The following is a 230,686-nucleotide window of genomic DNA, read 5'->3' as shown; positions in this document are numbered from 1 at the left end:
GTGTGGCTAAAGGGGCAATGTTAACTCACCGCAATATGCAATCAAATTTAGAACAGGCAAAAGCGGCTTATGCGCCCTTGCTGCAGCCTGGCCATGAATTAGTGGTCACCGCGTTGCCGCTTTACCACATTTTTGCGTTAACGATGAACTGCCTGCTATTTATTGAATTAGGTGGGCGTAGCTTACTGATCACCAACCCGCGAGATATTCCAGGATTGGTGAAAGAGCTGAGCCATTATCCCTTCACCGCCATGACGGGAGTGAATACGTTATTCAATGCGTTGTTAAACAACGAAGAATTTCACAAGTTAGATTTCTCCACACTACGGTTGTCGGTAGGTGGTGGCATGCCCGTACAGCAAGCTGTGGCTGAACGGTGGGAAAAACTCACTGGGAAGCATTTGCTCGAAGGTTATGGCTTGACCGAGTGTTCGCCATTAGTGACGGGTAACCCTTATGATTTGAAACATTACAGCGGCAGTATTGGTCTGCCAGTCCCCTCAACGGATGTTCGATTGGTCGATGATGAGGGCCAAGATGTGGCATTTGGTGAGCCGGGTGAACTATGGGTGCGTGGCCCACAAGTTATGTTAGGCTATTGGCAACGGCCTGCCGCGACAGATGAAGTCCTAAAAGACGGATGGCTAGCGACAGGTGATATCGCGACACTTGATGAACAGGGTTTCTTACGTATTGTCGATCGTAAGAAAGACATGATTTTGGTTTCAGGTTTTAACGTCTACCCCAATGAGATTGAAGATGTCGTCGCGTTGCATTCAAAAGTGCTGGAGTCTGCGGTCATTGGCGTGCCTAATGAGGTTTCCGGTGAGGCAGTGAAGCTATTTGTCGTGAAAAAAGATGCGTCACTGACACAGGAAGAACTGCTAACCCATTGCCGTCGCTACCTTACTGGGTATAAAGTACCAAAAATAGTAGAATTCCGTGATGAGTTGCCGAAATCGAATGTCGGCAAGATTTTACGAAGGGAATTGCGTGACGAATTGGTTATGAATAAGTCTGGCGATCAAGACGCAGCTTAACGTAACAGCATCACCCAATCATTATCAACAACGCCGGTCATCACCGGCGTTGTTGTGTTTGCCATATATAGCCGCCCTTGCAAAAAGGGCGGCTATAACGACCATGAGAATGACGTTTTGAATTATCAGTTGATCACGACCAATAGTGCGTTGCAGCAAGTCTGCGAACAAGCCCGGAAACATGCCCATATCGCGCTGGATACAGAGTTTGTCAGAACACGCACTTACTACCCTCAGTTGGGCCTGATTCAACTGTATGACGGTGAACAACTTTCACTGATTGACCCTTTACCAATCACAGAGTGGAAGCCCTTTCGTGAGCTGTTGCAAGATTTGAATGTAGTGAAATACTTGCATGCTGGCAGTGAAGATCTTGAGGTGTTCCTCAATGCTTTCGACGGGATGCCAACCCCGATGATTGACACTCAGGTATTAGCCGCTTTTACTGGGCGCTCGCTATCTTGCGGTTTTGCCATGCTGGTCAACGAATTTGAAGGCGTTGAATTAGATAAAAGTGAGTCTCGTACTGATTGGATCGCTCGTCCATTAAGCGAAAAACAGTGTGATTACGCGGCCGCCGACGTATTTTACTTGTTACCGTTAGCCGCCAAATTGGTGGAAGCAACAGAAGCAGCGGGGCGTATGGATGCCGCAAAAGATGAATGCTTGCTGTTGTGCCGCCGCCGCAGTGAGACTCTGGACCCTGAATTAGCCTACCGTGAGATAACCAATGCTTGGCAGCTACGAGGCCACCAATTAGCATGTTTGCAGAAGCTAGCAGCTTGGCGCTTGCGTCAGGCCCGTGAGCGTGATCTGGCGGTTAATTTTGTCGTGCGAGAGGAAAATCTCTGGCAGGTGGCTCGTTACCAGCCAACCTCGCTGGGTGAGTTGGATTCGCTGGGGTTAAGCGGGCAGGAGATTCGCTATCATGGGCGTACTCTGCTTGCACTGGTCGCCGAGGGCAACGCAGTACCTGATGACCAACTTCCACCACCGGTGGCTAACTTGATCGATCAGCCTGGCTATAAGAAGGTCTTTAAGGATATTAAAGCATTAATATCGGCTGTCAGTGAGCGCTCAGGGCTGAGCAGTGAATTACTGGCATCACGTCGTCAAATTAACCAATTATTGAGCTGGCATTGGAAGCTGAAATTATCTGATTCTCAGCCTGAGTTATTAAGTGGCTGGCGGGGTGATCTGTTATCGGCAGAATTGATTGAGATCTTACAGCAGTATTAATTGATATTCAGGGTGGGGGAGTTATCTCTACTCTGATTAACTCAATTCTTAATTTATCGACATTTGGTGAATAACTAAAATATAGGCTAGGAATTCTCTTCTTTTGTCGAAACGATATATAAAAGCAATAATAAAGCTGGATGAATATCCAGTAATGAAACTTCTCACTAGCAATAAATAAACAGCAGAAAACAAACACCCCTGTAAATAAATACAGGGGTGAGTTATTGCGAAGACATCATTTAGGTGTTTCTTCCGTTTCCGGTAATGTCACATTAAGTTCAAGCACCGAAATATCATCCCCTTTCTGCTCAAATTGCACATGCAGCATTTCAGGTTCGATTTGGATATATTTACAAATAACCGCCAAAATATCGCGTTTTAAGTCAGGTAGATAGTGGGGAGCACTATCCCCACGACGACGTTCAGCGACGATAATTTGCAGCCGTTCCTTGGCTATATTGGCTGTCGGTTTTTTGCGGGACAGAAAAAAGTCTAACAAAGCCATGGTTTATCCCCCAAAAAGGCGTTTCAGGAAGCCCTTCTTCTCTTCTTCAATGAAGCGGAAGGGGCGTTCTTCTCCTAGCAAACGGTCAACGGTATCGTCATAAGCTTTACCAGCATCTGACTCTTTGTCCAGAATCACAGGCTCGCCTTGGTTCGAGGCACGCAGTACAGACTGATCTTCTGGAATAACGCCAACCAATGGGATCCTCAGGATATCAAGGACATCTTCCATGCTAAGCATATCGCCGCGATTAACGCGCCCTGGATTATAGCGGGTCAACAGCAGGTGTTCTTTAATCGGGTCTTGACCATTTTCAGCACGGCGAGACTTAGAAGACAGTATCCCAAGGATACGGTCTGAGTCACGGACTGAAGAAACTTCTGGGTTCGTCGTGATAACGGCTTCGTCAGCAAAGTACAGTGCCATCAAAGCGCCGCTCTCGATACCTGCTGGAGAGTCACAGACAACGAACTCAAAATTCATTTCGCCAAGATCATTCAGAATTTTCTCAACACCCTCTTTAGTCAGGGCATCTTTATCGCGGGTCTGAGAAGCAGGCAGAATATACAAATTATCTGTACGCTTATCTTTTATCAGTGCTTGGTTCAAAGTGGCATCACCTTGAATGACATTAACAAAATCATAAACGACCCGACGTTCACATCCCATAATCAAATCTAGGTTCCGTAGGCCGATATCAAAATCGATAACCACGGTTTTTTTACCTTTTTGGGCCAAGCCGGTTGCGATAGCCGCGCTTGATGTGGTCTTGCCAACGCCCCCTTTACCCGATGTAACAACAATAATGCGTGCCATGAAATGGATTCCTTGTCAAAAGGGCTTAATTTAAAGGTTGTATAGTTAGTGCATTATCTAGCAGATGTAGACGTGCAGCCTGACCAAAATAGTCGCGCGGGATCTGATCACTCAACCAGTACTGCCCTGCGATAGAGACTAGTTCAGCGCCTAGGTGTGTGCAAAAAATCTGGCATTGGGCATCACCGGATGCACCTGCTAGCGCACGGCCTCGCATCATTCCATAAATATGAATATTGCCGTCGGCAATTAATTCAGCACCAGCACTGACACTGCTGATAACAATCAAATCGCAATTACGCGCATAAATCTGTTGGCCGGAACGGACTGGTGTATTGATGATTCGTGTCTTGGTCGGCGCGTTTTCCGGAGGGCTGATAACAGGTTCCGGTGCGACTTTTTGGCCTTTCCCTTCACTCAGTAACGGTAGGCCTGCTCGCGCAATCGCTCGCTTTTGACGTTCATCCTGACAACCACTGATGCCAACAATACGCAGACCTGCTGAGGTGACAGCCTGTTGGAGATCTTTCCAGTTAGCACCGTTAGGTAACGTTGCAACGTTAATCACAACAGGGGCGTTTTTCAGGAATGCGGGTGCTTGATCCACTTTTTCCTGTAATGCCTGACGGATTACCTCCGGTCGCGAATCATATAAATGAATGACCGAAAGGGTAAAACTACTGCCTTTTAACTCAATTGGCGTTTGTGACATCTATCCTGACTCAGTTTCAGCTGCGTTTAATCCCCAGAATATCATTCGGGGGTACATTATTCTGATGTTCCTAAGCATGTTATAGGTAATATAAAGATAAATCTATCCGTATCAATATATTGAAATCTATAGACCACAATGACACCAATCTGATAAGAAATTACAGCATAACTTCTACTTAATCGCTAGCCCCGAACGGCCTATATTTGGTTGATATCACTGTCATGTTTGGATTGTATATTTTTTCAACAATTCATTTTTCTCAATACTAAACTGGCGGTATTCGTAAAATTCATCATTTTATCAAACGGCATGATTTATTATCGTGACCGGTTGTCTTTTATAAGTACGATCGCCACACCTGATTATTATCGGTTCTATGAAAACTTTGGCAGTATTATTTCGGAGAAATCTTACCGAGTCATCGACAAATCCCGAGCTGATGAGAGTGTAGTTTGGTTGAGCGTGTTATAATTTTGGCATCCGTACCATCCTATTATCAAAAACATCCAATAGAGTGCAGAACATGCTTTGTGCTATCTACAGAAGTCCGAAACGGGATCAAACCTACCTTTATATCGAAAAGAAAGACGATTTCTCAAGGGTGCCCGCAGAGCTACTTGCTAGTTTTGGCAAACCCCAATTTGCGATGCAACTTGCGCTAAACAACCGTAATAAACTCGCGACAGCCGATATTGATAAAGTTAAAAGCGCATTGATTGAGCAGGGATTCTATCTGCAAGTCCCACCGCCACCTGAGAGCTTGCTGAAAATGCATTTGGGTGAAAACAACGTGCAATCCTAGCTTAGGTTTCTATCGTTCCCATCTATCCGTTATTTGCTGCAGGTTGAGGGATTTGGCTAAAATACTTGTCGGCATCACAGGCTAAATTGCGGATAGACTTGATTATTGAGTTGGCGTGATAGTATCTGTATGCCATAGTCGTTTGATTGTGGTGTCGCGTCTATCAGGATGTAAATTCAGGAGAGGCAGTATGTATCAACATAGAGACTGGCAAGGGGCTTTGCTGGATTTTCCAGTGAGTAAAGTGGTTTGTGTAGGCAGTAACTACGCAGAGCATATTAAAGAAATGGGGAGCACAGCCTCAGTCGAACCGGTTCTGTTTATTAAACCTGAAACGGCCTTATGTGATATTCGTCAACCCGTGTCCATTCCTAAAGACTTCGGGGCTGTCCATCATGAAGTTGAGTTGGCCGTTTTGATCGGAACACCGCTAAAGCAAGCCAGCGAAGATAGAGTCGCACGTGCGATTGCGGGTTACGGTGTTGCGTTAGATCTTACGCTACGTGAACTGCAGGCGGGCTTGAAGAAGGTGGGGCAACCGTGGGAGAAATCCAAGGCATTTGATGGTTCATGCCCGATCTCCGGTTTTATCCCTGTGGCTGAATTTGGTGATGCACAACAGGCGGATTTATCCCTAACTATCAACGATGAAATTCGTCAGCAGGGTAATACCCGCGATATGATTACTCCAATCATTCCGCTGATCAGTTACATCAGTCGCTTCTTTACGTTACGTGCTGGTGATATCGTCCTGACAGGAACGCCGCAGGGTGTAGGCCCAATGAAATCGGGTGATATGCTTAAAATAATGCTTAATGGTAAGACATTGAACACCCGCATCATCTAATAACACCGCTGCCGCTTATGCCAATGGTCTAGGCGGCAAGGCTTGCATCTGACAGCTAAAGCGTCTATAACGACCCGCTCATTTATTCACACCGGATACCGATATGTCACAACGTCCATTTTGGCAACAAAAAACACTCGCTGAGATGTCAGACAGTGAATGGGAATCGCTGTGCGACGGTTGCGGCCAATGCTGTTTGAACAAACTGATCGATGAAGACACCGATGAAATCTACTTCACTAATGTCGCCTGCGATCAGCTCAATATCAAAACTTGCCAGTGTCGACACTATGATCGCCGTTTCGAATTGGAAGAAGACTGCATCAAGTTAACCCGCGAAAATCTCGTCACCTTTGAATGGTTACCCCCTACATGCGCATATCGTCTTATTGGCGAGGGGCATGACTTACCTCATTGGCATCCGTTATTAACCGGATCGAAATCGGCTATGCACGGTGAACGGATCTCTGTACGTCATATTGCTGTTCGCGAGAGTGAAGTGGTTGACTGGCAGGACCACATTTTGAATAAACCTCAGTGGGCTAGATAACCCGTACCTCTTCATCGGGTTGCTATGGCATACTAACGCCAAAATTTAACCAAGAAACTTAATATAATGAAATATTCAACGTTAGCCGCTGTTATCATCGGCATCTCCGCTACTTTAGGTAGCGTTTCGCATCAGGCCCTGGCGGGTGGAGCTTCATTAATCAATCTTGATTGTCAGTTGAAAGACGGCAACCAAATTACTGCGGTATTGGATGGCCCAAATCAGCAGTTGACCATTGATCAGTCCGTATTTCAGTTTGTTAAAGTGAATCCAGAAGGCCAAGGGGAATCACTTATCTTCCAGAAAGCGAACAGCCAAGAGCAAGTTATTGCTTCCCTTAATATATCAGGGCTACCCATTCGTCTGGCTATTGTTGATGGCGAGCAGGCTAATCAATACACTTGTACCCATACGAAAGCGTAATTTACGACTGTTAGATAAATATCAGGCTACCTCAGGGTGGCCTTTTTGTTTTTGAATACAACGTGATGCTGGATAAATACGCGATAAAGCAGAAATAAAAAAGGCGCCAAAAAGGCGCCTACAATCGATAAAGATATGTACAGCGATTATCGGCTAAACAGATCGCGTCTTTTCGGCTTAACGAATTGGCTAATCAGTACGAGTACGCCAATCAATAAATAGGCGGCAAAGATCCCGACCAACCATTGAGGCATTTCTAAGGACAGAAATTCCCATTGTTTTACTGAACAGTCACCACTGGCGACAAAGACAGCAGGCACCCATTTATCCAATGGTAACCAAGATGGGAAGCTCACAAAGAAGTCACAGGTCGTGAATGGCGAAGGATGCAGTTGTAGCATCGTATGCACCCAAGCGAGCTGAACCCCACGCCATGCGCTGTAAATCCAAACAAAAATAGCCAAATAGCGTAGGGGAGATTTAGGGGCAATAGCACCTAACAACGAAGCACCTAGAATACCGAATAATGCGGCGCGTTCGTAAATACACATTACGCAAGGCTGTAGCAACATCACGTGTTGAAAATAGAGCGCAACTAATTCTAATGCAAGTGCAGTCAGGGCCATTAACAGCCAAGCACCGCGCCCTTTAGAGCAGCGGTTAAGGAATTGCAACATATCTTTATTTTCCATGCAGTAAGCAATTGTACCGGCAGTGTAAACCAATTCCTCTTTGCTGCCAGCTACCTAAGGGTAAAATTAGCCAAAAATCAGCTATTTCTCGCGCGTGGCAACCTATCACGAGCACGAATTGGACTTTGGGTAACATATTGGATTGTTTTGCCAGCGCATCCCTCCTTATAGCGAGAAAGGTATAGAGCTGGCAGGTAGTATAATGCACGTAATTAGTTTGTGATGCTAACCCTAGACAAGATCTGAGGCAAACTTATCCAACCATTTTGTGTCATCCATTCTGTGACGGGAACTAATAGGTATTCCACACCCAATAGACCCACCCCAGTCATCACCAGAGTATAAGGCAGAGCCATGTAAACCATTCGTCCATACGAAAGGCGGATGAGTGGCGCGAGTGCGGAAGTCAGCAAGAACAAAAATGCCGCTTGACCATTCGGTGTGGCAACTGATGGCAGGTTAGTCCCCGTATTAATTGCTACTGCCAATAATTCAAACTGCTGAAGAGAGATAACCCCATGTTCAAATGCTTTTCGAGCTTCATTAATATAAACAGTCCCGACAAAAACATTATCTGAGACAGAGGACAATAAGCCGTTAAACAGATAAAACAATGATAACTGAGCTGATGGTGAGGCTTGCAAGACAAATTGAATAATGGGGGTGAATAGGTTTTGCTCAATGATGACTGCAACTACGGCAAAAAATACCGTCAGTAAAGCGGTAAATGGTAATGCTTCCTGAAATGCCTTTCCCAGTGCATGCTCATTCGTGATGCCACACAGTGAGGTGGCAAGGATAATCACTGATAGCCCGACTAAGCCGACTTCCGCAATATGAAATGCCAATGCCAGTACCAGCCACACACCAATTAAAGCTTGGGTCAGAAGTTTTACTTTTTCTTGTCGGCTACGTTTGGCGCTGTTCTGCTTATCATAATCAGTGAGTACCTGACGAACACGTTCAGGGAGTTCGGCCCCGTAACCAAATAGCTTGAACCGCTCGACCAATACGCACACCAGCAAACCACAACACAGTACAGGTAATGTCACGGGTAACATGCGTAAGAAGAACTCGGCAAAATGCCAACCGGCACTTTTAGCAATGATGAGGTTTTGGGGTTCGCCGACCATGGTCATTACACCGCCTAGTGCCGTGCCCACACCTGCATGCATCATGAGGCTACGTAGAAATGCGCGGAATTGCTCCAGCGTTTTGCGGTTTTCCTGATTGTCTATCCAACTATCATCAGTAATGTCCTGATCTGCATGATTCGAGGCGACATGGTGATAAATAGTATAAAACCCGACAGATACGCTAATAACAACGGCGATAACGGTTAAGGCATCTAAGAAAGCTGAGAGAAAAGCGGAGGCGACGCAAAAAGCAAACGAGAGAACGATTTTTGAGCGGATATTGAGTAAAAGTTTAGTGAAGACAAACAGTAATAGCTGCTTCATAAAATAGATACCCGCCACCATAAAGACTAAGAGCAGCAGAACCTCTAGGTTATTGGCAATTTCGTCAGCCACTTGATGGGGACTAGTCATGCCAATTGCGATGGCCTGAATGGCTAATAAGCCACCCGGTTGTAATGGGTAACATTTGAGCGCCATTGCGAGTGTAAAGATAAATTCTACTACCAGCATCCACCCTGCAATAAAGGGGTTAACAAAGAAAAATACCAGCGGATTAACAATGAGAAATCCGACGATAGCCAATTTGTACCAATCTGGAGAACTGCCAAGAAAATTCTTGAGTGCAGCTTGTCTTATTGTCATATCCATTGTGAGTTAGGGTCTCCATAAATAATTTTTTATGATGCTATTCATATGCAAAGTTACTTTTTACTTTACGTTCTTCATCTAAAAGCGATATGTATTGCCTGCCTATCTTTACATCTACACAATTTTTGCAACTTTATGGCAGCTTTTGCCATTTGTTCGATTCAGGCGCTATATCGTATTAAAGTCGTCTGGTATGATGAGCGCATTAAATCGCAAATATTTATTGCTACGGAACGTCAAAAAAATGGTTATAAAGGCGCAAAGTCCTGCCGGTTTCGCGGAAGAGTATATTATCGAAAGTATTTGGAATAATCGCTTCCCTCCAGGCACTATTTTGCCCGCGGAGCGTGAACTTTCTGAGCTCATTGGTGTGACTCGCACAACATTGCGTGAAGTGCTGCAACGACTAGCCCGCGATGGCTGGCTCACTATTCAGCACGGTAAACCGACGAAAGTAAACAATTTTTGGGAAACTTCAGGCCTCAGTATATTGGAAACGCTCGCACGGCTTGACCACGACAGTGTTCCCCAATTGATTGATAACTTACTGGCTGTTCGAACTAACATCGCGACTATTTTTGTCCGGACAGCAATTCGTAATCATCCAGAAAAATCTCAGGAAATTCTCGCGCAAGCGCTGACCGTTGATGACAGCTCAGAGGCGTTCACTGCGTTGGACTACGGTATCTTTCGTGGGTTAGCTTTTGCTTCAGGTAATCCGATTTATGGTTTGATACTGAATGGGTTGAAAGGGCTTTATACCCGTGTCGGGCGTTACTACTTCTCTAATCCTGAGGCGCGGAAATTGGCGTTAACGTTCTATGGCAAGTTATCGACACTCTGTGATGAAAAAGCCTATGACCAAGTGCTGGATTGTCTGCGTACTTATGGTAAAGAGAGTGGGGCGATTTGGCACAGTATGCAGGGGACTATGCCCAGTGATTTGGCTGATGCTCGCCGCTAGATGAGACGTGCAGCACAATGATATAAAAAGATAAAGGGACAATCATTGTCCCTTTATTATTGATGCGACATTTATACTTCGCCATGCTTGATACGACGAGCTTGCTCGTACCGAGAACCCCAGTATTTACTATCGAGATTCGAGATAGTTACCCCTAGGCTACTGGATGCATGAACAAATTTTCCTTCCCCAATATACACGCCGACATGGCTTGTCCGCCTTGAGGTTTTGAAAAAGACCAAATCGCCCGTCTGCAGAGAGTCTTTCTTTATTTTCGCACCTTGTTTCGCCTGCTCTCGGGCATTTCTTGGCAAGCGATGAGCAAATTCGTCTTCAAAAATGCGCTGCATATAAGCAGAGCAATCGATACCTTTACGTGAATTACCGCCGAGCTTATAGCTGACACCTTCCCATTTATCATAATGAGTCAGGATTTTTTTGAGTTTTTCAGTGTCATTATGCGTGGAAAAAGCATGGCTGGACGTTGGCGTCATCGTGGATGACTGAAGAAATTTTCGTTGAGTATCCGTCGAAGCTGAAGCTGAAAATGTAATTAATGCGGTTAACACCACCATTGAATGAATAAAAATCTTAAGCATATCTACGTCTAAAACAGCAAGTGAATGGCTATCCTTGGTTTATGTGTTCCTAAGTATCCTTCTGGGAGGCGGCATTTTACACACAATTGCTCAAAAATGAACCAATAAATGACTTTTAATTGAACGCTTGTGGAGTGTGCTTTTCCTAATACACTGATCTCTATATGATCCACTCAGAAATAACTGTATGAAACCTGTAAGCGATGTGAAATTGAATTGAAAAGTGCAGGTTATCTGATTGGGGCTTCTGATTTTCACTGATATAAATCCATCAACGTTCAAAGGCTATTTTTGGATTTATATGAAAAAGTATTTATTACTACTGTGTCTTCTACCATTGATGCCTCTTGGTGTGCAGGCTGGCATGTCACTTGATATTAATATACCTGGGGTTAGTTTGCATTTAGGGGATCAAGATAGCCGAGGTTATTTCTGGGATGGGTATGATTGGCGACCACCGCAGTGGTGGCATGAGCACCGTGGTGGTCACATTGGTGATCGCAATGAGCGCGGTTATTACTGGGATGGTGGACGTTGGCAGCCACCTTCAGCTCAGGAGGGGCATAATCCGTTTCGCGGGCAACAGCGTGGGGAGCCGGGTCGAAATGAGCGCGGCGGTCACAATACTCAATCGCCACCTAACAATCATAATGGTGGCGATAATGGGCGCGACCAACCAAATAGCCCAGGCGGGCAGGGACAGCAAGGTGGTTCGAATACCCCAGGCGGCGCAAATCATAGCCAGGGTGGGGCAAATAACAGTGGCCAAAGAAATCAAAATGGCCCTAATAATGGCAACCACGGTGATCAACAGGTTTATCCACCGCAAAATAAGGGACAACGTTGATAGTGAATCAGTGTTGGTAGCAAAAAATCAATAAAAAGCGTTAGTGTTGTCACTAAAATAGGTTGGCAGCATTAGCGCTTTCTCATCTTAAAACACCTTAATCTTGATGCAAAACTTCCCCTCATCATGTTAACCCCCTACTATCTATACCTAATCATGAATATCAGACCTTTTCAGATCAATCCTGAGGTCATCCCGAGGATATAATGCAGACCAGTCAGCTATTTACCAGACTCCAACATCGGCAACGTCAGCGAGATCACCGCTACCTTTTTGGTTTAGTGGCCTTGCTGTTATTGGCGTTGATCATCAGCTTGTGCGCCGGTGATGTTTGGATTATGCCGACTCAATGGCTCAGTGAGAGCGGGAAATTATTTGTCTGGCAGTTGCGTATGCCACGAGCATTAGCAGTGATGATGGTTGGCGCGAGTCTCGCGGTTTCTGGTGCAGTGATGCAGGCATTATTTGAAAATCCGTTAGCGGAGCCTGGCTTACTTGGGGTTGCTAATGGCGCAGGTGTTGCGTTGGTCATGGCTGTTTTGCTCGGTCACGGGTTGCTGCCTATTTGGTTTTTAAGTGCTTGTGCGATTGCGGGTGCTTTATTGATGACGATATTGCTGCTTGGTTTTGCTCGCCGGCGCTTATTAACCAATGCCCGTTTGTTGCTGGTGGGGGTGGCTTTGGGGATCGTTTGCAGTGCCATCATGACATGGGCTGTCTATTTCAGTACCAGTTTGGATTTACGCCAGCTGATGTATTGGATGATGGGGGGCTTTAGTGGCATTGATTGGCGGCAACAGGGTTTGGTGCTTGCGTTGTTCCCTATTGTGGTCTGGCTTTGTTGCCAGGGGCGAGTGCTTAATTTTATGTCCTTAGGTGAGCAGCAAGCTAATCAATTGGGTATTCCGTTGCATTTGTGGCGTAATTTGTTGGTGTTGGCTATTGGCTTGTTGGTGGGAATCAGTGTCGCCTTAGCGGGCGTGATCAGTTTTATTGGATTGGTGATCCCCCATATTCTACGATTGAGCGGTTTAACTGATCAACGCCGGCTATTATTGGGCTGTGCGTTGGCGGGAGGAGGAATACTGCTGTTCGCTGATGTTATCGCGCGCATTGCCTTATTCTCGGCGGAATTGCCCATTGGCGTAGTGACCGCTACGCTCGGTTCGCCGTTGTTTATCTGGTTGCTGACACGGGTGAAAAGTGTAAAGTGAACGGCTGTCACTGCGTCACTTTAGGGCGAATTCGCCTGTATATCATTGCTGAATAAGAGGTCATCTTGATGAGTCATCCAATCTATTCCATCTCAGTGAAAACCATTGATCATCAATCTGTTCAACTAGAAAAATATAAAGGTTCGGTTCTGTTAGTGGTCAATGTGGCTTCTCAGTGTGGCCTGACTAAGCAGTATGAAGGGTTGGAGAATCTGTATAAAACCTATCATCAACAAGGTTTTGAAGTATTAGGTTTCCCAAGCAATGAGTTTGCAGGCCAAGAACCTGGGAGTGATGAAGAGATAAACGCTTTTTGTCGCGGCACATTTGGTGTTGAATTCCCAATGTTCAGCAAAATTGAAGTGAATGGCCCGCAACGGCATCCGTTGTATCAGCAATTAATCGCCGCCAAATCTGTTGCTATCAAACCCGAAGGTAGTGAGTTTTATCAGCGTTTAGCGAGCAAGGGGCGCGAGCCAAAACAGCCGGGTGATATTTTGTGGAATTTTGAAAAGTTTCTGATTAGCCGTGATGGTGTGGTACTCGAGCGCTTCGCCCCTGATATGACGCCAGAAGATCCCATTATTCTTGATGCGATTAACCGCGCACTGGGTTACCACTAATTTACGGATGAAAATGTCATTTTGATGTTATTGCAACTCAGCCAACTCAATGTAGAACACCGCCTTGCTCCTTTTTCTACTCAGGTCACTGCTGGGTTGCAAATTCATCTTATCGGCCCAAATGGGGCAGGGAAAAGCACATTACTGGCAGCGTTAGCGGGTTTGTTACCCGCGCACGGCGATCTTCTTATCGCAGGCAAACCGTTATCTTGCTATTCCGGACATGAATTAGCTCGGTTAAGGGCCTACTTGAGTCAACAGCAATCGGCACTGACGATGATGCCGGTTTTTCAATACCTTTCGCTGTATCAACCTGCTGGTGCCGAGCCAGAGGCTGTCGCAACAACCATTGGCTATCTTTGTAACCAACTACGATTAACTGACAAATTACCTCGTATGGTGTCGCAACTTTCTGGTGGTGAGTGGCAGCGAGTTCGTTTAGCGGCTATATTTTTGCAAGTCTGGCCAGATATCAATCCAGACAGTCAGTTATTGCTGCTCGATGAACCCTATACTGGGTTAGATGTAGCGCAGAAAGTCGCATTGGATAAATTGCTAAGTGAATTTTGTTCAACAGGTCGCAGCGTAATCATTAGCGCACATGATTTGAACCACACTTTACAACAGGCCGATCAGGTATGGCTAATGGCTCAAGGGAAGGTGCTTGCACATGGAGATACACAGCATGTTATGCAAGCAGAGACATTATCAAGCGTATTTGAGGTGGACTTTCAAATACACAGCTTTAATCAACAGAATTGGATTATGACAAATAAGGTTTGATTGTTACTTTTGTTAATTTATCAATAGTAGGCATTAAAAATTATATATTGATAATTTCGCGTATGAATCTAATAGTTTCCTTTTCAACACTTCCGCCACGCTACAATCAATTAAATCCCTTGTTAGATAATATAATTACTTTAGTTATCACTATGATTTTACATATTAATTTGTCTTTTTTGGAATTGAGTCTATGGCAAAAAATATATCGACTAAATAAACCGTTCTTAAGGTTTATCTAAGGTTGATACACTAAACTTTCCCCAAGTCAGCCGCGAATCTATCTGAGCAACGTTTAGTTTTCGTTAACTTATTCGGGCCTATAGTTGCCGATAGCTTAAAGTGTCTTAGGGATTTATTAATGCAGAATTTTTTGCCTTTCTCTCGTCCCGCAATCGGTACGGATGAAATTGACGCTGTCGTCAGCGTCCTCGGTTCTGGGTGGATCACCACAGGCCCACAGAATCAGCAGCTAGAAACCGATTTTTGTACCACGTTTGGATGCAAGCATGCGGTGGCGGTGTGTTCTGCCACTGCGGGTATGCACATCACCCTGATGGCATTAGGGATAGGCCCTGGTGATGAAGTCATTACGCCTTCTCAGACGTGGGTTTCGACGCTGAATATGATTGTGCTGCTTGGCGCTGAACCGGTCATGATTGATGTTGATCGCGACACATTAATGGTCAATGCGGCTGAAGTTGAAGCCGCCATTACATCAAAAACTAAAGCCATTATTCCGGTACATTACGCGGGTGCCCCTTGTGATCTTGATCCTTTACGCGCCATAGCCCTGCAACGTGGGATTCCACTCATTGAGGATGCCGCCCACGCTGCGGGTACAAGATATAAGGATCAATGGGTTGGCGAGAAGGGCACGGCTATTTTCTCTTTCCATGCCATCAAAAACATGACGTGTGCAGAAGGGGGCTTAATTGCGACCGACGATGATGAACTCGCTGCAAAAGTTCGTCGGCTGAAATTTCATGGCTTAGGCGTTGATGCTTTTGACCGTCAAGTTCAAGGCCGTAGCCCACAAGCTGAGGTCTTTGAACCGGGTTATAAGTATAACTTATCCGATATCCATGCGGCTATTGCCGTTGTCCAGCTCCAGCGCTTACCTGAAATCAACGCCCGTCGTCAGGCATTAGTCGCTCGTTATCATGCCGCACTCGCGGGTTCACCTCTGCAACCACTGGCTGTTCCTGATTATTCCCACCAACATGCTTGGCATCTTTTCATGGTCCGCGTGGATGAGGAACGTTGTGGTATTAGCCGGGATTCACTGATGGCTCAGTTGAAAGAATGCGGGATTGGGACAGGCCTCCATTTCCGCGCGGCACATACCCAAAAGTATTATCGCGAACGTTATCCACATTTACACCTACCGAATACCGAATGGAACTCGGCCAGATTATGCACATTGCCCCTTTTCCCCGACATGCAGGACAGCGATGTTGATCGGGTGGTTGATGCACTCACAACGATTATGGGGCCATACCGTGTCGCAAAATGAAGCAATCAAGAAAGTCTCAATTGTTATCCCTGTTTATAACGAACAAGAGAGCTTACCAGCGTTAATAGCAAGAACGTCGGCTGCCTGTCAGCAGCTGACGCAACCTTATGAAATTATTTTGGTTGATGATGGTAGCAATGATAGCTCAGGCGATATCCTGACAGCCGCGGCTAATGAGCCTGATAGCTGCATTATTGCTGTTTTACTGAATCGTAATTATGGCCAGCACTCGGCGATTATGGCTGGATTTAATCAAGTCAGTGGCGATTTAGTGATAACACTGGATGCTGATTTGCAAAACCCACCAGAAGAGATCCCCCGGCTAGTGACGGTGGCGGAAGAAGGCTATGACGTGGTTGGCACGGTTCGATCGAACCGTCAGGACTCGCTGTTCCGTAAAACAGCCTCCCGCATGATCAATATGATGATTCAACGTGCGACTGGGAAGTCGATGGGTGACTATGGCTGCATGCTACGTGCATATCGCCGTCATATTGTTGAAGCAATGTTACACTGTCACGAACGTAGTACCTTCATTCCTATCTTGGCAAATACTTTTGCTCGCCGTACCACAGAGATCACTGTTCATCATGCTGAACGTGAGTTTGGCGATTCAAAATACAGTCTGATGAAACTGATAAATCTGATGTATGACCTGATCACCTGCTTGACGACAACGCCTTTGCGCTTGCTCAGTCTGGTGGGCAGCGTCATCGCTCTTTCGGGGTTCACACTCGCCGTCTTGTTAGTGGTTTTACGCTTGGTCTTTGGCCCTGAGTGGGCTGGCGGCGGTGTCTTCACGCTATTTGCTGTGCTGTTCATGTTCATTGGTGCCCAATTCGTGGGAATGGGGTTACTCGGGGAATATATCGGCCGTATTTATAACGATGTACGTGCACGCCCACGTTATTTTATTCAGAAAGTGGTCGGCGGTGAGCAGACCGAAAATAATCAGGAAGTAGAAAAATGAAAGCGATTGTATTTGCCTATCATGATATTGGCTGTGTTGGACTGAAAGCGCTCGTTGATGCGGGTTATGATATTCAGGCGGTATTTACCCATACTGATGATCCTAATGAGAATCGCTTTTTCTCGTCAGTCGCGCGAGTCGCCGCTGATTTGGATTTGCCGGTATTTGCCCCTGAGGATGTTAATCACCCGCTGTGGATTGAACGTATCCAAGAATTGCAGCCTGATATTATTTTCTCTTTCTATTATCGCAATATGCTTTGTGACGATATTTTATCGTCAGCGCCACGGGGTGCATTTAATTTGCATGGTTCACTTTTACCGAAATACCGAGGTCGTGCGCCGATAAACTGGGCATTAGTCAACGGAGAAACCGAAACCGGTGTGACGTTGCATCAAATGGTAAATAAAGCGGATGCAGGCCCAATTGTAGGTCAACATAAGGTCTCTATTAGCGATGCAGATACTGCATTAACGTTACATGAGAAAATGCGTGAAGCATCCCAAGAGCTGTTACGTGATTTGCTGCCAAAAATGAAAGGCACATCACTGCACTTTACTCCTCAGAATGAAGCTGAAGCCAGCTATTATGGGCGTCGCACTGCCGCTGATGGTGAAATCCATTGGCATAAATCGGCTTTTGCTATCAATAATTTAGTGCGAGCTGTGACGGAACCTTATCCTGGCGCTTTCAGTTATCTGGGGCAACGTAAATTGATTATTTGGCGTGCGCGACCGCTGGATATTGCACACGAAAAGCTCCCCGGCACGGTACTCTCCACGTCGCCACTTGTCGTGGCTTGTGGTGAAGGTGCATTGGAGATTGTGACCGGTCAGGGTGAAAGTGGTTTGTATGTTCAGGGTAACCGCCTCGCATTAGAGATGGGGATTGTGGCTGATGTGCGTTTAGCGAATAAGCCCAGTAAAACATTAAAAAGACGTACACGGGTGTTGATTCTGGGCGTGAACGGCTTTATTGGGAACCACTTAACTGAACGCTTATTACGCGATGACCGATACGAAGTTTATGGATTAGATATTGGTTCGGATGCCATTAGCCGCTTCCTCAATAACCCTTATTTCCATTTCGTGGAAGGGGATATCAGTATTCATTCTGAGTGGATCGAGTACCACATTAAAAAATGTGACGTTATCTTGCCATTAGTGGCAATCGCCACGCCTATCGAATATACCCGTAACCCATTGCGCGTATTTGAATTAGATTTTGAAGAAAACCTGAAAATTGTGCGTGATTGCGTTAAGTACAATAAGCGTATTGTCTTCCCATCCACGTCTGAAGTTTATGGCATGTGTGATGATAAAGAATTCGATGAGGACACTTCGCGACTGATTGTTGGCCCTATCAATAAACAGCGTTGGATTTATTCTGTATCCAAACAATTATTAGATCGTGTCATTTGGGCCTACGGCGCGAAAGAAAACTTAAAATTCACCTTGTTCCGTCCTTTCAACTGGATGGGGCCACGGTTGGATAATCTGGATGCAGCACGTATTGGCAGTTCTCGCGCCATTACGCAGCTTATTTTGAATCTTGTCGAAGGCTCACCGATTAAGTTGGTCGATGGTGGGGCGCAAAAACGCTGCTTTACCGATATTCATGATGGTATCGAAGCGTTGTTCCGGATTATTGAAAACCGTGATGGGTGCTGTGATGGCCAGATAATTAATATCGGCAATCCAACGAATGAAGCAAGTATTCGTGAGCTAGCTGAAATGCTACTGAACAGTTTCGAACAACATGAATTACGTGGTCACTTCCCACCATTTGCTGGTTTTAAAGATATTGAAAGCAGCGCTTATTATGGGAAAGGTTATCAAGATGTGGAATATCGTACGCCGAGTATTCGTAATGCTCGCCGCATCTTACACTGGCAACCTGAGGTAGCTTTACAACAGACCGTCGCTGAAACCCTCGATTTCTTCTTGCGTGGCGCGGTACTTGAACAGAGTGAAACTCAAAAGGACGATTATCACGTATGAAGCAAGTTGGCCTGAGAATTGATGTTGATACCTACCGTGGCACCAAGGAAGGCGTACCGTCATTACTGACTGTTTTGGAAAAATACGGGGTTAGCGCCAGTTTCTTCTTCAGTGTTGGGCCGGATAATATGGGGCGCCATTTATGGCGCCTTTTCCGACCGCGCTTTCTGTGGAAAATGCTGCGCTCAAATGCCGCCTCGCTATATGGTTGGGATATTTTGCTAGCGGGCACGGCTTGGCCAGGTAAAAAAATCGCAAAAGATCTGGGGCCGATCATGAAAGCTACGCTGGAGTCAGGTCATGAGGTCGGTTTACATGCATGGGACCACCAAGGCTGGCAAGCGCGTGTTGCATCGTGGACGATGCAGCAACTGACTGATCAAGTACAATTGGGCGTAGATGCGTTACAACGCAGCATTCAACAGCCGGTAACTTGTTCTGCCTCTGCGGGGTGGCGGGCTGATGGTCGTGTTCTCGCGGTCAAGCAGCCATTTTCATTTCGCTATAACAGTGATTGCCGTGGTACGCATCCTTTTCGACCACAATTACCTGATGGCAGCTTAGGCAGCGTACAAATCCCTGTCACATTACCGACTTACGACGAAGTTGTCGGCAGCGAGGTGCGTGCTGAAGATTTTAATGATTTTATTATTGCGGCTATTTTGCGTGACCAAGGCGTTCCGGTTTATACCATCCATGCAGAAGTTGAAGGCATGTCTCAGGCCGACATGTTTGAGCAGTTATTGCTTCGGGCAAAAAAACAAAATATCCAGTTTTGCCCTCTCAACGAACTTTTACCTGAGAATTTGGATTCATTACCCGTGGGCAAGATCGTACGTGCAGCCTTTCCTGGCCGAGAAGGTTGGTTAGGATGTCAGACTGAAATAAAGGGTGCAGGATGAGTGTATTAAAAAGAAGTGGGGTTGTACTGCTATCGCTATTTTTTGTGCTGGTTTATCTATTACCCGTCAATAGCCGCTTATTTTGGCAACCTGATGAAACACGCTATGCAGAAATAAGCCGTGAAATGTTGCAACGTGGCGATTGGATTGTGCCGCATTTGCTGGGTATTCGTTATTTTGAAAAACCGATCGCGGGATATTGGTTCAATAATATTAGTCAGTGGATATTCGGCGACACCAATTTTGCCGTTCGTTTTGGCTCAATTTTCAGTACAGCCATCAGTGCGATATTGGTTTATTGGTTGGCCAATTTGTTATGGCGAAATCGCTCGACATCCGTATTAGCAACCTTAATTTATCTCTCCATGTTGTTGGTGTTTAGTATTGGCACCTATGCAGTTCTTGACCCAATGATTTCATTGTGGCTGACTGCGTCGATGGTCTGTTTTTATCTCACGTTAAGAGCAAAAACCTCAGCACAGAAAGTAGGGGCTTATTTGTTGCTTGGCCTTGCCTGCGCGATGGGGTTCATGACCAAAGGCTTTCTGGCGTTGGCCATTCCTGTCATTTCTGTATTGCCGATTGTCATACAGCAAAAACGAATAAAAGAACTGCTTATTTTTGGCCCACTGGCGATACTAAGTGCGGTGCTATTAAGTCTGCCTTGGGGCTTGGCGATTGCCCAACGTGAACCTGATTTTTGGCATTACTTCTTCTGGGTTGAACATATTCAACGATTTGCCGAGCAAGATGCGCAACATAAAGCGCCAATCTGGTATTACCTACCGATTTTATGTCTTGGTGTTTTGCCGTGGTTGGGATTATTGCCTGGTGCGCTTCTCAAAGGGTGGCGTGAACGCGTTACGCGACCAGAATTGTTCTTTTTACTCAGTTGGGTACTGATGCCGTTGCTATTTTTTAGTGTGGCAAAAGGCAAATTACCGACGTACATCCTACCCTGCATGGCACCGCTCTCATTGCTGATGGCGGCTTACGCGACAGATTGTGCAAATAGTCTGCGCATGCGTGCATTAAAAATAAACGGCATGATAAACCTCGTCTTTGGGGTGGTCTGTGCATTAGCTGTATTAGTGATTGGCTTAGGGCTAGTCAGTCACTTGGTGGCTTATGGGCCGCAAGAAAACCTCAAAGTGGTCCTTGGTGTGCTTTCCTTTGCTGGATGGGGGCTGGTGGGGTTCATTACGTTGCGCCATAACGCCCGCCATTGGCGCTGGGCAGCGGCATGTCCATTAGTGTTCATTCTGTTGGTTGCTTACCTTATCCCGCAGCAGGTGATTGATAGCAAACAGCCACAAAGTTTTATTCAGAATAATATCGATGAGCTAAAAAGTAGTCGATATGTTCTCACTGATAGTGTGGGTGTCGCAGCAGGATTAGCATGGGAACTGAAACGTAGCGATATCCTGATGTTCAATGAGAAGGGCGAGTTAACGTATGGTTTGAACTATGCAGACAGCCAAGATCAATTCGTCAGTGGTGAAGATTTCAGCCAATGGCTGGCACATGCAAGGCAACAAGGTGATGTATCGCTAGTGGTACAAATGTCTCGCGAGGGGGAAATTCCTGCTAATTTACCTGCGGCAGATAAGGTTAAGTTGATGAATCGGTTGGCTCTTTTGTGGTACAAAAAATCACAATGACAAGCTACCTGCTTTTAGTCATGGTCAGCTTATTGACCTGTGCGGGCCAGTTGTGTCAAAAACAAGCAGCGCAATGTTGGGAACAGTCTCATGAAGCGAGGCTGGCCCTGACATTGCGTTGGCTTGCCTTGGCTGTGTTATTACTCGGTTTGGGGATGTTGCTGTGGCTACGTCTATTGCAACATCTACCGCTGAGTGTCGCCTATCCGTTACTCAGTTTTAACTTCGTGTTGGTCACACTGGCTGCTCAGTTATTCTATGGCGAAAAGGCAACTGTTCGCCATTGGTTGGGGATCGCCGCTATCATGTTAGGCATTCTGTTAATAAGTTGGCATTGATGAAAGGTTATCTGTGGGGAATTGGCAGTGTGGTATTGGTGACGCTGGCCCAATTAATGTTGAAGTGGGGGATGATGCACACGCCTTTGATGTCTTTAGCTGATATCAATGCGGAATTTTTAGCGCGCCATCTTACACAATTATTCGCAGTGACCTTGGGGCTGATAGGGTATGCTTTCTCCATGCTATGCTGGTTTTTTGCCTTAAAATACTTGCCTCTCAATCGTGCTTACCCGCTACTCAGTCTCAGCTACGCACTGGTTTATTTGGCCGCGGTGTTACTACCTTGGTTCAATGAGCCAGCAACGCTACTGAAAACGATCGGGGCAGGTTTCATTCTATTGGGCATCTGGTTGGTCAATTCAAAACAGCTTAAAGTTGATTAAAGCCATTATCTCATTCATATAACTTGTTTTTTCCGCACTCGATAGCTAAATTAGCCCTAATGATGCCTGTTGCTAGCCAGATGTCCCGCCGTAAATCTCGTTGTCCGGTGAATTGGCTGAGCCCTTACCCTTGGTGAAATATCGATGCGGATGCGTTTCTGGATCTTTCTGGTCAGCATGATTCTAGCCGGTTGTAGCAGCCATGCTCCGACACCAAGTGGTCATTTGTCTGATTCTATTGTGGTGGTTGCCAAACTGAACGAGCAATTGCGTCAATGGGAAGGTACGCCTTATCGTAATGGTGGATTGGATCAGCGCGGCGTTGATTGCTCTGGATTTGTTTACCGTACGTTCCGCGATCGTTTTGATATGCAATTACCCCGCACGACAGTGGCACAAACCACACTTGGGACGAAAGTCTCTCGTGATGAGTTGATGCCCGGCGATTTAGTCTTCTTCAAAACTGGTAGCGGTCAGAATGGGCTACATGTCGGTATATACGATACTAATGATGAATTCATTCACGCTTCAACCAGTAAAGGCGTTATCCGCTCATCGCTAGAAAATGTGTACTGGAAACGTGTCTACTGGCAAGCGCGCCGTATCTAAGTAGGATATTGAATCGATAGGTTCAACCTGAAGATATCGGCACGGGTTATGTTATCTTAGTGGCTGCCTATTTTGGTTCGGAGCCGCGTTTATGTCATCCCTTCGCTTACTCATTTCTGACTCTTATGACCCTTGGTTTAATCTGGCGGTAGAAGAGTGTATTTTCCGCCAAATGTCCCCTGATCAGCGGGTACTTTTTTTGTGGAGAAACGCGAATACTGTGGTCATTGGCCGCGCCCAGAATCCGTGGAAAGAGTGTAATACTCGGCGTATGGAGCAAGATGGCGTGAAGTTGGCACGCCGTAGCAGCGGTGGCGGGGCCGTTTTTCATGACTTGGGCAATACCTGTTTTACCTTTATGGCGGGTAAACCGGAATACGATAAAACCATATCCACTCAAATTATTCTCAATGCACTGTCCTCATTGGGCATTCAAGCTACGGCTTCCGGCCGTAATGACCTCGTGGTGATCAAAGAGGATGGCGAGCGTAAAGTGTCGGGTTCAGCTTATAAAGAAACCAAAGATCGAGGCTTCCATCATGGCACGCTATTGCTGAGTGCTGATCTGAACCGTTTGGCAGATTACCTCAACCCCGATCCTAAAAAATTGCAGGCGAAAGGGATTACCTCGGTACGCTCACGAGTCACCAATTTAGTGGAACTGTTACCGGGGATCGACCACCAGCAAATTTGTGCTGCCATTGAACAGTCATTCTTCGATTATTACGATGAGACAGTTGCCGCAGAAATCATCTCGCCACAGGCTTTGCCTGACCTACCGGGTTTCGTGGAGCAATTTGCCAAACAGAGCAGTTGGGCATGGAATTTCGGTCAGGCACCCGCTTTTAGCCATTTGGTCGATACCCGCTTTGCTTGGGGCGGAATTGAGCTACATTTTGATGTATTACAGGGTGCAATCGATCGCTGCCAAATCTTTACTGACAGTTTGAATCCAGCGCCATTGGAGGCATTGGCAGATCGCTTGCAAGGAGTGGCATATCAGCCGGATGCCATCCACGCTGTGTGTGAGCAATTAAGTGATGATTTCCCTGAGTCGCAAGCTGAGTTGCAGCAAGTTCAGCACTGGCTGGTGGAGGTATTACGGTAATGGTCTCAGATAATATTGCTGGCGCTAATAACACGCTCGAGTTCGATAATGCACCACAATTTAAGAACAGCTACGCACATCAATTGCAGGGTTTCTATACGCCATTAGCACCCACGCCATTAAAAGGCGCGCGGTTGCTCTATCATAGTGAGCCATTGGCGCGAGAACTGGGGTTAGATGCCAGTTGGTTTAGTGGCCCCAAAGCGGCTATCTGGTCGGGCGATGCGGTTTTACCCGGTATGGAGCCGTTGGCGCAAGTCTACAGTGGTCACCAATTTGGTATGTGGGCGGGCCAGTTGGGTGATGGACGCGGTATTTTGCTGGGGGAGCAGCAACTCAGTGATGGCCGCAGCATGGATTGGCATTTGAAAGGTGCGGGTCTAACCCCCTATTCGCGAATGGGAGATGGCCGTGCCGTGTTGCGTTCTGTGGTCAGAGAGTTTTTGGCCTCAGAAGCCTTGCACCATTTGGGGATACCAACCACCCGAGCATTGACCATCGTCACCAGTAATCATCCTGTTTATCGTGAGCAACCAGAGCGCGGTGCGATGCTATTGCGGGTGGCTGAAAGCCATGTGCGTTTCGGCCATTTCGAGCATTTTTATTATCGGCAACAACCTGAGCAGGTTAAGCAACTTGCAGACTACGTTATTGCTCGCCATTGGCCGCAGTGGGTAGGGCAATCAGAGGTTTACTTATTGTGGTTTACCGACGTCGTCAAACGCACTGCGCGTTTAATGGCCCACTGGCAAACCGTCGGTTTTGCCCATGGTGTGATGAATACCGATAATATGTCGATTCTGGGTATCACTATGGATTATGGCCCATTCGGTTTTCTTGATGATTATGTCCCAGGCTATATCTGCAATCACTCCGATCACCAAGGTCGATATGCATTCGATAATCAACCTGCTGTTGCGCTATGGAACCTGCATCGGTTAGGGCAAGCGCTGTCTGGCTTGATGTCAGTGCAGCAATTAGAGTTGGCACTAGAGGCATATGAACCGGAGCTTATGGCCGCTTATGGTCAACAGATGCGTGCTAAGTTGGGCTTTACTGAAAAAAACGAGCAAGATAATGATTTGTTGACGGAATTATTGAGCTTAATGATCATAGAAGGTCGCGATTATACTCGTACATTCCGTTTGTTGAGCGAGGTTGAAGTCAATTCGGCGCAATCGCCATTGCGGGATGATTTTGTTGATAGAGCTAGCTTTGACAGCTGGTACAACCGCTATCGTTCACGCTTGAAACAAGAATCGGTAGAGGATGCTCAGCGTCAGCTGCTCATGAAAGCAGTGAATCCAAAGTATATTTTGCGTAACTATTTGGCTCAGCACGCGATTGAGCACGCGGAAATAGAGGATATACAGCCATTGCAGCGTTTGCATCAGGCATTGCAGCAACCCTTCGCTGATCAGCCTGAGTTTGATGACCTTGCGGCTTTACCGCCCGATTGGGGAAAGCATCTGGAAATCTCTTGCTCAAGCTAATGTTCGCTAACGCTACACACTTCAGATGACTAAATGCAGTGATATGACTTAATACAGTGATAGAACAGAAGCTTATTGAGGGACCCATTGGGCCTTTTGTTCTGCTCTATCACTGCGCGAGTTAAAATCGGCTACTAACAGCATCGGCCAGTAAGCTCAACAGTTGCTCGGTATCGGCCCAATTCAGGCATGGGTCAGTGATAGATTGCCCATAGGTCAGCGGTTGTCCGGCAACGATTTTCTGCGTTCCTTCGATCAAGAAGCTTTCGGCCATCACTCCGACGATAGCGGTTGAGCCGTTGCGGATCTGCTGACCGACATCGGCAGCAACTTCCAGTTGGCGACGGTGCATTTTCTGGCAATTGCCGTGGCTGAAATCCACCACCAAATGCTCCGGTAAATCAAACTCACGTAAGCTGTCACAAGCGGCTGCGATATCTGATGCGCCATAGTTAGGGGTTTTACCGCCACGCATAATGATGTGCCCGTAAGGATTCCCGCTAGTTTGGTAAATCGTCATCTGGCCATTTTTATCAGGTGATAAAAACATATGGCTGGCCTGAGAGGCACGGATAGCATCAATGGCAATACGAGTATTACCGTCAGTCCCATTTTTGAAACCGACAGGACAAGAGAGTGCAGAGGCCATTTCTCGGTGAATTTGGCTTTCAGTGGTCCGCGCGCCAATTGCGCCCCAACTGATTAGGTCGGCGATGTATTGACCGGTCACCATATCTAAGAATTCGGTTGCGGTCGGTAGCCCTAGTTCATTGACTGCCAGCAACAATCGACGTGCCATCTCCATACCAAGATTGACCTGACAAGAACCATCAAGAGCAGGGTCGGAAATCAACCCTTTCCAGCCCACGACGGTGCGTGGTTTTTCGAAGTAAGTGCGCATGACGATTTCGAGGCTGTCTTGATAACGCTCACGTAATACATTCAAGCGTGTAGCATAATCAATGGCAGCATCAAGGTCATGAATAGAACAAGGGCCAACAACAACTAACAGGCGTGGGTCTTCACCGGTGAGTATTTTCTCAATCCGTTTACGTGACGCTGTCACGTTATCTGCAATGGCCTCAGAGATCGGCAACTTTTCCGCCAGTTGTAATGGCGTAACTAAGCTGTCGATGCGCGCGGTCCGCAGTTCATCTGTTTTGTGCATGGAAAGTCTCTAAATCTGTTCTTCTCTGCGGCAGGAATACCGAGAAGTGATGGCGATCACAATAAACCAAAATGCGATGAATTCAACCGCCTTCCCGCTATTAATACGAATTTTTATAAAATAAATTACAAATAATAAATTTGGCGAATAATCAATCAGAACATCCGGCGGCTTAGCCCCAATATATCCAGAATTTTGGTGGAGATCTCTTCCACAGAGTAGTTGGTAGAATTCAGATAGCGAATCTGATTTTTACGAAATAATGCTTCGACTTCACCTACTTCCATTCGGCATTGGCGCAGTGATGCGTAACGGCTATTTTCTCGTCGTTCTTCGCGAATAGCCGCCAGACGCTCAGGGTTAATTGTCAGGCCAAATAGTTTGTGCTGAAAGGGTTTCAGTGCGGCAGGAAGCTGCAAATTATCCATATCATCGGCGATAAAGGGATAGTTGGCAGCACGAATTCCAAATTGCATGGCTAAATAGAGGCTGGTGGGGGTTTTACCACAACGGGAAACGCCTAATAAAATCACCTGTGCTTGGTCCAGATTACGCAGAGAAATGCCATCATCGTGGGCTAGAGCATAGTCGATAGCGGCTATGCGAGCATCGTATTTGCTGAGATTGCTTTCGGTTAAACCATGAGTGCGATTAAGCACGGGTTGTGGCGAGACGCCAAGTTCACTCTGGAGCGGTGCGACCAAAGCCTGCACGATGTCTTGACAGAACCCTTCACTGTGCTGGATGAGTTCCCGCACCTCAGGGCTGATTATCGAATAAAACACCAGTGGTCTGACGCCGGTTTGTTGGTAAATATCATTAATTTTTTGGCAAACCTCTTGTGCTCTGGCAGCACTTTCAACAAATGGCAACGTAAAGGTGGTGGCTTTAACCGGAAATTGTGACAAAACGGCATGCCCCAGAACTTCTGCGGTAATAGCTGTCCCATCCGAAATATAAAACACACTTCTCTCCACGCGGACTCCTCGATATTTTGCTGTTGGGATAAATGACCTTCCTTAAAAGACCATCATTGTGCAAGTTTAGCGCAATCAGTGTGCCTTATTCGGCAACACGGTAAAGTGTTTGCTGCCAGAATCACCCAAAAATAACTTTTCTTGTTGGCTTGATCGATTCACCTGTCCATGGGGTATGGATGATTATGCTAGTCTAAAACATATCCTTCGTCCTTGAAGCTGCAGGGGTGTTAGCGGCACGCACTCACCCGAATCACTTACTGATGTAAGCTCATCGGGATTCGTTTGTTTGCTGCCTACCTGCAACTCCAATGACTTTGGAGATGCCCTTTGGATTTGAAGCTGCAGGGATGTTTGCAGCCGATCTGCGCATCAATGACTTTGGGTGTTGCTGATTTATCAGCTGCGGTAATCACGATTTGTCCCCTACAGACGGTATCGTCACTATAAACAATGTAAAAAGGATTGTTTCGATGTCCAACAACGGCCTAAACCTGTGTAATGTGCTTTGGTACAACCAGCTTGGCATGCAAGATGTTGATCGGGTTGGCGGCAAGAATGCCTCCCTGGGTGAAATGATAACCAACCTTTCTGAACTGGGTGTTTCGGTACCCAATGGCTTCGCCACAACCGCTCAGGCGTTTAATGACTTTCTGGAGCAAAGTGGTGTTAACCAACGTATCTATCAACTGTTAGATCAGACCGACGTTGATGATATTGCGGCATTGGCCAAAGCCGGCGCGCAGATTCGTCAATGGGTCATTGAGACGCCATTCCATCCTGAATTCGAACAATCCATCCATCAAGCCTATCAGCAGTTAGCCGACGGTGAGCCAGAAGCATCTTTTGCTGTGCGCTCATCGGCAACCGCCGAAGATATGCCGGATGCTTCTTTTGCGGGTCAGCAAGAAACCTTCCTCAATGTGCAGGGAATTGATGCGGTGATGATTGCCATCAAGCATGTTTTCGCTTCACTGTTTAACGACCGCGCGATCTCTTACCGTGTGCATCAGGGTTACGATCACCGTGGCGTGGCGTTATCTGCGGGTGTACAACGCATGGTACGTTCAGATCTCGCTTCTTCCGGTGTGATGTTTACCATTGATACTGAGTCAGGTTTTGATCAGGTGGTATTTATCACCGCGGCACATGGTTTAGGCGAAATGGTGGTGCAGGGGGCAGTAAACCCAGATGAGTTTTACGTCCACAAGCCGACACTGCGCAACAATAAGCCGGCGATAGTGCGCCGAAATATGGGTTCGAAAAAGATCCGCATGGTCTATGCCGATAGCCAGGAGCATGGTAAGCAGGTTCAGATAGAAGATGTACCAGAGGCACAACGCAATCGTTTCGCTCTTAGCGATGATGAAGTTGAAGCGCTGGCGCGGCAGGCATTGTTGATTGAAGAGCATTATGGCCGTCCGATGGACATCGAGTGGGCCAAAGATGGTCATAATGGCAAGCTGTATATCGTGCAGGCGCGTCCCGAAACGGTGCGTTCCAACGAGCAAGTGATGGAACGTTATCAATTGAATAACCAAAGCAATGTGTTGGTCGAAGGGCGTGCGATTGGCCATCGTATTGGTGCGGGGCCAGTTAAGGTCATTCATGATATCAGCGAGATGGATCGCATTCAGGCTGGTGATGTGCTGGTGACGGACATGACAGACCCTGATTGGGAACCGATCATGAAAAAAGCCGCGGCCATTGTCACTAACCGTGGCGGTCGCACCTGTCATGCGGCGATTATTGCCCGTGAGCTAGGCATCCCTGCTGTCGTGGGTTGTGGCAACGCCACGGACCTGTTGAAAGAGGGGCAGAATGTCACGGTTTCCTGCGCTGAAGGGGATACGGGCTACGTGTATCACGAGCTACTCGACTTCTCAATTCAAAGCTCGCAGGTTACTGAGCTGCCAGATTTACCCCTCAAAATAATGATGAACGTTGGTAATCCAGACCGCGCGTTTGACTTTGCCCGCTTGCCGAATGAGGGCGTAGGTTTGGCGCGTTTGGAATTTATTATCAACCGTATGATTGGTGTGCACCCGAAAGCGCTGCTTGAGTTCGACAAGCAAGAACCGGCGATTCAGGCTGAAATCAAAGCGTTAATGAATGGCTATGACGATCCGGTTGAGTTTTATGTGGGTCGCTTGACCGAAGGAATTTCAACTTTAGGGGCGGCATTCTGGCCTAAACGTGTGATTGTGCGTTTGTCAGATTTCAAGTCTAACGAGTACGCAAATCTCGTGGGCGGTGAAGCCTATGAACCCCATGAAGAGAATCCGATGTTGGGCTTCCGTGGCGCAGGGCGTTATGTCGCAGACAGTTTCCGCGATTGTTTTGCGTTGGAGTGCGAAGCCGTTAAACGGGTGCGCAATGTGATGGGGTTGACCAACGTCGAAGTGATGGTGCCATTTGTTCGTACCGTGGCGCAGGCAGAGGCTGTTGTGGCTGAATTAGCGCGCCAAGGGCTGAAACGTGGCGAAAATGGTTTGAAGCTCATTATGATGTGCGAAATTCCATCTAATGCGCTGTTGGCCGACCAGTTCTTAGCGCATTTTGATGGTTTTTCAATTGGCTCAAACGATATGACTCAGCTGACGTTGGGGCTAGATCGCGATTCAGGCGTGGTATCTGAGTTGTTTGATGAACGTAATGAGGCAGTCAAGGCTCTGTTATCAATGGCGATTCAGGCGGCAAAACGACAGGGTAAATATGTCGGTATCTGCGGCCAAGGCCCGTCGGACCATGAAGATTTTGCGTTATGGTTGATGGAGCAAGGGATTGACAGTTTATCGCTTAACCCTGATACCGTCGTGCAAACTTGGCTAAGTTTAGCGCAACAAGCGAAGCACTGATTAATCACTGTGCTATCAGTTATCTAACACTATTAATCCGCAGTTCAAGCTGCGGATTTTTTATCTGTATCTAATACAAGTCAATTGAAAATAGCGATAGTTGAATAGTTAACTTGGCAGGATTAACGATAATGAGAATGAAAATATCATAATAAAAAAAAAGCCCGTCTTAGGTGACAGGCAAAGACTACACACAGCAATTCGTATATTCGATTACAGATATTTAAATAAAGCATCGTGCCATGATTTATTTAAACGCCTTGGGGAAAGCGATATCTCATAATAATAATATGAGAATTCCATGAGTTAGTCATTAAGAATCATCTGAATAAGATAGATAAAACAAATACTTCATACTGAAGTGATTTCGGAGGGTTATTAATAATTAACTTATTTAATACTAATGCAATGGATGGCTAAGAATAAGAAATCGGGAATTAACGAGGATATTATTTAATATAATAGCGAATGGTGCTGGATATTAGAGGGGGAGTAGCATAATTCCCCCCCTTTAAAAACTAAAGCTCGTCCAAATGCTTAGCAACTTCTTTAATGCTTTCTTCTGGTTCAGGGGCTTCACTAACCCAAGCCGCCGTTAGGCGGTAAGAAATCGCTAATACAACAGGGCCGATAAATAACCCGATCATACCAAATGAGAGTAAGCCGCCAATCACACCAGAGAGGATAAGGATCATCGGCATATCGGCTTCCATACGGATAAGATATGGCCGCAAGAAATTGTCCATGGTCCCGACGATACAACTCCATACCAACAATACCGTGCCCCAAGTCGTATCACCGGTCCAATACAACCAAATAATCGCGGGGACCAGTATCAACAGGGGGCCAAGCTGAGCGACACAACAGATAAACATGAGCACAGTTAAGAGGGTGGCATATTGAATACCCGCAATGGCTAGGCCAATCCCGCCCAATATTGCTTGTACTAGCGCTGTAACCACCACACCTAATGCGACGGCTCGAATGGCTTTCGCGGCCAAGACCACAACCGCATCCCCGCGTTTGTCTGCTGCGCGAACGGCGAAATGGCGAATAGCCAAACCAACTTGCTCACCATGGATATAAAGTAAAATGCTAAACAGCACCATTAATGCCAGATGAATTAAAAAATAACCAACATGAGCAGCTTGGGCCACCAACCAAGTCGCGGCTGCACCGATATAAGGTTGAGCTTTGGCGATTAATACATTGCCGCCGCCAGCAATGAGTGTATGCCAAGTGCTGTACAGTTTATCTCCCACCATCGGGACCGACTGCAACCAAGTGACATCCGGCATGCGTAAATTAGAAGGGCTAGATGCCCATTGGATAAGTGGACCGCTATTTTCCACTAAGCTACTGACCAACAGTGCGAGGGGAATAACAAAGAGCAGAATCAGCAGTAGACTCATGATGACCACTGCGAGCCATCGTTTACCCCAGAGGAGTTTTTGCAGCCGAGCCAACAGGGGCCAAGTGGCAATCACCACCATACCAGCCCAGGAAAAGCCCATAATAAAAGGCTGTACCACCCAAAAACTGGCGATGATCATTATCATAATGAAAATCACCCCAAACATCAGTCTAGGTAAATCGAAACGACGTTGCTGCGGGTAGTTCATCAGTGGGTTCTCACTTCGAAAGTCATGGCAAGGTGGCCATGGCACGATTTATTTCTGTATCGAAAAGATTATTTCAGCCCTAATCATGGTGTATTTCTTCAACTTTTAACAGACACCACTTAATTTTACTTATGATTTTAGGAAAAAAATGGCATCTATAAAGTCATGAATATCCGGAGGTCGAGATCACCCTGAAAAAATCTATTTTCTATCAGGTATGGCTATTATTGATGCAATATAAAATTTTGAAACTCAATGGGTTATTGTCGTATTTATGCTTGGCCTCTCGCCATCACTTTCCCATCATGCTGAATTGGCATAAATTATTCGACAAAGGTGATCACGAACAGATAATCTTTGAGCGGAACAACAAACACACATACCTATAGATAGGGTCACACTAATGATCCCACATATTTCTCAAGCGCCGGGTGTCGTTCAGTTGGTGCTGGATTTTTTGGATGCTTTGAAGCAAAACGGATTTACCGGCGATACTGCCACGAATTATGCCGATCGCCTGACGATGGCGACGGATAACAGCATTTATCAACTGCTGCCCGATGCCGTTGTTTTCCCACGTTCGACGGCAGATGTGGCCTTGATTGGCCGCTTAGCTGGGCAAGAAAGTTTCAAGTCGTTGGTCTTTACACCGCGCGGTGGTGGCACTGGCACTAATGGTCAGGCGTTGAACACCGGCATCGTGGTGGATATGTCGCGCCATATGAATCGTATTATCGAGATTAATGTGGAGCAAGGCTGGGTGCGGGTTGAAGCTGGCGTGATTAAAGATCAGCTCAATCAATATCTACGGCCATTTGGCTATTTCTTCTCGCCAGAATTGTCGACCAGTAATCGCGCCACCTTGGGGGGTATGATTAATACCGATGCCTCTGGGCAGGGGTCTTTGGTGTACGGCAAAACTTCCGATCACGTGCTGGGCTTGCGGGCTATTTTACTCGGTGGGGAGATGCTGGACACCCGCGCCATGCCGACGGCACTAGCGGAAACGATTGCTCAGGAGGATTCTGTCGCGGGGAGAATCTACCAGACTGTGCTCAATCGATGTCGTGATCAGCGTGAACTGATTCTGGAGAAATTCCCCAAACTAAATCGTTTTCTAACCGGTTATGATTTGCGCCATGTGTTCAGTGATGATCTGCAGACCTTTGACTTAACGCGCATTCTAACGGGTGCTGAAGGGACATTGGCCTTTATTACTGAAGCCACATTGGACATTACGCCCCTGCCTAAAGTGCGTCGTTTGGTCAATGTGAAATATGACTCTTTTGATTCTGCACTACGCAATGCGCCTTTTATGGTCGAAGCCAAAGCGTTGTCAGTGGAAACGGTGGATTCTAAAGTCCTCAATCTGGCGAAAGAAGACATTGTTTGGCATTCGGTCAATGAGTTAATTACTGATGTGCCGAACCAAGAGATGCTGGGGCTGAATATTGTTGAGTTCGCAGGTGATGATAAAGCCCTTATCGACGGACAAATGGAATCACTTTGTCAGCGTTTGGATGATTTGATCTCTGCTAAAGAAGGCGGGGTGATTGGTTATCAGATTTGCAGTGAGCTGGCAGGAATTGAGCGTATTTATGCGATGCGCAAAAAAGCGGTGGGTCTGTTAGGGAACAGCAAAGGGCAGGCTAAGCCAATTCCATTTGCGGAAGATACCTGCGTACCGCCACAACACTTAGCTGATTATATCGTTGAGTTCCGCCAATTACTGGATAGCCATAACCTGACATATGGCATGTTTGGACACGTGGATGCAGGCGTATTGCATGTGCGTCCGGCGTTAGATATGTGCGATCCGCAGCAAGAAATGCTGATGAAGCAGATATCCGATGAGGTGGTGCAACTGACGGCGCGTTATGGTGGCTTGCTGTGGGGGGAACACGGTAAAGGCTTCCGCGCAGAATATAGCCCTGATTTCTTCGGCGAAGAGCTGTATAGCGAATTAAGGCGTATTAAGTCTGCCTTTGACCCCGATAATCGCTTGAACCCTGGGAAAATTTGCTCACCGTTAGCCAGTGATGCGCCGATGATGAAAGTGGATACCGCCGATAAACGTGGCACGTTGGATCGCCGTATTCCGCTGGATGTCAGAACGTCATTCCGTGGTGCGATGGAATGTAATGGCAATGGGCTGTGTTTTAACTTTGACGCCCGTAGCCCGATGTGCCCGTCAATGAAGATTACCGGTGATCGCATTCACTCCCCCAAAGGCCGTGCTGCACTGGTACGGGAGTGGTTGCGATTGCTTTCCGAACAAGGGGTTGATCCAGTGGCGTTGGAGCAAGGCCTTGCCACTAAAAGGCCTAGCTTGCGTGATCTAATCGATAAAACGCGTAATACGTGGCATGCCAGTAAAGGGGATTATGATTTCTCCCATGAAGTCAAAGAGGCGATGTCGGGCTGTCTGGCCTGTAAAGCCTGTTCGACACAGTGCCCGATAAAAATTGATGTACCGGGGTTCCGCTCGCGTTTTCTTCAGTTGTATCACACTCGTTATCATCGACCGCTGCGTGATTATGTGGTGGCTGGCGTGGAGAGCTACGCACCTTTAATGGCGAAGACGCCGAAAGTCTTTAATTTCTTTTTGAAACAACCGTGGGTGGGTGCGTTAAGCCGCAAGAGTATCGGGATGGTGGATTTACCGATGCTGTCTAGCCCTTCACTGAAGCAATCATTATCGGGTCACTATGCCAGCACCATGACGTTGGAACAGTTGGAAAAACTGCCTGAGTCTGAACGGCGTCAGCACGTGTTGATCGTACAAGATCCTTTCACCAGTTATTATGATGCGCAAGTGGTTGCCGACTTTGTTCGGCTGGTAGAAAAGCTAGGCTTTAATCCTGTGCTGTTACCTTTTTCACCCAATGGCAAGGCACAGCATATTAAAGGCTTCCTACAACGCTTTGCCAAAACTGCGCGCAAGACGGCTGATTTTCTGAATCGCGTCGCGTTATTGGGCATGCCAATGGTCGGTGTTGATCCCGCGCTGGTGCTCTGTTATCGCGATGAATACAAAGAAATTTTGGGCGATACCCGTGGTGATTTTAATGTGCAATTGGTGCATGAGTGGTTACAGGTGGCATTGGCGGAGCAACCTGAACAGCAGATGAGTGGTGAGTCTTGGTACTTGTTTGGTCATTGTACTGAAAGCACTGCGTTGCCAGCGAGTAGCCAACATTGGGCATCGATATTTTCCCGCTATGGTGCCAAGTTAGAAAATGTCAGTGTTGGGTGTTGTGGCATGGCGGGCACTTATGGTCATGAAGCGAAGAACATCGATAATTCGCTGGGTATCTACGCATTGTCGTGGCAGCAAGCACTGCAAAAGCTGCCGGGTAAACGTTGCTTAGCTACTGGGTATTCGTGCCGCAGTCAGGTCAAACGTATTGAGGGTAATGGATTGCGGCATCCGTTACAGGCTTTACTCGAATTAGTTTAACGCGCTGTAATAAAGCCGCAAATCCCGCTGAGCTGACGCTGGTCAGTGATGCGGGTGAGAGAAAGCAGCTAACACCGCTGCAACTTCAACAGGAAGGGATACCCCAAACTAATTGGAGTTGCAGGTAGGCAGCAAATGAACGAATCCCGCTGAGCTGACGCTGGTCAGTGATGCGGGTGAGAGAAAGCAGCTAACACCGCTGCAACTTCAACAGGAAGGGATACCCCAAACTAATTGGAGTTGCAGGTAGGCAGCAAATGAACGAATCCCGCTGAGCTGACGTTGGTCAGTGATGCGGGTGAGAGAAAGCAGCTAACACCGCTGCAACTTCAATTAGGAAGGGGAGGATGAATGCTTTGGAAACGAACGGCCACACTCGAACAACTCAACCAACAAAGCCAAGGCTGCATGCTAGGGCACCTGGGTATTGAGTTTACTCGGTTCTCCGATGACGAACTAGAAGCGACGATGCCAGTTGATCACCGGACGACTCAGCCTTTTGGTCTATTACATGGCGGGGCATCTGTGGTGCTGGCAGAATCGCTCGGTTCGATGGCGGGCTACTTGTGCACCATTGAGGGCCAGCAGATTGTTGGGTTAGAAATTAACGCTAACCACTTGAAAGCGGTGCGTTCTGGCAAAGTGCGTGGTTGTTGCCGCGCGATTCATGTGGGCCGTAGCCATCAGGTGTGGCAAATAGAGATTTACGATGAGCAGGACCACCTGTGTTGTACCTCTCGCTTAACGACCGCAGTACTGACGCGCTAACCTTAGTCTCCATCATTCCTCTATTTCTACCGCGACCTTGCTCAGGGCCATAATGGCCTTGAGCCACTCAAAATATCCCGTGCTTATCGCTTGAATGCTTTGAGGTTCATTGTGCTTTCAATGCTTAGCGATTCGGCACTGTTAATACTTTGATCGGTGATCGTTTGAGGGTATATCAATTCGATAAATACATCGAATCACTCTGATAGGTTTCCCCCACAGGTGTTTTCAGCTAAAATTAATTTAGAAATAGGTATTTTCTATGAATGTTTAAAAACGCAAAGGCTGACTGCGATTAGCCTTTGATATAGCAAGGGATATGAGCATCGCTGCGAAATTTATTGATTAATTTCAGCGTGATAAAAGTGCACTTGTTCCGCTAGACCTCTTCGGCCATCGCAGCATGCTTCTTTCGTTGCCGCCTCTTTCAAGGTTAAAACGGCACTTTTCTTAATATCCCTGCAAAACAAACGGTTGAAGTGATAATTATTATCACTACCATTGTGAACATTCTGTGTTGGTTCACTCATAATCAGCTAGCAAATCTTTAACCTGAAATGGACTGCATCCAACATCATTGGGTGATTGAGAAACATGAGGTAGGGCATATGCAACAGGAATCAGTCGGCACATTTTCACTCGATGATAATGTCTGGCAAGGCGTCACCATCACGGACAGTGCTGCGGCACAAATTACGCGGCTCATGCAGCAAGATCCGCAAGTTAAAGGGTTGCAACTCGGGGTCAAGCAGTCAGGTTGTGCAGGGTTTGCCTACGTGATGGATATGGCGAAAGAACCCGCCAATGACTGTCTTGTTTTTGAGCACGGTAGTGCCAGACTTTATGTGCCACTGAAAGCGATGCCATTTATTGATGGTACCGAGGTGGATTATGTCCGCGAAGGGCTAAACCAGATCTTCAAATTTAATAATCCTAAAGCTCAGCATTCCTGTGGGTGTGGCGAGAGTTTTGGCGTTTGAGCGATGTAAACGAAATGACACGAAGCAATGTTGAAGTTCCTGATGATGTGCAGGCTTGGGTCAGCGATGGTCGCTACAAAGAAGGCTTTTTTACCCAGTTAGCGACCGATGAACTGGCCAAAGGTATCAATGAAGATGTGATACGTGCTATCTCTGCTAAACGCAATGAACCTGAGTGGATGTTGGAATTTCGTCTCGGTGCCTATCGTAGCTGGCTAGAGATGGAAGAGCCGCATTGGCTAAAAGCACATTATAAGAGCTTGGATTACCAAGATTATAGCTATTACTCCGCGCCATCTTGTGGCAGTTGCGATGATAGCTGTGATTCACAACCGGGTGCAGTGCAGCAGTCATCGGGGGCTGCCGCGCATAACGAACCTCAAAGCAGCGAGAATGAATACCTTACGGCAGAAGTCGAGTCTGCTTTTGCTCAGCTTGGGGTACCGGTGCGTGAAGGGGCTGAGGTGGCGGTCGATGCCATTTTTGACTCAGTGTCAGTCGCAACGACCTATCGCGGCAAACTAGCCGAACAAGGGATTATTTTCTGCTCATTCGGTGAAGCTATCCAAGAATATCCGGATTTAGTGCGCAAGTATTTGGGGTCTGTGGTGCCAGCAAAAGATAATTTCTTTGCGGCACTTAATGCCGCTGTCGCTTCTGATGGCACTTTTGTTTACGTGCCCAAAGGGGTGCGTTGCCCAATGGAATTGTCCACTTACTTTAGAATCAACGCGGCTAAAACCGGCCAGTTTGAGCGCACCATTTTAATCGCCGACGAAGACAGTTATGTCAGCTACATCGAAGGCTGTTCAGCGCCAGTACGTGATACTTACCAGTTGCATGCCGCCGTGGTAGAAGTCATTTTGCATAAAAATGCTGAAGTGAAATACTCCACCGTTCAGAACTGGTTTGCAGGTACGGAAAGCACGGGCGGTATTCTGAACTTCGTCACTAAGCGCGCACTCTGTGAAGGCGCGGGTTCGAAGATGTCATGGACTCAATCCGAGACTGGCTCAGCGATTACGTGGAAATACCCGAGCGTGATTTTGCAGGGGGATAACTCCATCGGCGAGTTCTTCTCCGTGGCGCTCACCAACGGCAATCAGCAAGCCGATACGGGCACCAAAATGATTCACATTGGCAAAAACACCAAATCAACCATTATTGCCAAAGGGATTTCAGCGGGTCATAGCCAAAATACCTATCGTGGTTTAGTGAAAATTTTGCCCGGCGCGGATAACGCCCGCAATTTCACGCAATGTGATTCGATGCTCATTGGTCCTGACTCCGGCGCACATACGTTTCCGTACGTCGAAGTGCGCAATAATTCGGCACAATTGGAACACGAAGCGACTACCTCAAAAATTGGCGATGACCAACTGTTTTATTGCTTGCAGCGGGGGATCAGCGAAGATGACGCTATCTCCATGATCGTTAATGGCTTCTGTAAGGATGTATTCTCCGAATTACCTTTGGAGTTTGCCGTCGAAGCGCAGAAGTTATTGGCGATAAGTCTGGAACACAGTGTTGGGTAAGCATGAGTTGAACACGTACTTGCAGCGTTTTGCGCACCAAGGAAACCTATGTTAAGCATTAAGAATTTGAAAGTCAGTGTTGAAGGTAACGAGATTCTGAAAGGTTTGAATCTGGAGATCAAACCCGGTGAGGTGCATGCCATTATGGGGCCGAATGGCTCGGGGAAAAGCACCTTGTCGGCAGCTTTGGCTGGGCGTGAAGAGTACGAAGTTACCGAAGGGAGTGTCACCTTCAACGGCAAAGATCTGTTGGAGTTGGCACCGGAAGACCGTGCGGGCGAAGGCGTATTTTTGGCCTTTCAATATCCGGTAGAGATTCCTGGGGTCAGTAATCATTTCTTCCTGCAAACTGCCGTTAATGCAGTGCGAAAATATCGCCAACAGGAGCCTTTAGATCGTTTTGATTTCTCTGACTTTATCGAAGAGAAAATTGAGTTACTCAAAATGCCGGCAGATCTTCTGACGCGTTCGGTTAATGTGGGTTTCTCGGGTGGTGAGAAAAAACGTAATGATATCTTGCAGATGGCTGCGCTAGAACCCTCTTTATGTATTCTGGATGAAACAGATTCTGGTCTGGATATCGATGCACTGAAAATTGTCGCCAACGGTGTGAATTCACTGCGTAATGAAGATCGCGCATTTATTATTGTGACGCACTATCAGCGCATCCTTGACTACGTAAAACCTGATTTCGTGCATGTGTTGTACCAAGGCCGAATCATTAAATCGGGTGATTTCACGCTAGTAAAACAGTTGGAGGAGCAAGGCTATGGCTGGCTTACCGACCAACAGTAATGCATTAGACCCGCAATCTTCGCCGAAACAACGATCTGGTTCTGGGCAACCATTTATTCCAGAACAGCCATTTATTCCAGAACAACAACGCATTCTGGAACAGCAACGTATTGATGCTCTGAAGCAGTTTGGTGTGCTGTTTAAGCAGCGCCAAAGTGGTCAGGGAGCAGAGGCATCGGCACATTGGCAACAAGTGCTAGCATTAGGCTTTCCGAGCGTTAAACATGAAGATTGGAAATATACGCCGCTAGCAACACTTTTATCTCATCGCTTTAGTTTCGCGGATGCGCCAAACGTGACTGCTGCCCAGCGAGATGCGTTGTCATTGGTGCAAGATGCACATCGGCTAGTTTTCATTGATGGCCGATATACCCCTGCACTCAGTGATGGTGATTGTGGCCCTTATCAGCTCACTCACGTCACAGAGGACGCGCAATTCCCTGACGCTATTAGGTCAGAAGTCTTTCTGCATCTGACTGAGAGCCTAGCGCAAGAAAGTCTGCACATTCGTTTGCCCGCAGGAAAACAGAGCGATAAGCCACTGTATCTGCTGCATATCAGTTCAGGTAAAGATGGCGATGAAGTGAATACCAGTCATTATCGCCATCATTTGTCCATTGAAACTAATGCTCAGGCAGATGTCATTGAGCATTTTGTCAGCCTCAATGAACAGCCACATTTTACCGGTGCTCGGCTCACGATTAGCGTGGGTGATAATGCGCAGTTGAGTCATTACAAACTGGCGTTTGAGACGCCTCAAAGCTACCACTTTGCGCATAATGATTTAGTGCTCAGCCGTGACGCGCGAGTACGCAGCGACAGTTTCTTACTTGGCGCAGGTTTGACGCGCCATAACACCAGTGCTCAATTGAATGGTGAAGGCGCAACGCTATCTATCAATAGCCTGCTATTGCCGATAGGGCGTGAAATCTGTGATACCCGGACTTATCTAGAGCACAACAAAGGGTATTGCGAAAGTCGCCAATTGCACAAAACCATTGTACGCGAACGGGGCAAAGCTATTTTTAATGGCATGATAAAAGTCGCCCAGCATGCGCTGAAAACAGATGGTCAGATGACCAACAATAATCTGCTACTGAGTCGGTTGGCAGAGGTGGATACCAAGCCCCAGTTGGAAATTTATGCCGATGACGTGAAATGCAGTCACGGTGCAACGGTCGGGCGTATCGATGCCGAGCAACTGTTTTATCTGCAATCGCGTGGCATCCATCAAGACGATGCACAACAGATGATTATTTTTGCGTTCGCAGCAGAGTTAACAGAAGCCATTCACAACGAAACTATTCGTAAAGTGGTGCTGGCACGTATTGCCGAACGGTTAGCAGGGGAGTCGCGATGAGTTTCCCTATCGAGCGTGTTAGAGCGGACTTCCCCTTACTCAGCCGCCAGGTTAACGGGCAACCGTTAGCCTATCTGGATAGCGCTGCTAGTGCGCAGAAACCTCAAGTGGTTATCGATAGGGAACTTAACTTCTACCGTGATGGCTATGCGGCTGTTCATCGTGGTATTCATACGCTGAGTGCTGATGCGACGCAGCAGATGGAAGCGATACGTAGCCAAGTGGCTGATTTTATTCATGCGGCATCAGTTGAAGAAATTGTCTTTGTTAAAGGCACCACTGAGGCTATCAATCTCGTCGCAAACAGCTATGGCCGCCATTTCTTAAAGGCTGGCGACAGTATTATCATTACTGAAATGGAGCATCACGCCAATATCGTTCCATGGCAGATGGTGGCGCAAGATCTCGGTGTTGAAATTCGTGTTTGGCCTTTGACCGCCACAGGTGAATTGGTACCAGATGCGCTGGACAATTTGATTGATGACACGACGCGATTGCTGGCGATCACTCAGGTCTCCAATGTGCTAGGGACAGTTAACCCCATCCAAGATATTGTCGCTCAAGCCAAGGCCGCTGGATTAGTGGTGCTGGTGGATGGCGCGCAGGCCGTCATGCATCAAAGGGTCGATGTTCAGGCATTGGGGTGCGACTTTTATGCCTTCTCTGGGCATAAACTGTACGGTCCATCCGGCATTGGCGTCTTGTATGGCAGGCATGAATTGCTCCAGCAGATGCCGCCATGGGAAGGGGGCGGTTCGATGATCAAAACCGTGAGCTTAACGCAAGGCACTACCTTTGCTGATGCTCCTTGGCGGTTTGAAGCCGGTTCCCCTAATACGGCAGGGATTATGGGGCTTGGTGCGGCAATCGACTATGTGAATGAGCTGGGTTTGGCGCACATTCAGCAGTATGAACATTCGCTGATGCAGTACGCATTAGCGCAATTGAGCCAAATTTCGAGCCTGACACTCTATGGCCCAACCGAGCGAGCAGGTGTGATCGCGTTTAATTTGGGGCCGCACCATGCTTATGATGTTGGCAGTTTTCTTGACCAATATGGCATTGCCATTCGTACCGGTCACCATTGTGCGATGCCGTTAATGGCGTTTTATCATGTACCGAGTATGTGCCGTGCATCATTGGCGTTGTATAACACCCAAGCAGAAATTGACCGGTTAGTGGTAGGGCTACAGCGTATCGAAAAATTGCTGGGCTAAGATTCAACCGTTAGCGGCAGCGTCGCCTCTAACGGGTTATACCCCCATCTCGTTGGCGTTGTAGGTCGGTTGTAAATCAGCTTGTCGCGTCAATGCAAAAGGGTATCTTTTACCTATTTAGGAAGCATGTTATGGCTGGTCTACCCGATAAAGAGAAGTTAATTCGTAACTTTTCCCGTTGTTTGAATTGGGAAGAGAAGTACCTGTATGTGATTGAGCTCGGTGCACAATTATCCCCGCTAACTGAGCAACAGCGTCAACCAGAGAACCTGATATCAGGCTGCCAAAGCCAAGTGTGGATAGCGATGACCACCACTGCCGATGGCCAAGTGATTTTTGCTGGTGACAGTGATGCGGCTATTGTTAAAGGTCTCGTCGCCGTTGTATTTATCCTCTATCAAGGTTTAACCCCGCAACAGATAGTCAGCTTGGATGTCCGTCCTTTCTTTGCCGACTTAGCCCTCAGCCAGCATTTGACACCTTCGCGCTCACAAGGTTTGGAAGCCATGATTCGTGCTATCCGTGCGAAAGCTGAAGCTTTGTCAATGCGATGAGTTACGTCAACATTTTGTGCTTTTTTCATCGTTAGCTGAACATTTCTGTGTCATGTGTCACAGTCTTAAAATGGTGATATTTCAGCAGGTTAAATCGTCAGCGAGACCAGATAAAGCACAATAAATTACATTGTAACACCTTGATTTGTAGAGATATAAATTGCCTTTATAATAAGGACTGTTACTATATGGTGGCCTTATTATTGGCTGCTAAAATTAACGTAGAAATACCCGTCATCTTTCAAACTGCAGGTGTGTTGGCAGAATCTGTGTAACCGAGTCACTTACAGACGTAAGTGAGGCGGAATGCCGCTTTTCCTGCAACTTGAGGCTAATTGGGTATCGCCGTGTAAACCGAATTTGAAGAAGTGATGTAGGAACTAAGCATGAAACGTGCATTAACTTTGATTGGTATGTTATTCGCAACTTGTCTGGCGGGAAGTATCACCGCGGCCAATGCGACTGAATATCCTCTACCACCAGCCAATAGCCGTCTGATTGGCGAAAATACGACCTATGTTGTTCCAAACGATGGCCGCCCGCTTGAGGCTATTGCTGCCGACTACAAGATCGGCTTGCTGGGGATGCTGGAAGCTAACCCAGGTGCTGATCCGTATCTGCCAATGCCGGGTTCAGTATTAACGATTCCAACTCAGATGTTGCTGCCTGATACCCCACGTGAAGGTATCGTGATCAACTTGGCTGAACTGCGCCTTTATTATTACCCGAAAGGCCAGAACAAAGTCATCGTGTACCCAATAGGTATCGGCCAGTTAGGGCGTAATACCCCAACGATGACAACTTCTGTCAGCCAAAAGATCCCGAATCCAACTTGGACGCCAACAGCGAACATCCGTAAGCATTATTTGGCTCAAGGCGTCACCTTACCAGGTGTTGTTCCTGCGGGCCCTGAAAACCCTATGGGTCTGTTTGCCATGCGTCTGTCCGCCGGCGCGGGTGAGTATCTGATTCATGGGACTAACGCCAACTTCGGTATTGGTATGCGTGTTAGCTCCGGTTGTATTCGTTTACGCCCAGATGATATTGAAGCGCTGTTCAAGTCTGTTCCTAAAGGCACCCGCGTACAGATCATCAATGAACCAGTTAAATACTCAGTTGAGCCAGATGGTAAACGTTATGTGGAAGTTCATCAGCCATTGTCTCGCGTAGACAGTGATGACCCGCAAACAATGCCAATTGCCATCAGCAGCAGCCTGCAGAAGTTTATCGATGATAGCCAGACTGATGCACAAGTCGTTCAAAGTGCGATGGTACGTCGTGCTGGTATGCCTGTGATTGTGACGGTTGGCGAAACAGCCCCAGAGCAAGCACCAGCAGATGTTGCACCTCAGAGTCAACCGCAGGTCGAAGAGCTACAACCGTCTGAACAGCCTATTCCTAAGCTGGTTCAGCCAGGCCCGGTTTACTCCGCAGCCAACTAAGTTTCAGCCTTACCTTTACCATGGCTGCATGCCAGTCATGGTAAAGTCTGTTTTTTCTCAGTTCCCGCCTGAATTATTCAAATCAATCATGTAAGACAAACACGACGAGTGCCCAATATGGCGCATGGCAGCCTTGCTACGGCGTTTAGCCGCTAAATGTAGGGTTGTGTCGGATAAGAGTCTTACAGACGAGAGGGGCGCTTTTACGGGGCAAAAAAAATGGCGCACAAAGTGCGCCATTTTTCATTCAGGAAGTAATATTACTTCTTGTAAGCGTGAGCTTGGTTGTCCAGACGTTGGTTAGCACGTGCTGCATCGTCTTTAGCTGCTTGAACGTCAGAACGGATTGCGTTCACGTCGTTGCTCAGTTGGTCAACTTTAGCGTTCAGAGTTTGAACGTCAGAAGACAGTTGATCGATTTTAGCATTGCTTGAACAACCAGCCAGCATAGTAGAAGCCAGAATTACCGCGCCCAGTACAAGTTTAGTACGATTCATTATTAACACCCTCTAGATTAAGTTAATCTCCATGTAGCGTTACAAGTATTACACAAAGTTTTTTCGAAAGAGAATAAATTTTTAGTATTAGAGGGGTTTATTTTGATCGTTCGCTCAAAGAAGCATCTTGTTTTAAAAAAAAGTTAAAAAAACGAGGCAAAACAGCCGGATTATATGGGACAAGTCTTATTTGAAAAAATGACGATGGAGGGGTTAGGATAAATTGGATTTTTCCGAAAGCTTATTTGGCACCCTTAGAAAAAGAAAACACCGCTATTGGAAGCGGTGTTTTTTAATTAACGTTCAATCGCGCCAGTCAGGATTATAACACGTGGACTGATGAAGTATTGGTGGTGCCGCTTGGTACTAACGCACCAGAGACCATGATCACAACATCACCTTTCTGCGCCAAGCCGCTGGCCAGTGCTGCTTCTTTACCGATACGATAGAAATCATCCGTTGAAGCAATTTCGCTAACCAATTGAGTGATAACACCTTTGGTCAGAATTAACTGGCGAGCGGTGGTCTCATTCGTGGTCAACGCCAGAATAGTGGCTGTTGGGAAGTATTTGCGAACGGATTTTGCAGATTTACCACCGCCAGTGGCGACAACAATCACTTTAGCTTCTAGTTTTTCGGCGGTTTCAACAGCACCACGGCAAACCGCTTCAGTGATACGCATTTTGCGGTTGTCGTTCAGGGATTCAATGCGGCTAGGCATGATACGGTCTGTACGCTCACAGATGGTTGCCATGATGGTGACAGACTCTAACGGGTATTTACCCTTAGCACTTTCACCAGACAGCATCACGGCATCTGTACCGTCCAAAATGGCGTTAGCAACGTCGCCAGCTTCTGCACGGGTAGGGCGTGGGTTTTTGATCATGGAATCGAGCATTTGAGTTGCAGTGATAACAACTTTGCGCGCGCGATTACATTTTTCAATCATCATCTTCTGCGCGAAGATAACTTCTTCTACTGGGATCTCAACACCCAAGTCACCACGGGCAACCATGATACCGTCGGATGCTTCCAGGATTTCGTCGAAGTTATTCAGACCTTCCTGATTTTCGATTTTAGAGATGATTTGGATGTGCTCGCCACCATGTGCTTTCAGGTGTTCGCGAATTTCCAGCACGTCTGAGCGCTTACGGATAAAGGAAGCAGCAACGAAGTCCACGCCTTGCTCGCAACCAAAGATCAGGTCAGCCTTATCTTTTTCAGCCAATGCTGGCAATTGAATAGATACGCCTGGCAGGTTAACGCCTTTATTTTCGCCCAAATCACCGTTGTTCAGCACTTTACAGACGACGGTGTTTTCGGTGACTTCCGTCACTTCCATGCCGATCAAACCATCATCAACCAGCACAGTGTTGCCGATTTTCAGGTCAGCGGCGAAACCAGGGTAGGTCACTGCAACGATGCTGTTGTTACCAATAACGCTTTGGTCAGTCGTGAAAGTGAAAGTCTGGCCAGCAACCAGAGCAGCATCTTTGCCGCCTTCCAGTTTCATTGTCCGGATTTCAGGACCTTTGGTGTCCAGCAGGATGCCTGCTTTCAGACCCGTTTTCGCCATAACCGCACGGATATTCTTGATACGTTGACCATGTTCTTCATAGTCACCGTGGGAGAAGTTTAAACGCATAACATTCATGCCTGCATTCAGCAGGTTCGTCAGCATTTCTTCGGATTCGGTTTTTGGACCGATGGTACAAACAATTTTAGTCTTTTTCATGACGGATTTTTTCTACAAGTTGTGATGGATAAAAAGCGAATGTTCCGTTAAGTATCGCAACGGAGTGGAATCTGATGTGTGTCTGGTGTAAAGAAACATGCCTAAGAAGCAAAACATTACTAAGAATAGATGACAGCTGTGGAAGTTGAGCGGAAAACTTTAGCACGAGGCTAAACGCATGATCGGTAGACGATGGCGTAAAGAGGAGTTGTATTTTTTTAGCGTATCCACAGATCAAGATGCTGAAACCATTCAACTGAAACGACGGTTCGTATTATAAGCGGTAAGTCACGGGAAATGAAATAGAAAACAGGAACTCATTGCCGTTTTTTATAAAAACGGAGGTTTTGTGGCGCAAACTAGGAGAATAAAACGGTATTTGTTGCGCAACGAATTTTACTTTTAACATTTTCTAACAAATTATTCGATCATAAACCTAGCATTGATAACCCTACAAATCGTCAGAGCGTGGATAAACTCGTCGGTGAATCATCTTGTAATGGATAGGCTCTATAAACTGAATAGTCCTGAAAATGGACAGCCTTAGCGTTGGATAGTATTGCAAACGAAGAAGAATGAATTAAGCCAAAAGGGGATGAGAAGAGAGTGGTGCGTCCGAATGGACTCGAACCATCGACCCCCACCATGTCAAGGTGGTGCTCTAACCAACTGAGCTACGGACGCACATTACTCTAATTTGAAGCAGTAAACGATGATAAGACAAAGGCTACAGGTGATAAGATTGGTGCGTCCGAATGGACTCGAACCATCGACCCCCACCATGTCAAGGTGGTGCTCTAACCAACTGAGCTACGGACGCAATACCTTAATCTTATTACCAACAACAATCTTATTACCGAAATCATCGCTGACAGCGGGGACGAATATTAACGAGCTGCCCGTCTGCTGGCAAGGAGAAAAACACAATATTTATCGCAAACTCACGTAATTGCTGCGCTTTTACCCATTGCGCTGTTTTTTTCTCCATCTTTTATTGTTTTCTTTCGTGATTGTTTTATCTCGGCGTTAATCGCCAGCGTTATTCACCGCGATTAACGCCTAATTTTGTGAAGATTAGTGTGCCGCTTTTTGTAGAATAAATGCAGGTGGCTGCTTTTGTAACCAACGAATGCGTACTGCCATTAATATCGCCGCTGCGGTTAGGCCGATAACAAAGCCTATCCAGAAACCACTTGGCCCCATAGCCGGGCCGAAATAGTCAGTTAGCCCCAAGAGATAACCACTTGGCAGGCCTAGCAACCAATAGGCGGTAAACGTGATAAAGAAGATTGAACGTGTATCTTTATAGCCACGTAGTACGCCGCTACCGATGACTTGGATGGCATCCGATAGCTGATAAAGCGCGGCCAGCAACATTAAGTGGGAAGCCATCATCACCACTTCAGGGTTTTTGTTATACAGCAGGGCAATGTGTTCGCGGAAGATAACGGTAAAGATGGCTGTCACACACGCCAGCATCAAACCGACTGCAATACTGGTATAAGCCGCGACTCTTGCCTGTTCAACCGATCCTTGACCAAGACGGAAACCGACACGAATCGTGGCAGCTACACTCAGCGACATGGGTAACATGAACATTAATGAGCTGAAGTTGAGCGCGATCTGATGTCCTGCAACAGCGACGATGCCAAGTGGTGAAACGAGTAATGCCACCACAGCAAAGAGTGTTACTTCGAAAAACAGTGCCAGAGCAACAGGCAACCCAAGCCCTCCCAAGCGCTTCATGACCTGCCAGTCGGGCGCTGCAAAGCCTTTTTCCAGCTTAATATCCTGCTGAGAACGGGTGCGGGAGACATACCAACGCATCATCAAGAACATGACCCAGTAGACAGTGCCTGTCGCGACCCCACAACCGACGCCACCTAATGCTGGCGCGCCAAACTTACCGTAAATAAAGATATAGTTAATGGGAATATTAACGAGCAAACCGATAAAACCTATCACCATCCCCGGTTTCGTTTTGGATAATCCTTCACACTGGTTACGGAGCACCTGGAAGAACAGATAACCCGGCGCGCCCCACATAATGGCATGCAGGAAACCCACGGCTTTATCAGCCAATACAGGGTCAATATTATGCATTTGCTTAATAACGTGGTCGCTATTATAGAGAACCAACATAATGAGCAATGAAACACATAATGCCAGCCAAAACCCTTGTCTCACTTGATGAGCGATCTGGTTTCGACGCCCAGAACCGTTCAGTTGAGCAACCGTCGGGGTCAGCGCTAACAGTAAACCATGGCCAAATAAGATTGCCGGCAGCCAAATAGACGTCCCCACCGCGACAGCGGCCATATCTGTGGCACTGACAGAACCGGCCATGATGGTATCAACCACGCCCATTGCGGTTTGAGACAACTGCGCGATGACGACGGGAATAGCGAGAGCCAATAAGCTACGCGCCTCGACGATATACTTCTGCACGTATGCACCTTTTTATTGATTGAGGCTATTTATCGCAATGAAGCGTTAAATAAAATAGCGGGAAATGATTTATGACTTACAAGTTATTACTCACAAGTTATAACTTACACGCTTGGGGTTGTAGGAAGGTAGCAGGCAAATCCCGATGGGCTGACACTGGTCAGTAAATCGGGTGAGAGAGAGTCGCTAGCAACCCTACAACGTCAAGAATTAAGGGTATAAAAGATTGTACCTTCTCGTTGAGCTTAAGCAATCCTTGTCATTAAATATCAGCAAAATACCCTGTATGTGGTTTTTTATACTAAGTGGTTTGGTTTTCCGTATTTTCTGAGGCAAAATCAGCGCAGAGAGCATCTCTTTTTACCGAAAACTGACTAAGAGGCATGGCGTATGTTTACCGGTATAGTTCAAGGCACCGCGCCAGTGGTAGCCATCGATGAAAAATCTAATTTCCGCACACATGTAGTAGAAATGCCAACTGAGATGTTGCCTGGTTTGGCTTTAGGCGCTTCGGTTTCCCACAATGGTTGCTGCTTAACCGTCACCGCTGTAGAGGGGAATCAGGTTAGCTTTGATTTAATGAAGGAAACGCTGCGTATCACCAATCTGGGTGATATTAAGGTGGGTGATCAGGTCAATCTGGAGCGGGCCGCTAAATTTAGTGATGAAATTGGCGGTCATCTTATGTCCGGCCATATTATTTGCACTGCTGAAATTGCCAAAATCTACACATCAGAAAATAATCGTCAGATCTGGTTTCGCATGCCTAGCGATGATTTGATGAAGTATGTGTTGCATAAAGGTTTTATCGGTATCGATGGCATCAGCCTGACGATTGGTGAAGTCGTGAATAATCGTTTTTGTGTGCATTTGATACCGGAAACCTTGGCGCGTACAACTTTAGGTAAAAAACGGTTAGGGAATCGAGTCAATATTGAAATAGACCCGCAAACTCAAGCTGTGGTCGATACAGTTGAACGGGTATTGGCACAGCGTGATATTGCACGAGCGGCTGAATCGGCAGAAAAAGCAGTTCGCGAATAGCCCAAGAATAAAGCCAGCATCCATGAAAAGTTAGTGTTGAAACAGGGGGGATTCCCCCTGTTTCATTTGAAATATCGTTTTAGCGGGGAACTCGGATACCACCATCTACGCCATTGGGGCTAAACAGGATTTGCCATAATTGAATATCTCTGGCTCGGAATGCCCCCGCACAAGCATTCAGATAATAGCTAAACATACGTTCAAATCGAGCTGAGTAATTCTCTGCCAAAATTGGCCACGCCGCTTGAAAACGCGTATACCAAGCCATTAAGGTTCGGTCATAATCTGCACCGAAGTTATGCCAATCCTCCATAATGAAATAAGGTTCGCTGGCTTGAGCAATATGTTTTACTGACGGTAAGCAACCATTAGGGAAGATATATTTATTAATCCAAGGGTCAATGCTCAGGTCAGTACGGTTAGCGCCAATGGTGTGCAGTAAAAATAAACCATCAGGTTTCAAGTTGCGGTTAACCACATCAAAGTAGGTGTGATAATTCTTTGGCCCAACATGTTCGAACATCCCAACGGACACAATACGATCAAACTGCTGATTCAAGTCACGATAGTCTTGCAGCAAAATGGTGACATCCAACCCTTCGCACCGTTTTTGCGCCAGCTTTTGTTGTTCGGCTGAAATAGTGACGCCTGAGACGGACACGCCGTAGTGACGGGCAGCATAAGCGGCGAGCCCACCCCAACCACAACCAATATCGAGCAACTTCATACCCGGCGCTAATTGCAGCTTCTCGCAGATCATCCGCAACTTGTTTTCTTGTGCCTGTTCAAGGGTCGTGGCGTCTTTCCAATAGCCACAGGAATATTGCATATTGGGATCAAGCATAAGGCTAAAGAGGTCATTACCTAAGTCATAATGCTCTTTGCCCACTATCCATGCACGTCTCTTGGATTGCAGATTGATCACGCGAGCGGCAGCAACACGTAAAGTATCTTTGAGATGGTGTGGGAGTTGATGTTCTAGGCCAGCACGGAGTACACGTTGGAAAAAAATATCCAAGCGATCACATTCCCACCAGCCATCCATATAACTCTCACCTAATGCCAAAGATCCTTCTTGTAATACCCGCTTAAAAAAATCTGGGTTATTGACTCTAATGTCGAAAGGGCGTGAGCCATTGATTTCAATATCAGCCTGGCTCAACATCTCTTGCACAATGCGAAACCACGGATTTTCTTGAATGCTCTGGTCTTCTAAACAGGATGAACTCATAGCTTCTCCATCACTTTCTTCTGACTTATGGCCCGCGATAATGGTCTATATGCGCGAGGACATACCAATTCGGCTGATGAACCTTGGTGTCTGATATCCGTTACGGATATACCCTTGTACTTGATGCCGCAGCGGTGTCGTGGTACGGACTAAAATCACTGCAACGCCAATACATTGGGCAAAGAGGAAGATTACGAAGAAACCCTAATTATGTTTTGTTTTAGGGTGACTCATCCTTAAGGTTAAATGTGACGCAATCCACGCGCACAGAAAGAACTTCAGGTAATGCTATTTTTTAATGATATTGTAATCGGTTTAATCGTGTATAGGCTTGCCGAGTCGCTTTCTCAATACTAAATCTCGCTCGGCATTTATGCCGCTTAGTGACTATTTTTATTGGTAATTAATACCTTTTTATCTTTTCGTAATGCATAGCAATGAATGCTATATCCCAATAGTGCTAATACCACCGTCGACAGCATGACAGTGACAGTGGCTAACAACGCGCGACTGACAAACGCTGAAACTAGCATGCTGGCAATAAAGCATAAACCTAGCTGAAGCGTGTTTTGCAGTGCGGCTGCTTTCCCCGTATTCGCAGGAAAAGGCATTAACGCATTTGCTACGATAATAGGGTAGCAGGCACCATTGACAAGCGCCATTATGCAGAAGGGAATAAGTAAACTAACCAGTGAGGGTGTGGTTAAAGTGGCGATGAAATAAAGCGCGATCATGCTGGCACTATATCCCGCCAATAGCCAAGGTAATAACGTATTTCCTTTAATACGGGTGAGTGCGCTACGACAACTGAATCCTCCCAAGAGGAAGGCTAAAGTTTGCGGTACATAGCTCAAACCAATGGTATTCGGGCCGTAACCCATGTCACCCAGAATAAAAGGTGAACCGGTTAACCAAGCAAAAAAACCGGCACTACAGGCGGCGAACATCATGACGTTGCCGCTAAATACCGGTGATTTCAGCAACTGCCAGAAACTGATCGTCGTGATAGATTGTTGATTCTTTTCGTTGACGGATTTATTGCGTTCTTTAAGGCGTACGGTTGGGATCAAGAGCAGCAATGTGACGACCAGCAGTACCACAAAAATAGAGCGCCAACTGAAGTGATTTAACAACCATGCACCGAGGAGAGGGGCCAGTGCCGGAGATAACGCCACCAAAGGCATAATGGTCGCGAACACACGGTTGGCTTTGCCATCGCGATAGCGATCTACCACTAAAGCCTGCCAACTTACGGCCGCAGAACAGACGCCCACTGCCTGAATGAAACGTAGGATCAATAATTGTGAGGCGGTTTCAACCCATAAAATCCCTAAGCACCCGATGGCAAATAGCCCTAAACCCGCTAACAGCACCGGCTTACGGCCTAATTTATCCGAGACCGGTCCCCAAATAAGCTGAGCTATTGCGAAACCCGCCAAGAAAATACTCAAACTGGCACTAATGGCCCCTGCTGAAGTTTGCAGTTCTTGTTGCATTGCGCCGAAGGCTGGCAAATACATATCGGTGGCCAGATAACCTAGCATGCTTAAACCGGCCAGATAGAACATGAAGCTAGACGTTGTTTTCATTCTTGATATCTCGATGGGGACATTTTTTTGCAGGTGCGACAGAAAATGGCTGTTATGACGATTGTTGTAAATGCATTGTTATAGGCAATTTATTGCGGAGGGCATTCTATCCGGCAAGATAATCTGTTGTGAAACGGTAATATTTGCACCATGCTATCAATATATTTGATATCTAAATGGTTGAGCAGCAGAGGTGGAGTTAATGTGGTCTGAATACTCACTGGATGTAGTGGATGCTGTCGCGCGTACTGGAAGTTTCAGTGCCGCTGCACAAGAATTGCACCGTGTACCGTCGGCGATAAGTTATACCGTGCGTCAACTTGAAGAGTGGCTCGCGGTGCCACTGTTTGAACGGCGGCATCGTGACGTCGAATTAACGGCTGCAGGCGCAATTTTTATCAAGGAAGCGCGTGATGTTATCAAAAAAATGAATGGCACACGTCGACAGTGCCAGCAAGTCGCGAATGGTTGGCGGGGGGAATTGACCATCGTGATAGATAAAATCGTTAAGCCAGCTCGCAGCCGCCGCTTAATCTTAGATTTCTATCGGCATTTTCCCGATATTGAATTGCGGGTACGCTATGAAGTGTTCAATGGCGTATGGGATGTGTTAGTCGACGGGCAAGCAGAAATGGCCATTGGCGCGACTCGCGCTGTGCCTGTTGGCGGGCGGTTTGTATTTCGCGATATGGGATTTTTGAGCTGGCAGTGTGTTGTGAGTGTTGAACATCCGTTGGCCCAGTTAACAGGGCCTTTGACCGATGACCAGTTACGGCCATTTCCCTCATTATGTTTGGAGGATACCGCGCAGAATCTACCCAAGCGAGACACTTGGACACTTGATAATCAGCAGCGGCTGGTGGTACCGGACTGGGTGACAGGGATTGATTGCCTGTGTGCAGGCTTATGCGTAGGCATGGTACCGACTCATATGGTTTCACCACTGATTGCACAAGGGAAGTTAGCTGCTTTGACGTTGACAGAACCCTTACCAGATAGCCCTTGCTGCATGACTTGGGAGCAAAATAACCATTCACCCGCGTTGGCTTGGTTACTTGAATATTTGGGTGACAGTGTCACATTGAATGATGAGTGGCTGAAAGACGAAAATGAGTGATTGCGCTGTGATTGACCGCACGATAGTGCCGCCGGTAGCGAAGTTTGCTACTGGCAGCAGGGCGTTACCAAATAGATGTTTTTTGCGCCGGAAGATGAGTCATTACCGGCAGAGTTTGATTAACGGCGGTAGTCGCGGAACGGACCATCAGCAACAGAACGTCGCTCAACCAGTTTCGGGTGAACTTCAATGGTCTGTGGGTCTTCGCGCTTGCTGACGATACGATCGAGCAACATGGCAAATGCCGTTTCACCTAATCGTTCTTTGGGTTGATGAATGGTGGTCAGTGCTGGTGAGAAATAGCGCGCATTACGCACGTTGTCATACCCTATCACCGAAATATCTTGTGGCACTCGCAGGCCCAATTCATCGGCTGCACAAATCGCGCCCATCGCCATAATATCTCCGCCACAAAATACGGCCGTTGGACGATGTTTTTGTGTCAGAATTTGATGCATGGCCTTATAGCCTGATTCTGGCTCGAAATCGCCTTGAACTACCCACTCATCACGCAGCTCAATATTCGCTTCTTCCAATGCCTTAAGGAAGCCTTGATGGCGACCTCCGCCGGTGTTACGAGATAACTGCCCCGGAATGGCACCAATATCGCGATGGCCGCGTTCAATAAGATAGCGACCGGCCAAATAACCGCCTTCAAAAGCATTATCAATAATAGAGTCAGTAAAATCACCCCGCGCTGTACCCCAATCCATCACCACCATCGGGATATTGCGATAGTCTTCCAGCATCCCAAGAAGTTGCTCTGGATATTCTGAACACATCACTAATAACCCATCGACACGCTTTTGCGCCAACATCGCCAGATACGCTTTTTGCTTATCCAGATTATTATGAGAGTTACATAGAATCAGCGTGTAGCCTTTGCTATAACAACTGTTTTCAACCGCTTCTATTACTTCGGCAAAATAGGGGGCTTCGCTGGAGGTTGCTAACAAGCCGATGGATTTTGTGTGATTAACTTTCAAACTGCGGGCCACAGCACTGGGCGAATAATGCAGTTCTTTAATGGCCGCCCACACGGCAGCCTTAGTATTTTCGGCGACGAAACGAGTTTTGTTAATCACGTGCGAAACGGTGGTGGTGGACACACCCGCGTGTTTGGCCACATCTTTAATCGTTGCCATATAAAAAATAACTCCTAAGCTCACCTGTTACAGCAGGTCAGTATTTTGTTAATCGTTTGCCTACATACTCGAAACCATTCAGACAGAAGCATATTATTAGGCTGGAAAATGGAATCAGCGGGCTGTCTGAGAGTATTTGTTGGACGTTATTGGCCAGTATGCAGTTATGAACTGCGAATTTTGGCTGATCTGGAGGAAAAGTGAAAGGGGTAATCAAAGTTATAAAGTGAGTAATGAGCAGAAGATTTTTTTTCTGAATTGTGGGAAGATAATTTAACACACTAACTATGTGCCTTTTCCCTACTACAAATTGACCGGCTGAGGAGTTTTTATGGATACCAATCTGAAAATGTCGCTGATTACGACTGTTGGTGCATTGGCAATGATTATTGCCTTTAGCTTCGTGGCGGTAATGAATTAAGTCAACCGCTTGCCGGTATAGCGTGACAAGTAGGGCGGTTTACCCGCCCTTATTATGGTTATCGATTTTAGTGATACTGATGTATCAACACATCCTCTCGCGTTTATTCGCCTTATCAGGCTAAATTCGTCTCAACGAAAGACCAATTCACCAGCGCCCAGAAGTTTTCCAGGTATTTAGGCCGCGCATTGCGGTAGTCGATATAATAAGCGTGTTCCCATACATCTACAGTCAGTAACGGTTTATCGTTGGTGGTCAGCGGGGTAGCCGCATTCGATGTACTGACAATGGCCAGTGAACCGTCTGCTTTTTTGACCAACCAAGTCCAACCAGCACCAAAATTTTTAACCGCAGCATCGGTAAATTGCGTTTTAAAATCAGCAAAAGACCCAAATGACTGATTTATGGCGTCAGCTACTTTACCCTGAGGTTCACCACCACCATTCGGCGACAGACAATGCCAATAGAAGGTATGGTTCCAAACCTGAGCAGCATTGTTAAAAATACCGCCACTAGATGTTTTCACGATCTCTTCCAGCGTTTTGCCAGCAAACTCTGTATCTTTAATTAGATTATTAAGGTTGACCACATAAGTGTTGTGGTGCTTGCCATAATGGTATTCCAGTGTTTCAGCTGAAATGTGTGGTTCCAGCGCATTTTGCGCATAAGGTAATGCCGGTAATTCAAATGACATTGCTTGCTCCTTTCGGGGTTGCTCAGGGTGTTTGCTCCTCAAATCTCATCAAAAACCATCGGTTATGATGTGGCGAAGAGCGGATAAACCAAAATTGTTGTATTTTTGTTGTGGGTATTAATTTTAGCAACTTTCAACGGGAATGACAGTTATAACCATAATATAATAGTGGTTATTGAGTGGGGGAGAGTCACAATGGTTATCATTATTGAGAAAGCGATTGATGGTCACTCACCCAGCAAATAATCTGCTGGGTATCGGGAGATTGAAGATTTAGCGAATCGTTTTAGGTGTGACCACGCGACGCGCGCCCACATAATGATCTTGCCAGTAGTCGTTATCCATCATGCTAATACGAATTTCTTCACCAGTACGAGGTGACTGAATAAACTTGCCGTTACCTAAATAAACACCGACATGGTCGGCAACACCGCGATTGGCGATATTAAAGAACACCAGGTCACCGCTCTCTAATTCTGCACGTTTCACTGGTGCGGCATCACGTAAATGAAACATTTCGTTAGCAGTGCGTGGCATTTTTATTCTGATGACATCTTTGTACGCGTAATAAATAAGCCCACTACAATCGAAACCTGTATTCGGAGAGGTGCCCCCCCAACGATAAGGTTTACCGACTTGTTTCATCAGCTTACTCATTGCAGTTTGTTTTGCGTGTTGATAGCGCTTTTTATGGGCGGGGCTGAGTTTAATTTTATTATTCGCGATTAATTCTGTGCTGGCTTTACCTTGAGTTTTAATTCGCTGCCGACCATAAGCGATTTTTTCTGTTTTTTTAGCGCCAGCTCTATTTTTGTCGGTTGCTGTATTAGTATTTATCTTTTTAGTCGTACGGGTATTTGTCGCCGTCTTTTTACTGACTTCTTGTGCTTTCTTTTTGATGTTCTTGCCCGTACTGGTGGTAATCTTCTTTTTATGAGCGTTGGCCGCGGTTTTACGGGCGGTCACTTTAGTTGGGCTCGTTTTATCGCTGGTTATTTTCGCTTTTTTGGTACTTTTATCAGTTTTGCGTTTCTTACGATCATCAGGGCTGGCTTGGCTGACTTGACCTTTCTTTTGCTCAGCCGACACGTGTGCCTGCGGTGACGCATGCGCCAAATTTAAAAATAGTTGGGTAAACAGCAGCACAAACAGCGTAAATATTAAACGCATAATATCGCTACCAACCTTAGCCCTGATATGAATAAGAAGAGTCACAGTATTGCCGAAACTCAGAATATAAAAAAGCGAAGACAGACAGGATTTTAGTCGATATTGTGAGAAAACGTTAATGGCTTCACAATTGTTGATCTTTTATGCAGGCAATGGACTTAAATCAATCATTCGTCAACGGGTTACCCCCTCTGTTCTTGAAGTCACAAGAGGCGGTCGACGATAAGTAGCCATTATTTGGTCACAAAGATAATAGTGAAGATATAGAGTCAAAAATGTTATTCTAAAGATACATATTTGTAGCCGATCTACCGTCATGCTTAGTGCAGTAAAATCCCTGCAAAAAATGGCGTTTTATTCCAGCAGTGACAGTCGCTACAATAGACCGGACGCAATAATAATATTGAGTAAAAGTTTGTAGCCACAATATGGCTTGAGGAAGCAAAAAAATGACGACGATTGATAAAATTCAGCGCCAGATAGCAGAGAACCCAATTCTGCTGTACATGAAGGGCTCACCGAAGCTGCCAAACTGTGGTTTTTCTGCTCAGGCTGTGCAGGCACTGTCCGCTTGTGGCGAACGTTTTGCTTACGTTGATATTCTGCAAAATCCTGATATCCGTGCAGAGTTGCCGAAATATGCTAATTGGCCGACATTCCCACAACTTTGGGTAGATGGTGAATTGGTTGGCGGTTGTGACATTCTGATGGAAATGTATCAGCGTGGCGAACTGCAACAGTTACTCAAAGAGACGGCAGATAAATACCGCTCACAAGAAGATAAACCTGCGGCAGAATAATGCCCTTGAGCGCTCAATGGCACCACAAAGTGCCAGCAGTTGGAGAGGTGGCTTATTAGCCACCTCTTTTTATATTGAGCGCGTGAGTTTATTCATGAGGGTAAAGCTATTCGGATTCACCTGCCGGGACTGGCCAACCCCCCAGTTTTTTCCAACGATTCACTAACTCGCAGAATAGCTTTGCCGTTTGCATCGTATCGTACAACGCAGAGTGGGCTTGACTACTGTCAAACGGAATCCCTGCAGTTAAACAGGCTTTTGCCAACACGGTTTGACCGAGCACCAGACCGCTCAAAGCGGCAGTGTCAAAGGTCGCAAATGGGTGGAATGGGTTACGCTTCAAGCTGGCACGCTCGGCAGCAGCCATCACGAAACTGTGATCAAAGTTAGCGTTGTGCGCCACAATAATCGCTCGGTTACAACCTTGCTCTTTCAACCCCTTACGTACCGCTTTAAAAATGGCGTGCAAAGCGTCGTATTCACTTACTGCGCCTCGTAATGGGTTAGTCGGGTCAATCCCATTAAATGCCAAAGCTTCGGGCTGTAGGTTGGCACCTTCGAATGGCTCAACATGAAAATGTAGCGTTTCATCCGGCAGCAGCCATCCGTCTTTATTCATCTGCAAGGTCACGGCGGCAATTTCTAATAATGCATCAGTCTGAGCATTAAAACCGGCGGTTTCAACATCAATTACGACGGGGTAATACCCCCGAAAACGGCCACTCAGGGCGTTAAGATCACTTTTATCTGCCATCAGTTTCTTATCTTCATCGAATTCAGCACGCATTATGCCAAATTTTGGCGCAGGATGCAGGAGGGTATCACGATAAGAAAAAGGCACCTTATCGGTGCCTTTCAGTTAATCAGTTTCCAAGGCCGTGTCCGGCGCTTTTATTCTCGATTAACTCAATTTTGTAGCCATCAGGATCTTCAACAAAGGCAATGATGGTATTACCGCCTTTGACTGGGCCTGCTTCACGGGTCACTTTTCCGCCTGCCAGACGAATTTGGTCACAGGTTACCGCGACATCGTCTACACCCAGTGCCAAATGGCCGAATGCCGTTCCCATTTCGTAGCTGTCTACGCCCCAGTTATAAGTCAACTCAATCACCGAGCCTTCGCTTTCATCGCTGTAACCGACGAAAGCCAGCGAATATTTATACTCGGTATTTTCGCTGGTACGCAGTAAACGCATCCCTAATACCTTGGTGTAGAAGTCGATGGAACGTTGCAGGTCACCGACACGGATCATGGTATGGAGTAAGCGCTTCATAATACCTCTTTATAATCAGTAGATTAAAAGTTAAAAGTCATTATAAATCAAAAGACAGTCGCCATCATAACGCAATATCATGCCGCTCACTAGCTTGGCAGCCCTGATATTTAAGGCAATTTTTATGGTCTAGATGAGGGCGTAATTTCGGTTTGTAGGCGATAGTGGCATTGGATTAGATGATGTGCTGCGGTGATGATTTAAACCCGAAAATAAATCCCCCCCAACAGTATTATTTATGTTGGGGAGGCGATAGTTAAATGGAGAAGACTGCGTTATAGCGTTGGGTAGTCAGTATAACCCTTCGCGCCGCCGCCGTAGAAAGTCTCGCCATCTGGCTCATTCAATGGGGCGTGTTGCTGGAGACGAGCAACTAAGTCTGGATTAGAGATATAGCTGCGACCAAATGCCACGGCATCAATAAACCCTTTTTCGATCAGGTCTTCGGCTTTCTCTGCGGTATAGGCACCAGCCCCCACAATGACGCCTTTGAAACGGGCGCGAACAGCATCACGGAATGCCTCTGAGTAAGGTTTACCGCCCGCCCAATCTGGTTCGGAAATGTGTAGGTAGGCGATTTTACGTTTGTTTAATTCATCAATCAGATAAAGCGCCGCTTCTTCCTGATCTTCACCATTATCTAAGCCATTGAATGGCCCCAAAGGTGAAATACGGATGCCAATATGTTCTGAGCCCCATTCTGCAACGGTTGCATCAACCACTTCCAGTGTTAAGCGAGTACGATTTTCAATACTGCCACCGTATTGGTCGGTACGCTGATTTGACGCTGGAGACATGAACTGATGCAGCAAATAGCCATGGGCTGCGTGTAGCTCAATATAATCAAAACCGGCTTCACGAGCGTTAGCGGTCGCCTGACGGAAATCATTAATAATGCCAGGGATCTCTTCTGTTTCCAGCGCTCGTGGAGTAGAGCAGGGAACACGTACCCACGCACCGGATTCATCACGTACGGTGGTGCGGGTATCAGCGGCAATGGCTGAAGGAGCGATGGGTGCTTGCTGATTTGGTTGCAAACTGCTGTGTGAAATACGGCCTACATGCCAGAGCTGAACGGCGATGTGTCCACCTTCTTCATGCACCGCCTGAGTGATTTTTTTCCACGCATTGAGTTGCTCCTGAGTGTGTAACCCTGGTGCGCCGGCATAGCCCTTGGCTTGGAAAGAAATCTGGGTGGCTTCAGTGATGATTAAACCAGCACTGGCCCGTTGGCGATAATATTCCGCCATTAACGGCGTTGGGATATCACCCGGCTCAATGCTGCGCAAGCGAGTGAGCGGAGCCATAAATACTCGGTTTGGCAAAGTCAGTGCGCCAACTTTCAACGGGGAGAACAGTTTAGCAGTTTTCATGGTGCATCCTATATTAATAGACCAGTCGACTAGTTGCTGGGTAAAACCTGAAGCCTCAAAAAAATGGACTATCAGATTCAAGGGATTATTGGGTTGGTTGTAACATCAATTCGATACTTTCTAGCGCACAGGTCAGCGGTGTCACAGAGCGTTTTACTTTTGCCCGCAATGCGGCGCCCTGCCACAAGGTATAGAGTGTTTCTGCAGTGGCGGCGGCTGAAAGCGTGATGCGCAGCGAGCCTTCTTTAATACCGGCTTCGATAGCATCTTGCAAACGGCCAATCACTCGTGCAGTTCCGGCATCCAGCGCATGGCGCATGGGTTCGGATAAATCACTGACTTCCGCTGAAAGTTTAACCGATAGACAAGCGTTGTGGCATTCACTGCCACAATAGTTAGCAATAGATTGAGCAAAATATTGCAGTAGTTGGTGACGTTTATCACCTTGTGAACCCGTCAGCAGATTGACCATGGCCGCGTCATAACGGTCAAAGTATCGCTGTAACATCGCCTCGCCAAAGGCTTCTTTTGAGCGAAAGTAATGATAAAACGAGCCTTTTGGAATACCGGCGGTCGTGAGTAATTGACTCAGACCCATACCATTAAAACCAAGATGCAGACTAAGGCTCTCACCTGTAGCTAACAGGTGTTCTCGAGTATCGACATGTGGGTGCTGTATTTTGTTCATGTAGCAGAGAGTAATAGACCGATTGGTCTAGGTCAAGTGGTTAATGCCAATATCAAAAGATTGTGATGTCGGCATTGACCTTTTGAGAGGGTGTCCTAGCCCTGAATACGGCATTTATCCAGTAAATCCAAGCCAGATTGATATTCAGAAGTTTGCACGTTCATCATGCCCAGTAGGGTATGAAATAAGTTATCCTGCGAAACGTCATCATGCTCTGCATGCTTGGCTAAGCATTGGTTATCAATGCCATAACTTTTTGTGTATTCGGGCGATAGCCACATTAGAAATGGAATATGCGTTTGTTGAGTGGGAGCGAACATGTATGGTGTGCCATGCAGATAAATGCCATTTTCACCTAAAGATTCCCCGTGATCTGAGAGATAAACCATCGCAGTATTAAATCTATCGCTCTGCTGTTGTAGCAGCTTAATCGTGTTATCCAACATAGCATCGGTGTAGAGAATCGAATTATCGTAAGTATTCACCAGCTCATGAGAGGTACAATCTTGAATTTGATTACTATCACAGGTTGGGGCGAATTGTCGTATCTCAGGATTTGACCGGCGATAGTAGGCGGGGCCGTGGCTGCCCATTTGGTGTAATACTATGACACCATCACCTTTTAACCCATTGATATAATTATCTAGCTTATAGAGCAAAGCGTTGTCTAAGCAGACGCCATTTTGGCAATCTGCGGTTAATTCTAACTGTGTCACATCTTGATGAGGGATACGGTCGCAGGCCCCTTTACAGCCACCATCATTTTCTCGCCATAAAACACTCAATCCGGCGTGGGCAAGAATATCCATCAAACCCTCCTGATGGCTGGCCAGCGTAGCATCATAATTCTTACGTGGCATATTTGAGAACATGCAGGGGACAGAAACGGCAGTTTCAGTTCCACAAGATGAGGCATTCTTAAAATAGGTCACATTTTGTTTTTGTAGGCGAGGATTTGTTTCGCGTTGATAGCCGCCTAAAGAGAAGTTCTCGGCACGTGCGGTTTCTCCAACCACTAAAATAACCAGCGTTTTCTTCTGTTGGCGATTGATCAACGGCCCTAGATGGGCATCTTCACCAATCTTCACTAAAGACATATTACTGGCAAAATACTTATGCTTCGCAAATTGAAAACTGCCGCTGACAAAATTGGAGGGTGTGAGCATTTTAACGATGCTTTTATTATTACGAATGAGCGAGGCATAATCTTTATAAAAGAGAGTCGCGATGAGCATAATGACCACTGCTGACACCAGAATATTAGCCGCACGGAGCCCTAGCATATACCACCAAGGACGGGTTGCCTGAATACGGACGAAGCAAATAATGATGGCAGGGATAATCCCCAATACGAGCAGCCAAATAGCCATACGTGGCGTAAAGAGTGCGGCAGCTTCTTGGGCGTTAGTCTCGAAGGCATTTTGCATCATATTACCGTCAATAACGGCACCATAACTGAATATAAAATAGTTGCTCGCCGCACCTCCTAAGAGAAATAAAATAATGATGGGCTTACGCAATATTGGCACAGCAAGCAAGCTGAAGATGATATTGAGGGCGCAGAAAATAAACAGTGGAATGGTTGCAGCAAAAAAATAGCTATCGCTATTATCAAAACGAATCAGCGACCAAGCTTTACTGATAAACAAGGCATTGTGGCTGACAGTAAAAAACAGCGAGCAAAGCAAAATAAAACTTAAGCTGTTACAGTGTAACTTTTCTCGAGCGTTCATCGTGAAAATTAAATCCTAGAATTCACTAATTGCACGAATGATATCGAGTGAAACTTAAGATAACCTTAGTGGTATTAGGGGCTGTTTGCGTTTAACCAGAGTGGCTTGCCAGCGAGGACGAATCAGGCTTCAATTAAGGTAAACCTCTCAGTTAATACGAGGTATGAGTTGTGATGGTGACAACGCCAATTAGGTATGCTAACCGCGGGAGGCAGTATGGCTCAGCAACTTGAGTTTTTCGACATTCCCAGCCCATGTCGAGGTATCTGCCAAACAGATGATCGTGGCTTCTGTCGTGGATGTATGCGCAGTCGCGATGAGCGATTTAATTGGATCAAAATGAGCGACCCGCAAAAGCGGGATGTCTTACGCCTATGCCGCCAGCGCCTATTGCGATTGCAGCGCGCGAACAAACAACCGGATGAACCACTGCAAGATCAACCCTCGCTATTTTGAATTATCGTGTTCTACGTATCGATTGACTAAAATTAGCCTTTTGGGCTATTTGTCCTCTCAGCCCCCAATTGACCCTAAATTCGTTGCTCAGGGAGGATTTCACCTTTCTGCTGGTTGTGTATGCTTAGGGCATATTAATAAATGAGGTAGCTAATAATGGACACACGTACCCAACTTGCCCCGCTTGGGCCCGAATTTTCTCGCATGATTTGCGGTTATTGGCGTTTGATGGAGTGGGAAATGACGCCCAAACAGTTGTTGGCGTTCATTGAGCAACACGTTGAATTGGGCATTACCACAACGGATCATGCGGATATCTACGGTGGTTACCAATGTGAGCAAACTTTCGGGCAAGCATTGCGCTTGAAGCCATCATTACGTCATCAACTTGAATTAGTCAGTAAGTGCGGGATTGCCACCACGGCGAAACCAGAGCATGCGCTGGGGCATTACATTACAGATCGTACCCATATCATTAAAAGCGCTGAACAGTCATTAACGCATTTGCATACTGACTATCTTGATTTGCTGCTGATTCATCGTCCCGACCCTTTAATGGATGCAGATGAAGTGGCTGAAGCATTCACTCAATTGCACAAAAGTGGGCAGGTAAAACATTTCGGCGTATCGAACTTTACGCCGGCACAATTCAGTTTGCTGCAATCGCGTTTGCCTTTCACGCTAGTGACAAATCAGGTCGAAATTTCACCGCTTCACCAACCGGCGATTGTGGATGGCACCCTTGATGCGTGCCAGCAGTTACGTATTAAACCCATGGCATGGTCATGTTTGGGGGGCGGGCGTTTGTTCAGCGACCCGGAATTCCAAGCGCTGCGTGATGAATTGCAGGTCGTTGCCGAGGAGATTGGCGCTGAAAGCATTGACGAAGTGGTTTATGCCTGGATTCTACGCTTACCTTCAGCACCCATACCGATCATTGGTTCTGGCAAGATAGAACGTGTTAAGGCTGCTTGGTCATCACTTTCTCTCACGATGACTCGTCAACAATGGTTCCGCATTCGTCGTGCCGCCCTTGGCTATGATGTGCCTTAAGTGCTTTATGCGCCAGCGAGTATCATGCTGGCGCCGTTTGACTTCCTGCTTCCGGTATCGCTAATTGAAGCTGAGTGAGTGAACAATATAACCTCCAGATTAATCCTGCCAGTTCACGTCCAGATGCATCAGGGTATTGCCCCAAAATCGTACTCATTCTCTGTAATTCTTGTAGCGTCGCCTGTAGTGATGTGGGCTGCACACCTTTCTCCGTCATACAGCCTTTTAGGCAGTGAATACAGACATCCCGTACCGCAGACAAGGGGGCAGAGGTGGTTTGCCAATCACGTAGCTGCCAGACCACGTGGCTGCAATTAAGCAGTACCATCCCCCAGCGGAGTAGCCATACTCGCGCAGTTTGATCTTTACTGAGGTTCAGTTGATTGATGCGGTGATAGATGAGTGATTCAAACTGGTGTTGGTTTTGCCTTGGGTAGCTGCTGAGCTGATCGATAAAATCGCGCCGCAACATACGGATGATACGGCGACTTTTACGTTTATCTGAACTAGGCCGAAGTACCTGAAATGCGACACCGGCCAACATAACACCCACTAGCTTGCCAATGTTGTCGTTCAGAAACGCTTGATAATCATAACTCGGAGGATTGGTGACACTCAAAAACGATCCCATAAAGACAATTAATTGCCCCCACAGTGACGCATAAGCAGGGTGTTGGAGTTTCATCATTTGCATAGTGATCAAAATGGGCATGAGCAGCACGGCGAATTGCCAGAAATCATCAATTTGCACCATCACGCCAAATTTTAAAATAAAGCAGCCAATGGAGAGTAAAACGATGGCTTTTAAGAGCGTAGCAATGCTGTCTGTTGGCGATGGCGTGGCTGAGTAGAGTACGCAACTCACGGCGGCTAATGCCAACGCGGAGCTACCTGAACTCCACTGCGTGTTTATCCAAAATGCGCAGCCAATGACAATACAAACAAAAGTACGTAGCCCATTATAGGCGGCTTCATAGGTATCAGTATGACGCGCTAATGATGCGACTGAAGGCGGTGACTGCATTGTGTCTTCTTGGGTTTTATCCAGTCGCGCCAACCATTTATTCACCTGCAAATATAACCAACAAAAATGTCTTAACCGCAACCAGAAGGCTTGATGGCGATAATCAGCATCTTGCAGTGGGGCGATTTGTTGCAATATTTTAGCGACCTGATATTTATCGCAATCAGGTTGTTGCAATGCCGCCAGTAGTTCTGACAGCACAGCGGCCAGCTTTGCGGGTGGTGTGGGCCAGTTAACTAGCATGCGGCGTAAGCTGGTTATCACACTGGTAATCCGTAACTGACGATGCAAGATAAAATTTAAGACATTATTTTGCCGCCTTAAACGGTAATGACTCCAGAATGCCTGAATTCTCAACAGATTCATGGTGAGGATCTGCCCAATCAATCCCTCATGCGAGCTGCGAAGCGCTGGGGTTTGTTCGGTTTGCCACAATAGCGCCGCATGTTCCAGTAACCGAGACTGCATCCGGCGTAAAGAGGTGAGGAGTGCTTCACCGTCTGACGTGCTGGGCAACAGCATCATCATCAAGCCACCGCAAAGAATACCGGTTATCACTTCGCAGACACGGGCTTGGGCAATATCAAAAATCTGTTGGGTGTCAGTGGTGTTCACGGTTGAAAATGCGATGATTGCTGTGGTGTAGCCCGCCAGAGCAAATGCGTAAGAAACATTATTTTGATAATGATTAGAAATGAAAGTACATAAGCCAATCCACGCCGCGATGACAAAAGTGAATAGCCAAGGATCATTGAGACAATGGCCTGCAATCATCAATGATGCCGCTGCGCCCAATAAACTTCCAATAACTCGACCGATACTTTTGCTGATGACTCCGCCGACAGTAGGGAAACTCACCACGGCAGCGGACGTCATCGCCCAGTAGGGTTCATCTAAATTTAGTGCAAAAGCAATCCACAATGATAAACACATGGCCAAAGAGTTACGCAGGGCATAACGCCACTGCCCAGCATTGGCCTTGCCCCATGGGGTTTGGTGCCATAAGGGAAAAGAAAAACGCATGTTAACGGACCACTGAAATGGTACAGGTGGTGCCCGCAATTAGCGTGACATCAGGCGGGACATCCAGCAGTTTAATTCGCACAGGAACCCGTTGTGCCAAACGAACCCAAGGTACATTAGGCTTCACATCAACTAACAGATCATCACCGGTATCAACGCTTTGATCATATATCGCGCGACCAATGCTCTGTACGACGCCACGTAATGGAATGTTGCCATTGTACAAAACTATTTTGGCGTCATTACCTTCTCTAATGTGTCTGAGTTTGGTTTCCTCGAAATAGCCCATGACATAGAATGAATCGGTATCAATAAGCGCGACTAATGGAGTGCCAGCAGTAGCATAGTCACCGACGCGTGTTTTCAAGTTGGTGATATAGCCATTGGCAGGGGCATAAATACGCGTTTTACTGAGATTCCATTTAGCTTGTTCAAGGTTTGCCAATGCGCCTTGATAGGTCGCTTTCATGCTATCGGCTGTTAGATTAGCAATGTCGAGATCTTCACCCGAAATAATATTTTTAGGTAGATTACGGCGACGTTCAGCTTCGTGATTTGCTTTGGCTAAGTCAGTCTGTGCGCGGGCGACAGCCGCTTGTGCATTATCTAGCGCCAATTGATAGGGTTGCGCGTCAATGACAAATAAAAGGCTACCAGAGCTCACCAATTGGTTATCATGGACTAATATCTTTACCAGCCTGCCGGAAACTTCCGGGGTGATGCTGACCAATTCTGCTCGGACTTTACCATCGCGAGTCCAAGGCGATTGCATGTAATAATTCCACATCCACCAACCCGCACACAGTGCAATGGAGAAGATGATGACTGAAGAGAAATACTTAAGAGATTTATGATTCATGTCAATTTACCAACTGGCTAAGACCCATAAAGAAAGACTGACTGCAATGACAAAAATTGAGAGATCCATTAATATCGGATGCCAGATATCACCAGAGTAGATCCAATTCCGTAGCATATGATGGATCAATAGCCACAACACTAAACCTAGCATGACGGCCTTAAACATTGGCGGAAAATAGATAGAGGCACCTAATATCAAGTCGGTAAGTGGTGCACCAACGGGTAAATTAGCTACGTACATAAGGTTAATCCTTAAGGGGTAGTTTTAGTTAAAATATAATTTTTTCTAAAGTATTTCCCGTATTTATTGCTTTTGCCCTAGTATCAACGGTATATATACATTTGTGTTTTTAATGTTAATTACCCAAAATAGACAGGACTCTGGGAGTTATGCTAGCACGCTAAATAAAAGGAGGGGCAATTGGAATCGACATTAGGATCTGATTTAGCACGATTAGTTCGCGTTTGGCGCGCGCTTATCGACCATCGGTTAAAACCGTTGGAACTGACTCAAACACATTGGGTTACCTTGCATAATATTAATCGTTTACCACCTGAGCAGTCACAGATTCAATTGGCAAAGGCGATTGGTATCGAACAACCATCATTGGTTAGAACCTTAGATCAACTGGAGGAGAAAGGTTTAATCACACGGCATATTTGTGCAAATGATCGTCGGGCAAAGAGGATAAAACTGACGGAACAGTCTTCACCGATAATAGAGCAGGTTGATGGTGTGATATGTTCCACTCGCAAAGAAATTCTCGGTGGTATTACTACAGATGAAATTGAAATGTTATCGGGTTTGATAGATAAGCTTGAGAGAAATATTATTCAATTACAAACAAAGTAAATTAGAACGTTTTAGACTCAATTCACAGCAGAAAGAAAAAGTATCGCAGTAATAACAAGTCAGGGTTCGCAATGAACCCTGACATTTTTAAATATTACGTTAACGGCAAACAGATAATTAACAGTAATCAAATCGTTAACGTGGGCTAACCGTTACAGTACTGCCGCTCGTTGCGAGCATGACACGCTGGCCAACGCTAAAACGGGTTGGGCCTTGTTTTTGAACAACTAGAATAGTGGTGCCATCGTCTTTACGGACTTCAAGCTGCACACCATCAGTGCGGTTCATCGCACCTTGAACACCTTGACCTGCCATACCGCCAGCAACTGCACCGGCTGCTGTTGCCAAGCTACGGCCTGTTCCGCCGCCAACGGTATTCCCGAGGAAGCCACCCAGTACTGCACCACCAATAGCACCCATCACGTTATTGTCATCACCACCTTGAATGGTGACAGGACGAACAGAGAGCAATGTGCCGTAAGTCACGGTTTGTACTTGTTTTGCTTGTGATGCAGTGAAAACATCACCAGACAGTGTGTTGTTATTGGCACAACCGGTTAAAGTTACCGCAACAATAGCAACGGCAATTAATGGCTTGATCATAAAAACTCCTATTAAAAATACATTACCGCATTACGGTTCAGTCTGCCGAGGACATCCAAACTCAGTCCATTGACGGTACAGTCTTTACGTAAAGTATGGCTTACTCAAATGTTTATTTCACTACTTACTTCGTAACACCCCTATTACAGAGTGTCGACCATAAGCTGAAAAATTAGGCTAGCGTTGATTGGTTCGCAGCTTAGCGTCTTAAACTTCAACCAATATTAAACGGTGGTTTAGTTTTCTTAAAGTAAGAAAATTCACTGCCATAAATAAAAGTGTTAGCAGTAGTGACTTTTATGTGACCTTTCTTGCAAATAGAACGCATTCTTTAAGATAGTCCCCTATGGCGGTATACACTTAAAAAAGTATATCTTTTCATGGTGTTAATTTTATTATTCTGATCTGGCTTATGAAGAGCCTTATCGCTATTTTGTTCCTCAACGGGAAATAAGGTCATTGCTATGAAATCAGGCCGTTTTATTGGGGTGATGTCTGGGACCAGTCTTGATGGGATTGATGTCGTGTTGGCCGCTATTGATGAGCGTATGGTCGCACAGCAGGCCAGTTACTCTCATCCGATGCCGCAACAGTTGAAAAAAGATATCCTCGGTATGTGTCAGGGCCAATCAACCACTTTATCTGCGGTGGGGAAGCTCGATGCTCAATTGGGAATTTTATTTGCCGAGGCCGTGTTGGGCATATTGAACCAAGAAGGGCTCACCGCACAGGATATTACGGCGATTGGCTCTCATGGACAAACTGTGTGGCATGAACCCCTAGGCGATCCTGCTTTTACGACGCAACTAGGTGATAACAACCGCATCGCGGCGATGACCCAAATAGCCACTGTGGGGGATTTCCGCCGTCGGGATATGGCGTTTGGTGGGCAAGGTGCACCACTGGTTCCTGCATTTCATCATGCACTTTTAGCCCATGCCACCGAACGTCGCATGGTGTTAAACATCGGCGGGATTGCGAATTTATCCATGCTATTACCTGATTTACCCGTGCGTGGTTTTGATACAGGGCCGGGTAATATGCTGATGGACAGTTGGATTTGGCGGAACCGGACCCAACCTTACGATAAAGATGCGGCTTGGGCATTATCGGGGGAGGTTCACCAACCATTACTCGAATCGATGTACAGCGACGCCTATTTCGCCAAGCCGGCACCCAAAAGTACAGGGCGTGAATACTTCAACGCAGGGTGGTTGGACAAGCAATTGGCTAAAATACCGGGAATCAAACCTGAAGATGTACAAGCCACATTGGCTGAATTGACGGCCGTCTCTATTGCTGAACAGGTGCAATTGGCCGGGGGCTGTGAACGGCTGCTTGTGTGTGGCGGCGGGGCGAGAAATCCACTGGTGATGTCACGTATGTCCGCTTTACTACCTGGGACTGAAGTCTGTGTGACGGATGATTTTGGTGTCAGTGGTGACGATATGGAAGCACTGGCTTTTGCTTGGTTAGCCTTCCGGACATTATCCGGTAAATCCGGTAATTTACCCTCCGTGACGGGAGCCAGTTGTGAGACCATTTTAGGAGCAGTCTATCCTGTATCGTCACGATGAGGGTGCTAAGCTTCCATTGAACAGGGCAGCTTAGCCCATCAAAGAGGGCGACATCATGAAATATATATCCGCTATTGCATCTGCCACCACTGTACTGGTGCTGGCGGGATGCAGTTTGGTGCAACCGAAAAACCAAACGTTGCATTATCAATGCGGGACGACTCAACTGACCGTGATGCAGGATAATCAACACGAAAAAGTCAGTCTGATTCTAGATGGTGAACAATTGACATTACCGCAGGTGCGCGCGGCCTCTGGTGTCAAATACAGTGATGGTCGCTATACCTTCTGGTCGAAAGGAAATACGGCGTTTGTCGAGCGTGATGACAAAGTCATCATCAATGACTGCGTGTTGATCAAGCCATTGTCTTAATAAAGCGATTGTCTTAATAAAATGATTACTTTGATCAAGTAATCAGGTCGTTACTCGTTCAGGGTGATTGTGATTCTGGTGCGGCAAGGGCAGAATAATCCTCACTGCTTTCCTGCGCGATACAGAGTGTATATGACTGACAATTTTGATGTTGCAGATTTACGTCGTGAATATATTCGCGGCGGGCTGCGCCGTAGTGACTTAACTGAACAGCCATTGGATCTTTTTGAACGTTGGCTCAAACAGGCGTGCGACGCTCGATTACCGGATCCAACCGCAATGTGTGTGGCAACCGTAGATAGCCATGGACAACCTTTTCAGCGCATTGTTTTGCTCAAGCATTATGATGAACAGGGTATGGTGTTCTATACCAATTTAGGTAGCCGTAAAGCACAACACTTGGCTGAAAACCCGCATATTAGCTTACTCTTCCCTTGGCACATGCTAGACAGGCAAGTCATTTTCCTCGGCAAAGCTGAACGGCTGTCGACGCTGGAAGTGCTCAAATATTTTCATTCCCGCCCCAAAGATAGCCAGATAGGCGCTTGGGTGTCTCAGCAATCCTCCCGAATTTCAGCCCGTGGCGTGTTGGAGAGTAAGTTCCTCGAACTGAAGCAAAAATTCCAGCAAGGTGACGTGCCATTACCCAGTTTCTGGGGTGGGTTCCGCGTAAAATTTGATTCTGTCGAGTTTTGGCAGGGCGGCGAACATCGCCTGCATGACCGTTTTATTTATCAACGGGAAACCGATGGATGGAAAATTGACCGTTTAGCCCCTTGAGAACGATGAAATAATTGTGGTTAAACCTAGCGCTCGTGCGGCGAGCGCTTTATCCTATACCCTCCTTGAGCACCCCTATGGGCAAGTTTTTTTGTAAAAGACAATGGAGTCATTGATGACCAGCAGCAACCTGATTAAACAATTGCAAGAGCGGGGCCTCGTTGCCCAGGTGACGGATGAAGACGCGTTAGCAGAGAGACTGGCGCAAGGGCCAATTTCACTGTATTGCGGTTTCGACCCTACCGCAGACAGCTTGCATTTGGGCCATCTGGTTCCGTTGTTATGCCTGAAGCGTTTTCAGTTGGAGGGGCATCGCCCAGTTGCATTGGTTGGCGGTGCGACGGGGATGATTGGCGACCCGAGCTTTAAGGCTAGCGAGCGTAAACTGAATACAGAAGACACGGTCAACGAATGGGTTGAGAAAATCCGCCGCCAGGTTTCCCCATTCTTGGATTTTGATTGTGGCGAAAATAGCGCTATTGCTGCCAATAACTACGATTGGTTTGGCGGCATGAATGTTCTGACCTTCTTGCGTGACATCGGTAAACACTTCTCTGTGAATCAGATGATCAACAAAGAAGCGGTCAAACAGCGTTTGAATCGTGATGATAGCGGCATCTCCTTTACTGAGTTTTCCTATAACTTGTTGCAAGCCTATGATTTTGCTTGCTTGAACAAGGCCCATGGCGTGGCGCTGCAAATCGGTGGCTCTGACCAATGGGGTAACATCACCTCAGGCATCGACTTAACTCGTCGCTTGCACCAACAACAAGTTTACGGTTTGACGGTGCCTTTGATCACCAAAGCGGATGGCACTAAGTTCGGTAAAACCGAAGGTGGTGCAGTGTGGCTTGATCCGAAGAAAACCAGCCCTTACAAATTCTACCAATTCTGGATTAATACCGCTGACGCAGATGTTTATCGCTTCCTGAAATTCTTTACTTTCATTAGTATGGAAGAGATAAACGCACTGGAAGAAGAAGACAAAAACAGCGGCAAAGCCCCACGTGCGCAATACGTGCTGGCGGAAAATGTGACGGGTATGGTACATGGTGCTGAGGGGCTGGCGGCCGCAAAACGTATTACTGCCAGCTTGTTCTCCGGCGACTTAAATGACATGACTGAAGCGGATTTCGCCCAATTAGCGCAAGATGGTATGCCAACAATTGAACTCGCCCGTGATGCCGATTTACAGCAGGCTTTGGTCAATGCTGAATTAGTACCTTCTCGTGGTCAGGCGCGCACGATGATTAGCTCTAACGCTGTCGCCCTTAATGGCGAAAAACAGGCAGATCCAGAATATGTCTTTACTGACGCTGACCGCTTGTTTGGGCGTTATACACTATTGCGCCGCGGCAAAAAGCATTATTGCTTGATTAGCTGGTTATAAGAACGAATTAAATAAGGGGCAAAAATGTCCCTTATTTTTTGCTTGTTGCTTATTGTTTGCTTATAAATTAGTCGCTCACTTTTAGGCCGTACCAATGAAAAATATACTGTCGATTCAGTCACACGTCGTTTTTGGCCATGCTGGAAATAGTGCAGCTGAATTTCCGATGCGCCGGATGGGCGTTAATGTCTGGCCACTGAATACTGTTCAGTTTTCGAATCATACGCAATATGGTCACTGGACCGGTTGTGTGATGCCCGCTAGCCACTTGACTGAGATTGTTCAAGGCATTGCCGATATCGATCGGCTAAAAGATTGTGATGCAGTTTTGAGTGGTTATATTGGTTCACCGGAACAGGGCGGCCATATTCTGGCTGCAGTTGCTCGGGTAAAACAAGCTAATCCCGCCGCATGGTATTTTTGTGATCCGGTGATGGGCCATCCTGAGAAAGGCTGTATCGTGGCCCCAGGTGTTGCCGAGTTTTTCTGCAAAGAAGCTCTGCCAGCCAGTGATATCATTGCCCCAAATCTGTTGGAACTAGAACAACTTAGTGGCATACGGGTTGAGAATGTCGAGCAAGCTGTCAAGGTTGCACGCGACCTGTGTGCCAAAGGACCAAAAGTGGTCTTGGTGAAACATTTAAGTCGTGCAGGTTATCACGCTGATTGTTTTGAGATGTTATTGGTGACGGCTGAAGATGCGTGGCATATCAGTCGCCCGCTGGTGGATTTCGGCGCACGCCAACCCGTCGGTGTGGGCGATTTAACCAGCGGCCTGTTATTGGTGAATCTGCTGAAAGGTGAGCCGTTGGATAAAGCATTAGAGCACGTTACCGCTGCGGTATATGAAGTGATGTTGAAAACCCAAGCCATGGGCGAATATGAGCTTCAGGTCGTCGCGGCGCAGGATGAAATTGTTAATCCAACCTGCCAATTTACTGCGATCAAGCTATAACTTTTCACTGCGACCAAGCGATAACTTTTATTTTAAAGTGCCCCTGAATAGCGGGGCACTTTAAATAACCAATCAACCCAACAATCTTTACTTCTTGATATCTTCTGCTGCCAAGGCCGCTTTGACCGCTGGACGTTCTGCAACTCGCGCCATATATGTATCCAAATGGCTACGCTGCGTTATTTTAATATTCAGTGCATTAGCCCAGCGGGTAACTGTAAATAAATACGCATCGGCCACACTGAATTTCTTGCCCAAAAGGAAATCATGATCGGCTAACACTGAATCAACATAACTGAATTGCTTATCCAATCGTTCGCGGGCAATCACTTTATATTCTTCCGGCGTTTTGGGGTTAAACAACGGGCTAAAGCCTTTATGCAATTCAGTCGCCACGAAGTTTAACCACTCAATTGCATGATAACGCGAGAGCGTACCCGCAGGGGCAATCAGATGGCGGTCAGGCACTTTATCTGCCAGATATTGCACAATCGCAACGCCTTCGGTGAGTAAACTACCGTCGTCTAGCAATAGTGCGGGGACTTGTCCTTTTGGATTGATGCTTAAATAGTCTTGGCCCGTCTCAGTGATTTTAGCCGCCAGATCGACGCTTTCAATACTGAAGTCTAACCCCGCCTCACGTAAGACAATATGTGGAGACAAAGAGCAGGCCCCGGGTTTATAGAACAATTTCATCACACACTCCTTAATAACGCACTGAAAGAAACAAGCTTCCTTATCCTAAGGCAGACAAATAAAAAATACAGCTAGCAGTATCAGAAAATTGTAAGGGAAATGAATAAGAGTCTAGGAAGCTAACGATTGTGTAAAAAACGAATTGCTGCATAAATCATTACGCAAAGTGTGAATCATATCCCTACAGCGGTGAATATTCGCCGCTGTAGGTTATTTCTACCGTTTATTTTCTGGCCGCGATCATTAATTACCGTGGTGGGCGAGTGCTAATCGAGGATGACCAGCTAAAAGTGGTTGTACTGGGTGCGGTTTTTTTGGTTTTTCTTTCTACGCGCGTTAACTTGGCGATTTTTTCTCGGGCTTGCATGATTTTTTCGATGGCTTCGTCTTTAACTTTATTTTGCTCTGAATTGGTTAATGCCCTTCCTAAGTTTATTCTGGCTCTGTCGAGTTGCGTTTTGACATCACGTTGTTCACTTTCAGTCATTTCTTTTAATGTCAGCTTTTTCATTTTTTCGCCCTGTTTGCATCATTCCTACTCAGTGTACAACCTTATTCTGCATGGGGATGTAAGAGATTGCGATCTGGACGACATTAATCACGATTAAAGCCTGTTAACCCCCAAAAATCACATTAATCGCGATAAGTGAGACATCATCGTTGCATTAAAACACCGCTCTCGACGAAAAGCGCAGAAAGCGGTTGCAGTAGACAGAACAAAAGTTATCGAAAATGAAAATTACAGTAATCGCGAACCATAGCCCCAGAGTAAAACTGTTAGACCCAGCAACAACTCTAAGACCAGTACACCAATGGCAAAGGTAGAACCTGAGAAAATAAATCCTTCTCGCCGGTCAATATTCAAAAAGGTAGGGATCCCGATATACATCAGATAGCCAGCATAGCAGAGGGCAATGATCCCGACGAGCAGACATAGCCAGATGGCAGGGTAGAGTGCAACCATTCCGGCTAAAAATAGAGGCGTAGCGGTATACCCCGCGAATAGAGTACAACTTTGCCAACTTGGGCGGCTTTCATAGCGGCGGGCCATCCAGTAAATCACGCGACCCATCAGCGCAACAGCAGCCAGAATTAAAGCATAGAAAATAACGGCGGAATAAAGAGCAGTGAAGATCGTCAATTTTATGACCTGGCCATCACCAAAGTACCAACCCACTTGTGTGGTGCCGATAAACGCGCAAATCACCGGAATGGCGGCCATTAAGAGGAGGTGATGTGCATATAAGTGTTGGACACTTTCACCCTCACGTTTGATTTGCTGTAGTTCCTGACTAGGATGAGTCAGAAGTCCCCAAACATGGTTGATCATACATCACCTCCTTGCCCGTTATTGGCCGCCAATAACAGACGGATTTCATCCCCATTTATTATCAGGATGCGGTGAATACTGGGCGGCCTCAACATAGTATAGTTTATTTTTTGAACACAAATAATGTGACGGCGGTACCAACGATTAGGCTCGCGTTATCCATCACATTTAGAAATGTTTATTATAAATGAGCAAGTTAATCATTAAATCAGGAGCAAGCCATGAGTACTCAGGGAAATAATAATCGGATAGATTACATAGAGTTTGCTGTTAGTGACATTGAGCGTTCGAAAGATTTCTACGGCAAGGTTTTCAATTGGCAGTTTACCGATTACGGGCCGAGGTATTGCGAGTTCACTGATGGCCGGTTGGCGGGAGGGCTTACCACATTGAGTGAAGTTCAGTCCAATGGCGGGCCGCTGGTCATTCTGTATGCGGGTGATCTTGAACAAACGCAAAAACGTTTGGAAGAGGCTGGGGCCGCTATCGTGCTACCTATTTTTCCTTTTCCCGGCGGCCGTCGTTTTCATTTTACCGATCCAGATGGCTATCAGTTAGCGGTATGGTCAGATAACGAGCCAACTGATATTTAGCTTATAAAACAGTTAAATATACAGGGATGGTTTTATGTTTTGTGAATTGACCATAGATTCTCACTATGGTCAATTTAGTTCTGAAGTCTTATTTCTTTTCAATCAACGGGCTGTATTCTGCTGGCACCCAAGTGTAACCCACTTTATCTGCCCGAACATGGCCCAGACCTGGGAACGGAAGGTGAGCACCTGCCACCCAAAGCTTGTCTTTCGCCGCCTCAGCAAAAATGGCTTTGCGTGTAGCAATGGCTTGCTTGCTATCGCTATCAAATTCTAAAGAGACATCTGGGTGCGCAAATTGGATGGAATGGCTGTGTACGATATCGCCCCAAACCAGCAAGTTGTCACCTTTTGACGTGAAAAGATAAGAGGTGTGACCCGGCGTATGGCCTGGTGTTGGCACCACTTTCACGCCCGGTAATAAGGTTTCGCCGACCGTGTAAATTTTTAGCTTATTGTTTGCCACATAAGGAGCAACAGCTTCCATTGATTTTTCAAACATCGGGCGCTGTTCCGCCGCAGCTTTGCTGGCGATATCTTTACTCAACCAAAAATCAGCATCGCCTTTAGAGACATACACGGTCGCGTTAGGAAATGCTGCTTTGCCTTGATCGTTAATACCGCAAGCATGATCTGGATGCAGATGGGTCAACAGAACCGTATCTATCTGCTCAGGCTGGTAGCCTGCCGCGCGAATATTATCGACCACCGCCCCCAGTGTTGGTCCAAAGCATTGTGCTGTGCCGGCATCAACTAAGACTAAGTTAGTTCCGGTATTGATTAGGAAGGCATTGACCGCAGTTTGTACCCCATTGGTGCTATCGATAAACATACTAGACAACAATGTCTGGATATCTTTTTCATTGATATCTTTTAGTAGATTGGTACCAAGTTTGACATAACCGTCGTAGATAGCAGTGACTTCAAAATCACCTAACGCCATTCGGTAGTAACCGGGAACCTGCGTCTGCTGTTGCGCAGGTGCAGCCGCCATACTGACCGTCGAGAAGCTCAGGGGCAGAGCGCAGGCACTCGCCACCGTCAGCGCCAGCAATGCTTTACGGAGTTGTAACTTTTTCAGTGGAAACGCCTTCATAAATCCCCTCCAGAAGTGAATAACGGGCCTTATCATGTTTTTGTTAATGACATTCAAACTATATCGATGAAAATAATAAGCATCGTTATCCAATGTACGTTCTAAATGTTTGATTGTCTTTAAAGGATTCAGGAGAGGGGAAATTTCAGAATTAGCTTGTATAGGGGGGAAATAAAAAACGCCCCGTTAGGAGCGTCTTTTATGACTAGCGAGTACATTATGCTGTTGTGACAGAGCCTGTTTTTTTAGTTTCTGTCGGCGCTAATGTCATGCGATACAATTTAGGTGCAGTCAGCATCATCAAGATTGCGATGATAGCTGTAACGATACCAATCTGCATAAACACATGGCTATAGATTGCCAGTGATGCATGGGCATCAGTGATATCACTTGGTACCGCGGTCAATGCCGCAACTTTACCCGCAATCAGTGCAGCAGCAGCAGTAGTCAGGAACCAAGAACCCATGATGAAGCCCATCAAACGTTGAGGGACTAATTGTGCAACCATGGCCAAGCCTAAGCCGGAAATCATCAGTTCACCGATGCTTTGAAGCGCGTAGCTCAGGATTAACCAATTGACGGATACAATGCCGTGCTCATTCGCCATTGTTGCGCCCCATGGTAAAACCAAGAATGCAGCAGAGCAAAGTATCATGCCAAAAGCAAATTTATGCGGCATGGGCAGACGGTCACCCATCTTGTTATAAATTGCAGCCAAAATAGGACTGGCAACCATGATCCAGAATGGATTCAATGCTTGGTACTGTTCTGGTTCAAACGCAATACCGAAGATTGAATGCTCAACATTATGGATAGCAAAGAAATTCAGCGATGTTGGCATCTGGCTGTACAGCACGAAGAACACAACGGCTTCGAGCATCAGCAGAAACGCCACGATCATTCTGCGACGAGCCGTGCCGTGGAGTGAGAATGTTTCTTTAGCAAAGATAAAGATGATACCCAGTGAAACCAACGCCAAGGCCCAGCGCGCCACAACTTGGTTGTGCAGCAACCAGCTCGACAGTGTGATCAACGCGACAACACCGACTAATACCATCAGTAATTTTTTGATCTGCAATGGCGCGAAGTCAGGCTTAGAGCCTTGGTTTTTCACCCACTTACGGCAGAACCAGAAATTCACCAGCGTGATGAGCATCCCGACAACACTGAGTGAGAACGCGACGCTCCAACCATATTTGGCTGCCAACCAAGGTGTTGCCAGCATAGAGAAGAACGAACCGATATTGACGGACATATAGTACATGGTAAATGCACCGTCCAAACGCGGGTCGTCTTTGTTATAACAGGTTGAAAGCAGGGATGAAGGGTTGGCTTTAAACAAGCCATTACCGACCGCAATGGTCGCCATGCCCAGATAAACCCAGAAAATATCATGCCCAGAATAGGCAATCATGGCATAGCCCACAGCGAGGATCAGCGCACCGAGCACGATGACGCGTTTCGCGCCGAGAACTTTATCACCTAACCATCCACCAATGGCCACGAAACCATAGACCAGCGCACTGAAGGAAGAGAATAAGGTGATTGAATCGGCTTCGCTCATCCCGAGCATTTTGACCAGATAAACGGCCATGATCCCTTGCAGGCCGTAATAACCAAAGCGTTCCCAAAGCTCGATAGAGAAGATCAGGTAAAATGCCTTCGGTTGTTTGAAAGCATTCATACTGATGTTTTCGGGTTGTTCGCTACTTGGTGGTTGTTGACTGTTGTTTGCTGTTGACACTGGGACCTCTGTATTTTACGCCCTACCATAAATGGCAGGATTGGCAAAAGTGAATGCTTGAACTGGCATCCCTTTGCGTTGTTATAAGATGTTTAGCGGCGGTTAATGTTCACTATCTTTGTCAATGAGACAAGTGTTTTGTAATAATCTGTTACATATAACTTATCCAGTTCAAATTCGCCATGTTACAAATGTTATGCAGTATTAACGTTTATGTTTTGGCAATTTGGCAAATTTTTATTTTGATTAAAAGCTGAACTGATTTTATTTAGTGATATATTCTGCTATATGAAAACTGTATGGTGTATATGATTGGTTATTGGTGAATAAATAAATCAATGTTGTGCTTATGGTGAATATTCTGAAATTATCAAAATAATGGTTAAATGTTAATCAGTTAAGCATCTTGGTCATGAGATAAACTGAAGTCGTGCTCAGTGAGTTGTGTCAGTTTTTTGCGTGAAAAATAATGAGATAGCCAATTTCAGGCCGATTGATACTCCCAGACGGGAGTTTGCGGGATTCCGATACCTAACTGCGTATCGATATCCCGAGATAGTATGTGAAGAAGTTAGTAGCACGTTAGTAGTTGCATTGGTAAACGATTTAAACCACTTCTCCCAATGCTTGCCTTAAACGATTAGTCCATCCGGCCGCGGCAGTACTGATAATGATTCCTAGTAACTGCTGATCACTGAACCCAATGAGTATTAGTGGGGTGATAAATTGATGACTAAAGCGTTCCGGCGCGCGGGTCAATTCTGCGGCGAGATGAATCAGCGGCTGAGTGAAGGGGTCACCAGACTTTATCGCCAATGCGCACGCAATGTCAGTGTCGATAGCGTTCGTGACTGCGGAATAATCTGTTGTTGAAGAGGTGCTTAGTTGCTGTTTGTAGTGTGCCTGACAATAATTGCTACCATTAATGCGCGCTGAAACCAGTGACACCAACGCCGACCAATCTGCTGCTGTTTGTTGCAACGTTTTCTGTTGCGCTATCAAGGTGTAGCTCGACAAGCTTGCAGGGTGGCGCGCCAGTAAGTCATGTAAGGTGATCAACTTTTCATCTGATTTCTGCTCAGTGGCGATACCATCATTTACCGCCAATGTAGGCAGCCAACCTTGCCAATGCAACCCTTTTGTCGATAACAAACTAGCGCTAGCGTCTTCCATTCGTGGGAACCCTGGAAGTATGACGGTCGGATAACCGGCTAACGCTGAAATTCCTGCAATCACTCTGGCTTGATAGCCCACAAAACCAATAATCTGCGTTAAAACAATGATATCAGCCTCGGTCAAGCCCACATCTGATAATTGCTGTAACGCATGCTTATCAATCAACGTTGGCTGACTGGCGAGCTGGCGAGCATATTGAGTCATTTGGGTAAGCCGCATATTACTTTCCCGTGAAGCATCAGGACTGGAAAGTGGTGTGAGTCGTGCCGCATAGTGGCTACAGAGTCGTTGCACACCGGTTACCTGTGCGACGGTCAACGCACTACTTAAGCGGTCATACAATGAAAATTGGTTATCGCTGCTGAGTTCGACTGTTGGCGGGAAAAGTGTCTGATACAGTGTTTCTGAGGCAGATAAAACCGTGCTGTGCTGCCGTAAGTTATCTAAGAGCGTGGTGCGAATAGCATCATTTAGCCCCAATAAAAAGTTTCCTTGCTCACTCTTGTGTGAGTAAATGGTGGTCTTTTCTGTGACACCGTCACCTTCATCATTGACCTGCGCCGCGGTAATCTCCAGGCTGCCGCTACGTTGAGTCTCGTGATACCAATGGGCATTATTCTGTTGTCGAAATTGCACCATAATGACCTCCGTTAGGGACAGCAACGCGTGAGCGCTAATGATAAATGTGGGTTAAGGATGGCAAGTTGAAATTTTGGTAACGAATGAAGGATGACAATGGGGCTATCGGACCGGAAGCATGGAAAAGAGGTAGGTTTTAACATCGGCAAGATATCCTGTTGTTTTAGGGAATGAACACAGTGGATATCATTGCTGATTGAGTTAGCGAGATAAAATAATGTTAAGCCATAATCCATAACTAAACGTAATAACATATTATTATATATAACAAAAATGTTATTACGTTAGACAAGATTTAGCTAATGAGGTGAATGGGCGACGTTAAAGTTGCCATCCACCTCCGCTTTCACTGCAAGTTTTACGGGGGATGAAAATAGCCAACAAAGCTAATGCGTTAGAAATGGCCACTGTCTTGACGCCAAGCATCTGCGGTTAATGCTTCCCCAAAATGGCTAGAGATAAGGCGCTTTGTTAAATCATGCAGTGGGGACGCCAACACTTCAGCAGTACTCCCACGTTCGACCACTTCGCCTTCATGCATCACAATCACTTGGTCACTGATATGCTTCATCATGCCTAAGTGTTGGGTCACATAGACATAGGCGATGCCGTGTTTTTCTTGCAATTCCAGCATCAGGTTGATGATCTGCGAGCGCATAGACATATCCAGCGCAGCGAGTGCTTCATCGGCAACAATCACTTTAGGTTGCAGGATAAGCGCCCGCGCCAGTGCGATGCGCTGCTTCTGGCCTGATGCAAGCATATGAGGGTAATAGTTAGCGTGATCGGGTAGCAGCCCCACTTGTCGTAGCGTTTGATAAATGCGCTGCTCGCGAGCTGCGGCGTCTAAATCGGTATTCAGCTTCAAGGGCGCATCAAGCAATTGACCGACACGCTGACGCGGGTTCAGCGAAGTGCTGGGATCTTGAAAAATCATGCGAATACGTTGGCTACGATAGCCATAATCACCATAGACCAAGCGATGATCGTCAATCAACAGCTCACCTTCTGTGGGTTCAATCATGCCTGACAACATTTTTGCCAGGGTTGATTTCCCTGATCCGTTTTCACCAATCACCGCCAATGTTTGGCCTTCACGTAAAGTGAAGCTCACCGACTTGACCGCTTCGACATGTTGACGACGAAACAGCCCTGTACGATAGCGGAAAGTTTTACTGAGATTACGGACTTCGAGCAGCGTCTCGGCCATTATTGCTCCTCCAAATTTAAGGGGAAGTGACAGGCAAAGGCGTGGTTTTTGACCAGTCGTAAACGGGGTGTTTCAATACAAGTTTTCTGCGCATAGGGGCAACGAGGCCCAAGCCGACAGCCGATCGGTAAATGCTCAAGTGACGGAATCGCGCCTGGCAATGTATTCAAGCGGCTTTTATGGGGTAAAGAGCGGCCGAAATCCGGCATTGCACGAATAAGCGCTTGAGTATACGGGTGATGCGGTGCAGCCAGCAGATCCTCACAAACAGCACTTTCTACTGTTTGGCCGCAATAGAGCACGTTCACCCGATCAGCCCATTTACTCATCATTTGCAAATCATGACTGATCAGCAAAATTGTGGTGTTGTTATTTTGATTCAGCCGAGCCAACAGGCGGAAAATCTGCGCTTGCGTGGTGGGTTCCATCGCATTCGTCGGCTCATCAGCAATCAGTAGTCTTGGCTGGTTAGCCAGTGCGATAGCGATCATCACCTTTTGGCATTCACCTTCCGTCAACTCATAGGGATAGCTGCGCATAATATCCTTATGGTCTTTGATGCCAACACGGTGCAGTAATTCTATTGCTCGCCGTTTACGCCAATGAAAACGTTGCCACCAGCGGCCTTTGTAGGTCCAACCCGGAATGGCTTGGAACAACTGCTGACCGATACTTTCGGATGGATCCAGACAAGATTGCGGCTCTTGGAAAATCATCGAAATATTGTGGCCAATCACTTTACGGCGCTGGCGGGGTGTCAGTTGCAACAGATCAATATCATCAAAGCGGAAACGGTCAGCCGTAATGCGCCAGTTATCTTTGCTGACGCCACAAATAGCTTTGGCAATCAGACTCTTACCTGAGCCAGACTCCCCAACCAAGCCACGAACTTCACCTTCCGTCAGGGTGATACTGATGCGGTCAACGGCTTTAACCATCCCTTCGGCGGTCATAAACTCGATGGTGAGGTTACGAATATCGAGTAGCGGCATTATTCCACCCCTGCATTAATGGCGCGACGCATACCATCACCCAATAGATTCACCAGCAACACACTCACTAAAATCGCCGCTCCCGGTAGCATCACAGTCCAAGGCGCAACATAAACGAGATCCAGTGAGTCTCCCAGCATCGCCCCCCATTCTGGTGAGGGTAACTGTGCGCCCAAATCTAGAAAACCTAATGCAGCAATATCTAAAATCGCCATCGATAAAGCACGGGTAAACTCAGTGACTAACACCGCCGCAATATTGGGAAAAATGGCATAAGCCAAAATATGTGGGGTGGAGGCTCCATCTAGGCGAGCAGCAACCACATATTCTTTATCTAATTCATCATGTACTGCGCTATAAATGGTGCGAACCATTCGCGGCAATAAAGCCAGCCAAACTGCAAACATCGCATGTTCTAAACTGGGGCCAACAAAGGCGACAACGATGATGGCCAACAGCAGCGATGGGATAGAAAGCAATGTATCCAGCACGTGATTGAGAATAGCCGAACGAAAACCGTGGGTGATACCCGCGAAAACACCCAGTATCACGCCGCACAGGGCTGCTGCGAGTGTTACCAACAATGCCGAGCCATAAGTGGATGCGGCTCCAGCTAATAAGCGGCTTAAGATATCGCGGCCAAGATCATCTGTGCCGAGGAAGAATGAAACGTTACCGTAGCGTGACCACGAAGGTGGGAGCAGTTGGTAACCGAGAAACTGTTGGTCGAGGGCGTAGGGGGCCAGTGTACTCCCCAGCAAACACAGCACTAACAAGCCGAGGACGCCATAAAAACCGACCATGGCTAAGGTATCAGTGTAGAAAAGCCGCCAAGTGTACAGCAGTGGGCTAGGCATCTTCTTTTCGCGATAAACATTATCGAAGGGCATACCATTCCTTATGCTTTAACGGCGTCATCATTGCGCCCACAATATCTGACAAAACGTTAATAACAATCACCAATGAACCGACGACCATCACACCCGCAGAGATAGCGGCGTAATCTTGTTGCCGTATGGCATTTATTAACCAACGGCCTAGCCCCGGCCAGTTAAAGACCACTTCGGTTATCATCGCCAATGTCAGCATGGTGGAAAACTGCAGGCCTAACTTCGGAATAATGGGGGGCAATGCGTTATGTAGAACGTGGCGGCGGATAATCGTGAACCGCGATAAACCCCGTGTTGCGGCCGCTTTAATGTAGTTCTGACCGATGACATCATCAGTGCTGGTACGCATAAGGCGAATAACTTCTGTCGTTGGGGCGACAGCCAGTGCAGTGATAGGCAAAATCATATGTTGAATTGCACTGAGCATCATCTCTTCTCGGTACGGTGAAGGGGATAGCCAAGCATCCACTAAAGCCAGTCCGGTGACGGGTTTGACTTGATATAACAAGTCGTACCGTCCAGAAACGGGTAGCCAACCTAAATGCAACGAGAAGAACAACATAAGCAGCAAGGCCAACCAAAAAACGGGGACAGAAAAGCCGACCAATGCAATGGAACTGATAGCAATATCGGGCCATTTACCGCGCATCACACCCGCAATAATCCCCAAGGGAATGCCGATAAACAGTGCCAGTGAAAAGGCCAGAACACATAATTCCATCGTGGCGGGGAAAGCTTCACGCAGTTGCTCGCTAATCGGTTGGCCGTTAATGCTGGACACACCGAAATCCCACTGCAGTAAACTGCTGAAATAGAAACGATAAGCATCGAGTAACGCCACGCCGTTTAGCGGCGCATGTGGGGTGAAATAGCTCAAGCTAAAACTGACCAGCGATAACATAAATAGTGTTATCACTAGCAGCAATAAGCGCCGCAAGGTAAAGATAATCATGGCTTTTTGCCCTCATCGCTTTCGCGGAATACACCAGCAAAAGATGAATTGCCAAACGGGCTTAATACCAAACCTTTAATATCATAGCGATATGCCTGAAGCCGTAACGATGATGCTAATGGCAGCAGCGGTAATTGCTGCTCAAGAATACGCTGAGCCTGCTGATAATATTCAATACGCGCCGATAGTTGCTGAGAACGTAGTGCTTTTTGCAGCAGTTCATCAAATTCAGGGTCACACCAATGAGCATAGTTTGTTTGCGAACGAATTGCTGCACAGCTTAAAAGTGGGCGGAAAAAACTGTCTGGATCGTTACTGTCCGTTGACCAACCCGACAGGGTTAAATCGTGATTCATCTCCATCAGGCGGGCTTCTTGGAAACGGCCTTCGACCGGGACGATATTGACCGTAATACCGACTTGAGCTAAATCTGCCTGAATCAACTCCGCCGTTTTTAGTGGGCTAGGGTTGTAAGATTGCGATGCTGTTGGCACCCATAAATTAAGCTGTAATTTAGTGAGCCCCAATTCTTTAAGGATGGCCTTAGCTTTTTCAGGATTATATTCGGTGACCTGAGCCTGATTGTCGTAAGCCCATGATGCACGCGGTAAGATAGAGGCGGCCGTTTCAGCAGTACCGTAATAAATTGACTGCATCAATCGTTGGTTGTTAATCGATAGCGCAATGGCTTGGCGCACGCGTTGGTCATTCAGAGGCGGTTTACGGGTATTAAACGCCAGATAGGCGACATTCATCCCAGGGCGCAGCGTTAGGCGCAGGCGAGGGTCATCACGTAAAATAGATAACTGACTAGCTGCTGGATAAGCCAACACATCACATTCGCCCGTCAGTAATTTGGATAAGCGTCCCGTCCCACCCGCACCCAAATCGATAACGACTTGAGGCATGCGCGGTAAACCTTTCCAATAGTCGCTATTGCGGAACAAACGGATATATTGCCCAGACCGATATTCATTTAATAAGAAAGGACCGGTTCCTACAGGCTCGCGATCGATCTGCTCTTGGCGGCCTTTCTTTGTTAAGTCATCGGCGTATTCAGCAGACAGTACGGGGGCATAGTGGGTAGCTAAATGCCAGAGAAACGATGCATCAGGTGCTTTCAGCTTAAATTCGACCGTGTGATCATCCAACTTTTTGACACTTTGCACGGCATCGGCAAATTGTAAACTGTCAAAATAAGGGTACTCGCCGCCATTGACGCCATGGTAAGGATGTTCTGGATCAAAGACTCGCTGGAAACTGAACACTACGTCATCGGCGTTCATCATCCGAGTGGGGGTAAACCAGTCGGTTGTCTGGAAGGGGACGTCTTTACGTAAATGAAAACGGTAGGTAGCGCCGTTATCTAACACTTGCCAGCTCTCGGCTAATTCAGGGATGAGTCGATAAGTATAAGGATCAACATCCAGCAGGCGGTCATACAACTGTGCTGCCAACGTATCAATGGTTAATCCACTACTGGCCATCTGCGGATTAAAGGTATTCAGTATCCCGCTAACGCAATAAACAAATCCACGCTGGCGAATATCGGGCAGCGGTTGGTCAGGTAAGGGGGCTGGGGCAGTTTGCGCCAACACAGGGGTCGCAAGGCACGCCAGCGACAGCATCCAAATGAGTAAAACACGCATAAACGCTTCGCAGTCAGTAAGCAATACACTCAGTGTACCGTAATCTGACAGCGCCCCCAATCCATTGAGCAAAACTACTTCGCTGTCTGCTGGTTGTTGCATCAGTTGATGATAATTCCATCACTATTCATATGGTAATGAGAAAAATTCTCAATAAACTATTTACAAGTGCTATTGATAACTATTATCATTGCTCTGCTCTTCGGGATAAAGCCAACAGTTTCAGGCTTTTGATAGGAAAGCACGACATTGCTCACATTGCTTCCAGTATTATTTAGCCAGCTCGGGTGCTGGCTTTTTTTTACCCTTCGTCCTTGAAGCCGCAGCAGCGTTAGCGGCACTCGTTCACCCGAATCACTTACTTGGGTAAGCTCATCGAAATCATTCGCCCGTTAAGATGGCATGTTTTTTTAGCATGCCACGTAGCTGATGGTACGTTAACCCTAGCAAACTTGCCGCTTTACGCTGATTAAAACGCGCCTGTTCCAATGCATGTTTGATCATCTGTTGTTCGCTATCATGCAGCCAATGTTTCAGGTCAATAGGCAGTGCTGGAAGTACGGATGAGTCATCTGTCGTGGTGGCTAAAGCCTGCGGTTCGATCACCGAGTGCTCATTGCTTGAGCGAGCGGCGAAAGGATTAATAATGATGTTATCCAGTGGCTGAATGTTGTCTCCATGGCGATACACAGAACGCTCAACCACATTTTTCAACTCACGCACATTGCCCGGCCAGAGGTACGCCAATAATTGCGCTTTTGCTGACGGCGTAAAACCGGGGAAAAGGGGGAGACCTAATTCGCGGCACATCTGGATGGCAAAATGTTCAGCCAATAACATGATGTCCTGCTGACGTTCGCGTAATGGTGGTAATTGCACCACATCGAAGGCGAGGCGATCCAGCAGGTCGGCGCGGAATTTACCAGCAGCGGCTAATGCAGGCAGATTGTCGTTGGTCGCACAAACTAGCCGGACATCGACTTGCAGCGGTTGGCTGCCGCCAACACGTTCCAGATGACCATATTCAATGACGCGTAATAATTTTTCTTGCACCAGCATCGGAGCCGTTGCCAGCTCATCCAGAAATAGCGTGCCGCCGTCAGCGCGTTCGAAGCGACCTAAATGTCGTTTTTGCGCGCCGGTAAAGGCACCCGCTTCATGGCCAAAGAGCTCGGAGTCGAGCAGATTTTCATTGAGAGCGGCGCAGTTCAGTGAGATGAAAGGCCCTTGCCAGCGCTCGGATAAATAATGCAGCCGGTGGGCAATCAGTTCTTTACCGGTACCGCGTTCGCCAATCACCAATACAGGTTTATTCAGTTTCGCCAGCCCAGAAACTTGTTCCAGCACTTCGACAAATGAGTTTGCTTCGCCCAATAGATTATCTAATTGCTCAGTCATGATGAAATTCGCCAATTATTGGTTAATATAATCACTCTACATTTTTATGCTGAATAGGCAAAAATATTTTTTTGTTATTTTTCATGTGATTATGATTTTTAAAAAGTTGGCACGACTCTTGATATTGTCTACGTGAATGAATATTTCTCTGCGGGTAGCATTAAGCATGATTAAGCGTCTACGAGTAACACAGCCGAACGCTATTACGTCAGAGAGTTAACACGTCAAAGAGGATATTAATTATGGGTATTTTTTCACGCTTTGCCGATATCGTGAACGCTAACATCAATACATTACTGGACAAAGCGGAAGACCCGCAAAAATTAGTCCGGCTGATGATTCAAGAAATGGAAGATACGTTGGTTGAGATTCGCTCAACCTCTGCCCGTGCTTTGGCTGAGAAAAAACAGCTGTTGCGTCGCATTGATCATAGCGAAACCCAGCAACAAGAGTGGCAGGAAAAAGCCGAACTGGCCTTGCGTAAAGATAAGGAAGACTTAGCTCGAGCGGCACTGATTGAAAAGCAAAAAGTGGCGGCACTCACCGACACATTAAAGCATGAAGCGGCCACTGTGGATGAAACACTAAGCCGAATGAAGCATGAAATCACAGAGCTGGAAAGTAAATTAACTGAAACCCGAGCCCGCCAGCAAGCACTGACCTTACGTCATCAGGCAGCTGCATCATCTCGCGATGTTCGCCGCCAGTTAGACAGCGGCAAACTGGATGAAGCAATGGCGCGTTTTGAACAGTTTGAGCGCCGTATTGATCATATGGAAGCGGAAGCTGAAACCGTTGGCGTCGGTAAACAAAAGTCATTGGATCAGCAATTTGCTGAACTCAAAGTTGACGATGAAATCAATAACCAATTGGCTGCACTGAAAGCGAAAATGAATTCAGCACAGTGACATGTTGCTTAGCAACCATCATGTTGCCTAGTAGCAAAAACAGGCAGGCCATCGCCAAAAGGTGGCCTGCCATAATGAAAATGCAGATATCCGCAAAAAAATGATTAAGGGGAACGAATGAGTATCCTGTTTCTTGCCATACCGCTGACAATTTTTGTGCTTTTTGTGGCCCCTATCTGGTTATGGTTACATTACAGTAATCGCCAGCAAAGCGGTGCTCAACTGAGCCATCAGGATATGCAACGCCTGTCTCAGTTGACAGATGATGCGCGTCGGATGCGCGAACGGATCCAGTCATTGGAAGAGATCCTTGATGCTCAGCATCCGAACTGGAGGCAGTCATAATGAGTAATAACTTTAAAAGTAATGTATTAAGCAGCAAGAAACTGTATCGGGTGCCAGAAGAAGGCATGATCAAAGGGGTGTGTGCGGGTTTGGCACACTATTTTGATATTCCAGTGAGATTGATTCGAGTGATGGTCGTGTTATCACTGTTTTTCGGTTTATTCGTCTTCACCATTGTAGCTTATATCGTACTGACGTTTATGCTAGAACCTGCACCCGCAGCCAGTTTCAGTGAACATCGTGAAGCGACACCTCGGCAACTTTTAGATCAACTCGAGTATGAGTTAGGTGCAGGGGAGCAACGTTTACGTCAAGTCGAACGCTATGTCACTTCAGATACATTTGTGGTGGAACGCCGTTTTCGTCAATTGTAATGCTGAAAGTAAGATGCTGACAAAATCAATATGACAACCCCTGCCGGAGGGCAATCGATGAACAATAATCCCGCCCGTACTCGAGCAGGTGTAGTATTAACCACATTGATGAAGATTATTTTTACTGTTGCATTGACCTATGGCCCAGCCGGTGCCGCGGGTTTTATTGTTAAGAATGTCAGCCGTAAGCCTCTGCGCTGGTTGCTGCTAATCATGCTGGAACCCATGCTAAAACGCGCAATGGCGGCAACGGCGGGTAAATTTGCTAAGGAGAAGCATGAAACGACTGCAAAATGAGATCACATCATTGGTTAACCGTGGGATGGACCGCCATCTCCGGTTGGCAGTAACAGGTCTGAGTCGTAGTGGTAAAACAGCATTCATCACTTCTTTAGTGAATCAATTACTTCATATTCACAGCGGCGCACGTTTGCCGCTGTTTTCTGCTGCGCGTGAGGAGCGGTTACTGGGTGTCAAACGTGTGCCACAGCGCGATCTCGGTATTCAGCGATTTACTTATGACGAAGGATTGGCGGCGCTGTATGGCACTCCACCTAATTGGCCGACGCCGACACGGGGTGTCAGCGAAATTCGTTTAGCGCTCCGTTTTCGATCCGGCGATTCTTTGCTGCGCCATTTTAAAGAAACATCGACATTATATTTAGAGATTGTCGATTATCCGGGCGAATGGTTGTTAGATCTCCCCATGTTGGAGCAAGACTATCTAAGCTGGTCGCGCCAGATGGCTGGCCTGTTACAAGGGGATCGCGAAACTTGGGCTCAACCTTGGCTAACGCTATGCCAGCAGTGTGACCCTCTCGCCCCAGCAGATGAGAATCAGTTGGCAGCCATTGCTCAGGCCTATACCGATTATCTGGTTCGCTGCAAAAATGAAGGGCTACATTTCATTCAGCCAGGCCGTTTTGTGTTACCTGGCGATATGGCGGGCGCACCTGCGTTGCAGTTTTTCCCTTGGCCAGATGTGAATGGCTTAGGTGAGTCTCGGCTAGCACAGGCAGACAAACACTCTAATTTAGGCATGCTGCGTACCCGTTTTAATTATTATTGCAACGCGATCGTCAAAGGCTTTTATAAAGAACATTTTGTGCGTTTTGACCGGCAAATCGTGTTGGTTGATTGCCTGCAACCCTTGAATAGTGGGCCGCAAGCATTTAACGACATGCGTTTGGCGCTGACACAACTGATGCAAAGTTTCCATTACGGGAAGCGCACTTTATTCCGGCGACTTTTCTCGCCATGTATCGATAAATTAATGTTTGCAGCGACCAAAGCAGACCATGTCACTGCTGATCAACATGCAAATCTGGTTTCGCTGTTACAACAACTCGTGCAGGAAGCTTGGCAGAACGCTGCATTTGAAGGTATCAGTATGGATTGTGTCGGCTTGGCTTCGGTACAGGCAACGGAAAGTGGGATAGTCGATCATCAAGGACAAAAAATACCCGCGCTACGGGGGCACCGCTTGCTTGATGGTGCGCCGCTGACCGTCTTTCCTGGTGATGTACCGGCCCGCTTGCCGGGGCCAGCATTCTGGCAACAGCAGGGCTTTCATTTTGATGAATTTCGCCCACAAGCGGTAAATGTCGATAGCCCATTGCCCCATATCCGGCTGGATGCAGTGATGGAGTTTTTATTGGGAGATAAATTGCGATGAGCGAACCATTGAAACCTCGCATCGATTTTGAACAGCCTTTGCAACCCTTGGATGAACCTGTACTGAAAGCGGCGCAAGCTTTTGATCATCAAGCTGCGGAGAATTTTTATCCCGCAGCCCCCGAATTGGACGCGGAAGCCGAAGATGGCCGAGTGGAAGGGCTGGTCAATGCCGCGTTGAAACCGAGGCGCAGTCTGTGGCGCAAAATGGTGACCGCAGGTCTGGCACTCTTTGGCGTCAGTGTGATTGCGCAGTCGGTGCAATGGGTCAATCAGGCCTGGCAACAACAGGATTGGATAGCATTGGGTGCGACGACCGCAGGTGGGCTGATTGTACTGGCGGGCGTGGGATCAGTGCTGACGGAATGGAGGCGTTTATACCGTCTCCGGCAGCGGGCGGAAGAGCGGGATATTGCGCGTGAATTGTTAGTCAGTCACGGGATTGGTCAGGGGCGTGCTTTTTGTGAAAAACTGGCTCGCCAAGCAGGGTTGGATCAAGGACATCCGGCACTCCAGCGCTGGCAAGCCTCGCTTCATGAAACTCATAACGATCGGGAAGTGGTCGAGCTTTACGCTAAATTGGTGCAGCCTGCGCTAGATAATCAGGCGAGAGCCGAAATTAGTCGATATGCAGCTGAATCGGCTTTAATGATCGCCGTCAGCCCGTTGGCATTGGTCGATATGGCGTTTATTGCATGGCGTAATATTCGACTGATTAACCGTATTGCTACCCTTTATGGCATCGAATTAGGGTATTTCAGCCGTATCCGTTTGTTCCGTTTAGTCTTGCTCAATATCGCCTTTGCAGGCGCTTCGGAATTAGTGCGAGAAGTCGGGATGGACTGGTTATCGCAAGATCTGGCTGCACGTTTATCTGCTCGTGCAGCACAAGGGATTGGGGCAGGGTTACTCACCGCACGACTGGGAATCAAAGCGATGGAGCTGTGCCGACCGTTGCCTTGGCTGGAGGGAGATAAGCCCAAGTTAGGGGATTTCCGCCGCCAATTGGTTAGCCAATTGAAAAATACGTTGCCAAAGAAAGACAAGTCGAACCAATAGTGGCTAACGCTGAGTCACCACAATGGTTATTTCAGCCGCGGATCAAAAGAGAACGGAAGCGGTTTGACACTGTTCAAGTAAGCCTGAAAGTCTTTGTGGCGTGGATTGACCAACATATTATTTTCTGAAGGCACCAGAGTGGAGGGCACCAGTAATCCAACGGAGGATTCTGATTCTAACCACTCGGTGCCAACATCCATTGTCGTGGCGGGAGCTGGATCGTTGCGCCAGTCGATGGGCCAATCGGTTGGATGCAACAGCATAATATTGTTGTCATCAATTTCAATTTGAAATAGCTCAAACTCACTGAGGGTTGAACTGTCTTGAATATGCGCCAACGTTTCTAACATCGCTAACGATACGCTGCTGGCTAAATAAATCGCGGAGTGGCCCTTATGGTTCCAGCGGCCACCATAGATTTCAGCGCCATAACCCGTCCATGCTGAGGCCAAATAACGGCGCATCACAATACGGTAAAGCTTCATAAATGTCGGTCCATCGAGTTGTCTGTCATCGTATCCTTACCTTTTTATTCCGCTAACCACAGGATTAAGAGAATACGCCGTGCTCCAGCCGCCCAATTAAGTCACAGACTTCTAAGGCGCCGGTTTCTGTCTCTAATAATGAATCAGGACTGCGGTGGCCCAAACCTTTAATCGGTGTTGACATCCAAGTGATAGCCTTGCCTTTATCGCCACCAAAAAGATCAACGGCAGCATCCATGACGCGTACAAAACGCGCAATTCGCTCACTCTCTTCCGGCGTGAAACGGCCATCATGAGTGCGCCGACGGGTCAGGCTACGGCTGGGGATCCCTGTTGCGCGTAGAATCTCAGATTTAGGTATCGCAGCCCAAAGGTGAATGCTATCGATAACGTCAACCGAAAACCCTAACTTTATGCTGTCGACCAAGATGGTGCCGCGGCTGGCGGGTAGACCTATTTCACGCCAGAGCGCGCCTGTTTTGGCTGTTGGGGTGGGGTGATATGCTCTCATGTAACCTCCTCGGTCATATGGCTACCCATACTATAGCCAGTTGGCCGAAATAAAGCAAAGTGTCACTGGACCTTGACGCAGAAGTTGACGTGACTGAGCATTATTTTATTCCGAATAATTCATTGAAAAAATAATATGCAACTAAATAATAAGGCGCGATTAGTCGATAATTTCCTATTTATTCCAGTTGAAGGGTAAAAAAGACAGCAAAAAGCCGATGCCTGTCAACTTTTGCTGACAGACTGCTTCATCAGTGAGAAGGGACAGGGTATTATCTTAGGTAGAATTCCGCACCTGCCATATATAAGGTCGATACTGATGCGCTTGGAAGTTTTTTGCGAAGACCGAATCGGTCTCACAAGAGAATTACTTGATCTCTTGGTTTTACGCAGCATTGATTTACGGGGGATTGAAATTGATCCAATTGGTCGCATTTACCTGAATTTCTCACAATTAGATTTCAGTGTATTCAGTGCACTAATGATGGACATACGCCGTATCAACGGTGTAACAGATGTCCGGACAGTCTCTTTTATGCCATCAGAACGCGAGCATCGCTCTCTACGTGCGTTGCTTGAATCCATGCCAGAACCCGTCTTTTCTATCGATTTAAAAGGTAATCTTGAGTTAGCCAACCCCGCAGCACGTGATCTATTTTCCCTTAATGAGGATAAGATCCGCCATAAAACAGCGGGCGGTCTACTGGGCGGCTACAATTTTGCTCGCTGGTTCGAAGAGGGAGGAACGGCCCCTCATACCGAGCGTGTGTTGATCAACAATCAGGATTATCTGATGGAGATCACCCCTATCGAGCTAGAAGACGAAAATCAACAAAATCAGACTGTTGGTGCTGTGGTGATGCTGAAATCCACCGCTCGTATGGGGCAACAACTTCAATTCTTGTCGGTTAACGATGACAGTGAATTCAAGCAAATTGTCGCCACAAGCACGAAAATGCGGCAAGTACTTGAACAAGCGCGCAAGCTAGCCATGCTGGATGCACCATTGTTATTAGTCGGTGATACAGGAACAGGCAAAGACCTTTTAGCGCGAGCCTGCCACTTGCGTAGCCCGCGCGGGAAAATGCCCTTTCTCGGTCTTAACTGTGCTTCATTGCCAGACGATGTCGTGGAAAGCGAGCTGTTTGGCTATGCGGCAGGAGCTTACCCTAATGCTGTAGAAGGCAAAAAAGGCTTCTTTGAACAGGCTAACGGTGGCTCGGTATTGCTCGATGAAATCGGCGAAATGTCACCACGCATGCAAATTAAACTGCTCCGTTTCCTCAACGATGGCACTTTCCGTCGAGTGGGTGAAGAACATGAAGTTCATGTCGATGTGCGGGTCATCTGCGCGACGCAGAAAAATCTAGTGGAGTTGGTTCAGCGTGGGGAATTCCGCGAGGATTTATATTATCGCCTCAATGTATTGACTATCACTTTGCCGCCGTTACGTGAGCGTCAGGCTGATATCATGCCGCTTACTGCACTGTTTGTGGCACGCTTCTCTGATGAACAAGGTGTGCCTCGGCCAAAACTGGCCCCTGAGCTCAGTAATTTTCTGACTCACTATGGTTGGCCGGGTAATGTACGACAACTTAAAAATGCCATTTATCGTGCTTTGACCCAGTTGGAAGGTTCCGAGCTAAGACCACAGGATATTATCTTACCCGAGTTTGAGGTTGAAGCTGCGCTGGGGGACGAGGTACTTGATGGTTCGCTTGATGACATTAGCAAGCGATTCGAACGCTCTGTTCTGACAAGACTTTATCGCAATTATCCGAGCACACGTAAACTGGCTAAGCGGCTGGGTGTTTCTCATACCGCGATCGCAAATAAGCTACGTGAATATGGCTTAAGCAGTAAGCGGCCTGCAAATGATGAAGGTGAAGAAGAGTAAGCAGCAAATCAGCTTGAGAATAATGGGTTAATATTCACTGAGCTACTGGAGTTGAAATTAGACGTAAAAAAACGGCTGAACCCAGAAGGAACAGCCGCTTAACTTTGCATTTTAGCTGGCTAATAACCCAAAATTATTGGCTTATTTCAGCGCTGCCAAAGCGGCGTCATAGTTAGGCTCAGTGGTGATTTCGTTAACCAACTCACTGTGAATAACGTTATCCTGACCATCCAGAACCACGACAGCACGAGCGGTCAAACCTGCCAATGGGCTATCAGTAATATCGACGCCATAAGCTTGTTTGAAGTCAGCGCCACGCAACGTAGACAAAGTGACCACATTGCTTAGACCTTCAGCGCCGCAAAAACGTGATTGGGCAAACGGTAGGTCTGAAGAGATGCAAAGAACAACAGTATTCTCAAGCTCGCCAGCCAGTTGATTGAACTTACGGACAGATGCTGCACAAACACCGGTATCAATGCTTGGGAAGATATTCAGGACTTTACGTTTGCCAACGAAGCTACTCAAAGCAACATCAGATAAATCTTTCGCTACCAAAGTAAAGTCTTTCGCTTTATCGCCCACTTGTGGCAATTGACCGGCGACGGTCACAGGGTTGCCTTGAAAATGTACGGTCTGTGTCATTATTTTCTCCATTTTTACAGATGTGTAACACGAAGTTCAGTTTAAGGTAACAATGGCAGCTTGGGTATCAGAAATTTGCCAAATACCGAAGATTTTGTTTAGGTTAGAAACTCACGTCGAGCGCCAATGCTTGATTCCTGCCAAGGAGCCATAATTGAGAATAATGCGTTTTTACCCTGAGGCTTGGCCTCTACATTCAGCATTTGTGATTTCACGAGGCAGTCGCACAGAAGCAAAAGTGGTGGTGGTCGAGATTGAAGAAAACGGCATTCTAGCTGTTGGTGAATGTACGCCATATCCGCATTATGGTGAAAGTGAATCTTCTGTGATGGCCCAACTCGGCTTAGTGGTGAGTGCCATAGAATCTGGTGTTTCTCGGGATGAATTACAACTGATATTACCCGCAGGTGCGGCGAGAAACGCGGTAGACAGTGCATTGTGGCAGTTAGAATGCTTACAGCATCAGCAAAGTATATGGGGCAGAAGCCAGATAGCTGCCGTCACTAATATTGCTATGGCCCAAACCGTCAGCATTGGGACACCTGAAGCGATGGCCTACAGTGCCAAAGCGTTGGCGCAGCAAGGTGCCAGTTTGCTGAAGATAAAGCTTGATGACCATCTGATTGCTGAGCGTTTAGTGGCCATCCGCAGTGCCGCGCCGGAAGTCACGCTCATTGTTGATGCCAATGAATCTTGGCAAACGGAAGGATTGGCGGCTCGATGCCAGCTATTGGCTGATTTAGGCGTAGCGATGCTCGAACAACCCTTACCAGCGGGTCAGGATGAGGGGTTACAAAATTTCATCCATCCATTGCCGATTTGCGCGGATGAAAGCTGCCACACCAGGGACGATCTAGAGAGCCTGGTGGACCGCTATGATATGGTCAACATTAAATTGGACAAAGCGGGTGGGTTAACCGAAGCATTATTATTGGCCGAGCAGGCTAAATCGATGGGATTCGCTATTATGCTCGGTTGTATGCTGTGTACCTCCCGCGCGATTCAAGCCGCATTGCCTTTAGTGCCGGGGGCCCGCTTTGTCGATTTGGATGGCCCGACATGGTTAGCGCAAGATGTTGAGGGCGGATTGCACTTTTCAACTGGGTCCATTGATTTATCGGCTTAATCCGTTAGTGCAATAAGTCATTCATCGTCAATAAATCAATCAATGCAGCGAGATAACATTCACTGGCTGCATCTGCTGATATCGGCGGCAATTCTGCTGTGATGCAGGGTAACTGACGATCCGCGCACCAACTACCAAAGGAACCGGGCGTAGCGTAGCCCACACTAGTGACCAAAGGTAAGTTAAAGTGAGTGGCCAAACGAGCACCCAACACTGAGCTATCGGGATCTTCAATGCAGGCTAGAGGCTCGTGGAATGACACAACCCAGCGGGGGGCTAATTGGTTGATAAGTGCACATAAAGCCTGCGTTTCTGGTTCAGAACCTGCCTGTTCACCTGTCGATAAAACGACATCTCGTGCATTAGCCGCACTGTTCCAACGATACACTGTTTCCCCTGCTAGCCAATTTTGTGCAGGGAAATTACGATTAAGATCAACACCATTAGCATTCGCCCGTAGCCCTAGTTGGCAGCCATCAGGATTGACCGCTAACACGACATGATGGCGTTGTTGTTGCGGCGAAATACTGCGCAGTGCACATGATAGAGCAACAATTGCTGCACTTTCATCGCCGTGCGTACCGGCAATGATTAGCCCAGTATCCGCGCAAGGATGAGAAGCAGGGAAATAGAGCAGTGGTGCGCCTAATGTCGATTTGCCGTAGGACTGACCTAAAGTCGTCAGGTTTCCGCGCGCTGAGCGGGGCCGATGTTGATTCATGACGTTTCTCGTTATCCTGAACAATAATTACTGTCGTTAACATATCATCTAATATTATTATCTTGAATCAATAAGATAAGTTATTTATCGCTAGATAAAATCGTCACTAGAAGAATAAAGTTAAATTCGGTGTGCTGGCTAGGGTGCTAACTCATGTTGATATACAGCGAAGCAATGAATGACAGTATTTTTATTTTCCCATCGTCACGATGGCATTTAATCTGCTAGTTTATGTTTATTCGACTTTTTTACTTTCGCTGACATGGAATAACAACGAAAAGGTTATTAATTATGCGCTATTTCCGTTTTGCATTGTGTGCCGCATTAGTTGGCACAGCGTTAGGCACGGCAAATGCCGCACAAGTTCCTGCGGGTACCGTGCTGGCTGAGAAACAAGAGATTGTACGTCATATTAAAGATGAGCCAGCTTCCCTTGATCCTATAAAAGCGGTCGGGTTGATCGAGGCACAGGTTGACCGAGATTTATTCGAAGGATTAGTCAACCAGAATGCACAAGGGGAAGTGATTCCCGGTGTCGCGTCTCATTGGCAAACCACTGATAATCAAACTTATATCTTTACGCTACGGCGAGATGCGAAATGGTCAAACGGTGATCCAGTCACTGCGCAGGATTTTGTCTACAGCTGGCGTCGTTTGGTTGATCCCAAGAGTTTGTCCCCTTTTGCCTGGTTTGCTGAATTGGCCGGTGTCGAGAATGCACAGCAAATAATTGCGGGAACGATGTCGCCAGATACTTTGGGGGTGAGTGCGGTTGACCAATATACCCTAAAAGTTAAGCTCAATAGACCGGTGCCTTATTTCCCCAGTTTGACTGCAAACTTTAGCTTATTCCCAGTGCCGCAATCTGTGGTTGAAAAATACGGCAGTGATTGGACGAAAGTGGGTAACTTGGTTGGAAATGGCGCATTTAAATTACAAGACCGAGTGGTCAATGAAAAATTAGTATTGGTACCGAACGAACATTATTGGGATCATGCCAATACTGTACTGACTAAGGTCACGTTTATCCCCATCAATCAAGAAGCGAATGCGACTAAGCGTTATCAGGCTGGCGATATCGATATTACCGAATCCTTCCCGAAGAATTTATATCAGAAACTATTAAAAGATATTCCCGACCAAGTTTATACGCCAGATCAGCTCGGCACTTATTATTATGCATTTAATACGCAGCGTGCGCCCACGAATGATGTCCGTGTCCGCAAAGCGTTATCTTATGCCATCGATCGTAAAATTATTGCTGAAAAAGTATTGGGTACAGGTGAAAAACCAGCCTATCACTTTACGCCTGATGTCACTGCAGGTTACCACCCTGTAGCCAATGCATTACAACAGCAAGATCAAGATGAGTTAAATGCGCAAGCCAAAGCGCTGTTACATGCTGCGGGTTATGGCCCAGATAAACCACTCAAATTGTCCTTGCTGTACAATACTTCTGACAACAACCAAAAGTTAGCCATCGCCATTGCTTCCATGTGGAAGAAAACATTGGGTGTGGATGTTCAGATGATTAATCAGGAGTGGAAGACTTATATTGATAGCCGTAACACTGGTAATTTCGATGTGGTACGTGCGTCATGGGTGGGCGACTACAATGAGCCATCGACCTTCTTGTCTCTACTGACCTCCACCCACAGTGGGAACATCGCGAAATTTAAAAGCGAAAATTACGACCACGTGCTGAATGAAGCCAGCAGACAAACAAATCCTAAGTTATTAAATGATGATTACAATAAGGCCGAGCAAATTATTGCAGAACAGGTGCCAATCGCCCCAATATATCAATTTACTAATGGACGATTAATTAAACCATGGGTGAAGGGCTATCCAATAACCAATCCTGAAGACGTCGCTTACAGTCATACAATGTATATTATCAAGCACTAGACCCTTATCTACCTTTTGATAAAGGTGATGATTAAGTAAATAGGCCGCCGGTATTTATCGGCGGTTTTTTTTGTACAAAAACCTGTCGATTCTCTCGCTGCCTTTAACATTATGTTTCCTTAGAGCGGCTTATCCGAGCTATCGCCTTTAAAGATCAGGTAGCTAGCGCTACACTGAGCTAATTGCATGATAAAAGTCGAATTGAGGACAGTGTTGTGGATGCAGTCGAAGGGAAAGCGCTTCAAGTTTCTGATGCCGTATATGCCTATCAGTTAGACGGTAAGGGTGGCGTGACATCAATCAGCACTGATGCGGTCGCCACTGCGGAGCAACCTTGCTGGTTGCATCTGGATTACACTCACCCAGAAAGTGCCGCTTGGTTACAAAACACCCCATTGTTACCCGAAGTCGTTCGTGATGGGCTGGCAGGTGAGAGTGTACGGCCAAAAGTCACCCGACTGGGAGACGGTACAATGATTACCTTGCGGGGGATTAATTTTAATAATGACGCCCGACCAGATCAGTTAGTCACCTTCCGAGTCTATATGACGGACAAATTGATCGTCTCAACTCGCCACCGCAAAGTCTATTCCATCGATGATGTGCTGAATGATTTACAAAGTGGCACTGGCCCAACAAACAGCGGTAATTGGCTGGTGGAGATTGTTGACGGCCTGACCGACCATGCCAGTGAGTTTATCGAAGATTTGCACGATAAAATTATCGATCTTGAGGACGATCTGCTGGAGCAAAAGATCCCACAACGTGGGCAAATGGCGTTATTGCGTAAGCAATTGATTGTCTTGCGTCGCTATATGGCACCTCAACGAGATGTTTTTTCGCGACTGGCTAGCGAGCGGTTGCCGTGGATGAATGATGATGATCGTCGGCGCATGCAGGAAATCTCAGAGCGCTTGGGCCGCGGTTTAGAAGATTTAGATTCCAGCATTGCACGAACTGCGGTGCTGTCCGATGAGATTAGCTCATTGATGGCAGATGCAATGAACCGGCGCACGTATACTATGTCGCTGTTGGCTATGGTATTTTTACCAACCACTTTTTTGACTGGCTTATTTGGTGTCAACTTAGGGGGGATTCCCGGCAATACCGACGCTTTTGGTTTTGCGACATTTTGCATGATGTTAGTGGCTTTGGTGCTGGGTGTTGCTTGGTGGTTAAAGCACAGTAAATGGCTCTAGTTGGTAACGTATAGCTGAGCAAAAGAGTCGGGCTGCGGTCAGGTTAATCACTGCAAAATTGAGCGATATCAAGTATTGGCAGTAATGACTCAGGCATTATCACTTTGCAGGTGAATGCAACGTCAAGCGATGGGCGTTGCGCTCCATATTTGTAATACTTTTATTTTTGAATTACTGCATAGCACATAATTGTTACGATGCCGATGTTATATCAACATCGGCATTTTTTTTGTTTTTCATGAAATACCGCAGATGGCACAAAAGGGGAATAATGTGCCCCATCCCAAATGTGACATGAGGTGAGGCGAGAGAATCAACTAAAGCTTACTTAATCTCTAACACATCAAGACGAACTAATGGCTGACTTTCGTTCTCATCGTCACTTTCAGGTTGCCAGCCAACAGGTTGCAGCGGCAATTCTTCGCGATCAAAAGCCAAATCCCCCCCGTCAACTATCTCGCTACCGTGCTTGATACTTTTAAAATCAAATAAATTGTGGTCATTCAGATGCGATGGCACAACATTCTGCATGGCGCTATACATGGTTTCAATGCGCCCTGGATACTGCTTATCCCAATCACGGAGCATGTCTTTGATCACCTGACGTTGCAGGTTAGGCTGCGATCCACACAAGTTACAAGGAATAATAGGATACTCTCTGGCCTCCGCGAACCGTTCAATGTCTTTTTCACGGCAGTAGGCTAATGGGCGAATAACAATGTGTTTACCGTCGTCGCTCATCAATTTAGGTGGCATGCCTTTTAGCTTACCGCCGTAGAACATATTGAGGAAAAGTGTTTGCAGAATGTCATCACGATGATGACCCAAGGCTATTTTGGTTGCCCCTAATTCTGTGGCTGTACGGTACAGAATACCGCGGCGTAAGCGCGAACACAGTGAGCAGGTGGTTTTGCCTTCAGGGATAATCTCTTTCACTATCCCGTAAGTGTTCTCTTCCACAATTTTGTATTCGACACCTTGTTTATCGAGATAAGCAGGCAGAATATCTTCGGGGAAACCAGGTTGTTTCTGATCCAAATTGACGGCAATTAAGGTGAAGCTAATCGGCGCACTTTTTTGCAGATTTTGCAAAATGTCGAGCATGGTAAAGCTGTCTTTACCGCCAGACAGGCAAACCATGACCCGATCACCTTCTTCAATCATATTAAAATCGGCAATCGCCTGACCCACATTTCGGCGTAAGCGTTTTTGCAATTTGTTCAAATCATATTGTTTCTTTTGATTAACCACTTGTTTCTCTTGCATTTGTACGTGACTCATATCCAGTTATGGCATGACAGGGCATCGTTGCTATGGCGTCAGTTTATCATTCAACAAGCATATATATTAGTGTTTTCATCTATGGCGTAGTGGCAGGATACCCCCTACTTAGGGGAAACATATTCAGTATGGGCTGTGAAATAGCTCACAAAAAAAGGAAGAATAATAAAGGTCACTTGCAACAACCCAGCCATTATGATTTATTGAGCCTATCGGATTGTTACTGTGTAATAACAGGCAAAACCTAAAAGAGAATGAACTCTTTTACGTTTTGCCTTTTTTTTTGGGTGGAATATGCGAATACAGAGAGTTCTGAATAATAACGTTGTTGTTGCCCACGATTTTAGTGGGAAAGAATGCGTTGTTATTGGAAAAGGGGTCGGATTCAATAAAAAAGCCAGTGACCTTGTCGATGACGCCTGCATTCAAAAAATATTCCGCCTGGATGAAGAAAATAGCTTCGGTAAAGCAAATGATGCTTTTCAGGATGTGCCCGAGGCTCTATTTGATATTGTCTTAGAGATTGTCAAACAAGCCACGACACAATTAGACAGAAAAATTCATAAAAGTGTGTATGCCTCATTACTTGATCACATCAGTTTTGCTATTGAAAGAGCAAAGCAGGGCGTTCATGTCAGAAATATGCTCCTCTGGGATATTAAGCGACTTTACCGAAATGAATTCATTATTGGAGTTGCTGCATTAGATAGCATTAAACAAAATCTCAATATCGAGCTTGCTGAAGATGAAGCGGGATTTATTGCGTTGCATCTGTTGAATTCGCAAAAAGATGGCACGATGCCTGATATTGAAAATGTGTCAAAAGTGATTCAAGACATATTAAATATTGTTAAATATCACTTCAATATAGAGTATGAAGAAGAGTCGATTAATTTTCAGCGTTTTGTGACTCATTTGAAGTTCTTTTCACATCGCTTATTAAGTAATACCTATGTTTCTACCGACGATAACTCTCTCCATGATATTGTTGCAGAAAAGTATGATATTTCTTATGAGTGTGCGAAGAAAATAAATAGATTCATTAAGCACGAGTATGGACGATCGTTAACCGACGATGAAATGATGTTTCTCTCCATTCATATTGAGCATGTGAGGAAGCCAATCTAATTGGTTTGTTGTTAAGCAATAAAATACTTTATCCATAAAAATAAGTGGATTCAATCGATTATTATTTAAATTGAGGTTAGCCCATGAATGCATATCACATGCTGGCAGGGGAAATAATTAAACATGTCGGTGGGAAAGAGAATGTTATATCACTCACTCATTGCATTACACGTTTGAGATTTTCTCTCAGAGATTCAAAAAAGTTTAACAAAACGATACTGGATAAGTTGGATGGCGTTATTTTAGCCGTGGAAAGTAATGGGCAATATCAAGTCGTGGTAGGTAATGATGTCGCCAAAATCTATAACGTGATGATTGATGATTTTGGCATTAAGGGTGACTCATCCTCAGCGGATACGCATCAATCGACAGAAAAGAAAGGCAATATAGTCGGTCGTATCTTTAATAAGATGTCCTCTATTTTGGTCCCCATTGTTCCTGCACTTGCTGGCGCTGGGATGTTAAAAGCCTTGCTGGTTATCCTAACCACTTATCAATTTGTCGATCCTACCGGCAGCACGTATAAAATTCTTGCTGCAGCCAGTAACAGTGTTTTCTATTTTTTACCGCTCTTACTGGCATTTTCATGTGCTAAATCTTTTAATGCACACCCCTTTGTCTCAGTCGCCATTGTGGGGGCCTTACTCGAACCCACGTTTACTGGATTGATGCAGAATCAAGGCGATATTGTGGAGTTTATGGGTATTCCCGTCGTGCTGATGAAATACTCATCCACGCTCATTCCCGCGATACTTGCTGTTTGGGCTTATTCCTATCTCGAACGATTTTTGAAACGATTTATCCATCAAAGTATTGAAATGATTGCAGTCCCTATGTTGGGCTTGCTCATCATGGTACCGGTTATTGTTATCGCCGTTGGGCCAATTGGCGTGTATTTAGGCGATGGTATTGGGGCAGGTATCGCTTATCTGAACAGTGTGAGCGGTATGTTGACTGGAGCGATCATAGGAGGCGGTTGGACATTGTTAGTCATGTTCGGCTTGCATTGGGGTTTAGTCCCAGTGATGCTCAATAATCTGGCATTACATGGTTTCGATACCATTAAGCCTGCTGCTGCCACCGCCACATTTGCTTCAGCTGGTGCTGCATTTGGTGTCTTCCTGAAAACCAAGGATAAGAAATTAAAATCCTTTGCACTATCTACCATGGTTCCAGCCCTTTTTGCTGGCGTGACCGAACCGATTGTTTACGGTATTTCTATAAAATATAAACGCCCGCTGATCGCATCTCTTATTGCCGGCACCATTGCAGGAGGATTTGTTGGTGCGATGGGTACCACCGTGATGGCTTATGTTTTCCCAGCATTGACCACGCTACCTGCTTTTATGACAAATACGTTTGCTTATTATGTGATTGGAATATCGATGTCATTCGCGTTGTCTACGATATTGACGTATATCCTCGGATTCGATGAGCAAAAAGATGAAAATAAGGTTTCGGACGTTTCAATTACGCCACTTAATAATAACCCGGTTATGCGAGATAAATCAGCGCAAGGGGTAAGCGAACTTTTATTATCAGCGCCACTTAATGGCAAAGTCATCCCGCTGACAGAAGTAAAAGATGGTGTGTTCGCCAGTGAAATAATGGGTAAGGGTATTGCAATTTATCCTACGGAAGGTGCGGTGTATTCCCCCGTAGATGGCGTCGTATCAAAATTATTCCATACTCGCCATGCCTTAGGTGTCGTTTCAGATAATGGAATGGAGATATTAATTCATGTTGGCATTGATACAGTTAAATTAAATGGTGAGTTATTTACGAGTCATATTAATGAGGGCGATATTGTGTCTCAAGGGCAACTACTCTTGACCTTCGATCTTGATGAGTTGGTTGCCAGAGGTTTTGATATGACAACCCCGATAGTCATCGCCAATACTGAAAATTATAGCAATATCTTGGCGACGGAAAAAGATAGCGTTGATCGTGGCAATATATTAATAACGGTCCTTCCCGCCTCAATTTAAATACACGTTGGAGAGTTAAAATGACAAATTCAGTAATTAATGGTTTCCCTAAAGGTTTTTTATGGGGAGGAGCAGTCGCAGCTAATCAGGTTGAAGGCGGCTGGAATGTCGGTGGCAAAGGTTTATCGACAGCTGATATGGCGATTCATAAAAAAGATCTCAAACGTGAAGAATACGAAAAACATTATAAAATTACTAATCAGCAAATAGAAGAAGCGATTGCCACCCAAGATGCGAGTCAATATCCAAAGCGTCGAGGCATCGATTTTTATCATCGTTTTAAACAAGATATGGCTTTATTCGCCGAGATGAACTTCAAAGTATTGCGCGTATCTATTGCTTGGACCCGAATTTACCCAAATGGTATTGAAGAACAACCCAATGAAGCTGGTCTGCGTTTTTACGATGAGTTGTTCGATGAAATGCATAAGAATGGGATAGAGCCGCTCGTGACGCTTTCTCATTACGAAATGCCAATCTACTTGGTTAATAACTATGGTGGCTGGAGTAACCGTAAGACGGTTGATTTATTTGAGAAGTTTGCCATTACTGTACTCGAGCGTTACCAAGAGAAAGTTAAATATTGGCTAACGTTTAATGAAATTGATAGCTTAATTCGTCATCCATTTACTTCGGGCGGGATTGTCACCGAACGTTTCCCCGTTGATGAAGTTGAATCAGTGATTTATCAAGCGCTACACCATCAGTTTATTGCCAGCGCATTAGCCGTCAAACACTGTAAACGAATTTCACCGGACGCAAAAATTGGCTGCATGTTGACACGTTTGCTGACCTATCCGGAAAGTTGTGCACCAGAAGATGTGTTACTGGCCCACCAAGAAAACCAGCTAAATTACTTCTTCTCTGATGTCCAAATTCGTGGCCGCTATCCACGCCACATGACACGACGTTTTGCAGAGAAGGGCATTAAGGTCGTTATGCAGCCGGGTGATGAGGAGATCCTACAACAGCACACCGTTGATTTTCTCTCATTCAGCTATTACATGTCACTGGTGACCAGCGTTAATGCCGACAAAATGGATAAAGTGGGCGGGAATATTGCTGGTGGCGTTAAAAACCCACATCTGAAAACAACCGATTGGGATTGGCAAATTGACCCCGTAGGTTTGCGGATTGCGCTTAATGATATGTATGACCGCTATCAAATCCCATTATTTGTGGTGGAAAATGGTATGGGCGCAGTCGATCACATTGATGGCGATGGCCAAATCAATGATGATTATCGCATTGAGTTCTTCCGTTCTCATTTGAAAGAAATGAAAGAAGCGGTGAAAGATGGTGTTGAATTGATGGGTTATACCTCTTGGGCACCTATCGATCTGATCAGTGCTTCAACGTCAGAAATGAACAAGCGCTATGGCTTTATTTATGTTGATCAAGATAATGACGGTAAAGGCACCCTAGAACGCTCTCGTAAGAAAAGCTTCTATTGGTATCAAAATGTCATTGAAACTAATGGTGAAAGTCTCTAAAAGCCCACCATAAAAAAAGCCAGTCAGTATCTGCTGACTGGCTTTTAACGTTATGGGTTATCCCATTATTCCGCGGCAGTTTTCTCGGCTTTTCCGGCCAACAAACTCAAGAAGTCATAGCGTTTTTTCAGGTCTTTTTCAGCGTCCGCGTACAGCTGTGCGGCGACCTCGGGTTCTTGGGTGTTGAGCCGGCGGAAGCGTTGCTCATTGAGCAGTGTGGTGGTCAGGTCACTGCTCGGTGGGCGAGAATCCAGCGCCAAGGCGGCTTTGCCCTCATCGGTACGGCGTGGGTCGAAGCGGTAAAGTGGCCAGAAACCGGTCGCGGTTAATTGCTTCATTTGGTCATGGCTGTAGGCCAGATCGTAACCGTGCTCTTCGCAAGGACTATAAGCAATAATCAGTGACGGACCTGGATAGGCTTCAGCTTCCTGAATGGCTTTCACTGTTTGATTGAGCTGCGCACCCAATGAAATCTGCGCCACATAAACATGACCGTACATCATCATGCTGACACCCAAATCTTTGCGCGCCTTACGTTTACCATGCTCACCAAATTTAGTGACGGCCCCCAGCGGGGTGGCTTTAGATTGCTGACCGCCGGTATTAGAGTAGCACTGGGTGTCTAGCACCAACACATTGACGTTTTCTGTCAGGCTTAGCACGTGGTCAAGGCCGCCAAAACCAATATCATAGGCCCAGCCGTCGCCGCCAATAAGCCAGATGGATTTATCTACCAAGTAATCAGCGTCTGTGGCTAACTGCTGCGCATCGTTGCCAGGGATTTCACGCAATAGCTGGCGCAGTTGTGTCACCTGCTCACGTCGAACTTCCGGTGTAGCCTCTTCATTGAGCAATTGGCTGACCAAATCGGATGGTAGTTGCGGTGCGAGTTCGTTGATTAGGCGAGTAACTCGCTGGCGATGTTGATCAACCGTCAGACGAAAGCCTAAACCAAACTCGGCGTTATCTTCAAACAGTGAGTTAGCCCACGCAGGGCCGCGGCCATCGGCATTGGTGGTATACGGCGTTGTGGGCAAGTTGCCGCCATAGATGGAAGAACAACCGGTAGCATTGGCGATTAATAAGCGATCGCCATACAACTGGGTCAGCAACTTAATGTACGGTGTTTCACCACAACCGGAACACGCGCCGGAGTATTCAAACAGCGGTGAAATCAACTGTGATGTGCGGATATCGATACGTTCCATCGTTGTTTTATCGATTTCAGGCAGTTCGAGGAAGAAGTTATAGTGCGCTTTCTCTTCCACCAGATGCTCCAACCGTGGCTTCATGTTGATGGCTTTGATTTCAGGATTCTGGCGGTCTTTCGCCGGACAAACTTCGTAGCACAGGTTACATCCGGTGCAATCCTCCGGCGCGACTTGCAACACATATTTCTGACCCCGCATATCACGCGCTTTGACGTCCAATGATTGCAAGCTATCAGGCGCACCAGACATCGCATCGGGCTGGACCACTTTGGCACGGATTGCTGAATGCGGGCAGGCGGCTACGCAGTGGTTACATTGGGTACATAAATCAGGCTGCCAGATGGGGATATCTTCGGCGATGTTGCGTTTTTCCCACTGAGTGGTGCCCACTGGCCAAGTCCCGTCTGGTGGGAAGGCTGAAACAGGTAGCGCATCACCTAAGCCAGCCAGCATGGTTGCCGTGACAGTTTTGACGAAATCGGGCGCTTGATCCGAGACGATCGGTGGGCGCATCGGGCTATGCTCATCGATGGGTTGCAGCGGAATTTCCACCAGTGCTTCGAGGGTAGCATCCAGTGCTTGCCAGTTACGGGTGACAATTTCTGGCCCTTTATTGCTGTAGCTGCGATCAATGGCCGCACGCAACTGCTCGATCGCCATCTCGGTAGGCAATATTTGCGTCAGGTGGAAGAATGCCATTTGCATCACAGTATTGATGCGCGCTCCGAGTTTACATTCACGGGCGATTTTGGCGGCATTAATCACAAACAGACGAGCATTACGCTGGTGCAGTACCGCCTGAACTTCCTGTGGCAGACGTGACCACATCTCATCGGCACTAAACGGAGTATTAATCAGGAAAATGCCGCCTGGTTTTAGCCGTTCAGCCATTTGGTAAGTGTCGATGAATTGCAATTGGTGACAACCAACAAAATCAGCGTGACTAACCAGATAAGCCGAGTTAATCGGCGTTTCACTGACGCGTAAATGCGAGACGGTCAGACCACCGGCCTTTTTTGAGTCGTAAACAAAATAGCCCTGCGCATAGAGCGAGGTGCTGTTGCCGATAATCTTGATGTTATTTTTCGTTGCTGAGACAGAACCATCACTGCCAAGGCCATAAAACAGGGCTTCCAGCGTGGCGCGTTGCTCGATTTGCTCATCGGTCAACGGTAATGACAAACCGGTCACGTCATCGAAAATGCCGACGGTAAAACGTGGGCGCGGCTTTTCCAAGCTCAGTTCTTTGAAAATGGCTAACGCACAATCAGGACCAAATTCTTTAGACGATAAGCCGTAGCGGCCACCGATGACTTTCGGTAATGTCTCACGTTCACCTCGACTATAGGCTTCTGCCAAGGCGGTCATCACATCCAGATATAATGGCTCAGCTAAAGCGCCGGGTTCTTTAGTGCGATCCAATACCGCCACTTTGGTCACCGATTGCGGCAGTACACTTAATAAATGTTCAGCAGAGAAAGGGCGGAATAAGCGCACTTTAAGCACGCCGACTTTTTCGCCACGAGTTAGCAAGCTATCAATCACTTCTTCGCAGGTACCAATAGCCGAGCCCATCAGAATGATTACTCGCTCTGCTTGCGGATGCCCGTAGTATTCAAATGGCTTATATTCGCGCCCAGTCGCTTCGGCAAATGCTTGCATGGCATCAGCGACATGCTGGTAGGTGCTGTTGTACCAAGGGTTGGTGGCCTCGCGTGACTGGAAATAGGTATCAGGGTTAGCTGAGGTTCCACGAACCACCGGATGATCCGGTGAAAGTGCGCGACTGCGATGACCATCGATTCCTTTTTGCGGTAACAGTTGGCGCAGTGTGTCATCACTCAGCGGAACAATTTTATTGATTTCGTGCGAGGTACGGAACCCATCAAAGAAATGAATAAAAGGTATACGGCTATTTAGCGTTGCCACTTGGGAGATCAGAGCAAAGTCTTGTGCTTCCTGTACGCTGCTGGCACACAACATGGCACAACCAGTTTGACGCACGGCCATGACATCAGAATGGTCACCAAAGATAGACAGCGCATGGGTCGCGATGGTCCGCGCGGCGACATGGAGCACAAAAGGTGTCAGCTCGCCAGCCAACTTATAAAGTGTTGGGATCATCAATAGCAATCCCTGCGAGGAGGTAAATGAGGTGGATAGAGCACCCGTTTGTAGCGCACCATGGACGGTCGCAATCGCACCGCCTTCAGACTGCATTTCCACCACGCGGGGGATATCACCCCAGATATTCACTTTGCCATCACCGGACCAGGCATCAGCTTGTTCGGCCATGGTCGAACTCGGCGTGATAGGGTAGATTGCAATCACTTCACTGGCGCGATAGGCCACAGAAGCAACGGCACTGTTACCGTCAGTAGTAATCATTAAATTGTACCTTCACATTGCTTATTATGCATAAACGCGCGTTACGCACAGAAAAAGGGTAATGAACAGCCTTAGTGGATGAACTGGCTATTTGAACTAATGACGAAATTCTAGCAGAGCACATTTTTGCCAGTTATCGCATTTGTGTGGCGGTCACTGACATTGAATGATGTGAGCAGGGGGCTTGGGGGATAATCCGTCAATTTAGATAATCATTATTACAATTAGAAAACTATTTGTGACAACAAAAAACCGTCACTGACATGATGGCAGAACGCTTATTGCGCTGCGGTTAAGTTAATTTGTGAAATAATTGTGACGCGGAATTAGAATGAATGAAGATTTAATCTTGGGCGGGCATAATGCTTACTCAATAACAAAATGAGAGGATAGCGATGAGCGGTTTCATGTACTTAATGATGGCAATAGTGGCTGAGGTCGTCGCAACCACGATGTTGAAAGCCTCTGAGGGTTTTACCCGCTTAGTCCCCTCTATTGTGGTGGTGATTGGTTACTGTATTGCTTTTTGGGGACTTTCGCAGGTGGTGAAAACCATGCCATTAGGTATCGCCTATGCCATTTGGTCAGGGTTAGGGATTGTTATTGTGTCAGTGGCAGCCACCTTTTTGTATCAACAAAAATTGGATTGGGCGGCCATTGTCGGTATGACGCTGATTGTCGCGGGCGTATTGGTGATTAATTTATTGTCGAAAACACCTATGCACTAATAATAAACAAGCGGTACGGGGAGCTCGTATCGCCGTTATTCCATCCTAATCTTTATCGTCAAAATGATGATCTTCATTCCTTTTCCTCTTTGTGCGGCAAATCTGGCATTAACGCGTTTTAGTCACTTGACCAGCAGTATAGGCTTATGACTCGCGATCAGATTAATATCAATTTAATTATTTGTCCGATGCATTAAGTGGTAAGTCGCGTCTATAATTACGTGGGTAGTTTTGACTCAGCTAAATTAAATTAACGTGATTATGTGTATTTTTGTTGTAATTTAATTATAACCGATATTATATGACTCCATTAGAGCGCTATATATTTTTCATGTCGGAGCAAAAGAATGAAAGTATCATCATGGTTTGTGGGCGGCGCCATGTTCTTTTTAGCCGCTTGCAGCAGCAATGATTCAGCGAATACCGCATCAAATAATAACGAAACATATGAGCCTGTTCAGCAAGCGACCAGTGCCCACGCCAAAGTCACGATGGCAAATCCAGCATCAGTCAATTGTGCTAATGCCGGCGGGGTACTGACGTTAGCCAAGCAGCTCAATGGTAGTAGTGTCGGGATGTGTCAGTTGCCAGATGGTAAGCGTTGTGAGGAGTGGGCGTTGTTGCGTGGTGCTTGCCCAGCAACCTGATACCCTTCATCATACCCTTCATCTTTCAAGCCGCAGGTGTGTTGGCTGCATTCGCTCACCCGAATCACTGACTGATGTCAGCTCATCGGGATTCACTTATTTGCCGCCTTCCTGCGACTCGAAATCTATTGGGTATCGAAATTGCGGGTACCTTTCAAGCCGCAGGTGTGTTGGCTGCATTCGCTCACCCGAATCACTGACTGATGTCAGCTCATCGGGATTCACTTATTTGCCGCCTTCCTGCGACTCGAAATCTATTGGGTATCGAAACTGTGAGCATCTTTCAAGCCGCAGGTATGTTGGCTGCATTTGCTCACCCGAATCACTGACTGATGTCAGCTCATCGGGATTCACTTATTTGCCGCCTTCCTGCGACTCGAAATCTATTGGGTATCGAAATTGCGGGTACCTTTCAAGCCGCAGGTGTGTTGGCTGCATTCGCTCACCCGAATCACTGACTGATGTCAGCTCATCGGGATTCACTTATTTGCCGCCTTCCTGCGACTCGAAATCTATTGGGTATCGAAACTGTGAGCATCTTTCAAGCCGCAGGTATGTTGGCTGCATTTGCTCACCCGAATCACTGACTGATGTCAGCTCATCGGGATTCACTTATTTGCCGCCTTCCTGCGACTCGAAATCTATTGGGTATCGAAACCGTCGGTATCGGAGCTGCGGGAATGGCTTATTAGACGGTAATCATGTTCGGGCAAGGTTCGCCATTCTTCAACTGAGCAATATTCTGCATAGTAGTAGCAGAAATACTTGTCAGTGCCTCTTCGGTCAAAAATGCCTGATGACCAGTGAACAACACGTTATGGCATGAAGACAGGCGGCGGAAAACATCATCCTGAATCACATCATTGGATTTGTCTTCAAAGAACAAGTCACGTTCATTTTCATAAACATCCATACCGAGTGCGCCGATCTTCTGCTGTTTCAACGCTTCGATCGCGGCTGCTGAATCAATCAAACCGCCACGGCTGGTATTGATGATCATCACACCATCTTTCATTTGATCAAAAGAGGCTTTATTCAACAAATGATGATTTTCTGGTGTCATTGGGCAGTGCAGCGAAATAACGTCTGATTCGGCATACAAGGTTTTGAGATCCACATATTCAGCACCCAGCTCCAGTGCCTGAGCACTAGGGTAGGGATCAAAGGCCAGTAAACGCATCCCAAAACCTTTGAGGATACGCATGGTGGCAACCCCAATCTTGCCGGTGCCGATAATCCCAGCGGTACGATTATGCATATTGAAGCCAATCAAACCTTCTAGCGAGAAGTTGGCATCGCGGGTACGTTGATATGCACGGTGGATACGCCGGTTGAGGCTCATCATCATGCCGACAGTATGTTCAGCCACGGCTTCGGGTGAATAGGCCGGAACACGAACTACTGGAATGCCCAACTCTTTTGCAGCCTCAAGATCCACGTTATTAAAGCCGGCGCAACGTAAGGCGAGAATCTCAACCCCGACGCTCTTCAGCTCTTCTAAGGTTGCACGACAAGCATCATCGTTAACGAAGATACAGACCGCGTCACAGCCCGCCGCCATTTTTGCTGTTCTTGGCGACAACAGAAAATCGAAAAACTCTAATTCAAAGCCAAAATCTTTGTTGACCAATTCGAGGTATTTACGGTCATACTGTTTAGTACTGTAAACGGCTAATTTCATCGTGATATCTCCGTCAAAATAATGTGATCAATCTAACAGATTTGTATAAATCATACAATTTGCCACAAGAATAAGTTAGCTAAATAACCTGTCACGTTCTAATGCCATACTTGTCACGTTCTTCTGCCATAAAAATAAAGGTTTTTATGTCCTTTTTTATGGGTGGCAGCCAAATTCACGTGACATGGATATAAGATTCTATTGTGCTATCTTGCAGTAGTCTAAATGAATGAAATCAAAGCATACATACCGAGCTAGATCGGTGTTAAAACAAGGCAAGTCATGGCTAAATGCGTAAAAATAGTGAGTTTGCTGTTATTGGTTAGCGCAATTTCACTGATGGTGTTATGGAAAACCCTGCCGCAATGGTTACCCCCAGTCGCCCAATATTGGTTACCTGCCGGTAGCCAATTAACACTCGAAAAACCGCCAGTCTGGCGAGATGGTGCGTTGCGTATCTCACATCTGCGCTATCAAATAAAAGATTGCATACTCACCAATATTGATAACTTGAGTGTGGGTTACCATCAAAAACGCTGGCAAGTGGGGGCCGGTAGTGTCGCATTGGATACCGCCTGCCTGAGCCAATTCCCCTCCGAGGGTGAAAGCACTCCGCAAGATTTAGCCTACTGGCAACAACAGCTATCCGTGTTGAGCCTGAATATCGATAACTTGCAAATTACGCCATGGCAGCAATACGCCGGTAAATTAACCCTGACATCACAGGGTATCGATAGCGATAATCCACCTAAGAAGTTTAGCCAAGAGTTGCATTATCAGGGGCAACAATTAAGTTTTGCCGCGACACTGGATGAAAACCAGCAACTTAGCCTACATCAATTCTCGATTGCCGTTCCCGGTACAACGCAGCCGTTTGAACTGAGCGGTAAAATCAAAATTCCGTTGTCATTGGATAATTGGCCTGAGCAAGGCTCGCTTGATGGTGTGCTGACAACTGGCTATCTCTCTAAGCCGCTGTTATTGAACTTAAGTTGGCAGCAGCAGCAAGGGGTGCTGACACTGACTGAGCGCGGTGATGATGTCCCGCTAGCCCGTTTACCCTGGAATGCATCCATAAATCAAATTCAAATCGTGAATGGGCAATGGCAGTGGCCCTATGCACAGCAACCTATCAGCGGTGGCATCAATCTGACGTTGCATGACTGGGATCAAGGGTTAGAACAAACGTCGGTCGATGCTCGAATCAATGTGATTACTTCAGGTCAGAGCGGCAAAGGCAATGCGGTACTGACGCTCGGCCCCGGCAATCTGAGCCTGATAAACAGTGATTTAGCATTCCAGATCAGTGGGCAAGCTAATCTGGAAAATATCGTATTAAATGCCACGATACCGGGCATTCTAAGTGGCTCAGTCCTGAACCCCACATGGGTTTTACGCTCTGGCGCATTGTTACGAGCGCACGGTAATGTCACGCCGGAATTCCGTATTCGAGATGCGCGATGGCCTTTAGCCGGTGTCAAAGTGACTGCCGCGGGTGTCACGGGGCGTTTACAAGCCATTGTGGATGCGCAAGACAGCTACTGGGGGCGTTTCAACGTGCACCTAGATGGTCAGGCGCAAGAGTTTTGGCCAGATAAAGGTCAGTGGCAATGGCGTTACTGGGGGAATGGTCAATTGCCGCCGTTGGCTGCCCGTTGGGATATGAATGGCACAGGGAATTGGCGGGGGACGCTTATCACTGTTGATAAATTATCGACGGGGTTTGATCGCCTACAGTACGGTTTGGTGAAAGTCGAAGCCCCTCGGTTAACCTTGGTTAAACCTCTTACGTGGCAGCGAGATAACCATCATCCCGCCTTTATTGCTGGTTTTGAGTTAGGCGCGAAAAAAGTATCGTTCAGTGATGGCGGCGGTTACTTACCTCCAGCACTATTATCATTGCAACTGAATGGCCGCGAGCCGGACAGCTTCTTATGGCAGGGGCAGTTACAAGCACAGGCCATTGGGCCAATTTCACTGCGTGGCCGTTGGGATGGTGAGCGTTTACGTGGTGAAGGCTGGTGGCCGAAACAATCATTAGCCGTATTCCAACCACTGATATCGCAAGAACTCGGCATTAAATTACGTGATGGGCATTTTTATGCGCAAGCGGCCTTTTCGGCAGCCCGTCAGCAAGGATTTACAGCGGGTGGTCATTGGGTAGTGAATAATGGTGGCATGTGGTTAAAAGACGGTGAATTGAGCGGGCTTGATTTTGTCATGTCTTACCGCTTGGAGAATCATCGTTGGCAGTTAGGCGCTAAAGAGCCCGTCATGCTGCGTATCGCTTCGCTCACCAATTTGTTTGAGATGCAGAATATCACCGCTGATTTGCAGGGCAGTTATCCCTACTCAGAGGATGCGCCGCTAACACTCAGCAATGTCGGTATGGATATTCTTAACGGTCACATGAGTCTGTCTGCGTTACGATTACCCCAGCATGATGCCGCAGTACTGAAATTAAGTGCTATTGATCTCAGTGAGCTTTTTACGGTGTTGCAACCGAAGCAGTTGGCGATGTCAGGTAAAGTGAATGGCGAGCTTCCGCTTTATCTCAATAATCCGCAATGGCTCGTGCGTAATGGCTGGATGGCTAACGACGGTATGGTGACGTTACGCTTGGATCAAGATTTGGCGAACTCAATCGCTGAGAGCAATATTGTCGCGGGCGCGGCGATAGACTGGCTACGTTATATGGAGATTTATCAATCCTATGCGAAAGTGGATCTTGATAATCTGGGGCAATTAACGCTAAGTTCAAAGATTCATGGTGTGAATACGCAGAAAAATGCTAAACGTGCCGTTATTTTGAATTATCAACATCAAGAAAATGTGTTCCAACTCTGGCGCAGCCTGCGTTTTGGTGACAATTTACAAGAGTGGTTACAACAAACACTTTCTATACCATCATCTGCAACACAACCATCTGCAATACAATCAGCAGCAACACAGGCGAGGACGAAGGAATGAAGATCTTGACAGGGGAATGTATGGCGATAGCTCTGGGTATTTTACTGCTCAGTGGCTGTGTGCGCCTCGAGGTAGCAACTCCCGAAAAACCCATCACGATTAATATGAACGTCAAGATTGAGCATGAAATTCAGATCAGAGTGGATAAAGATGTGGAAAACCTGCTCAAAAATCAATCCAACTTGTTCTAAGGAGCCAAGATGACAAAGCAAACATTAGGCTGGGTTGGTGGTAAACAAGGGCGAGTTCGGGCGATTTTGGGCTGTATGATACTTAGTGTGAGCCTGCTTTTCAGCTCAATGGCTTTCGCACTGTCATTAGAACAGGCCAAGCAGCAAGGTCGAGTGGGTGAAACGCTGAGTGGTTATTTAGCGCCGGTGAAAAAGGATCCTGAAACCTTGGCACTGGTGGAACAAATCAATATTGCTCGCGCTGAAAAATATCAGGAAGTCGCGCAAAAAAACCATATTTCCACTGAAGATGTGGCCAAGTTGGCGGGGCAGAAACTCGTTAACCGCGCAGCAGCAGGGGAATACGTCCGCGGTATTAATGGTCAGTGGATGAAACGCTGATTTTTATCCGCAGGGTTTAGATCTAGCGGTTAGGTCAAACGCCCGCTTTTGACGCAGGCGTTTGACTCGAATTAAATCACCTCGAAATTAACGTTCAGCCTGTAAATTAGCCGCAGCAGGTTGCCCACCGAGACTGTCACGCGATGACTGACGGTAATAAGTATCCTCATGACCGGGTTGTTCCACTTTGACAATTAATGTCAGCACAGCAGCGAACAAATACAGTGCGGTATAAACCCACACCACCCCCACGATATCGAAGAACGGTAACACCAGCGAGGCAATGGCAGGCGCGGCAAAGTTACTGAGCCCCGCAGACAAATTATAAATCGAGATCGCTGCGCCTTTGTGTTCGGGTTCCAAAACAGGGAAGACGGCAGTCATCGGTACGAAAGCGGCCACGGTGATCCCTAACATCACCGCAGGGATCAGCGCAGCCCAGAAATTATGGCCAAAATGCATCGGAATATAATAGAACGCCAAGCTAGAAAGGGCGCAGCCGATACAGCCAAACCAGCGGACTTGGCGCATCCAGCCAATTTTCTCACCTAAAATCCCCCACATGATATTGGTGAAAATGGTCACGAAGAAGAAAACGGCCCATATTTGTAGCCATTCAGACATGCTAAAGCCAAGCCGGCCCACAAAGAGCAGCGGCATGATAACGGCGAAACCAAACAGTGACAGGGTGTTGATGATGCGGATCAGGCAACACAAGAAGATATTCTTGTTAGTAAATAAGATCGTGACCGCCCGCGACAGCTCTTTTATTTTCTCTTTATTGGAGAGCGACGCTTTCGGGCTAGCGGTGCCGACATTACGCAGCAGTATTAGCGCCATCATGCCACCGGCAGTCACCCAGACAATCGCAAACCATAATGTGCCCGTTTCGCCTATCATCGGAATGGTAAAACTCGGCAGATAGCTGCCCACCACACCGATACCGATGGAGTACATCGCCCAGAACCAACCCATGGCGGAAGAGAGTTGCTGTTTTGGCACGTTTTGCACGATCAGCATGACAAATGAATAGATAAACAGTGGATAAGCCAGACCACGAATGCCGTAGAACAGTAACATCAACGGATAACTTTTCATGCCTAAACCAAACAGCATAAATAGGCAGTGCATCACCACCCACAGAATGAAACCAATCCGCATCGCTCGTTGTGGCGTGATGATTTCAGCGACCACACCTGAGCTCCATGCGGCAATCGCCGCGGCTAGGCCATACAATGTAAACACAAAAGCGGATTGCGCTGGGGTAAAGCCCATATCCGTAATGTGCTTGGATAAGAAAGCCATTTCAAAACCATCACCACTCATAAAGATGGCGATGGCAATGTAACCCCAAAACAAATTCATCGGCAAACCAAACCAATGGCTAGGTTTTTTTTGCATGGTCATTTCCTCTGGCGATCGAGCGCCGGTTGGTTGAGTTGCTCGCGGCAGCCAATGCTTTGGTCGCATGAGTGGCCGCGGCAACTGAGCGTATTTTTAGGTTCGTGAGGTCTGTCGGTCACAGGGTCAGAGTTGACGTAACTGCCGCTGTTGTTGATAAAGCAGTCGGAAGCGTTCAAGGCGAGAGAACAAGGCATCCTGCCGATTCACATCGGGGATAAAACGCTGGTCAATCTGGGGTTTAGTACAAACAAGTTGCTCGTGGCCACCGACGGCCATCCACCCTAAACGCGCAGCACCTAAGGCGCCTCCTGATTCCCCTCCACTGTGAGTCACAATCGGTAAGTTGAGGGTGTCAGCCATCAATTGCCCCCACCACGCACTTCTCGCGCCACCACCAATCAATGACGCCTGGGTGAGCACCGTTCCCGCGGCTTGCAATACCGTAAGGCCGTCAGCAATTCCGAATGTGACCCCTTCTAGTACCGCGTAGCCCAGTGCAGCGCGGTCAGTGGCATGCGTCATACCGTGAAAAGCACCCGTTGCCAGTGGGTCGTTATGTGGGGTACGTTCGCCGGAAAGATAGGGTAGGAAAATCGGGGCCAGCCGCTGATCAGATCGGCTGAGTTGAGCCACCTCAGACAGAAGGGTGGTTTCATTGGTCCCCAATAATTGGCATAACCAACGTAGCGCACTGGCTGCCGTTAACATGACACTCATCTGATGCCAGCGATTGGGGAGCGCATGACAAAAGGCATGTACCGCTGATTGTGGGTTGGGGCGGTAGCTATCGTTAACGGCAAACAATACGCCGGACGTGCCTAATGAGATAAAGCCATCACCAGGATTAATCGCTCCAATACCCACTGCGCTAGCGGCATTATCGCCACCCCCACCGGCAATCACGACTTTATTGGACAAGCCCCATTCGCGCGCAATGTCTGCTTTTAAATACCCGCTGGGTTCACTGCCTTCGATCAAACGTGGCATCATATCGCGCGTTAGCCCACAAGCGGCAAGCAGGGTATCTGACCAATCCCGCTTCGCCACATCCAGCCAGAGTGTGCCCGCGGCATCTGACATATCACTGACCTTATCGCCACTCATCATCCAACGTAGATAATCCTTGGGTAATAGCACCGTTGATAATTGAGCGAACACGTCCGGTTCGTGGCGGGCGACCCACAGCAGTTTCGGCGCGGTAAAACCGGGCATAGCCAGATTGCCGGCAATATCGTGCAACTGTGGTGCATTACGAGTCAGCGTTTCACACTCATCGGCACAGCGGGCATCGTTCCACAAAATGGCAGGGCGTAAAATGCGATCTTCACGATTTAGCAATACTGCGCCATGCATTTGACCGGAAAGACCAATAGCGAGGATCTCCCCCCAGCGTTGCGGAATTTTATGGCGCAACCGGCCAATCACTCTTTGCGTCGCTTGCCACCAGTCAGTTGGATTTTGCTCAGACCACAGTGGATGAGGACGTTGCACCGTCAGTGGCTCGCCTTCGCTCGCCACAATTTGGCCACATTCATCAATCACCATGGCTTTTATTTCTGATGTGCCTAAATCAAGTCCAAGATACATAGTCATTCCTTGTCGAAGATTATCGGTTAGCGGCAACCCAAGTGTTAACTTGATCAATCGATTGACGCAGTAACGCTTCAAACTGACTATCACGGGCGAGTAGGCCAAAAAGTTGGCTATCACGGGCAAATAAACCGACCGGATCGGCCGATTCGAACATGGCATGTACGGCAGGGGCATCTAAAACGCCATCCTGATATTCATACGGCAAGGTGCCTTGATGCCAACGCGCCATAAAGACAAAGAACAGTGCCGGTAACATGGCCGTTGCTGTTGGGGTGCAGCCTCGTTGATAGCATTCCATTAGCGTTGGGGTAATAAATCCAGGGATTTTGGAGAAGCCATCAGCGGCTACTCGCTGGTTGGTATCGCGAATATAGGGGTTACTGAAACGTTCTAAAACGACATCGCGATAATTGGCCAGATCCAGTGGGCTAGGTGACAGTGACGGGATCACATCTTGAGTGACATAGTCATAAGCCATCTGGCGGATCGATGCCGTTTTCGTGCTCTCATGAATGTAGCTCTGCCCAATTAGGCTCCCAGCCCAAGCAATACAACTGTGGCTAGCATTGAGGATGCGAATCTTAGCCTCTTCATACGGCAGCACCGACGCCACCATTTCAACGCCAACATTTTCTAGCGCAGGGCGACCGGCAATAAAATCATCTTCAATCACCCATTGAATAAATGACTCGCCCATGACCGGTACCTTATCGGCAAATCCGGTCTGTGCCAGCACCCGTGGGGCAATGTCATCTGCGGGTCGTGGGGTAATTCTATCGACCATGGTATTGGGGCTACGAGTTTGGTCGGTCGCCCAACGCAACAAGCTTTGTTGATCACGTAAGGCGAGAAACGCCAGCAGACCATGGCGGAAACGTTCACCGTTATGGCGAAGGTTATCGCAATTCAGCAACGTGACTGGGCCGCTGTGCTTTTCTTGGCGTTCCTGCAAGATACGGCTGATCGCGCCATAAATCGTTCGGCAGTCACCTTTAAGGTCCGCCTGAATATCGGCGTTGTCTTGTTGTAGGTTAAATTGGTTATCGAGATAGTAGCCACCTTCGGTGACGGTAAAGGAGATGACACGAGTCTCTGGCAAACTCCCTTGTTCCACCAACTGACTCAGTTCCTTGTCCCAAGGAACTATCTTGCGCAGCGACTTGATTTTTTCATATTTGCGCTCGCCCGCTGGGGTCACGGTTTCTAGAACGTACTCGCCGTTTTGTGCTTGAAGAGCGGCCAATAAAGGGGCGGCATCATCGCGAATATTCGCTAGCGAGATAGTCCAGCGATTATCACCAGCGGCTAATAAGCGGTGTAAATACCAGGCTTGATGGGCGCGATGGAAAGAGCCTGCACCAATATGTAGCCATACAGCAGGGGTCGATTTCGTCTCAGTATTCATATGTTCTCCGCAGTCACAATAGGCATTAAGATTATTCTTGAGCATAAGCCCTTTGCATGAGCATTTGCCCTAATGCCGATAGGTTAGTGTAACTTTTGCCCTTTAGTTGAGCTTTAGCTCACAGAAACGACAGCGAAGATAAAAATCTGCTCGATAGCGGCGTAAACTCAGTAACATTGATAATTCAATTTCCTCATGCAGATAACCCATGCAAAAGAGTGACAAGAAATTAGACCAAGCGGCCAGAGCGGCCTGGATGTATTACGTTGCCGGGCAGACTCAACATGAAATTGCAGATGCGCTGGGTGTTTCACGGCAGGTAGCACAGCGGCTGGTGGCATGTGCGATTGATAATGGGCTGGTCAGCGTGAATATTGCGCACCCAGTCGGGCGCTGTATGGCGTTAGCTGAACGAGTGCAACAACATTATGGGTTGCAGCAGTGCCAAGTAGTGCCAAGTTTGGGCATGGACAGCACCGGTATTCAGCGGGCGATCGCGGTCGCCGGCGCGGAGGTGATGGCGCAATTTCTCCGGCAAGAGCAACCGTTGGTGATAGGGGTGGGTTCTGGGCGCAGTTTGAAAGCCGCCATAGATGAGCTACCTGATTTCGAGCGCCCGCAACACAGTTGTGTTTCGCTGATTGGGGCTATCGCCGCAGATGGGTCTTGCACGCGTTACGACGTTCCGTTGTGGATGGCAGAGAAGACGCAGGGCCGATATTTTATTTTGCCTGCGCCTTTGTTTGCTGATAGCGCTGTGGACCGTGACTTATGGTGCAATCACCGAATTTATCGCATGGTGACTGAGAAAGCGGCACAAGCAGATGTCACTTTCATTGGGATAGGTTCGATGGGTTATGACTGCCCATTGCACAAAGATGGGTTTATCACCGCGCAAGATGTTGAGGCATTGCTGGCCTCAAATGTGGTGGCCGAAATGCTCGGCAACTTTATTGATATCAATGGCCAACGTGTTGCTTATAGCTTAGATCAGCGTTTAACCAGTGCCAGCTTGCATATCGAGCCAGTCAAACCTGTTATCGCGATTGCGGGTGGTAAAGAGAAACATCAAGCTATCAAAGCCGCGCTCAGCGGGCATTGGGTGAATGCTTTGGTGACAGATGAAGAAAGCGCGATGGCACTGCTACCTGATTAACATCAACAATGCGCAGAATATCATTTCGAAGAAAATATCATCCACATTGAATTGCCCATAAAGCAATCAATGTGAATGATTATTCCAATCTAATATCAAGTTATAAATGATATGACACGCTTACTTTTTAGTGCGTCGATGCTTATCTTTAATACTGCTAGTTTTATGCTTATAGCGCGATGGCCATATCGTTGATGCATCTACACCCAAGTAAGTCGCAATAATCCTTTCGCCTTTGGGCCATTGGCGGCTAAGTGCATTAGCTAGTGTTGATCCACTTAATCCTGCACGTCTCGATAATGCTGACAGAGATGATCCTTTCTTTTTTATTGCCGCAATGATTTCTGCCGGATGCCAGTCATTTTTCATAATGTCCTCATTAATTTTTTAAATATATAAAGTGTTTGTATCGGGTTGATTGTTCATTAATCTAGTTAACGGCTCATTTAATTTCATCATGTAATTAAGCGGGGGTTAAAATTATAACAATCTAAAATATTAAGATATTTGTAAAATATGCTTATTTTAAAATTGATTGTTGTGTGCTAATAATGAACTTCAGCTTTTTTACCAGGACTTTAATTATCTTAGTCAATAAGGTTAGGGGGTTAATTATGGATGTGAAAAATAATTCCGTGGAAATTAATAGTTTTAATTTGAAACGGATTTTTGCCAGTTACTTTGACTGGGATGATATGGATGTTAATTATACCAAGATAGATCTTGATAGTAGAGATATATATGCAATGCCAAGTAATTATGAATGGCATCTAATTTATTTTGATGATGATTTAGATTTGAGTATAAGTGAGCGAATTATACCTGGCATGCAATGTTGGCGCGATTATTCATCGAAACATAGTGAGGTGTTGTTAAAAAATGATAAAAGAGAGTCTAAAATAGACATTTGTACTCGTCACGGCAATATTTATGAAATTTTATCTATTAACTCAAAGAGAAAACTGTCTTTTTCCGACGTAATGACAATTTACAAATGGAAGCCTACCATTGCGGACTATGCTTATAGGGTGTGGCATCAAGATCTTGATATTGTATTGCCGTTACGTGAGAAAATATCGCCTAATAAAAAAATCCCTAACCAAAAGGATGATTCAACTGATGAATTATTAACAATTCATCCCTATATGCGATTCGGCAATGTCAGATTTACGCGAAAGGAGATGATAACCATCCGATTATTACTTTCTCATCGGAAAGTTAAAGAGATATCCGCCATTCAGGGGTGTTCAATAACCGCAGAGCATTCACGTATCCAGCGAATAAAACAAAAATTAAATTGTAAGCATCATTCCTTAGGTGGATTGTTTAATGCACTGAAGAATCATGGCATAACCTTATCTTGCCTTGAAACACTGCTGGCTTATCCCTAAAGGGTATCGGCTAGGTTTATCAGTGAGTAGAAAATTGAGAGCAGAACTTGATGAGTAGGTGCATATAAAAACTAAATAATATGAGGCATATTAAATGAAATGGAAATTCAGACTAGGGGCCGTTGTTGGAAATGCCCTTGAGTATTATGACATTGCCGTGTTTGCTGCCATATCTGTGTATTTATCCGCAGAGATTGAACGTCAGGGGTATGAACAAGCGACTCAAATGGTATGGGGCATATTTGCCTTACGATTCATTGTCCGCCCAATTGGCGGCTATATTATTGGCCGATACGCGGATAAAGTTGGCCGCAAGTCTGCTCTAATTCTGACAAGTTTTGTAAGTGGTAGCGCCACGTTGTGCATGGCACTGTTGCCCATTAGTTTTCTAGGCTCATATACGCCACTCGTTATCTTGGTACTCCAAATGGCACTTTCCTTTAGTTACGCAGGTGAATGGCCAACACTGACCACGTATTTATTTAATGATGCTAAAAACAAAGAACGAGCAAGAATATCGGCGCTGATTGTAGGCAGTGCAATAATGGGGGTTATCGTATCTTTATTACTTGTATTGGTACTAGAGCACTCACTTGACCCCATTGCGATGCAGACAATAGGGTGGCGTATTCCACTCTTGTTAGGTGTAGTCAATATAGTGGTGAGTTTTTGGTTTCGAGCCAGATTACCGGTTCAACCTACCGCGTTTAAACGTTACAAACGGCTAAATTGGTTCAAATCATTTAACTTGTTTTTGATTGCCGTACCGTTGTCTGTCGCATTCTATGCCCAAAACATGTCAAGCTCACTGATTAAAGACAAGCTTCAATTGGGCGATTTTAAAAGTATATATACTATTTTATCATCAGCGTTAATACTAATGTTTATGCTTATTTGTGGCTGGCTAACAGATAGATATAGCTCTTCAGCTAAGGTATTTAACGCAGGAGTTATAGGGCTAATACTATTTTCCATCCCATTGTTTTATATTATGCGAAGCAATACAGTTGAATGGGTTGTTATTGCTCAACTTGCTATTACTATCAATACGGCCATGATATTGAGTACAGGAGCATCTGTATTAGCTGACATTGCTAACGGAGAAACGACCGCACTTAGCATGGGTTATAACATGTCATCGACACTAGCTGGTGGATTAACACCATTAATCATCAGCTATTTAGTATCTTATGATCTGACCTATGCGGGTGCATATATTGCTCTATCCGGTTTTTCATTATTACTCTCGCAGTGGTTATTTAAGCCCACAAGCTCTTTTAAGAGTAAAATGGAAGGTGCTGATTAATCATAAAATCATGCTGATTTCACTCAACATCATTAAATAGATTCAAGATGAAACGGAATGGGAAACAACCCAATCGCCAAATAAAAAAATGCCAGCCTGTTAGGTAACGGACTGGCATTAACGTTAAATCACATTACTGGGTAAAACGAGGGTAATACAAGGTACTTCCTGTCACGCATCAACGGAGACACCCGTCGGTGCGTGAAAGTCATTGATTAAGCGCTAACAACCTGAGCGAGTAACTCTTTAGCATCCGCTTGTGCTTTAGTGGCAACTTCAGGGCCATAAGCAATCCCTTCCGCAAACACAAACTCAACTTCTGTGATACCAATAAAGCCCAAGAACAGACGCAGGTAAGGTACAACCAAGTCACTTGGGGTATCTTTATGGATGCCGCCACGGCTGGTTAAAATAATGGCACGCTTACCGGTAACTAAGCCTTCAGGACCTTTCTCTGTGTAACGGAAGGTCACGCCAGCACGGGCGATCAGGTCAAAATAGTTTTTCAATTGGGTTGGGATGTTGAAGTTGTACATTGGTGCTGCCATGACGATGACGTCGTTGGCTTGCAATTCTGCAATCAACTCATCAGATAGCGCCAAAGCTTCTTGTTGGCGTGGTGTCAGCGCTGCATCTGAAGGGCGCAGAGCGCCGACAAGTTCACCATCTAACACAGGAATCGGTTGAGCGGCTAGGTCACGCACGGTAATTTCGTCGCCAGGGTGGGCGGCTTGCCATTGTTCAACAAAAAAGTCAGCCAACTGGTTGGACTGAGAATAGGTTGCCAGAATGCTTGATTTCAGAACCAGAACTTTGCTCATCGTAATTCCTTAACAGGTAACAGAGACTTAGGCGATTCGCCCTTTCAATGGAATACACTCTATTCATATTTTTCTATCATGGATAGCGCAATATTTTGCGTTCTTTGTTCGATTTTATTGAATGATGTTAATCCATTAGCAAACAGAGGCTGGGTTACAGCACAAACCTTGCCTGTGTTACCATATTGAGCAAAGGTATATGAAATCAAAACTCATAGTTTATGGCTGAGTTTCGGCGGATGATAATTGGTGCTGATTAATAAAAAATATCCGCTAATCAAATTCATAGCATAAATTCATTGGGCTGACGCTTCAGGCTTCAGCTACATCGTAACAAGGAATACTGAACGTGAAATCTTCTCTCGCAGCATTATCCTCCCAACTTGGGGAGTTGATGCTCCGTGACCAACAGCGCCTGCGACGTCGGCTGCAAGGCGCACGAAAAGTCAATAATCCAGAAGCTGTTGAGGCCATTACGCGCGAGATTGAGGCTGAAATCGCCAACGCAATGCAACGGGTCACCCATCGCCGTGCAGCTTGTCCGGCTATTACCTATCCTGAAAGTCTGCCGGTTAGTCAGAAGAAACAAGACATTTTTAATGCCATTCGTGACCATCAAGTGGTGATTGTCGCAGGTGAAACGGGCTCGGGTAAAACAACGCAATTGCCCAAAATTTGTCTGGAACTGGGGCGCGGCGTTAAAGGTGTTATCGGTCATACACAACCTCGTCGATTGGCTGCGCGAACCGTGGCGAATCGTATTGCGGATGAATTGAGCACTTCTTTGGGGGGCTGCGTCGGCTACAAAGTCCGTTTCAACGATCAGGTCGGTGAGAATACACTCGTTAAGCTGATGACCGACGGTATCTTGCTTGCTGAGATACAACAAGACCGTCTACTGATGCAGTATGACACCTTGATAATTGATGAGGCTCATGAGCGCAGCCTAAATATCGATTTTATCTTAGGTTATTTACGTGAGTTATTGCCTAAGCGCCCAGACCTGAAGGTCATTATTACTTCGGCGACTATCGATCCTCAGCGTTTTTCTAAGCATTTCAATAATGCGCCGATTATTGAAGTCTCTGGTCGCACCTATCCGGTTGAAGTTCGTTATCGGCCCATTGTGGATGATGCTGATGACGTTGAACGAGATCAGTTACAAGCCATTTTTGATGCGGTAGATGAGCTGGGCCATGAAAGCCCTGGCGATATATTGATCTTTATGAGCGGTGAACGTGAGATTCGTGATACCGCTGATGCGCTGATGAAGCAAAACCTGCCACATACCGAAGTACTGCCGCTCTATGCGCGTTTATCCAATAGTGAGCAGAATAGAGTGTTTCAGTCTCACCATGGGCGGCGAATTGTACTGGCGACCAACGTGGCTGAAACCTCGCTGACAGTGCCGGGTATCAAATATGTTATCGATCCCGGTACCGCACGTATTAGCCGCTATAGCTTCCGTACTAAAGTGCAACGATTACCGATTGAGCCGGTTTCTCAAGCGTCAGCGAATCAACGTAAGGGCCGCTGCGGGCGTGTCTCAGACGGCATCTGTATACGCCTCTATTCCGAACAAGATTTCCTCTCACGTCCTGAATTTACTGATCCGGAAATTCTGCGTACTAACTTAGCATCTGTTATTTTACAAATGACGTCACTGGGCCTAGGGGATATTGCGGCATTCCCGTTTGTGGAAGCCCCAGATAAGCGCAATATTCAGGATGGTGTCCGGCTGTTAGAAGAATTAGGTGCGATAAAAACTGCCGAAAACGGGCATCAACAATTGACTCCGTTAGGCCGTCAACTCGCGCAATTACCGGTCGACCCGCGTTTGGCAAGAATGGTGCTGGAAGCGCAGCGAAGTGGCAGTGTGCGCGAACTGATGATTATCACATCGGCATTATCGATCCAAGATCCTCGCGAGCGCCCGATGGATAAACAGCAGGCATCGGATGAGAAACACCGTCGTTTTGCAGATAAAGACTCTGATTTCCTTGCCTTTGTTAATCTGTGGGATTACCTGAAAGAGCAGCAAAAAGAGCTGTCCTCAGCACAGTTTCGCAAATTATGTCGCAGTGATTTCCTGAACTATTTGCGTGTGCGTGAGTGGCAAGATATTTACACCCAACTGCGTCAGGTGGTGAAGGAACTGGGGATTCCGGTGAATAGTGTTGCTGCGGATTACCGTAGCGTGCATACCGCGATATTAACGGGTTTGCTATCTCACATTGGCCAGAAAGATGTCGATAAGCAAGAGTACACCGGCGCACGTAATGCGCGATTCGCTATCTTCCCGGGTTCTGGGCTATTCAAAAAACCACCGAAATGGTCCATGGTGGCTGAATTGGTTGAAACTAGCCGATTATGGGGCCGTATTGCAGCGCGTATTGAGCCGGAATGGATAGAGCCTTTAGCGCAGCATTTGGTGAAGCACCATTATAGTGATCCCCACTGGGAGAAGGCGCAGGGCGCGGTGATGGCGAGTGAGAAGGTCACCTTATTTGGTTTACCCATAGTCACTGAGCGTAAAATTAATTATGGCCCGATAGATCCGCCACTTTGCCGTGAGTTATTCATCCGCCATGGGTTGGTTGAGGGGGATTGGCAAACGCGCCATGCCTTCTTCCGCGCTAACCTCAAGTTGCTGGCTGAGGTTGAAGAGCTCGAACACAAATCTCGTCGGCGTGACATTCTGGTCGATGATGAGACATTGTTTAACTTCTATGATCAGCGAATTGGTCGGGAGGTTATTTCTGCTCGTCACTTTGACAATTGGTGGAAAAAAACCAGCCAAACGCAACCGGAGTTGCTGAACTTTGAAAAAACCATGCTTATCAAGGATGGTGCGAACAAAGTTAATCCGTTGGACTATCCCAACTTTTGGTATCAAGGCGATCTCAAGCTGAGACTTTCTTATCAATTTGAACCGGGCACGGATGCTGATGGGGTCACGGTTCATATTCCGTTGCCGATTCTAAACCAGGTGCAAGAACAGGGCTTTGATTGGCAGATTCCAGGTATACGACGAGAGTTGGTGATAGCGTTGATCAAATCATTGCCGAAGCCAGTGCGGCGCAATTTTGTTCCCGCCCCTAACTACGCAGAAGCTTTCCTTGCTCGGGTCACGCCACTGGAAACGGATCTGTTAGATGCTTTAGAACGTGAGTTACGGCGAATGACTGGTGTGACAGTGTCACGTGATAGTTGGCAATGGGATCAGGTACCTGATCACCTAAAAATAACTTTCCGTGTATTGGATGATAAAAACCGCATACTGCGCGAAGGTAAAGATCTGGCTGCTTTGAAACTACAGCTACAAGCCAAAGTGCAGGAAACCCTTTCGGCGGTTGCCGATGACGGTATCGAACAAAATGACTTACATATCTGGAGTTTTGGCGATCTTCCCATCTGCTATCAACAACGCCGTGGTGGGTATGAGGTCAAAGCTTATCCAGCACTGGTGGATGAGAAAGACAGTGTCGCCATCCGCTTGTTTGATACTGAAGCCCAACAGCAACAGGCCATGTGGCAAGGCACTCGGCGGTTATTGCTACTTAATATCCCTTCGCCAATTAAGTATCTACATGAAAAGCTGCCGAACAAATCCAAACTCGGCTTATATTTCAATACTTATGGCAAAGTGATGGATCTGATTGATGATTGCATCGCTTGCGGGGTGGATAAATTGGTCGCTCAGTATGGCGGGCCAGTGTGGCAAGAAGCTGATTTTGCACGGTTACAGGAAAAGGTTCGCGCTGAACTTAATGAAACAGTTGTCGAAATCGCCAAACAAGTTGAACAGATTCTGACCACGGTATTCAGTATTAACAAGCGGTTGAAAGGGCGGGTAGATATCTCACAGGCATTGGCACTCTCTGATATCAAAGCACAACTAGGTGGGCTGATTTATCGTGGGTTTGTGACCAATAATGGCTGGAAGCGTTTACCAGATACCTTGCGTTACTTGCAAGCTATCGAACGTCGTATGGAAAAACTGGCGATTGACCCCCATCGTGATCGAGCACAAATGCAACGCATAGAGCATGTACAACAGATGTGGCAGCAATGGCTCACTAAACTACCACCCAAACGCCAGCAAGATGATGATGTGAAAGAAGTTCGTTGGATGATTGAAGAGCTACGTGTCAGCTTATTCGCCCAACAGCTCGGGACGCTTTACCCTATTTCTGATAAACGTATCCTCCAAACGATGGAGCAACTTTCAGCCTGATAGATGATGAAAATCAACCCGTATTTGTGCCATTAATTGAGCTGAATACGGGTTTTTTTTATGTATTAAGCCCCCACCAAATTCTCTGTTAACTTAATACATCCAATGGGTTATATATCCAGATTATATGTAACTGATGCAATTTTGCATTCTTGATGCGCAGCATATCGAGTGTTCTAACATTACTCTCCTTAACAGCCAAAGTGTTATTGCTCAGCCTCGTGATTTACCGGTATATCTGCCTTTGAAAATTAGCGGCTTGTTCAAAGTTTGTCTGATTTTAGGTCACCATATTTGATTACCCGTGGTGAGTTTGGTAGAGTTTTTTCCGGAGCATGGATGGCGTATGTATGACATTAGTTTGTTGAGATTAGCGCAGAGAGAGTTAGTTAAATTGCCGGTCGGCATACAGGCAGCCTTGATTAAGGCTATGGATGAACTTGAAGCTTTTGGTCATGAGCTTAGAGAACCAGAGATTCGCGATATTGGGCGGGGTCTAAAAGAACTGCGCGTCACCGCGCGTGAGGGGCTTGGTCGAGGATTTTTCTTTCATCAGGCGGATCGGCAGGTTTATATCATTCATTTTTTACAAAAGAAGACGCAAAAAACACCAAGAAGGACACTGATACTGGCCTATCAGCGTATGAAGGAACTCAAACGGAGATTGCAGCCATGAAGAAGCAAGATGATTTTGACCTTATTCCATTTTCAGAAGTTAAAGCTGTCGCGCTAACTCATCCTCAAGTTAATGAGGCCTATAGCGATTTGCAGATTCGACAAGCCATGATGACTGAGCTGAAAACAGCTCGTCAGCAATGCAATCTCACGCAAGAAGAGGTTGCTCAACGGGCGGGGCTTAAAAAGCAAAATATCAGCCGAATGGAAAAAGGCATTATTTCGCCAAATTTAACGACGTTAAGTCGATATGCCGCAGCGTTAGGAGGGACTTTTGTTTTTAAATTCAATCAAGAGTCCCAATCTACCAGTAAAGGGTAATACTAAAAGCTCACTATCTTGGCCCTATTGATAGCAAGATTTACTTTGCAGCCTTGGCTGCTTTGTCGATTACCGTCTTTAACCGGCCTTTGATGGCAGTGACGGCCAATGCTCGGTTATCGGCTAGATAGCGGTCTTTAGCGGCGGGTGCGGAACTTTGGATCGCAATCAAAGACCAATTCTCGCCGTTCTTTAGTATGAGTGGCGAGCCACTATCGCCGGGCAATGTATCACATTGGTGTGACAGCACGCCTTGCTGCGCCCAACCGGTCACCAAACAATCCTCATGACTATAGAGTGTATCCAGATGGTCGAGAGGGTAACCCGCCTGAGTTATCTTACGCTTCACTTGTTTAAGCGCCTGAGTGAGTTCATTGGCAGTTCCGTTCCACAAAGGCAATGGCTTAATCGGAACCGGTTTTTTTGCCGTTAAACGAATAAGCGCAAAATCATAAGCGGCAGCAGCAGGGGGAACTATCCAACCATCACCATCAGGTTTAAGCTTTTTCCCCAACTTAGCATCAACCAATGTCTCTAGTTTGGTTATTTGATACTTCCATTGTCCATTATGGGAAATAAATCGTAAGGCGATGGCGGGATCAATCTTACCCGGCGGGGCTAACACACAATGCCCTGCGGTGAGCGCCAACCGAGGGGATATCAATGTCGCAGTACAAAGATTACCACTGGCAGTTTCGATTTGTCCGATTGCCTGCCACGGCCATTCAGCGCTACTGGTGATTGCTGTTCGATCATCTTTACCGAAGAAGAGTGTGGTTTGATCAGCAATCGAATTGTCATTGTCTGATTTATCCGCTGAAGGGAGGGCATAAGCTGTTGAAACAGAAAGAGGTAATAGACTCAAAAGTAACAACGAAGTTAAACGCATAAATGATTAGCCTTGCCTTTATGTTCTGACTAAGAGGATATCCAGTAACGCCACTGCTATCTTGCAGCTAATGCGGGTCATCACAGGTTTTGCTCCCGCTAACTATAGACATAATTAACCATGCTGTGTGTTGTCAGCAATTGATTTTTCGATAATTTTTTTAACAACATACGGCTTATCTGGCTATAAATAGAAAAACAGTGTGACCAGACCACACATCACTAATGTTGCCAATGTGATTTCGAATAAATAACGACGCAGCATTATCAGCACTCCTGATAAAAAACACCCGGTAAACCGGGTGTCGTGTGAATCAGCTGTTGCAGGTGGCTTGCGAAGAGCTTATGTCAGCCTTCTCAAGTTAAGTGCTGTTATTTTCCGGCTGGTACAACGGCCGGAGCAGACTTGCTGTGTGTCGCTTTCTTATGATGTTTTTGGGCAGCCTGTGCTTTTTGAGCAGGGGCCGTTTTATCCATTTTTTTCATCGAGTCGGTTTTTTTAGCTTTCTTGTGATGCATTGTTTTTACTGGGGCGCTATGCGCTGCTGGTGCTGTCGCCATTGGCGCGGCAGGTGGAGCAACGGTATCAGCGGCGAATGCCAAAGAAGACATACCCAAAGATGCAGCAACAATCAGAGCGAGTACTGTTTTCATGATTTAATCCTCAGTGTTCTGTTTGTATATCGGCCCCGTTGGGTCGTTGAAATAAGAGTAGGGGAATTCAGTCATTGCTTCCGTGAGTCATTGGTTTCGGCTTGTAACCGATTGTACAGAAGAAGATATTTCATCAGCTGCTTCTTTTTTGCCATTTTAGTTACAACATACAATATATGTTTTTTAAAAAAAATACTCTATGCAACAACGATATCGTTTGAACGTACTGTGAAATTTGGGCTTTGCAGTGTGAAAAGGCCCGACCTTAAACTCAAGATCGGGTAGGTATCGATACCCTAAGGATTACAAATAGCGACGTTCTAAATGCTGGCGGAAAAATCGTGGATTAAGCGATTCCCCCGTCGCTTGGGTAATCAGCTCAGCTGTTGAATAACGGCTGCCATGTTGCCAGATATTCTGTTGTAACCAGTTGAATAGGGGGCTGAGGTCACCATTAGCGATGTGCTGATCTAGCTCTGGGATAGCATCACGGGCAGATTGGAATAATTGCGCTGCATACATTGCACCCAAGGTATAAGTTGGGAAATAACCGAACGCACCGTCTGTCCAGTGGATATCTTGCATGCAGCCATTACGGTAGTTACCTTCCGTGTTTATCCCGAGATATTGCTGCATCTTTTCATTCCAGAGTGCGGGGATATCGTCCACTTCAATATCACCACCGATCAAAGCCTTTTCAATCTCATAGCGCAAGATCACATGAGCAGGGTAGCTTACCTCGTCGGCATCAACACGGATGAATCCTGTCTTGACGCGCTGGTTTAAGGCAATGAAGTTCTGTTCCTGCAAGGCTGGTTGCTCACCAAATTGTTGAATCACGAGTGGACGAATGACTTGCAAGAATTCGTTGCTGCGAGCCAATTGCATCTCAAACAGCAAGCTTTGGGATTCGTGAATGGCAGTTGAACGCGCATGAGAGATGGGTTGCCCTAACCATTCACGTGGTAGATTTTGCTCGTAACGTGCATGGCCTGTTTCGTGTACGATCCCCATTAATGCACTGAGAAATTCCTGTTCATTATAGCGAGTGGTGATTCGAACATCTTGAGGTACGCCACCGCAGAAGGGGTGAACACTGACATCTACTCGGCCGCCGTCAAAGTCAAAACCCAGCACTTTCATGACACTCAGCCCTAATTGGCGCTGTTTCGTCAGATCAAATGGCCCTTGTGGGATTAGGCATGCTTCATTGGCTTGCTTTGCGCTAACTTTCTGCAAGAGCGCAGGTAACCATTGTTTAAGATCACCAAATATACGGTCTAAATCGGCACTGGTTGTCCCAGGCTCATACAAATTGAGGAGAGCATCATAACCTGATGTGCTAGCAGCTTGAGCACGGATAGCCGCTTCTTCACGACTCAGTTTGACTACTTCACGAAGGTTTTCTGCAAAGCCCTGCCAGTCGTTCGCAATACGTTGTTGACGCCATGCATGTTCACATTTAGCACCAGCCAATGATTTTGCCTCAACCAGCGCCTCAGGTAACAACGCTGCATTGTGGTAATGGCGCTGCATTTCGCGCAAATTCGCCTGCTCAATGTCATTGAGAACGTCATGCTCTGCTTGTTTTAACCATTCACCGACTTCTTTGGCCGTTAGAATCTGATGCTGTAACACATTCAGTTCCGCCATCGCTTCAGCGCGGGCCACATTGCCTTTAGCTGGCATCATGGTCTGCATATCCCATCCAGCAACGGCCGACAAATGTTCGAAACGAGAAAGGCGAGTGAAAGTCTTACACAGATGCTGATAAGCAGTGGTCATAGAAAACTCCATAAATCGGAACTGGTTTTATTGTGGATAAGTGCGTTAATCGCTTTATTCACTGTGGGGTATCGGCAGCGAGTGAATATTTTTCACTGGCCAGCAAAAGCGGAAACTGGCTCCACCTAATGAACTGGCATCGACGGAAATACTCCCTTGATAAGCCAATGCAATCGAGTGAACGATGGCCAGCCCTAATCCACATCCCCCCGTTGCACGATCTCGACTGGGGTCTAGACGAACAAAAGGTTCAAAAACGCGCGCGCGCTCTTCGAGTGGGATACCTGGGCCATCATCTTCAACTTGCAGACAAGCACTGTCGCCATCAAACCACAGGCCAATCCGCAAACGTTGATTGGAGTACCGCAGCGCATTATTGACTAAATTATCTAGTACCCGCTCAAATAGGCGCAGATCAACCACGCCAAAATCGCCACGATGCGGAATATCAAGCGCGATTTCTCGTTCATGGTGAATCAAGCGCATATCCATGACTTTTGTCGTGAGCCAGCTTGGTAAATCAATAGGTTCAAGATGGAGGGTAACCTGCGGGCGATCTAGGCGAGCATAAGTTAATAACTCGTCAATCAACGCTTCCAACTGGCCAATGTCATGATTTAGTGCCTGTTGCTCGTTATCGGTGAGGTTATCACTCATGGCTAACCGGTAACGCAGTCGTACCAGTGGGGTACGTAGTTCGTGGGCAATTCCGTCAATCAGCATTTTTTTACTGACAATTAATTTGCTGATGTTATCCGCCATTTGGTTAAACGCTAATCCTAAGCGATTTAAACTGGATGTGGGATCAAAATGAGTACGTTCATCAAGGTGCCCCGCGCCCAAGCGCTGGGCTGCATTCTCCAATTTAAGTAAATCTTTCCAGTGGGGGCGCATCCATAAAAAGACGGGCAGAGCGAGCGACATGCCAATTAGGATAAGTAGCGCTAAATCTAACAATCGCATTTGATGCAGATAGAACAAATAGGGAACCGGCCCTACTGCGAGAACATAATGACTGCGGGGAATGCGTTGTAGAAAGGTATATTCATCATCTAAAGCGATAATTTCGCCCGCGCGTAGGCGTTTATTTAATCGTTCACCTAAATCTCGTTTATCGAGAGGTTCTATATGCAATTGAAAAGAAAGATTTAAATCCAATGTCGCGATAGTTTTGTTCCAATCCTTGAGCGGTATCTCCCGCAGTTCACTACGCATTAATGACAGGGAGCTTTTCATCAAGTCATCCAATGACTGCCGTCCAGCGCGTTCAGCTGTGACCTTATAAACCAGCCCAACCAGCATGGCCATCACCATGAAACAGACAAATAGCAATAAGAAAAACTGAATAAATAGCTTTCTCATTGCTGCACCGACTCCCAAGCATTGGGGGCGAATAGATAGCCCTTATTACGCACTGTTTTTATTCTGAAGGGGTCAAGAGCGTTATCATAGAGTTTACGGCGTAGACGTGAGATAGCGACATCAATACTACGATCCATGCCGTCATAACTGACCCCGCGCAAATTTTTCAGCAGTGCTTCGCGATCCATAATGATGCCTGCATGGGTTGCTAGCTCCCATAGCAAATCAAAATCAGAGGTCGATAGGGTAATCTCCTCGTCACTAAGATTGACTTGGCGATTGACAGGGTCGATACAAAGTAAGCCAAAGTGAATCGCGTTATGCCCAGTCAGTGGTGGACTAATGGTGTCCTTCGGCTGCTGCTGATTATGCTGGCGCAGGTGCAAACGCAGCCTTGCCAACAGTACGGCGGGCGGGGTAGTTTTCAGAATATAGTCATTAGCGCCCATCTCAAGGGACAGGATATGGTTCATATCACTGTCTAGCGAGGTTAATAAGACAATTGGGCCATCATAGTGTGGCCGTAGGTCACGGCAGAGCGTCATCCCATCTTTACCGGGCAACATGATGTCGAGCAGCACCAAATCAGGTTGTTGCTGCTCAATGACCGCTTGTGCAGTATCACCGCGAGGTTCTACATATACATCAATGTCATGCTTGCCAAGATAGGCTGCAATCAGTTTCCCGACTTCCGGGTCATCTTCCACAAAAACAATTTTGGTCATGTTTTTCAGTTTAAAAAAGTTGCCGGAATTCAGCATAGCGCGCTGTTGAACGCAATACTATGCACGTAATTTATTAAAGTTGTTATTAATGCCGATGACTGACTGCTAGACAACGGGTTAATCATTTCATTATATTAATATAAGTGATTATATCGTCATCTCTATTTGGTTGCGCCAATCGTTTATATATCAATATCTATGATTAATGAATAGCTGTCGCGTTCAGCTAAGGATTGAAGGATGAGTGGCGAAAACACCAGCGTGTCTGCGCACAGTGAAAAAGTCTGCTTCGATTACACGGATTTTCTGGCCGCATCGTGTAAAAAACGATGGAGTTTTATTGATGCCATCTATGGTGTTATGCCTATTTTTGGCATGGTCGTCAGATCGAAAGATGCGTTAGAAAAAACGCCGCAAGAGAGACTAACGGCGCTCGCGTTGCAGGTGCTGTCAACGCAGCTTAGTGATGAAACCAACATCATTAGATTGATTCGGTTAGCAGAACAGCAAGGAATAATGCTGCTCGATATCCAGCTGCCTTATCCTTTGGAAACTATGCAATTGGGGATGATTAAGCAAAAATTCCCGCCATCAATGGGGCTCAGCCAAAAAGACGAATGTTTATCAGTGAGTCTAGTTGAAGTCGAGAATCACTGATATTCGATACCCAAAGGGCAGGCAGTACGGTCTGACAGCTTGCCCATTTGAGTCACCAGATTTTAGCATTTCACTCAGTGCATCATGAGCCAAGTTGCTGGGATCGTCGCCATCAGTACCACCCCAATAGCAAAACGTTCCACAGTGTTTAATATCCTAAGGCCTTCGTGACCTTTACGCGCATAAATAAATACCAATAGCCCTGGAGCATAGAGTAGTGCTGATAACAGTAGATAGACTAAGCCTGCGGCATAAATCAGCCATAACCCATACAGACATGCACCACTTGCGGCCACGATTAAGCGCCAATCTTGGCGTTTTAACGCGACTTTGAATAAAAACGCACCAACCAAGAAATAGGGTACCAGAATCATTTCTGATGCAATCGTCAGTAGCGTGTTGTAGTTGCTGCCGGTCCACCAGATCAGAACCAACGCCACTTGTACGGCACTGTTAGTTAACCAAAGTGATTTAGACGGGGAGTTGTGCTGATTTTGCTGGCTAAAGATTTTGGGAAAAGCACCATTTTTAGCGGCGATCATGGGGACTTCTGCGGCCATAATGGTCCAACTGAGATACGCGCCACACACGGAAATGATCAACCCAGTGGCAATTATGACTTCACCCCAAGGACCGATCATTTCGACCATAATGCCTGCCATTGATGGATTGCGCATGCCAGCTAATTCTGCACGTGGTACCACACCGAGAGACAAAAGTGTGATCAGCAAATAAACGCAAAGTGCGGAGATGACCGCTAACATGGTTGCCCGCCCAACATCTTTCTTATTGCGCGCTCTGGCCGACACCACGACGGCACCTTCCACGCCGATAAACACCCATAGCGTAATCAGCATGGTGTCTTTCACTTGTTGCCAGACGGGGGTGTGCAGGGCAATGCCGGTAAAATCAAAACTGAACGTATCGAGGCTAAATGCTAAGCCCGCTAAAATAATAAAGCCGCCGATGGGCAATAATTTTGCGAGTGTTGCAGCTAAATTAATGCTGGCAGCCGTTTGAACGCCTCGCAGTACCAAAGCATGGACTAACCACAGTAGAAAAGAAGCCCCTAACAATGACTGCCAAGTATTACCTTCGCCAAAAATAACGTGACCCGATTTATCGGTAAAAAAGCTCAATGCGGCAAAAACGATCACTAAATAGGATACGTTGGCAATCACGGCACATAACCAGTAACCCCATGCCGAAAAGAAACCGATAAGGTCACCAAAGCCCTCTTTAGCATAGGTAAATATTCCGCCGTCTAGATCGGGACGAAGACGGGTCAGAAGCAACATTGCTAAAGCAAGAAAGATGATCCCGATGCCTGTAATACTCCAACCAATGAGCAATGCCGCTGGGCTGGCCACTTCTGCCATATTTTGCGGCAGACTAAAAACACCTGCGCCCAGCATAGAACTGAGGACCAGCGCAGTCAGCGCGGTCAGGCCAAGTTTTCTTTCCAATGAAATGTCCTGGTTATAAGAGTATTAATGAGTGGTTACTGGCTTGTCACTAGCATTATGTGAGGCGAATTTATCAATAACTAACAGATAATAGGCCAAATTTGGGAGGGGATTTTACGGAGTGATGGGGCATCATGCAATGATTGGTTATGCGATCTAGACAAAAAACTATTCAGTTAACTCCGATAGGGAGTACGCCAGAGTGAAGAGATAAAAAAGGGCAACATAGCGTTGCCCTTTATGTGTCTAAAGCTTGTCTTGGCTAAAGCTTCTCGTCGCTATGCGAAGTGAATCGTAGCCACAGAACCGTGTTATTTAAACAAGTCAGCGCTAACGCTCAAGTTACCACCACTCTGGTTCTGCCATTGGCGAGTGATATGGTAGTACTTCGCACCTTTTGCCGCTGCACGTTTCGCCACTTCATGAGAAACGTCCGTCATGCTGTTAAAGTGGCCGTTAAAGCTAATCGTATCAAACGGAGCCATTTGCGCAGCAGTGACTTTATTCAACTCTTGAATTTGAGTGCCATCTGGTAAGGTTACGGTGTAACGCTTGCCCGTTGAAGATTGCGTCTCAAAGAAACGACCCACATCGGCACTTGGTGTACCTGAAGAAGCCACACCTGGAATTTCAACATTCGCGGCGGCTGCCCCACCGGCTGCAAGAGCAGCACGGCCTGCATCGGAATCCGCAGGAATAACATCAGGGCTTTGAACCACACGCTTAGCAGCATCTTGTTTGTAGATATAGGCCGTCACAAACTGGTTGCCACCTTGGTTAGCGTCAACTTGGCGAACAATATAGAAAGAGTAAGCGCCTTTCTCTTTTGCTGCCTTAGAAATGGCATCGCTAATATCAGGCTGGCTACGGAAGAAGCCGCTGACTGAAACAGTGTCATAAGGCTGCAGCGCGTAAGCTTCTGTTTTTGGCAGCTCTTTAACACCGTTGAACACGCGATACTGGGTTTCTTTGCTCACTTCCGGTGCATCGTTATGATAAACATCGGCTGTTACACGCCAGTTGCCGCCATTATTGTTGCTGTTGATATCCTGAATATAGAAGGAGTCTGCGCCCAACTTGTCAGCACGGCGGGAAACCGCGTCAGCTGCTTCATTGATTGCATTGAATCGGCCAGTAATGGTAATGCGATCAAATGGCTTAATGGCTGCTGCTTGCTCTGGTGCGAGTTCTTTTGCCGCATGTGCAGCAGAAAACGCAGTGAGTGATAGCAATGCCGACGCGATGATCGTGTATTTCAGCTTCATAAAAAATCCTTTCGCCTTGCGCATTAACGTTTATACGTGCGGAACAATTGATGTGTAACAGAATAGCGGATGATTATTACATGTAATAATGGCGGGTGTCTCAGCAATTTATATGACTTAGTCAATGAATGCTGAAGTTTCGCCACCAGTACACTACATTAAGAATCTGGATAAGCTTTACGAATAATGGCTTTAACGTCATAAGCGTGAGTTATTTACATTTTTCTAACCTAATGCCGCGCCATGACTGGGCTGCCATATTATCGCGTGACTTATTATTGTTGCGCAAAGTTGCAGGACAAGCGGCTAGTAAATAATATTTTTATAGTGAATTATACAGAGTTCTTTCAGCCAGCCAGTTTTAGTGCAAAAACTGTCGCAGAAGCACATACAGATATGGATCATCGGTCACATTTTCAGTAGGTTATAGGGAGCGGTAACTTAGCAGGTTTGTCAGTAACCAAATAGAACTGAAGCAGATCCTAATGAATTGGCGTTGCAGGCAAGTCGCATGAAAATATGCCCGATGAGTTAATTCGACTCAGGGGGCTGTTGAATGTGAGCCGGCGGCTTCAATCATGAGGGATAGGGCAATACTCATCATCAAAGACAGGTAAAAGGGAACATTATGCGTATTGGTGTACCAAGAGAGCGGTTGGCCAATGAAGCCCGTGTCGCAGCAACGCCGAAAACGGTGGAACAACTGCTGAAATTAGGCTTCACCGTGGCGATTGAGAGCGGAGCTGGGCATTTAGCCAGTTTTGACGATGCAGCGTACCAAGAAGCGGGTGCCACCATTACGGATACCACCGATGTGTGGCAATCCGACCTTATCCTCAAAGTGAATGCGCCCCTTGAGGAAGAAATTGCGCTGATGCGTGCCGGTAGCACACTGGTCAGTTTTATCTGGCCAGCACAGAATCCAGATTTGCTGCAAAAGCTGGCAGAGCGTCAAGTGACCGTATTAGCAATGGATTCGGTGCCGCGTATCTCTCGCGCACAATCTATGGATGCCCTCAGCTCCATGGCGAATATTGCAGGTTACCGTGCCATTGTTGAAGCTGCCCACGAATTCGGTCGCTTCTTCACTGGGCAAATTACCGCAGCAGGTAAAGTTCCACCGGCCAAAGTCGTGATTATTGGTGCCGGTGTTGCCGGGTTAGCAGCCATTGGTGCAGCAGGTAGTCTTGGCGCAATTGTTCGTGCTTTTGACACCCGCCCTGAAGTCAAAGAACAAGTTCAAAGTATGGGCGCTGAATTCCTCGAACTGGATTTCGAAGAAGAAGCGGGCAGTGGTGATGGCTACGCGAAAGTGATGTCTGAAGCCTTTATCAAAGCTGAAATGGAACTGTTTGCAGCGCAAGCGGCGGAAGTGGACATCATCGTCACGACAGCATTGATTCCGGGCAAGCCAGCGCCGCGGTTGATCACCAAAGAGATGGTGGCATCAATGAAATCGGGCAGCGTGATTGTCGATTTAGCGGCACAAACGGGGGGTAACTGTGAGTTGACCGTCGCCGATAAAGTCACCATCACCGAGAATGGCGTAAAGATCATCGGTTATACCGATTTGCCTAGCCGCTTACCGACACAATCATCTCAATTGTACGGTACCAACCTAGTTAACTTACTGAAGTTGCTCTGTAAAGAGAAAAACGGTGAGATTGACATCGATTTTGAAGATACCGTTATTCGTGGTGTCACCGTGGTTAAAACGGGTGAAATCACCTGGCCTGCGCCACCAATTCAGGTGTCAGCACAGCCTCAAGCTGCAAAAGCCGCACCCATTGTGAAAGAAGACGCTAAACCCACCTCGCCATGGCCTAAATATATCATTATGGCACTGGTCGTCATCCTGTTTGGTTGGTTAGCGAATGTGGCCCCGAAGGAGTTCTTATCTCACTTTACGGTCTTTGCACTGGCCTGTGTGGTTGGATACTACGTGGTATGGAACGTCAGCCACGCGCTACACACACCGTTGATGTCAGTCACTAATGCTATCTCGGGCATTATTGTAGTGGGTGCGTTGTTGCAGATTGGCCATGGCGGCTGGGTGAGCTTCTTATCCTTTATTGCCGTACTGATCGCCAGTATCAACATTTTTGGTGGCTTCACAGTCACCCAGCGCATGCTGAAAATGTTCCGTAAAAACTAGGTTTTTATACCCGCAAGGCTTATATAAAAACCAAGTTAATAAACATAATTATTTGATAAAAACAATGTGATACCCAGAGAGTTGTTGTTGCATCCCGATGGCTGAGAATGACTGAATGCCATCGAACACAGGTGCGGTTCAACGTAGGAAGGGTAGACACAAAAAATATAGGGGTAACTGATGTCTAGTGGTCTCGTTACAGCTGCGTACATAGTTGCTGCGATTTTATTTATTTTCAGTTTGGCTGGGTTGTCGCGCCACGAAACATCCAAACAAGGTAACACCTTCGGTGTGACAGGGATGGCGATTGCACTTATCGCGACCATTCTTGGCCCAGATTCCGGCAATGTTGCCTGGATTATCATTGCGATGGTCATCGGTGGTGCCATTGGTATTTATCTGGCGAAGAAAGTCGAAATGACAGAAATGCCAGAATTAGTGGCGATTCTGCATAGCTTTGTGGGTCTGGCGGCGGTTCTGGTTGGCTTTAATAGCTATCTGGATCACGGCCCAGCCGTCATGGACGCTGTGATGGTAAACATCCACCTGACTGAAGTGTTCTTAGGCATCTTTATCGGTGCTGTCACCTTTACAGGCTCTATTGTTGCTTTCGGTAAGTTACGCGGAATTATTTCTTCTAAGCCGTTGATGTTGCCACAACGCCATAAACTGAATCTGGTGGCGTTAGTTGTTTCATTCTTGCTGATGATTATGTTTGTCAAAACTGATAGCGTTGCTCTACAAGTCGTCGCGTTGTTATTGATGACCATTATTGCGCTGGGCTTTGGCTGGCACTTGGTGGCCTCTATCGGTGGCGCAGACATGCCTGTTGTGGTGTCAATGCTGAACTCCTATTCAGGTTGGGCGGCAGCGGCAGCCGGTTTCATGCTGAGCAATGATCTGTTGATCGTCACCGGTGCTTTGGTGGGTTCTTCAGGTGCAATCCTGTCGTATATCATGTGTAAAGCAATGAACCGTTCATTTATCAGCGTCATCGCTGGCGGCTTCGGCACTGATGGTTCTTCTACCGGTGATGCTGAAGAGATGGGCGAATACCGTGAAACGACAGCGGAAGAAGTGGCTGATCTGCTGAAAAACTCGAGTTCAGTAATCATCACCCCAGGCTATGGCATGGCGGTCGCGCAGGCACAATATCCTGTGGCTGAAATCACGGCGAAACTGCAAGCTCGTGGTGTGAAAGTCCGCTTTGGTATTCATCCTGTTGCAGGTCGTTTGCCCGGTCACATGAACGTGTTACTGGCCGAAGCGAAAGTACCGTACGACGTGGTGTTAGAAATGGACGAAATCAATGATGATTTCCCAAGCACAGATGTCGTGCTGGTGATTGGTGCCAACGATACCGTTAATCCAGCAGCACTGGAAGATCCACGCAGTCCAATTGCAGGTATGCCTGTATTGGAAGTGTGGAAGGCGCAGAGTGTTATCGCCTTTAAACGTTCAATGAACACCGGCTATGCTGGCGTACAAAACCCATTGTTCTTTAAAGACAATACTCAAATGTTGTTTGGCGATGCCAAAGACAGCGTTGAAGCGATTTTACGCGCGTTATAATCATGCCACTGTATTGATTAGACGATTAAGGGCCACATGTTGTGGCCCTTTTTTTAGCTTAATGCGCATTATGGGGAAGGGGGTTATTCAGTATCATCCGGATCTTCATTACCTTCTACTGGGCAGGTAAACCCTTCAGGCTTAATGGCCAACAAATCACATTTAAGATGATCGATCACATGTTCAGTTGTGTTGCCAATAAACGCGGCAGACAACCCTGTACGCCCCAAGGTTCCCAAAACCACCACACCAGCTCGTAAATGCTCAGCCAGATCAGGAATAACTTCTTCAGGTAAGCCTTTTTCTACGTGAGTGAATTTCTCATCAATCCCGAACTGCTGACGTAAGGCTTTCATGGCGACTAGATGCTGACCACGAATAGCATCGTTATAAACACTCGGGTCAAAATCAGGCAACTCAATGGCGATATTAATCGGTGTCACTGGATAGGCGCTGATCAAATGAACCTGAGTTTGATTTACATTCTCGGCAAGTTCGAGGGTCTCTTTGACTAATCGCAGATTGAGCGGGTCATGAAGCGGGTCTTCGCTGGAGAGGTTGACGGCGACCAGTGCAGTGCCACCCTCCGGCCAAGGTTGGTCTTTTACCATCCAAACTGGGCACGGACATTTACGCAATAAATGCCAGTCAGTTGGAGTGAAGATAATGGATTCAAGGCGGTCATGCTGATGGGCCATTTTGAGCAACAGATCATGTTTGGCTTTCAGGACTTCTTGAATAATGGCTTCATAGGGACGGTTATGCCAAACCACTTTGATTTCGATGGGAATACCGGCATCAAGATAAAAACGGCACTGTTCGTTGATCCAAGCGGACCGTTGGCTGATAACCCCTTTACGCATTGCGGTGCGCTCATCAGGGGACAGCAAAGTCGTCATGTCATATGACAGATCATAAATAGGTAAAAATGCTTTGATTGTGCCGCCATTACGCTGCACAAGATAAACAGCACGTCTTAATGCAGGCTGATCATCCTGATTTGGGTCAATAGCAACCAGAATATTCTGATACTTTGCCATAGAGTCTCCTTACAACAGTGAATTAACCGTATGTTAGTTAAAGAGTAAACCATGAAAGTGAAAGAGGATAGGTGGGAGCACAAACCAGAACAATTAAATTGATCTGGTTTGCGGGGACACTACAGGCCAGGTCGTGGATTACCGGCTAATTTCGATAAGGCTTCGGTATTTTCGATGGTGATATATTTACCTTTCACGCTCAAAATTTCGCTTTTCTGGAAACGACCCAGCAAACGACTGATCGTTTCTACCGTCAGACCTAAATAGTTACCGATATCACCTCGAGTCATCGTGAGGCGGAATTCACGCGGTGAGAAACCACGTTGAGCAAACCGACGAGCAAGATTATAGATAAATGCAGCCAAACGCTCTTCAGCATTCTTTTTAGAGAGAAGTAAAATCATGTCTTGATCGCTTTTGATCTCACCACTCATCAGGCGCATCATCTGTTGGCGCAGATTTGGCATTTTGCCGGATAAGTCATCCAACGTATCAAACGGGATTTCACAGACCATAGAAGTTTCCAACGCCTGTGCGAAACTTGGATGCTGTAAATTGCTGATAGCATCGAAACCGACCAAATCGCCTGCCAGATGGAAACCGGTAATTTGCTCGTCGCCTTCTTCGGTAATGGTATAACTTTTAATGGTCCCGGAACGGATGGCATACAGTGATTTGAGCTCATCACCTGCTTTAAACAGCGCCTGTCCTTTCTGAATAGGTTTTTTCCTTTCAATGATATTGTCGAGCTGATCCAGCTCGTTCTCATTTAAGGTAAACGGTATACAGAGCTGGCTAATACTGCAATCCTGACAATGAATTGCACATCCACCAGACTGAATACGTCGGATTACGCGTTTTTCCGGGATCATAGGGTATTCCCATTAATATTGATATGCGTCAATTTTAACATCTTTTCTTGCTTCTGATAAGTGCAAGAATTGTTAGCGTGCTAAAAGATAACCCTCATGCATTAATAACCAGCGTTTTCGCTCGACACCACCCGCGTAACCGGTCAATGCTCCTTGTTGTCCGATCACCCTATGGCAGGGGACAACAATCGAAATGGGATTAAGGCCATTTGCCATTCCAACGGCACGCGACGCGGTGGGGCGGTTAATTCTTTTTGCCAATTCGCCATAAGTAATGGTTTCACCACAGGGTATCTTCCGCAGTTCGTGCCAAACTTGACGTTGAAAATCTGTACCCGCGGTTTTTACCGGTAAACCATTAATAATGTCTAACTCACCGGCAAAATAGCGCTGCATACTCTCACTCAGCCCACCGGGATTACGTTTTTCCACTAACGTGAAGGACTCAGCGCGGTAATGATTACGTAGTAATTTCATCAGACGTTCATAATGGTCAGTCCAATCAATGGCGCGCAACCGGTTTTCTTCATCTGCAATCAGAATCAGCTCACCCTGTGGGGTTGCCATCCGATCAATAAAAAATGTCTCCATAAATCTCCGCTACATGACTTTAATTGGTCTATTTGGTCCAAAAAGAATTTGCCGATAAAGAGCTGGAAGCAATTATGACATGAAATGACGTTCCATTAGTTGCCAATCATAACACTCGCTCAAAAACCTGTATGTATCGTGATGGGAATCGCATAACCCAGAAAGTTTAGTTATAAGTTCAAGGTGGGCGAACGGGGGAATAGCCGCTAGGATGGTGACTTATTATCGGCAACCGTCGCCATATCTAACTCGGGTATTAATGCCATGTCAAATGTCACTTTGTCTCCTTTACTACGTGATGGTGAGCCTCCGTCCGCTGTTATTGAGCGCCCACAGGGCCAGTCACCTTTCCTTTTACTGGCAGACCATGCCGGGCAGCGTATCCCTAGCCAATTAGGTGATCTAGGCCTAGCAATTGGGGAGATTGACCGCCATATCGGCTGGGATATTGGCTCATTGGCTACCGCCCGTTTACTGAGTGAATATTTGGATGCCACGCTGATTCATCAGCAATATTCTCGCTTAGTGATTGATTGTAACCGTACCCCAGGTATTGCCAGCTCTATACCTGAAATTTCCGAGCACACACGAATCCCACGCAATATTGGCGTCACAGTGGCAGAGGCTGATGCGCGCCGCATTGAGGTGTTCCAGCCTTATCACGATTTGATCACGCAAACACTCAACCAGCGTCGAGATAATGGGCAGCCAAGTGTCATTATCTCAATGCACAGTTTCACGCCGTCTTTTAAAAACATCGAGCGGCCGTGGCAAATTGGCACGTTATTTAATCGCAATCCTGCGTTTGCTTTGCAACTGGTTGCGTTTTTACAGCAAGACAGAGAGTTGCATGTGGGCATTAATGAACCCTATGCCATGACGGATGCAACTGACTTTACCTTGCCATTTCATGCCGAACAGCGGCAGTTACCTTATGTGGGAATTGAGATTCGTCAAGATCTCATTACTCATCAAGCAGGACAAGTACAGTGGGCGACACGCTTAGCGCAGTTATTACCCCAAGTGCTAGAAGTGATAAATAAGGCTGAATAACGAGTGATGCATGTTTTTTGGCATGGAAATGTTGTGCTCTATGTTCATGACCTACAGCTATTAATTAGATATTATCGACTTAATTATCATTTTTATTCGCCGCACAATATTAATGTTGATAACAATCAAAATTAATGACAATTAAGGTTATAACACCATGGAATCGGAATCGAAGCCTGCACGCATCCTGATCAGCGCCTGTTTGATGGGTAAACCTGTGCGCTATAACGGCAGTGCACTGTCAGTCAGTGACGAAATTATTCAGCGCTGGCAGGATGAAGACCGTTTGATTCTTGTTTGTCCTGAATTGGCGGCTGGAATGCCGGTGCCTCGGCCTCCCGCTGAGATTCAGCAAGGCAATGGCGAAGCGGTATTGCAAGGGCAGGCGAGAGTAATTGAACAGTGGGGCAATGATGTCAGCCGCGAATTTCTGCAAGGGGCTTATCAGGCATTAGAATTGGCGCAAAAACACCATTGTGTCTTGGCTATCTTGACTGAAGGTAGCCCATCTTGTGGCAGCAGTCGCATTTATGATGGCCATTTTAATGGCACTCAGCGAGCCGGTCAGGGGGTCACCACCGCGTTATTGCGTCGCCACGGTATCAAAGTTTTCAGTCATCATCAGCTTGAACTTGCGGACGATTTTTTGCGAAGCGCTTCGCAGATCTAGGTTAAAAACCCATCAAATGTCATAAAATACCGCCATACTGTATAAATAAACAGTATTGCTGTGAGGTTGTAATTTTAGTCACTGAGTCTTTATTGAAATCATTAAGTCGAGGTAACGATATGACATTTAAAATAGTGGATAAAGAACCGCAAAAAATCGTTGGTATTCGGGCTGTCGGTCCCTATCACGAAACGATCCCTCGGGCCTTTGACCAGCTTTCGTCGCTATACGCCCAGTACCAAATTCCGGGCAAAGATTGGCTTGCACTCTACTGGGACAACCCAGAAACTAATTTACCTGCTGAGCTACGTGCCGATGTTTCCTTGTCTGTCGCAGATGATTATGTGCTGCCAGCAGAGCTTCGTGATCAAATGCAAATACAGATCATCCCTGGCGGTTTGTACGCTGTCTATCATACCCGCGTAACTGATGATGATTACGCCAAAGCATGGGGTGAACTGTATCACCAGCACATACCGCAAAGTGGATATCGACCAGTGGAAGGGGCATGTTATGAGGTCTACCTCAATGACGGTAGAACTGATGGCTACTTCGATATCGATATCTATCAATCGGTAGAAAAAGCATCTTAACTCTTGCCAGCAGCCGAGCTTGACCGTTCGGCTGCTAGTTATAGTTATAGATACTATCGCGTAAATTCAACGTCCAACGACTGTCTACTCATTAGCCATTCGTTCCTGCGGTGAGGAACAATTGACTTAACCAGTCGCTGAAAATACGCACACGTGGTGAAAGCTGACGATTGTATGGATACAAGAAAGAGACTGGCATCGGTGGTGGTGCATATTCTGGCAAAATCTCAATGAGTGTTCCTGCTAATAAGTCAGGTGCGATGTGGTAGCGTGGCACCTGAATGATTCCCAATCCCAGTCGTGCTGAGCTCACAAAGCTTTCCGCCCCCGTAACCGATAGCACTGTGGGCAATTTGACCTCTAGAATCTTGGCCGACGGCGGTGCCCCTGATGACGGTGGCGCTTTTGTGGCTTTTGCGTGGTTATTTGATTTAGTGCGAGAGCTAAACTCAAGTGGCATCAACCCGCCTGTTGCACTTGACCGGAAGCCAACCATCTGATGCCCATACAATTGGTCGGGGTGATTTGGTGTTCCATGCCGTAGTAAATATTGCGGCGAAGCACAGGTGACTTGCGGTAACAGTGCGACGCGGCGAGCAACCATATCGCTGTCTTGCAAATTGCCTACCCGTAACACGCCATCTATGCCTTCGCGAATCAAATCAACCAACCGATCGCCTTCGCTAATAAATAGCTCAATATCTGGATATTGGGCGATAAAGTCAGGTAATTGCGGTAAAACAAAGTGGCGGGCTAACGTGCCATGCACATCAATTCGTAGTAGCCCTCGAGGCTTAGCATGATCAAATGCCATTTCGGCATCTTCAATGTCGGCAATAATTCGTAGGCAGCGTTGGTAGTAGGCCTCACCATCCAATGTGGCGCTAACATGGCGCGTTGTTCGCTGTAATAGACGGACATTTAAGCGTTTTTCTAGCTGCTTTATGGCATCTGTGACGGTAGAACGCGGCAAGTTTAGTTCTTGTGCAGTTTGGGTAAAACTACGCTGTTCCACGACTCTGATAAAAACTCGCATGGCATCTATTCTGTCCACGATATTGTTCGCTTTATTCGGATAGAGTTAACGAATAATAGGGGATTATCCGAAACAGTAAAGATGGCATTCTTGATTTGGTCGCCACACAACATCACTTAACGGTAACAAGGATGGCTTTCAGCCATCAAATCTACGTCTACGATAAAGACTTATATCAGGAGAATATTATGGTGAGTACAACGCAGCAGGTTGCCATTGTCACAGGCGCATCTCGTGGAATTGGTGCGGCCATTGCCGAACGCTTGGCACGGGACGGATATACCGTACTGATCAATTACTCCCATAGCGAGAGTGAAGCTGAAGCTTTAGTACGCAAGATTCAACAAACTGGCGGCAAGGCATTGAGCGCTAAAGCCGATATCAGCAATGCCACTGCTGTTGCACAATTATTCTCCACGGCAGAAGCCGCCTTTGGCGGTGTTGATGTATTGGTCAATAACGCTGGAATACTCTCTCTTAGTGCCATTGCCGATAGCGATGATGAGCATTTTGATCGCCAAATAGCGATTAATCTCAAAGGCAGTTTTAACGGAATGCGTGAAGCAGCTAAACGCCTCAAATCAGGAGGCAGAATTGTGAACTTTTCTACCAGTGTTGTCGGTTTGAAATTGGAAAAATACGGTGTTTATGCAGCAACCAAAGCTGCCGTTGAAACCATGACGGCAATTTTGGCAAAAGAATTACGTGGCCGTCAAATTACGGTGAATGCCGTTGCACCAGGGCCCACGGCAACAGACCTTTTCCTAAATGGAAAATCAGCAGAATTGATTGAAACAATGGCAAAAATGGCACCATTGGAAAGATTAGGAACGCCTGAAGACATCGCGGCGGCCGTTGCTTTTCTGGTCAGTGAAGATGGGGGGTGGATCAATGGGCAAGTTTTGCGTGCTAATGGCGGCCTGATTTAACATCGCGATAAAATGGACAGATCTGCTAGGCGATGAACCAAAGTGATAAAAGGAAATTAATAACGTGTTTATCATAGAAGCGTGATAGTTCTGAAAACAGGATAGTTCTGAAAATAGAATAGCCATAAACGCGTGATTGGCCTAAAAGCATGAGTTTCTTAAGAGCATAAGTTTCTTGAGAGCATTTGTGTCATAAAAGCGTCATTCGCTTGTTCTAGTATCCGTTGTAACCAATTAATACAAACTGTATTACTGTTTTACAACAAGGAATTATTCTAATGCAGAATCGCGTATCCCTCTTTACTGGCCGTACTCAGTTATCCGCTATCGCGTTGTCCACACTGATGTTAAGCAGCGCGTTGTTCACGCCGAATACCGTTGCTGCTGCAACGGGTTTATATGATCGCAGTGCGCAAGGTGATGTCACTCAATTTGGGGGCGCACGTCGTTTAACGGGTGATCAGACTCAAGCGTTGCGTGATTCGCTATCCAATAAAACAGTCAAAAATGTCATCTTGCTGATTGGCGATGGCATGGGAGATTCAGAAATTACCTCGGCCCGTAACTATGCTATGGGGGCGGGCGGCTTTTTTAAAGGGATTGATGCTCTGCCGCTGACTGGGCAATACACGCATTACTCACTCGATAAGAAAACGCAAAAACCAGATTATGTGACTGACTCAGCGGCATCAGCGACTGCATGGTCATCCGGCGTGAAAACCTATAATGGTGCACTGGGTGTCGATGTGTTCGGTAAAGATCACGTTACCTTGCTGGAACTGGCAAAAAAGGCGGGTAAAGCGACCGGCAACGTTTCAACGGCTGAATTACAAGATGCCACCCCCGCGGCTCAGTTTGCGCATGTCACTGGGCGAAAATGCTATGGCCCAGAGGAAACCAGCGAGAAATGCGGCACCAATGCGCTGGAAAATGGTGGGCGTGGGTCCATCACTGAGCAAATGATCGACGGACGTGCTGATGTCACATTAGGCGGTGGTGCGAAATCATTCAGCCAAGTTGCCAAAGCGGGTGAATGGAAAGACAAATCTTTGCGAGATCAAGCCTTAGCGCGAGGCTATATCATTGTCGAGAACCTCGATGACTTGAATGCCATCAAGCAGGCAGATCAACAAAAACCTCTATTGGGATTATTCAGCCCAGGTAATATGCCAGTGCGTTGGCAAGGGCCGAAGGCTTCCTACCATGGTAATTTGGATAAACCTCCGGTCGTTTGTGAAAATAATGCCGAGCGAACCAAAGATATTCCGACATTGGCTGCCATGACTGAAAAAGCAATTGACCTACTGAAAACCAATGAGAAAGGTTTCTTCTTGCAAGTGGAAGGGGCGTCAATTGATAAGCAAGATCACGCTGCTAACCCATGCGGTCAGTTTGGTGAAACCGTTGATTTAGATGAGGCAGTACAAAAAGCGTTAGAATTTGCTCGTGCAGATGGAAATACATTAGTTATTGTCACGGCAGACCATGCGCATTCAAGCCAAATTATCGAAGCAGATGCAAAAGCACCTGGCTTAACGCAAGCATTAACCACCAAAGATGGGGCAGTGATGGCGATAAGCTACGGCAACTCTGAAGATGACTCGCAGGGACATACCGGTACACAATTGCGTATTGCTGCTTATGGCCCACATGCTGCAAACGTGGTGGGTCTAACGGATCAAACAGATTTGTTCTTTACCATGCGCGATGCTATGGCGATTAAATAATCCATTTTCCGCTTCACATAAAACAAGAAATCCCAGACCATACTGAAGGTTGGGATTTCTTGTTTTAATACCTGATGCCACCAATAAACGTCCCCAAGTCATATTACTATCGCTTACTAATTGTGATAATAATAACATTCAATTTAGCGATTCAGCCTCGTTTCGCAGCGATTATATCTTTAATCATTGAGATTAATGTCACAATAATAACATTAAACTCCTGATAATGTCATTTAAGAGACATTGAAGTATCCCAACTCATGATTGTGGATTAGCCGCATCGCTAATCTTTTTTTACTGGGATCAAGATAGTCGATCGGCGTTAGCAGGTAATCTTCATCAAATTAGGAGTCATGAAAAATGACCGCTAAAATATCACTACTCCGTGAGCAATTCAGTCACTATGAGCAAGAAATTTACAGCAGCGACGACTTTATTGTGACCAGCTTTAAATATGCCTCAGGTATTGAAGCGCTCAAGATATCCAACTCACGTGGTTATGTGACACTTCTGCCATATTATGGACAGATGATTTGGGATGCAGAATTTGATGGCCACAATCTAAAAATGGAGAGCATGTTTTCTCAGCCGAAAAGGGGGGAGAATATTGTCGATACTTATGGCTGTTTTGCTTTCCATTCAGGTTTACGCCGAAATGGTTGCCCAACACCAGACGATGATCATGCATTACATGGCGAAATGCCTTGCGCAGAGATGGACCACGCTTGGTTGCTAATTGATGACACAACAATCGCTTTAACCGGTAGTGTGGAATACGTTAAAGGGTTCGGTGACCATTATAGTGCTCGCCCGTTGGTGAGATTGAGGGCCGACAGTACGCAATTTGATATTGAAATGAGCGTGACAAACCTGTCTAGCATGCCGATGCCACTCCAATATATGTGCCATATGAATTACACCTATATCCCCGGTGCAACTTTTCGTCAAAACTTGCCGGGAACGGCATTAAAGCTACGTGAAACGATACCTGCCCATGTGCACCCAACGCAACAATGGTTGGATTACACTCAACAATTGCGGGATCGTCCTGCGGGCTTATCTGACTTAAATGAACCTGAGTTTTATGATCCAGAGATAGTCTTCTTTGCGGATGATTTGTCACAATATGTTGATCATGCTGAGTTCTTTATGCTGTCACCACAAGGGCATCGCTTTGTCACCCGTTTTTCCACTGCGCAATTTAATCATGCTACGCGCTGGATATTGCATAATGGCGATCAAAAGGTAGCTGCATTTATTCTACCAGCAACATGTCGCCCTGAAGGTTATTTGGCGGCAAAAGAAAAAGGAACTTTAGTGATGTTATCGGCAGGTGAAAGCCGACATTTTAGTGTTACTACGGGGATTATTTAGCTAAGTCACCTGTTTATAGATAAGCAGTAGGTTTTTAGGCAAGCAGTGCGTTTTTAGATAGAAAGATAGAAAGTATGTTTCTGGCTTTGCGGGCCATAATGGCCCGCATGATAAAACTAGATACGACCATAGAAAGTCATTCTGGCGGTTTCAGATAATGCAATGTCAGGTTGAGCATTATACGCCAGTACCACCAGCATTCTTGTCATATCTCCCTGTGTCGGCGTCACACGATGAATGGCATTTCTTCCGCGGAATAACACTAAGTCCCCTGGCTCAATCTGTAATGTTTTAGGAACAACATGCTGATTTAATAATTGTTCCACACCGGCATAATTCATTTCACCTTTATCAGCATCACGCATTTCTTCAATATATTCAAAAATACCACCCGCCTGAGGCTTTTGTATCAATAGTGTTATGGCGAACGATGAATTATCAAAATGCCATCCTAACTCTTGGCCTTGACTCGCATAATGTAAGTTAATTGAGGAGAGTGAATCAGCGTATGGATAGAGTTTTTTTTCGCCTAGTACAGCGCACAGAAAATCTTGAAAGTCAGCGGCGTTATACAGTGCTCGCAGCGCCGAGTCAGCTGGTATGTCCTCATCGGTGATGCAACCTTTTGAGGATGTGACTAACCTGTTTCGCGGATGATCAGCCTCAAATGCAGGGTCAGGTTGAGTCAAGTAAACATTGTGCTGATTCGCGGCATAATAAGCTTTATGTTGATGGTCAACCCCTTCTTGCTTAATGCTGTCTAGGGCTGAGGGTAACAAAAAATCAGACAATACCAGCGCACCGTAGGTTTCGAGCGTGTGTTTGCACTGTGCAATGAACGGTGTGTCACTGATGGGATGAGCTACGGTATCAATAATTTCAGTTAATTTATGCATATATCCCCACAAGAGTGCTAAAAATTGCTCTGTTTACGATCGCAACACAGCGGTTTGCCATAAATCTTTATATTTGATTATATTCCTAATACGCGTAAGGCGAGTGCCGACGTCAGAATTTACCTAACGCAGTATAGTCTTTGCTAGCTGAATGCATAATCAACTGGCATAATTGCTTTAATGCAGGCAGCAGCCTACTGTTTTGTAGTACAGATGATATTCAAAATAAAATACTGAGTTATTATTTAACCTATAAATTTGACTTAAGTCTAAATTAGAGGTTTTCACTGCATTTTTTATGGCACTAATTTATAAAATTATAATGTGTAAAAAGAACTTTTTATTAAAAATGGTCATTAAAGGCAGTATAAAAATTACTATTTTAAGATAGGGGCAGATAAACCATCGTGGCGAAGAAAAAATCTAACGGTACTGGCTGGGTTATTCTCTTGATAGTCGGTTTAGGGCTGATTACTGGGATCCCAAGAGAAGCGTGGATTGCACTGAGTGCGGCTATTTTGTGCCTATTCTTTGTTTGGCAAAATCTCAAAGGGGCAAAACACCGCCTTGGTGCTGTCATTGCCCCTGATATGCAAAAAACCGCTACAATTCCTGATATGGGTGATTACCCGATTTTGCCTTCGCAGTTGGAACCCGAACCTACTGTGAGTAGTAGCAACACGAATCAGACCCCACCAGTGGAAGAAGTCAAAAAGCCTGATGAGAAGAAAGCTGAACCTTCTCGCGGTTCTTTAGCCCGTGCGTCATGGTTGCGTCCGGGCGAATTGGCGGTTGTCGCGGGTATTAATTTGCCTGATGGCATGATTTATATTGGTAATAAATATAAAAGCAATCGTACTGGTGCAGAGCCCGCGTTTATTAACCCCTCAATGGAAGTGGCGCAAGAAGAGGTAGATACGTCCTTACCCCTAATCGATAATGCGCCAGATTACTCGACTTGCTCTCCTGAGGCGAGGCGAGGCTACCTACAATGGTTATCAGAAGGTCGTAAATCACCTACCGCAGATATTGGTTATGTTTTCTTATTCTTCTATGGATTGGAACATCGGATACTCATTGATGCCGCGATTGATTTCGTGGCTAAAAGGGAACTGCCTCTTCTTGAGGCTGAAATTAACCGCCTGTTGATGATTTACGGTAAAAATAACGCATTTAATCATTACGCTCAGAATTTATTGGTCTATCTCTCCCGCGTGAATATCGAAGAGAAACTCTATTTATCGCCCCCACCAGCAACACGTGAGTCGTCAACGGAACTCCCTTTAGCGTTACTGGTTGGTTTGGGGCAATTAGCCATTGATCAAAAACCATTGCCCGCTGCATGGGCACTCGCCTGGGGTGAGGCTGATCCAGCGATTAATCAGAATATTTCGATGGCACATTGCGCAGATATATTTTCCTCCCTGTTCCAGCAGCGCTATAAGGAAAAATATGGCGATGGATTTTTATTACCCATCAATAAAACCAAGTTGCTGATATTTTATCGCCCAGCCTCTGCGGGACTCATTGGGCAAGAGTTTTTCCAGCATATGGGGGAGTTACCCAATGTTGCGGTATGTAAAGCGCACCGAGATAAACTTCGTGCAATATTTGAAGCCTGCCAGCAAGACCTCGATATCTATAACCGCTTTGCCAGTGTTAATCCTAAGAAAAAAATGTCACTGGAAGGGCAGTTATTAATGCCAATGACACTATGGTCTGAAGCATTAAAAACTGAGCTAGAAAGTATCAAGGCAAGAGTTGGGTACGGGTTGCTAATGGTCACGTTAGAGGAACTGTTTCTCCGCCTGAGTACTGCCTGTGAGACCAAACCGTTGGAACGTCTCTCCCGCAGCCAAGTTATGGCCCTGACTTTTGCGCTAGCCTCTTTGCACGTTGGCATCGAGCCTGATGTTAGAGCTGATAATCGAACCCCTGTATTGCAAGATACTGTCGCGCTGTTTCCCATTGAATCGATGGTAGCTGAGTCGGCAACCTTTGCAGCATACCGTGTCACGATGTTGGCAGTAGAACTGGCTTGCGCTGCCGTGATGATCGATGGCCGCATTGGTGAACCTGAGTCAAATATTCTGACACGACACATCGATGCTTGGGGTTACCTAAGCCCAGGCCAACGTATGCGCTTGAAGGCTTATCTTCAGCCGGGCATTAGAAAGAGCAATACATTGTTAGCGCTAAAAAATAATCTAGAGCCGCTTTCATTGGATAATCGCCGAGCCATTGCGCGTTTTCTGGCTCATTTGATACAAGTTGAGGGGACGATTACGCCGCAAGAGGTGAAATTCCTTGAGCGTGTGTATAAGCGCTTTGCCTTAGACAGCAAGTTGGTTTATACCGACCTTGATAGTCTGGCGACCCCCATGACATTAAGTTTGCCTTCACCAACAGCTGAAGTCATTAATAATACCGACCGTATTAATCTGCTAAAAACTGAAAGTCTGACATTGGTTAAGTTGCTCGAGAGTTTGTTCGTTTCCGACAACGTTACGATTCAACCGCCTGCCGAGATCAACCCTCAATCAATGACAGCCATCGCAACTGACTTACCGGACAGTACGGCCACATTCTTAAAATTATTGATTTCCCGAGATACTTGGGAACGCGATAAATTGCTCGATATTGCATCAGACATGGAGGTTAAACTTGACGATGCACTGATTGAGATTAACCGCAAAGTGCTAGCGGCATTTAACACACCGCTAATTACAGGTGAATCAATCATCGCAATAGACCGTGATATATCGGCGGCATTGCTTGTTTGATGCCTAAAGTTTGATGATGAATATTTGATGGGCCGCGTTAGACGGGTTTCTTCGAGCGAAAGACCCTGAACTTGAGCAACAAAGCATTAACCGCTACCATAGCGCGCCTAATGACGTCAGAGAGATAAACGAAATGAAATACCAATGGATATTGTTCGATGCGGATGAAACATTATTTCACTTTGATGCTTATCAAGGGTTAAAGTTGATGTTCTCGCGTTTTGGAGTGGATTTTTCCACACAAGATTTCGACTATTATCAATTGGTTAATAAGCCACTGTGGGTTGATTATCAAGACGGTAAAATATCGGCCTCTCAATTACAAAATACGCGTTTTGAAATGTGGGCAGAGAAATTGGGTGTGGCTGCGACGCGCCTGAACAGTGAATTTTTAGTGGCAATGGCAGATATTTGTTCATTGTTGCCTGGGGCGCGTGAATTGATTGATGCGCTAAGCGGTAAAGTGAATATGGGCATCATTACCAATGGGTTTACCGAGTTGCAAACCATTCGATTGGAGCGCACTGGATTAAAGAATATCTTCTCACCACTTATCATTTCAGAAGAAGTCGGTGCAGCTAAACCGGATGTTGCGATATTCGAGCATGCTTTCAATCTAATGAATAATCCGGCCAAAGAGCAGATCCTGATGGTAGGGGATAATCTCCACTCCGATATTCAGGGGGGGATTAATGCTGGTATTGATACTTGTTGGCTCAATATGCACGGCGCTGAAGTCGAAAGTCATATTTCGCCTCGTTATCAAGTTAACTCACTCGCTGAATTGCAGAAGTTATTATTGGCGTGATTACCGCCTTTCCAAAATACAGAGCCGCTAGCGGAGGCTTCCGATAGCGGCAACGTGACATCTTATTTGTTTACACTTGCGCCTTTGTTTATATTCACACCTTGTACAAATTATAACCCATTGACTTTGCGACATGAGCCACCATTTTCTGGCCGCGCACACTATTACCTACGGCATCTAACGGTGGGGAGAATCCAGCGATCGCCATTACGCCAGGTACAACGGCCAATATCCCACCGCCAACGCCACTTTTCCCCGGTAACCCCACATTATATGCCCAGTCACCAGAGCTGCCATATAACCCTTCCATCGTCATCTCGGCCAAAAGATGGGGAATGTGATTGGCCGTTAAGACACGTAACTTACTAATGGGATTAATGCCAGCAGCCGCAAAAGTTGCACCAATTGTCGCCAATTCGATGGTATTGAGCAGTGTCGAACATTGGCGGGTATAGACTTCGCAAGCTTCCATCGGATCACAATACATCGCACCCGCAGAATAAAGTAACCATGCAATCGCGCGGTTGTGGAAATTTGTCGTTTGCTCCGATTGGTTGACTTCCTCGGACAAGCTAATCGGTGCGCCACATAATTGTTGCTGAATTTGCAGAATATTGTGCCAGCGGGTTTCACGATCATTCGCTTGAATTAAGCTCACAGTAGACATTGCGCCAGCGTTTACTAAAGGCGATAGCGGTTTTCCTTTGTGCAATTCGAGCGCCATAACAGAATTAAATGGTAAACCAGTGGGGTCTGCTCCCACTTTTTCTTGTACTTTTTGCGGGCCAACATCTTCTAAAGCCAGTGCGAGTGTACATACTTTAGAAATCGATTCGATGGCAAAACGGTATTCAGCATCTCCGGCCACAATAATATCACCGTCAACGGTCACTACGGCCAGACCGGCTAATGTTGATGGGACACTGGCCAGATAGGGAATATAACTGGCGTTGTGCCCGCCTGCGGCGGTTGAATATTGCTTATGTGCTTTATTGACACAGTGTTGCAGTACTTTTAAGTCTGGTTTCATTATCCCACTCCACAGTGGCTACCGTTATTAGTAGCTTATTTATCTGTTTTTCCTGAGACCAAATCCGATGTTTTACCTTCCATGGCAAGATTGCCTGATTCAGCGGGCAGACCGGGATGACTATTTGCCTCTTGCCAAGTAAAGGGAGCAAAATCGGCTTTTTCATCGCGCCAGTGAGGTTTACGGAACGCATAAATCAGAAGTGGCAATATAATGAAGAATAGGGTTGCAATGATTAATATACAAACATAGGTTTTTGGGCTACCGATGGCAATTTGGCTTGGCGGCACAAAACTGAGTAAAAAGACGATAATGGATGCAATCCAGCCAGCGCCACCAATAATCCACATACCAATATCGCCGCCGGGAATACGGTAGGGGCGAGGGCGTTGCGGTTGGCTATAGCGCAAATAAATGGCGGAACTAAACATCAGGATATACATAACGAGATACAGAAGAACAGTTAATTGGCTGAGAATTTGAAATGCTGCCTGTACCGAAGGTAAAATAACGAACAATATGGACAGCAGAGAAACGATCAGTGCCTGTAATAATAGAATGTGTGTTGCCATACCATTCTTATTAGTGTGTTGCCACCAACGAGGCAAATAACCTGCTTTTGCCACAATCAATAGTCCTGACGAAGGCCCTCCAACCCAAGTGACCACACCGGCTAATACGCCGATCGCTAGGGCAATGGCAATAACGGGACTGAGCCAGTTAAATCCTGCCCAGCGGAACATATCACCATAAGCCACTAAAATACTTTGAGTCAGATTGATATCAGCTTTTGGAATAACAAATGCGATGGCAAGGGTGCCGAAAACAAAAATAATGACCGTTCCCAGTGCAGATAACATAATGGCAATGGGATAATTACGATTTGGGTTGTCGACATCCTTAACATGAATGGCATTCATTTCCATGCCAGCATAGAACAGAAAAATACTAGCAGCTAAAACAATATTGTTAAAGTTGGAGAAGTCAGGAATAACTTCATCCCATGAAAGTACTATTTGTGGTGTGCCGCCATCAAACAAATAAGCGAAACCAAAGATGATCAAAATAATAGCCGGAATGATCGTACCGATAACGCCGCCCCATTTGGAGACTCTGGAGAAGGTGGCAACGCCTTTAAAGGCAATAAAGGTCGCTAGCCAATAAACGACTAATACGATGCTAAGGACAAAGAAACGATTAGCTGATAGTGCCTCATCCCAGCGCTGATTAGGACCAATAAAAGCGAGGGAGACAGCAGCAAAGGTTAATACTGTCGGGAACCAAACAGTCACTTCTATCCAGAGCATAAACATAGCTAAAAATGCCCAGCGAGGGCCAAATGCCTCACCGACCCAACGGAAAACACCGCCTTTCTCGGGCCAACCTGTTGCGAGTTCAGCCGCCACCAAAGAAACTGGAATGAGAAAGAAAATGGCGGCAAAAATATAATAAAATATAGAACTTAATCCGTACTCAGCCTCAGCAGGTAAGCCTCTTAAACTGACAACGGCGACAATATTCATAATAGCCAATGTGGCGATGCCGAGTTTCTTTATGGCCACAGGCTTAGGCTGATTATTTGTCATAGATATCCATCCTTTAATTTTTTGTAATTAAGCCGGCAATTTCTATGTGTGTTTAAAACTATTTTGGTGCGCAATACCGTGCAGTTCGGGGTGCTCATGCAAATAGTGGAGAGAACATTTCATGTCCTCAAGTAAAAGTGCGGCGAAGTCCATTTCGAACCCACGGCGGCACATTATTCGCATCACGACGATATCAGTTGCATGACCGGTCAGTGTAAAAGCGGGTACTTGCCAGCCTCGTAGCCTTAATCGCTCAGAGAGGTCATATAAGGTGTAACCCGTTTTGGCGCCGTCTTTTATTTTGAAGCAAACGGCGGGTAGGCCACTTTTGGGATCACCTGTACAAATAAATTCATACGGGCCCAATGGTGCAATTGATTTACTTAAGAAATGCGCAACCTGATAGGCAGCCTGTTGGACTTTGGTATATCCCTCACGACCTAATCGGAGAAACTCATAATATTGGGAGATAACTTGCCCAGCAGGGCGAGAGAAGTTGATCGCAAACGTGCCGATTTGCCCACCAAGGTAATCGACTTTAAAGACCAATTCTTCAGGAAGTGCGTCCTGATCTCGCCAAATAACCCAGCCGCATCCTAATGGTGCAAGCCCATACTTATGGCCTGAAGTACTGATTGATTTTACTCTTGGCAGACGAAAGTCCCATTTTATCTCTGATGCGACAAAGGGAGCGAGGAAACCACCACTTGCAGCGTCCACATGGATATCGATGTCTATTCCTTTCTCTTTGTGCAGCTTGTCTAAGGCTTTGTGTAAGGGTTCGGGGAACTCATAATTGCCGGTATAGGTCACGCCAAATGTTGGGACAACGCCGATGGTATTTTCATCACAGGCATCGATCATTCGCTTCGCATCCATAAAATAATTACCCGGCTCCATAGGAATTTCACGAATTTCAACTTCCCAATAGCGGGCAAATTTATGCCAGCATACCTGTACTGGGCCACAAACAAGATTAGGTTTGTCGATGGGTTTACCGGCGGCTAACTGCTTTTTACGCCAGCGCCATTTCATCGCCATCCCTCCTAACATGCAGGCTTCGGATGAACCGATGGTATTGGTCCCTGTTGCTTGTCCATTGATGGGTTTTGGTGCATTCCAAAGGTCAGCCAACATGTTAACGCAACGTAAATCGATAGCTGCTGATTGTGGATATTCTTCTTTATCGATCCAATTTTTATTAATGGAAAGATCCATGAGTTTATGTACGTTCTCATCATCCCAAGTTTGACAAAACGTCGCTAAATTTTGCCGCGCATTCCCATCTAAATAGAGTTCATCGTGAATAATTTGGTAAGCAATATCATCACGCATTTCTTTTAAAGGGAAATGTGCTGATTCAGCAATATTACGAATAGCTAATGAACCAAACCGAGAGTCTAATAATTCTTCATGCAATTTATTTGTAGTGTTACTAATCATAATTTAATAACCGTCATGTATAAATAGGAATTATAAACGTAGACGCCTAGGGTATATGACGCAAGGTAAAATCAAACAGCATGGTGATTATTTTAATTAGTTTGGTTATTATTTATTTTATTGTTCTGGGGTTTGTTTGTTGATAAAAAATGAGATTTATTACATTGCCAGTTATTTATTACCTCGCTGGCGAATTTTTTATTAATGGTGAAATGCACTATTTGAGTCGTATCTTTTGTTAATGCTTATTTTAAACAATGGATTAAGTAAATTCATCATGTCAGATTGATTCAATAAACCCATGATTTGTTGAGGGCCGGTTTAATTTCAAAGTCTTAAAGTGGGTGAATTAAAGTCGTTTGATCTATTGCAGAAGGGAATTATGCATAAATTATCACTTTTGATTTTAATCGCACCATTGATGGGGTGCAACGTGAAAAATGCCACTAGTGCTGATGGCATTACAGACATTGATAGTTATACTGAAAGTCGTATTGTTAATATCATCGATACGCATGCAAAAAAAATTGATACATCCCGTCCAGGTGAAATGATTGATGCAGTATCAGCTGAGTTTCTAGGTACACCTTATAAAGCAAACGTGCTAGTTGGTTCATCAACCAATCCGGAGAAGTTGGTCATTGATTTCAGAGGATTGGATTGTTTTACTTATCTTGATTATGTCAATTCACTACGCTCTGCAACGAGCCAATCTGATTTCATTAAAAAACTAGTCAGCACACGTTACGTTAACAATGACATTAGTTATACACATCGGAAGCATTTCTTTAGTGACTGGTCAAACAGACAGCCATTAAATGCACAAGATGTCACCGCACAAATTAGCCCTCATACTGTTACTATTACTAAATACTTAAATCAACGAGAAAATGGTGACGAATTTATTCCAACACTCGGTGTTGTTAAGCGGGATATTACTTTTATTCCAGCCGAATTTATCAATGATGATGTCATTAGCCATTTGAAAACAGGTGATTACATTGGCATCTACACCAAAATAAAAGGGCTAGATGTCACGCATACCGGCATTTTCATCATGACTCCAGAGGGTGCTATGTTACGTAATGCCTCCTCATTGAAGAAAAACATGAAAGTTGTTGATTCGCCTTTTCTACAATACGTAAAAAATACGCCAGGAATCATTGTTCTTAGAGCATTATAAGATATTAATGGTGAGTGAATTAATGGTATTAACGTTTGGCTTAATTAAAATTTTAGCCAATAAAAATTGATGTGTAATAGCGCCATAATAAAAACGGCGGTAGTGAATCACTCTCGGCATATGACCGAGAATGATTCATTCTATTTCCGTTGAGGCTATGATCTCCATCAGCGCTTAACGTGTTTCAGCCCACCATTTTCAGCCCATCATTTTTCAACAACAGGACTATCGATGCTAACTGTTCACGATGTAGATCTGTTATTTCACTGCGAGCTGAAAATCCTTCGTTATGAATAATCATTTCACCTAAACCTACCAACCAATCATAAATATAATACGCAGTCGTATTGGTTGGGGTATGCGCGAGTTTTGTTAATCGCTGCGAAACACCCAACGGGGAGGCTGACTGAGGAGGTTTGGCAAAAATCTTAGCGCCTCGATTAATACGGCTATTAGGGCGTAGCTCTTCACTGATTTGCAAAAAACCGATCCAAGCAACAAAATCGCCCAAGACAGTCAAAGCACGTGAAACTTGACGATCTGCTTTAGTTTCACGATGTAATCCCACTTGCTCGCTGTCTGCCAGAATGGTGACCAACTGCCCAGCAATATCTAACCGGATACTCGCGGTAATGAGCTCAGCGGATAACATCTCAATGATCGGCTTCCTGATGCCTAATAACTCAATCAACGGGCCATTATCCGGTAGTCGCCGCAGATGATTGATCCAATAGCGATGCACACTCGCTGCAAATTCAGTTTCATAATCACTTTCGACACTGGGCGTGATGGTTGGCTGGACAGCAGATGATAGGGGCAGGTCGCTAAATAAGTCGATATCAATACCGATGCTAAAAGGCTCTACGTTGAGGGTTGATGTGACGGATTCAGCCACATGACTTTGCTGTTGCCTTGGTGCTTGTTGCTGTAAATAAAGGCTGCGTAAGTCATCCCGCGAAGGTAATAGCCGTTCCAGTAATTCACCATGTAAGCCAGTACGGGTTTGCAATACTTTGAGCAACGTTTCTGCGATCTGCTGTTTTTGTTGTGATTCACTGGTAATTGGCTGAGCCCAATCGGCGAGCAAATTGTCAGTCAATTCCCGTTGCAGTTCTTGGTATTGCTCGATGATACGTTCAGTCTTGATATCTCGACGAATTTCTTGTGTCAGATAAGTCATCATTCGTTCAACGCCGCGCGCGTCTAATGCCAACAGCGTTCCCCAACTGTCGCCGGGGTTGCCAACATAACGTTGCACGGCTTCGTCATGATGAGACATGCCATTCTCGGGTTGATCGGTACTCATCCGTTGATCGAATGGTGTGAGCGCCCAGATAAGCCCAGGATTTCGCCGATCACGTACTTGGGCATTTTCCCCTTGCGCCTGCTTAACCCAATAATCCAGTGCTTTGCCTACCGTCTTCACATCATCGCGTGTCGCCGCCGCATGACACACTAAGAGTAAGTTGACCTGCTGTTTATCCGTGTAGCGCTCAAGTAGGAAGTCATTTTTTGATTGTGATAGACGTGTCGCCAGCGGATAAGCCGCGTATCCAAGTGTCGTTGGCGTATTATAGGTGTCGCTAAAATCAGGGAAATCGACTAAGTCCACAGATTCAAAAGCATTTTTATTGGCGGACATCGGCAGTGGGATCTGCAATTCAATCGCCAAGAAGGTTAATTCAGCAAGTGACAATGTCACCGATTGACTTGCTTCATTGTTGATCCATGGCAGCACATGAATATGGCTGTCAGCTGGAGTATTTAAGTCATTGAGGGTGGCGACATTCATGATGCCATTGGCCGGTAGCAAGGTATCGTCGACTAACACACTCAGTGGTGCCAGTAATTGTGTCGCTCCCCCTAGATGTTGCAACGTGTAGGCGAAATGGCGGTATGCATCGGTCATTGGGAGACATTCGGCCCATAGCACGGAGAATAAATTGGCGCGATCATCAATGTTCAGATAAGGAGCCAATTCAACCGCGGCAGGCCAAAAATGGGCCTCCAATTTCTTTTGACGATGTGCATCATGGCGGGCCAGAGAGTCCCATAAGCCAATGACATCGTCACTGCTCATCCCAGCGATGATACAAGGTTGTCGGCGCATCGTTAGCTGTTGTAAATGCTCGGCGATATGCTGTTCATCAAGGGAATGATCCAATTCATTCTGTTGATTTTCCAACAAATAAGCACCCGCTACAATTCTGGCCATATCGATTTCAGTCAGTAAGGAAAGCAGGACTGGATGGCTTTCATGAAGGACGCCAGTCTGATGATTGAATCGAGTAACAATGCCACTGGCCTGATAAGAGGGCTTGATTTGCTGCCAAAAGTCGAGCGTTTTACCCCCGAGCGTGGTTTCCAAGCGGCCATTAGTATCCGCTGCTAGCGCTGAAATAAGATACTGTTTCCCAGCGGACGACTGGCCAAAGAAGCCAATGGTCATGGCGGTTAAAACCGAGTCTGCTAACTGACGCGTTTTTTTGCGATGACGCTGAAGTTTGATGGTCAATAGGTCGGCTTCGGTATCCAGTCGAACACTGTGTTGGCGCGTTTTGCTTACCCATCCGATCGTTTGTTCAATACCTTGCGCCATTTGCTGAAGCTGGCTATTAAGCTGTTTGCTGGTCAATGATTTCATTTTCTAAATACGCTCCCACTATCAATCCAATAATGGGTTGATCCAGAGCCATTACTGGCGAGTGTGTTTAGCTTGAGGCGCAGATGGTGCAGCGGTACACGGCTGCCATCTAGCAGTACCGCATCGGCTATTTCGAAACGTTCTGGCCCATTCTCACTGTGTTTGTTCGCGACATGGCTATCGCCTTTCACCAGCTTTAGCTTTATGTGCAATACACTGTCGCCAGCGACTTTGCGTGCTAACTCCGGATCAACGATGGATAGGGTATAAAGTGGTGAAGCAGGCCAGCGGTCATTATCTAGCTGGCGGAAGCCAAGACATGCCGCACCCCTCAATTGAAAACGCGCCTCGGTGGGCAAAGCGAAGCTATTACTATCCAGATCGATATCACGATAGTAAACATTCTCTTCTGTCAGCGTATGGCGACAGTCGATCATCCCCAGATAGCGAATGGTGGAGTAAGGCTGAAAATCGCCCGCTTTAAAGTAAAACCCCGCTAAACGCAAATCGAGTGCCAGTAAACAGAGCATCGCACCCACTGCGGCCGTGGATTTAGGGTTATCAATACGGCCATGTTTGTTAAATGGATACCAGTCATTGGTGTGATAGCCATCTAGCGAGAGGATACGGTTATTTGGCAACGGTTGCAGATGGCGAAATAGTGCCTGAATGCCAGGAAAGCGCGAAGGGCGGCCAGTTAACAACAGCACATCGCAAGCATAAAGTGACACAACCTCAGATAATGACCGCAGATTCTGTGTGATGCTCATCCGGTGAGACAAGAATTCGCCATGCAGTTTGCTCAGCTTCAGCACCAATGGCACCTGCAAAATATCAAATTCGCTAACCTCGGTAGGTAACTCTCGCTGAACTTCGCTGTTGATGTAATCCAGCACTTTCTGTGTTGGGCGCTGCGTCAATAACTCACCAAAACTGGCATCAATTTCAGCACTGGTGTCCAGCGGGTCAAATCTTTCATAGGCTTCTAGAATCGCTCTTCCTACTGGCATAAATATTTGTAATGTTGCTTGCTGGCGCAGCGTTGATTGCCCATCCATTCTGCCGTCATTGCCGAATAACTTATCCATTAACCCATTGCTATCTGCGACTGAGGCTTTCTTCAACCGCGCCTGAAGGGCTGGCAGGATGTAAAGCTGGATGACATCGAGCAATATGTCGTCGCCCGCAACTTTGAATCCTTCGCGGAACAACAATCGCGGGCTAATTTTGACATTATTCCCCATGCCATCATCCAGCCAATACTGCGTAATCGCGAGATCTGTTGTGCCGCCTCCAATATCAATTGAGGCGATACGCAAGGTTTTCCCTGCCACTTCCCCTGCATCAAGCTGCTTGTCCGGTCGTGCCATACTGGCAAAAAAGGCGGCGGTGCGGCCGCCAAAGTTAACCTGCGTTTCGTTGTATAAATAGACCATCTGGCCACAAGTGGCTTCGTCCCACTCCATTTGCACATCGGGCACGGGTATTTGGCTTTTGGCGCGATCAGCCTCAGATACAAAATTATCATCTGCAGGATGCCAGCCCATGGCTTTCCAGACTAAGGCGATAGCTTCATTCATCCGGTGTCTGAAAATCTCGCGCTCAGGTTTGGGCATGGCAGACGGGAGTGTCAGAATGATGGCGCGTAATTGCCGCGGCGCATTGGCATGGGTCATTTTCGAACGTTGCGCAGCACTGTTGATTTGCATCAGTGCTTGCGCTAACAGCTCTGACAGCATAAATGTCATCAATGAGCTGCGGCTATAATGAGGTGAAAACACGGGTAGCCGCTCGTCCACCGGCATACTGTACAGCGGTTGACCATCATCATTCACCAAATGGGTGAGCGGAAGCGCGGTCGCAGGTGGCTCCAGTGTTTGCGCAGTTTGTGTTTCATTGAAGCGCCAACCGGGGGCATAGGTTTCTTCATCCCATAAGTAACGGCGAGGACCGGAGATCCCAGTGGACCCTTCAGTCCCTAAGCGGTGTAGTGCCATACGGTTAGCTTCACGGCCGACACGAGTGATCGATGGCCAAATAAAAGCCTCATCGCGACCACTTTCAACCGAGTAATTCGGTTTACCAAATTTTGCTTGAGCAAATTCCATGCGGCTTTCAAACAGCTCGTTATACAAAAAATGAGGCTCACTCAAATCTCGAATTTGTAATTCGTAAGTCTGTTTTAGCCCGTTGCTTTCATCGGCATGATCTTCAACCAAAATGCCACAGGTGTGGGAATTGCCTACATCAAGAATCAAATCGACATTCACTACCGGCTCTTGCAAGGTGCTGGTATTGATTTTGATTTCAGGTATCCCAATCTGGCTACCCAGCAATTCCAGCAAGTTAAGATAGTGTGCTTGATATTCAAATTCACGCAGTGAAGTGCTGATATGGCGGGCTGTCCGCGCTTCTTGTTCAGACGCCTGCTGTGTGAACACTTCCCTTAGCCAGCCATCTACCCACGTCAAATCGAGGAACTCGGCTAGCTCTTCATTTTGGTAGGCGAGCGCAAAACTCAGACCGGTTTTGATGTCGTTTTCATTTGGGGCTAAAGGTTCATTGGCGTGGCCTTCAGGATAGGTTTTAGTGTCAAAAGCCAGCGTGATACGTAATGTATTGCCATCCTGATCCGGCGTATCTAAAACTAAAATTTGTACTCTGGCCCAGTTATCAGGCCCAGCAATAAAATTGCGCGGTGGATTGAAACGTAAAAAGGGTAGCGGGAGCCAAATTTTATTCAACAATTTGAGTGATTGTTCCAGCGGAAAACCAAATTCAGGTTTCACAATCTCAGGGGCTGCACCCGGCACTATCAACGCATACTTTCCGTTTTCTTCATGGTAATTCAGGCGTAACAGTGGGCCGTTAGCACTCTTACGCACAAATTTATTCTGTCGTTCAATTTCAAATTGAGGTTTAAACGCGAAGTCCAGAAACTGGATACCACTATTCTGAATAAGCGTGATTTTCTGTTTATAGTCGGTGATCGTAGCCAGCATAATATTATTTAGTCTCACGCTTCATCGTCATTGGAAGAGTCGTATTAGCGTCATATTTGCCTTTGCAATCGGCAACGCCGCTGACACCTTGTTTACAGACGATCTCGGGGATTTGATATTTAGAGCCATCGCTGCACTGCGCCCTGTAGCGGCTATTGATCACCAAGTTACCTGACTTCATCAGTCCGGCCGTGATGTTTGCACGGCAGGTGACATTATCGCCGTGGGTGATTCTTACCGTACCTTTGCCATTTTTAATCTGATATCTCAGACTGGGCGCTTTCCCCGTATGGGCAGCTTTAATCTCTGGGCTGACACGCCAGTTACCGTTAAGGAACGCCGTCGATCCCACTTTGACCGCGTCGAAAGGCAGTATCAGTTCATTTTTATTTTCAGTGGCGTTGGCAACTGGCGCGCTAGCGGGTTCAACAACGATAGGTGCAGGGATAACAGTGGCATGACCCAATGGAAGTGTTGGCTCCGCTAAAGGCTGTGGAGTCTTGACTTCTGGTTGTGCCAGATTAATTGACGGGGTTGCAGGCGTTTGCAAAACGGTAGGGGCTGTTTTATCTTCAGCCGGCTTATCGTCAGTTACTTTATCGTCAGTAACTGTATCCTCAATGACCGCTGCATTAGCCTCTGGGACAGCAGAGGGTTTATCTGTCATTCCCCCACTGAACTGCACGATCAATGCGATGATTAACGCCACCACGGGTAACGCCCAACTGAATCGCAACCAATTAATGGTTTTTTTGATGGGTTCAACGGTCGGTATTGGTGGCACAACAACCTCGAGCGGCGGAGCCGGTGGCGCTTCAAGCTCAGGCGGTAATTCGGCGGCAGGGCTAACCGGCGGGGCAATAGGGGTAATTGGCGCGGCACTCAGGGTGGTGATCGGTGGCTCGGTAATCTCAGCCGTCTGACGGAGACAATCTAGCGGGTCAGCGCGCATTTTTTTATCTTGGCTAATAAAGCCCCAGAACGTCACGACAGGTTTACCCGCCACTAAATAGACGTAGCTTTGATCCGGAAATTGCAAGGTTTTCGCGAGCAGGACACCGAAGAGTCGTTGAGCGGCCTTATCTGATTTTTGCGCACGCTGACACAAGTCGCTCATGCTCGACAGGCACACGGACAACTGCTTTATCGCTGCTTTACGCTCAGCGTGACTGGCCGCCATCCACGAGGTGACTTTGCCCTCCGCAGGGGCATACCAATCAATGCGGTCGCCTTGCTCATTGACCTGAGGAATGGCTAAGCAATCAGCGATATGCTGCTGTTTTTTAAGGCGTAATGCCTCTCTGATCTGAAGTGCTGATGCATAAACCGGTTGCCCGTTTTCGCCCAACGCTAGCAGATCGTCCAAACTACCACTGCGTAAAAATGATTTCGCCACGCAAAAAAGACCTTTGTAATGAATCCCAAGGCAGAAAATAATGTGTTATCTGCGACAACCTATACTTTAGTGTTGAGAAGCGGAATCAAACGCCGGAATAAGTGGCAAAATGGCACCTTGTTTGTCGAAAACAGTTAATTTAAAAAACAATTCGCGGTGGCACTGTCATATTTTTAATGCATGATGATTCTGGCGAAGCGACTCATTGAGAAATTTAGTCACACGGCTTTGGCGTAATAAAAGGAGTTATTTTGAATCAATCACAAGCGACAACTTATCTCTCAGCAACCGAGGCGATTGATCGGCTGGAGACGTTATACGACTCTGCACTGGCAGCATTACGTGATGCGATCAGTGCATTTATTCGCGACGGTTCTTTGCCGGATGTGGGGGAGCGGGCTAAGGGGTTATTCTCATATCCCCAATTGAGTGTGAGTTGGGATGGTCGGTTCCGTGACCACCAACGTACTCGTGCTTATGGGCGTTTCTCGCGTACGGGTCAATACAGCACCACTATCACGCGGCCAGCGCTGTTCCGCGAATACCTGACAGAGCAGCTGTCTCTGCTAGAAACTGAGTATGGTGCCGTATTTGAAGTGACACCGTCACAACAAGAAATGCCATATCCTTTTGTTATTGATGGTTCCGACCTGATTCTGGATCGCTCGATGACGGCGGGGCTTGCACAGCATTTCCCAACCACTGATCTGGCGAAAATAGGCGATGGTATCACTGACGGAATAGATACTGCCTCAGCGGATTTCCCGTTATCGCATTTTGATGCGCTGCGCACTGATTTTTCACTGGCGCGTCTGAAACACTATACCGGTACGCCGGCAGAACATATTCAACCCTATATTCTTTTTACCAATTATAGCCGTTACGTTGATGAGTTTGTCAGTTGGGCTTGCGAGCAAATTCTGGACCCAACTAGCCCTTATATCGCGCTATCCTGTGCCGGTGGCAGCTACATTACGGCGGAAACGGCCGATCCGGAAAGAACCACTTCGGATTTAGCTTGGAAGAAACATCAAATGCCCGCCTATCACTTAATCGCTGAAAGCGGGCATGGCATCACTTTAGTGAATATTGGTGTAGGTCCATCCAATGCCAAAACTATTTGTGATCATTTGGCGGTATTACGGCCGCACGCTTGGCTAATGATCGGGCATTGTGGTGGTTTGCGAGAAAGTCAGGCGATCGGTGATTATGTTCTGGCGCATGCCTATTTACGTGACGACCATGTACTTGATGCAGTATTACCGCCGGATATCCCCATTCCAAGTATCGCCGAGGTTCAGCGGGCACTATACGATGCCACCAAAGCAGTGAGTGGTATGCCGGGCGTTGAGGTAAAACAGCGGCTTCGTACCGGTACAGTGGTGACCTCAGACGATCGTAACTGGGAACTGCGTTTTTCTGCTTCGGCGCTGCGTTTCAGCCTCAGTCGTGCAGTGGCTGTGGATATGGAGAGTGCGACTATTGCGGCACAAGGTTATCGCTTCCGTGTACCTTATGGCACGTTACTTTGTGTTTCAGATAAGCCCTTACACGGTGAGATTAAATTACCGGGTCAGGCCAATCACTTCTATGAGGGGGCAATTTCAGAGCATTTGCAGATAGGGATTCGAGCCATAGATTTACTGCGCGCAGAAGGTGATCAATTACATTCACGTAAATTACGGACCTTCAACGAACCACCATTCCGCTAATAAGAACTGACCGCCGCAATAAATGGCGATAACCCGTGAGCAGGTTTTTTAGAGGCTTCCCTCTTATATAGTTAAAAAGAGGGAAGCAAATAAAAATGATTTAACGTCGAACACCGGTACCGATACTGATCGAAGATATTCCTCCCGAGCCACCACTCACGCCGACATGACCGGTATTGGCACAGCTGATTAAGAGCAGTGCAATCATCACTGTCAGTAAACTCTTCATTTAGCATCCTTCGCGGATCATACATTAGATAACTCATTATATCTCAACAGCGGAATAGGTCGCCATCGAACTCATATACAGCGCAAATGTATAGCGATGATAGCTAGTTTCAACCTGATTGGAGACAGTATCTGTTTAATAATCAGATCAACGACTTTGCTCCCATTTAATCAAGAGAATCCGCTATGCACTTTACTCAAGCCATTGCCAGACTCCCAGCAGACACTTGTGGTCACGGTCAGACAACGTCCAAATTAGGTGCACCTGATGTTGCGGCCACGGGACAACAGTTTCTAGCCTATGTGGACACGTTGCTGCGACTGGGATTGAAAGTGACTATTTTACCTGCAGCTCCTGCTTATCCTGATGCGCATTTTGTTGAAGATACTGCGGTAGTGATGCCGGAGTTAGCGGTGATAACACACCCAGGCGCGCCAAGTCGCCAAGGGGAGGTGGATACCATCGAACCACTCTTTACTGATCGACCTGTTTTTCGGATGAGCAATAAAGGGCATCTTGATGGCGGCGATGTTTTGTTAGTGGGTAAACAATTCTTCATCGGGCTGACCTCGCGGACTGATCAGGTCGGGATTACTGAATTCACGGGTGCAGTTCAGCAATATGGTTACAGTGTCACCGATATTGAAGTCAGTGCGGGACTGCACCTTAAGTCGATTGTTAACTACGTGGGCCGCAACACGTTACTGCTGACGGAGGATTACCAGCATCATCCTGCATTTGCTGCGTTTGATACCATTGTTATCCCTGAAGCGGAATCCTATGCTGGTAATACTTTATGGATTAACGATACGTTAATTACGCCGCAGGGTTATCCTTACACCTTGGCACAAATTGAAAAACTGGGGATGCCAATCATCCAGCTCAATACCAGTGAGTTTAAAAAAATGGATGGCGGCTTGACCTGCCTCTCACTTCGTTTCTAATGACTTATCGCTTATAACGACTTGCCAACACCGGGATTTTAATCATGAAAAAGACATTAGTTGCATTGTTTACTGGCCTGATACTTTCTGCTCCGATGCTTTCTACCCCAGTTGCAGCTCAAACGATTGAGACGATCAGTTTTGGTGTGGACGGCGGGTATCCACCTTTTGACGTGCTTTCACCTAACGGCGAAATAACAGGTTTTGATATCGATATCGCCAATGCATTGTGTGACAATTTGCATGCTAAATGTGTATTTGTGAAGCAACCGTTCGAAAGCATGATTGCCGCGCTTAACGCTAAAAAGTTCGATGCGATTATTGCGTCTCTTAGCATCACGGATGAACGTAAAAAAGAAGTCGATTTTACTGATCGCTATTATCGCAGTTCAGCCCAATTAGTCGCGCGTAAAGGCAGCCCGTTGTTGCCAGACGCCGCGAGCCTGAAAGGCAAAACTGTCGGCGTGCAAACAGGTTCGATTCACGAAACCTATGCTAAAAAACATTGGGGCGGGCAAGGGGTGAAAATTGTCTCCTATGCCAATCAGGATAACGTTTACTTAGATCTCCTGTCTGGGCGTATTAATGCCTCGCTGCAAGATAATATTCAAGCCGCTAGCAGCTTTATCGATACACCGCGCGGGCAAAAATTTGCGTTTGCTGGCCCCGTTATCCAAGACGAAACCATCTCATCTGATGTCGGAATCGCAGTAGGTAAAGACAACCCTGCATTACGTGATGCATTGAATGGTGCAATCAAGGCTATCCGTGCTGATGGCACCTATGATGCCATTCAGAAGAAATATTTCAGTTTCGATATTTACGGCAACTGAGTTTGATGACCATCTGATTTTAATGGCTTGTCAAAATTAACATTGTTATCCAAAAAGCAGTGTTATTCATAAAGCATTGTTATTCAAAAACAGCTGGATGGGCGCTGATTTGTCCAGATGCAATTTGTCAGCGGCGGGAGGCCGATAATGGTTGTAGAGTATTTGCCATTACTGGCCCATGGGGCAGGATTATCGCTGTGTGTGATGCTACTTTCATTATTGGTGGCGCTCACCTTGGGGCTGATTAATGCGGTCATTAAGCTCTTTGGCCCACGCTGGCTGCGTTGGATATCGACAGGTTACACCACGTTAGTACGGGGTATTCCTGAACTGGTCATCATGTTGCTGTTGTTCTTTGGCGGTGAAATGTTGGTGAACGGATTCCTTAGCTTATTGGGGCTGGGACCCGTTCGCTTCAATACTTTTATCTCTGGGGTATTGGCGATTGGTATTGTGTTCGGCGCGTACTACACCGAAACCTTCCGCGGGGCGTTTCAAACGGTGGATCGTGGGCAGCTTGAAGCTGCGGTGGCTTATGGTATGCGCCCAGGGCAAGTGTTCAGGCGCATTATGTTGCCGCAAATGCTCAGCTTTGCGATTCCGGGTATCAATAATAACTGGCTAGGATTAATGAAGGCGTCGGCACTGATCTCCATTCTCGGTTTGGAAGATATGGTGTGGTTGGCTGAGCAGGCGGGGCGAGCGACACAAAAACCGTTCTTGTTCTACTTCTTGGTGGCGCTTATCTATATGGTCATTACTGCGCTTTCTAGTTGGGGTTTTAGCCTCCTTGCTCGGCGCTATGCGCTTTCAACCTCAACTGCGGCGAGGGCGCGCTAATGAACCTACAAACCATACTGGAAGCTGTCCCGACTTTTTTGTATAGCGATGGTTCTGAGACGACGGGTCTGGCAATGACCGCCAAACTGTTTTTATTGTCAGTGGTGCCGGGTATGTTGCTTGCATTACTGATGGCGGTCGGGCAGGCATTTGGCCCTCGACCACTGGCATGGCTTATTCGCAGCTTCACCTATTTTTTTCGCAGTACGCCGCTCTACCTGCAACTGATGCTGATTTATTATGGCCTATCCCAATTTGATATCGTGCAACTGGGCTGGCAGGATGATCAACCTTTCTGGCTATTGTTCCGCGATGCCACTTTTTGTGCCACTTTAGCACTGGTGCTGAATACCAGTGCGTACGTCGCTGAGTTATTGGCGGGCATGATGATCACTTTCCCGCGCCAAGAATGGGTAGCGGGTGAAGCGTTTGGCATGAGCCAATGGCAGATTATTCGGCGTTTAGTGCTACCCGCAACGCTGCGGCGCGGTATCCCGGCACTCAATAACGAAATGGTATTTTTGCTACATGCCACGTCTCTTGCGAGTACGGTGACGTTACTGGATATCACTGGTGTAGCGAGGGCTTTTTACGCCTCAACCTATTCACCGTTTATCCCCTTTTTGATGGCAGCCGCGCTTTATCTATTGTGTACTTTTATGCTGATCTTTTTATTTTCGCGGGCAGAACGGCGTTGGCTCGCCTTTGCCCGCCATGATTAAGTTTTTCAGGTGCGTTTAATGACCTGTAACTCTGTAAGGGTAACGATTTTATCGACCCGAAATTTTTTGCTGGTCAGCCAGTTATCCGCCAGCAAGCGATAATGTTCCATGTTGCGGCACCCAATGCGAACCAAGAAATCAAAACTGCCGCCGACCAACCAGCAATCCAGTACTTCCGGCGTTTTACGGACTTCTTGCTCGAATGCCGCTTGCGATTGACCATGATCAGCCAAAGCAATTTGCGCCTGAATCACGAAGGCATGCTCTGGCTCCGGTAGCTCAACAATCGCACTGTAGCCGCGAATAATACCGGCGCGCTCCAATAGCCGCACACGCTCAAGGCAGGGGCGCGCAGTCAGATTCACCTGCTCAGACAGCTTCTGATAAGAGATGCGACCATCTTGGCTGAGGATTTCGAGGATTTTTTTGTCAATTCGGTCAAGTCGGGCTTTCTTTTCCACAGATAGGACGTCCAATGAAAATCAATCATCATAAGTTACCTGAACATGCCCTCGGTGGGCAGCGTCAATTAACCCATTTTTATTTTGGCCAGCCGGGCTTAGGCGAAAAAATTTACCTGCAAGCTGGGCTCCATGCCGATGAACTGCCCGGCATGTTGGTATTACATTATCTTAAAAGATTACTGAGCCAGGCGGAACGGCGTGGTGAAATTCAAAGTGAAATCATTGTTGTGCCGATGGCAAACCCTGCGGGCATTGCGCAAGTGTTGCTCAACAGCGGTATTGGCCGTTTCGATTTAGTCAGTGGCCGTAATTTCAATCGCGATTTCCCCGATTTGGCTCGATTGATTCCATCACACCTGATATCTAATTTACCTCCCAATAATCCTCGCCTGACCGACGAAAAAGGCTTACGCCAACACATACGAACGGCGATGGTTAACGCTCTGCAAGCTTTACCCGTGCTTAGTGAGGTTGCAGCCATACGCCAACACTTATTAGAGCTGGCTTGCGATGCAGATCTGGTGCTAGACCTTCATTGTGACGATCACGCTATCTTGCACTTATACGCCGATCCAGCTTGGCGCGATCAGGTAGAAACACTGGCGCAGTTTTTAGCTATCGACACCGTTTTGCTGTCACACGATAGCGGCGGGGGGTCTTTCGATGAAGCTTGCGGTTTACCGTGGCATCGACTGGCAGAGCAACATCCGAGCCTTCTTCAATTAGCACCGGCTTGCATGGCGGTCACTGTTGAATTGCGCGGGCAGCAAGATGTCAGCCATGCATTAGCCAGTGCCGACGCAGAACGTATCTATCACTATTTGCAGTATCGAGGCGCCATCTCAGGGAACGTGCCAGCAGTACCGCAACGTGAAATCACGATGTTGCCTTTTACCGCTGGTGAAATCGTCAGTGCGCCAGTCAGTGGTATCTTACTGCTGTTGCGCCAGCCCGGCGAATGGGTCAGTAAGGGGGAGGTGGTCGCTGAAGTCGTCGATCCCATTACCGATACGGTACAAGCCGTTCGTGCTCAAGCGGGCGGGATTATCTATGCCAGCCGGCGCGCGCCTTTTGTGACTATGGGTGCAGAAGTGATGAAGATTGCAGGCAAAACCCCCTATGAAGGGGGCGGCGAGATTGCGATGTGAAGCATAATATTGGACGTTAGAATGTCACTTTAAATGATCAAAGTCTGATGCATCGTGACGTTCAGGCAATTGTTCTTCGGGTGCGCCCCATGTGCGGTTGACAATCCGACCGCGTTGTACCGCTGGCCGTTTGGCGATATTTTCTGTCCAGCGCAGCAGATGGGTATAGGATTTCACATCCAAAAACTCCCCAGCTTCGTATTGCAGACCCAGCACCAAGTTGCCATACCACGGCCAGATAGCGATATCAGCAATGGAGTATTCATCCCCTGCGATGTATTCGCGATCTTTAAGTAGGGTGTTAAGCAAATCAAGCTGACGCTTGGCTTCCATCGTGAACCTGTCAATCGCGTATTCAATTTTCACTGGGGCATAGTGATAGAAATGACCAAAACCGCCGCCTAGATACGGCGCTGCCCCTTGTAACCAGAAGAGCCAATTCAGTGCTTCTGTGCGACCTTCGTGGGATTTCGGCAAGAAATGACCAAACTTGTCTGCTAAATACAGCAGGATGGCACCGGACTCAAACACCCTCACTGGCGTGGGTGTTGAGTGGTCCATCAAGGCTGGGATTTTCGAATTTGGATTAACGGCAACAAAGCCACTTGAGAACTGATCGCCTTCACTTATGCGTATCAAATGCGCATCGTATTCCGCTTCTTTCACACCAATGGCTAATAACTCTTCTAGCAAGATAGTGACTTTCTGGCCGTTAGGTGTTGCTAGGGAGTAAAGCTGGAGCGGATGTTTACCGACGGGTAGGGTAGCGTCAAATCGAGCACCCGCGGTAGGCCGGTTTATCTTGGACCACACTCCGCCGCTTTCATTATTTTCAGTCCAGACCTTTGGGGGCTGGTATTGGTTATCTTTCATGATGGATGACCTTTTTTGAGAATAAAGACGAACTCAATAATACGCATAATTGACACTGAAATTATACAATCTCCGTTATCTCGTACTCTCTTAGAATAAAGCGAGTTTCGGTGCCCCATTGGGAAGTTTTAATTCTTTCCTGATGTGCTGTGAAGGTGTTTTCATCGGTGAATAACTCTTCAACTGACCAAACAAGGGGATCAGCAGTGACAGCGACATCAAAGGCGATGCAGCCGGATTCATTTCTGGTTAAGCTGGTGTGCTCAGGGAGAAAGCGCTGGACAATTTGGGCTTCATCTAGATTCTGACAAATTAATCGCCCGCTTAGTTTGATCATTTTCACTCCCATTCATATCAATTAATAAGCCATTGTTTTTGCTCTATTGGCTATATCGCCCGATTATGCACTTTCTTGTAATACCTCTGACGCAGCTTCTTCGAGTTGTTGTTCTAGGCTGTTGAGGATCTTCGCTAATACGTTCTCTTGTGTTTTGAACCAGTCATCTTTATCAACATGAGAAGTGACCAGCCGCCATGATTCTTGGCCTTCTAACTCATCCAGTTCACGTAACATCACATCAATTTGATCTTTTACTTCAGTAATTTTTCTGCGCAGTCTTTCAAGGTCATCAATGCAATCACTCGCCATCAATGGCTCAAGCCCTTGTTTCAAGTTCTCTAGCAAACTGTAAATGGCGGTAAAATCACCACGCTGACGAGCTTGATTCAGTTGCACCATGAGTTGGTGGGCTTTTTCTTTAAATTCATCTGCGACGAGATCTGGATGACATAAGCGACTGGCTTGTCGCCACAATTTTTTTAACTCCAAACGTTGACCCGACGAGAGTTTTTGATGATTGCCATGCCGCTGTTCAGCATCATATTGCTGTTCTTGATAGCGCTCATATTTCTCTTTAGCTTCTTCGCGGGCTTTGCGGGTTGATTCAGTATTACGTGAGTAAACGTTGTTTTCTAACGCTTGAATTTCAATGAGTAATGATGAGATCAACGCGGTCTGTTGTTGAATTTGTTTACGTAACTCGATGGTTTCACTGGCGATAGTCGAAGGAGATAACCAACTCTGTTTGAGTTTGGCTAGTTCGTCTATAGCCTGAGCAATATATAGCTGACAGTTGTGATAATCACGTTCTTTGCGGCGGGCTTCTGCTTCGGCTTTGCGCAAGGTACTTTCAGCCAATTGTTTGCGCAAATTGAGGATCTGTTGAGTGATCGGGCCAAGCCGAACATGGTAAAGGTCGTTAAAATCGTCCAATAGCTGAATTCTTTCATTACGCTTATCAATTAACTCACTTAGCTGTTCTTCCAACGCTTTTAATTCTAACTTACAGGCAGCTAATTCAAGATCTTGCCACTGCGTAACACCATGATGGCTGTTCAACCAAGTCGAAATAGCTTTAAGCGCATTGGAATAATTTCCTTGCTCAATCGTTGCGACGATAAAAACGAGCACCGCATCATCGGCTTCACATTTTAGATAAGGAAGTTGTTGGCGAACGATATCATCATCTTCAAGCTCTATAGCGCTTTTGATGATCTCCAGCCGCTTCATGATTTTTTTCATAAGTATCTGTTTGGCTAATGGCAAAGATGGGATACATACATACTAAACAAGGACTTCAATTAGTTCCAGATGAATTAAGATGAGTACTCATTGAATGTTAATTATTACAAGGTAGGAACTCTGACGTTAAGAGACATAAGTTAAGTTGCTCCTATTTGGCAACAAGTACGACACATGAAAATAACCCCGCGAAAAACTCGAGGGGCTATTTTCTGGATTATTTCTCTGATGTTAATTCGGTTAATTTTTCTGGTGGTACTGTTTGTCCGAGTGGATTATTACCCCAACATTGTTCGTATTTCCAACCAGTTAATTCTTCGATAATAGCGCGTGGCTGCGGTTCAATATCCGCAATAGCGCCGCCAGCCTTAATGCGGGCAATTTCTTCTAGCAGAACCATATGACTTTTGCGATCAAGTTTCATTTGCGTGGTGTAATAGATGGCGACTACTGCTAGAGCCGACACACCAATAGCAAAGACACCTACGATAGCTTGAACAGCCGTTTCTGGTTGCACTGATTGGCCCGAAACAAAACCAAATTTACTCAGGGTCCAGCCCATGGCGAAAACGATGACAGAACGAACCATTTTGCCGGCGAAGGTCATTGCACCAGCATAAAGCCCCTCGCGACGACGTCCTGTTAATACTTCATCCACATCGGCCAAGAAGGTGTAAACGGTCCATGGAATATAGTAGATACCTCCAGTACTCAGGCCGAATACCACTGTAATGGCGAATAATACAATCACCGTGCTGGTATCAGACCAACCGGTGAAGTAGAGCGCGGCATAGGCGAAAACACTGACGATCACCACTTGTAAGGCAATACGGAAAGGGCGAGCAAAGCCCATTTTTACGCAGATACCGATAAAGAATGCGGTCGAGATGAGTTGCATTATTGAGCTGAAACTATTGAGTTGTGAAACCAAGACGGCGCTTTGGCGTAAGCCGAAGATAATAAAATATGTAAATGAAGAGGCAAACAACCATTCGGCGCCAAAACCAAACAAATACATCCCTAAATGCTTGCGAAAAATGCGTAACCGGAAAGTCGATGCCATATCGATGCACAGTTTTTTCACGGCTTGAACGAAACTGCTCGTCGTTTCTTTTACCACTTCGCTGGCTGGGCGTTCCCAAGAAGATACGTACAGGAAGATCATGGCGAGACACATAATGACCCCATACGCGATCCCGGTATACAAGAAGGGCATTGGCGAGTCTTTACCGTAGAAAGCAATAAATTGGCCAGGGATAAAGGCTGCCATGAAATTTGCAATTTTTCCGAATATGGCTTTTGAACCGGTTAGCTTAGAGCGCTTAGCAAAGTCGGTTGTCATTTCTGTCGCTAAGGTTTCGTAGGGCACCATGATGGAGGTGTAAATTAGCTCAAACATGGCGTAGGTGACGAGGTAATACCAAAACCCAAAACCGCTCACCCAAAGCAAGGGATAAAATAAGACCAGTGGAATACCAATCAGAATAAAGAAGCGACGGCGGCCAAACATTCGGCCAAGACGAGTATTGTAAAAGTTATCGGTTATGTAACTTACCCAGATAATTGGCTTAAAAAAGAAGGTGTTTGAGCAAATCGAGATGAGAGAGATTTGAGTATCTGTCTGGACTTTATTTTTTTGTGACTGATATCACAAAAATATTGAAATGCCGTTCTGAAAGCGGTAAGCTCTGTTTTGTGATACGCGTCACACAATGAATATTTCAATCACACAGAGGAACAACAAATGAAAAACGTCTATAACATTGGCAAATTATTCGAAAAATTGGGCGATGCATACGATGATTTTTGTCAGCGTATTGGCTCTGTCGTTTCACCGTTTTAATGGGGTGCTTTAGTGGTTGTCACTCGTATTAGCAAAGGGTGGAAACGGTAAGATCATCACCTTTTGCTATACGTGTTAACCACATCCTATTATCGGAGTAAAAAGTGACTAGATGTTGCCAAAATAAACAAAAAGAGCAGGGCAGTCAGGCAACAATTAATGGAATAGAATCTCTTAATAATACTCAAGTCAGTCCGGAGAAATGCCTGTGAGTGCAAGTTCTCCTGTCCCGTATTCCCGACATTTATTTCGCTACACCCCATTTAGAAACTTATTTCTTGCCCGCCTTCTCACCGTATTAGGTAATGGCATTGCCCCGATTGCCTTGGCTTTCGCTGTGTTGGATATCGGTGGTTCTGCAACTGATCTCGGGCTGGTTGTGGCGGCACGTTCAATTTTTAATGTCGCGTTCTTGTTGATTGGCGGTGTGCTAGCTGATCGCTATTCCCGAAGTCTCGTTTTACTCTCTTCATCAACGATTGCCGCTTTATCTCAAGCAGTGGTGGCTTGGTTGGTGTTGGATGGCACAGCGACGGTTATCGGATTGGCGTTACTCGGTACCATTAATGGTGCCGCAGCAGGCGTCGCTTTACCGGCATCCTCGGCAATGGTGCCGCAGACTGTCCCAAAATATCACCTCAGAACGGCAAATGCTTTTATCCAAGTTGGTATCTATGCGGGCACGGTGATCGGAGCCTCTTTAGGGGGAATTCTGACAAGCGCAATTGGGCCAGGATGGGGCTTAGCAGTCGATGCCTTGGGTTTCGCCGCTGCCGCACCGTTGTATTACTTCATTCGGGTTAATCCAACACTGTCCCAAGAATCGAACACAAACATTTTGCAGGATCTGCGCGATGGCTGGAAAGAATTCATCGCTCACTCATGGGTTTGGTCCATCGTAGCCCAATTTACTATTGTGAATGCTGCTTTCAGTGGCGTTGTCATGATTCTTGGCCCCATTGTGGCTGATGCATCGTTTGGACGGGTAGGTTGGGGCATTATTGTTGCGGCACAGAGTATCGGCTTAATCGTCGGTTCATTTATTGCACTGCGGTGGCGTCCAAGGCGGGATCTTTTTGTTGGCGTCTTACTCGTTTCATTGTGCGCTGTCCCGATTGTTCTCCTGAGTGTCGCGCCTTCGACAACGGTACTTATGGGGGCATTTTTTGTTGCCGGTGTTGGTTTTGGTCAATTCGGCGTTGTATGGGCGAATTCGTTACAAACTCATATTCCTCCTGAGAAACTTGCTCGTGTTTATGCCTATGATGCATTGGGATCATTTATTGCAATCCCAGTTGGAGAACTCGCGGCCGGTCCTCTTGCTATGCATTACGGCACTTCGGGGGTTTTATTAGTTTCAGCCGCCGCAGTGGTGATAGCGACGATTGCAGCGAGCCTGATACCATCGATTAGGAAACTCGATAATTCCCCAAGAGTGAAATCGCAGATCTAGATTTTTTGCTTATAGTTAAGTAAAAGAATCAAACAAACCTTTACAAGAACGATATTAAAGAAAGTCATACAGATAGCATCACTGACGGTGACTTTTTTTCGAGAGGTATTGCCATGGCTCACAAGAAAGACAGCCTAGAACTGGATGAGGATATTTGCGTTCATATATTCACGGCATCGGCTGGTATGGTCGGTGTTTGCATTACGGTTATTGGGATATTTCAGGTGATCACGGCATTAAGGCGTGAAGACACACTGGGCGACGACTTGCTGGCAGTTAACGCAATTCTCTATTTGATCACGACAGTACTATCATATTGGGCGCTGAGAACCCGAAAATTGCGCCGTAACCATGCGCTGGAAAAAGTTATTGATGTGCTCTTTTTGCTAGCACTGACTTTCACCACAGTGGTCGCGGGTGTGATTACTTGGGCGATGACATTTAAGTAGCGTGGCCATGAGTAGAGGGGAGGTAACAGCAACATGAGACATAATATAACTCAGGGTGGGCATGTATCTGTGACGATGGGAACTCACGAATGCAATTTAACATAATATACATTATGCGCACCAAGGTGAGAGTACGTAAAATCTGATGTTTTACCGCTGTCATTTGTTCTGTGTGGTCACTGAAAGTTTACTTTGTAAATCTTGCCGTCAGCCCCAGACGATTATAAGAATGGGCCCGCGACCAGCTTCATTGAAGCACTATGCTGGCCGCTGGCAAAATCAATTGATAATGACACGGCCATTTAGCGGCTGCACTGGCCGATTGTTGGCATGGTGCTTCATTGCAGAGCTAAATTGACTGACCTGCTCAGCGGAAATATTTACCGGTTCCTTAAACACGATCCAACGAACACCTTCAGAACATGGCGGCGTCGTTAACGAAGCGCTGAAGCGATAAAACTTTTGCTGCTTATCTGAAAGCGTCTTGATATCGATTGGCTTGCTCAGAGCAATACTCTGACCCGCTTCCGTGGGCATTTTTTGCCAAGCCTCAGTCAGCTGTTGGTTTGGTTTACCCTCTTTGAACATGAGCGCTAATACGGCTAATGCGCCATCTTTATCTTTAAATACAAAGTGAGCTTCCAGCGGGAATTGTTTGCCATCGATCAGGTTCTCACTGGGTGAATGGAAATGGAATTGTTGCAGTGTGAACGTATCTTCATCCAATACCAACGTGCTCCCGTTTGTCACGTTGACCTGTATTGTATGACCGTTATTGACCATTTCCTGTTTACTTGGCTGAGTAGTCAATTGAAGATTGCTATGATGGGTTTTGAGTGAGTCATGAATATTAATAGGAGATTGATTTTTGCCGGTACTACATAACGAAAAATCAGGCGAGATTTTACTCCAATTTTCAGGACCATCCTGTCCATCATAACCCCAATGAGGAGCATGTTCTGCAGCAATACACGAGAAACTAGTGACTAACATAGCCATAAGAAGTAACTTTCTTTTCATTTTTAATTTGCACCATTATTCTGAATAATAACTTAAGGTAATCACTACACACTGACGTTTATACTTTTCCATTTTTTTGTTACTCAATAGTAAAACTCATTCCGTAGCCACGCTAACTATTTCAACGCGTGACTATAAAAGTAATCAACAAACCAATATAAAATAACGGGAAAAGAATATAATTCAGTAATTGCATTAAAATCAACGAGAAACATCTTATTATTTTGATTTTTATTTATCGATAAATGTATTTAAATTCAATTGGATGAGTATTAGCTCATCGCAAAGAACTATGCTGGAAATTACCCCTCGAAAAGTGGTTTGTTTGTCTTGTGGTAGTACAGAATATCTGTATATTATACTTCACATTAAGTAAGGTATGTGTATAAATAAATTCCTATGAATTATTTTGAATTACAACCCGTGTGGAAACTGCCGAACATAATTAAATAGTATTGGCCACAGCAGTCATTATCCACTTCATAATTACGAGGTGTATGATCAGCATAATGACATATGCGAAATAGTCTATCTTTCCCCTACTCCACTTTTATCCTCAATACCGCATCAGTCTTCTTCATCTATGCCTCGCTATCGCTTTCTATCATCACGAATGTAATGTGCAAGATTCTTAAAAAGAGGTGATTTACTGGATAAAACAAGTAATGAGAACAATACTTATCCTTCCAAAGAAATAGATTTACTCACGCGTAAAAATATTTGATGAGAGGAATTATTATGAATTTATCAAAAACTATCACAACGTTAGTTCTCTTGGGTGCATTTTCTACCGGTGCTATCGCCGCCGAATTGCTAACAAAAGAAGATCTCAATAAAAGTCCTGATCAGTATGAAAAAATTGGTAACATCGTCACCGCTGGCGAGTTAGCCCCCAGTGACGCCAAGGAAGAATTGTCTAAAAAAGCCGATGAGCTTGGTGGTGACTATTTTGTTGTGACATCAGCGATGACCAATGACAAAATCCATGCGACTGCTGATGTGTATAAGAAAAAATAGTGATGACGATATATTTCCAACATAAATTAAGCTGTCGTTCAGACAGCTTAATTTTTTGTTCTTATCCAAAAATGTTTTCATCTGCCGCAAGCCCCCTTCTTTCTCCCCACTGATTCCGGTATGCTCAAAATAACTCATAAAAATCTGCAGATTTGAAACGTGATTTCAGTGTTTACTTTCTGTCATTATACCTATTCAAATCAATTTATTGCCCGTTAGCTCTAAGGTGAAAATCATGCGCTCGACTGCACTGCGTGGGTCTGCATTGCCATTACTCGTCGCCGGTGCTTTCTTTATGGAAAATCTTGATGCGACGGTCATTGTTACCGCGATGCCACAGATGGCTTCAACATTTTCTGTACATCCCATTGATATGAATATTGGGATTTCTGCTTACATTCTTACTTTGACGGTATTTATCCCTGCCAGTGGCTGGATTGCTAATCGCTTCGGTGCGCGTAATATCTTTGCCGCTGCCATGGTTATTTTCACCTTGGCATCCGTGTTTTGCGCATTGAGTACTGATCTGCTGACCTTCACGGGGGCTCGAATTTTACAGGGATTCGGTGGCGCAATGATGGTGCCAGTAGGCCGGTTAATTGTCCTGCGTAATACGGCTAAATCTGATCTCATAAAAGCGATTGCCACGATTACCTGGCCAGGCTTAGTCGCCCCTATTCTCGGTCCACCGGTAGGCGGTTTCATTACCACTTATGCCTCTTGGCATTGGATATTTATTTTAAATGTGCCGCTGGGTGTTATTGGTTTATGGTTGGCATGGCGGCTTATCCCGCAAGAGTTACCGCAAAAAGAAACGCCTTTCGATATGCTCGGTTTTGTCCTTACCGGTTCAGCCTGCTTTAGTTTGATGCTGGGACTTGAACTCTTCAACCATCAAACCTTGTCACGTGTTGTCCCTCTAATATGTATTGCAGGCAGTCTGATATTGGGCTTGTTAGCGGTTTATCATGCTAAACGCCAGACTTTCCCACTAGTTGATCTTTGGGCTTTACGCATTAAAAGTTACAGTGTCACCATATGGAGTGGTAGTGTATTTCGCATGGCCATAGGCGCAGTACCCTTTTTATTACCTCTACTCTTCCAGATTGGGTTTGGTTTGAGTGCGTTTGATGCAGGTTTATTGGTGTTGGCGGTATTTGCCGGCAACTTAGCCATGAAACCTTTTACCTCTGCGATCCTATATCGCTTTGGTTTTCGCCCGACACTGCTCGTGAATGGATTATTAAATGCAGTCACTATCTTTGCCTATGCTTTGATGACCCCTGATACACCCCATGCTTTGATTATAGTGCTGCTATTTATCAGTGGATTGACACGGTCTATGCAGTTTACTGCGCTAAATACTTTAGCGTATTCAGAAGTACCGGCAGCCAAGATGTCAGGAGCCAACACGTTTTCGAATATGGCTCAACAGTTGTCGATGGGCTTGGGAATCGCGATAGGTGCGCTGGCGCTGCGAATTGCTGAGTGGTTTCATCCCTATCGAGCAGGCATGATTCCGTTGGAAAATTTCCAGATAGCATTTGTGGTCATTGGTATGGTCGCATTATTATCGATAATCGATACCCTGACACTTAATCGTGATGCGGGTGATGAGGTCCGTAAGAGGCCATCAAAACGCTGAAAGACAGAAATGACTCACGGTAATGGCTTCTGTTTATCGTTAAGAGTATGTTAATCATATCAATTATATTTTTAGCAACGAAATAAGGAATGCATATGATCGTTTTCGTCACAGGTGCGACCTCTGGTTTTGGTGAGGCTATCGCCCGTAAATTTATTAGTCACGGTCATCAGGTTATTGCGACAGGCCGCCGTCAAGAACGTCTGGAAGAATTAAAGGATGAGCTGGGTGATAAACTGCATATCGTGAAGCTAGACGTACGAAACCGTGCGGCGATTCAGCAGGTTATTGATGATTTACCGACTGAATTGAAGAATATCGATCTGCTGGTTAACAACGCAGGCTTAGCATTAGGATTGGAACCAGCGCATAAAGCCAATGCTGACGACTGGGATACAATGATTGATACCAATACCAAAGGTTTGGTGAATATGACTCGTGCTTTACTGCCAGCCATGGTTGAACGCAATGTCGGTCATGTTATCAATATTGGTTCTACAGCGGCAAACTGGCCGTATGCAGGCGGGAATGTCTACGGCGCGACGAAAGCATTTGTTAAGCAATTCAGTTTGGGTCTGCGTGCTGACCTGCAGGGTACACGTGTTCGCGTCACGGATATCGAACCTGGCATGGTGGGCGGCACTGAGTTTTCATCAGTGCGCTTTAAAGGTGATGGCGATAAAGTTAACAAAACCTATGATGGCGCGAACCCTCTGACGCCTGAGGATATCTCAGAAGCGGTATATTGGGTTGCCACCCTGCCTGCTCGGGTGAATATTAACTCAATCGAAATGATGCCGGTGAGCCAATCCTTTGCTGGGTTAAGCATCCACCGCGAAAGTTAAAATCAAGCTATCAATTTATAGATCAAACAACCAATATTTAAGATCAAACAATGTCGTGGTTGGGGTGTTCCGCGCCCCACCCTTAATTTACTCGCCAACCAGCGACAATAATCAACATTCCCACCAGTGCAACACCCGCTCCGACCCAATCAAACATCGAAAGCTTTACACCATCGACGATGCGTAACCAAATTAATGCTGTCGCAACATATACGCCACCATAAGCAGCATAGACTCGCCCGCTGGCGGCAGGATGCAGTGTCAATAACCAAACAAACAGCGCCAAACTGATCGCTGCTGGGAGTAATAGCCAAATTGTTCCCCCTTTGCGCAGCCATAAATAAGGTAAGAAACAACCGATAATTTCTGCTAACGCAGTGACAAAAAACAGTAGCGATGTCTTTAACATTCCCTAGCCTCGGTATACCGTAATTAACATCTTGCTATTAAAGCAAATATTCTCAATTAACATTCGGTTACTTTACTCATTTTGTCACCGAGTTGTCGTTGACTAGTTTATCGACCTCAAGCAATGATATAATTTTTGTTCGCGGATAGCGTGCCAGTTAATTACATGATGATTTAACATCATTGACTCAGAAAGGATTTAAGACGATGAAAATAAATATCTTGCCACGCTTTATACGCGCTTTTTTACCGGTCGCTATTCTGGCATTGCCATTGGCTTGGCAGATACCTGCATTGGCACAATCGGCAAACTGTACACAGGGCAGCACTTGCGTTTCTGTTGGCGGGAATAATGATCCCATGTCCAAAGAACAAGCGCGCCAAAGCCAACAGCAATGGGATGATACCCATCGCCTTCGTAATAAGGTGAACAATCGTGTCGAAAAGAATTTTGATAAATTCGATCGTGCTGAAGATGCGAAAGATAGCTGTGACCGTAGTGAGAATTTAAACGCTTATTGGGAACCGAACACTGAACGTTGTCTTGATCGTTTATCAGGTCGCCAGATTAATCCGTAAATAGAGGCTATGGCTCAGATTGACTTGAGGTTATAGGTATCTGAACTATCCTTTAGAGAAGTTTAGGAATCAATACGTTAGATAAGCTATTCATCCACATAAGGACTTTATGATGAAAAAAACAATTATTATCAGCACATTATTATTCTCTCTGGCACCTTTAGCTGCGTTGGCTTCTTGCGAAAGCGTAAAAGCTGATATTACGCAGAAAATCATCAGTAATGGTGTGCCTGAATCAGGATTTAAGCTGGATATCGTCCCTAACGATCAGGTGGAACAAGCTGGCGGCCAAGTCGTCGGGCATTGCGAAAATGATACTCAGAAGATTGTTTATACGCGTATTAATAGCGGCAACTAATCTCTCGCTGTATTCCGTCAGGGCGTGCCTTTAGGTGCGCCCTTTTGTTTTGATGAAGATTCACTGGCCATTTATTCATTGGCAAGTAACAATCTACTGTACCGAAAAATAAGAGTTTTTTTCAATATGTCAGCCAGTGACTTTAAATGCTGTAATGGCGCTAGATGAAACGACCAGTACATCTCTATTACTACCGCATCATGCTGCGCCGACTGCTGATTTCGATCATGTTGGGCATGATGGCTGCCTTGATTGTTTGGCTATTTCATCAGTCCATGTATGGGTTGGAATGGCTACTCTTCTCTCGAACTGATGGAAGTTTGGTTGCCGCCGCATCCTCAATTACGGGCTGGCGACGTGTACTGACTCCTGCGCTGGGTGGTTTGGCCGCAGGTTCTTTACTGTGGGCGTATCAACGTTATCAACAACAAAAACCCAGTGCTCCGACTGATTATATGGAAGCCATTGAAACGGGAGATGGCCGGTTAGATGTTTCAGCCAGTTTGATCAAATCCCTAGCCTCATTATTGGTTGTTTCGAGTGGTAGTGCGATTGGTCGAGAAGGTGCGATGGTGCTTTTGGCGGCACTATTTGCTTCTGTATTTGCACAACGTTATGCAAAACCAAGTGAATGGAAACTTTGGGTTGCTTGTGGCGCTGCTGCCGGTATGGCCAGTGCATATCATGCTCCACTGGCGGGGAGCTTATTCATTGCAGAAATTCTCTTTGGTACCTTGATGTTAGCGTCCCTCGGGCCTGTGGTGATCGCCGCTGTCAGTGCCTTACTCACCACGAATTTATTGCACGGTGGTCAGGAAACACTTTATCTCGTGGACCCTCTTCCTTCTCCTTGGCCAATACACTATTTCCTCATGGCATTTATGGGATTGTTAGCCGGCTTTTTTGGACCACTATTCCTGAAAGCGATGAGTGCTAGCGGGCATGCTTTTCGTTCACTGAATCTTTTACCCCCATTACAGCTTGCTTTAGGGGGACTCATTGTTGGATTACTTTCGCTGATTTTCCCAGAGGTCTGGGGGAATGGCTATAGTGTGGTGCAGTCGCTACTCACGACGCCGCCAGGTATTCTATTGATGGGCGGAATACTGATATGTAAGCTATTGGCCCTATTATCGAGCAGTGGGTCCGGTGCACCGGGTGGTGTATTTACCCCGACGCTTTTTGTTGGTGCCGCATTTGGTATGGTATGTGGACAAGTATTTGCTTGGTGGCCTGCACTCGGTGACAACATCGCCTTATTGATGGCATTGACTGGGATGGCAACCTTGCTCGCCGCAACAACTCATGCCCCGATAATGGCAGCATTAATGGTGTGCGAAATGACCGGTGAATATACTCTTCTCCCCGGCCTACTTGTTTCTTGCGTGATTTCAACAACGATAGCTCGTTGGTTACGGCCAGCATCAGTTTATCATTCGCGTTAAAATAATGCTGTCAGTCAAGGTTGTTCTTAATGATGATTATTCAGCTAATTACCCTTCTTAATCGCCTTTAACCAAATGCTCATCATTAACAACGCAACCATTAGTAACAACACAACAAGATAAATGTATTATTGGTTGATAACAGACAAATCTAAATATTTAGCTAATGGCTTTTCTTCTGGATGCGGTAAATAAGGGAATTGCCCTAACTGAGGTGCAGGTAACCGCTCGCGTAACATCGCTATTGTTTCAGCATAATGTGCTAAACCCGGATTAATACGATTCGCAACCCAACCTAATAAAGGTAATCCATCATTAAGAATAGATTGTGCTGTTAATAAAGCATGGTTGATGCAGCCTGATTTAATACCGACGACTAAGATGACGGGTAACTGCTCTTGTATTACCCAGTCAGAATAGAAACGTTGATCATTCATCATGACTTTCCAACCGCCACAACCTTCAACGACAACGGTATCGGCTTTACCGGATAAATGTTGTAGCCCTTCTGTCATCTCACCATAATTAATCAGCGTATCTGAGCAGGCATGAATAACATCGGCTTGCAGCGGAAATGGATTAACTTCTTGATAGTCCAAATTAATAGATGATGACGCTTGTAAAATCAGTGCATCCTGATTGCGTAAGCCATCGGGTGTTTCTTTACTTTCCGTTGCGACAGGTTTGTAGCCAGCCGCCGTTCTGCCATTTTGGCTTAAGGCCTGAAGTAAGGCCCGTGACACTACGGTTTTACCGACAGCAGTGTCGGTTCCCGTCACAAATACTCGCGTTAACATAACAATACTCCAAAATCTGTCCACGCCGACTTAAGTTTTTTCGCTTAACATGCACGAAATTGGCAACATGAATAAAAGTCTAGGCGATGCCGACAGTGGACAGCTTGCGTTAGCGCAATGTTTTAACGAACTGAGTGGAGTTTTTAACGAATAATTCAGATGTACCCACTAATAATTAACTCTTATTTATTAGTGGTAATACACTAGCCCTGCAGCAATTTTACCAATAATGAGCCGTTATATAACGCCTCTTTCACTAATGCGGCACCTGGCATTGTGCCTTGATTAAAGAATTGAGTCGGTTCAACTACAATATTATCACTGTATGCAGGTAGCGCTTGTTGGCGAATACAAGCGGCGATAGCGGGATGCAAAATAGATGCGGCTTTATTTAACGGGGAGCCGACTAGGATTTTTTCGGGATTAAATAAATTGACCATAATGGCAACTATTCGTCCTACGCTATGACCAACCCCTAAAATAATATCTTTCGCCAGTTGGTCACCGGCTAAGGCAGCATCGCATAAAGATTCCACGCTTAATGGCGTACTGTGTAATAACGAACTCATTGAGCCGTTTAAGCGTTGCTGGGCAATTTCCAGCATATTCTCAATACTGGCGACCGTTTCAAGGCAACCATGATTGCCGCAATAACAGCGTTTTCCGTAAGGGTCTACTTGGGTATGACCAATCTCAACCACGCTACGGCTGCCGGCATGCAATACTCTGCCCGCTGTAATAACACCTGCGCCAACGTTGTGATCAATCACAACTTGAATGACATTCTGGCTACCACGTGATGCGCCATAAAGTGCTTCAGCCATAGTCCAAGCACAAATATCGTGTTGCAGATAAACAGGCAGCCCCGTTCTTTGCTCTAATGCAGGGCCAAGCAGCATTTCATCGACATCATAAAATGGCATTTTATGCACGATACCTGCGGGTGCATCAATGATGCCGGGCATAGTGATCGCTATTGCGGTTAACCTTTCCAGTTTTTCCTGATGTCGAATGAAGAATTGATCGACTTCATTGAGAATGCGCTGAAGCAATGGTTCAGAGTGGTTATCAGGTAATGGAATTTGATCTTCGACCACCAATTTACTACTGAGGTCGCGTAAGGCGAGAGTAATGGAGCCGCGGCTGATACGCCCTGAGACATAATGCCAAGCTTCAGTATCAAGCACTAAGCCTATAGCTGGGCGACCGCGACTGCCAACATCCTGATATTCAGTTTCTTTAACCAGATGCGCTTCAACCAATTCCCTCACAATTTTCGTGATACTGGCAGGGGCCAACTGTGCCCTTTTAGACAGTTCAATACGGGATATTGGGCCGAACAAATCAATCAGCCGGTAAACGGCCCCTGCATTGGTCTGCTTGATTTGATCAATATGCCCAGGCTGTCCATCCGTTATCACTAAACCGGCTCCTTCTCTGCCAACCAAGTATTTTTCGCGCTTCTAAATAAAGATTATCGGCTATGTTGGGGCTTTTAGCATATGGCGTCAACTATTTGATTAGTTATGTGATTTACTGCACATAATCATCGATTTATAATGGCGGAAATGGTCGTTATTTATACGGTGGAGATGTTCATCTCTTATTGCCTACAGCCAATACTCTCACTTAATATCCGCCACCATCAGGCGAATCAATGCTTCTGCTGGGGCAGTTACGGGCCGGTGCTTATGGTTAACCAGCCAGACTTCGGTTGTGGCGCTAGCTTCGGCTAAGGGTAAATATTTCACCCCATCTACTTTTACGCGAGTAAATGAAGCTGGCAGTATGGAAACACCTAAACCAGAGGAGACTAGACCCACGATAGTCATTGCTTCCCCGACTTCCTGCGTTATATAGGGCGTAATTCCCGCACGGGCTAACAGTGTAAGAATTTCATCGTACAGTGCTGTTCCGACCTCGCGAGAAAAGAAAACAAAAGGCTGCTCGGCTAATGAACTGAATTTAACGCTTCCTGCGGGCAATGCAGCTAACGGATGATCTTCATTCACCACCGCGACTAGGGGTTCACGTAATAGCAATCGATATTGTAATGCATCTGGTAGTCGTGTATTTCTCATCACGCCAATATCTAATCGCCCATCCAGTAACGGCTCAATTTGCTGTTTTGTATTGACCTCTTGCATCTTAATATGGACTTGCGGGTGTAATTGGCGAAATGCCCGTAAGTTTTTAGATACAGTGCTAATAAATGGTGCAGAGGATGTAAACCCAATCGTTAACTCACCAGACTCTCCTCGATGTAAGCGCGCGGCTTTTTCCGATGCAGAATTAACCTGTGCCAGAATTTGGTAGGATTCCTTTAAAAACAATGCGCCAGCCTGCGTCAGGCTGACATTACGATTGTTGCGTGCAAACAATCGCGCACCAATTTGTTCTTCTAGGATTTGAATTTGTTGGCTCAATGGTGGTTGTGAAATACGCAGTCGTTCAGCTGCTCGGCCAAAATGCAGTTCTTCCGCAACAGCAATAAAATAACGTAAATGCCTAAGTTCAATAGTCATTGATGTAGATTGATATGTTAAACATCTTATTCAGGATGATTAATATATTAGACAAAAAACTCAGCAATTTCTATGATCATGTCATTGAGCCGTTCAGTGGCTACACCAAGGTTTTGGTGAAAAGAGTTTTTGAATGTTTTAACGAAAAGGAAATACCGTGACCACCTCTTTGCGCACTACGACTACCGTAGCGCCAGCAGCCAATGACGACGCCTCTTCACTATCACCAACAGCCGATGTTCCTCGTTTGTCTAAACGCCCTTATATTCAACGAGGCACACCACAGTTTATCCGCGTAACCTTGGCTTTCTTTTCAGCAGGCTTGGCGACATTTGCCCTACTCTACTGTGTGCAGCCAATCCTGCCGTTACTGTCACAAGACTTCAATATCTCTCCAGCAGGCAGCAGCTTATCGCTTTCTGCCGCGACGGGAATGCTCGCCTTTGGACTGATGTTTACCGGCCCTCTCTCAGATGCTGTCGGGCGTAAATCAGTGATGGTCATTGCGCTGATGCTTGCCGCTGTCTGTACAATTATTTGCTCATTTATGACCAGTTGGCATGGCATCCTACTTATGCGGGCATTAATTGGTCTGGCCCTTAGTGGTGTTGCAGCTGTGGCGATGACCTACCTTAGCGAGGAAATACATCCGAGCTTTGTTGCATTGTCTATGGGGTTATATATTAGCGGTAACTCTATTGGAGGAATGAGTGGCCGCTTAGTCACTGGGGTACTCAGTGATTTTTTCTCATGGCGCATTGCACTGGCGGTGATCGGCTTATTTGCATTAGCTGCCGCTTGTATGTTTTGGCGTATTCTTCCCGCATCGAAACACTTCCGTCCAACCTCATTACGGCCAAGAACACTGGCGATTAATTTCAAACTACACTGGCGAGATCCTGGTTTACCTTTGCTCTTTGCAGAGGGATTTCTCATTATGGGTAGCTTTGTCACCTTATTTAATTACATAGGGTACCGCTTGTTGGCTCAGCCATATTATCTTAGCCAGGCAGTGGTCGGCTTATTATCGATAGTTTATCTGACAGGGTCTTATAGTTCGCCAAAAGCGGGTTCCCTGACGAGCCGTTATGGACGAGGGCCAATACTATTGGCATCCATTGGAATGATGTTGGTTGGCGTTCTTATTACCTGTTTCCCGTCAGTCATTAGTATCTTTATCGGTATGATGATATTTACAGCTGGTTTTTTTGCTGCCCATTCTGTTGCAAGCAGTTGGATTGGGCGGCGGGCACGTCGCGCAAAAGCGCAGGCATCCTCACTTTATCTGTTTTGCTATTATGCAGGGTCGAGTGTGGCAGGAACATTGGGTGGAATTTTCTGGCTCAATTTAGGTTGGACAGGCGTTGTTGCCTTTATCGCTGCACTTCTGCTAGTTGCACTTTTTGTTGGCCAGCGTTTACGTAAACTACCAGAGGCGGCGAGAATTTAATTTTACCGACAAGGACTGCTGAAATTTAAATTAAGTATATAATGTACATAGAGACTTTTTTACGGTAAATATTAACTTAATTTATTAATAATTGCAGGAGAGCATATGACAAGTCATTTTCTAACGCTGTGGGATATTCTGGCGACTACATTTTCGATTTTCTTTTTTATTGCTTATTTACTGATTCTGTTTCAGGTGATTTCGGATCTGTTCAGAGACCACGAGTTGAGTGGATTTTATAAAGCGATTTGGATTATCTTTTTACTATTCATCCCGCTACTGACCTCTCTTCTGTATCTGGTTACTCGCGGTAAGGGCATGGCACAACGTTATCGTGCATCAGTACAAAAGAATGTTTCAGATACCAATGAATATATTCGTCAGGTAGCCGGTAAATCCCCAGCCGAGCAGATTGCTGACGCTAAAAAATTATGGGATGACGGTGTGATTACTGAAAGTGAGTACATGCAGCTTAAAGCAAAAGCATTAGCTTAAGCGTTGATTCATCCGAAAGGCTAGATGTCGTTTTTGGTCATTTAGCCTTTTTCATTTCTTTCTCTTCAGTTCGCCAGATTTAAATAAAGCCCCTACTGCTGTGGTAAATCGTATTATCCATCCGCGACTCCCTCCCTGTAGACTTCTTTTTGTTACATATTCAACTGAATTTATGGCAATGCACTGTCTCAACATATTGCTTTTTTTACTCACTCTAAATATTGTATGTTGTAACTAAAATTACCTTTACTAGAAAACAAAATGAACAAATATGACTTGATTGATCGACTCAATAAGCGATTCAGCGCGTTAGAAGCTGAGTTGCAACGCCTCCACCAGCAACTTAATGATTTACCGCTGCTTGCTGCTCGAGTTTTCACTCTTCCTGAAATAGAAAAAGGAACTGAACATGAACCAATTCATCAAATAACAGTCACGGCAACAGTGGGTAATCACGCCAGAGAATTGGGGCTGCAACATTTTCAGCGACTTTTTATTCATCATCAGGGTCAAAATACCAGTAGCAAAGCTGCTCTGCGATTACCTGGTGTACTCTGCTTTTCGGTGACAGTGCATCAATTAAGTGATTGTCAGAATACTATTCGCGAAATTAACCAGTTAAAAACTGAATTGGAACACATCATCACTATTGAATCAGGATTGCCCAGCGAGCAGCGTTTTGAGTTTGTCCATACCCACCTGCACGGATTGATCACCTTGAATACCTATCGCACGATCACGCCACTGCTAAATCCCAGCTCAGTGCGTTTTGGATGGGCCAACAAGCACATAATCAAAAATGTCACCCGTGAAGAGATTTTGACTCAGCTAAATAAAAGTCTGAATTCAGGTCGGGCTGTCTCGCCGTTTACACGTGAACAATGGGTAGAATCTATTAGTCGAGAAATAACGGACATTAAGCGTTTACCCGAAAAAACGAAATTAAAAATAAAGCGCCCCGTTAAAGTGCAACCCATTGCACGAGTCTGGTATCAAGAACAACAAAAACAGGTGCAACACCCCTGCCCTATGCCATTGATTGCATTTTGCGAGGTTCAATCCGAAGCTGACTTACCTAAATTAGGTGAGCTATCAGACTACGATGCTCGCCATATCAAACATAAATATAAGCCAGATGCTAAACCGATGAAGTTACTGATCCCGAGGTTACATTTATATATTGAGGCAGATAAATCTTAAGCAGCTAAAAGCAAAATAACCTACCTTGCTCATCCAAGTAAGTAATATTGCCGCTGGTGTTATTAAAATTATACAGCGTGCTATTTTATTCCGAAAATTTTTAACCGGCAGAAAAATGCCGGAAGCTCATCCGGCATTAAGACCATAAATACGCAATAATTATTTCATACTTCCGACCATCTCTTCCGGTCGGACCCACTCATCAAATTGCTCACTTGTTAGATAACCTAACTTAAGCGCAGCCGCTTTTAGTGTTAACCCTTCTTTATGCGCCTTCTTAGCAATTTCAGCCGCTTTGTCATAGCCAATATGAGTATTCAGTGCAGTGACTAACATCAATGACTCATTTAGCAACTGAGTAATACGGTCGCGATTTGGCTCAATTCCAACAGCGCAGTGCTCATTAAATCCACGCATACCATCCGCTAATAAACGGATTGATTGTAGGAAATTATGAATAACCAGCGGACGGAATACGTTCAGCTCAAAGTTACCAGATGCCCCGCCTATATTCACAGCGACATCATTACCCATCACTTGGGCACATAACATGGTCATCGCTTCACATTGAGTCGGATTCACTTTACCTGGCATAATGGAACTACCAGGCTCATTCTCAGGAATAGAGATTTCACCGATACCGCAACGAGGACCCGAAGATAACCACCGCACATCATTGGCAATTTTCATCAACGAGGCAGCGAGACCTTTCAATGCACCATGGCCATGAACCAATGCATCACAAGTCGCTAAAGACTCAAATTTATTCGGGGCCGTGATGAAGGGTTGATGCGTCAGTGCGGCAATTTCGTTGGCAACACGCACAGCATATTCAGGATGCGTATTCAGCCCCGTTCCGACAGCGGTTCCCCCAAGAGCCAATTCGCAGAGGTGAGGAATAGCGGACTCTATGTGTAACCGGCTGTGAGATAGCATTGCCACCCAGCCTGATATCTCCTGCCCCAATGTTAATGGTGTGGCATCTTGCAAATGTGTCCGGCCAATTTTCACAATATCGCGAAACGCTTCTGCTTTTTCCGCTAACGTGTCCTGTAATATCTTCAATTCCGGCAGCAGATCTTCTTTCAATGCAATCACAGCGGCAACATGCATTGCTGTTGGGAATACATCATTCGAGCTTTGACTCTTATTAACGTCGTCATTGGGATGAACTAAGCGACCATTCCCTCGTTCACCACCGAGCAATTCACTGGCTCGATTCGCGAGTACCTCATTCATATTCATATTAGTTTGAGTACCAGAACCGGTTTGCCAGATTGATAACGGAAACTCACCTGAATGACGGTCATCCAACACTTCATCGGCCGCGCGCATAATGGCATCTGCACGCTCGACTGCCAACAGCCCAAGCTCCTGATTAACCTTCGCTGCCGCACGTTTTGTCAGGGCCAAAGCGTGAATCAATGCAGTAGGCATTTTCTCTTGTGAGATCTTAAAATGCTCCAATGAACGTTGAGTTTGTGCTCCCCATAGCTGGCTTGCTGGTACATCAATAGGCCCCATGGAGTCTTTTTCACTGCGAGTCGCTGCCATCATGATCTCCTTAACATTTGGATCTGAAAAGTTGAAGTCTGCTATACCGTTCTCCGGCAATACGACATCTATCATGGCATATTTATCGACAGCTTGATGCGATTGATTCGTATTTCTGTCGTTTATGATGCCAACCTGCGAGACGATTAGCATTACTACTTGCAACCCCTTGACCCCCATTGTTTACTAAGGGACTATTTTCCCTTTTCTCGGGCTCGGGCTTTTGCCTTATCACATGGCTGACTGGCGTCTCACCCTATTTTGGCCCTTAACAAACGGCAGATCATCGACATGCAAAAAATGAAAAATGCAGTACAAAACTATGCTTGGGGTAGTACTACCGCGCTGACTGAGCTTTATGGTATTGCAAATCCGCAAGCCAAACCGATGGCAGAATTGTGGATGGGGGCGCACCCTAAGAGTAGTTCTGAAGTTGCGGATGCAAAGGGTCAATGGCATTCATTGCGTGAAGTCATCGAGCAAGATCCCGAAGCCAATCTTGGGCACGACGTTTTCACCCGTTTTGGCGAATTGCCTTTCCTATTTAAAGTACTTTGCGCAGCGCAGCCGCTATCAATTCAGGTTCATCCTAGCAAAGCTGCCGCCGAAATTGGCTTCGCTAAAGAGAATAAAGCAGGGATCCCGCTAGATGCAGCAGAACGAAATTATAAAGATGCAAACCATAAGCCTGAATTGGTTTATGCCCTGACCCCATTCCAAGCCATGAATGGCTTTCGCACATTAAATGATATTCAAGTGCTACTTCAGCCTTTGGCGGCTGCTCATCCGGATATCGCCGTATTTTTACGCGAACCGGATACTGAACATTTAGCCACACTCTTTGCCAGTTTGCTCAGTATGGCTGGCGAACCTAAAACACGTGCATTGGCCATCCTGAAATCAGCACTCAATAACCAACTGGGTGAACCATGGGATACTATTCGCAGTATTTCTCGCTTCTACCCTGATGATAGCGGCTTGTTCTCCCCTTTGCTGTTAAACGTCGTGACGTTACAACCAGGTGAAGCCATGTTCCTCTATGCCGAGACACCTCACGCTTATCTAAACGGAGTGGCGTTGGAAGTGATGGCCAACTCCGATAATGTATTGCGCGCTGGCTTAACGCCAAAATTTATTGATATTCCGGAGTTAATGGCTAACCTGCAATTTATTCCTAAACCAGCGGAGACTTTGCTCACTAGTCCACAGCAGCAAGGTAATGAGTTGGTCTTCCCGATCCCCGTTGAAGATTTTGCCTTTTCGTTGCACACATTAACTGCTGAGCCCCAGACATTAGCGCAAAACAGTGCCGCAATAATATTCAGTGTTCAAGGCGAGGCTGTCTTACAAAAACAGCAACAGAAAGTCACGTTACTGCCGGGTGAGTCCTGCTTTATACCGGCCAACGAATCGCCAGTAACGGTACAAGGAACAGGCTCTATTGCACGTGTTTACAACGCAGAATGAACAAAGTCACTCATTTTGTTGTCAATTACTGGCTTTTTGCCGTTGTGATAGTTAGATTTCGTTTCTCGCAATAAAGAGTTATTGCATCAATAATATTGGTTTGTGAACAGTTTGGCCTATATTGATTTGAGGATTTTTTTAAGAATTCTCTTTGGTGATATTTAACGAGTAACTCAGTACCGTGATCAACACAGTGTATTTGGTATATTAGATAAAGGATGAACAGAACAATGAAAAAATCGTTAGTGGCTGTCAGCGTCATAGTCGTTCTTGGCGCAGCATGGACTGGGGCCTCATGGTATACCGGTAAACTGATTGAGCAACGTATGGGTGAACTGGTTGATAGTGCAAACGGTCAGATCCGCACGCTGTTGCCGAAAGCCGGTGTAAAACTCGCGTATACAGACTATCAGCGCGGCTTGTTCACGAGCCAAGTTCGTTATGTCCTGCAAGCAGATAGCAGTGTTGCTGGTGAAAAAGCGTTAAAAGATGGCGATGAAGTCGCGTTTATCGAAACTATCGACCACGGCCCTTTCCCATTAGCACAATTGAAGAAATTCAATCTAATCCCAAGCATGGCATCGGTACATACCGAACTTGCCAATACTCCAGCGTTAAAAAAACTGTTTGAGGTCACCAAAGGACAGTCGCCGTTTACAGCAGACTCTCGCATTTCCTACAGCGGTGATACTTCTTCTGCCATTACCTTTATTCCGATCGACTATAAGCAAAATACCACCAGCGTGAAATTCTCTGGTGCCAAGATTGATGCTGATGTTTCCCGTGATCTCCGTAATGTGAAGATGAGCGGCGATAGCGAGAATATTGTTTTTGCGACCAAAAATCAGTGGGATCAAATAGAGCAATTCACGCTTCAAGGTTTGGTACTGAAAAGCGATAGCCAAATGGGTAAATTTGACCTGAGTATTGGCGATCAACAGCTTGGTATTAAGCAGATGAGCTTCAGTCTAGATGGCAAAGAGACTGCAACATTAGTTGGTTTCAACCTCAATACCCAATTAGGCGAAACCGACAAAGACTTAAACGGTAAGCTGACTTACACCTTGGATTCGTTGAAAATTCAGGGAAGTGATTTTGGCTCAGGCAAATTAGCGTTTGCTTTTGATCGTTTGGATGGCCAAAGCCTCAAGCAGTTTACCGCCGCTTATAATCAACAAGCGCTGAAAGCTGTGCAAGCTGGCGAAAATCTAGATGCAGAAGCATATCAGCAAGAAATGACAGAAATGTTGATAGCTAAGCTCCCTGCGCTACTGAAAGGCAGCCCAACCTTTAGCATCGCGCCACTGAGTTGGAAAAATGCCAAAGGTGAAAGTACCTTTACGCTAAATGTTGATCTTGCTGACCCAGCAACAGCGAAAACCGACGGCGAACCTCTGTTAACGCAAGCAGTGAAGAAAGTCGATGCTACGTTGACGATTCCAATGCCGATGGCAACGGAATTGACCATGCAGGCAGCTCAGTTACAGGGTTACAGTCCGGAAGAAGCGCAAAAATTGGCACAACAACAGGTTCAAGGCATTGCCGCCATGGGCCAAATGTTTAAGCTGACTACAACGAAAGATAATGTTATCAGCAGCAGCATCCACTTTGCCGATAACAAAGTCGATTTGAATGGTCAGAAAATGTCAGTACAAGAGTTTGTTGGCTTATTTGGTATGTTTGGCGGAGCACCTGCTGAAGATGATTCTGGCGACGAACCAGCAGATGCACCTGCTATTGGTGTTGCGCCTGAACCAGTAACACCAGCACAATAAATATAATTAGTGCAGTAGCAAGACGGAGCCTAATGGCTCCGTTTTTATAAGATATATGTGTAGCTAAACTGATCTTATGGTACCTGGCTCATTAATTTAATAAATAACATTAGTTTAATAAGTAATAGTGTGATGTATTCGATCTATTCCCTGCGACACCATCACTTTGTTGATAAAAATAAACACCTGAATTGTCATTGTCACATATTAACGTCAATGTATATTTTGCCAGTTTTTCACCAAACATCTCCTCTGAACTAATGATGCCGATATTATCTGCGATTCGCTTATATTGATATTGACCAGAATAGTCATTCCCGTTATTAAGCACTTTATAATTGTATTTTTTATCGCTTCGATATTGCATTTTGTAAACATTACCAGCCATCGGGTTTGTCGGGCTGTAACTGGCTGAAATTGCCATAATAAAATCTTTACCTTCAATGCTTTCAGGCACCTTGCAAGTTGCGCTGGCCGTTCCAATCGAACATAGAGCAATAACAAAAAGTAATCTTTTCATATATTATTCCTATAAGTATTAATATAACCAATTAATAATGATCTGCGTGAGCTATTAAGCCAATTAAATATAATTTAATTGTATCTTACTTAGAATAACCTCACATCAATCGATAGTGAAAATTAAAAATCATTAGTTATTATCAAAAGTTAACTCATTAAGATAGTTATTCTGACGAGGCAGGTAATGATAATACCGATAGTGGCGGAGAAAACAGACATATCCTGGGCCACGTAATACAGACTGAAGAAAAAATTAACTTCTGCTACCCAGATCGCTGTCTCCGGGTAGCCCGTTAATCATTCTTGTGAGTTCTTCACAGCGGATAATTTTTTCTGATGACAAAGTAAAGCGGGCAAAAACCTCAAACTCGCTCTTCTCACCCTGATTTTTTTCCACATTTACATAGTGATGAGTGAACACAGTGTCATTTTCAGCCACGACACTTTTAATAGAAATGCTCATCTGTTTTGTATGCGATTTAATGGCCTTCATATGTTTGATAAACCCATGATAGTCCAGTTGCTTACCATCCACGCTCTGTTGATAATCAGGAGTAAAAAATGCTGCGATTTTACTCTCGTCATGCAATGGATCCGTAATGAGCGTCTGTAGTGCCGCAATGACTATCTGCTTAATGTTTTGCATTTTGATTCTCCATTCTGAGTAATGGCAGAAAGTCTACCTCAGGACTTAACTGGTATATTATCGACATTAGGACAACATATACGGTTAATCGGCCATGCAGATAAAAACATCTCAGATTAAATATGACGCTATGCATTCAACGGAGTGGCATAAGCACGGTTCAGGCCAGTTATTCTGGCTCAGCCAGGGACTTATGATAATTGAGACGGAATTGATTCAATGGATTGTTACCCCAGGGTCGGTGGGGTGGTTTCCGGCAAATCTGTACCACAGAGCCCGGAGTTCGGGGGCCGTAAGCGGCAAATGTCTTTACCTTAAACCATCATCCTGTCTTCATTTACCCCTCAGTTCTGGGGTCTACGGAGTGGATAGTTTCATCTTGGAGCTGCTTGAACGGCTATGCCTGAACAGGCCTGACGATTACAGAGATGCACTTCTGCAAGTATTAACCTGTGAACTGAATCAGCTACCTGAATTGCCACTTCAGCTCACAATGCCAGAAGATCGTCGGGCGAGAAATGTTGCAAACGAATTATTAAAAAACCCTGAATGTGTGCTGAGTCAGACACAACTGGCCCATAAATGGGGTATTAGTGTACGAAATCTTAGCCGCTTGTTTCATCAGGAAACCGGGCTTACTTTTAGCCGATGGCGTCAACAGGTAAAAGTGCTCTCTTCGCTTCAATGGATTTTCGCCGGATTATCCGTAAACGAAGTGGCATATTTGAGCGGCTATAACAACGTCAGTACTTATATTGAGATATTCCGGGAACGTTTTGGGAAAACGCCGGGACAGTTTAAGGAAACAGACAAATTGGCAGTGAGTCCATTAGCGACTGTCACATTTAAAACTAAGCCTTAACAATGAGTTGCGTTAATATCGTGTTTTTTTACTCCATTGGCCTTCAAACCCCATCTTCTATTCTCAAGCTGAGCCCCTGCGGATCAACACCGGCGGTAATATAACGTCCTGCAATTGCAAATCGACGCCTGCGATGCGTTGAAGTAAACGTTGTCCGGCGCTGTAACCAATCTCACGCGCTGAACTGGTGATGATGGTTAATGGCGGTTCAGTCAGCTCAGCTTCTGGTGCATCACCAAACCCGATCAGTGCAACTTGTTGATCGAGGTAAGTATCGACACCCGCACTCCCAATAGTTCTACCGGTACGCAAAATGCCGAAATAAGCCCCAAGCGCGACCGACGCTTGATGGCAAATTATGGCACTCACATTAGGATGATGACGCAGTAAGGTTTCTGTTGCATCAGCAGCCACTTGCTGTTGTCCATCACATTCAACCACCCATTCCGATCGAAAAGGCAGGCCATACTGTAGCAATGTGGCGCAAAACCCCCCTAATCGTTCCGCACGAGTTAATGAGTGCGAGAGCCCCCCTAAGTAGGCAATTTTCCGATGACCACGATCGATGAGAAACTCCGTCGCCATTTTGGCGGCTTGCATATTATCTGGACGTACAACATCAACGCCTTCCAATACATTCGCACGGGCCGCACAAATGAGGGGAATATCGTGTTCTGCGGCCTTTTGCTGTAACCCCATATCTGCTCTGGCACCGCCTCCCAGCACTAATCCATCAACACCTTGATCAATAAGTGTATCGAAACAACGCAATAGCCCCTTGCCTTCTCGGCCACTTTGCGTCAGAAACAGAACTTTACCTTCTGCCTCGATCGCCTCACTTAAACCGGCGGTCATTGCAGCATAGAAAGGATCGCCTAAGTCGCGGACAATCAAGCCGATCACCCCTGACTCCCCTCCTCGCAGTTGAGCCGCCTGCCGGTTGCGGACATAACCTAATTGTTCGATAGCCTGATTGACGCGATCAGAAGTGGTAGGAGAAATACGGCCTTTACCACTGATAGCTAACGAAACCGTCGCTACAGAAACACCCGCATATTTTGCCACATCAGTAATGGTGATTTTTTTAATGGTCATACCAACAAATAAGCCAAGTTAAACGTTTAATCCCAGAAATGACTCTAGCACAATCAACGGATCTGACATTGCAGATCAACACTCAGCAAGGATCCTCGATTTGCATACATTAGCTGTGGACACGATAAAATACGCGCCTTTAGTTCTATCTAGCGTAATAAATGCGAAGGTTATACAAAAACAGGATCAATAATTGTGAGTTATCACTCATATTATCTGGGTTAAACGTTTTATCTTATTTTACCTCCAGCTAAGGAGACGAAAAGATCACCACGATCGAGTGTTTTAAGAACAGGAGCCACTATGTCAGCGGTAAAAAAACAAAAAATCACGCTGTGGGAATTTTTCCAGAGTTTAGGGAAAACCTTCATGTTGCCGGTCGCCTTGCTCTCCTTCTGTGGGATCATGTTGGGCATCGGCAGCTCACTGAGCAGTAAAGATGTCATCACCCTCTTACCCGTCATCGGTCACCCTGCTTTCCAGCTATTATTCACTTGGATGAGCAAGGTAGGTTCTTTTGCTTTTAGCTTCTTACCGGTCATGTTTGCCATCGCTATCCCCTTGGGTATGGCGCGCGAAAATAAAGGCGTCGCGGCATTTTCTGGTTTTGTCGGCTTTGCTGTACTCAACCTCGCCACTAACTTTTATCTCACCACCAGCGGCGTATTACCTACCACAGACCCTTTGGTACTGAAAACCCATAACATTCAGAATATATTAGGGATTCAGTCTATCGATACGGGCATATTGGGTGCGGTCATTGTTGGGGTTATTGTTTATTTACTGCATGAACGTTTCAACACCATTCGTTTACCCGATGCTTTAGCTTTCTTCGGTGGCACACGCTTTGTTCCTATCGTCACTACGGTGGTTCTTGGTCTCATTGGCTTATTGATCCCATTGATCTGGCCTTGGTTCGCTGCCGGTATTAATGGTTTGGGTCGGTTAATAAATGGGGCCGGTATATTCGGCCCAATGATATTCGGCAGTGGCGAGCGCTTATTACTCCCGTTTGGTCTGCATCATATTTTGGTCGCATTGATTCGTTTCACAGAAGCGGGTGGCACGATGGATGTTTGTGGCCATAGTGTCAGTGGTGCACTGACTATTTTCCAAGCACAACTATCCTGTCCGACGACCACCGGCTTCTCTGAAAGCGCCACTCGCTTCCTGTCTCAGGGTAAAATGCCCGCATTTCTTGGTGGGTTGCCCGGTGCTGCATTGGCGATGTATCACTGCGCAAAACCAGAAAATCGCCATAAAATTAAGGGATTGCTGATTTCTGGCGTGGTTGCCTGTGTCATTGGCGGAACAACCGAACCCATTGAGTTCCTATTCTTGTTTGTTGCACCGTTCTTGTATCTGATCCATGCGATCCTAACAGGCTTAGGCTTTACTGTGATGGCGTTGTTGGGCGTGACCATTGGGAATACTGACGGGAATATCATTGATTTCGTGGTGTTTGGTATTCTGCACGGAACTGCCACTAAATGGTATTGGGTGCCGGTTGTCGCTGGCATTTGGTTCGTTGCGTACTATATGATCTTCCGATTTGCCATACAGCACTTCAATATTAAAACGCCGGGACGTGAAAATGAAACCGTCGCCAGCAGTAATGCAGAAAAAGCGGCTGCGGGTGGTGCCGTCACCGGTAAATCTGGCTATAACTCCCCTGCTATTCTTCAGGCTTTGGGCGGCGCGGATAATATTGTCTCACTGGATAATTGTATTACCCGTTTGCGAATGTCAGTCAAAGACATGAACCTCGTGGATAAAGAAGCCTTGAAGGCTAACCGCGCCATCGGCGTGATTCAATTGAATGACCATAATTTGCAAGTCGTTATCGGCCCGCAAGTGCAATCAGTGAAAGATGAATTAGACTCACTGATAAGCAATGGTCAATTTGCCCTGCCTTAGCGCTGTCACACAGTAAGCGCCGTTACTTACATTCTGATATACCCAACGTTCTTGACGTGACAGCGGCTCGTTCTGTCACTTCAAAAACCGAGGGTATATTTTATAAGCGAGATACTCATGTTCGATTTCTCCACGCCGGTTGACCGTCATGGCACTTGGTGTACCCAGTGGGACTATATTGCTGACCGTTTTGGTGCGGCAGATCTACTGCCATTTACTATTTCTGATATGGATTTCCCGACCGCTCCTGTGATTTTACAAGCACTCAACCAACGTATTGAGCACGGAGTATTGGGCTACAGCCGCTGGCAACATGAAGATTTTCTGGGGGCTATTCGTCATTGGTATCAGCAACGCTTTGGTTGCCATATTGATACATCGATGGCGGTCTATGGACCATCAGTGATTTACATGGTGGCCCAATTGATTCGCTGCTGGTCAGCACCCGGTGATTTTATCGTCACCCACACCCCCGCTTATGATGCTTTTTATAAGGTGATCCTCGGTAATCAGCGGCAACTACTCAGTTGCCCACTCCATAAAGTGGATAACCAATGGCAATGTGACATGGCACATTTGGAGGCCCTATTAGCGCGTCCTCAAACTAAAGTGTTATTACTGTGCAGCCCACACAACCCCACTGGTAAAGTGTGGACACCTGAAGAGTTGGCTCATATGGCTGAATTGTGTGAGCGCCATCAAGTGAAAGTAATCAGTGATGAGATACATATGGACATGACGTGGGGTAATCAACGGCATACGCCATGGAGTCAGGTAGGACAAACACCGTGGGCCTTGCTAACATCGGGTTCCAAGACATTTAATATCCCCGCATTAACTGGCGCTTATGGTTTTATCAGTGATACGGAAACCCGCGACACCTATACCCAAATGTTGAAAGGTCGTGATGGCCTCTCTTCCCCCGCCGTATTCGCTATCGTGGCGCATATTGCCGCTTATCAGCAAGGGGCCCCTTGGTTAGACGAATTACGCAGCTACCTGCAAGCCAACTTAGTTTATGTGGCACAGCGCTTAAATGAAGCCTTCCCAACATTGAATTGGCAGCCACCGCAAGCGACCTATCTGGCATGGATTGATTTACGGCCACTGAATCTTGACGATCATCAATTACAAGAAGTGCTCATCGAAAAAGAGAAAGTAGCCATTATGCCGGGTTTCACCTATGGCGAAGAGGGTCGAGGCTTCTTACGGCTTAATGTTGGCTGCGCACGTAGTAAGGTAGAGGCCGGCATGGATAAACTGATTAGCGGTATCCGGTTTTTACAGGGAAAATAGCTGAATTCAGTCGTCCGTGTCGCTATCTCACCACTGCCACACTGATTCTTCTCGCACCATTCCGTTAATGGATGGTGCGCTACCTTGCTATCACCCCGTCACTCATCATTATGCGTGATGAAAATCACCTTTCTATGCAACGCGGTGGATATTTTCACTGATTTGTTTTTATAATGTTCCGCACTTTACCGACTAGAATCGATTTCCGATAAAAGTGAGTGCACATTATGATTGATCCCCGCCAGCCCTTGACCGACATTCATCGCCATCTTGATGGCAATATCCGTGCGCAAACCATTCTGGATTTGGGTCGCCAATTTAATCTTCCCTTACCTGCCAATGAACTTAGTGCCCTGCGCCCACATGTGCAAATAACCAAAACTGAACCGGATTTGGTCAGTTTCCTGCAAAAGTTAGATTGGGGCGTCGCAGTATTAGGTTCCCTAGAGGCCTGTCGCCGTGTGGCTTATGAGAATGTCGAAGATGCTGCCAATGCGGGTTTGCATTATGCCGAGCTGCGCTTCTCCCCCTTTTACATGGCCATGAAACACCAATTACCCGTTGCCGGTGTCGTGGAAGCAGTAATTGACGGCATTACCGCCGGTTGTCGTGATTTCGATATTGATATTCGCTTGATCGGTATTCTCAGCCGGACATTTGGTGAGCAAGCCTGCCTGCAAGAACTTGATGGGTTACTGGCACACCGCGACGGCATTACCGCGCTAGATCTGGCCGGTGATGAACTGGGTTTCCCCGGCGGTCTGTTCCTCAGCCACTTTAATCGTGCGCGGGATGCGGGTTTACGTATTACTGTTCATGCTGGTGAAGCCGCTGGCCCTGAAAGTATCTGGCAGGCAATCCGTGAGCTCGGCGCAGAGCGTATTGGTCATGGTGTCAAAGCAGTGGAAGATATTAAGCTGATGGATTATTTGGCTGAACACCGTATTGGTATCGAATCTTGCCTAACGTCCAATATTCAAACCAGCACGGTCGCCTCATTAGCAACACACCCACTGGCTCTATTCTTGCGCCACGGCGTCATTGCTTCAATCAATACCGATGATCCTGCGGTTCAAGGCATTGAAATTGGCAACGAATATCATGTAGCAGCACCTGCTGCGGGGTTAACGCCAGCAGAAATTCATCAAGCGCAAGAGAATGGTCTGACGATGGCCTTCCTTAGCGAATCTGAAAAGCAGGCTCTGCACGATAAAATCCTAGGATAGTCAGTCACCACAATCGACATAAAAAAACGCCCGTATCTCAATCAGGTACGGGCGTTTTTCTATTTTGAACCCAAATCAATTGGCTGTTACCGGAGTCTACTTCGTCTCGACGCTATCCCTTGAAGCAGGCGATGCCGTCGATAGCGCCAGCTCGGCGTTCTCGCGCGCCACCCTTTTGGCGTAACGTTGTGCTAATACCGCACAAACCATCAATTGAACCTGATGGAATATCATCAATGGCAATACCATCACCCCGACTACAGAGGCGGGGAACAATACATTTGCCATCGGAATACCGTTAGCGAGACTTTTCTTCGATCCACAGAACACAATGGTGATTTCATCTGCCGTATTGAAGCCTAACCAACGTGCAGCCAACGTATTGACGACTAATACGACGGTGAGCAAAACCATCGAGCAGACTAATATCGCCAACAACGACCAACCATCAATCTGATGCCAAATCCCTTGGACCACCGCTTCGCTGAACGCAACATACACCACCAAAAGAATGGATGACCGGTCAGTAATATTCACCAGCTTTTTATGGCGTTCAACCCATTTAGCGATCAATGGGCGTGATAGATGGCCGACAATGAATGGCACCATCAATTGCATGACGATTGAACCAATGGCATGCAACGTATCTGTCTCCCCGCCTTGCGTCTGCATCAACATGCCCACCAAAATCGGGGACAGGAATACACCGAGAATGCTCGATGCTGATGCACTACAGATTGCCGCCGCCACATTTCCCCCCGCCACGGAGGTATAAGCAATGGCGGATTGAACGGTAGCAGGTAAAGCACACAAGTAGAGAAAGCCCAGATACAGGGTTGGCGTTAACACGCCAGGCACCAAAACGTTCATCCCTAGACCTAGCAGCGGGAATAAGGCAAACGTACTGAGGAAGACCACTAAGTGCAGCTTCCAATGCCCCATCCCCGAAACTATTGCTGCGCGAGATAACTTAGCACCGTGCATAAAGAACAATAATGCGATTGCCGCTGTCGTCAGGTGTTCAAACCACACTTTAACTTCCCCTTCGCACGGGAAGATTGACGCGATAATCACCACACAAATCAGCACTAATAAAAACGTATCTATCTTAAGACGTTGTAACCATGACATGCCAAAGTGTTCCTCATTCCCTTCTTAGCTGGGATCCGCTTAGCTGCCCTTAATTTGCCGACGTGACAGGCAACGCTTTTTTCTGCTGATCAGAAGCGATACCCAACTCAATCAACTCCATCACCTTAATCGCTTCACTGGCCGGAACAGGGTTAGCCGCATTACCCAAGATAGCATCACGAATACCGGCGTAATAAGCGGGATAATTACCAGGAATGGTCAATAGTGGTTTCTCAGCAAGCACACCATCATGTGACAGTGTCACAACGCCATCGCGCATGTCATAACCCCAATCGGCTTGCGGTAAGCGTTCACCCGCTTTCAGCCGATCTTCCTGTGGGTCTAAACCAAACTTGATATAGCTGCCCTGCATACCATGGACGATGTAACGCGCCGTTTCTGCTGCGGCGAGCACTGTCCCATGCAGCACGACCCGTTGCCCAGGATAACTCAGCACCGCATGGAAATAATCAACCGACTGCGCACCGGGACGTAGCATGCCCAAATCCACATTTAATGTGTCTGGTAAACCAAACAGTTGCAGTGCTTGATCCAATAAATGCGGCCCTAAATCATACCAGATACCACTGCCAGCACCGGCTTGTTCACGCCAGCGTTGGCGGATCTCTGGACGATAGCGGTCAAAATGAGATTCAAAATAAACCACTTTCCCCAGCGCACCTTCCGCCAGCAGCGTTTTTAACGTTAGAAAGTCACTGTCCCAGCGGCGATTATGGAACACGGAAAGCAGTAAACCCGCCTCATCTGCTTGGCGCTTCAGTTCATTTGCTTGTGACAGTGTCACGGTAAAAGGTTTATCAACGACCACATGTTTACCCGCGGCCAGTGCTTTTTGTGCTAACGGGAAATGAGTGTCATTGGGGGTGGGGATCACGATGAGGTCAATGGAGGGATCGTCAAATAACGCTTGTGGGTCTGAAACCACATTCATCGTTGGCCAGTCAGCATGGACTTTACTGGCATCACTGCTGGAAACACCTGCCAGTTCCAGCCCCGGAGTGCCCATGATCAGCGGCGCATGGAAGGTTTTGCTGGCGTAACCGTAGCCCAGTAGACCCACTTTAATTTTTTCGGCCATTATATTTCCTCTTGCCCGGAGTCCCCGTTATTTTTCAAGAGGTAGTTATGTTTCCTACACCTTGAATTTTCTGGGGGTTATTGTGTTATCTGATATCTCTCGATTAACCGATTTGACACCATGATGATTCCCGCGACAAGAGGTAATTTCTTACTGCGTGTGACTCGCAGGCTTAAACCCGCACTAGCGCCTCAGTATTATCACGCCATTCGGGCTGGCGCAGGCTGCGTTGCGGGTAGTTAGTTTCTATGCTGCGACGCCTAAAATCACTGGGGCTCACCCCGACACGCTTGCGGAAAACACGAGAGAAATAAAGTTGATCGTCATACCCAACGACACGGCCAATCGTGGCAATGGGTTCTTGGGTCGTTTGCAGTAATAACTTTGCACGGATAACGCGCTGATCTTCACGCCAACGCAGGATGTTAATCCCTACTTGTTCGCGGAACAGGTGCGCCAGCCGCGAGGGCGACAAACAGACATGCCGCGCAACTTCATCAATACGCAACTCACCCGCCAGATTACCGGTAATAAACTGACATGCCTCAATGACGCGAGGGTCCATGATACGTTGCGGGCTAAGAGGGTCTTCTTCCATCGCACGCAACAGCAAACGCTCAAGCAAATTCATTCCCAGCTCTTCGCCAAAGCGCCGGCCAGATTTTTGTGTCTGTTCGATATTGGCAAACAGGCGATCAAACTCCAGCAATAAATTATTGTTTGGAAGGGATAAACGGCCAACTTCATGTGTTTTGCTGTGCCATTCCAGCCAGTCTGCCCAATACGCCCGTGGCCGGAAATAAACCCAGCGGTGATACCAACAATCGCTGTTGGGTGAGCGGCCATAATAGTGCGGTGCTTTAGGGGGAAAAAGCAGTAAATCGCCGGGATTACTGTAAAACGTATTTTCGCCATCAAAAATCTTACCCTGACCTTTAATGGTCAGATTCAGAATATAGCCTTTCATGCCGCCCGGCCGGTCGATAAAGAAATCGAGTGGTCCGTCTGCCAGAATCGGGGTTAATCCCGCGACCAGGTAGGCGTTAAACGTATAGCCTGGCAACAATGGATTGGGTTGCGGTTCCTGAACCATTCGATGGTACATATAGCCTCCTTGGAGCCCTACGCTGTTTTTGGTCTATAAACTCATCCTGCTTGTTTCAGTTTATCGGGCAGATTTCACGCCGCCCGATAGTCGTGACAAAATTGTGAGCCAGAGAGTCTTTTTTATGGATTTTTCTGTCGTCAGCGCGTTTATACCGTCCGTTTAGCCAGCTGTTTGTAACGGTCGAAGATCACCGCGGCCAGCAGAATCAAACCACGAACAACGTACTGAGAGAACGGTGAAATGTTCAGCAGGTTCATGGCATTTTCCACTGTACCGAGAATCAAGACACCAGCAATCACATAGGAAATCTTCCCGATACCGCCTTTTAGTGATACCCCACCCAGCACACAGGCTGAAATAACAATCAGTTCATAACCAATCGATGTCATCGGCTGGCCACTGGTCATCCGTGAGGCCAAGATGATCCCTGCCGCTGCTGAGACTAATCCTGACAGAACAAAGATAATAATTTTGGTGCGCACAACCGGTACCCCAGCCAAACGCGCTGCATCTTCGTTGCCACCAATTGCCAAGGTATTACGGCCAAAAGTCGTTTTATTCAACAGAAAACCAAAGAGCGCCAGACAAGCGATGGTGATCCAAATTGGCGCAGGCAAACCCAGCCAGTTGGTGTAACCCAGCGCAAAGAAACGTTCGTCTTCGATACCCACGGCTTTACCATCAGAAATGATGTATGCCAAGCCGCGGACAATCTGCATGGTAGCCAATGTGGTGATTAAAGCGTTGATCTTTAAACGCGCAATAACAAAGCCGTTAATCAAGCCACAGGCAGCCCCCAGTAACAGACCTGCGCCCACACCCAGCCACAGGCTTTCACTCATATTTATCACGACAGCAGTAGTGACACCGGCGCAAGCAATGACCGAGGCGACGGATAAGTCAAAATCACCGGATGCTAGACAGAACAACATCCCGCAAGCCACCATCCCTGACATCGAGATAGCTAGCCCTAACCCTTTCATATTGATGAAGGAGCCAAAATTAGGCACAAAAATAATGCAGCCAATAAAGACCACCGCAAAGACCACCAGCATGCCGTAACTGTCCCAGATGCGAGATAGGCCTAAGCCGCCTTTAGCCGGCGCATCCTGTGGCGGTTGTGAGGGTGACGAATTTGATGCCGGATTCTTCTTATCAGAATTCAACGTAACGCTGGACATGGTTTACTCCTTAATCAGGCAACCGCAGGCGCGGCATCAGTAGCAATATTCGGGGTGCGGAGCATCGCTAAACTTAGCGCTTGCTCTTCGGTGGCATAACCGTGGTCTAACTCGCCAGAAATCGCCCCTTCACGCATCACCACGATCCGGTCAGCCAGCCCGAGCACTTCAGGCAAATCACTGGAGGCAAACAACACGGCAATACCTTGCTTCGCCAGTTGATAAATAACGTTGTAGATTTCGTGCTTAGCCCCAACGTCGATGCCCCGTGTCGGTTCATCCAACAAGATCACTTTCATATCTTCGGATAACCAGCGACCTAAGATGGCTTTCTGCTGATTCCCCCCTGATAGATTCATAATCAATTGATGAGCACCTGGCGTTTTGATATTCAGTGACTCAATGCGTAACGCCGCATTCTCTCGTTCCCAGCGGTTATTGATCAGGCAACCCGCCGTCAATGTTTTGCGCCGAGCACTAATATTGATGTTGTCCTGCACCGAATGGACGGGAATGATGCCGTCTGCTTTGCGATCTTCAGGGCACAGCATGATACCGGCCGTGATAGCGTCAATTGGCGAGCGAATCGAGATGGGTTTGCCATCCAGTAATACCTGCCCACTGGTCAATTTTGTGCCGCCAAATACCCCTTTCAGTAACTCACTTCGGCCAGCACCGACTAAACCAAACAGACCCACAATTTCGCCTTGGTGCACCGTCAGATTGATGGGGGATTTCACGCCAATGGCTTTAACGTCTTGCAATGTCAGGCGCGCAGCACCTCGCTCACGTGGCTGATAACCGTAGATATCGCCCAAATTACGCCCGACCATGGCTTGCACCAGCGAATCATTATTGACCTGTTCCATATCATCAAAGGTGCGCACATAGCGGCCATCTTTGAAGACGGTAATGGCATCACTCAAGGCAAAGATTTCTTCCATACGGTGGGAGACATACAAAATGACCCGTCCTTCAGCACGTAACTCACGGATCACTCGGAACAATTGTTCGATTTCACGCGCCGACAGCGAACTGGTCGGCTCATCAAAAGCAATAATTTTGGCATTTCGGGCCAGCGCTTTGGCAATTTCTACCATCTGCCATTGGCCAATAGAGAGATATTTCAGTGGCGTATCGGGATCAATATCCAACCCTAAATGTGCCAACTGTATGCTGGATTCATAACGCAGCAATTTGCGATCAACCATGCCCATTTTGGTTGGTAATTGACCCAAATAGATATTTTCAGCCACCGTCATTTCAGGAACCAAATGCAGCTCCTGATAGATGATGGCGACACCGGCATCAAGCGCCTCAGTGGTATTGGTAAAATTAACCGTTTTGCCTTTAATGCGGATCTCGCCTTGCGTTGGCGTGTAATTGCCACTGAGAATTTTCAGCAAGGTGGATTTACCCGCACCATTCTCACCCATCAGAGCGTGGATCTGGCCCGCCTGACACGTGAAACTAATATCATCCAGCGCTTGAACACCGGGGAAACTTTTTCCGATGCCACAAAACGCCAAATAAGGTGACTGCTCGGCTTCCAGCTCGGCTTGTAACGCAGAATGGAGTGCTGACATGATGGCTTCCTTATAAAGTGGGGTTGCACTGGGGGCAAGCCACGCCTACCCCCAGTGCGCCATTGCGCATAGCGGAATTACATCAGGCCTTTCTTCTCTAACTCAGTTTTGAAATTATCCCGAGTGATCAACACCACATCGGTGACTTCGGTAAATTTCGCCGGTTCGACATCTTTGGTTACCCAGTCATGCAGCATCTGAATACTTTTGTAGCCATGGATATCTGGGCTCGGTAACAGGGAACCATAGAAGCCGGTCGCTTGGCCTTTGGACAGTTCGCTGACGGCATCCACACCATTGATGCCAATACCGATGACATTCGGTGCTTTAAAGCCCTGACCTTCTGTTGCCCGCACGCCGCCCAACACGGTGTTGTCATTCATGCCCACAATCAGCCAATTTTTCACTTCAGGATGCTGTACTAACATGGAGTTGGCGGCATCAAATGCGCCGGGGATATCATTGGATTTCGTCGGAACTTTATAGATCTGTTTCTCTGGGAAGCCTGCTGCTTTCAGCGCATCCATTGAGCCCGTAGTGCGACGGCGTGCTGTGTCCAACTCATCAGAGGTAATGGCCATCACAGCGGTTTCACCCGGCTGCCAACCACGATTATTCATTTCTTTCCACAATTCCTGCCCTTGGCGCTCACCAATTTTGGTCGCTGCCATCATCACTAACGGCACGCTTTCCATCGGTTTGCCTTTGGCATTCACAAATTGATCGTCAACCGCGATGACTTTCAAGTTATAGCTGCGCGCCTTAGCTTCAATGGCTGGCCCTAATTTCGGGTCCGGTGTACAGATAACGAAGCCTTTGGCGCCACTGGCCGCCAGACTATCAATTGCATTTAACGTCTTCTCACCATCGGGCACTGCAATCTTTATCACTTCGAAACCTAAGTCCTTACCGGCTTTATCCGCGAATTTCCATTCGGTCTGGAACCAGGGTTCTTCAGGTTGCTTCACCAGAAAGCCCAACTTCATGCTTTCGGCAATAGCTGAATGTGACATAACGGCCGCTAACCCAACGACTGCCAGCGCCTTAGTTAATTTATGCATAGTGTTCTCCGGACTGTTTTTGTAGGAAGAGACATTTTTTGTTTATTTATTCGTCAAGAATTCAAGTCTGACGATTTTTTGTGGAAACGTTATCAATCATGTTTTTTAGTTTCCGCAAGGCTAAATGCTTTATTAAAAGCCAGATAACCTCGCCATACCCGGTAAGACGATGACAGTTTTAGCGTGATTTATGCTTCGGAATGTAGAGCGCTATCACATCCAGAGATTACAGTTTATTTATCCATATATTCAGCAAATTTAACCTCTCTCTAACTTTTGACTGACATCACAAAAACGCTGTAGGAAGCAGAAAAGTGCATACTTCCAGCTATCTACTCCTCACCGCTTGCTTGCGCACACTTCTATCTTTGATAGCAATCAATAGGCTATTGCCAATCAATCCTCGTGTTCTGCAATCATTAGGAGCAACCACTTATGACAGGCGACGTTATCTCGGCAGAGAGTGCCATTTCGGCAAATAAGGCTATCTCCCTCGGCCTGGATTTTGGCAGCGATTCCGTCCGGGTATTGGCGGTAGACTGTCAACATGGCACCGAGATCGATACCGAAGTTGTCTACTACCCACGCTGGCAGCAAGGACTCTATTCTCAGGCGGCTCAAAACCAATTTCGCCATCATCCCCTTGACTACATTGAAGCCATGGAGCAAGCCATTCGTCAGGTGGTCGGCCGATTGTCAGCAGAACAGCGCCAACAGATTGTGGGGATTGGGGTTGATACCACCGGCTCAACACCGGCACCGATTGATGCGCAAGGTCGGGTCTTAGCATTACGCCCTGATTTTGCCGATAACCCCAATGCGATGTTTGTCTTGTGGAAAGACCACACAGCGATTGAAGAAGCTGAAGAAATCAACCGTTTATGCCGCAGTGGAGAATTTGCGGATTATTCTCGCTATATCGGTGGTGTTTATTCTTCCGAATGGTTCTGGGCAAAAATTCTGCATGTCACGCGCGCTGATGCGGCGGTACGTGAAGCGGCGGTATCTTGGATTGAACTCTGTGATTGGGTTCCCGCATTGTTATCCGGCACTACGGCTCCACAGAATATCCAACGGGGCCGTTGTAGCGCAGGCCATAAAAGTTTGTGGCATCCGTCATGGGGAGGATTACCGCCACGGGAGTTTTTAGCCGCACTGGATGCTAGTCTGGTGAACGACCTTGAATACCCCCTGTTTACCGATACCTATACTGCCGAACGTCCTGTAGGGTTAATCACTGCAGAATGGGCTGAACGTCTTGGGCTACCCGCCACCGTGATCATTTCTGGCGGTGCATTTGATTGCCATATGGGCGCTGTTGGTGCGGGTGCTCAGCCTTATACCTTGGTTAAAGTCATCGGCACCTCCACCTGCGATATTTTGATTGCTGATGAAAAATTGGTGGGTGATCGTGCGATTGCGGGCATTTGTGGGCAAGTCGAAGGCAGTGTCGTGCCCGGTTGGATAGGCATGGAGGCAGGTCAATCTGCCTTCGGTGATATGTATGCTTGGTTCAGTCGTCTGCTGAGTTGGCCATTACACCAAGTCGCCTTGGCACAGCCCGAATTGCAACCACAGCTAAAACAAATTGAATCTACTCTATTGGCCTCACTGACGGCTGAATGGGCGAAAAATCCCTCTCTTGATCACCTTCCAGTGGTTCTGGATTGGTTTAATGGTCGCCGCACTCCTAATGCCAATCAGCGCCTAAAAGGAGTGATTACCGACCTGAATTTGGGTACCGATGCTCCTACGCTCTTTGGCGGGTTTATCGCCGCGACAGCATTTGGGGCGCGTGCCATTATGGAATGCTTTGAACAACAAGATATCCCCGTGGAGAACGTGCTGGCCTTAGGCGGCATTGCCCGTAAATCTCCGGTTATCATGCAAGTTTGTGCCGATGTGATGAACCGCCCGCTGCAAATAGTGGCCTCGGATCAATGCTGTGCACTCGGTGCCGCTATTTTTGCCGCGGTAGCCGCTGGCGTGTTTGATGATGTGCCAACAGCACAACGCCATATGGCTTGTCAGATTGAACGTACCCTGACCCCAAATGCCGAGCAAGTTGCCCGTTATCAGCAGCTTTATCAACGTTACCAGCAGTGGTGTTTGTCCGCAGAACCCCATTACGCACCGATCAACCGATCTTGATGGTTAACCTTATCTATTTTTAATTGGAGTATCAGATGGACATATTCGAACAATCAGAAGTGTGGTTCGTCATCGGCAGCCAAAACCTCTATGGTCCTAAAACACTGCAACAAGTGATGGATAATGCCCATCAGGTCGCCAATAGCCTCAACAGCGAAGCAGGCTTACCCCTTAGACTGGTGCTGAAGCCTTTAGTGACCACACCCGATGAGATAACGGCCCTGTGCCGCGAAGCTAACTTTAATACCGCCTGTGTCGGCGTGATGACTTGGCTACACACCTTCTCCCCAGCCAAAATGTGGATTGGTGGTCTGTCGATTCTGAATAAGCCATTGTTGCAGTTCCACACGCAGTTTAATGCCCAGATCCCATGGGAAACTATGGATATGGACTTTATGAACCTGAACCAAACCGCCCATGGTGGCCGTGAGTTTGGTTTCATTGGCGCGCGTATGCGTAAGCAACATAGCGTGATCACCGGTCACTGGCAGGATAAAGAAGCCCATCAACGCATCGCACAATGGATGCGTGTTGCGGCAGCTAAGCAAGAAAGCCAACAACTGAAAGTGGCACGCTTTGGCGATAACATGCGCGAAGTTGCCGTCACTGATGGGGACAAAGTGGCTGCCCAAATCCAGTTTGGCTACAGCGTTAATGCTTATGGTATTGGTGATTTGGTCACGGTCGTCGATGCTGTTAGTCAGGCTGATATTGATGCGCTGGTGGAAGAGTATGAAGCCACTTATCGCTTGACCGATGCGGTAAAATTGAACGGTAACAAACGCGAAAACTTGTTGGACGCCGCAAAAATTGAGTTAGGCATGAAGCGTTTCTTAGAACAAGGTGGTTTTAAAGCCTTCACCACTAATTTTGAAAACCTGTACGGGCTGAAGCAGTTACCGGGATTAGCGGTACAGCGCCTAATGCAGCAAGGTTATGGGTTTGGCGGCGAAGGCGACTGGAAAACCGCAGCATTACTGCGCATCCTCAAAGTGATGGGAACTGGCCTGAAAGGCGGCACCTCATTTATGGAGGATTACACCTATAACTTCCAACCGGGTAATGATCTCGTGGTCGGCTCTCATATGCTGGAAGTCTGCCCATCTATTGCCAAAGAAGAAAAACCGCTGCTGGACGTGCAACATTTGGGTATCGGCGGTAAAGCTGATCCGGCTCGCTTAATCTTCTCTACCCCCGCTGGCCCTGCGCTGAATGCCAGCTTGATTGATATGGGCGATCGTTTCCGCCTGTTGGTCAATGTCGTTGATACGGTTGAGCAGCCACATCCATTGCCTAAACTCCCAGTAGCACGCGCTATTTGGCAAGCTCAGCCTTCACTGGCCACCGCCGCCGAAGCTTGGATCATCGCGGGTGGCGCGCACCATACCGTCTTCTCGCAAGCTATTGGTGTCGACGAGTTGCGCCTGTATGCAGAAATGCATGGTATTGAGTTCCTGCTGATCGACAACGACACCACACTGCCAGCATTCAAGAATGAAATCCGCTGGAACGAAGTGTATTACCATCTTAATCAGCGTTAAGCGCACCGACGTGTTATCTGCACGTGTGAACTTATTGGTCTCGATTTAACCTATAGATCTCGATTTAACCAAAGGGGGCTTAACCGCCCCTTTTCTTTTTCTATCTCGTGGGCCACTCCCATTCAGGGATATTTTCTTGCTGCACGTGTGTTTCACTCCATTGCTTATCCAACAAGATTTGATTGCAGTGCGCTTCTTCCTGCAATGCCCCCACCAATTCTGCGGCATGTGAAACCACAATCACTTGCGTATGTCGTGCGGCCTGACCAATCAAACGAGCCAGTGGTTTGAGTAAATCAACATGCAGACTGATTTCCGGTTCATTCAGTATCATCATCTCTGGTGGTCGGGGTGATAATAGCGCCGCCACCAATAATAAGTACCGCAACGTGCCATCAGAAAGCTCAGCCACCTTAAGCGGCCGTAGTAAACCTTGCTGTGACAGTTGAATTTCAAAATTAGGCAGAATATCCAACGTCGTCCCCGAGAAAGCATCTGCAACGGTGTGGTTTAAAGCTTCGCTATCCCCGATTTCGATGATGGTTTGCAATGCCGCCGCCAGATCCGAACCATCACTGGCCAGTACCGGCGTATAAGTGCCTATCTGCAATTGACGTGCGGGGGCATGTCGATCGGTGCGAAGATTGTCGTAGAAACGCCATGCTCGCATCCGCTCACGCATGAGTAGGATCTCTGGCGCGTCTCGTGGATCGGTACTGTGCGTCATTATGCTGTCATGGGCCGCTAACCCATGATAAGCCTCACGCCAACTGCCGCGTTCATCGCGAACCCGAACACGCGGGCCGCGACGCTCAGCAAAAAGGGTGTTATGAGTGAGAATATTGCCACACCACAGACTTTCAATTTTGATTTCTGGATCTCGGGCAAAATAGGAGCGACGCGGGGGCGGTAAACCAAGGTCAATGGCATAACCGTAATCGTCACCCGCGAAACCCAATTTAAGACTGACAGGATGATGCCTGACCGTGCCTTGGATCGGTTGCTCTCCAGATTTCATCGCATTGGAAAAAGACTCTGGCCCGGCCCACAGCGTAGATTGCAACCCTCCCTCTGCCGCAAGCGACTGAATCACTTGCCCTTGGCCAATGTCTGACAGCAATCTTAGTGCGCGATAAAGGCTCGATTTACCGCTGCCATTAGCACCGGTAATCACATTTAATTGCCCTAATTCCAGTACCACGTCACGCAAAGAACGGTAACCCGAGATGGCAAGTCGAGTAATCATAAGTCCCCTTTTTAATACGATAGATTCCGTTACAACCGATAACTGATGATATATACAGTACTCAATCGTCATGTGCGTTGTCTATCTCATGTTTAGGGGATATTGACGCTTTACTTGCCTGACGCGACTCGTTACCCCGTTTGTAACTGCCATAAACGTGCGTAGACACCCGCTTGATCCACCAGCGCCTGATGACTGCCTTGTTCTAGCACTTGCCCCTCTTTTAAGACCAAAATCCGGTCACACTGACGTAAAGTGTTCAACCGATGCGCGATACAAATCACAGTGCGATTGCGAGTGATCACCGGTAATTGGCGCATAATGGCTGCCTCAGACTCATAATCCAGAGCACTGGTAGCTTCATCAAGAATCAGAATTTTGGGGGCAGCCATGAGTGCTCTAGCGAGCGCCACACGCTGTCGTTGCCCGCCAGAAAGTAAACTGCCCCTTTCCCCAACTTGGGTTTGATAGCCTTGCGGCAGCGACATAATAAAATCATGGGCACCCGCTTGGCGGGCGACATGTTCAACCTGAGTATCATCGGCGTTGGGCCGGCATTGGCAAATATTGTCTCTCAACGTGCCGGAGAACAGCACGCTATCTTGCAAGACCACACTCATTTGGCAACGTAATGCCGTGGCGTCGGTAATGGCTAAATCTTGCCCGTCCACCAGAATCTGCCCGTGCTGCGGAATATAGAGACGTTGCAACAACTTGGTCAGCGTGGATTTTCCGCAGCCTGATGGCCCTGTGATACCGATAAATTCGCCGCCCGCAATCTCCAAATTAAGATTCTGCAACACCTCAGCCGTATCGGGGCGATAGCGAAAACGCACCTGTTTAAAGGTTAAATTTCCCGTCCACTCATTGCCTGAGGATAATCCCGCACTGCCCGGTTCGGCCGGACAATCCAAGATAGTACCGATGCGTTTCAGGGCAACTTGTGTATGTTGGAAATCTTGCCATATCTGTGCCAAACGCAAGATGGGCTGAGTGACATAACCTGAAAACATCGTAAATGCGATGAATTGCCCAGGACTCAGGTCACCGACCAAAACCAAATTCACGCCATACCAAAGTAAAACAGCCGACGTCACCTTGTTGATCAGTGTGATACCTTGCTCGGCCGTATTTGCTGTTCGCGCACAAGCAAAGGAAGCCCGAACATAACCCGCTAATGATTGCCGCCAGCCCCGATTAAATTGATGCTCTGTGGCTGACGTTTTAATGGTTTCCAACCCGCTAATGGTTTCGGTCAAAAATGCAGTGTTCTGTGCGCTGGCTTCATATTGCCGCTCAACCCGTTGACGTAAGACGCCTCCCACCGCCCACCAAAACAGCAGATAACACAGCAATGAAAACAGTACGATCCAAGTCAATTGGCTGCTGTAGCAAAACATCACCGTGATAAAAGTGCCGACAAAAATCAGGTCCAGCAGCATCGTCAAAGCGGATCCCGTTAGGAAGCTGCGGATCTGTTCCATTTCGCGGACTTTAGCGATTGTTTGCCCCGTTTGTTGCGCACCAAAGTAGCTCAATGGTAGCCCAAGCAAATGGCGATAAAGGCGAGTATTGAGCTCAGCCCCTACGCGACTGGAGAGATGAGAGAACAACCATCCACGTAAGAAGGTGTAACAGGGCTCAGCAATCGCCAACGCAATCATGGCACTACCCAGTACCATTAGACTTCCGATGCCCCGACTGACGAGTACTTTGTCGATCACCGTTTCAAATAGCATCGGTGTGACCAGCAAAATGCCTTGCAGTAGTAACGAGACTAAAATGATGTTGCGGAGTTGGTGCCGATACTTGGCTATCACCGGCATGAACCAACTGAAGCCAAACGCGGTTTTCTTCTGCGTCTGTTGTTCTGCTTTTGCCAGCAAAATAGCTTCACCTGACCACAGACTAGCCAGTTGCTGCTGGCTGACGGATTGCTTCTGGTGACTGGCTGCATTGTAAATGACCGCCCCATCTTCATTTAATGCCAGCAGCACGTACCACTGCGCACCATCTCTAAAGAGTATCGGTAGCGCTAAATTCCCCAAACGTTCAAATTGCTGGTATACCTTCCTCGCGCGCAAACCAATCCAACCTGCGCAGCGACAGACAGCAATGCTATCTATTTTTTCGGATGTTAATCCCAACTGATGGGCCAGTTGAGAGGGTTCGACGGGCAGATCAAAACACGCAGCGGCATGGGCTAATGCCGCCAAGGGTTGAATAGCCTGAGTTGACGTTGTACTTGTCATATCAACGCTCCCTCATGGCTTCGGATTGATATTGTTGCAGTGGGCTTAACAAATAATCAATAACCCGCCGCTGGCCTGTCTTAATCTCCACACTGACAGCCATCCCTGCCGATAGCCTGACGGGTTTGCCTTCGACAACAAGCGTATCGCTATGCAACCGAATTCGCGCAGGGAAGACGAATCCCAGTTGTTGATCCTCCATGGCATCACGGGAGACATGTTTGACTTCACCCGATAACGTGCCAAATCGGGTGTAGGGGAAACTGTCGACTTTCACTTCCACCGCCTGCCCCGGCAGTACAAAACCCACGTCTTTATTGAGTACCATGACATCCAATTCCAACTGATGATCTTCGGGCACCAACACCATCAGCGGCTGAGCGGTCGTCACCACACCACCGAGCGTATGAACAGCCAATTGCTGTATCACCCCCGCGACTGGCGCACGCAAGGTTTGCTGGCGCTGCTTTTCACTCAACTTAATCTGTTCCTGCTGCAATTGATTAATCACTTCATGGGCTTTATTTAATCGTTCTTGGTAGCTGCGTTTCTTTTCAGCCAAATAGTGCAAACGGGTCTGCGTTAAATTGAGGTTCTTCGCCTCTAAAACGGTTTGTTCACTTTGAAAACGGCTTTCTTCTGCCTTCGCGTTTAGCCATTCACGTTCTTGCACCAACAATTCGACTTCAGCAATCGACTTGGATTTAGCCAACGTTCGCAATGCTTGTAGCCGTTGATGAATGTTTTTCATCAATATTATCTGGTTGGCGATATTGGCGATAGCGGCCTGTAGCTGGGCTTGATTAACCGCCTGCTCACTGTCCATACGGGACAACTCCGCATTGACTTCCTCATGCTCTTTCGTCAAAAGTGCCGTTGACATCATGATCAAATCTTCAGGTGTTTTTGTGGGGGAGATAAAATGCGCAAGCGGGTCATCCGTCAGCAGCGCCACCATACGTGCGGCTTCTAGCAAACGATGCATCAATTGCTTATTGATATTACTGAGCTCCGCATCGATACCAATCGGGTTCAACTCAATCAAGACCTGACCGGTTTCAACCCTGTCACCATCGCGAACATTAATGGCGGTCACGACACCGGGTTCTAGCGGTTGGATTACTTTCGAATGCTCAGAGACAATAGCTTTACCGTTGGCAGAGGCATGAATATCAAGCTTCCCGACAATCGACCATATCAACACCAGCAGCAAGGTCAGCATCAAAAGCCATGCAGTTCGCCGGGCAAGTGGTGCCACAGGTCGCTCCACGACATCTAGGTAGGCAGGAAGAAAGTCATATTCATCGCGGGGACGATCGGCGGGGAAATAGTGCCGCCAGTAGCGCTTTAATGAATTAATAAGGGGCAATTTAGTCAAAAACTGTATCAACTTCATTTTAATTCCTCATGGCTAAAATCAGCCTGTTGCTGCCAAAGCTGGGCATAAACGCCATTCAGCGCCAGTAATTCATCATGATTAGCCAATTCAGTGATTCGCCCTTGGGTCATGACGCCAATACGATGGCAATGCCGAACCGTCGACAGCCGATGAGCGATGGTGATAACGGTACGATTAGCGCGAATGCGATCCATATTTTTCAGCACTTCGGCTTGCGATTCATCATCCAAAGCGCTGGTCGCTTCATCGAAAATTAATACGCGGGGATTAGCCATCAAGGTGCGAGCAATCGCGATACGTTGACGTTGACCGCCTGAAAGGGATGAACCGCCTTCTGACAGCACGGTGTCGTAGCCTAGCGGCAAAGCCAGAATAAAAGCGTGCGCCCCTGCTAGTGATGCCGCATCGACGACCTCCCTGAGCGAGGCGGTAGGCCGCGAGTGAGCAATATTTTCACGCACGGTACGGTTGAACAGATAGCTTTCTTGCATGACAACGCCCACTTGGCGTCGCAAATGTTCAGGCGAGAAATGTCCTAAAGAATAGCCATCAAGCGTGATACTCCCTTGTTCTGCGACATAGAGCCGTTGTAGTAACCGCGCCACGGTGCTCTTGCCAGAACCTGACGGCCCCACTAGCCCAATATGCTCACCCGCACGCAGAGAAAGTGAGAAGTCACGGAGTACGGGGTCTAGATCAGGGCGATAGCGGAAAAGCACATTCTTTAGTGCAATATCACCACGGATGGGTTCGTCGCTAGGGGTGGCATCTACCGCTTGCTCAGCGGGTAAGCTTAAAATGTCGGATATCAGCATTAAGCCAACTTGCGCTCGTATGCTCTGTTGCCATAAATCGACTAATTTGCTCATGGGCATTAAGGCTTGGACAGCCAACATATTAAAGGCGATCAGTTGCCCGATACTGAGCTGGACAGACATCACCTGATACGCCCCTACGACAATGACCACGGCACCGGCCACTTTTTGCAATAACTGCGCTGTTTGGCTGCTGAGATTTTGCAGATTTTGCACTTGAAAATTCGCTTCAGCAAAATCACGGGTTTGTGTTTCCCAGCGTTGCTGCATTTGCGGTTCGAGCGCTAAACTTTTGACTGTTTCAACACCCGACACAGTTTCGGTTAAAAATGCGCCGTTTTGTGCCGCGCAGCAGCACAATACTTCCACTTTTTTTTGCAATTGCCGAGTGGTCAGTACCGCTAATAAAAAATAAAGGGGTAGAACACCCAATATGATCAACGTCAGTAATGGGGAGATACACCACATCACAATAAATAATATGAGGGTAAAGGCAACATCGACACAGAGTGTCAATGCTGAACCCGTAATAAATTCACGAATATTATCGAGTTCCCGCACTCTAGCGACAATATTCCCGACATGGCGCTGCTTAAAATAGCTTAAAGGTAATTTGATTAAATGCTTAAATAACTTACCCCCTAATAAAATATCAACACGTGTTGTGGTATGAGTGAAAATATATTCTCGTAAAAACTTCAAGATGACTTCATACACCCCGACGACAATGAGTGTCGTAATTAACACATCCAGTGTGGTCAGCGCATTGTGGACGAGCACTTTATCCATGATAACTTGAAAGAAAAGTGGCGAGATCAATGCTAGAAACTGTAACAACAAGGATAAAACCAGCACTTGAGTTAATGACTTTCGATGTTGCCATAAAGCGGGAATAAACCATCGAATATTAAATCGCGAATGGCTACAATAAATAACCACCCCGCTCCATATATCAGCAAGTTCTTGAAATGTAATAATTTCAGGTTTATTACTTTCTGCATGCTGTAATAAAACTTGTTTATCGTTAAATCGTGCCAATAAAATGAACCTGCCTCGCATATCGCGAAAGGCTAGTGGCAACTGTTCAGGCTGAATGTTTTTAAGTTGCTGTGTTTTGACTTTAAAACGTGCTGATGTGACACAAGAAAATTGAGATAAATATCGCTGCAATGAAGCACGTGTGGCCATTGTCGTATGATCAATAACCGCCTTTTGACTATACTCATCAGCCGTCTGCGAATTCAACCCCGCTAAACGAAGTAATCGCGCAGCGCAGACTAATGAAGAGTGAACATGGTTTTCCATAAATTGTATTATCACCTAAAGCATTAGGAATATCGGTCACCAAAAATATCAATATCGGACCCGCCAAATAATATATAGCGCCAATATCATAAAAGGTTTTTTCTATACGACTAGCGTCAGGTAAGAGTGTGTAATTCTTTATAATTAAAGAAATGTTGATTGAACTATTAGATGAGAATTAAATTCACGCTAGGAATAAGCAAGGTAACAATATTGGAAACGTATATTAATCGCTCTGTATTCAAGTCAATGGACTAATAGCCATGAGTCACTTCACATTTATTGATTTATATCGTCAATGATGTACCACTTTGTGTGATAATTTCGCGGTGATTTATTGCCACTGAGGTTGGCTCCTGCCGTATTATCACTGATAACAGGACTTTTTCTCGCCATGACACCGACACTATCCTCTACTGCCGATGACCGATGCTCTATCCCTGCTCCCAACTCCGATACTCCGCTATTACCCATCCAACAGATTGCGCAGCAACTTGGCCTGTCGGAAGAAGCTTTAATCCCCTATGGGCATCATATGGCAAAAGTCGATATCAAAGCCTTACGGGCAGATGCCCCACAAGGTAAGCTCATTTTGGTTTCCAGTATTACGCCCACCCCCTTTGGTGAAGGCAAAACCGTCACCACCATTGGTTTAAGCCAAGGCATTAATCGGTTGGGGTATCGTGGCGTTGCGTGTATCCGTCAACCTAGCCTCGGCCCTGTTTTTGGTGTTAAAGGGGGGGCCGCAGGTGGTGGCGGCGCACAAGTTGTGCCTATGGAGAAACTGAATCTGCATTTAACGGGCGATATACATGCCATCAGTGCTGCACATAATCTGGCCGCCGCCGCACTGGATGCTCGCATGTACCATGAGCAGCGATTGGGCCAAGCCTTTAGCCAAAATACCGGTTTTCCCTTGCTAAACATTGATTCAAAACACATTCGCTGGCCGCGAGTCGTTGATCATAACGATCGTGCGCTACGCCATATTCGTGTGGGGATCGGGGGGAGTATCAATGGAGTCGAACGCGAAGATCATGTCGAAATAACGGCAGCATCGGAGTTGATGGCTATTTTGGCATTATCTGAAAGTTTGCAAGATATGCGCCAACGTATTGGTCGCATTATTTTGGCTCACTCGATCACGGGTCAAGCGATTACCGCCGAAGATTTGGGGGTTGCGGGGGCGATGACTGCCTTGATGAAAGAGACCATTCACCCAACCCTCATGCAAACGAGCGAACAGACACCGGTGTTAATCCATGCAGGGCCATTTGCCAATATCGCGCACGGTAACTCCTCTGTGCTCGCAGACCGGCTAGGATTGCAATCGGCCGATTATGTGGTGACCGAAGCCGGTTTTGGTTCTGACATGGGGATGGAGAAATTCTTTAACATCAAGTATCGCCAATCAGGTCTAGCCCCCTCTTGCGTAGTATTAGTGGCAACACTGCGTAGCTTGAAAGCGAACAGTGGTGCTTTTGATATCAAACCGGGCCAACCTCTGCCAGCCGCGATCCTCACAGAGAACATTCCGTTACTCAATGAAGGTTGTGCCAACCTGAAATGGCACATTGAACACGCCAAAAGCTATGGCTTACCGGTTGTAGTAGCGGTAAACCGTTTCCCTGACGACAGTGCAGCAGAATTGACTTTCTTAGCCGACTTTGCGCTGTCTGCGGGCGCTTATGCCTGCGAATTTAGCGACGCTTTCGCCAAAGGCGGGGCAGGAACACTGGCATTGGCTCAACAGGTGATCAACGCCTGCGAGCAATCAGCATCACCCCTGCTGCCTTACTCAGATAGTGCGACATTAGAACAAAAAATCGAAATTTTGGCTCATCGTTATGGCGCACGAGAAATTCGCTTTACCTCTGAGGCGCGCCAACAGCTTGATGAAATAACCGCCGCCGGTTTTGGTCATTTGCCCCTGTGCATGGCCAAAACACCGTTGTCGATCAGTGCCGATGCCAATTTGAAAAATGTCCCCCATGATTTTGTGCTACCCATCACCGCCTGTGCGGTATCGGCCGGTGCAGGCTTTGTCCGCATTTATGCTGGTAACATTATGACCATGCCCGGTTTGGGGGCTCAGCCAGGGTATGCCCATATTGATATAGATGACGAAGGGCATATTTGCGGGTTAAGCTAGCGCCATTCAAAGGGGTGGTAACTCACGGGATATTGCCCCTACCCAAAATAGATCAAAAGGGGCACCATGTCTCAACCACAGGAATATCAACGTATTGGGGGCTGGTTATTGGCTCCGCTGGCGTATCTCATCGTGACGCTACTCAGTGCCACGTTAATGTTGGCACTTTATGGTATGGCGATATTCTCGCCGGAATCAAGAGAGTATTTGGTGACCAACTCGCAAGCGTTTACGCTGCAATGGTATTTTTCCGTCGTCACCACGCTCCTGATGTGGGTCTACACGGTCTGGGTTATCTGGCTGTTTTGCAGTCGCTCTCGCCGCTTTGTAAAATGGTTTATTCTGTGGTTACTCGTCACCGTATTATTAGCGCTAAAAGCCTTCGCTTTCTCACCGATCACTGATGATATTGCCCTGCGCGCGCTCAGTTGGCCTCTGTTAGCCGCGGCGATATTTGTCCCTTATATCAAGCGTTCTCAACGGGTGAAAATGACTTTCACTGAAAATTAAGGGAGAAACGCACGTTTTCCCCCTAAAAAGTGGGGAAAATC

At 46.5% G+C, this 230,686-nt stretch carries 200 protein-coding genes, 2 tRNA genes, 1 other RNA gene and 2 pseudogenes (1 of these 205 cut by a window edge); 108 read left to right on the top strand and 97 right to left on the bottom strand.

What is annotated here, in order from left to right:
- Together fadD and rnd are read left to right on the top strand one after the other, a co-directional pair.
- Positions 1-1,040: the 3' portion of a long-chain-fatty-acid--CoA ligase FadD gene (gene fadD, locus DA391_RS12125; protein WP_050081254.1), read on the top strand. 655 nt of this gene lie to the left of the window's left edge; only the last 1,040 of its 1,695 coding nucleotides appear in the window; its start codon lies off the left edge, out of view; the stop codon is at positions 1,038-1,040.
- Positions 1,041-1,157: 117 nt separating this feature from the next.
- A complete protein-coding gene (gene rnd / locus DA391_RS12120) occupies positions 1,158-2,279 on the top strand; it encodes a ribonuclease D (RefSeq protein ID WP_050081253.1) in 1,122 nt (373 codons plus the stop codon).
- 238 nt (positions 2,280-2,517) lie between these two features.
- Here the strand turns inward: rnd and minE are convergent, their stop codons facing one another.
- From minE to minC, 3 genes are read right to left on the bottom strand one after another with little or no spacing between them, the layout of a single operon-like run.
- Positions 2,518-2,787 (bottom strand): cell division topological specificity factor MinE, encoded by a 270-nt coding sequence (gene minE, locus DA391_RS12115; RefSeq protein WP_004874203.1) that lies wholly within the window; start codon positions 2,785-2,787, stop codon positions 2,518-2,520.
- A gap of 3 nt (positions 2,788-2,790) precedes the next feature.
- Positions 2,791-3,603 (bottom strand): septum site-determining protein MinD, encoded by an 813-nt coding sequence (minD, locus tag DA391_RS12110; RefSeq protein ID WP_004874204.1) that lies wholly within the window; start codon positions 3,601-3,603, stop codon positions 2,791-2,793.
- Positions 3,604-3,628: 25 nt separating this feature from the next.
- Positions 3,629-4,315, bottom strand: coding sequence for a septum site-determining protein MinC (gene minC / locus DA391_RS12105; protein ID WP_108087742.1), 687 nt, complete (start codon positions 4,313-4,315; stop codon positions 3,629-3,631).
- Between the two features lie 526 nt (positions 4,316-4,841).
- On the opposite strand from minC, the gene DA391_RS12100 reads away from it, so the two are divergent.
- From DA391_RS12100 to DA391_RS12085, 4 genes are all read left to right on the top strand, one after another.
- Entirely contained in the window at positions 4,842-5,120 is a 279-nt protein-coding gene (locus tag DA391_RS12100; RefSeq protein WP_050081252.1) for a YcgL domain-containing protein, read from the top strand.
- 190 nt (positions 5,121-5,310) lie between these two features.
- Positions 5,311-5,967 carry a fumarylacetoacetate hydrolase family protein gene (locus DA391_RS12095; RefSeq protein WP_050081251.1) on the top strand — a complete coding sequence of 219 codons (657 nt, stop codon included), beginning with the start codon at positions 5,311-5,313 and terminating at the stop codon, positions 5,965-5,967.
- 103 nt (positions 5,968-6,070) lie between these two features.
- Positions 6,071-6,517, top strand: coding sequence for a YcgN family cysteine cluster protein (locus DA391_RS12090; protein WP_019209849.1), 447 nt, complete (start codon positions 6,071-6,073; stop codon positions 6,515-6,517).
- Between the two features lie 66 nt (positions 6,518-6,583).
- A complete protein-coding gene (locus DA391_RS12085) occupies positions 6,584-6,940 on the top strand; it encodes a hypothetical protein (protein WP_050081187.1) in 357 nt (118 codons plus the stop codon).
- A gap of 146 nt (positions 6,941-7,086) precedes the next feature.
- On the opposite strand, the gene dsbB is transcribed toward DA391_RS12085, so the two are convergent.
- Both dsbB and nhaB read right to left on the bottom strand, forming a co-directional pair.
- Entirely contained in the window at positions 7,087-7,617 is a 531-nt protein-coding gene (gene dsbB, locus DA391_RS12080) for a disulfide bond formation protein DsbB (protein ID WP_050081306.1), read from the bottom strand.
- A gap of 227 nt (positions 7,618-7,844) precedes the next feature.
- The gene (nhaB, locus tag DA391_RS12075; protein ID WP_050081186.1) at positions 7,845-9,419 is read right to left on the bottom strand and encodes a sodium/proton antiporter NhaB; all 1,575 of its coding nucleotides are present in this window, start codon (positions 9,417-9,419) and stop codon (positions 7,845-7,847) included.
- Positions 9,420-9,663: 244 nt separating this feature from the next.
- On the opposite strand from nhaB, the gene fadR reads away from it, so the two are divergent.
- Positions 9,664-10,383, top strand: coding sequence for a fatty acid metabolism transcriptional regulator FadR (gene fadR, locus DA391_RS12065; protein ID WP_050081305.1), 720 nt, complete (start codon positions 9,664-9,666; stop codon positions 10,381-10,383).
- 71 nt (positions 10,384-10,454) lie between these two features.
- On the opposite strand, the gene DA391_RS12060 is transcribed toward fadR, so the two are convergent.
- Positions 10,455-10,982 carry an NlpC/P60 family protein gene (locus DA391_RS12060; protein ID WP_050081185.1) on the bottom strand — a complete coding sequence of 176 codons (528 nt, stop codon included), beginning with the start codon at positions 10,980-10,982 and terminating at the stop codon, positions 10,455-10,457.
- Between the two features lie 301 nt (positions 10,983-11,283).
- Here DA391_RS12060 and DA391_RS12055 point away from each other — a divergent pair, with 301 nt between their 5' ends.
- The 14 genes from DA391_RS12055 (at position 11,284) to DA391_RS11990 (ending at position 25,432) form a co-directional block, all read left to right on the top strand.
- The gene (locus DA391_RS12055; RefSeq protein ID WP_108088272.1) at positions 11,284-11,829 is read left to right on the top strand and encodes a DUF2502 domain-containing protein; all 546 of its coding nucleotides are present in this window, start codon (positions 11,284-11,286) and stop codon (positions 11,827-11,829) included.
- A 206-nt stretch (positions 11,830-12,035) separates the two neighbouring features.
- Entirely contained in the window at positions 12,036-13,043 is a 1,008-nt protein-coding gene (gene btuC, locus DA391_RS12050; protein WP_108087741.1) for a vitamin B12 ABC transporter permease BtuC, read from the top strand.
- Positions 13,044-13,111: 68 nt separating this feature from the next.
- Positions 13,112-13,666: a glutathione peroxidase gene (locus tag DA391_RS12045; protein ID WP_108087740.1), complete on the top strand. Its 555-nt coding sequence runs from the start codon at positions 13,112-13,114 to the stop codon at positions 13,664-13,666.
- 24 nt (positions 13,667-13,690) lie between these two features.
- A complete protein-coding gene (gene btuD, locus DA391_RS12040) occupies positions 13,691-14,449 on the top strand; it encodes a vitamin B12 ABC transporter ATP-binding protein BtuD (protein WP_050081182.1) in 759 nt (252 codons plus the stop codon).
- 361 nt (positions 14,450-14,810) lie between these two features.
- The gene (gene arnB, locus DA391_RS12035; protein ID WP_050285566.1) at positions 14,811-15,965 is read left to right on the top strand and encodes a UDP-4-amino-4-deoxy-L-arabinose aminotransferase; all 1,155 of its coding nucleotides are present in this window, start codon (positions 14,811-14,813) and stop codon (positions 15,963-15,965) included.
- Positions 15,952-16,935 (top strand): undecaprenyl-phosphate 4-deoxy-4-formamido-L-arabinose transferase, encoded by a 984-nt coding sequence (gene arnC, locus DA391_RS12030; protein ID WP_050285567.1) that lies wholly within the window; start codon positions 15,952-15,954, stop codon positions 16,933-16,935. The genes arnB and arnC overlap by 14 nt, the downstream gene beginning before the upstream one ends.
- Positions 16,932-18,935 (top strand): bifunctional UDP-4-amino-4-deoxy-L-arabinose formyltransferase/UDP-glucuronic acid oxidase ArnA, encoded by a 2,004-nt coding sequence (arnA, locus tag DA391_RS12025; RefSeq protein WP_108087739.1) that lies wholly within the window; start codon positions 16,932-16,934, stop codon positions 18,933-18,935. The genes arnC and arnA overlap by 4 nt, the downstream gene beginning before the upstream one ends.
- Positions 18,932-19,837, top strand: coding sequence for a 4-deoxy-4-formamido-L-arabinose-phosphoundecaprenol deformylase (gene arnD / locus DA391_RS12020; RefSeq protein WP_050081178.1), 906 nt, complete (start codon positions 18,932-18,934; stop codon positions 19,835-19,837). Before arnA ends, arnD begins: the two co-directional genes overlap by 4 nt.
- Positions 19,834-21,498 (top strand): lipid IV(A) 4-amino-4-deoxy-L-arabinosyltransferase, encoded by a 1,665-nt coding sequence (arnT, locus tag DA391_RS12015; protein ID WP_108087738.1) that lies wholly within the window; start codon positions 19,834-19,836, stop codon positions 21,496-21,498. The genes arnD and arnT overlap by 4 nt, the downstream gene beginning before the upstream one ends.
- The gene (gene arnE / locus DA391_RS12010) at positions 21,495-21,836 is read left to right on the top strand and encodes a 4-amino-4-deoxy-L-arabinose-phosphoundecaprenol flippase subunit ArnE (protein ID WP_057645090.1); all 342 of its coding nucleotides are present in this window, start codon (positions 21,495-21,497) and stop codon (positions 21,834-21,836) included. Before arnT ends, arnE begins: the two co-directional genes overlap by 4 nt.
- Positions 21,836-22,222, top strand: a complete 387-nt coding sequence (arnF, locus tag DA391_RS12005) for a 4-amino-4-deoxy-L-arabinose-phosphoundecaprenol flippase subunit ArnF (protein ID WP_057649490.1) — start codon at positions 21,836-21,838, stop codon at positions 22,220-22,222. The genes arnE and arnF overlap by 1 nt, the downstream gene beginning before the upstream one ends.
- Positions 22,223-22,366: 144 nt before the next feature.
- The gene (locus DA391_RS12000) at positions 22,367-22,831 is read left to right on the top strand and encodes an NlpC/P60 family protein (RefSeq protein ID WP_019209866.1); all 465 of its coding nucleotides are present in this window, start codon (positions 22,367-22,369) and stop codon (positions 22,829-22,831) included.
- A 91-nt stretch (positions 22,832-22,922) separates the two neighbouring features.
- Positions 22,923-23,939 carry a lipoate--protein ligase A gene (locus DA391_RS11995; protein WP_057649489.1) on the top strand — a complete coding sequence of 339 codons (1,017 nt, stop codon included), beginning with the start codon at positions 22,923-22,925 and terminating at the stop codon, positions 23,937-23,939.
- Positions 23,939-25,432, top strand: coding sequence for a protein adenylyltransferase SelO (locus DA391_RS11990; RefSeq protein WP_108087737.1), 1,494 nt, complete (start codon positions 23,939-23,941; stop codon positions 25,430-25,432). The genes DA391_RS11995 and DA391_RS11990 overlap by 1 nt, the downstream gene beginning before the upstream one ends.
- A 121-nt stretch (positions 25,433-25,553) precedes the next feature.
- On the opposite strand, the gene DA391_RS11985 is transcribed toward DA391_RS11990, so the two are convergent.
- Together DA391_RS11985 and ppsR are read right to left on the bottom strand one after the other, a co-directional pair.
- Positions 25,554-26,600 (bottom strand): 3-deoxy-7-phosphoheptulonate synthase, encoded by a 1,047-nt coding sequence (locus DA391_RS11985; protein WP_050081172.1) that lies wholly within the window; start codon positions 26,598-26,600, stop codon positions 25,554-25,556.
- A gap of 155 nt (positions 26,601-26,755) precedes the next feature.
- Positions 26,756-27,577 carry a posphoenolpyruvate synthetase regulatory kinase/phosphorylase PpsR gene (ppsR, locus tag DA391_RS11980; protein ID WP_050081171.1) on the bottom strand — a complete coding sequence of 274 codons (822 nt, stop codon included), beginning with the start codon at positions 27,575-27,577 and terminating at the stop codon, positions 26,756-26,758.
- A 473-nt stretch (positions 27,578-28,050) separates the two neighbouring features.
- On the opposite strand from ppsR, the gene ppsA reads away from it, so the two are divergent.
- Positions 28,051-30,435 carry a phosphoenolpyruvate synthase gene (gene ppsA, locus DA391_RS11975; protein WP_050081170.1) on the top strand — a complete coding sequence of 795 codons (2,385 nt, stop codon included), beginning with the start codon at positions 28,051-28,053 and terminating at the stop codon, positions 30,433-30,435.
- A 152-nt stretch (positions 30,436-30,587) separates the two neighbouring features.
- Here the strand turns inward: ppsA and rprA are convergent.
- An RNA gene (gene rprA, locus DA391_RS11970) (antisense sRNA RprA) lies at positions 30,588-30,696 on the bottom strand.
- A 257-nt stretch (positions 30,697-30,953) separates the two neighbouring features.
- Positions 30,954-32,057, bottom strand: a complete 1,104-nt coding sequence (ydiK, locus tag DA391_RS11965; protein ID WP_108087736.1) for an AI-2E family transporter YdiK — start codon at positions 32,055-32,057, stop codon at positions 30,954-30,956.
- Positions 32,058-32,460: 403 nt separating this feature from the next.
- On the opposite strand from ydiK, the gene ydiJ reads away from it, so the two are divergent.
- From ydiJ to DA391_RS11915, 9 genes are all read left to right on the top strand, one after another.
- Positions 32,461-35,517, top strand: coding sequence for a D-2-hydroxyglutarate dehydrogenase YdiJ (gene ydiJ, locus DA391_RS11960; protein WP_108087735.1), 3,057 nt, complete (start codon positions 32,461-32,463; stop codon positions 35,515-35,517).
- 351 nt (positions 35,518-35,868) lie between these two features.
- Positions 35,869-36,285 carry a hotdog fold thioesterase gene (locus tag DA391_RS11955; RefSeq protein WP_050285572.1) on the top strand — a complete coding sequence of 139 codons (417 nt, stop codon included), beginning with the start codon at positions 35,869-35,871 and terminating at the stop codon, positions 36,283-36,285.
- Between the two features lie 608 nt (positions 36,286-36,893).
- Positions 36,894-37,265: a Fe-S cluster assembly scaffold SufA gene (gene sufA, locus DA391_RS11945; protein ID WP_050081165.1), complete on the top strand. Its 372-nt coding sequence runs from the start codon at positions 36,894-36,896 to the stop codon at positions 37,263-37,265.
- 14 nt (positions 37,266-37,279) lie between these two features.
- Positions 37,280-38,800 (top strand): Fe-S cluster assembly protein SufB, encoded by a 1,521-nt coding sequence (gene sufB, locus DA391_RS11940; RefSeq protein ID WP_050081164.1) that lies wholly within the window; start codon positions 37,280-37,282, stop codon positions 38,798-38,800.
- Between the two features lie 48 nt (positions 38,801-38,848).
- Positions 38,849-39,595 carry a Fe-S cluster assembly ATPase SufC gene (gene sufC, locus DA391_RS11935; RefSeq protein ID WP_019209878.1) on the top strand — a complete coding sequence of 249 codons (747 nt, stop codon included), beginning with the start codon at positions 38,849-38,851 and terminating at the stop codon, positions 39,593-39,595.
- A complete protein-coding gene (gene sufD, locus DA391_RS11930; RefSeq protein ID WP_108087734.1) occupies positions 39,570-40,955 on the top strand; it encodes a Fe-S cluster assembly protein SufD in 1,386 nt (461 codons plus the stop codon). The genes sufC and sufD overlap by 26 nt, the downstream gene beginning before the upstream one ends.
- Positions 40,952-42,172: a cysteine desulfurase SufS gene (sufS, locus tag DA391_RS11925; protein WP_108087733.1), complete on the top strand. Its 1,221-nt coding sequence runs from the start codon at positions 40,952-40,954 to the stop codon at positions 42,170-42,172. The genes sufD and sufS overlap by 4 nt, the downstream gene beginning before the upstream one ends.
- 131 nt (positions 42,173-42,303) lie before the next feature.
- Positions 42,304-42,726: a cysteine desulfuration protein SufE gene (gene sufE / locus DA391_RS11920; RefSeq protein WP_019209881.1), complete on the top strand. Its 423-nt coding sequence runs from the start codon at positions 42,304-42,306 to the stop codon at positions 42,724-42,726.
- A 386-nt stretch (positions 42,727-43,112) separates the two neighbouring features.
- A complete protein-coding gene (locus DA391_RS11915) occupies positions 43,113-44,168 on the top strand; it encodes a L,D-transpeptidase family protein (protein ID WP_019209882.1) in 1,056 nt (351 codons plus the stop codon).
- Between the two features lie 260 nt (positions 44,169-44,428).
- Here DA391_RS11915 and DA391_RS11910 read toward each other — a convergent pair whose 3' ends face one another.
- From DA391_RS11910 to DA391_RS11890, 6 genes are all read right to left on the bottom strand, one after another.
- The gene (locus DA391_RS11910; RefSeq protein WP_005165631.1) at positions 44,429-44,665 is read right to left on the bottom strand and encodes a major outer membrane lipoprotein; all 237 of its coding nucleotides are present in this window, start codon (positions 44,663-44,665) and stop codon (positions 44,429-44,431) included.
- Positions 44,666-44,987: 322 nt separating this feature from the next.
- The gene (gene pykF, locus DA391_RS11905) at positions 44,988-46,400 is read right to left on the bottom strand and encodes a pyruvate kinase PykF (protein ID WP_019209883.1); all 1,413 of its coding nucleotides are present in this window, start codon (positions 46,398-46,400) and stop codon (positions 44,988-44,990) included.
- 607 nt (positions 46,401-47,007) lie between these two features.
- Positions 47,008-47,084, bottom strand: a tRNA-Val gene (locus tag DA391_RS11900).
- A gap of 59 nt (positions 47,085-47,143) precedes the next feature.
- Positions 47,144-47,220: transfer RNA gene (locus DA391_RS11895), tRNA-Val, on the bottom strand.
- A gap of 42 nt (positions 47,221-47,262) precedes the next feature.
- Entirely contained in the window at positions 47,263-47,388 is a 126-nt protein-coding gene (locus DA391_RS24595) for a hypothetical protein (RefSeq protein WP_254911740.1), read from the bottom strand.
- An 86-nt stretch (positions 47,389-47,474) separates the two neighbouring features.
- Positions 47,475-48,848 carry an MATE family efflux transporter gene (locus DA391_RS11890; protein WP_050081160.1) on the bottom strand — a complete coding sequence of 458 codons (1,374 nt, stop codon included), beginning with the start codon at positions 48,846-48,848 and terminating at the stop codon, positions 47,475-47,477.
- A 390-nt stretch (positions 48,849-49,238) separates the two neighbouring features.
- Between DA391_RS11890 and DA391_RS11885 the strand changes: the two genes are divergently transcribed.
- The gene (locus DA391_RS11885) at positions 49,239-49,892 is read left to right on the top strand and encodes a riboflavin synthase (protein WP_050081159.1); all 654 of its coding nucleotides are present in this window, start codon (positions 49,239-49,241) and stop codon (positions 49,890-49,892) included.
- A gap of 79 nt (positions 49,893-49,971) precedes the next feature.
- Here the strand turns inward: DA391_RS11885 and cfa are convergent, their stop codons facing one another.
- Together cfa and punC are read right to left on the bottom strand one after the other, a co-directional pair.
- Positions 49,972-51,123: a cyclopropane fatty acyl phospholipid synthase gene (gene cfa / locus DA391_RS11880; protein WP_050081158.1), complete on the bottom strand. Its 1,152-nt coding sequence runs from the start codon at positions 51,121-51,123 to the stop codon at positions 49,972-49,974.
- Positions 51,124-51,503: 380 nt separating this feature from the next.
- Positions 51,504-52,712: a purine nucleoside transporter PunC gene (punC, locus tag DA391_RS11875; protein WP_050285577.1), complete on the bottom strand. Its 1,209-nt coding sequence runs from the start codon at positions 52,710-52,712 to the stop codon at positions 51,504-51,506.
- 202 nt (positions 52,713-52,914) lie between these two features.
- Between punC and punR the strand changes: the two genes are divergently transcribed.
- Positions 52,915-53,829, top strand: a complete 915-nt coding sequence (punR, locus tag DA391_RS11870; RefSeq protein ID WP_050081156.1) for a DNA-binding transcriptional activator PunR — start codon at positions 52,915-52,917, stop codon at positions 53,827-53,829.
- A 119-nt stretch (positions 53,830-53,948) separates the two neighbouring features.
- Here punR and purR read toward each other — a convergent pair whose 3' ends face one another.
- The gene (purR, locus tag DA391_RS11865; RefSeq protein WP_019209890.1) at positions 53,949-54,974 is read right to left on the bottom strand and encodes an HTH-type transcriptional repressor PurR; all 1,026 of its coding nucleotides are present in this window, start codon (positions 54,972-54,974) and stop codon (positions 53,949-53,951) included.
- 331 nt (positions 54,975-55,305) lie between these two features.
- Between purR and DA391_RS11860 the strand changes: the two genes are divergently transcribed.
- On the top strand, positions 55,306-55,395 hold the full coding sequence (locus DA391_RS11860; RefSeq protein WP_016266160.1) for a YnhF family membrane protein: 90 nt from the start codon (positions 55,306-55,308) through the stop codon (positions 55,393-55,395).
- A 115-nt stretch (positions 55,396-55,510) separates the two neighbouring features.
- On the opposite strand, the gene sodB is transcribed toward DA391_RS11860, so the two are convergent.
- Both sodB and DA391_RS11850 read right to left on the bottom strand, forming a co-directional pair.
- On the bottom strand, positions 55,511-56,089 hold the full coding sequence (gene sodB, locus DA391_RS11855; protein ID WP_050081155.1) for a superoxide dismutase [Fe]: 579 nt from the start codon (positions 56,087-56,089) through the stop codon (positions 55,511-55,513).
- 273 nt (positions 56,090-56,362) lie between these two features.
- Entirely contained in the window at positions 56,363-57,259 is an 897-nt protein-coding gene (locus tag DA391_RS11850; RefSeq protein WP_108087732.1) for a C40 family peptidase, read from the bottom strand.
- A gap of 449 nt (positions 57,260-57,708) precedes the next feature.
- Between DA391_RS11850 and DA391_RS11845 the strand changes: the two genes are divergently transcribed.
- Positions 57,709-58,059, top strand: coding sequence for a Grx4 family monothiol glutaredoxin (locus tag DA391_RS11845; RefSeq protein WP_050081153.1), 351 nt, complete (start codon positions 57,709-57,711; stop codon positions 58,057-58,059).
- 106 nt (positions 58,060-58,165) lie between these two features.
- Here DA391_RS11845 and rnt read toward each other — a convergent pair whose 3' ends face one another.
- From rnt to eptA, 5 genes are all read right to left on the bottom strand, one after another.
- The gene (gene rnt, locus DA391_RS11840) at positions 58,166-58,846 is read right to left on the bottom strand and encodes a ribonuclease T (RefSeq protein WP_050285790.1); all 681 of its coding nucleotides are present in this window, start codon (positions 58,844-58,846) and stop codon (positions 58,166-58,168) included.
- A gap of 76 nt (positions 58,847-58,922) precedes the next feature.
- Positions 58,923-59,333, bottom strand: coding sequence for a lactoylglutathione lyase (gloA, locus tag DA391_RS11835; RefSeq protein WP_072096233.1), 411 nt, complete (start codon positions 59,331-59,333; stop codon positions 58,923-58,925).
- 275 nt (positions 59,334-59,608) lie between these two features.
- Positions 59,609-60,706, bottom strand: coding sequence for an alkene reductase (locus DA391_RS11830; RefSeq protein ID WP_050873001.1), 1,098 nt, complete (start codon positions 60,704-60,706; stop codon positions 59,609-59,611).
- Between the two features lie 85 nt (positions 60,707-60,791).
- Positions 60,792-61,394 (bottom strand): TetR/AcrR family transcriptional regulator, encoded by a 603-nt coding sequence (locus DA391_RS11825; protein WP_050081152.1) that lies wholly within the window; start codon positions 61,392-61,394, stop codon positions 60,792-60,794.
- A 95-nt stretch (positions 61,395-61,489) separates the two neighbouring features.
- Entirely contained in the window at positions 61,490-63,127 is a 1,638-nt protein-coding gene (gene eptA, locus DA391_RS11820; RefSeq protein ID WP_108087731.1) for a phosphoethanolamine transferase EptA, read from the bottom strand.
- Positions 63,128-63,343: 216 nt separating this feature from the next.
- Here eptA and DA391_RS11815 point away from each other — a divergent pair, with 216 nt between their 5' ends.
- On the top strand, positions 63,344-63,583 hold the full coding sequence (locus tag DA391_RS11815; RefSeq protein ID WP_019209901.1) for a DUF1289 domain-containing protein: 240 nt from the start codon (positions 63,344-63,346) through the stop codon (positions 63,581-63,583).
- Between the two features lie 156 nt (positions 63,584-63,739).
- Positions 63,740-64,636, top strand: coding sequence for an aldo/keto reductase (locus tag DA391_RS11810; protein ID WP_019209902.1), 897 nt, complete (start codon positions 63,740-63,742; stop codon positions 64,634-64,636).
- Between the two features lie 22 nt (positions 64,637-64,658).
- Here DA391_RS11810 and DA391_RS11805 read toward each other — a convergent pair whose 3' ends face one another.
- The 3 genes from DA391_RS11805 to DA391_RS11795 are packed head-to-tail and all read right to left on the bottom strand — an operon-like array spanning position 64,659 to position 67,785.
- Positions 64,659-66,683, bottom strand: a complete 2,025-nt coding sequence (locus DA391_RS11805; protein WP_050285579.1) for an FUSC family protein — start codon at positions 66,681-66,683, stop codon at positions 64,659-64,661.
- Position 66,684: 1 nt separating this feature from the next.
- On the bottom strand, positions 66,685-67,542 hold the full coding sequence (locus DA391_RS11800) for an efflux RND transporter periplasmic adaptor subunit (protein WP_050081149.1): 858 nt from the start codon (positions 67,540-67,542) through the stop codon (positions 66,685-66,687).
- A gap of 6 nt (positions 67,543-67,548) precedes the next feature.
- Positions 67,549-67,785, bottom strand: a complete 237-nt coding sequence (locus DA391_RS11795; protein WP_050081148.1) for a DUF1656 domain-containing protein — start codon at positions 67,783-67,785, stop codon at positions 67,549-67,551.
- A gap of 180 nt (positions 67,786-67,965) precedes the next feature.
- On the opposite strand from DA391_RS11795, the gene rovA reads away from it, so the two are divergent.
- Positions 67,966-68,397 carry a virulence master transcriptional regulator RovA gene (gene rovA, locus DA391_RS11790; protein WP_050081147.1) on the top strand — a complete coding sequence of 144 codons (432 nt, stop codon included), beginning with the start codon at positions 67,966-67,968 and terminating at the stop codon, positions 68,395-68,397.
- 135 nt (positions 68,398-68,532) lie between these two features.
- Here rovA and DA391_RS11785 read toward each other — a convergent pair whose 3' ends face one another.
- On the bottom strand, positions 68,533-69,000 hold the full coding sequence (locus DA391_RS11785) for a glycine zipper 2TM domain-containing protein (RefSeq protein WP_019209907.1): 468 nt from the start codon (positions 68,998-69,000) through the stop codon (positions 68,533-68,535).
- Between the two features lie 464 nt (positions 69,001-69,464).
- Here DA391_RS11785 and anmK point away from each other — a divergent pair, with 464 nt between their 5' ends.
- From anmK to pdxY, 5 genes are all read left to right on the top strand, one after another.
- Positions 69,465-70,577: an anhydro-N-acetylmuramic acid kinase gene (anmK, locus tag DA391_RS11780; protein ID WP_057642712.1), complete on the top strand. Its 1,113-nt coding sequence runs from the start codon at positions 69,465-69,467 to the stop codon at positions 70,575-70,577.
- A 55-nt stretch (positions 70,578-70,632) separates the two neighbouring features.
- The gene (locus DA391_RS11775) at positions 70,633-70,950 is read left to right on the top strand and encodes an MliC family protein (RefSeq protein WP_108087730.1); all 318 of its coding nucleotides are present in this window, start codon (positions 70,633-70,635) and stop codon (positions 70,948-70,950) included.
- A gap of 132 nt (positions 70,951-71,082) precedes the next feature.
- Positions 71,083-71,730: a pyridoxamine 5'-phosphate oxidase gene (gene pdxH, locus DA391_RS11770; protein WP_050081144.1), complete on the top strand. Its 648-nt coding sequence runs from the start codon at positions 71,083-71,085 to the stop codon at positions 71,728-71,730.
- A 115-nt stretch (positions 71,731-71,845) separates the two neighbouring features.
- Positions 71,846-73,120 carry a tyrosine--tRNA ligase gene (gene tyrS / locus DA391_RS11765; protein ID WP_108087729.1) on the top strand — a complete coding sequence of 425 codons (1,275 nt, stop codon included), beginning with the start codon at positions 71,846-71,848 and terminating at the stop codon, positions 73,118-73,120.
- 94 nt (positions 73,121-73,214) lie between these two features.
- Entirely contained in the window at positions 73,215-74,075 is an 861-nt protein-coding gene (gene pdxY / locus DA391_RS11760) for a pyridoxal kinase PdxY (RefSeq protein WP_050081142.1), read from the top strand.
- 87 nt (positions 74,076-74,162) lie between these two features.
- On the opposite strand, the gene gstA is transcribed toward pdxY, so the two are convergent.
- The 3 genes from gstA to DA391_RS11745 all read right to left on the bottom strand — a co-directional run bounded on the left by gstA (position 74,163) and on the right by DA391_RS11745 (position 76,101).
- A complete protein-coding gene (gstA, locus tag DA391_RS11755) occupies positions 74,163-74,771 on the bottom strand; it encodes a glutathione transferase GstA (RefSeq protein WP_050285582.1) in 609 nt (202 codons plus the stop codon).
- A gap of 247 nt (positions 74,772-75,018) precedes the next feature.
- Positions 75,019-75,282 (bottom strand): DUF3811 domain-containing protein, encoded by a 264-nt coding sequence (yjbD, locus tag DA391_RS11750; RefSeq protein ID WP_019209914.1) that lies wholly within the window; start codon positions 75,280-75,282, stop codon positions 75,019-75,021.
- Between the two features lie 228 nt (positions 75,283-75,510).
- Positions 75,511-76,101: a Yip1 family protein gene (locus DA391_RS11745; RefSeq protein WP_072087091.1), complete on the bottom strand. Its 591-nt coding sequence runs from the start codon at positions 76,099-76,101 to the stop codon at positions 75,511-75,513.
- Between the two features lie 221 nt (positions 76,102-76,322).
- On the opposite strand from DA391_RS11745, the gene DA391_RS11740 reads away from it, so the two are divergent.
- Positions 76,323-76,694: a VOC family protein gene (locus tag DA391_RS11740; protein WP_108087728.1), complete on the top strand. Its 372-nt coding sequence runs from the start codon at positions 76,323-76,325 to the stop codon at positions 76,692-76,694.
- 88 nt (positions 76,695-76,782) lie between these two features.
- On the opposite strand, the gene DA391_RS11735 is transcribed toward DA391_RS11740, so the two are convergent.
- From DA391_RS11735 to pspF, 9 genes are all read right to left on the bottom strand, one after another.
- Positions 76,783-77,790: an MBL fold metallo-hydrolase gene (locus DA391_RS11735; RefSeq protein WP_108087727.1), complete on the bottom strand. Its 1,008-nt coding sequence runs from the start codon at positions 77,788-77,790 to the stop codon at positions 76,783-76,785.
- A gap of 217 nt (positions 77,791-78,007) precedes the next feature.
- Positions 78,008-79,534, bottom strand: coding sequence for a dipeptide/tripeptide permease DtpA (gene dtpA / locus DA391_RS11730; RefSeq protein WP_050081138.1), 1,527 nt, complete (start codon positions 79,532-79,534; stop codon positions 78,008-78,010).
- A gap of 606 nt (positions 79,535-80,140) precedes the next feature.
- Positions 80,141-81,349: a CMD domain-containing protein gene (locus DA391_RS11725; RefSeq protein WP_108087726.1), complete on the bottom strand. Its 1,209-nt coding sequence runs from the start codon at positions 81,347-81,349 to the stop codon at positions 80,141-80,143.
- 394 nt (positions 81,350-81,743) lie between these two features.
- Positions 81,744-82,559, bottom strand: a complete 816-nt coding sequence (gene sapF / locus DA391_RS11715; protein WP_050081135.1) for a putrescine export ABC transporter ATP-binding protein SapF — start codon at positions 82,557-82,559, stop codon at positions 81,744-81,746.
- Positions 82,559-83,551, bottom strand: coding sequence for a putrescine export ABC transporter ATP-binding protein SapD (sapD, locus tag DA391_RS11710; protein WP_049608367.1), 993 nt, complete (start codon positions 83,549-83,551; stop codon positions 82,559-82,561). The genes sapF and sapD overlap by 1 nt, the downstream gene beginning before the upstream one ends.
- On the bottom strand, positions 83,551-84,441 hold the full coding sequence (gene sapC / locus DA391_RS11705) for a putrescine export ABC transporter permease SapC (RefSeq protein WP_050081134.1): 891 nt from the start codon (positions 84,439-84,441) through the stop codon (positions 83,551-83,553). Before sapC ends, sapD begins: the two co-directional genes overlap by 1 nt.
- The gene (sapB, locus tag DA391_RS11700) at positions 84,428-85,393 is read right to left on the bottom strand and encodes a putrescine export ABC transporter permease SapB (protein WP_019209924.1); all 966 of its coding nucleotides are present in this window, start codon (positions 85,391-85,393) and stop codon (positions 84,428-84,430) included. The genes sapC and sapB overlap by 14 nt, the downstream gene beginning before the upstream one ends.
- Positions 85,390-87,042, bottom strand: coding sequence for an ABC transporter substrate-binding protein SapA (sapA, locus tag DA391_RS11695; protein ID WP_050285793.1), 1,653 nt, complete (start codon positions 87,040-87,042; stop codon positions 85,390-85,392). The genes sapB and sapA overlap by 4 nt, the downstream gene beginning before the upstream one ends.
- 381 nt (positions 87,043-87,423) lie before the next feature.
- Positions 87,424-88,440, bottom strand: coding sequence for a phage shock protein operon transcriptional activator (pspF, locus tag DA391_RS11685; protein ID WP_050081133.1), 1,017 nt, complete (start codon positions 88,438-88,440; stop codon positions 87,424-87,426).
- A 242-nt stretch (positions 88,441-88,682) separates the two neighbouring features.
- Here pspF and pspA point away from each other — a divergent pair, with 242 nt between their 5' ends.
- The 6 genes from pspA to DA391_RS11655 all read left to right on the top strand — a co-directional run bounded on the left by pspA (position 88,683) and on the right by DA391_RS11655 (position 92,800).
- Entirely contained in the window at positions 88,683-89,348 is a 666-nt protein-coding gene (gene pspA, locus DA391_RS11680; protein WP_050285587.1) for a phage shock protein PspA, read from the top strand.
- Between the two features lie 117 nt (positions 89,349-89,465).
- Positions 89,466-89,693, top strand: coding sequence for an envelope stress response membrane protein PspB (pspB, locus tag DA391_RS11675; RefSeq protein ID WP_050285588.1), 228 nt, complete (start codon positions 89,466-89,468; stop codon positions 89,691-89,693).
- Positions 89,693-90,067: an envelope stress response membrane protein PspC gene (gene pspC, locus DA391_RS11670; RefSeq protein ID WP_050285589.1), complete on the top strand. Its 375-nt coding sequence runs from the start codon at positions 89,693-89,695 to the stop codon at positions 90,065-90,067. The genes pspB and pspC overlap by 1 nt, the downstream gene beginning before the upstream one ends.
- A 57-nt stretch (positions 90,068-90,124) precedes the next feature.
- Positions 90,125-90,364 carry a phage shock protein PspD gene (pspD, locus tag DA391_RS11665; protein WP_019209930.1) on the top strand — a complete coding sequence of 80 codons (240 nt, stop codon included), beginning with the start codon at positions 90,125-90,127 and terminating at the stop codon, positions 90,362-90,364.
- Positions 90,345-91,742: a YcjX family protein gene (locus DA391_RS11660; RefSeq protein ID WP_050081130.1), complete on the top strand. Its 1,398-nt coding sequence runs from the start codon at positions 90,345-90,347 to the stop codon at positions 91,740-91,742. Before pspD ends, DA391_RS11660 begins: the two co-directional genes overlap by 20 nt.
- A complete protein-coding gene (locus tag DA391_RS11655; protein ID WP_050081129.1) occupies positions 91,739-92,800 on the top strand; it encodes a YcjF family protein in 1,062 nt (353 codons plus the stop codon). The genes DA391_RS11660 and DA391_RS11655 overlap by 4 nt, the downstream gene beginning before the upstream one ends.
- A gap of 26 nt (positions 92,801-92,826) precedes the next feature.
- Here DA391_RS11655 and DA391_RS11650 read toward each other — a convergent pair whose 3' ends face one another.
- Together DA391_RS11650 and xre are read right to left on the bottom strand one after the other, a co-directional pair.
- Positions 92,827-93,285 carry an RES family NAD+ phosphorylase gene (locus DA391_RS11650; RefSeq protein WP_050081128.1) on the bottom strand — a complete coding sequence of 153 codons (459 nt, stop codon included), beginning with the start codon at positions 93,283-93,285 and terminating at the stop codon, positions 92,827-92,829.
- Positions 93,286-93,349: 64 nt separating this feature from the next.
- Entirely contained in the window at positions 93,350-93,796 is a 447-nt protein-coding gene (gene xre / locus DA391_RS11645) for a type II toxin-antitoxin system antitoxin Xre (protein WP_050081127.1), read from the bottom strand.
- Between the two features lie 318 nt (positions 93,797-94,114).
- Here xre and tyrR point away from each other — a divergent pair, with 318 nt between their 5' ends.
- Positions 94,115-95,692 (top strand): transcriptional regulator TyrR, encoded by a 1,578-nt coding sequence (tyrR, locus tag DA391_RS11640; protein ID WP_050081126.1) that lies wholly within the window; start codon positions 94,115-94,117, stop codon positions 95,690-95,692.
- A gap of 141 nt (positions 95,693-95,833) precedes the next feature.
- Here the strand turns inward: tyrR and tpx are convergent, their stop codons facing one another.
- Positions 95,834-96,337, bottom strand: coding sequence for a thiol peroxidase (gene tpx, locus DA391_RS11635; RefSeq protein ID WP_019209936.1), 504 nt, complete (start codon positions 96,335-96,337; stop codon positions 95,834-95,836).
- A gap of 154 nt (positions 96,338-96,491) precedes the next feature.
- On the opposite strand from tpx, the gene ycjG reads away from it, so the two are divergent.
- Entirely contained in the window at positions 96,492-97,463 is a 972-nt protein-coding gene (gene ycjG / locus DA391_RS11630) for an L-Ala-D/L-Glu epimerase (protein ID WP_057649458.1), read from the top strand.
- A 4-nt stretch (positions 97,464-97,467) separates the two neighbouring features.
- Here ycjG and mpaA read toward each other — a convergent pair whose 3' ends face one another.
- Positions 97,468-98,184, bottom strand: coding sequence for a murein tripeptide amidase MpaA (gene mpaA / locus DA391_RS11625; RefSeq protein WP_098904506.1), 717 nt, complete (start codon positions 98,182-98,184; stop codon positions 97,468-97,470).
- Between the two features lie 291 nt (positions 98,185-98,475).
- Here mpaA and DA391_RS11620 point away from each other — a divergent pair, with 291 nt between their 5' ends.
- Positions 98,476-100,092, top strand: a complete 1,617-nt coding sequence (locus DA391_RS11620) for a peptide ABC transporter substrate-binding protein (RefSeq protein WP_050873025.1) — start codon at positions 98,476-98,478, stop codon at positions 100,090-100,092.
- A gap of 215 nt (positions 100,093-100,307) precedes the next feature.
- Positions 100,308-101,291 carry a zinc transporter ZntB gene (zntB, locus tag DA391_RS11615; RefSeq protein WP_050081122.1) on the top strand — a complete coding sequence of 328 codons (984 nt, stop codon included), beginning with the start codon at positions 100,308-100,310 and terminating at the stop codon, positions 101,289-101,291.
- Positions 101,292-101,615: 324 nt separating this feature from the next.
- Here the strand turns inward: zntB and ttcA are convergent, their stop codons facing one another.
- Complete coding sequence (gene ttcA / locus DA391_RS11610; protein WP_050081121.1) at positions 101,616-102,557, bottom strand: tRNA 2-thiocytidine(32) synthetase TtcA; 942 nt, start codon at positions 102,555-102,557, stop codon at positions 101,616-101,618.
- 309 nt (positions 102,558-102,866) lie between these two features.
- Here ttcA and licT point away from each other — a divergent pair, with 309 nt between their 5' ends.
- From licT to DA391_RS11595, 3 genes are all read left to right on the top strand, one after another.
- A complete protein-coding gene (gene licT, locus DA391_RS11605; RefSeq protein WP_050081120.1) occupies positions 102,867-103,700 on the top strand; it encodes a BglG family transcription antiterminator LicT in 834 nt (277 codons plus the stop codon).
- Between the two features lie 83 nt (positions 103,701-103,783).
- The gene (locus tag DA391_RS11600) at positions 103,784-105,688 is read left to right on the top strand and encodes a beta-glucoside-specific PTS transporter subunit IIABC (RefSeq protein ID WP_050081119.1); all 1,905 of its coding nucleotides are present in this window, start codon (positions 103,784-103,786) and stop codon (positions 105,686-105,688) included.
- Positions 105,689-105,708: 20 nt separating this feature from the next.
- Positions 105,709-107,181, top strand: coding sequence for a glycoside hydrolase family 1 protein (locus tag DA391_RS11595; protein ID WP_050081118.1), 1,473 nt, complete (start codon positions 105,709-105,711; stop codon positions 107,179-107,181).
- A 65-nt stretch (positions 107,182-107,246) separates the two neighbouring features.
- On the opposite strand, the gene nifJ is transcribed toward DA391_RS11595, so the two are convergent.
- Positions 107,247-110,780, bottom strand: a complete 3,534-nt coding sequence (gene nifJ / locus DA391_RS11590; RefSeq protein WP_050285601.1) for a pyruvate:ferredoxin (flavodoxin) oxidoreductase — start codon at positions 110,778-110,780, stop codon at positions 107,247-107,249.
- Positions 110,781-111,175: 395 nt separating this feature from the next.
- On the opposite strand from nifJ, the gene DA391_RS11585 reads away from it, so the two are divergent.
- The gene (locus DA391_RS11585; protein WP_019209946.1) at positions 111,176-111,508 is read left to right on the top strand and encodes a DMT family transporter; all 333 of its coding nucleotides are present in this window, start codon (positions 111,176-111,178) and stop codon (positions 111,506-111,508) included.
- Positions 111,509-111,855: 347 nt separating this feature from the next.
- Positions 111,856-112,155 carry a putative hemolysin gene (locus tag DA391_RS11580; RefSeq protein WP_019209947.1) on the top strand — a complete coding sequence of 100 codons (300 nt, stop codon included), beginning with the start codon at positions 111,856-111,858 and terminating at the stop codon, positions 112,153-112,155.
- A gap of 688 nt (positions 112,156-112,843) precedes the next feature.
- Here the strand turns inward: DA391_RS11580 and DA391_RS11575 are convergent.
- Entirely contained in the window at positions 112,844-113,836 is a 993-nt protein-coding gene (locus tag DA391_RS11575; RefSeq protein ID WP_050285606.1) for a 2-hydroxyacid dehydrogenase, read from the bottom strand.
- 282 nt (positions 113,837-114,118) lie between these two features.
- On the opposite strand from DA391_RS11575, the gene DA391_RS11570 reads away from it, so the two are divergent.
- Genes DA391_RS11570 through DA391_RS11560 form a run of 3 tightly spaced genes read left to right on the top strand, consistent with a single transcriptional unit; the run spans position 114,119 to position 117,378 of the window.
- On the top strand, positions 114,119-116,806 hold the full coding sequence (locus tag DA391_RS11570) for a YdbH family protein (protein WP_108087724.1): 2,688 nt from the start codon (positions 114,119-114,121) through the stop codon (positions 116,804-116,806).
- On the top strand, positions 116,803-116,997 hold the full coding sequence (locus DA391_RS11565; protein ID WP_019209950.1) for a YnbE family lipoprotein: 195 nt from the start codon (positions 116,803-116,805) through the stop codon (positions 116,995-116,997). The genes DA391_RS11570 and DA391_RS11565 overlap by 4 nt, the downstream gene beginning before the upstream one ends.
- A gap of 9 nt (positions 116,998-117,006) precedes the next feature.
- Positions 117,007-117,378, top strand: coding sequence for a YdbL family protein (locus DA391_RS11560; RefSeq protein ID WP_050081115.1), 372 nt, complete (start codon positions 117,007-117,009; stop codon positions 117,376-117,378).
- Between the two features lie 87 nt (positions 117,379-117,465).
- Here the strand turns inward: DA391_RS11560 and DA391_RS11555 are convergent, their stop codons facing one another.
- From DA391_RS11555 to dalD, 3 genes are all read right to left on the bottom strand, one after another.
- Positions 117,466-118,779, bottom strand: a complete 1,314-nt coding sequence (locus DA391_RS11555; protein ID WP_050081114.1) for an MFS transporter — start codon at positions 118,777-118,779, stop codon at positions 117,466-117,468.
- A gap of 126 nt (positions 118,780-118,905) precedes the next feature.
- The gene (gene xylB / locus DA391_RS11550) at positions 118,906-120,369 is read right to left on the bottom strand and encodes a xylulokinase (protein WP_050081113.1); all 1,464 of its coding nucleotides are present in this window, start codon (positions 120,367-120,369) and stop codon (positions 118,906-118,908) included.
- Between the two features lie 19 nt (positions 120,370-120,388).
- Positions 120,389-121,780, bottom strand: a complete 1,392-nt coding sequence (gene dalD / locus DA391_RS11545; protein ID WP_050081112.1) for a D-arabinitol 4-dehydrogenase — start codon at positions 121,778-121,780, stop codon at positions 120,389-120,391.
- A gap of 208 nt (positions 121,781-121,988) precedes the next feature.
- Between dalD and DA391_RS11540 the strand changes: the two genes are divergently transcribed.
- Positions 121,989-122,936, top strand: a complete 948-nt coding sequence (locus DA391_RS11540; protein ID WP_050081111.1) for a sugar-binding transcriptional regulator — start codon at positions 121,989-121,991, stop codon at positions 122,934-122,936.
- Between the two features lie 120 nt (positions 122,937-123,056).
- On the opposite strand, the gene DA391_RS11535 is transcribed toward DA391_RS11540, so the two are convergent.
- Positions 123,057-123,305 (bottom strand): helix-turn-helix domain-containing protein, encoded by a 249-nt coding sequence (locus tag DA391_RS11535; protein WP_072087092.1) that lies wholly within the window; start codon positions 123,303-123,305, stop codon positions 123,057-123,059.
- A 245-nt stretch (positions 123,306-123,550) separates the two neighbouring features.
- Here DA391_RS11535 and DA391_RS11530 point away from each other — a divergent pair, with 245 nt between their 5' ends.
- Both DA391_RS11530 and DA391_RS11525 read left to right on the top strand, forming a co-directional pair.
- A complete protein-coding gene (locus DA391_RS11530) occupies positions 123,551-124,327 on the top strand; it encodes a helix-turn-helix transcriptional regulator (RefSeq protein WP_050285609.1) in 777 nt (258 codons plus the stop codon).
- Between the two features lie 94 nt (positions 124,328-124,421).
- Complete coding sequence (locus DA391_RS11525) at positions 124,422-125,633, top strand: MFS transporter (RefSeq protein WP_050285610.1); 1,212 nt, start codon at positions 124,422-124,424, stop codon at positions 125,631-125,633.
- A 215-nt stretch (positions 125,634-125,848) separates the two neighbouring features.
- Here DA391_RS11525 and azoR read toward each other — a convergent pair whose 3' ends face one another.
- Positions 125,849-126,454, bottom strand: coding sequence for an FMN-dependent NADH-azoreductase (azoR, locus tag DA391_RS11520; protein ID WP_049608435.1), 606 nt, complete (start codon positions 126,452-126,454; stop codon positions 125,849-125,851).
- Positions 126,455-126,803: 349 nt separating this feature from the next.
- Between azoR and hrpA the strand changes: the two genes are divergently transcribed.
- From hrpA to DA391_RS11505, 3 genes are all read left to right on the top strand, one after another.
- The gene (hrpA, locus tag DA391_RS11515; RefSeq protein ID WP_108087723.1) at positions 126,804-130,691 is read left to right on the top strand and encodes an ATP-dependent RNA helicase HrpA; all 3,888 of its coding nucleotides are present in this window, start codon (positions 126,804-126,806) and stop codon (positions 130,689-130,691) included.
- A gap of 346 nt (positions 130,692-131,037) precedes the next feature.
- Positions 131,038-131,367 (top strand): type II toxin-antitoxin system RelE/ParE family toxin, encoded by a 330-nt coding sequence (locus DA391_RS11510; protein WP_167398173.1) that lies wholly within the window; start codon positions 131,038-131,040, stop codon positions 131,365-131,367.
- Positions 131,364-131,687, top strand: a complete 324-nt coding sequence (locus DA391_RS11505; protein ID WP_108087722.1) for a helix-turn-helix domain-containing protein — start codon at positions 131,364-131,366, stop codon at positions 131,685-131,687. Before DA391_RS11510 ends, DA391_RS11505 begins: the two co-directional genes overlap by 4 nt.
- Before the next feature lie 40 nt (positions 131,688-131,727).
- On the opposite strand, the gene DA391_RS11500 is transcribed toward DA391_RS11505, so the two are convergent.
- From DA391_RS11500 to rstA, 5 genes and pseudogenes are all read right to left on the bottom strand, one after another.
- The gene (locus DA391_RS11500; protein ID WP_108087721.1) at positions 131,728-132,576 is read right to left on the bottom strand and encodes a trypsin-like serine peptidase; all 849 of its coding nucleotides are present in this window, start codon (positions 132,574-132,576) and stop codon (positions 131,728-131,730) included.
- Between the two features lie 371 nt (positions 132,577-132,947).
- A complete protein-coding gene (gene asr / locus DA391_RS11495) occupies positions 132,948-133,229 on the bottom strand; it encodes an acid resistance repetitive basic protein Asr (RefSeq protein ID WP_050081104.1) in 282 nt (93 codons plus the stop codon).
- 303 nt (positions 133,230-133,532) lie between these two features.
- A complete protein-coding gene (locus DA391_RS11490) occupies positions 133,533-135,014 on the bottom strand; it encodes a carboxypeptidase M32 (RefSeq protein ID WP_050873047.1) in 1,482 nt (493 codons plus the stop codon).
- Positions 135,015-135,068: 54 nt separating this feature from the next.
- Positions 135,069-136,376 (bottom strand): two-component system sensor histidine kinase RstB, encoded by a 1,308-nt coding sequence (gene rstB, locus DA391_RS11485; RefSeq protein WP_050873048.1) that lies wholly within the window; start codon positions 136,374-136,376, stop codon positions 135,069-135,071.
- Positions 136,373-137,156 (bottom strand): annotated as a pseudogene (gene rstA, locus DA391_RS11480) (two-component system response regulator RstA). Before rstA ends, rstB begins: the two are co-directional and overlap by 4 nt.
- Before the next feature lie 185 nt (positions 137,157-137,341).
- Between rstA and DA391_RS11475 the strand changes: the two are divergent.
- Positions 137,342-137,758: a hypothetical protein gene (locus DA391_RS11475; RefSeq protein WP_050081101.1), complete on the top strand. Its 417-nt coding sequence runs from the start codon at positions 137,342-137,344 to the stop codon at positions 137,756-137,758.
- Positions 137,759-137,832: 74 nt separating this feature from the next.
- On the opposite strand, the gene DA391_RS11470 is transcribed toward DA391_RS11475, so the two are convergent.
- Together DA391_RS11470 and ydgH are read right to left on the bottom strand one after the other, a co-directional pair.
- A complete protein-coding gene (locus DA391_RS11470) occupies positions 137,833-139,224 on the bottom strand; it encodes an amino acid permease (RefSeq protein WP_108087720.1) in 1,392 nt (463 codons plus the stop codon).
- 311 nt (positions 139,225-139,535) lie between these two features.
- Positions 139,536-140,489: a DUF1471 family protein YdgH gene (gene ydgH, locus DA391_RS11465; protein WP_049608458.1), complete on the bottom strand. Its 954-nt coding sequence runs from the start codon at positions 140,487-140,489 to the stop codon at positions 139,536-139,538.
- Between the two features lie 243 nt (positions 140,490-140,732).
- Here ydgH and DA391_RS24730 point away from each other — a divergent pair, with 243 nt between their 5' ends.
- The 3 genes from DA391_RS24730 (at position 140,733) to pntB (ending at position 144,216) form a co-directional block, all read left to right on the top strand.
- Complete coding sequence (locus DA391_RS24730) at positions 140,733-140,912, top strand: hypothetical protein (protein WP_050081099.1); 180 nt, start codon at positions 140,733-140,735, stop codon at positions 140,910-140,912.
- A gap of 205 nt (positions 140,913-141,117) precedes the next feature.
- Positions 141,118-142,644, top strand: coding sequence for a Re/Si-specific NAD(P)(+) transhydrogenase subunit alpha (gene pntA, locus DA391_RS11455; RefSeq protein WP_019209969.1), 1,527 nt, complete (start codon positions 141,118-141,120; stop codon positions 142,642-142,644).
- Positions 142,645-142,824: 180 nt separating this feature from the next.
- Positions 142,825-144,216: a Re/Si-specific NAD(P)(+) transhydrogenase subunit beta gene (pntB, locus tag DA391_RS11450; RefSeq protein WP_019209970.1), complete on the top strand. Its 1,392-nt coding sequence runs from the start codon at positions 142,825-142,827 to the stop codon at positions 144,214-144,216.
- An 83-nt stretch (positions 144,217-144,299) separates the two neighbouring features.
- Here the strand turns inward: pntB and uspE are convergent, their stop codons facing one another.
- The 3 genes from uspE to ogt form a co-directional block, all read right to left on the bottom strand.
- Positions 144,300-145,256, bottom strand: a complete 957-nt coding sequence (gene uspE / locus DA391_RS11445; protein ID WP_050081098.1) for a universal stress protein UspE — start codon at positions 145,254-145,256, stop codon at positions 144,300-144,302.
- Positions 145,257-145,375: 119 nt separating this feature from the next.
- The gene (locus DA391_RS11440; protein ID WP_050081097.1) at positions 145,376-146,128 is read right to left on the bottom strand and encodes an FNR family transcription factor; all 753 of its coding nucleotides are present in this window, start codon (positions 146,126-146,128) and stop codon (positions 145,376-145,378) included.
- Positions 146,129-146,200: 72 nt separating this feature from the next.
- Positions 146,201-146,719 (bottom strand): methylated-DNA--[protein]-cysteine S-methyltransferase, encoded by a 519-nt coding sequence (gene ogt / locus DA391_RS11435; RefSeq protein ID WP_050081096.1) that lies wholly within the window; start codon positions 146,717-146,719, stop codon positions 146,201-146,203.
- Between the two features lie 264 nt (positions 146,720-146,983).
- Here ogt and DA391_RS11430 point away from each other — a divergent pair, with 264 nt between their 5' ends.
- The 3 genes from DA391_RS11430 (at position 146,984) to sbmC (ending at position 149,035) form a co-directional block, all read left to right on the top strand.
- Complete coding sequence (locus DA391_RS11430) at positions 146,984-147,772, top strand: N-formylglutamate amidohydrolase (RefSeq protein ID WP_057642883.1); 789 nt, start codon at positions 146,984-146,986, stop codon at positions 147,770-147,772.
- A 157-nt stretch (positions 147,773-147,929) separates the two neighbouring features.
- Complete coding sequence (locus DA391_RS11425) at positions 147,930-148,442, top strand: DUF523 domain-containing protein (protein WP_050081094.1); 513 nt, start codon at positions 147,930-147,932, stop codon at positions 148,440-148,442.
- Positions 148,443-148,561: 119 nt separating this feature from the next.
- Positions 148,562-149,035 carry a DNA gyrase inhibitor SbmC gene (gene sbmC, locus DA391_RS11420; RefSeq protein ID WP_108087719.1) on the top strand — a complete coding sequence of 158 codons (474 nt, stop codon included), beginning with the start codon at positions 148,562-148,564 and terminating at the stop codon, positions 149,033-149,035.
- 91 nt (positions 149,036-149,126) lie between these two features.
- Here the strand turns inward: sbmC and DA391_RS11415 are convergent, their stop codons facing one another.
- A complete protein-coding gene (locus tag DA391_RS11415) occupies positions 149,127-150,089 on the bottom strand; it encodes a LysR family transcriptional regulator (RefSeq protein WP_108087718.1) in 963 nt (320 codons plus the stop codon).
- Positions 150,090-150,259: 170 nt separating this feature from the next.
- On the opposite strand from DA391_RS11415, the gene DA391_RS11410 reads away from it, so the two are divergent.
- The 3 genes from DA391_RS11410 (at position 150,260) to DA391_RS11400 (ending at position 154,101) form a co-directional block, all read left to right on the top strand.
- Positions 150,260-151,000, top strand: a complete 741-nt coding sequence (locus DA391_RS11410; RefSeq protein ID WP_050081297.1) for an SDR family oxidoreductase — start codon at positions 150,260-150,262, stop codon at positions 150,998-151,000.
- 278 nt (positions 151,001-151,278) lie between these two features.
- Complete coding sequence (phoA, locus tag DA391_RS11405; RefSeq protein ID WP_050081091.1) at positions 151,279-152,727, top strand: alkaline phosphatase; 1,449 nt, start codon at positions 151,279-151,281, stop codon at positions 152,725-152,727.
- A gap of 360 nt (positions 152,728-153,087) precedes the next feature.
- Positions 153,088-154,101: an aldose 1-epimerase family protein gene (locus DA391_RS11400; protein WP_108087717.1), complete on the top strand. Its 1,014-nt coding sequence runs from the start codon at positions 153,088-153,090 to the stop codon at positions 154,099-154,101.
- 116 nt (positions 154,102-154,217) lie between these two features.
- Here DA391_RS11400 and DA391_RS11395 read toward each other — a convergent pair whose 3' ends face one another.
- Positions 154,218-154,997, bottom strand: coding sequence for a HalD/BesD family halogenase (locus DA391_RS11395; protein ID WP_050285616.1), 780 nt, complete (start codon positions 154,995-154,997; stop codon positions 154,218-154,220).
- 407 nt (positions 154,998-155,404) lie between these two features.
- Here DA391_RS11395 and DA391_RS11390 point away from each other — a divergent pair, with 407 nt between their 5' ends.
- Positions 155,405-157,780: a TerB N-terminal domain-containing protein gene (locus DA391_RS11390; RefSeq protein WP_050081088.1), complete on the top strand. Its 2,376-nt coding sequence runs from the start codon at positions 155,405-155,407 to the stop codon at positions 157,778-157,780.
- Between the two features lie 133 nt (positions 157,781-157,913).
- Complete coding sequence (gene yjjG / locus DA391_RS11385) at positions 157,914-158,588, top strand: pyrimidine 5'-nucleotidase (RefSeq protein WP_049607376.1); 675 nt, start codon at positions 157,914-157,916, stop codon at positions 158,586-158,588.
- 94 nt (positions 158,589-158,682) lie between these two features.
- Here the strand turns inward: yjjG and glsA are convergent, their stop codons facing one another.
- From glsA to DA391_RS11370, 3 genes are read right to left on the bottom strand one after another with little or no spacing between them, the layout of a single operon-like run.
- Positions 158,683-159,618: a glutaminase A gene (glsA, locus tag DA391_RS11380; RefSeq protein ID WP_050081087.1), complete on the bottom strand. Its 936-nt coding sequence runs from the start codon at positions 159,616-159,618 to the stop codon at positions 158,683-158,685.
- A 35-nt stretch (positions 159,619-159,653) separates the two neighbouring features.
- Positions 159,654-161,204 (bottom strand): putative glutamine/gamma-aminobutyrate antiporter GadC, encoded by a 1,551-nt coding sequence (gene gadC / locus DA391_RS11375; RefSeq protein ID WP_050081086.1) that lies wholly within the window; start codon positions 161,202-161,204, stop codon positions 159,654-159,656.
- Between the two features lie 42 nt (positions 161,205-161,246).
- Positions 161,247-162,647, bottom strand: a complete 1,401-nt coding sequence (locus DA391_RS11370; protein ID WP_050873066.1) for a glutamate decarboxylase — start codon at positions 162,645-162,647, stop codon at positions 161,247-161,249.
- 382 nt (positions 162,648-163,029) lie between these two features.
- Between DA391_RS11370 and DA391_RS11365 the strand changes: the two genes are divergently transcribed.
- On the top strand, positions 163,030-163,830 hold the full coding sequence (locus DA391_RS11365) for a DUF1460 domain-containing protein (RefSeq protein WP_108087716.1): 801 nt from the start codon (positions 163,030-163,032) through the stop codon (positions 163,828-163,830).
- Between the two features lie 184 nt (positions 163,831-164,014).
- Here DA391_RS11365 and DA391_RS11360 read toward each other — a convergent pair whose 3' ends face one another.
- Genes DA391_RS11360 through DA391_RS11350 form a run of 3 tightly spaced genes read right to left on the bottom strand, consistent with a single transcriptional unit; the run spans position 164,015 to position 170,872 of the window.
- On the bottom strand, positions 164,015-166,474 hold the full coding sequence (locus tag DA391_RS11360; protein ID WP_108087715.1) for a putative virulence factor: 2,460 nt from the start codon (positions 166,472-166,474) through the stop codon (positions 164,015-164,017).
- The gene (locus tag DA391_RS11355; protein ID WP_108087714.1) at positions 166,471-169,476 is read right to left on the bottom strand and encodes a virulence factor SrfB; all 3,006 of its coding nucleotides are present in this window, start codon (positions 169,474-169,476) and stop codon (positions 166,471-166,473) included. Before DA391_RS11355 ends, DA391_RS11360 begins: the two co-directional genes overlap by 4 nt.
- Before the next feature lie 4 nt (positions 169,477-169,480).
- Positions 169,481-170,872, bottom strand: coding sequence for an SrfA family protein (locus DA391_RS11350; protein ID WP_057642909.1), 1,392 nt, complete (start codon positions 170,870-170,872; stop codon positions 169,481-169,483).
- A 251-nt stretch (positions 170,873-171,123) separates the two neighbouring features.
- Here DA391_RS11350 and DA391_RS11345 point away from each other — a divergent pair, with 251 nt between their 5' ends.
- Positions 171,124-172,584: an AMP nucleosidase gene (locus DA391_RS11345; RefSeq protein ID WP_050285622.1), complete on the top strand. Its 1,461-nt coding sequence runs from the start codon at positions 171,124-171,126 to the stop codon at positions 172,582-172,584.
- Positions 172,585-172,684: 100 nt separating this feature from the next.
- Here DA391_RS11345 and DA391_RS24590 read toward each other — a convergent pair whose 3' ends face one another.
- Entirely contained in the window at positions 172,685-172,813 is a 129-nt protein-coding gene (locus DA391_RS24590; protein ID WP_254911742.1) for a hypothetical protein, read from the bottom strand.
- 185 nt (positions 172,814-172,998) lie between these two features.
- Here DA391_RS24590 and DA391_RS11340 point away from each other — a divergent pair, with 185 nt between their 5' ends.
- The 4 genes from DA391_RS11340 to DA391_RS11325 all read left to right on the top strand — a co-directional run bounded on the left by DA391_RS11340 (position 172,999) and on the right by DA391_RS11325 (position 176,152).
- Positions 172,999-173,757: a dimethylarginine dimethylaminohydrolase family protein gene (locus tag DA391_RS11340; RefSeq protein WP_108087713.1), complete on the top strand. Its 759-nt coding sequence runs from the start codon at positions 172,999-173,001 to the stop codon at positions 173,755-173,757.
- A 44-nt stretch (positions 173,758-173,801) separates the two neighbouring features.
- The gene (locus DA391_RS11335; RefSeq protein ID WP_019209998.1) at positions 173,802-174,590 is read left to right on the top strand and encodes an ABC transporter substrate-binding protein; all 789 of its coding nucleotides are present in this window, start codon (positions 173,802-173,804) and stop codon (positions 174,588-174,590) included.
- A 147-nt stretch (positions 174,591-174,737) separates the two neighbouring features.
- Positions 174,738-175,430, top strand: coding sequence for an ABC transporter permease (locus DA391_RS11330; RefSeq protein ID WP_049607353.1), 693 nt, complete (start codon positions 174,738-174,740; stop codon positions 175,428-175,430).
- Positions 175,430-176,152 carry an ABC transporter permease gene (locus tag DA391_RS11325; RefSeq protein ID WP_050081078.1) on the top strand — a complete coding sequence of 241 codons (723 nt, stop codon included), beginning with the start codon at positions 175,430-175,432 and terminating at the stop codon, positions 176,150-176,152. The genes DA391_RS11330 and DA391_RS11325 overlap by 1 nt, the downstream gene beginning before the upstream one ends.
- Positions 176,153-176,157: 5 nt before the next feature.
- On the opposite strand, the gene DA391_RS11320 is transcribed toward DA391_RS11325, so the two are convergent.
- Positions 176,158-176,613, bottom strand: a complete 456-nt coding sequence (locus DA391_RS11320; protein ID WP_019210001.1) for an Lrp/AsnC family transcriptional regulator — start codon at positions 176,611-176,613, stop codon at positions 176,158-176,160.
- A gap of 14 nt (positions 176,614-176,627) precedes the next feature.
- Here DA391_RS11320 and DA391_RS11315 point away from each other — a divergent pair, with 14 nt between their 5' ends.
- Complete coding sequence (locus tag DA391_RS11315; RefSeq protein WP_108087712.1) at positions 176,628-177,764, top strand: M14 family metallopeptidase; 1,137 nt, start codon at positions 176,628-176,630, stop codon at positions 177,762-177,764.
- Positions 177,765-177,788: 24 nt separating this feature from the next.
- Here the strand turns inward: DA391_RS11315 and yghU are convergent, their stop codons facing one another.
- The 4 genes and pseudogenes from yghU to DA391_RS11295 form a co-directional block, all read right to left on the bottom strand.
- On the bottom strand, positions 177,789-178,637 hold the full coding sequence (gene yghU, locus DA391_RS11310; RefSeq protein WP_050081076.1) for a glutathione-dependent disulfide-bond oxidoreductase: 849 nt from the start codon (positions 178,635-178,637) through the stop codon (positions 177,789-177,791).
- 61 nt (positions 178,638-178,698) lie between these two features.
- Positions 178,699-178,974, bottom strand: a complete 276-nt coding sequence (locus DA391_RS11305; protein WP_050873080.1) for a putative quinol monooxygenase — start codon at positions 178,972-178,974, stop codon at positions 178,699-178,701.
- 63 nt (positions 178,975-179,037) lie between these two features.
- A complete protein-coding gene (locus DA391_RS11300; RefSeq protein WP_050081074.1) occupies positions 179,038-180,219 on the bottom strand; it encodes a DNA repair protein in 1,182 nt (393 codons plus the stop codon).
- 217 nt (positions 180,220-180,436) lie between these two features.
- A pseudogene (locus DA391_RS11295) lies at positions 180,437-181,774 on the bottom strand (MFS transporter); the annotation flags it as partial.
- A gap of 496 nt (positions 181,775-182,270) precedes the next feature.
- Here DA391_RS11295 and DA391_RS11290 point away from each other — a divergent pair.
- Complete coding sequence (locus DA391_RS11290) at positions 182,271-183,515, top strand: MFS transporter (protein WP_108088270.1); 1,245 nt, start codon at positions 182,271-182,273, stop codon at positions 183,513-183,515.
- A gap of 113 nt (positions 183,516-183,628) precedes the next feature.
- Positions 183,629-183,964, top strand: a complete 336-nt coding sequence (locus DA391_RS11285; protein WP_050081072.1) for a hypothetical protein — start codon at positions 183,629-183,631, stop codon at positions 183,962-183,964.
- Between the two features lie 279 nt (positions 183,965-184,243).
- Here DA391_RS11285 and DA391_RS11280 read toward each other — a convergent pair whose 3' ends face one another.
- Positions 184,244-184,984, bottom strand: a complete 741-nt coding sequence (locus DA391_RS11280) for a carbonic anhydrase (RefSeq protein ID WP_050081068.1) — start codon at positions 184,982-184,984, stop codon at positions 184,244-184,246.
- A gap of 738 nt (positions 184,985-185,722) precedes the next feature.
- On the opposite strand from DA391_RS11280, the gene yahO reads away from it, so the two are divergent.
- The 3 genes from yahO to ydfG all read left to right on the top strand — a co-directional run bounded on the left by yahO (position 185,723) and on the right by ydfG (position 188,491).
- Positions 185,723-186,001, top strand: coding sequence for a DUF1471 family periplasmic protein YahO (yahO, locus tag DA391_RS11275; protein ID WP_019210013.1), 279 nt, complete (start codon positions 185,723-185,725; stop codon positions 185,999-186,001).
- 235 nt (positions 186,002-186,236) lie between these two features.
- Positions 186,237-187,646 carry an MFS transporter gene (locus DA391_RS11270; protein ID WP_050081067.1) on the top strand — a complete coding sequence of 470 codons (1,410 nt, stop codon included), beginning with the start codon at positions 186,237-186,239 and terminating at the stop codon, positions 187,644-187,646.
- A gap of 95 nt (positions 187,647-187,741) precedes the next feature.
- Positions 187,742-188,491, top strand: a complete 750-nt coding sequence (gene ydfG, locus DA391_RS11265) for a bifunctional NADP-dependent 3-hydroxy acid dehydrogenase/3-hydroxypropionate dehydrogenase YdfG (protein ID WP_167398172.1) — start codon at positions 187,742-187,744, stop codon at positions 188,489-188,491.
- Between the two features lie 82 nt (positions 188,492-188,573).
- On the opposite strand, the gene DA391_RS11260 is transcribed toward ydfG, so the two are convergent.
- Positions 188,574-188,900 carry a YnfA family protein gene (locus DA391_RS11260; RefSeq protein WP_050081065.1) on the bottom strand — a complete coding sequence of 109 codons (327 nt, stop codon included), beginning with the start codon at positions 188,898-188,900 and terminating at the stop codon, positions 188,574-188,576.
- A 206-nt stretch (positions 188,901-189,106) separates the two neighbouring features.
- Here DA391_RS11260 and DA391_RS11255 point away from each other — a divergent pair, with 206 nt between their 5' ends.
- From DA391_RS11255 to clcB, 3 genes are all read left to right on the top strand, one after another.
- Positions 189,107-189,478, top strand: a complete 372-nt coding sequence (locus tag DA391_RS11255; protein WP_050081064.1) for a DUF1283 family protein — start codon at positions 189,107-189,109, stop codon at positions 189,476-189,478.
- 112 nt (positions 189,479-189,590) lie between these two features.
- On the top strand, positions 189,591-189,836 hold the full coding sequence (locus DA391_RS11250) for a DUF1161 domain-containing protein (protein WP_050081063.1): 246 nt from the start codon (positions 189,591-189,593) through the stop codon (positions 189,834-189,836).
- 164 nt (positions 189,837-190,000) lie between these two features.
- Positions 190,001-191,281 (top strand): voltage-gated ClC-type chloride channel ClcB, encoded by a 1,281-nt coding sequence (gene clcB / locus DA391_RS11245; RefSeq protein ID WP_050081062.1) that lies wholly within the window; start codon positions 190,001-190,003, stop codon positions 191,279-191,281.
- Positions 191,282-191,409: 128 nt separating this feature from the next.
- Here the strand turns inward: clcB and bioD are convergent, their stop codons facing one another.
- From bioD to DA391_RS11230, 3 genes are all read right to left on the bottom strand, one after another.
- Complete coding sequence (gene bioD / locus DA391_RS11240) at positions 191,410-192,078, bottom strand: dethiobiotin synthase (RefSeq protein WP_050081061.1); 669 nt, start codon at positions 192,076-192,078, stop codon at positions 191,410-191,412.
- A 203-nt stretch (positions 192,079-192,281) separates the two neighbouring features.
- A complete protein-coding gene (mlc, locus tag DA391_RS11235; RefSeq protein ID WP_050081060.1) occupies positions 192,282-193,499 on the bottom strand; it encodes a sugar metabolism global transcriptional regulator Mlc in 1,218 nt (405 codons plus the stop codon).
- Positions 193,500-193,703: 204 nt separating this feature from the next.
- Positions 193,704-194,603, bottom strand: coding sequence for a LysR family transcriptional regulator (locus tag DA391_RS11230; RefSeq protein WP_050081059.1), 900 nt, complete (start codon positions 194,601-194,603; stop codon positions 193,704-193,706).
- 157 nt (positions 194,604-194,760) lie between these two features.
- On the opposite strand from DA391_RS11230, the gene DA391_RS11225 reads away from it, so the two are divergent.
- From DA391_RS11225 to tus, 3 genes are all read left to right on the top strand, one after another.
- The gene (locus DA391_RS11225; RefSeq protein ID WP_050873092.1) at positions 194,761-196,053 is read left to right on the top strand and encodes an MFS transporter; all 1,293 of its coding nucleotides are present in this window, start codon (positions 194,761-194,763) and stop codon (positions 196,051-196,053) included.
- A gap of 105 nt (positions 196,054-196,158) precedes the next feature.
- Complete coding sequence (locus DA391_RS11220; RefSeq protein ID WP_019210024.1) at positions 196,159-196,548, top strand: SHOCT domain-containing protein; 390 nt, start codon at positions 196,159-196,161, stop codon at positions 196,546-196,548.
- A 261-nt stretch (positions 196,549-196,809) separates the two neighbouring features.
- A complete protein-coding gene (tus, locus tag DA391_RS11215) occupies positions 196,810-197,748 on the top strand; it encodes a DNA replication terminus site-binding protein (RefSeq protein ID WP_050081057.1) in 939 nt (312 codons plus the stop codon).
- Positions 197,749-197,907: 159 nt separating this feature from the next.
- Here tus and fumC read toward each other — a convergent pair whose 3' ends face one another.
- Complete coding sequence (gene fumC / locus DA391_RS11210) at positions 197,908-199,302, bottom strand: class II fumarate hydratase (protein ID WP_050081056.1); 1,395 nt, start codon at positions 199,300-199,302, stop codon at positions 197,908-197,910.
- Positions 199,303-199,593: 291 nt separating this feature from the next.
- On the opposite strand from fumC, the gene manA reads away from it, so the two are divergent.
- Together manA and DA391_RS11200 are read left to right on the top strand one after the other, a co-directional pair.
- Positions 199,594-200,769 carry a mannose-6-phosphate isomerase gene (gene manA / locus DA391_RS11205; RefSeq protein ID WP_108087709.1) on the top strand — a complete coding sequence of 392 codons (1,176 nt, stop codon included), beginning with the start codon at positions 199,594-199,596 and terminating at the stop codon, positions 200,767-200,769.
- Between the two features lie 230 nt (positions 200,770-200,999).
- Positions 201,000-202,544, top strand: a complete 1,545-nt coding sequence (locus tag DA391_RS11200; RefSeq protein WP_050081054.1) for a YdgA family protein — start codon at positions 201,000-201,002, stop codon at positions 202,542-202,544.
- Positions 202,545-202,653: 109 nt separating this feature from the next.
- Here DA391_RS11200 and DA391_RS11195 read toward each other — a convergent pair whose 3' ends face one another.
- The gene (locus DA391_RS11195) at positions 202,654-203,064 is read right to left on the bottom strand and encodes a hypothetical protein (RefSeq protein ID WP_050081053.1); all 411 of its coding nucleotides are present in this window, start codon (positions 203,062-203,064) and stop codon (positions 202,654-202,656) included.
- Between the two features lie 255 nt (positions 203,065-203,319).
- Positions 203,320-203,712: a nuclear transport factor 2 family protein gene (locus DA391_RS11190; RefSeq protein ID WP_050081052.1), complete on the bottom strand. Its 393-nt coding sequence runs from the start codon at positions 203,710-203,712 to the stop codon at positions 203,320-203,322.
- A 364-nt stretch (positions 203,713-204,076) separates the two neighbouring features.
- Here DA391_RS11190 and DA391_RS11185 point away from each other — a divergent pair, with 364 nt between their 5' ends.
- A complete protein-coding gene (locus DA391_RS11185; protein WP_240624816.1) occupies positions 204,077-204,574 on the top strand; it encodes a helix-turn-helix transcriptional regulator in 498 nt (165 codons plus the stop codon).
- 63 nt (positions 204,575-204,637) lie between these two features.
- Here DA391_RS11185 and malI read toward each other — a convergent pair whose 3' ends face one another.
- The gene (gene malI, locus DA391_RS11180; RefSeq protein WP_050081050.1) at positions 204,638-205,669 is read right to left on the bottom strand and encodes a Mal regulon transcriptional regulator MalI; all 1,032 of its coding nucleotides are present in this window, start codon (positions 205,667-205,669) and stop codon (positions 204,638-204,640) included.
- 303 nt (positions 205,670-205,972) lie between these two features.
- Here malI and malX point away from each other — a divergent pair, with 303 nt between their 5' ends.
- The 3 genes from malX to add all read left to right on the top strand — a co-directional run bounded on the left by malX (position 205,973) and on the right by add (position 210,108).
- Positions 205,973-207,586, top strand: a complete 1,614-nt coding sequence (gene malX, locus DA391_RS11175; protein ID WP_050081049.1) for a maltose/glucose-specific PTS transporter subunit IIBC — start codon at positions 205,973-205,975, stop codon at positions 207,584-207,586.
- 117 nt (positions 207,587-207,703) lie between these two features.
- The gene (locus DA391_RS11170; RefSeq protein ID WP_050873094.1) at positions 207,704-208,882 is read left to right on the top strand and encodes a MalY/PatB family protein; all 1,179 of its coding nucleotides are present in this window, start codon (positions 207,704-207,706) and stop codon (positions 208,880-208,882) included.
- A 227-nt stretch (positions 208,883-209,109) separates the two neighbouring features.
- On the top strand, positions 209,110-210,108 hold the full coding sequence (gene add, locus DA391_RS11165) for an adenosine deaminase (RefSeq protein WP_108087708.1): 999 nt from the start codon (positions 209,110-209,112) through the stop codon (positions 210,106-210,108).
- A 96-nt stretch (positions 210,109-210,204) separates the two neighbouring features.
- Here add and DA391_RS11160 read toward each other — a convergent pair whose 3' ends face one another.
- The 6 genes from DA391_RS11160 to DA391_RS11135 all read right to left on the bottom strand — a co-directional run bounded on the left by DA391_RS11160 (position 210,205) and on the right by DA391_RS11135 (position 217,274).
- Positions 210,205-211,239 (bottom strand): bile acid:sodium symporter family protein, encoded by a 1,035-nt coding sequence (locus DA391_RS11160; protein WP_050081046.1) that lies wholly within the window; start codon positions 211,237-211,239, stop codon positions 210,205-210,207.
- 49 nt (positions 211,240-211,288) lie between these two features.
- Complete coding sequence (locus DA391_RS11155) at positions 211,289-212,338, bottom strand: oxidoreductase (RefSeq protein WP_050081045.1); 1,050 nt, start codon at positions 212,336-212,338, stop codon at positions 211,289-211,291.
- A 172-nt stretch (positions 212,339-212,510) separates the two neighbouring features.
- Positions 212,511-213,443, bottom strand: coding sequence for an arabinose operon transcriptional regulator AraC (araC, locus tag DA391_RS11150; RefSeq protein WP_019210039.1), 933 nt, complete (start codon positions 213,441-213,443; stop codon positions 212,511-212,513).
- Positions 213,444-213,592: 149 nt separating this feature from the next.
- The gene (gene araH / locus DA391_RS11145) at positions 213,593-214,627 is read right to left on the bottom strand and encodes an L-arabinose ABC transporter permease AraH (RefSeq protein ID WP_019210040.1); all 1,035 of its coding nucleotides are present in this window, start codon (positions 214,625-214,627) and stop codon (positions 213,593-213,595) included.
- 14 nt (positions 214,628-214,641) lie between these two features.
- Positions 214,642-216,213 carry an L-arabinose ABC transporter ATP-binding protein AraG gene (araG, locus tag DA391_RS11140; protein WP_050081044.1) on the bottom strand — a complete coding sequence of 524 codons (1,572 nt, stop codon included), beginning with the start codon at positions 216,211-216,213 and terminating at the stop codon, positions 214,642-214,644.
- Positions 216,214-216,290: 77 nt separating this feature from the next.
- Positions 216,291-217,274 (bottom strand): arabinose ABC transporter substrate-binding protein, encoded by a 984-nt coding sequence (locus DA391_RS11135; RefSeq protein WP_019210042.1) that lies wholly within the window; start codon positions 217,272-217,274, stop codon positions 216,291-216,293.
- Between the two features lie 435 nt (positions 217,275-217,709).
- On the opposite strand from DA391_RS11135, the gene DA391_RS11130 reads away from it, so the two are divergent.
- Complete coding sequence (locus DA391_RS11130) at positions 217,710-219,425, top strand: ribulokinase (protein ID WP_108087707.1); 1,716 nt, start codon at positions 217,710-217,712, stop codon at positions 219,423-219,425.
- 35 nt (positions 219,426-219,460) lie between these two features.
- On the top strand, positions 219,461-220,966 hold the full coding sequence (gene araA / locus DA391_RS11125; protein ID WP_108087706.1) for an L-arabinose isomerase: 1,506 nt from the start codon (positions 219,461-219,463) through the stop codon (positions 220,964-220,966).
- A gap of 100 nt (positions 220,967-221,066) precedes the next feature.
- Here araA and DA391_RS11120 read toward each other — a convergent pair whose 3' ends face one another.
- The 4 genes from DA391_RS11120 to DA391_RS11105 all read right to left on the bottom strand — a co-directional run bounded on the left by DA391_RS11120 (position 221,067) and on the right by DA391_RS11105 (position 227,983).
- Positions 221,067-222,212, bottom strand: coding sequence for an AAA family ATPase (locus tag DA391_RS11120; protein ID WP_050081040.1), 1,146 nt, complete (start codon positions 222,210-222,212; stop codon positions 221,067-221,069).
- A 131-nt stretch (positions 222,213-222,343) separates the two neighbouring features.
- Positions 222,344-224,464 (bottom strand): type I secretion system permease/ATPase, encoded by a 2,121-nt coding sequence (locus DA391_RS11115; protein ID WP_108087705.1) that lies wholly within the window; start codon positions 224,462-224,464, stop codon positions 222,344-222,346.
- A 1-nt stretch (position 224,465) separates the two neighbouring features.
- Entirely contained in the window at positions 224,466-225,860 is a 1,395-nt protein-coding gene (locus DA391_RS11110) for an HlyD family type I secretion periplasmic adaptor subunit (protein WP_108087704.1), read from the bottom strand.
- The gene (locus DA391_RS11105; RefSeq protein WP_108087703.1) at positions 225,857-227,983 is read right to left on the bottom strand and encodes a type I secretion system permease/ATPase; all 2,127 of its coding nucleotides are present in this window, start codon (positions 227,981-227,983) and stop codon (positions 225,857-225,859) included. Before DA391_RS11105 ends, DA391_RS11110 begins: the two co-directional genes overlap by 4 nt.
- Before the next feature lie 394 nt (positions 227,984-228,377).
- Here DA391_RS11105 and DA391_RS11100 point away from each other — a divergent pair, with 394 nt between their 5' ends.
- Both DA391_RS11100 and DA391_RS11095 read left to right on the top strand, forming a co-directional pair.
- Positions 228,378-230,135, top strand: a complete 1,758-nt coding sequence (locus DA391_RS11100) for a formate--tetrahydrofolate ligase (RefSeq protein ID WP_108087702.1) — start codon at positions 228,378-228,380, stop codon at positions 230,133-230,135.
- A 66-nt stretch (positions 230,136-230,201) separates the two neighbouring features.
- Entirely contained in the window at positions 230,202-230,645 is a 444-nt protein-coding gene (locus tag DA391_RS11095) for a DUF2569 domain-containing protein (RefSeq protein WP_019210050.1), read from the top strand.
- The last annotated feature ends 41 nt before the right edge of the window (positions 230,646-230,686 follow it).

Origin of the sequence: Yersinia massiliensis (genome assembly GCF_003048255.1) — a bacterium.
In the GTDB taxonomy this organism is placed as follows: domain Bacteria; phylum Pseudomonadota; class Gammaproteobacteria; order Enterobacterales; family Enterobacteriaceae; genus Yersinia; species Yersinia massiliensis_A.
Note: the sequence above shows the minus strand (reverse complement) of the source record. Positions and strands in the feature narration are given on the sequence as shown.

What these genes read in the sequence shown, in the direction of transcription:
- DA391_RS11400 (WP_108087717.1), top strand. Translation starts at nt 153,088, where the DNA reads ATGACCGCTAAAATATCACTACTCCGTGAGCAATTCAGTCACTATGAG.
- fadR (WP_050081305.1), top strand. Translation starts at nt 9,664, where the DNA reads ATGGTTATAAAGGCGCAAAGTCCTGCCGGTTTCGCGGAAGAGTATATT.
- yjbD (WP_019209914.1), bottom strand. Translation starts at nt 75,282, where the DNA reads ATGAAAAAGCTGACATTAAAAGAAATGACTGAAAGTGAACAACGTGAT.
- DA391_RS11560 (WP_050081115.1), top strand. Translation starts at nt 117,007, where the DNA reads ATGACAAAGCAAACATTAGGCTGGGTTGGTGGTAAACAAGGGCGAGTT.
- DA391_RS11220 (WP_019210024.1), top strand. Translation starts at nt 196,159, where the DNA reads ATGACAAGTCATTTTCTAACGCTGTGGGATATTCTGGCGACTACATTT.
- DA391_RS11335 (WP_019209998.1), top strand. Translation starts at nt 173,802, where the DNA reads ATGAAAAAGACATTAGTTGCATTGTTTACTGGCCTGATACTTTCTGCT.
- pspC (WP_050285589.1), top strand. Translation starts at nt 89,693, where the DNA reads ATGAGTAATAACTTTAAAAGTAATGTATTAAGCAGCAAGAAACTGTAT.
- DA391_RS11190 (WP_050081052.1), bottom strand. Translation starts at nt 203,712, where the DNA reads ATGCAAAACATTAAGCAGATAGTCATTGCGGCACTACAGACGCTCATT.
- arnF (WP_057649490.1), top strand. Translation starts at nt 21,836, where the DNA reads ATGAAAGGTTATCTGTGGGGAATTGGCAGTGTGGTATTGGTGACGCTG.
- DA391_RS11570 (WP_108087724.1), top strand. Translation starts at nt 114,119, where the DNA reads ATGGCTAAATGCGTAAAAATAGTGAGTTTGCTGTTATTGGTTAGCGCA.
- DA391_RS11475 (WP_050081101.1), top strand. Translation starts at nt 137,342, where the DNA reads ATGAGTGGCGAAAACACCAGCGTGTCTGCGCACAGTGAAAAAGTCTGC.
- ppsA (WP_050081170.1), top strand. Translation starts at nt 28,051, where the DNA reads ATGTCCAACAACGGCCTAAACCTGTGTAATGTGCTTTGGTACAACCAG.
- ydiJ (WP_108087735.1), top strand. Translation starts at nt 32,461, where the DNA reads ATGATCCCACATATTTCTCAAGCGCCGGGTGTCGTTCAGTTGGTGCTG.
- arnE (WP_057645090.1), top strand. Translation starts at nt 21,495, where the DNA reads ATGACAAGCTACCTGCTTTTAGTCATGGTCAGCTTATTGACCTGTGCG.
- DA391_RS11095 (WP_019210050.1), top strand. Translation starts at nt 230,202, where the DNA reads ATGTCTCAACCACAGGAATATCAACGTATTGGGGGCTGGTTATTGGCT.
- DA391_RS11565 (WP_019209950.1), top strand. Translation starts at nt 116,803, where the DNA reads ATGAAGATCTTGACAGGGGAATGTATGGCGATAGCTCTGGGTATTTTA.
- DA391_RS11270 (WP_050081067.1), top strand. Translation starts at nt 186,237, where the DNA reads ATGCGCTCGACTGCACTGCGTGGGTCTGCATTGCCATTACTCGTCGCC.
- DA391_RS11170 (WP_050873094.1), top strand. Translation starts at nt 207,704, where the DNA reads ATGTTCGATTTCTCCACGCCGGTTGACCGTCATGGCACTTGGTGTACC.
- sufB (WP_050081164.1), top strand. Translation starts at nt 37,280, where the DNA reads ATGACACGAAGCAATGTTGAAGTTCCTGATGATGTGCAGGCTTGGGTC.
- DA391_RS11555 (WP_050081114.1), bottom strand. Translation starts at nt 118,779, where the DNA reads ATGCAAAAAAAACCTAGCCATTGGTTTGGTTTGCCGATGAATTTGTTT.
- DA391_RS11775 (WP_108087730.1), top strand. Translation starts at nt 70,633, where the DNA reads ATGAAATATATATCCGCTATTGCATCTGCCACCACTGTACTGGTGCTG.
- sapF (WP_050081135.1), bottom strand. Translation starts at nt 82,559, where the DNA reads ATGGCCGAGACGCTGCTCGAAGTCCGTAATCTCAGTAAAACTTTCCGC.
- DA391_RS11325 (WP_050081078.1), top strand. Translation starts at nt 175,430, where the DNA reads ATGAACCTACAAACCATACTGGAAGCTGTCCCGACTTTTTTGTATAGC.
- DA391_RS24590 (WP_254911742.1), bottom strand. Translation starts at nt 172,813, where the DNA reads ATGAAGAGTTTACTGACAGTGATGATTGCACTGCTCTTAATCAGCTGT.
- cfa (WP_050081158.1), bottom strand. Translation starts at nt 51,123, where the DNA reads ATGAGTTCATCCTGTTTAGAAGACCAGAGCATTCAAGAAAATCCGTGG.
- DA391_RS11315 (WP_108087712.1), top strand. Translation starts at nt 176,628, where the DNA reads ATGAAAATCAATCATCATAAGTTACCTGAACATGCCCTCGGTGGGCAG.
- yghU (WP_050081076.1), bottom strand. Translation starts at nt 178,637, where the DNA reads ATGAAAGATAACCAATACCAGCCCCCAAAGGTCTGGACTGAAAATAAT.
- DA391_RS11815 (WP_019209901.1), top strand. Translation starts at nt 63,344, where the DNA reads ATGGCTCAGCAACTTGAGTTTTTCGACATTCCCAGCCCATGTCGAGGT.
- manA (WP_108087709.1), top strand. Translation starts at nt 199,594, where the DNA reads ATGCAAAAAATGAAAAATGCAGTACAAAACTATGCTTGGGGTAGTACT.
- btuC (WP_108087741.1), top strand. Translation starts at nt 12,036, where the DNA reads ATGCAGACCAGTCAGCTATTTACCAGACTCCAACATCGGCAACGTCAG.
- DA391_RS11825 (WP_050081152.1), bottom strand. Translation starts at nt 61,394, where the DNA reads ATGAACAAAATACAGCACCCACATGTCGATACTCGAGAACACCTGTTA.
- tyrR (WP_050081126.1), top strand. Translation starts at nt 94,115, where the DNA reads ATGCGCTTGGAAGTTTTTTGCGAAGACCGAATCGGTCTCACAAGAGAA.
- DA391_RS11985 (WP_050081172.1), bottom strand. Translation starts at nt 26,600, where the DNA reads ATGCACAAAACAGATGAACTGCGGACCGCGCGCATCGACAGCTTAGTT.
- DA391_RS11785 (WP_019209907.1), bottom strand. Translation starts at nt 69,000, where the DNA reads ATGATCAAGCCATTAATTGCCGTTGCTATTGTTGCGGTAACTTTAACC.
- sufE (WP_019209881.1), top strand. Translation starts at nt 42,304, where the DNA reads ATGGCTGGTCTACCCGATAAAGAGAAGTTAATTCGTAACTTTTCCCGT.
- mpaA (WP_098904506.1), bottom strand. Translation starts at nt 98,184, where the DNA reads ATGAATCAACATCGGCCCCGCTCAGCGCGCGGAAACCTGACGACTTTA.
- tyrS (WP_108087729.1), top strand. Translation starts at nt 71,846, where the DNA reads ATGACCAGCAGCAACCTGATTAAACAATTGCAAGAGCGGGGCCTCGTT.
- sapC (WP_050081134.1), bottom strand. Translation starts at nt 84,441, where the DNA reads ATGCCCTTCGATAATGTTTATCGCGAAAAGAAGATGCCTAGCCCACTG.
- DA391_RS11255 (WP_050081064.1), top strand. Translation starts at nt 189,107, where the DNA reads ATGAAAATAAATATCTTGCCACGCTTTATACGCGCTTTTTTACCGGTC.
- DA391_RS11200 (WP_050081054.1), top strand. Translation starts at nt 201,000, where the DNA reads ATGAAAAAATCGTTAGTGGCTGTCAGCGTCATAGTCGTTCTTGGCGCA.
- DA391_RS11580 (WP_019209947.1), top strand. Translation starts at nt 111,856, where the DNA reads ATGAAAGTATCATCATGGTTTGTGGGCGGCGCCATGTTCTTTTTAGCC.
- pdxH (WP_050081144.1), top strand. Translation starts at nt 71,083, where the DNA reads ATGACTGACAATTTTGATGTTGCAGATTTACGTCGTGAATATATTCGC.
- DA391_RS11440 (WP_050081097.1), bottom strand. Translation starts at nt 146,128, where the DNA reads ATGATCCCGGAAAAACGCGTAATCCGACGTATTCAGTCTGGTGGATGT.
- DA391_RS11365 (WP_108087716.1), top strand. Translation starts at nt 163,030, where the DNA reads ATGCATAAATTATCACTTTTGATTTTAATCGCACCATTGATGGGGTGC.
- DA391_RS11505 (WP_108087722.1), top strand. Translation starts at nt 131,364, where the DNA reads ATGAAGAAGCAAGATGATTTTGACCTTATTCCATTTTCAGAAGTTAAA.
- yjjG (WP_049607376.1), top strand. Translation starts at nt 157,914, where the DNA reads ATGAAATACCAATGGATATTGTTCGATGCGGATGAAACATTATTTCAC.
- araG (WP_050081044.1), bottom strand. Translation starts at nt 216,213, where the DNA reads ATGTCAGCACTCCATTCTGCGTTACAAGCCGAGCTGGAAGCCGAGCAG.
- DA391_RS11160 (WP_050081046.1), bottom strand. Translation starts at nt 211,239, where the DNA reads ATGTCATGGTTACAACGTCTTAAGATAGATACGTTTTTATTAGTGCTG.
- phoA (WP_050081091.1), top strand. Translation starts at nt 151,279, where the DNA reads ATGCAGAATCGCGTATCCCTCTTTACTGGCCGTACTCAGTTATCCGCT.
- DA391_RS11595 (WP_050081118.1), top strand. Translation starts at nt 105,709, where the DNA reads ATGACAAATTCAGTAATTAATGGTTTCCCTAAAGGTTTTTTATGGGGA.
- malX (WP_050081049.1), top strand. Translation starts at nt 205,973, where the DNA reads ATGTCAGCGGTAAAAAAACAAAAAATCACGCTGTGGGAATTTTTCCAG.
- sufC (WP_019209878.1), top strand. Translation starts at nt 38,849, where the DNA reads ATGTTAAGCATTAAGAATTTGAAAGTCAGTGTTGAAGGTAACGAGATT.
- DA391_RS11995 (WP_057649489.1), top strand. Translation starts at nt 22,923, where the DNA reads ATGTCATCCCTTCGCTTACTCATTTCTGACTCTTATGACCCTTGGTTT.
- DA391_RS11490 (WP_050873047.1), bottom strand. Translation starts at nt 135,014, where the DNA reads ATGACCACTGCTTATCAGCATCTGTGTAAGACTTTCACTCGCCTTTCT.
- DA391_RS11370 (WP_050873066.1), bottom strand. Translation starts at nt 162,647, where the DNA reads ATGATTAGTAACACTACAAATAAATTGCATGAAGAATTATTAGACTCT.
- DA391_RS11300 (WP_050081074.1), bottom strand. Translation starts at nt 180,219, where the DNA reads ATGAAAAAAATCATGAAGCGGCTGGAGATCATCAAAAGCGCTATAGAG.
- sbmC (WP_108087719.1), top strand. Translation starts at nt 148,562, where the DNA reads ATGACATTTAAAATAGTGGATAAAGAACCGCAAAAAATCGTTGGTATT.
- DA391_RS11195 (WP_050081053.1), bottom strand. Translation starts at nt 203,064, where the DNA reads ATGAAAAGATTACTTTTTGTTATTGCTCTATGTTCGATTGGAACGGCC.
- btuD (WP_050081182.1), top strand. Translation starts at nt 13,691, where the DNA reads ATGTTATTGCAACTCAGCCAACTCAATGTAGAACACCGCCTTGCTCCT.
- DA391_RS11800 (WP_050081149.1), bottom strand. Translation starts at nt 67,542, where the DNA reads ATGAATCATAAATCTCTTAAGTATTTCTCTTCAGTCATCATCTTCTCC.
- DA391_RS11395 (WP_050285616.1), bottom strand. Translation starts at nt 154,997, where the DNA reads ATGCATAAATTAACTGAAATTATTGATACCGTAGCTCATCCCATCAGT.
- ydfG (WP_167398172.1), top strand. Translation starts at nt 187,742, where the DNA reads ATGATCGTTTTCGTCACAGGTGCGACCTCTGGTTTTGGTGAGGCTATC.
- DA391_RS12060 (WP_050081185.1), bottom strand. Translation starts at nt 10,982, where the DNA reads ATGCTTAAGATTTTTATTCATTCAATGGTGGTGTTAACCGCATTAATT.
- DA391_RS11910 (WP_005165631.1), bottom strand. Translation starts at nt 44,665, where the DNA reads ATGAATCGTACTAAACTTGTACTGGGCGCGGTAATTCTGGCTTCTACT.
- DA391_RS11620 (WP_050873025.1), top strand. Translation starts at nt 98,476, where the DNA reads ATGCGCTATTTCCGTTTTGCATTGTGTGCCGCATTAGTTGGCACAGCG.
- DA391_RS11540 (WP_050081111.1), top strand. Translation starts at nt 121,989, where the DNA reads ATGCAAAAGAGTGACAAGAAATTAGACCAAGCGGCCAGAGCGGCCTGG.
- clcB (WP_050081062.1), top strand. Translation starts at nt 190,001, where the DNA reads ATGAAACGACCAGTACATCTCTATTACTACCGCATCATGCTGCGCCGA.
- DA391_RS11430 (WP_057642883.1), top strand. Translation starts at nt 146,984, where the DNA reads ATGTCAAATGTCACTTTGTCTCCTTTACTACGTGATGGTGAGCCTCCG.
- tus (WP_050081057.1), top strand. Translation starts at nt 196,810, where the DNA reads ATGAACAAATATGACTTGATTGATCGACTCAATAAGCGATTCAGCGCG.
- DA391_RS12055 (WP_108088272.1), top strand. Translation starts at nt 11,284, where the DNA reads ATGAAAAAGTATTTATTACTACTGTGTCTTCTACCATTGATGCCTCTT.
- DA391_RS11135 (WP_019210042.1), bottom strand. Translation starts at nt 217,274, where the DNA reads ATGCATAAATTAACTAAGGCGCTGGCAGTCGTTGGGTTAGCGGCCGTT.
- araH (WP_019210040.1), bottom strand. Translation starts at nt 214,627, where the DNA reads ATGTCCAGCGTTACGTTGAATTCTGATAAGAAGAATCCGGCATCAAAT.
- sufA (WP_050081165.1), top strand. Translation starts at nt 36,894, where the DNA reads ATGCAACAGGAATCAGTCGGCACATTTTCACTCGATGATAATGTCTGG.
- dsbB (WP_050081306.1), bottom strand. Translation starts at nt 7,617, where the DNA reads ATGTTGCAATTCCTTAACCGCTGCTCTAAAGGGCGCGGTGCTTGGCTG.
- DA391_RS11115 (WP_108087705.1), bottom strand. Translation starts at nt 224,464, where the DNA reads ATGACAAGTACAACGTCAACTCAGGCTATTCAACCCTTGGCGGCATTA.
- DA391_RS11745 (WP_072087091.1), bottom strand. Translation starts at nt 76,101, where the DNA reads ATGATCAACCATGTTTGGGGACTTCTGACTCATCCTAGTCAGGAACTA.
- DA391_RS11100 (WP_108087702.1), top strand. Translation starts at nt 228,378, where the DNA reads ATGACACCGACACTATCCTCTACTGCCGATGACCGATGCTCTATCCCT.
- DA391_RS11250 (WP_050081063.1), top strand. Translation starts at nt 189,591, where the DNA reads ATGAAAAAAACAATTATTATCAGCACATTATTATTCTCTCTGGCACCT.
- arnA (WP_108087739.1), top strand. Translation starts at nt 16,932, where the DNA reads ATGAAAGCGATTGTATTTGCCTATCATGATATTGGCTGTGTTGGACTG.
- DA391_RS11850 (WP_108087732.1), bottom strand. Translation starts at nt 57,259, where the DNA reads ATGCGTTTAATATTTACGCTGTTTGTGCTGCTGTTTACCCAACTATTT.
- DA391_RS11735 (WP_108087727.1), bottom strand. Translation starts at nt 77,790, where the DNA reads ATGAAGGCGTTTCCACTGAAAAAGTTACAACTCCGTAAAGCATTGCTG.
- DA391_RS11525 (WP_050285610.1), top strand. Translation starts at nt 124,422, where the DNA reads ATGAAATGGAAATTCAGACTAGGGGCCGTTGTTGGAAATGCCCTTGAG.
- DA391_RS11530 (WP_050285609.1), top strand. Translation starts at nt 123,551, where the DNA reads ATGGATGTGAAAAATAATTCCGTGGAAATTAATAGTTTTAATTTGAAA.
- punC (WP_050285577.1), bottom strand. Translation starts at nt 52,712, where the DNA reads ATGAAAACAACGTCTAGCTTCATGTTCTATCTGGCCGGTTTAAGCATG.
- DA391_RS11660 (WP_050081130.1), top strand. Translation starts at nt 90,345, where the DNA reads ATGAAACGACTGCAAAATGAGATCACATCATTGGTTAACCGTGGGATG.
- dalD (WP_050081112.1), bottom strand. Translation starts at nt 121,780, where the DNA reads ATGAATACTGAGACGAAATCGACCCCTGCTGTATGGCTACATATTGGT.
- ogt (WP_050081096.1), bottom strand. Translation starts at nt 146,719, where the DNA reads ATGGAGACATTTTTTATTGATCGGATGGCAACCCCACAGGGTGAGCTG.
- DA391_RS12090 (WP_019209849.1), top strand. Translation starts at nt 6,071, where the DNA reads ATGTCACAACGTCCATTTTGGCAACAAAAAACACTCGCTGAGATGTCA.
- DA391_RS12095 (WP_050081251.1), top strand. Translation starts at nt 5,311, where the DNA reads ATGTATCAACATAGAGACTGGCAAGGGGCTTTGCTGGATTTTCCAGTG.
- DA391_RS11845 (WP_050081153.1), top strand. Translation starts at nt 57,709, where the DNA reads ATGACGACGATTGATAAAATTCAGCGCCAGATAGCAGAGAACCCAATT.
- sodB (WP_050081155.1), bottom strand. Translation starts at nt 56,089, where the DNA reads ATGTCATTTGAATTACCGGCATTACCTTATGCGCAAAATGCGCTGGAA.
- DA391_RS24595 (WP_254911740.1), bottom strand. Translation starts at nt 47,388, where the DNA reads ATGGAGAAAAAAACAGCGCAATGGGTAAAAGCGCAGCAATTACGTGAG.
- DA391_RS11110 (WP_108087704.1), bottom strand. Translation starts at nt 225,860, where the DNA reads ATGAAGTTGATACAGTTTTTGACTAAATTGCCCCTTATTAATTCATTA.
- arnT (WP_108087738.1), top strand. Translation starts at nt 19,834, where the DNA reads ATGAGTGTATTAAAAAGAAGTGGGGTTGTACTGCTATCGCTATTTTTT.
- nifJ (WP_050285601.1), bottom strand. Translation starts at nt 110,780, where the DNA reads ATGATTACTACTGACGGTAACAGTGCCGTTGCTTCTGTGGCCTATCGC.
- pspA (WP_050285587.1), top strand. Translation starts at nt 88,683, where the DNA reads ATGGGTATTTTTTCACGCTTTGCCGATATCGTGAACGCTAACATCAAT.
- licT (WP_050081120.1), top strand. Translation starts at nt 102,867, where the DNA reads ATGCGAATACAGAGAGTTCTGAATAATAACGTTGTTGTTGCCCACGAT.
- DA391_RS11360 (WP_108087715.1), bottom strand. Translation starts at nt 166,474, where the DNA reads ATGAAATCATTGACCAGCAAACAGCTTAATAGCCAGCTTCAGCAAATG.
- punR (WP_050081156.1), top strand. Translation starts at nt 52,915, where the DNA reads ATGTGGTCTGAATACTCACTGGATGTAGTGGATGCTGTCGCGCGTACT.
- minC (WP_108087742.1), bottom strand. Translation starts at nt 4,315, where the DNA reads ATGTCACAAACGCCAATTGAGTTAAAAGGCAGTAGTTTTACCCTTTCG.
- minD (WP_004874204.1), bottom strand. Translation starts at nt 3,603, where the DNA reads ATGGCACGCATTATTGTTGTTACATCGGGTAAAGGGGGCGTTGGCAAG.
- pdxY (WP_050081142.1), top strand. Translation starts at nt 73,215, where the DNA reads ATGAAAAATATACTGTCGATTCAGTCACACGTCGTTTTTGGCCATGCT.
- DA391_RS12000 (WP_019209866.1), top strand. Translation starts at nt 22,367, where the DNA reads ATGCGGATGCGTTTCTGGATCTTTCTGGTCAGCATGATTCTAGCCGGT.
- eptA (WP_108087731.1), bottom strand. Translation starts at nt 63,127, where the DNA reads ATGAACGCTCGAGAAAAGTTACACTGTAACAGCTTAAGTTTTATTTTG.
- araA (WP_108087706.1), top strand. Translation starts at nt 219,461, where the DNA reads ATGGACATATTCGAACAATCAGAAGTGTGGTTCGTCATCGGCAGCCAA.
- DA391_RS11120 (WP_050081040.1), bottom strand. Translation starts at nt 222,212, where the DNA reads ATGATTACTCGACTTGCCATCTCGGGTTACCGTTCTTTGCGTGACGTG.
- DA391_RS11410 (WP_050081297.1), top strand. Translation starts at nt 150,260, where the DNA reads ATGGTGAGTACAACGCAGCAGGTTGCCATTGTCACAGGCGCATCTCGT.
- DA391_RS11575 (WP_050285606.1), bottom strand. Translation starts at nt 113,836, where the DNA reads ATGAAATTAGCCGTTTACAGTACTAAACAGTATGACCGTAAATACCTC.
- DA391_RS11955 (WP_050285572.1), top strand. Translation starts at nt 35,869, where the DNA reads ATGCTTTGGAAACGAACGGCCACACTCGAACAACTCAACCAACAAAGC.
- arnD (WP_050081178.1), top strand. Translation starts at nt 18,932, where the DNA reads ATGAAGCAAGTTGGCCTGAGAATTGATGTTGATACCTACCGTGGCACC.
- ydiK (WP_108087736.1), bottom strand. Translation starts at nt 32,057, where the DNA reads ATGAACTACCCGCAGCAACGTCGTTTCGATTTACCTAGACTGATGTTT.
- pspF (WP_050081133.1), bottom strand. Translation starts at nt 88,440, where the DNA reads ATGACTGAGCAATTAGATAATCTATTGGGCGAAGCAAACTCATTTGTC.
- DA391_RS11155 (WP_050081045.1), bottom strand. Translation starts at nt 212,338, where the DNA reads ATGGCCGAAAAAATTAAAGTGGGTCTACTGGGCTACGGTTACGCCAGC.
- ydgH (WP_049608458.1), bottom strand. Translation starts at nt 140,489, where the DNA reads ATGAAGCTGAAATACACGATCATCGCGTCGGCATTGCTATCACTCACT.
- rstB (WP_050873048.1), bottom strand. Translation starts at nt 136,376, where the DNA reads ATGAGAAAGCTATTTATTCAGTTTTTCTTATTGCTATTTGTCTGTTTC.
- ttcA (WP_050081121.1), bottom strand. Translation starts at nt 102,557, where the DNA reads ATGCAAGAGAAACAAGTGGTTAATCAAAAGAAACAATATGATTTGAAC.
- sapB (WP_019209924.1), bottom strand. Translation starts at nt 85,393, where the DNA reads ATGATTATCTTTACCTTGCGGCGCTTATTGCTGCTAGTGATAACACTA.
- DA391_RS11585 (WP_019209946.1), top strand. Translation starts at nt 111,176, where the DNA reads ATGAGCGGTTTCATGTACTTAATGATGGCAATAGTGGCTGAGGTCGTC.
- DA391_RS11915 (WP_019209882.1), top strand. Translation starts at nt 43,113, where the DNA reads ATGAAACGTGCATTAACTTTGATTGGTATGTTATTCGCAACTTGTCTG.
- DA391_RS11230 (WP_050081059.1), bottom strand. Translation starts at nt 194,603, where the DNA reads ATGACTATTGAACTTAGGCATTTACGTTATTTTATTGCTGTTGCGGAA.
- DA391_RS11510 (WP_167398173.1), top strand. Translation starts at nt 131,038, where the DNA reads ATGTATGACATTAGTTTGTTGAGATTAGCGCAGAGAGAGTTAGTTAAA.
- nhaB (WP_050081186.1), bottom strand. Translation starts at nt 9,419, where the DNA reads ATGGATATGACAATAAGACAAGCTGCACTCAAGAATTTTCTTGGCAGT.
- DA391_RS24730 (WP_050081099.1), top strand. Translation starts at nt 140,733, where the DNA reads ATGACTGGGCTGCCATATTATCGCGTGACTTATTATTGTTGCGCAAAG.
- purR (WP_019209890.1), bottom strand. Translation starts at nt 54,974, where the DNA reads ATGGCAACGATTAAAGATGTGGCCAAACACGCGGGTGTGTCCACCACC.
- sapD (WP_049608367.1), bottom strand. Translation starts at nt 83,551, where the DNA reads ATGCCGCTACTCGATATTCGTAACCTCACCATCGAGTTTATGACCGCC.
- pntA (WP_019209969.1), top strand. Translation starts at nt 141,118, where the DNA reads ATGCGTATTGGTGTACCAAGAGAGCGGTTGGCCAATGAAGCCCGTGTC.
- sufS (WP_108087733.1), top strand. Translation starts at nt 40,952, where the DNA reads ATGAGTTTCCCTATCGAGCGTGTTAGAGCGGACTTCCCCTTACTCAGC.
- araC (WP_019210039.1), bottom strand. Translation starts at nt 213,443, where the DNA reads ATGTACCATCGAATGGTTCAGGAACCGCAACCCAATCCATTGTTGCCA.
- DA391_RS11500 (WP_108087721.1), bottom strand. Translation starts at nt 132,576, where the DNA reads ATGCGTTTAACTTCGTTGTTACTTTTGAGTCTATTACCTCTTTCTGTT.
- DA391_RS11330 (WP_049607353.1), top strand. Translation starts at nt 174,738, where the DNA reads ATGGTTGTAGAGTATTTGCCATTACTGGCCCATGGGGCAGGATTATCG.
- bioD (WP_050081061.1), bottom strand. Translation starts at nt 192,078, where the DNA reads ATGTTAACGCGAGTATTTGTGACGGGAACCGACACTGCTGTCGGTAAA.
- glsA (WP_050081087.1), bottom strand. Translation starts at nt 159,618, where the DNA reads ATGAAACCAGACTTAAAAGTACTGCAACACTGTGTCAATAAAGCACAT.
- DA391_RS11805 (WP_050285579.1), bottom strand. Translation starts at nt 66,683, where the DNA reads ATGCGTTTTTCTTTTCCCTTATGGCACCAAACCCCATGGGGCAAGGCC.
- DA391_RS11425 (WP_050081094.1), top strand. Translation starts at nt 147,930, where the DNA reads ATGGAATCGGAATCGAAGCCTGCACGCATCCTGATCAGCGCCTGTTTG.
- rnt (WP_050285790.1), bottom strand. Translation starts at nt 58,846, where the DNA reads ATGCGTGCTGAATTCGATGAAGATAAGAAACTGATGGCAGATAAAAGT.
- arnB (WP_050285566.1), top strand. Translation starts at nt 14,811, where the DNA reads ATGCAGAATTTTTTGCCTTTCTCTCGTCCCGCAATCGGTACGGATGAA.
- DA391_RS12045 (WP_108087740.1), top strand. Translation starts at nt 13,112, where the DNA reads ATGAGTCATCCAATCTATTCCATCTCAGTGAAAACCATTGATCATCAA.
- minE (WP_004874203.1), bottom strand. Translation starts at nt 2,787, where the DNA reads ATGGCTTTGTTAGACTTTTTTCTGTCCCGCAAAAAACCGACAGCCAAT.
- sapA (WP_050285793.1), bottom strand. Translation starts at nt 87,042, where the DNA reads ATGCGTGTTTTACTCATTTGGATGCTGTCGCTGGCGTGCCTTGCGACC.
- pspB (WP_050285588.1), top strand. Translation starts at nt 89,466, where the DNA reads ATGAGTATCCTGTTTCTTGCCATACCGCTGACAATTTTTGTGCTTTTT.
- sufD (WP_108087734.1), top strand. Translation starts at nt 39,570, where the DNA reads ATGGCTGGCTTACCGACCAACAGTAATGCATTAGACCCGCAATCTTCG.
- DA391_RS11795 (WP_050081148.1), bottom strand. Translation starts at nt 67,785, where the DNA reads ATGTACGTAGCTAATTTACCCGTTGGTGCACCACTTACCGACTTGATA.
- xre (WP_050081127.1), bottom strand. Translation starts at nt 93,796, where the DNA reads ATGAGAGCATATCACCCCACCCCAACAGCCAAAACAGGCGCGCTCTGG.
- add (WP_108087708.1), top strand. Translation starts at nt 209,110, where the DNA reads ATGATTGATCCCCGCCAGCCCTTGACCGACATTCATCGCCATCTTGAT.
- gstA (WP_050285582.1), bottom strand. Translation starts at nt 74,771, where the DNA reads ATGAAATTGTTCTATAAACCCGGGGCCTGCTCTTTGTCTCCACATATT.
- azoR (WP_049608435.1), bottom strand. Translation starts at nt 126,454, where the DNA reads ATGAGCAAAGTTCTGGTTCTGAAATCAAGCATTCTGGCAACCTATTCT.
- DA391_RS11990 (WP_108087737.1), top strand. Translation starts at nt 23,939, where the DNA reads ATGGTCTCAGATAATATTGCTGGCGCTAATAACACGCTCGAGTTCGAT.
- DA391_RS11740 (WP_108087728.1), top strand. Translation starts at nt 76,323, where the DNA reads ATGAGTACTCAGGGAAATAATAATCGGATAGATTACATAGAGTTTGCT.
- DA391_RS11130 (WP_108087707.1), top strand. Translation starts at nt 217,710, where the DNA reads ATGACAGGCGACGTTATCTCGGCAGAGAGTGCCATTTCGGCAAATAAG.
- xylB (WP_050081113.1), bottom strand. Translation starts at nt 120,369, where the DNA reads ATGTATCTTGGACTTGATTTAGGCACATCAGAAATAAAAGCCATGGTG.
- DA391_RS11600 (WP_050081119.1), top strand. Translation starts at nt 103,784, where the DNA reads ATGAATGCATATCACATGCTGGCAGGGGAAATAATTAAACATGTCGGT.
- DA391_RS11810 (WP_019209902.1), top strand. Translation starts at nt 63,740, where the DNA reads ATGGACACACGTACCCAACTTGCCCCGCTTGGGCCCGAATTTTCTCGC.
- DA391_RS12085 (WP_050081187.1), top strand. Translation starts at nt 6,584, where the DNA reads ATGAAATATTCAACGTTAGCCGCTGTTATCATCGGCATCTCCGCTACT.
- DA391_RS11650 (WP_050081128.1), bottom strand. Translation starts at nt 93,285, where the DNA reads ATGAAGCTTTACCGTATTGTGATGCGCCGTTATTTGGCCTCAGCATGG.
- gadC (WP_050081086.1), bottom strand. Translation starts at nt 161,204, where the DNA reads ATGACAAATAATCAGCCTAAGCCTGTGGCCATAAAGAAACTCGGCATC.
- anmK (WP_057642712.1), top strand. Translation starts at nt 69,465, where the DNA reads ATGAAATCAGGCCGTTTTATTGGGGTGATGTCTGGGACCAGTCTTGAT.
- DA391_RS11280 (WP_050081068.1), bottom strand. Translation starts at nt 184,984, where the DNA reads ATGAAAAGAAAGTTACTTCTTATGGCTATGTTAGTCACTAGTTTCTCG.
- DA391_RS11260 (WP_050081065.1), bottom strand. Translation starts at nt 188,900, where the DNA reads ATGTTAAAGACATCGCTACTGTTTTTTGTCACTGCGTTAGCAGAAATT.
- pntB (WP_019209970.1), top strand. Translation starts at nt 142,825, where the DNA reads ATGTCTAGTGGTCTCGTTACAGCTGCGTACATAGTTGCTGCGATTTTA.
- DA391_RS11725 (WP_108087726.1), bottom strand. Translation starts at nt 81,349, where the DNA reads ATGGTGCAATTTCGACAACAGAATAATGCCCATTGGTATCACGAGACT.
- malI (WP_050081050.1), bottom strand. Translation starts at nt 205,669, where the DNA reads ATGACCATTAAAAAAATCACCATTACTGATGTGGCAAAATATGCGGGT.
- pspD (WP_019209930.1), top strand. Translation starts at nt 90,125, where the DNA reads ATGAACAATAATCCCGCCCGTACTCGAGCAGGTGTAGTATTAACCACA.
- pykF (WP_019209883.1), bottom strand. Translation starts at nt 46,400, where the DNA reads ATGAAAAAGACTAAAATTGTTTGTACCATCGGTCCAAAAACCGAATCC.
- DA391_RS11305 (WP_050873080.1), bottom strand. Translation starts at nt 178,974, where the DNA reads ATGATCAAACTAAGCGGGCGATTAATTTGTCAGAATCTAGATGAAGCC.
- DA391_RS11285 (WP_050081072.1), top strand. Translation starts at nt 183,629, where the DNA reads ATGGCTCACAAGAAAGACAGCCTAGAACTGGATGAGGATATTTGCGTT.
- uspE (WP_050081098.1), bottom strand. Translation starts at nt 145,256, where the DNA reads ATGGCAAAGTATCAGAATATTCTGGTTGCTATTGACCCAAATCAGGAT.
- asr (WP_050081104.1), bottom strand. Translation starts at nt 133,229, where the DNA reads ATGAAAACAGTACTCGCTCTGATTGTTGCTGCATCTTTGGGTATGTCT.
- tpx (WP_019209936.1), bottom strand. Translation starts at nt 96,337, where the DNA reads ATGACACAGACCGTACATTTTCAAGGCAACCCTGTGACCGTCGCCGGT.
- fumC (WP_050081056.1), bottom strand. Translation starts at nt 199,302, where the DNA reads ATGGCAGCGACTCGCAGTGAAAAAGACTCCATGGGGCCTATTGATGTA.
- DA391_RS11340 (WP_108087713.1), top strand. Translation starts at nt 172,999, where the DNA reads ATGCACTTTACTCAAGCCATTGCCAGACTCCCAGCAGACACTTGTGGT.
- yahO (WP_019210013.1), top strand. Translation starts at nt 185,723, where the DNA reads ATGAATTTATCAAAAACTATCACAACGTTAGTTCTCTTGGGTGCATTT.
- DA391_RS11860 (WP_016266160.1), top strand. Translation starts at nt 55,306, where the DNA reads ATGGATACCAATCTGAAAATGTCGCTGATTACGACTGTTGGTGCATTG.
- gloA (WP_072096233.1), bottom strand. Translation starts at nt 59,333, where the DNA reads ATGAAGCGCTTACTCCATACCATGATCCGTGTCGGTGACCTGCAACGT.
- DA391_RS11655 (WP_050081129.1), top strand. Translation starts at nt 91,739, where the DNA reads ATGAGCGAACCATTGAAACCTCGCATCGATTTTGAACAGCCTTTGCAA.
- DA391_RS11105 (WP_108087703.1), bottom strand. Translation starts at nt 227,983, where the DNA reads ATGGAAAACCATGTTCACTCTTCATTAGTCTGCGCTGCGCGATTACTT.
- DA391_RS11355 (WP_108087714.1), bottom strand. Translation starts at nt 169,476, where the DNA reads ATGCTGGCTACGATCACCGACTATAAACAGAAAATCACGCTTATTCAG.
- DA391_RS12100 (WP_050081252.1), top strand. Translation starts at nt 4,842, where the DNA reads ATGCTTTGTGCTATCTACAGAAGTCCGAAACGGGATCAAACCTACCTT.
- DA391_RS11535 (WP_072087092.1), bottom strand. Translation starts at nt 123,305, where the DNA reads ATGAAAAATGACTGGCATCCGGCAGAAATCATTGCGGCAATAAAAAAG.
- DA391_RS11830 (WP_050873001.1), bottom strand. Translation starts at nt 60,706, where the DNA reads ATGAAAACTGCTAAACTGTTCTCCCCGTTGAAAGTTGGCGCACTGACT.
- DA391_RS11885 (WP_050081159.1), top strand. Translation starts at nt 49,239, where the DNA reads ATGTTTACCGGTATAGTTCAAGGCACCGCGCCAGTGGTAGCCATCGAT.